209 protein-coding genes, 3 tRNA genes, 1 other RNA gene, 1 pseudogene and 1 riboswitch (2 of these 215 only partly in view) are annotated in these 225,369 nt (G+C 67.4%); of the genes and pseudogenes, 105 read left to right on the plus strand and 109 right to left on the minus strand.

Features of this window, described 5'->3' with window-relative positions; all coding sequences use genetic code 11:
* The 4 genes from tig to eno all read left to right on the plus strand — a co-directional run.
* Window positions 1–1,162 carry the 3' portion of a trigger factor gene (gene tig, locus DQG15_RS07690; RefSeq protein ID WP_116084165.1) on the plus strand. It extends 170 nt beyond the left edge of the window, so the window shows 1,162 of its 1,332 coding nt (coding positions 171–1,332); the start codon falls outside the window, past its left edge; its stop codon occupies window positions 1,160–1,162.
* A 157-nt stretch (window positions 1,163–1,319) separates the two neighbouring features.
* Window positions 1,320–1,733 carry a Fur family transcriptional regulator gene (locus tag DQG15_RS07695; protein ID WP_116084166.1) on the plus strand — a complete coding sequence of 138 codons (414 nt, stop codon included), beginning with the start codon at window positions 1,320–1,322 and terminating at the stop codon, window positions 1,731–1,733.
* A 77-nt stretch (window positions 1,734–1,810) separates the two neighbouring features.
* Window positions 1,811–2,722: a DMT family transporter gene (locus tag DQG15_RS07700; protein WP_116084168.1), complete on the plus strand. Its 912-nt coding sequence runs from the start codon at window positions 1,811–1,813 to the stop codon at window positions 2,720–2,722.
* Window positions 2,723–2,761: 39 nt separating this feature from the next.
* Window positions 2,762–4,039: a phosphopyruvate hydratase gene (eno, locus tag DQG15_RS07705; protein ID WP_116084169.1), complete on the plus strand. Its 1,278-nt coding sequence runs from the start codon at window positions 2,762–2,764 to the stop codon at window positions 4,037–4,039.
* A 150-nt stretch (window positions 4,040–4,189) separates the two neighbouring features.
* On the opposite strand, the gene DQG15_RS07710 is transcribed toward eno, so the two are convergent.
* Complete coding sequence (locus DQG15_RS07710; RefSeq protein WP_116084171.1) at window positions 4,190–4,672, minus strand: PRC-barrel domain-containing protein; 483 nt, start codon at window positions 4,670–4,672, stop codon at window positions 4,190–4,192.
* 100 nt (window positions 4,673–4,772) lie between these two features.
* Here DQG15_RS07710 and DQG15_RS07715 point away from each other — a divergent pair, with 100 nt between their 5' ends.
* Window positions 4,773–5,204 carry a cupin domain-containing protein gene (locus DQG15_RS07715; protein ID WP_116084173.1) on the plus strand — a complete coding sequence of 144 codons (432 nt, stop codon included), beginning with the start codon at window positions 4,773–4,775 and terminating at the stop codon, window positions 5,202–5,204.
* Window positions 5,205–5,219: 15 nt separating this feature from the next.
* On the opposite strand, the gene DQG15_RS07720 is transcribed toward DQG15_RS07715, so the two are convergent.
* Complete coding sequence (locus DQG15_RS07720; protein ID WP_116084175.1) at window positions 5,220–6,329, minus strand: anhydro-N-acetylmuramic acid kinase; 1,110 nt, start codon at window positions 6,327–6,329, stop codon at window positions 5,220–5,222.
* Between the two features lie 63 nt (window positions 6,330–6,392).
* Here DQG15_RS07720 and tyrS point away from each other — a divergent pair, with 63 nt between their 5' ends.
* Window positions 6,393–7,649: a tyrosine--tRNA ligase gene (gene tyrS / locus DQG15_RS07725; protein WP_116084710.1), complete on the plus strand. Its 1,257-nt coding sequence runs from the start codon at window positions 6,393–6,395 to the stop codon at window positions 7,647–7,649.
* A gap of 22 nt (window positions 7,650–7,671) precedes the next feature.
* Here tyrS and DQG15_RS07730 read toward each other — a convergent pair whose 3' ends face one another.
* Entirely contained in the window at window positions 7,672–7,941 is a 270-nt protein-coding gene (locus DQG15_RS07730; protein WP_116084176.1) for an usg protein, read from the minus strand.
* Between the two features lie 201 nt (window positions 7,942–8,142).
* Between DQG15_RS07730 and gyrA the strand changes: the two genes are divergently transcribed.
* The 6 genes from gyrA to DQG15_RS07760 all read left to right on the plus strand — a co-directional run bounded on the left by gyrA (window position 8,143) and on the right by DQG15_RS07760 (window position 15,574).
* On the plus strand, window positions 8,143–10,974 hold the full coding sequence (gyrA, locus tag DQG15_RS07735) for a DNA gyrase subunit A (protein ID WP_116084178.1): 2,832 nt from the start codon (window positions 8,143–8,145) through the stop codon (window positions 10,972–10,974).
* Window positions 10,975–11,106: 132 nt separating this feature from the next.
* A complete protein-coding gene (locus DQG15_RS07740; protein WP_232830759.1) occupies window positions 11,107–11,994 on the plus strand; it encodes an ATPase in 888 nt (295 codons plus the stop codon).
* 30 nt (window positions 11,995–12,024) lie between these two features.
* Complete coding sequence (gene metA / locus DQG15_RS07745) at window positions 12,025–12,948, plus strand: homoserine O-succinyltransferase (RefSeq protein WP_116084180.1); 924 nt, start codon at window positions 12,025–12,027, stop codon at window positions 12,946–12,948.
* Window positions 12,945–13,928 (plus strand): alpha/beta fold hydrolase, encoded by a 984-nt coding sequence (locus DQG15_RS07750; RefSeq protein ID WP_116084182.1) that lies wholly within the window; start codon window positions 12,945–12,947, stop codon window positions 13,926–13,928. The genes metA and DQG15_RS07750 overlap by 4 nt, the downstream gene beginning before the upstream one ends.
* Before the next feature lie 162 nt (window positions 13,929–14,090).
* Window positions 14,091–14,957, plus strand: coding sequence for a polyphosphate kinase 2 (ppk2, locus tag DQG15_RS07755; protein ID WP_116084183.1), 867 nt, complete (start codon window positions 14,091–14,093; stop codon window positions 14,955–14,957).
* Window positions 14,954–15,574 (plus strand): TetR/AcrR family transcriptional regulator, encoded by a 621-nt coding sequence (locus DQG15_RS07760; protein WP_116084714.1) that lies wholly within the window; start codon window positions 14,954–14,956, stop codon window positions 15,572–15,574. The genes ppk2 and DQG15_RS07760 overlap by 4 nt, the downstream gene beginning before the upstream one ends.
* A gap of 25 nt (window positions 15,575–15,599) precedes the next feature.
* On the opposite strand, the gene DQG15_RS07765 is transcribed toward DQG15_RS07760, so the two are convergent.
* From DQG15_RS07765 to fabD, 5 genes are all read right to left on the minus strand, one after another.
* Window positions 15,600–16,700 carry an ABC transporter ATP-binding protein gene (locus DQG15_RS07765; RefSeq protein WP_116084185.1) on the minus strand — a complete coding sequence of 367 codons (1,101 nt, stop codon included), beginning with the start codon at window positions 16,698–16,700 and terminating at the stop codon, window positions 15,600–15,602.
* The gene (locus DQG15_RS07770) at window positions 16,697–17,500 is read right to left on the minus strand and encodes an ABC transporter permease (protein WP_116084186.1); all 804 of its coding nucleotides are present in this window, start codon (window positions 17,498–17,500) and stop codon (window positions 16,697–16,699) included. The genes DQG15_RS07765 and DQG15_RS07770 overlap by 4 nt, the downstream gene beginning before the upstream one ends.
* Window positions 17,497–18,369 carry an ABC transporter permease gene (locus tag DQG15_RS07775; protein ID WP_116084188.1) on the minus strand — a complete coding sequence of 291 codons (873 nt, stop codon included), beginning with the start codon at window positions 18,367–18,369 and terminating at the stop codon, window positions 17,497–17,499. The genes DQG15_RS07770 and DQG15_RS07775 overlap by 4 nt, the downstream gene beginning before the upstream one ends.
* Window positions 18,370–18,448: 79 nt before the next feature.
* A complete protein-coding gene (gene fabG / locus DQG15_RS07780) occupies window positions 18,449–19,186 on the minus strand; it encodes a 3-oxoacyl-[acyl-carrier-protein] reductase (protein ID WP_116084190.1) in 738 nt (245 codons plus the stop codon).
* A gap of 64 nt (window positions 19,187–19,250) precedes the next feature.
* Window positions 19,251–20,189 carry an ACP S-malonyltransferase gene (gene fabD, locus DQG15_RS07785; RefSeq protein ID WP_116084192.1) on the minus strand — a complete coding sequence of 313 codons (939 nt, stop codon included), beginning with the start codon at window positions 20,187–20,189 and terminating at the stop codon, window positions 19,251–19,253.
* Between the two features lie 280 nt (window positions 20,190–20,469).
* On the opposite strand from fabD, the gene rpsF reads away from it, so the two are divergent.
* The 6 genes from rpsF to DQG15_RS07815 all read left to right on the plus strand — a co-directional run bounded on the left by rpsF (window position 20,470) and on the right by DQG15_RS07815 (window position 24,758).
* A complete protein-coding gene (rpsF, locus tag DQG15_RS07790) occupies window positions 20,470–20,823 on the plus strand; it encodes a 30S ribosomal protein S6 (RefSeq protein WP_116084193.1) in 354 nt (117 codons plus the stop codon).
* A gap of 29 nt (window positions 20,824–20,852) precedes the next feature.
* A complete protein-coding gene (rpsR, locus tag DQG15_RS07795) occupies window positions 20,853–21,080 on the plus strand; it encodes a 30S ribosomal protein S18 (protein ID WP_116084195.1) in 228 nt (75 codons plus the stop codon).
* Window positions 21,081–21,091: 11 nt separating this feature from the next.
* Complete coding sequence (gene rplI / locus DQG15_RS07800) at window positions 21,092–21,751, plus strand: 50S ribosomal protein L9 (protein ID WP_116084196.1); 660 nt, start codon at window positions 21,092–21,094, stop codon at window positions 21,749–21,751.
* Window positions 21,752–21,960: 209 nt separating this feature from the next.
* Complete coding sequence (locus DQG15_RS07805; protein ID WP_116084198.1) at window positions 21,961–23,187, plus strand: PQQ-dependent sugar dehydrogenase; 1,227 nt, start codon at window positions 21,961–21,963, stop codon at window positions 23,185–23,187.
* A gap of 176 nt (window positions 23,188–23,363) precedes the next feature.
* Window positions 23,364–23,828: a cytochrome c gene (locus DQG15_RS07810; RefSeq protein ID WP_116084199.1), complete on the plus strand. Its 465-nt coding sequence runs from the start codon at window positions 23,364–23,366 to the stop codon at window positions 23,826–23,828.
* 48 nt (window positions 23,829–23,876) lie between these two features.
* Complete coding sequence (locus tag DQG15_RS07815) at window positions 23,877–24,758, plus strand: cytochrome c (RefSeq protein WP_116084201.1); 882 nt, start codon at window positions 23,877–23,879, stop codon at window positions 24,756–24,758.
* Between the two features lie 203 nt (window positions 24,759–24,961).
* Here the strand turns inward: DQG15_RS07815 and DQG15_RS07820 are convergent, their stop codons facing one another.
* The 3 genes from DQG15_RS07820 to DQG15_RS07830 form a co-directional block, all read right to left on the minus strand.
* Window positions 24,962–27,313, minus strand: a complete 2,352-nt coding sequence (locus DQG15_RS07820; protein WP_116084203.1) for a TRAP transporter large permease subunit — start codon at window positions 27,311–27,313, stop codon at window positions 24,962–24,964.
* Between the two features lies 1 nt (window position 27,314).
* On the minus strand, window positions 27,315–28,208 hold the full coding sequence (locus DQG15_RS07825; protein ID WP_116084204.1) for a TRAP transporter small permease subunit: 894 nt from the start codon (window positions 28,206–28,208) through the stop codon (window positions 27,315–27,317).
* 102 nt (window positions 28,209–28,310) lie between these two features.
* The gene (locus DQG15_RS07830) at window positions 28,311–29,399 is read right to left on the minus strand and encodes a TRAP transporter substrate-binding protein (RefSeq protein ID WP_116084206.1); all 1,089 of its coding nucleotides are present in this window, start codon (window positions 29,397–29,399) and stop codon (window positions 28,311–28,313) included.
* Between the two features lie 244 nt (window positions 29,400–29,643).
* Between DQG15_RS07830 and DQG15_RS07835 the strand changes: the two genes are divergently transcribed.
* Both DQG15_RS07835 and DQG15_RS07840 read left to right on the plus strand, forming a co-directional pair.
* A complete protein-coding gene (locus DQG15_RS07835; RefSeq protein ID WP_116084208.1) occupies window positions 29,644–31,092 on the plus strand; it encodes a cache domain-containing protein in 1,449 nt (482 codons plus the stop codon).
* Window positions 31,089–31,724: a response regulator transcription factor gene (locus tag DQG15_RS07840; RefSeq protein ID WP_116084210.1), complete on the plus strand. Its 636-nt coding sequence runs from the start codon at window positions 31,089–31,091 to the stop codon at window positions 31,722–31,724. Before DQG15_RS07835 ends, DQG15_RS07840 begins: the two co-directional genes overlap by 4 nt.
* A gap of 27 nt (window positions 31,725–31,751) precedes the next feature.
* On the opposite strand, the gene DQG15_RS07845 is transcribed toward DQG15_RS07840, so the two are convergent.
* Window positions 31,752–32,648: a YihY/virulence factor BrkB family protein gene (locus tag DQG15_RS07845; RefSeq protein WP_116084212.1), complete on the minus strand. Its 897-nt coding sequence runs from the start codon at window positions 32,646–32,648 to the stop codon at window positions 31,752–31,754.
* A gap of 417 nt (window positions 32,649–33,065) precedes the next feature.
* On the opposite strand from DQG15_RS07845, the gene DQG15_RS07850 reads away from it, so the two are divergent.
* The 3 genes from DQG15_RS07850 to ilvN all read left to right on the plus strand — a co-directional run bounded on the left by DQG15_RS07850 (window position 33,066) and on the right by ilvN (window position 37,595).
* Complete coding sequence (locus tag DQG15_RS07850; RefSeq protein ID WP_116084715.1) at window positions 33,066–34,820, plus strand: acetolactate synthase 3 large subunit; 1,755 nt, start codon at window positions 33,066–33,068, stop codon at window positions 34,818–34,820.
* Window positions 34,821–35,089: 269 nt separating this feature from the next.
* The gene (locus DQG15_RS07855; protein WP_232830760.1) at window positions 35,090–36,892 is read left to right on the plus strand and encodes a BCCT family transporter; all 1,803 of its coding nucleotides are present in this window, start codon (window positions 35,090–35,092) and stop codon (window positions 36,890–36,892) included.
* Between the two features lie 127 nt (window positions 36,893–37,019).
* Window positions 37,020–37,595 (plus strand): acetolactate synthase small subunit, encoded by a 576-nt coding sequence (gene ilvN, locus DQG15_RS07860; protein ID WP_116084215.1) that lies wholly within the window; start codon window positions 37,020–37,022, stop codon window positions 37,593–37,595.
* Between the two features lie 139 nt (window positions 37,596–37,734).
* Here ilvN and DQG15_RS07865 read toward each other — a convergent pair whose 3' ends face one another.
* From DQG15_RS07865 to rplM, 12 genes are all read right to left on the minus strand, one after another.
* A complete protein-coding gene (locus DQG15_RS07865; protein WP_116084217.1) occupies window positions 37,735–38,268 on the minus strand; it encodes a DsbE family thiol:disulfide interchange protein in 534 nt (177 codons plus the stop codon).
* A complete protein-coding gene (ccmD, locus tag DQG15_RS07870) occupies window positions 38,268–38,429 on the minus strand; it encodes a heme exporter protein CcmD (RefSeq protein WP_116084218.1) in 162 nt (53 codons plus the stop codon). Before ccmD ends, DQG15_RS07865 begins: the two co-directional genes overlap by 1 nt.
* The gene (gene ccmC / locus DQG15_RS07875) at window positions 38,429–39,157 is read right to left on the minus strand and encodes a heme ABC transporter permease CcmC (protein ID WP_116084220.1); all 729 of its coding nucleotides are present in this window, start codon (window positions 39,155–39,157) and stop codon (window positions 38,429–38,431) included. Before ccmC ends, ccmD begins: the two co-directional genes overlap by 1 nt.
* 57 nt (window positions 39,158–39,214) lie before the next feature.
* The gene (ccmB, locus tag DQG15_RS07880; RefSeq protein ID WP_116084221.1) at window positions 39,215–39,871 is read right to left on the minus strand and encodes a heme exporter protein CcmB; all 657 of its coding nucleotides are present in this window, start codon (window positions 39,869–39,871) and stop codon (window positions 39,215–39,217) included.
* Entirely contained in the window at window positions 39,868–40,485 is a 618-nt protein-coding gene (gene ccmA / locus DQG15_RS07885) for a heme ABC exporter ATP-binding protein CcmA (protein ID WP_116084223.1), read from the minus strand. Before ccmA ends, ccmB begins: the two co-directional genes overlap by 4 nt.
* A 114-nt stretch (window positions 40,486–40,599) precedes the next feature.
* Window positions 40,600–41,295, minus strand: a complete 696-nt coding sequence (gene urtE, locus DQG15_RS07890; RefSeq protein WP_116084225.1) for an urea ABC transporter ATP-binding subunit UrtE — start codon at window positions 41,293–41,295, stop codon at window positions 40,600–40,602.
* Window positions 41,296–41,298: 3 nt separating this feature from the next.
* Complete coding sequence (urtD, locus tag DQG15_RS07895; protein WP_116084226.1) at window positions 41,299–42,039, minus strand: urea ABC transporter ATP-binding protein UrtD; 741 nt, start codon at window positions 42,037–42,039, stop codon at window positions 41,299–41,301.
* Window positions 42,036–43,256, minus strand: a complete 1,221-nt coding sequence (gene urtC, locus DQG15_RS07900) for an urea ABC transporter permease subunit UrtC (RefSeq protein ID WP_116084228.1) — start codon at window positions 43,254–43,256, stop codon at window positions 42,036–42,038. Before urtC ends, urtD begins: the two co-directional genes overlap by 4 nt.
* A gap of 3 nt (window positions 43,257–43,259) precedes the next feature.
* Complete coding sequence (urtB, locus tag DQG15_RS07905) at window positions 43,260–45,224, minus strand: urea ABC transporter permease subunit UrtB (protein ID WP_370454175.1); 1,965 nt, start codon at window positions 45,222–45,224, stop codon at window positions 43,260–43,262.
* Between the two features lie 132 nt (window positions 45,225–45,356).
* On the minus strand, window positions 45,357–46,646 hold the full coding sequence (gene urtA, locus DQG15_RS07910; protein WP_116084231.1) for an urea ABC transporter substrate-binding protein: 1,290 nt from the start codon (window positions 46,644–46,646) through the stop codon (window positions 45,357–45,359).
* Between the two features lie 360 nt (window positions 46,647–47,006).
* A complete protein-coding gene (gene rpsI / locus DQG15_RS07915; protein WP_116084233.1) occupies window positions 47,007–47,510 on the minus strand; it encodes a 30S ribosomal protein S9 in 504 nt (167 codons plus the stop codon).
* A 5-nt stretch (window positions 47,511–47,515) separates the two neighbouring features.
* Complete coding sequence (rplM, locus tag DQG15_RS07920) at window positions 47,516–47,980, minus strand: 50S ribosomal protein L13 (protein WP_116084234.1); 465 nt, start codon at window positions 47,978–47,980, stop codon at window positions 47,516–47,518.
* 187 nt (window positions 47,981–48,167) lie between these two features.
* Here rplM and DQG15_RS07925 point away from each other — a divergent pair, with 187 nt between their 5' ends.
* Window positions 48,168–48,671 (plus strand): 2'-5' RNA ligase family protein, encoded by a 504-nt coding sequence (locus tag DQG15_RS07925; RefSeq protein WP_232830761.1) that lies wholly within the window; start codon window positions 48,168–48,170, stop codon window positions 48,669–48,671.
* On the opposite strand, the gene DQG15_RS07930 is transcribed toward DQG15_RS07925, so the two are convergent.
* Window positions 48,668–49,147: a lytic transglycosylase domain-containing protein gene (locus DQG15_RS07930; RefSeq protein WP_116084238.1), complete on the minus strand. Its 480-nt coding sequence runs from the start codon at window positions 49,145–49,147 to the stop codon at window positions 48,668–48,670. The two genes, DQG15_RS07925 and DQG15_RS07930, sit on opposite strands and share 4 nt — an antisense overlap.
* A 231-nt stretch (window positions 49,148–49,378) precedes the next feature.
* Here DQG15_RS07930 and modA point away from each other — a divergent pair, with 231 nt between their 5' ends.
* The 4 genes from modA to DQG15_RS07950 are packed head-to-tail and all read left to right on the plus strand — an operon-like array spanning window position 49,379 to window position 53,178.
* Window positions 49,379–50,143: a molybdate ABC transporter substrate-binding protein gene (gene modA, locus DQG15_RS07935; RefSeq protein ID WP_116084717.1), complete on the plus strand. Its 765-nt coding sequence runs from the start codon at window positions 49,379–49,381 to the stop codon at window positions 50,141–50,143.
* A complete protein-coding gene (gene modB / locus DQG15_RS07940) occupies window positions 50,140–50,838 on the plus strand; it encodes a molybdate ABC transporter permease subunit (protein WP_116084239.1) in 699 nt (232 codons plus the stop codon). Before modA ends, modB begins: the two co-directional genes overlap by 4 nt.
* Window positions 50,835–51,944, plus strand: coding sequence for a molybdenum ABC transporter ATP-binding protein (gene modC / locus DQG15_RS07945; RefSeq protein WP_116084241.1), 1,110 nt, complete (start codon window positions 50,835–50,837; stop codon window positions 51,942–51,944). The genes modB and modC overlap by 4 nt, the downstream gene beginning before the upstream one ends.
* Window positions 51,945–51,954: 10 nt before the next feature.
* The gene (locus DQG15_RS07950) at window positions 51,955–53,178 is read left to right on the plus strand and encodes an MFS transporter (RefSeq protein ID WP_116084243.1); all 1,224 of its coding nucleotides are present in this window, start codon (window positions 51,955–51,957) and stop codon (window positions 53,176–53,178) included.
* On the opposite strand, the gene DQG15_RS07955 is transcribed toward DQG15_RS07950, so the two are convergent.
* The 9 genes from DQG15_RS07955 to DQG15_RS07995 form a co-directional block, all read right to left on the minus strand.
* Entirely contained in the window at window positions 53,171–53,968 is a 798-nt protein-coding gene (locus DQG15_RS07955) for a squalene/phytoene synthase family protein (protein ID WP_116084245.1), read from the minus strand. The genes DQG15_RS07950 and DQG15_RS07955 overlap by 8 nt on opposite strands.
* The gene (gene cimA / locus DQG15_RS07960; protein ID WP_116084246.1) at window positions 53,965–55,608 is read right to left on the minus strand and encodes a citramalate synthase; all 1,644 of its coding nucleotides are present in this window, start codon (window positions 55,606–55,608) and stop codon (window positions 53,965–53,967) included. Before cimA ends, DQG15_RS07955 begins: the two co-directional genes overlap by 4 nt.
* Before the next feature lie 88 nt (window positions 55,609–55,696).
* Window positions 55,697–57,088 carry a cysteine--tRNA ligase gene (cysS, locus tag DQG15_RS07965; protein ID WP_116084248.1) on the minus strand — a complete coding sequence of 464 codons (1,392 nt, stop codon included), beginning with the start codon at window positions 57,086–57,088 and terminating at the stop codon, window positions 55,697–55,699.
* A 144-nt stretch (window positions 57,089–57,232) separates the two neighbouring features.
* Complete coding sequence (locus DQG15_RS18725; protein WP_255415122.1) at window positions 57,233–57,355, minus strand: hypothetical protein; 123 nt, start codon at window positions 57,353–57,355, stop codon at window positions 57,233–57,235.
* Window positions 57,356–57,587: 232 nt separating this feature from the next.
* Window positions 57,588–58,214, minus strand: a complete 627-nt coding sequence (locus DQG15_RS07970) for an outer membrane protein (protein WP_116084249.1) — start codon at window positions 58,212–58,214, stop codon at window positions 57,588–57,590.
* Between the two features lie 266 nt (window positions 58,215–58,480).
* Complete coding sequence (locus tag DQG15_RS07975; RefSeq protein WP_116084251.1) at window positions 58,481–60,307, minus strand: ABC-F family ATP-binding cassette domain-containing protein; 1,827 nt, start codon at window positions 60,305–60,307, stop codon at window positions 58,481–58,483.
* 31 nt (window positions 60,308–60,338) lie between these two features.
* A complete protein-coding gene (locus DQG15_RS07980) occupies window positions 60,339–61,511 on the minus strand; it encodes an FAD-dependent monooxygenase (RefSeq protein WP_116084252.1) in 1,173 nt (390 codons plus the stop codon).
* 73 nt (window positions 61,512–61,584) lie between these two features.
* On the minus strand, window positions 61,585–62,007 hold the full coding sequence (gene dksA, locus DQG15_RS07985) for an RNA polymerase-binding protein DksA (protein WP_116084719.1): 423 nt from the start codon (window positions 62,005–62,007) through the stop codon (window positions 61,585–61,587).
* A 696-nt stretch (window positions 62,008–62,703) separates the two neighbouring features.
* Complete coding sequence (locus DQG15_RS07995) at window positions 62,704–63,816, minus strand: S1C family serine protease (protein WP_116084254.1); 1,113 nt, start codon at window positions 63,814–63,816, stop codon at window positions 62,704–62,706.
* A 225-nt stretch (window positions 63,817–64,041) separates the two neighbouring features.
* On the opposite strand from DQG15_RS07995, the gene alr reads away from it, so the two are divergent.
* Window positions 64,042–65,088 carry an alanine racemase gene (gene alr, locus DQG15_RS08000; protein WP_116084256.1) on the plus strand — a complete coding sequence of 349 codons (1,047 nt, stop codon included), beginning with the start codon at window positions 64,042–64,044 and terminating at the stop codon, window positions 65,086–65,088.
* Window positions 65,089–65,096: 8 nt separating this feature from the next.
* On the opposite strand, the gene DQG15_RS08005 is transcribed toward alr, so the two are convergent.
* The 5 genes from DQG15_RS08005 to DQG15_RS08025 form a co-directional block, all read right to left on the minus strand.
* Complete coding sequence (locus tag DQG15_RS08005; protein WP_116084257.1) at window positions 65,097–67,205, minus strand: LysM peptidoglycan-binding domain-containing protein; 2,109 nt, start codon at window positions 67,203–67,205, stop codon at window positions 65,097–65,099.
* A 251-nt stretch (window positions 67,206–67,456) separates the two neighbouring features.
* Entirely contained in the window at window positions 67,457–67,912 is a 456-nt protein-coding gene (locus DQG15_RS08010) for a host attachment family protein (protein WP_116084259.1), read from the minus strand.
* Window positions 67,913–67,914: 2 nt separating this feature from the next.
* The gene (locus DQG15_RS08015) at window positions 67,915–68,148 is read right to left on the minus strand and encodes a hypothetical protein (protein ID WP_116084261.1); all 234 of its coding nucleotides are present in this window, start codon (window positions 68,146–68,148) and stop codon (window positions 67,915–67,917) included.
* Window positions 68,149–68,357: 209 nt separating this feature from the next.
* Window positions 68,358–68,957 (minus strand): superoxide dismutase, encoded by a 600-nt coding sequence (locus tag DQG15_RS08020; RefSeq protein WP_116084262.1) that lies wholly within the window; start codon window positions 68,955–68,957, stop codon window positions 68,358–68,360.
* A gap of 96 nt (window positions 68,958–69,053) precedes the next feature.
* The gene (locus DQG15_RS08025; RefSeq protein ID WP_116084264.1) at window positions 69,054–69,464 is read right to left on the minus strand and encodes a hypothetical protein; all 411 of its coding nucleotides are present in this window, start codon (window positions 69,462–69,464) and stop codon (window positions 69,054–69,056) included.
* A 318-nt stretch (window positions 69,465–69,782) separates the two neighbouring features.
* Between DQG15_RS08025 and DQG15_RS08030 the strand changes: the two genes are divergently transcribed.
* From DQG15_RS08030 to DQG15_RS08090, 13 genes are all read left to right on the plus strand, one after another.
* Window positions 69,783–71,492 carry a glycosyltransferase family 2 protein gene (locus DQG15_RS08030; protein WP_232830763.1) on the plus strand — a complete coding sequence of 570 codons (1,710 nt, stop codon included), beginning with the start codon at window positions 69,783–69,785 and terminating at the stop codon, window positions 71,490–71,492.
* Between the two features lie 53 nt (window positions 71,493–71,545).
* Complete coding sequence (locus DQG15_RS08035; protein WP_116084266.1) at window positions 71,546–73,372, plus strand: glycosyltransferase family 2 protein; 1,827 nt, start codon at window positions 71,546–71,548, stop codon at window positions 73,370–73,372.
* Window positions 73,369–73,662, plus strand: coding sequence for a putative quinol monooxygenase (locus DQG15_RS08040; RefSeq protein ID WP_370454172.1), 294 nt, complete (start codon window positions 73,369–73,371; stop codon window positions 73,660–73,662). Before DQG15_RS08035 ends, DQG15_RS08040 begins: the two co-directional genes overlap by 4 nt.
* A gap of 47 nt (window positions 73,663–73,709) precedes the next feature.
* The gene (locus DQG15_RS08045) at window positions 73,710–74,156 is read left to right on the plus strand and encodes a TerB family tellurite resistance protein (protein WP_116084267.1); all 447 of its coding nucleotides are present in this window, start codon (window positions 73,710–73,712) and stop codon (window positions 74,154–74,156) included.
* A complete protein-coding gene (locus tag DQG15_RS08050) occupies window positions 74,153–74,827 on the plus strand; it encodes a PhnD/SsuA/transferrin family substrate-binding protein (protein WP_116084269.1) in 675 nt (224 codons plus the stop codon). The genes DQG15_RS08045 and DQG15_RS08050 overlap by 4 nt, the downstream gene beginning before the upstream one ends.
* A 109-nt stretch (window positions 74,828–74,936) precedes the next feature.
* Window positions 74,937–75,716, plus strand: a complete 780-nt coding sequence (locus DQG15_RS08055) for an ABC transporter ATP-binding protein (RefSeq protein ID WP_116084270.1) — start codon at window positions 74,937–74,939, stop codon at window positions 75,714–75,716.
* Between the two features lie 35 nt (window positions 75,717–75,751).
* Window positions 75,752–76,477, plus strand: a complete 726-nt coding sequence (locus DQG15_RS08060; protein WP_116084272.1) for a transporter substrate-binding domain-containing protein — start codon at window positions 75,752–75,754, stop codon at window positions 76,475–76,477.
* Window positions 76,478–76,554: 77 nt separating this feature from the next.
* Window positions 76,555–77,451 (plus strand): ABC transporter permease, encoded by an 897-nt coding sequence (locus tag DQG15_RS08065; protein WP_116084273.1) that lies wholly within the window; start codon window positions 76,555–76,557, stop codon window positions 77,449–77,451.
* On the plus strand, window positions 77,448–78,284 hold the full coding sequence (locus DQG15_RS08070) for an ABC transporter permease (RefSeq protein WP_116084275.1): 837 nt from the start codon (window positions 77,448–77,450) through the stop codon (window positions 78,282–78,284). The genes DQG15_RS08065 and DQG15_RS08070 overlap by 4 nt, the downstream gene beginning before the upstream one ends.
* Window positions 78,281–79,612, plus strand: coding sequence for a glutamine synthetase family protein (locus DQG15_RS08075; protein WP_116084277.1), 1,332 nt, complete (start codon window positions 78,281–78,283; stop codon window positions 79,610–79,612). Before DQG15_RS08070 ends, DQG15_RS08075 begins: the two co-directional genes overlap by 4 nt.
* Window positions 79,613–79,708: 96 nt before the next feature.
* Window positions 79,709–80,401, plus strand: a complete 693-nt coding sequence (locus DQG15_RS08080; RefSeq protein ID WP_116084279.1) for a type 1 glutamine amidotransferase — start codon at window positions 79,709–79,711, stop codon at window positions 80,399–80,401.
* Window positions 80,398–81,762 (plus strand): glutamine synthetase family protein, encoded by a 1,365-nt coding sequence (locus DQG15_RS08085; protein WP_116084281.1) that lies wholly within the window; start codon window positions 80,398–80,400, stop codon window positions 81,760–81,762. Before DQG15_RS08080 ends, DQG15_RS08085 begins: the two co-directional genes overlap by 4 nt.
* Window positions 81,759–83,048: an FAD-binding oxidoreductase gene (locus DQG15_RS08090; RefSeq protein ID WP_116084282.1), complete on the plus strand. Its 1,290-nt coding sequence runs from the start codon at window positions 81,759–81,761 to the stop codon at window positions 83,046–83,048. The genes DQG15_RS08085 and DQG15_RS08090 overlap by 4 nt, the downstream gene beginning before the upstream one ends.
* Before the next feature lie 3 nt (window positions 83,049–83,051).
* On the opposite strand, the gene DQG15_RS08095 is transcribed toward DQG15_RS08090, so the two are convergent.
* The 5 genes from DQG15_RS08095 to purC form a co-directional block, all read right to left on the minus strand.
* Window positions 83,052–84,383, minus strand: a complete 1,332-nt coding sequence (locus tag DQG15_RS08095; RefSeq protein WP_116084284.1) for a sigma-54 dependent transcriptional regulator — start codon at window positions 84,381–84,383, stop codon at window positions 83,052–83,054.
* 34 nt (window positions 84,384–84,417) lie between these two features.
* Complete coding sequence (locus tag DQG15_RS08100) at window positions 84,418–86,178, minus strand: ATP-binding protein (protein WP_116084286.1); 1,761 nt, start codon at window positions 86,176–86,178, stop codon at window positions 84,418–84,420.
* A 113-nt stretch (window positions 86,179–86,291) separates the two neighbouring features.
* Complete coding sequence (gene purQ / locus DQG15_RS08105; RefSeq protein WP_116084287.1) at window positions 86,292–86,960, minus strand: phosphoribosylformylglycinamidine synthase subunit PurQ; 669 nt, start codon at window positions 86,958–86,960, stop codon at window positions 86,292–86,294.
* Window positions 86,960–87,202 (minus strand): phosphoribosylformylglycinamidine synthase subunit PurS, encoded by a 243-nt coding sequence (gene purS, locus DQG15_RS08110; protein WP_116084289.1) that lies wholly within the window; start codon window positions 87,200–87,202, stop codon window positions 86,960–86,962. The genes purQ and purS overlap by 1 nt, the downstream gene beginning before the upstream one ends.
* Window positions 87,203–87,233: 31 nt before the next feature.
* On the minus strand, window positions 87,234–87,995 hold the full coding sequence (gene purC, locus DQG15_RS08115) for a phosphoribosylaminoimidazolesuccinocarboxamide synthase (RefSeq protein WP_116084290.1): 762 nt from the start codon (window positions 87,993–87,995) through the stop codon (window positions 87,234–87,236).
* A gap of 162 nt (window positions 87,996–88,157) precedes the next feature.
* Between purC and DQG15_RS08120 the strand changes: the two genes are divergently transcribed.
* The 6 genes and pseudogenes from DQG15_RS08120 to DQG15_RS18590 all read left to right on the plus strand — a co-directional run.
* Window positions 88,158–89,273: a hypothetical protein gene (locus DQG15_RS08120; protein ID WP_116084292.1), complete on the plus strand. Its 1,116-nt coding sequence runs from the start codon at window positions 88,158–88,160 to the stop codon at window positions 89,271–89,273.
* A gap of 64 nt (window positions 89,274–89,337) precedes the next feature.
* A complete protein-coding gene (locus tag DQG15_RS08125) occupies window positions 89,338–89,652 on the plus strand; it encodes a DUF1476 domain-containing protein (RefSeq protein ID WP_116084294.1) in 315 nt (104 codons plus the stop codon).
* A gap of 107 nt (window positions 89,653–89,759) precedes the next feature.
* Complete coding sequence (locus DQG15_RS08130) at window positions 89,760–91,679, plus strand: phosphatidylglycerol lysyltransferase domain-containing protein (RefSeq protein WP_116084295.1); 1,920 nt, start codon at window positions 89,760–89,762, stop codon at window positions 91,677–91,679.
* A gap of 42 nt (window positions 91,680–91,721) precedes the next feature.
* A complete protein-coding gene (gene bmt / locus DQG15_RS08135) occupies window positions 91,722–92,732 on the plus strand; it encodes a betaine--homocysteine S-methyltransferase (protein ID WP_116084297.1) in 1,011 nt (336 codons plus the stop codon).
* Between the two features lie 644 nt (window positions 92,733–93,376).
* A complete protein-coding gene (locus tag DQG15_RS08145) occupies window positions 93,377–93,841 on the plus strand; it encodes a hypothetical protein (protein WP_116084300.1) in 465 nt (154 codons plus the stop codon).
* A gap of 113 nt (window positions 93,842–93,954) precedes the next feature.
* Window positions 93,955–94,332: pseudogene (locus tag DQG15_RS18590) on the plus strand (transposase); the annotation flags it as partial.
* A 187-nt stretch (window positions 94,333–94,519) separates the two neighbouring features.
* Here the strand turns inward: DQG15_RS18590 and DQG15_RS08155 are convergent.
* Together DQG15_RS08155 and DQG15_RS08160 are read right to left on the minus strand one after the other, a co-directional pair.
* Window positions 94,520–94,595 (minus strand) — tRNA-Thr (locus DQG15_RS08155).
* A gap of 47 nt (window positions 94,596–94,642) precedes the next feature.
* A complete protein-coding gene (locus DQG15_RS08160; protein ID WP_116084303.1) occupies window positions 94,643–96,298 on the minus strand; it encodes an iron ABC transporter permease in 1,656 nt (551 codons plus the stop codon).
* A 105-nt stretch (window positions 96,299–96,403) separates the two neighbouring features.
* On the opposite strand from DQG15_RS08160, the gene DQG15_RS08165 reads away from it, so the two are divergent.
* Window positions 96,404–97,282 (plus strand): hypothetical protein, encoded by an 879-nt coding sequence (locus DQG15_RS08165; protein WP_116084305.1) that lies wholly within the window; start codon window positions 96,404–96,406, stop codon window positions 97,280–97,282.
* Window positions 97,283–97,384: 102 nt separating this feature from the next.
* On the opposite strand, the gene DQG15_RS08170 is transcribed toward DQG15_RS08165, so the two are convergent.
* On the minus strand, window positions 97,385–97,666 hold the full coding sequence (locus tag DQG15_RS08170; protein WP_198665117.1) for a DUF2312 domain-containing protein: 282 nt from the start codon (window positions 97,664–97,666) through the stop codon (window positions 97,385–97,387).
* A gap of 160 nt (window positions 97,667–97,826) precedes the next feature.
* Between DQG15_RS08170 and DQG15_RS08175 the strand changes: the two genes are divergently transcribed.
* On the plus strand, window positions 97,827–98,042 hold the full coding sequence (locus tag DQG15_RS08175) for a hypothetical protein (protein ID WP_116084723.1): 216 nt from the start codon (window positions 97,827–97,829) through the stop codon (window positions 98,040–98,042).
* Between the two features lie 12 nt (window positions 98,043–98,054).
* Here DQG15_RS08175 and DQG15_RS08180 read toward each other — a convergent pair whose 3' ends face one another.
* Complete coding sequence (locus DQG15_RS08180) at window positions 98,055–100,052, minus strand: enoyl-CoA hydratase-related protein (RefSeq protein ID WP_116084306.1); 1,998 nt, start codon at window positions 100,050–100,052, stop codon at window positions 98,055–98,057.
* A gap of 134 nt (window positions 100,053–100,186) precedes the next feature.
* Between DQG15_RS08180 and DQG15_RS08185 the strand changes: the two genes are divergently transcribed.
* On the plus strand, window positions 100,187–100,609 hold the full coding sequence (locus DQG15_RS08185; protein ID WP_116084725.1) for a TIGR01244 family sulfur transferase: 423 nt from the start codon (window positions 100,187–100,189) through the stop codon (window positions 100,607–100,609).
* A 114-nt stretch (window positions 100,610–100,723) separates the two neighbouring features.
* On the opposite strand, the gene DQG15_RS08190 is transcribed toward DQG15_RS08185, so the two are convergent.
* From DQG15_RS08190 to DQG15_RS08215, 6 genes are all read right to left on the minus strand, one after another.
* The gene (locus DQG15_RS08190; protein WP_116084308.1) at window positions 100,724–101,842 is read right to left on the minus strand and encodes a FliM/FliN family flagellar motor switch protein; all 1,119 of its coding nucleotides are present in this window, start codon (window positions 101,840–101,842) and stop codon (window positions 100,724–100,726) included.
* 125 nt (window positions 101,843–101,967) lie between these two features.
* Window positions 101,968–104,694, minus strand: a complete 2,727-nt coding sequence (locus DQG15_RS08195; RefSeq protein WP_116084309.1) for an ATP-binding protein — start codon at window positions 104,692–104,694, stop codon at window positions 101,968–101,970.
* 13 nt (window positions 104,695–104,707) lie between these two features.
* Window positions 104,708–105,013: a hypothetical protein gene (locus DQG15_RS08200; protein WP_116084311.1), complete on the minus strand. Its 306-nt coding sequence runs from the start codon at window positions 105,011–105,013 to the stop codon at window positions 104,708–104,710.
* The gene (locus DQG15_RS08205) at window positions 105,010–105,387 is read right to left on the minus strand and encodes a response regulator transcription factor (RefSeq protein WP_116084312.1); all 378 of its coding nucleotides are present in this window, start codon (window positions 105,385–105,387) and stop codon (window positions 105,010–105,012) included. Before DQG15_RS08205 ends, DQG15_RS08200 begins: the two co-directional genes overlap by 4 nt.
* 250 nt (window positions 105,388–105,637) lie before the next feature.
* Complete coding sequence (locus DQG15_RS08210; RefSeq protein ID WP_116084314.1) at window positions 105,638–107,107, minus strand: sodium:solute symporter; 1,470 nt, start codon at window positions 107,105–107,107, stop codon at window positions 105,638–105,640.
* Between the two features lies 1 nt (window position 107,108).
* Complete coding sequence (locus DQG15_RS08215) at window positions 107,109–107,288, minus strand: hypothetical protein (protein WP_157968937.1); 180 nt, start codon at window positions 107,286–107,288, stop codon at window positions 107,109–107,111.
* Between the two features lie 277 nt (window positions 107,289–107,565).
* Between DQG15_RS08215 and DQG15_RS08220 the strand changes: the two genes are divergently transcribed.
* The 3 genes from DQG15_RS08220 (at window position 107,566) to DQG15_RS08230 (ending at window position 109,987) form a co-directional block, all read left to right on the plus strand.
* The gene (locus DQG15_RS08220) at window positions 107,566–108,426 is read left to right on the plus strand and encodes a transporter substrate-binding domain-containing protein (protein WP_116084317.1); all 861 of its coding nucleotides are present in this window, start codon (window positions 107,566–107,568) and stop codon (window positions 108,424–108,426) included.
* Between the two features lie 119 nt (window positions 108,427–108,545).
* Window positions 108,546–109,217 (plus strand): amino acid ABC transporter permease, encoded by a 672-nt coding sequence (locus DQG15_RS08225; protein WP_116084318.1) that lies wholly within the window; start codon window positions 108,546–108,548, stop codon window positions 109,215–109,217.
* Complete coding sequence (locus tag DQG15_RS08230; protein WP_304466041.1) at window positions 109,214–109,987, plus strand: amino acid ABC transporter ATP-binding protein; 774 nt, start codon at window positions 109,214–109,216, stop codon at window positions 109,985–109,987. Before DQG15_RS08225 ends, DQG15_RS08230 begins: the two co-directional genes overlap by 4 nt.
* A gap of 33 nt (window positions 109,988–110,020) precedes the next feature.
* Here the strand turns inward: DQG15_RS08230 and DQG15_RS08235 are convergent, their stop codons facing one another.
* Entirely contained in the window at window positions 110,021–111,313 is a 1,293-nt protein-coding gene (locus DQG15_RS08235; RefSeq protein WP_116084320.1) for a short-chain fatty acyl-CoA regulator family protein, read from the minus strand.
* Window positions 111,314–111,532: 219 nt separating this feature from the next.
* Between DQG15_RS08235 and DQG15_RS08240 the strand changes: the two genes are divergently transcribed.
* The 7 genes from DQG15_RS08240 (at window position 111,533) to DQG15_RS08275 (ending at window position 120,686) form a co-directional block, all read left to right on the plus strand.
* A complete protein-coding gene (locus DQG15_RS08240; protein WP_116084322.1) occupies window positions 111,533–112,900 on the plus strand; it encodes a substrate-binding protein in 1,368 nt (455 codons plus the stop codon).
* Between the two features lie 121 nt (window positions 112,901–113,021).
* Window positions 113,022–114,053, plus strand: coding sequence for a branched-chain amino acid ABC transporter permease (locus DQG15_RS08245; RefSeq protein ID WP_116084324.1), 1,032 nt, complete (start codon window positions 113,022–113,024; stop codon window positions 114,051–114,053).
* Window positions 114,054–114,056: 3 nt separating this feature from the next.
* Window positions 114,057–115,274: a branched-chain amino acid ABC transporter permease gene (locus tag DQG15_RS08250; protein WP_116084326.1), complete on the plus strand. Its 1,218-nt coding sequence runs from the start codon at window positions 114,057–114,059 to the stop codon at window positions 115,272–115,274.
* Between the two features lie 11 nt (window positions 115,275–115,285).
* Window positions 115,286–116,050: an ABC transporter ATP-binding protein gene (locus DQG15_RS08255; RefSeq protein ID WP_116084327.1), complete on the plus strand. Its 765-nt coding sequence runs from the start codon at window positions 115,286–115,288 to the stop codon at window positions 116,048–116,050.
* 40 nt (window positions 116,051–116,090) lie between these two features.
* Window positions 116,091–116,846, plus strand: coding sequence for an ABC transporter ATP-binding protein (locus DQG15_RS08260; protein WP_116084729.1), 756 nt, complete (start codon window positions 116,091–116,093; stop codon window positions 116,844–116,846).
* Between the two features lie 129 nt (window positions 116,847–116,975).
* Complete coding sequence (acs, locus tag DQG15_RS08265) at window positions 116,976–118,931, plus strand: acetate--CoA ligase (protein WP_116084329.1); 1,956 nt, start codon at window positions 116,976–116,978, stop codon at window positions 118,929–118,931.
* 978 nt (window positions 118,932–119,909) lie between these two features.
* Window positions 119,910–120,686: a hypothetical protein gene (locus DQG15_RS08275; RefSeq protein ID WP_157968938.1), complete on the plus strand. Its 777-nt coding sequence runs from the start codon at window positions 119,910–119,912 to the stop codon at window positions 120,684–120,686.
* Here the strand turns inward: DQG15_RS08275 and DQG15_RS08280 are convergent.
* Entirely contained in the window at window positions 120,683–122,020 is a 1,338-nt protein-coding gene (locus DQG15_RS08280; RefSeq protein ID WP_116084334.1) for an aspartate aminotransferase family protein, read from the minus strand. The two genes, DQG15_RS08275 and DQG15_RS08280, sit on opposite strands and share 4 nt — an antisense overlap.
* A 132-nt stretch (window positions 122,021–122,152) precedes the next feature.
* On the opposite strand from DQG15_RS08280, the gene DQG15_RS08285 reads away from it, so the two are divergent.
* Window positions 122,153–122,797: a TetR family transcriptional regulator C-terminal domain-containing protein gene (locus DQG15_RS08285; protein ID WP_116084336.1), complete on the plus strand. Its 645-nt coding sequence runs from the start codon at window positions 122,153–122,155 to the stop codon at window positions 122,795–122,797.
* A 7-nt stretch (window positions 122,798–122,804) separates the two neighbouring features.
* Here DQG15_RS08285 and DQG15_RS08290 read toward each other — a convergent pair whose 3' ends face one another.
* The 3 genes from DQG15_RS08290 to DQG15_RS08300 all read right to left on the minus strand — a co-directional run bounded on the left by DQG15_RS08290 (window position 122,805) and on the right by DQG15_RS08300 (window position 125,344).
* The gene (locus tag DQG15_RS08290; protein WP_116084337.1) at window positions 122,805–123,482 is read right to left on the minus strand and encodes a GAD-like domain-containing protein; all 678 of its coding nucleotides are present in this window, start codon (window positions 123,480–123,482) and stop codon (window positions 122,805–122,807) included.
* A 129-nt stretch (window positions 123,483–123,611) separates the two neighbouring features.
* On the minus strand, window positions 123,612–124,433 hold the full coding sequence (locus tag DQG15_RS08295; protein WP_116084339.1) for a polymorphic toxin type 15 domain-containing protein: 822 nt from the start codon (window positions 124,431–124,433) through the stop codon (window positions 123,612–123,614).
* Entirely contained in the window at window positions 124,430–125,344 is a 915-nt protein-coding gene (locus DQG15_RS08300) for a DUF4123 domain-containing protein (protein WP_157968939.1), read from the minus strand. Before DQG15_RS08300 ends, DQG15_RS08295 begins: the two co-directional genes overlap by 4 nt.
* Window positions 125,345–125,680: 336 nt before the next feature.
* On the opposite strand from DQG15_RS08300, the gene accB reads away from it, so the two are divergent.
* From accB to aat, 3 genes are all read left to right on the plus strand, one after another.
* The gene (accB, locus tag DQG15_RS08305; RefSeq protein WP_116084343.1) at window positions 125,681–126,181 is read left to right on the plus strand and encodes an acetyl-CoA carboxylase biotin carboxyl carrier protein; all 501 of its coding nucleotides are present in this window, start codon (window positions 125,681–125,683) and stop codon (window positions 126,179–126,181) included.
* The gene (accC, locus tag DQG15_RS08310) at window positions 126,181–127,527 is read left to right on the plus strand and encodes an acetyl-CoA carboxylase biotin carboxylase subunit (protein WP_116084344.1); all 1,347 of its coding nucleotides are present in this window, start codon (window positions 126,181–126,183) and stop codon (window positions 127,525–127,527) included. The genes accB and accC overlap by 1 nt, the downstream gene beginning before the upstream one ends.
* Before the next feature lie 105 nt (window positions 127,528–127,632).
* On the plus strand, window positions 127,633–128,274 hold the full coding sequence (gene aat / locus DQG15_RS08315; RefSeq protein WP_116084346.1) for a leucyl/phenylalanyl-tRNA--protein transferase: 642 nt from the start codon (window positions 127,633–127,635) through the stop codon (window positions 128,272–128,274).
* Here aat and DQG15_RS08320 read toward each other — a convergent pair.
* From DQG15_RS08320 to DQG15_RS08345, 6 genes are all read right to left on the minus strand, one after another.
* Window positions 128,238–128,633 (minus strand): DUF2155 domain-containing protein, encoded by a 396-nt coding sequence (locus DQG15_RS08320; protein ID WP_116084347.1) that lies wholly within the window; start codon window positions 128,631–128,633, stop codon window positions 128,238–128,240. The genes aat and DQG15_RS08320 overlap by 37 nt on opposite strands.
* The gene (locus DQG15_RS08325) at window positions 128,630–129,013 is read right to left on the minus strand and encodes an NADH:ubiquinone oxidoreductase subunit NDUFA12 (RefSeq protein WP_116084349.1); all 384 of its coding nucleotides are present in this window, start codon (window positions 129,011–129,013) and stop codon (window positions 128,630–128,632) included. Before DQG15_RS08325 ends, DQG15_RS08320 begins: the two co-directional genes overlap by 4 nt.
* 184 nt (window positions 129,014–129,197) lie before the next feature.
* Window positions 129,198–130,463: an ATP-dependent Clp protease ATP-binding subunit ClpX gene (clpX, locus tag DQG15_RS08330; protein ID WP_116084350.1), complete on the minus strand. Its 1,266-nt coding sequence runs from the start codon at window positions 130,461–130,463 to the stop codon at window positions 129,198–129,200.
* Window positions 130,464–130,672: 209 nt separating this feature from the next.
* The gene (locus DQG15_RS08335; RefSeq protein ID WP_116084352.1) at window positions 130,673–131,314 is read right to left on the minus strand and encodes an ATP-dependent Clp protease proteolytic subunit; all 642 of its coding nucleotides are present in this window, start codon (window positions 131,312–131,314) and stop codon (window positions 130,673–130,675) included.
* Window positions 131,315–131,456: 142 nt separating this feature from the next.
* Window positions 131,457–133,994, minus strand: coding sequence for a methyl-accepting chemotaxis protein (locus DQG15_RS08340; protein ID WP_116084354.1), 2,538 nt, complete (start codon window positions 133,992–133,994; stop codon window positions 131,457–131,459).
* Window positions 133,995–134,019: 25 nt separating this feature from the next.
* Window positions 134,020–134,592, minus strand: a complete 573-nt coding sequence (locus DQG15_RS08345; protein ID WP_116084356.1) for a hypothetical protein — start codon at window positions 134,590–134,592, stop codon at window positions 134,020–134,022.
* A 192-nt stretch (window positions 134,593–134,784) separates the two neighbouring features.
* Here DQG15_RS08345 and DQG15_RS08350 point away from each other — a divergent pair, with 192 nt between their 5' ends.
* The 7 genes from DQG15_RS08350 to DQG15_RS08380 are packed head-to-tail and all read left to right on the plus strand — an operon-like array spanning window position 134,785 to window position 142,081.
* Window positions 134,785–137,655 (plus strand): monovalent cation/H+ antiporter subunit A, encoded by a 2,871-nt coding sequence (locus tag DQG15_RS08350; protein WP_116084357.1) that lies wholly within the window; start codon window positions 134,785–134,787, stop codon window positions 137,653–137,655.
* Window position 137,656: 1 nt separating this feature from the next.
* Window positions 137,657–138,073, plus strand: coding sequence for a Na+/H+ antiporter subunit C (locus DQG15_RS08355; RefSeq protein WP_116084359.1), 417 nt, complete (start codon window positions 137,657–137,659; stop codon window positions 138,071–138,073).
* Complete coding sequence (locus DQG15_RS08360; protein WP_116084361.1) at window positions 138,070–139,818, plus strand: monovalent cation/H+ antiporter subunit D; 1,749 nt, start codon at window positions 138,070–138,072, stop codon at window positions 139,816–139,818. The genes DQG15_RS08355 and DQG15_RS08360 overlap by 4 nt, the downstream gene beginning before the upstream one ends.
* Window positions 139,819–139,821: 3 nt before the next feature.
* Window positions 139,822–140,325, plus strand: coding sequence for a Na+/H+ antiporter subunit E (locus DQG15_RS08365; RefSeq protein WP_116084363.1), 504 nt, complete (start codon window positions 139,822–139,824; stop codon window positions 140,323–140,325).
* The gene (locus DQG15_RS08370; protein ID WP_116084365.1) at window positions 140,322–140,591 is read left to right on the plus strand and encodes a K+/H+ antiporter subunit F; all 270 of its coding nucleotides are present in this window, start codon (window positions 140,322–140,324) and stop codon (window positions 140,589–140,591) included. The genes DQG15_RS08365 and DQG15_RS08370 overlap by 4 nt, the downstream gene beginning before the upstream one ends.
* Window positions 140,592–140,604: 13 nt before the next feature.
* Complete coding sequence (locus DQG15_RS08375) at window positions 140,605–140,994, plus strand: Na+/H+ antiporter subunit G (protein ID WP_116084366.1); 390 nt, start codon at window positions 140,605–140,607, stop codon at window positions 140,992–140,994.
* Window positions 140,995–141,019: 25 nt separating this feature from the next.
* Window positions 141,020–142,081: a lipocalin-like domain-containing protein gene (locus tag DQG15_RS08380; RefSeq protein ID WP_116084368.1), complete on the plus strand. Its 1,062-nt coding sequence runs from the start codon at window positions 141,020–141,022 to the stop codon at window positions 142,079–142,081.
* A gap of 16 nt (window positions 142,082–142,097) precedes the next feature.
* Here DQG15_RS08380 and mraY read toward each other — a convergent pair whose 3' ends face one another.
* The 8 genes from mraY to DQG15_RS08420 form a co-directional block, all read right to left on the minus strand.
* Entirely contained in the window at window positions 142,098–143,183 is a 1,086-nt protein-coding gene (gene mraY / locus DQG15_RS08385; protein ID WP_116084369.1) for a phospho-N-acetylmuramoyl-pentapeptide-transferase, read from the minus strand.
* Between the two features lie 21 nt (window positions 143,184–143,204).
* Window positions 143,205–144,653 carry a UDP-N-acetylmuramoyl-tripeptide--D-alanyl-D-alanine ligase gene (murF, locus tag DQG15_RS08390; RefSeq protein WP_116084371.1) on the minus strand — a complete coding sequence of 483 codons (1,449 nt, stop codon included), beginning with the start codon at window positions 144,651–144,653 and terminating at the stop codon, window positions 143,205–143,207.
* Window positions 144,650–146,140 (minus strand): UDP-N-acetylmuramoyl-L-alanyl-D-glutamate--2,6-diaminopimelate ligase, encoded by a 1,491-nt coding sequence (locus DQG15_RS08395; protein ID WP_116084730.1) that lies wholly within the window; start codon window positions 146,138–146,140, stop codon window positions 144,650–144,652. Before DQG15_RS08395 ends, murF begins: the two co-directional genes overlap by 4 nt.
* Window positions 146,141–146,190: 50 nt before the next feature.
* Entirely contained in the window at window positions 146,191–147,978 is a 1,788-nt protein-coding gene (locus tag DQG15_RS08400) for a penicillin-binding protein 2 (RefSeq protein ID WP_116084373.1), read from the minus strand.
* A complete protein-coding gene (locus tag DQG15_RS08405; protein WP_116084375.1) occupies window positions 147,975–148,343 on the minus strand; it encodes a cell division protein FtsL in 369 nt (122 codons plus the stop codon). The genes DQG15_RS08400 and DQG15_RS08405 overlap by 4 nt, the downstream gene beginning before the upstream one ends.
* The gene (gene rsmH, locus DQG15_RS08410) at window positions 148,340–149,350 is read right to left on the minus strand and encodes a 16S rRNA (cytosine(1402)-N(4))-methyltransferase RsmH (RefSeq protein WP_116084377.1); all 1,011 of its coding nucleotides are present in this window, start codon (window positions 149,348–149,350) and stop codon (window positions 148,340–148,342) included. The genes DQG15_RS08405 and rsmH overlap by 4 nt, the downstream gene beginning before the upstream one ends.
* Window positions 149,351–149,353: 3 nt before the next feature.
* Window positions 149,354–149,782 (minus strand): division/cell wall cluster transcriptional repressor MraZ, encoded by a 429-nt coding sequence (locus tag DQG15_RS08415; protein WP_157968940.1) that lies wholly within the window; start codon window positions 149,780–149,782, stop codon window positions 149,354–149,356.
* Between the two features lie 854 nt (window positions 149,783–150,636).
* On the minus strand, window positions 150,637–151,713 hold the full coding sequence (locus DQG15_RS08420; RefSeq protein ID WP_116084380.1) for an Mrp/NBP35 family ATP-binding protein: 1,077 nt from the start codon (window positions 151,711–151,713) through the stop codon (window positions 150,637–150,639).
* Window positions 151,714–151,994: 281 nt separating this feature from the next.
* Here DQG15_RS08420 and DQG15_RS08425 point away from each other — a divergent pair, with 281 nt between their 5' ends.
* Window positions 151,995–152,213: a DUF1127 domain-containing protein gene (locus DQG15_RS08425; protein ID WP_116084382.1), complete on the plus strand. Its 219-nt coding sequence runs from the start codon at window positions 151,995–151,997 to the stop codon at window positions 152,211–152,213.
* 709 nt (window positions 152,214–152,922) lie between these two features.
* Here the strand turns inward: DQG15_RS08425 and DQG15_RS08430 are convergent.
* Window positions 152,923–155,310: an ATP-dependent helicase gene (locus tag DQG15_RS08430; RefSeq protein WP_116084384.1), complete on the minus strand. Its 2,388-nt coding sequence runs from the start codon at window positions 155,308–155,310 to the stop codon at window positions 152,923–152,925.
* Window positions 155,311–155,476: 166 nt separating this feature from the next.
* Between DQG15_RS08430 and DQG15_RS08435 the strand changes: the two genes are divergently transcribed.
* From DQG15_RS08435 to DQG15_RS08475, 9 genes are all read left to right on the plus strand, one after another.
* Window positions 155,477–156,127 (plus strand): DUF998 domain-containing protein, encoded by a 651-nt coding sequence (locus tag DQG15_RS08435; protein WP_232830764.1) that lies wholly within the window; start codon window positions 155,477–155,479, stop codon window positions 156,125–156,127.
* A gap of 78 nt (window positions 156,128–156,205) precedes the next feature.
* Window positions 156,206–159,646 (plus strand): pyruvate carboxylase, encoded by a 3,441-nt coding sequence (locus DQG15_RS08440; RefSeq protein WP_116084732.1) that lies wholly within the window; start codon window positions 156,206–156,208, stop codon window positions 159,644–159,646.
* A gap of 76 nt (window positions 159,647–159,722) precedes the next feature.
* Window positions 159,723–160,475: a TerC family protein gene (locus DQG15_RS08445; protein WP_116084388.1), complete on the plus strand. Its 753-nt coding sequence runs from the start codon at window positions 159,723–159,725 to the stop codon at window positions 160,473–160,475.
* Window positions 160,476–160,609: 134 nt separating this feature from the next.
* Window positions 160,610–160,684, plus strand: a tRNA-Gly gene (locus DQG15_RS08450).
* Between the two features lie 274 nt (window positions 160,685–160,958).
* Window positions 160,959–162,098 carry a 2-methylaconitate cis-trans isomerase PrpF family protein gene (locus tag DQG15_RS08455; protein WP_116084390.1) on the plus strand — a complete coding sequence of 380 codons (1,140 nt, stop codon included), beginning with the start codon at window positions 160,959–160,961 and terminating at the stop codon, window positions 162,096–162,098.
* 201 nt (window positions 162,099–162,299) lie between these two features.
* Window positions 162,300–162,508: riboswitch (cobalamin riboswitch) on the plus strand.
* Window positions 162,509–162,657: 149 nt separating this feature from the next.
* A complete protein-coding gene (locus DQG15_RS08460; RefSeq protein ID WP_116084392.1) occupies window positions 162,658–164,532 on the plus strand; it encodes a TonB-dependent siderophore receptor in 1,875 nt (624 codons plus the stop codon).
* The gene (locus DQG15_RS08465; protein ID WP_116084394.1) at window positions 164,507–165,355 is read left to right on the plus strand and encodes an ABC transporter substrate-binding protein; all 849 of its coding nucleotides are present in this window, start codon (window positions 164,507–164,509) and stop codon (window positions 165,353–165,355) included. Before DQG15_RS08460 ends, DQG15_RS08465 begins: the two co-directional genes overlap by 26 nt.
* Window positions 165,352–166,338, plus strand: a complete 987-nt coding sequence (locus DQG15_RS08470; protein WP_116084396.1) for an iron ABC transporter permease — start codon at window positions 165,352–165,354, stop codon at window positions 166,336–166,338. The genes DQG15_RS08465 and DQG15_RS08470 overlap by 4 nt, the downstream gene beginning before the upstream one ends.
* Window positions 166,335–167,081 carry an ABC transporter ATP-binding protein gene (locus DQG15_RS08475; RefSeq protein WP_116084398.1) on the plus strand — a complete coding sequence of 249 codons (747 nt, stop codon included), beginning with the start codon at window positions 166,335–166,337 and terminating at the stop codon, window positions 167,079–167,081. Before DQG15_RS08470 ends, DQG15_RS08475 begins: the two co-directional genes overlap by 4 nt.
* Before the next feature lie 57 nt (window positions 167,082–167,138).
* Here DQG15_RS08475 and DQG15_RS08480 read toward each other — a convergent pair whose 3' ends face one another.
* Window positions 167,139–168,581, minus strand: a complete 1,443-nt coding sequence (locus DQG15_RS08480) for a hypothetical protein (protein ID WP_232830765.1) — start codon at window positions 168,579–168,581, stop codon at window positions 167,139–167,141.
* A 308-nt stretch (window positions 168,582–168,889) separates the two neighbouring features.
* On the opposite strand from DQG15_RS08480, the gene DQG15_RS08485 reads away from it, so the two are divergent.
* From DQG15_RS08485 to DQG15_RS08515, 7 genes are read left to right on the plus strand one after another with little or no spacing between them, the layout of a single operon-like run.
* Window positions 168,890–169,636, plus strand: coding sequence for an endonuclease/exonuclease/phosphatase family protein (locus tag DQG15_RS08485; RefSeq protein WP_232830766.1), 747 nt, complete (start codon window positions 168,890–168,892; stop codon window positions 169,634–169,636).
* The gene (locus tag DQG15_RS08490) at window positions 169,633–170,337 is read left to right on the plus strand and encodes a CDP-alcohol phosphatidyltransferase family protein (RefSeq protein WP_232830767.1); all 705 of its coding nucleotides are present in this window, start codon (window positions 169,633–169,635) and stop codon (window positions 170,335–170,337) included. The genes DQG15_RS08485 and DQG15_RS08490 overlap by 4 nt, the downstream gene beginning before the upstream one ends.
* Window positions 170,334–171,239 (plus strand): lysylphosphatidylglycerol synthase transmembrane domain-containing protein, encoded by a 906-nt coding sequence (locus DQG15_RS08495; protein ID WP_116084737.1) that lies wholly within the window; start codon window positions 170,334–170,336, stop codon window positions 171,237–171,239. Before DQG15_RS08490 ends, DQG15_RS08495 begins: the two co-directional genes overlap by 4 nt.
* Window positions 171,236–172,813 (plus strand): sulfatase, encoded by a 1,578-nt coding sequence (locus DQG15_RS08500; RefSeq protein ID WP_116084401.1) that lies wholly within the window; start codon window positions 171,236–171,238, stop codon window positions 172,811–172,813. Before DQG15_RS08495 ends, DQG15_RS08500 begins: the two co-directional genes overlap by 4 nt.
* Window position 172,814: 1 nt before the next feature.
* Entirely contained in the window at window positions 172,815–174,116 is a 1,302-nt protein-coding gene (locus DQG15_RS08505; RefSeq protein ID WP_116084403.1) for an extracellular solute-binding protein, read from the plus strand.
* Window positions 174,113–175,018, plus strand: coding sequence for a carbohydrate ABC transporter permease (locus DQG15_RS08510; protein WP_116084404.1), 906 nt, complete (start codon window positions 174,113–174,115; stop codon window positions 175,016–175,018). Before DQG15_RS08505 ends, DQG15_RS08510 begins: the two co-directional genes overlap by 4 nt.
* Window positions 175,015–175,848 (plus strand): carbohydrate ABC transporter permease, encoded by an 834-nt coding sequence (locus DQG15_RS08515; RefSeq protein WP_116084739.1) that lies wholly within the window; start codon window positions 175,015–175,017, stop codon window positions 175,846–175,848. Before DQG15_RS08510 ends, DQG15_RS08515 begins: the two co-directional genes overlap by 4 nt.
* Before the next feature lie 109 nt (window positions 175,849–175,957).
* Here the strand turns inward: DQG15_RS08515 and DQG15_RS08520 are convergent, their stop codons facing one another.
* From DQG15_RS08520 to DQG15_RS08560, 9 genes are all read right to left on the minus strand, one after another.
* Window positions 175,958–176,623: an IclR family transcriptional regulator gene (locus tag DQG15_RS08520; protein WP_116084406.1), complete on the minus strand. Its 666-nt coding sequence runs from the start codon at window positions 176,621–176,623 to the stop codon at window positions 175,958–175,960.
* A 150-nt stretch (window positions 176,624–176,773) separates the two neighbouring features.
* A complete protein-coding gene (locus DQG15_RS08525) occupies window positions 176,774–178,249 on the minus strand; it encodes an aldehyde dehydrogenase (RefSeq protein WP_116084408.1) in 1,476 nt (491 codons plus the stop codon).
* A gap of 13 nt (window positions 178,250–178,262) precedes the next feature.
* Window positions 178,263–178,976 (minus strand): ABC transporter ATP-binding protein, encoded by a 714-nt coding sequence (locus tag DQG15_RS08530; RefSeq protein WP_116084409.1) that lies wholly within the window; start codon window positions 178,974–178,976, stop codon window positions 178,263–178,265.
* Window positions 178,966–179,739, minus strand: coding sequence for an ABC transporter ATP-binding protein (locus DQG15_RS08535; RefSeq protein ID WP_116084411.1), 774 nt, complete (start codon window positions 179,737–179,739; stop codon window positions 178,966–178,968). Before DQG15_RS08535 ends, DQG15_RS08530 begins: the two co-directional genes overlap by 11 nt.
* The gene (locus DQG15_RS08540; RefSeq protein ID WP_232830768.1) at window positions 179,736–180,704 is read right to left on the minus strand and encodes a branched-chain amino acid ABC transporter permease; all 969 of its coding nucleotides are present in this window, start codon (window positions 180,702–180,704) and stop codon (window positions 179,736–179,738) included. The genes DQG15_RS08535 and DQG15_RS08540 overlap by 4 nt, the downstream gene beginning before the upstream one ends.
* Window positions 180,701–181,564 carry a branched-chain amino acid ABC transporter permease gene (locus DQG15_RS08545; protein WP_116084413.1) on the minus strand — a complete coding sequence of 288 codons (864 nt, stop codon included), beginning with the start codon at window positions 181,562–181,564 and terminating at the stop codon, window positions 180,701–180,703. The genes DQG15_RS08540 and DQG15_RS08545 overlap by 4 nt, the downstream gene beginning before the upstream one ends.
* Before the next feature lie 66 nt (window positions 181,565–181,630).
* The gene (locus DQG15_RS08550; protein WP_116084414.1) at window positions 181,631–182,797 is read right to left on the minus strand and encodes an ABC transporter substrate-binding protein; all 1,167 of its coding nucleotides are present in this window, start codon (window positions 182,795–182,797) and stop codon (window positions 181,631–181,633) included.
* A 23-nt stretch (window positions 182,798–182,820) separates the two neighbouring features.
* Window positions 182,821–183,708, minus strand: coding sequence for an alpha/beta fold hydrolase (locus tag DQG15_RS08555; protein ID WP_116084416.1), 888 nt, complete (start codon window positions 183,706–183,708; stop codon window positions 182,821–182,823).
* Window positions 183,705–184,082, minus strand: coding sequence for a hypothetical protein (locus tag DQG15_RS08560; protein ID WP_116084418.1), 378 nt, complete (start codon window positions 184,080–184,082; stop codon window positions 183,705–183,707). The genes DQG15_RS08555 and DQG15_RS08560 overlap by 4 nt, the downstream gene beginning before the upstream one ends.
* 178 nt (window positions 184,083–184,260) lie before the next feature.
* Here DQG15_RS08560 and DQG15_RS08565 point away from each other — a divergent pair, with 178 nt between their 5' ends.
* Together DQG15_RS08565 and DQG15_RS08570 are read left to right on the plus strand one after the other, a co-directional pair.
* Window positions 184,261–185,223, plus strand: coding sequence for an SMP-30/gluconolactonase/LRE family protein (locus DQG15_RS08565; protein ID WP_116084420.1), 963 nt, complete (start codon window positions 184,261–184,263; stop codon window positions 185,221–185,223).
* Window positions 185,220–186,119: an NAD(P)-dependent oxidoreductase gene (locus DQG15_RS08570; protein WP_116084422.1), complete on the plus strand. Its 900-nt coding sequence runs from the start codon at window positions 185,220–185,222 to the stop codon at window positions 186,117–186,119. The genes DQG15_RS08565 and DQG15_RS08570 overlap by 4 nt, the downstream gene beginning before the upstream one ends.
* 173 nt (window positions 186,120–186,292) lie before the next feature.
* Here DQG15_RS08570 and DQG15_RS18595 read toward each other — a convergent pair whose 3' ends face one another.
* On the minus strand, window positions 186,293–186,661 hold the full coding sequence (locus DQG15_RS18595) for a hypothetical protein (RefSeq protein ID WP_116084424.1): 369 nt from the start codon (window positions 186,659–186,661) through the stop codon (window positions 186,293–186,295).
* 376 nt (window positions 186,662–187,037) lie between these two features.
* On the opposite strand from DQG15_RS18595, the gene DQG15_RS08580 reads away from it, so the two are divergent.
* Window positions 187,038–187,736 (plus strand): L,D-transpeptidase, encoded by a 699-nt coding sequence (locus DQG15_RS08580; protein WP_116084425.1) that lies wholly within the window; start codon window positions 187,038–187,040, stop codon window positions 187,734–187,736.
* A gap of 263 nt (window positions 187,737–187,999) precedes the next feature.
* Here the strand turns inward: DQG15_RS08580 and DQG15_RS08585 are convergent.
* The 5 genes from DQG15_RS08585 to DQG15_RS08605 form a co-directional block, all read right to left on the minus strand.
* Window positions 188,000–188,089, minus strand: a tRNA-Ser gene (locus DQG15_RS08585).
* Window positions 188,090–188,135: 46 nt separating this feature from the next.
* Window positions 188,136–189,167, minus strand: a complete 1,032-nt coding sequence (locus DQG15_RS08590; protein ID WP_116084427.1) for a cysteine synthase A — start codon at window positions 189,165–189,167, stop codon at window positions 188,136–188,138.
* Window positions 189,168–189,217: 50 nt separating this feature from the next.
* Window positions 189,218–190,324 carry an NUDIX domain-containing protein gene (locus DQG15_RS08595; protein ID WP_157968942.1) on the minus strand — a complete coding sequence of 369 codons (1,107 nt, stop codon included), beginning with the start codon at window positions 190,322–190,324 and terminating at the stop codon, window positions 189,218–189,220.
* Window positions 190,317–190,760 carry a TrgA family protein gene (locus tag DQG15_RS08600; RefSeq protein ID WP_116084430.1) on the minus strand — a complete coding sequence of 148 codons (444 nt, stop codon included), beginning with the start codon at window positions 190,758–190,760 and terminating at the stop codon, window positions 190,317–190,319. Before DQG15_RS08600 ends, DQG15_RS08595 begins: the two co-directional genes overlap by 8 nt.
* A 190-nt stretch (window positions 190,761–190,950) precedes the next feature.
* A complete protein-coding gene (locus DQG15_RS08605) occupies window positions 190,951–191,688 on the minus strand; it encodes a GNAT family N-acetyltransferase (protein WP_116084432.1) in 738 nt (245 codons plus the stop codon).
* A gap of 119 nt (window positions 191,689–191,807) precedes the next feature.
* Between DQG15_RS08605 and msrB the strand changes: the two genes are divergently transcribed.
* Entirely contained in the window at window positions 191,808–192,221 is a 414-nt protein-coding gene (gene msrB, locus DQG15_RS08610; protein ID WP_116084433.1) for a peptide-methionine (R)-S-oxide reductase MsrB, read from the plus strand.
* A gap of 74 nt (window positions 192,222–192,295) precedes the next feature.
* On the opposite strand, the gene DQG15_RS08615 is transcribed toward msrB, so the two are convergent.
* Window positions 192,296–192,763 carry an outer membrane protein assembly factor BamE gene (locus DQG15_RS08615; protein WP_116084435.1) on the minus strand — a complete coding sequence of 156 codons (468 nt, stop codon included), beginning with the start codon at window positions 192,761–192,763 and terminating at the stop codon, window positions 192,296–192,298.
* Between the two features lie 136 nt (window positions 192,764–192,899).
* Between DQG15_RS08615 and DQG15_RS08620 the strand changes: the two genes are divergently transcribed.
* The 5 genes from DQG15_RS08620 to ssrA all read left to right on the plus strand — a co-directional run bounded on the left by DQG15_RS08620 (window position 192,900) and on the right by ssrA (window position 196,406).
* A complete protein-coding gene (locus tag DQG15_RS08620; RefSeq protein WP_116084436.1) occupies window positions 192,900–193,463 on the plus strand; it encodes a DUF177 domain-containing protein in 564 nt (187 codons plus the stop codon).
* Between the two features lie 197 nt (window positions 193,464–193,660).
* Window positions 193,661–193,867 carry a 50S ribosomal protein L32 gene (rpmF, locus tag DQG15_RS08625; RefSeq protein WP_116084438.1) on the plus strand — a complete coding sequence of 69 codons (207 nt, stop codon included), beginning with the start codon at window positions 193,661–193,663 and terminating at the stop codon, window positions 193,865–193,867.
* Between the two features lie 23 nt (window positions 193,868–193,890).
* The gene (gene plsX / locus DQG15_RS08630; protein ID WP_116084440.1) at window positions 193,891–195,003 is read left to right on the plus strand and encodes a phosphate acyltransferase PlsX; all 1,113 of its coding nucleotides are present in this window, start codon (window positions 193,891–193,893) and stop codon (window positions 195,001–195,003) included.
* Window positions 194,996–196,015, plus strand: a complete 1,020-nt coding sequence (locus tag DQG15_RS08635; RefSeq protein ID WP_116084441.1) for a beta-ketoacyl-ACP synthase III — start codon at window positions 194,996–194,998, stop codon at window positions 196,013–196,015. Before plsX ends, DQG15_RS08635 begins: the two co-directional genes overlap by 8 nt.
* Before the next feature lie 40 nt (window positions 196,016–196,055).
* Window positions 196,056–196,406, plus strand: a transfer-messenger RNA (tmRNA) gene (gene ssrA, locus DQG15_RS08640).
* Between the two features lie 153 nt (window positions 196,407–196,559).
* Here the strand turns inward: ssrA and DQG15_RS08645 are convergent.
* The 4 genes from DQG15_RS08645 to DQG15_RS08660 all read right to left on the minus strand — a co-directional run bounded on the left by DQG15_RS08645 (window position 196,560) and on the right by DQG15_RS08660 (window position 202,891).
* Window positions 196,560–199,208, minus strand: coding sequence for an Rne/Rng family ribonuclease (locus DQG15_RS08645; protein WP_116084443.1), 2,649 nt, complete (start codon window positions 199,206–199,208; stop codon window positions 196,560–196,562).
* A gap of 458 nt (window positions 199,209–199,666) precedes the next feature.
* Complete coding sequence (gene phaR, locus DQG15_RS08650) at window positions 199,667–200,248, minus strand: polyhydroxyalkanoate synthesis repressor PhaR (RefSeq protein WP_116084445.1); 582 nt, start codon at window positions 200,246–200,248, stop codon at window positions 199,667–199,669.
* Window positions 200,249–200,421: 173 nt separating this feature from the next.
* Window positions 200,422–200,871: a phasin, PhaP gene (locus DQG15_RS08655; protein WP_370454173.1), complete on the minus strand. Its 450-nt coding sequence runs from the start codon at window positions 200,869–200,871 to the stop codon at window positions 200,422–200,424.
* A 226-nt stretch (window positions 200,872–201,097) separates the two neighbouring features.
* Window positions 201,098–202,891, minus strand: a complete 1,794-nt coding sequence (locus tag DQG15_RS08660) for an alpha/beta hydrolase (protein ID WP_116084447.1) — start codon at window positions 202,889–202,891, stop codon at window positions 201,098–201,100.
* A 103-nt stretch (window positions 202,892–202,994) separates the two neighbouring features.
* Here DQG15_RS08660 and phaZ point away from each other — a divergent pair, with 103 nt between their 5' ends.
* Entirely contained in the window at window positions 202,995–204,251 is a 1,257-nt protein-coding gene (gene phaZ / locus DQG15_RS08665; protein WP_116084448.1) for a polyhydroxyalkanoate depolymerase, read from the plus strand.
* A 115-nt stretch (window positions 204,252–204,366) separates the two neighbouring features.
* Here phaZ and DQG15_RS08670 read toward each other — a convergent pair whose 3' ends face one another.
* The 4 genes from DQG15_RS08670 to DQG15_RS08685 all read right to left on the minus strand — a co-directional run bounded on the left by DQG15_RS08670 (window position 204,367) and on the right by DQG15_RS08685 (window position 208,485).
* A complete protein-coding gene (locus DQG15_RS08670) occupies window positions 204,367–204,969 on the minus strand; it encodes a hypothetical protein (RefSeq protein ID WP_116084450.1) in 603 nt (200 codons plus the stop codon).
* Window positions 204,970–205,133: 164 nt separating this feature from the next.
* The gene (locus DQG15_RS08675; protein ID WP_116084451.1) at window positions 205,134–206,654 is read right to left on the minus strand and encodes an FAD-dependent oxidoreductase; all 1,521 of its coding nucleotides are present in this window, start codon (window positions 206,652–206,654) and stop codon (window positions 205,134–205,136) included.
* Window positions 206,655–206,743: 89 nt separating this feature from the next.
* Window positions 206,744–207,727, minus strand: coding sequence for a carboxylesterase (locus tag DQG15_RS08680; RefSeq protein WP_116084453.1), 984 nt, complete (start codon window positions 207,725–207,727; stop codon window positions 206,744–206,746).
* A complete protein-coding gene (locus DQG15_RS08685) occupies window positions 207,724–208,485 on the minus strand; it encodes an alpha/beta fold hydrolase (RefSeq protein ID WP_116084455.1) in 762 nt (253 codons plus the stop codon). The genes DQG15_RS08680 and DQG15_RS08685 overlap by 4 nt, the downstream gene beginning before the upstream one ends.
* Before the next feature lie 228 nt (window positions 208,486–208,713).
* Between DQG15_RS08685 and DQG15_RS08690 the strand changes: the two genes are divergently transcribed.
* Entirely contained in the window at window positions 208,714–209,823 is a 1,110-nt protein-coding gene (locus DQG15_RS08690) for a pyridoxal phosphate-dependent aminotransferase (RefSeq protein WP_116084456.1), read from the plus strand.
* A gap of 21 nt (window positions 209,824–209,844) precedes the next feature.
* Here the strand turns inward: DQG15_RS08690 and DQG15_RS08695 are convergent, their stop codons facing one another.
* Window positions 209,845–211,047: an alanine--glyoxylate aminotransferase family protein gene (locus DQG15_RS08695; protein ID WP_116084458.1), complete on the minus strand. Its 1,203-nt coding sequence runs from the start codon at window positions 211,045–211,047 to the stop codon at window positions 209,845–209,847.
* A 173-nt stretch (window positions 211,048–211,220) separates the two neighbouring features.
* Between DQG15_RS08695 and DQG15_RS08700 the strand changes: the two genes are divergently transcribed.
* Together DQG15_RS08700 and DQG15_RS08705 are read left to right on the plus strand one after the other, a co-directional pair.
* On the plus strand, window positions 211,221–211,937 hold the full coding sequence (locus DQG15_RS08700; protein ID WP_232830769.1) for a tyrosine-protein phosphatase: 717 nt from the start codon (window positions 211,221–211,223) through the stop codon (window positions 211,935–211,937).
* On the plus strand, window positions 211,934–213,751 hold the full coding sequence (locus DQG15_RS08705) for an ABC transporter ATP-binding protein (RefSeq protein WP_116084461.1): 1,818 nt from the start codon (window positions 211,934–211,936) through the stop codon (window positions 213,749–213,751). The genes DQG15_RS08700 and DQG15_RS08705 overlap by 4 nt, the downstream gene beginning before the upstream one ends.
* Here DQG15_RS08705 and DQG15_RS08710 read toward each other — a convergent pair.
* Entirely contained in the window at window positions 213,685–214,419 is a 735-nt protein-coding gene (locus tag DQG15_RS08710; protein WP_116084463.1) for a TIGR04283 family arsenosugar biosynthesis glycosyltransferase, read from the minus strand. The genes DQG15_RS08705 and DQG15_RS08710 overlap by 67 nt on opposite strands.
* 81 nt (window positions 214,420–214,500) lie before the next feature.
* Between DQG15_RS08710 and DQG15_RS08715 the strand changes: the two genes are divergently transcribed.
* Window positions 214,501–215,265 carry a folate-binding protein YgfZ gene (locus tag DQG15_RS08715; RefSeq protein ID WP_116084464.1) on the plus strand — a complete coding sequence of 255 codons (765 nt, stop codon included), beginning with the start codon at window positions 214,501–214,503 and terminating at the stop codon, window positions 215,263–215,265.
* A 157-nt stretch (window positions 215,266–215,422) separates the two neighbouring features.
* Here DQG15_RS08715 and efp read toward each other — a convergent pair whose 3' ends face one another.
* Window positions 215,423–215,986 (minus strand): elongation factor P, encoded by a 564-nt coding sequence (efp, locus tag DQG15_RS08720; protein WP_116084466.1) that lies wholly within the window; start codon window positions 215,984–215,986, stop codon window positions 215,423–215,425.
* A 228-nt stretch (window positions 215,987–216,214) separates the two neighbouring features.
* Between efp and DQG15_RS08725 the strand changes: the two genes are divergently transcribed.
* Window positions 216,215–216,547, plus strand: coding sequence for a DUF6280 family protein (locus DQG15_RS08725; RefSeq protein ID WP_116084468.1), 333 nt, complete (start codon window positions 216,215–216,217; stop codon window positions 216,545–216,547).
* A gap of 207 nt (window positions 216,548–216,754) precedes the next feature.
* Here DQG15_RS08725 and DQG15_RS08730 read toward each other — a convergent pair whose 3' ends face one another.
* The 4 genes from DQG15_RS08730 to DQG15_RS08745 form a co-directional block, all read right to left on the minus strand.
* The gene (locus DQG15_RS08730; RefSeq protein WP_116084469.1) at window positions 216,755–217,732 is read right to left on the minus strand and encodes a hypothetical protein; all 978 of its coding nucleotides are present in this window, start codon (window positions 217,730–217,732) and stop codon (window positions 216,755–216,757) included.
* Between the two features lie 107 nt (window positions 217,733–217,839).
* On the minus strand, window positions 217,840–219,252 hold the full coding sequence (locus DQG15_RS08735; protein ID WP_232830770.1) for a TolC family outer membrane protein: 1,413 nt from the start codon (window positions 219,250–219,252) through the stop codon (window positions 217,840–217,842).
* Between the two features lie 72 nt (window positions 219,253–219,324).
* Window positions 219,325–219,978, minus strand: a complete 654-nt coding sequence (locus tag DQG15_RS08740) for a protein-L-isoaspartate O-methyltransferase (protein ID WP_116084473.1) — start codon at window positions 219,976–219,978, stop codon at window positions 219,325–219,327.
* A gap of 115 nt (window positions 219,979–220,093) precedes the next feature.
* On the minus strand, window positions 220,094–220,555 hold the full coding sequence (locus DQG15_RS08745) for an Lrp/AsnC family transcriptional regulator (RefSeq protein WP_232830771.1): 462 nt from the start codon (window positions 220,553–220,555) through the stop codon (window positions 220,094–220,096).
* Between the two features lie 135 nt (window positions 220,556–220,690).
* Here DQG15_RS08745 and ald point away from each other — a divergent pair, with 135 nt between their 5' ends.
* On the plus strand, window positions 220,691–221,806 hold the full coding sequence (gene ald, locus DQG15_RS08750) for an alanine dehydrogenase (RefSeq protein WP_116084476.1): 1,116 nt from the start codon (window positions 220,691–220,693) through the stop codon (window positions 221,804–221,806).
* A 118-nt stretch (window positions 221,807–221,924) separates the two neighbouring features.
* Here ald and ftsH read toward each other — a convergent pair whose 3' ends face one another.
* From ftsH to ybgF, 3 genes are all read right to left on the minus strand, one after another.
* Window positions 221,925–223,844: an ATP-dependent zinc metalloprotease FtsH gene (gene ftsH, locus DQG15_RS08755; protein ID WP_116084478.1), complete on the minus strand. Its 1,920-nt coding sequence runs from the start codon at window positions 223,842–223,844 to the stop codon at window positions 221,925–221,927.
* Window positions 223,845–223,924: 80 nt separating this feature from the next.
* Window positions 223,925–225,250 carry a tRNA lysidine(34) synthetase TilS gene (gene tilS / locus DQG15_RS08760; protein WP_157968943.1) on the minus strand — a complete coding sequence of 442 codons (1,326 nt, stop codon included), beginning with the start codon at window positions 225,248–225,250 and terminating at the stop codon, window positions 223,925–223,927.
* Window positions 225,251–225,272: 22 nt separating this feature from the next.
* On the minus strand, window positions 225,273–225,369 hold the 3' end of the coding sequence (gene ybgF / locus DQG15_RS08765) for a tol-pal system protein YbgF (RefSeq protein ID WP_116084481.1). 812 nt of this gene lie beyond the right edge of the window; the window shows 97 of its 909 coding nt (coding positions 813–909); its start codon lies off the right edge, out of view — the gene reads right to left on this strand; it ends in the stop codon at window positions 225,273–225,275.

Genomic DNA, 225,369 nt, shown 5'->3' on the forward strand with positions numbered 1-225,369 from the left:
GTACGGCGACCGTCTGCTCGGCGAAGCGATGCAGGAAACCGTCGACGGCGCGATGTCGAAGCATTTCGAGGAAAGCGGCGACCGCCCGGCCATGCAGCCCGAGGTCAAGATGACCACCGGCGAGCAGTGGAAGCCCGGCGACGACGTCGAGGTCGAAATGCAGTACGAGGCCCTGCCGGAGATCCCCGAGCCGGACCTGTCCTCCATCTCGCTCGATAAGCTGGTCGTGAAGGCCGATGACGAGGCCATCGACGAAGCGCTCCAGGGTCTTGCCGCGCAAGCCAAGAGCTTCGACGACAAGGACGGCGCAGCCGAGGACGGCGACCAGGTGGTCATCGACTTCATCGGCCGCGTCGACGGCGAAGCCTTCGAGGGCGGCACCGCGGACGACTTCCCGCTGACGCTGGGCTCCGGCCAGTTCATCCCCGGCTTCGAAGAGAAGCTCGTGGGCGTGAAGGCCGGCGACAAGCGCGATGTCGAGGTGACCTTCCCCGCCGAGTACGGCGCAGAGCACCTCGCCGGCAAGGACGCGGTCTTCGAGACCACGGTCAAGGCCGTGAAGGCGCCCTCCGACGCCAAGATCGACGACGAGCTGGCCACCAAGTTCGGCGCCGAGGACCTCGAGGCCCTGAAGGGTCAGGTCCGCGAGAAGCTGGAAGCCGAGTATGCCTCCGCCGCCCGCGCCGTCATGAAGCGCCGTCTTCTCGACGCGCTCGACGAGAAGGTGTCCTTCGACCTGCCGCCGTCGCTGGTGCAGGCCGAGGCCGACCAGATCGCCCACCAGCTCCACCACGAGGAGCACCCCGAAGAGCATGGCCACGATCACGGCAAGATCGAGCCCACCGACGAGCACAAGACGCTCGCCGAGCGCCGCGTCCGTCTGGGCCTCCTCCTCGCCGAACTCGGCCGCAAGCAGGAGATCGAGGTCTCCGACGCCGAGATGACGCAGGCCGTCATGACTCAGGCCCGCCAGTATCCGGGTCAGGAACGTCAGTTCTTCGAGTTCATCCAGCAGAACCAGCAGGCCCAGCAGCAGCTCCGCGCGCCGATCTTCGAGGACAAGGTCGTCGACTACATCTTCGAGCAGGCGACGGTCGAGGAAAAGACGTCCGACAAGGACGAGCTGAAAGCCGCGGTGGACGCCCTCGACGACGAGGAGTGATCCCCACGGGCTCCGCCCCGGTGTGAATTTCGGAAAGGGCCGTCCCGGAAGGGGCGGCCCTTTTCGCGGGTAGAGGGCACCGTCCCCCGCCTTCCCCCTCACCGCCCTATCCTGTAGTCCCTCGGCCTCACGGGTGGACGAGCCGGGCGGGAGACCGATGGCGGGCAGCATCTTTCAGAGGATCGGGGCAAGCGGCCTGCGGCTGACCGGTCCGCGTCGCGTGATCGCCGAGGTCCTGAGCACGGCCTCGGACCATCCCGACGTGGAGGAGCTGCATGCCCGGGCCACGCGGCGCGACCCGAGGATTTCGCTCGCCACAGTCTATCGTACCGTGAAGCTCTTCGAGGAGGTCGGCATCCTGGAGCGCGTCGAGCTCGGCGACGGACGCGCGCGCTACGAGGATGCCGAGCGGGACCACCACGACCACCTCATCGACCTCGCCACGGGCGAGGTGATCGAATTCGTCGATCCCGAAATCGAAGCCCTTCAGGAAAAGATCGCGAAGCGCCTCGGTTATCGGCTCGAGGGGCACCGTCTCAAGCTTTACGGCACGCGAATCGACAAGAGCTAGCTCCTCGCTCCGCCCGCTGCCCCTTGCGCCTCCGGTCCGGACCCGCCACGGGGGGACCGCAAGAAGGAGCCGGATCGATGGATAATATCAGGGGAATGCTGCTGATGATCGCCGCCATGGCGGGCTTCGCCATGGAGGACATGTTCATCAAGGCCGCATCGGCCTACCTGCCGACGGGACAGATCCTCGTCATCCTCGGCTTCTGCGGCATGTGCGTCTTCGGGGCGGCGGCAAAGGCCTCGGGCGCCTCCGTCCTCTCGCGCCACTTCCTGCATCCCGCGGTCATCGTCCGGAATGTCGCCGAGGCGGTGGCGGCGCTGTCGTTCATCTCCGCCATCACCCTGTCGGACCTCTCCGTCGCCTCGGCGATCCTTCAGGCGGTGCCTCTCGTCGTGACGCTCGGGGCGGCTCTCCTCCTCGGAGCGGATGTCGGCTGGCGGCGGTGGACGGCGATCACGGTCGGCCTTGCGGGCGTTCTGATGATCGTACGCCCCGGCGCGGCCGGGTTCGAGCCTGTCTCGCTGCTCGCCGTCGTGGCGGTGTTCGCCCTCGCCGCGCGGGACATCGCCACGCGCCGCGTACCGCCGGGGGTGCCGTCCCTCGTCCTGTCGAGCTACGGCTTCGGCGCCGCGATGCCGGCGGGGCTCTTCCTCATTGCGCTGTCCGGCGGGGTCTGGGAGCCGATGGACGGCGGCGATGCGCTGCGGCTCGCGGCCGCGCTTCTCTTCGGCACGAGCGGCTACTACGCCCTCGTCGGAGCGTCCCGCATCGGGGACATCGCCTTCATCGCGCCGTTCCGCTACGCGCGTCTGCTCTTCGCGCTCATCGTCGGCGCGGTGGTCTTCGGTGAGCGGCCGGATGCCTGGACGCTTCTCGGCGCCGCGATCATCATCGCCTCCGGCCTCTACACCCTGGCGCGGGAGCGGCTGAAAGCGGTGCGCCCGCCCGGTGGAGAAAGCCCCCTTTCGCCGCCCCGCCGCCGCCGCTAAGCATCAAGTAACGAAAAGTTGCCACGGGGAGCCGACACCATGAGCACCATCATCGACATCCACGCCCGCGAGATTCTCGACAGCCGGGGGAACCCCACGGTCGAGGTCGACGTGACGCTGGAGGACGGAACGCTGGGCCGGGCCGCCGTGCCGTCCGGCGCATCCACCGGTGCCTACGAAGCCGTCGAGCGACGGGATGGCGATGCCGCCCGCTACAAGGGCAAGGGCGTCCTCGATGCGGTGGCGTCGGTGAACGGCGAGATCGCGGAAGCCCTCGTCGGCTTCGAGGCGATCGAGCAGGTCGCGATCGACACCGCGATGATCGAGATGGACGGGACGGACAACAAGGGCCGTCTCGGCGCCAACGCGATCCTCGGCGTCTCCCTCGCCGTGGCGCGGGCGGCGGCAGATTATACCGGGCAGCCGCTCTTCCGCTATGTCGGCGGCACCTCGGCGCGCACCCTGCCCGTTCCGATGATGAACATCATCAACGGCGGCGAACACGCGGACAACCCGATCGACATCCAGGAATTCATGATCATGCCGGTCTCGGCCACCTCCATCGCCGAGGCGGTCCGCATGGGGTCGGAGGTGTTCCACACTTTGAAGAAGGAACTCGGCGCACAGGGCCTGTCCACCGGCATCGGCGACGAGGGCGGCTTCGCGCCGGACCTGTCCTCCACCCGCGAGGCCCTGGACGTGATCCTGCGCTCCATCGAGAAGGCCGGCTACACCCCCGGAGAAGACATCTATCTCGCCCTCGATTGCGCCGCGACGGAGTATTTCAAGGACGGTCGCTATGCCTTCTCGGGCGAGGACAAGGTTCTCTCCGCGGACGAGAACGTCGCGTATCTCGAGGCACTGGTGCGCGATTACCCGATCATCTCCATCGAGGACGGCTGCTCCGAGGATGACTGGGATGGCTGGAAGGCGCTGACCCAGGCGCTCGGCGACAAGGTGCAGCTCGTCGGCGACGATCTCTTCGTCACCAATCCAGAGCGCTTGGCCGAAGGCATCGCCCGCGGTGCCGCCAACTCGCTTCTGGTCAAGGTCAACCAGATCGGCACGCTGACGGAGACGCTCGCCGCCGTGGACATGGCCCACCGTGCGAGAATGACCTGCGTGATGTCCCACCGCTCCGGCGAAACCGAGGACACGACCATCGCCGATCTCGCCGTCGCGACCAATTGCGGGCAGATCAAGACCGGGTCCCTGTCGCGCTCCGACCGGCTGGCGAAGTACAACCAGCTGATCCGGATCGAGGAGATGCTGGGCGAAAGCGCCGTCTACGCCGGCCGCTCGATCCTTCGCGACTGAAGACGGCAGGCCGGGCGGAGCGATTACGTCTCCGCTCCAGCCAGCCGCGCCGAGGCTCGCATCGCGCACGAAAAAAGGGCCCGCCGGATCGGCGGGCCCTTCTTCATCTGTCAGGCATCAGGCCTCGGAGGTATCAAACCTCGGGCGTGATTAGTCCCACCAGCCTTCGTCGACGCCTTCGAGCTCTTCGAGCTGCTCTTCGGAGTACTGCGTCACGTAGGCGTATTCGGCATCATCGACGGGAACGAGGCGCACGTTGTCGACCGGGATGAAGACGTGCTTGTCGCCGATGTCGAGGAAGCCGCCGACCTCGGCCACGATGCCGACCATCTGGCCGCTCGTGTCGAGCACGACGTCTTCGATCTCGCCGATGTCGTTCCAGTTGTCGCCGACGCCGTCATACATCGTGTCGGACGTCCACTCTTCGTCGCCCATGCCGTCGTTCAGCGAATAGATGTCGCCGCCGGTGATGTCCCGGGTACGGATCAGGTTCGCGTAGTCCATGTCGCCGGCGGTGGCGGCGGTCGTCTCGGCCGCCATGTTCTCGTCGGTCACCGGCTCGGCGGCGTCCTGGGCAAAGGCTGCCGGGGCTGCCACGGTCAGGGCGAGGGCAGATGCGATCATCAGTTTCATTGGGATGCTCCCTTTGTTCGTTCAATTGCGATACCAACAGACCCGGAGGAGCGAAGGTTCCAACTACGCCACGGAAATCAAACGGAAACGAGAGTGAGCGATGCAGACAGCCGAGGAGATCATCGCGGGCCTGTCCCTCGAGCCGCATCCCGAGGGCGGCCATTACCGGCAGAGCTGGGTGTCGTGGGGCGCCGCGGGAGAACGGCCGTCCGGTACGGCGATCTACTACCTTCTCGCCGCGGGAGAGGTGAGCCGGTGGCACCGAGTCGATGCCGACGAGGTCTGGCATTTCTACGCGGGCGATCCGCTCGTCCTGGCGCTGTCGCGGACCGATGAGGGGCCGGCGACGCCCATGACGCTGGGCTCTGATTTTGCCGCCGGACAGCGCCCGCAGATCATCGTGCCGAATGGCTGGTGGCAGGCCGCCCGAAGCTCGGGCGCATGGACGCTGGTCGGCTGTACCGTCTCGCCGGGCTTCCGCTTCGAGGGGTTCGAGATGGCCCCCGAGGGCTTCGACATTCCGCTCGGCTGACGGCGGCGGCCGGGCTCACGCCGCCGGCCGTGCCACCTGCCCCCCGCCTACCGCGGCCCGCACGCCGGTGGTTCCGGGGAAACTCGTCGGCAGACCGCGCAGGACACGGACGGCGAGATGGCCGAACGCCTGCGCTTCTAGCATGTCCCCGTCCAGCCCGGCCGCCTCGACCGCTTCGACCCGCACGTTTTCGAGACCGCCGGCGATCATTTCCATCAGGGCGGGGTTGAGCCGCCCCCCGCCTGTAACGAGAAGGCGCGTGACGGGAGCCGGAAAATGCTCCGCCCCGCGCAGGACCGCCAGCGCGGCCGCGGCGGTGAGGGTGGCGGCGGCATCGGCGTCCGAAAGCCTCTCCACCGCACGGACGAGGCCGGGGAAATCGTTCCGGTCGAGCGATTTGGGCGGCATCCGGAAGAAATATGGATGGCTGAGGAAGTCAGACAGGATCGCCTCGTCGGGCTCACCGCTGATGGCGAGCGCGCCCCCCTCGTCGAACGGTCTGCCGAGACGCTGGCGCATCAGATCGTCCACCGGCGCGTTGGCGGGCCCGGTGTCGAAGGCGAGGACGGCGCCCGGCTCCTCGACCGCGCCGATGCGGGGATCGACCCAGGTCAGGTTTCCGACGCCGCCGAGATTGAGGAACGCGAGCGGCTCCTCCGCGCCGACATGGACCGCGAGCGCGTGGTGAAAGGCGGGGGCGAGCGGCGCGCCCTGCCCGCCCAGCTGTACGTCGTTGCTGCGGAAATCCCAGACCACCGGGACGCGCTGCGGCAGGACCTCGGCGAGGACATTGCCGTCCCCGGCCTGATGCGTCCCCCGTCCGCCCGGATCGTGCGCCAGGGTCTGGCCGTGGAAGCCGACCGCGTCGAACGGTCCGAGGCCGGAGAGCACTTCTGCATGGGCGGTCTCGACGATCTCGGCCGCTGCCTCCACGCCCTCCTCGCCGGGCCAGCGGCCGAGCGCGGCGCGGAGCGTGTCCCGCTCATCCTGCGAATAAGGCCTGTAGGCGCTTGGGCCAAAGCCCGTGATCGACAGACCGTCGGTCTCGACGATGGCGGCGTCGACCCCATCGAGCGAAGTCCCGGACATGGTTCCGGCCACACGCATGGCCCCGTGCCTCGACATCGGCTTTCCCTCTCCGCTGGCCCCCGGTAAGGAGGCGCGGACACGACAATGGACCGGGCCGCCATGACCTACCACCCGAAATCCGACTTTCTGACCGCGCTGATCGAGCGCGGCTACCTCGCCGACTGCACCGACCTGCAGGCCCTGGACGACCGCCTGGTCTCCGGCGATCCGGTCCCGGCCTATATCGGCTACGACGCGACAGCGGCGTCGCTTCATGTCGGGCACCTTCTGAACATCATGCTCCTGCGTCTTCTGCAGAAGACGGGGCACAAGCCGATCACGCTGATGGGCGGCGGCACGACGAAGGTGGGCGATCCCTCCTTCCGCAGCGACGAGCGCCCCCTTCTCGGGCCCGATCAGATCGCGGCCAACATCGAGGGGATGGGTGCCGTCTTCTCGCGCTACCTCGACTACTCGGACACGCCCTCGGGCGCGCTCATGCTCGACAACGCCGAGTGGCTGGACGGTCTGAACTATCTCGACTTCCTGCGCGATATCGGGCGGTACTTCTCCGTCAACCGGATGCTGTCCTTCGAAAGCGTGAAGTCGCGGCTGGACCGGGAGCAATCCCTCTCCTTCCTCGAATTCAACTACATGATTCTGCAGGCCTACGATTTCCTCGAGCTGAACCGGCGCTACGGCTGCGTCCTGCAGATGGGCGGCTCGGACCAGTGGGGCAACATCGTCAACGGGATCGACCTCACCCGCCGCGTGGCCGACCAGCAGATCTTCGGCCTGACGACGCCGCTCCTCACGACGTCCGACGGGCGGAAGATGGGCAAGAGCGCCGGCGGGGCGACCTGGCTCAACTCGGAGATGCTGAGCCCCTACGAGTTCTGGCAGTTCTGGCGCAACACCACCGACGCCGATGTCGGCCGGTTCCTCAAGCTCTACACCGATCTGCCGGTAGAGGAGTGCGAGCGGCTGGGTGCGCTCGGCGGCTCGGAGATCAATGATGCCAAGATCGTTCTGGCCGACGAGGTGACGACGCTCCTGCACGGCGCCGAGGCGGCGCGCGCGGCGCAGGAGACGGCGCGGGAGGTCTTCGAGAAGGGCGGCGCGGGCGCCGACCTTCCGACGCTGGCGCTGGCGCAGGACGAGCTGGCCGAGGGCATCTCCGTCGCCCAGCTCTTCGTGCGCTCCGGCCTCGCGAAATCCGGCAAGGATGCGCGGCGCCTGATCACCGAGGGCGGAGCGAAGATGAATGACGAGACCCTCACCGATCCCGGCCTGATGCTGGACGCGGTGGCGCTCGCCGATCCCGTCAAGCTGAGTGCGGGCCGGAAGCGCCACGCCCTCGTGATGGTTGCCCTCTGAGCGGACGCCGGGACGCCCGTCCCTAATGCTGCGTGAATTCCCCGGTGACGTTTCGCCACTCACCGGGGGAGATCTGCTTGCGGTGGGTGAAGCGCACGGAGTGCAGCGGCCCCTCGATCTCCCCTTTCCAGAAGTCGATGAACGCGAGCAATCGCGGATGGTCCGGCGCAAGGTCATAGCCCTGCCAGATGAAGGTGTTCAGGACGTTCCTGTAGTCCGGCATCCGGTAAAACATCTCCGCCGTCGTCAGTCCGTATCCCCTGAGCATGAGTTCGGTATCGCTGGCGTTCATCAAAGCCCTCCCCGCCCCTCTATCGCGCACCCCTGAGGGCAGCTTGCCACAGCTCCAAAACAGGTCAACGAAAACAGTATGTTGTCCAATGGACGCGTCGGCTGCCAATCGCGGCGCCCGCATTCCGTTGCACTCGATATGGCGTATGGGATAGAATGCCTCAACAATATCTAGAGAAGCGCTCGGAGCGCAGGCAATCTGATGAGCGACACGCCCGAACCCCCTGATTCCGAAGAGGAAATCCCGCAGACGCCGGGTCCCTCCGGGCCGACGATTTCCATCGCCGACGAGATGCGCACGTCGTATCTCGACTACGCGATGTCCGTCATCGTCAGCCGGGCCATTCCGGATCTGCGTGACGGGCTCAAACCGGTCCACCGCCGCATCCTCTACGCGATGCACGAGACCGGCAACACGCACGACAAGGCCTACCGCAAGTCCGCCCGCCCCGTGGGCGACACGATGGGGCGCTATCACCCCCACGGCGACAGCGCGATCTACGACGCGCTGGTGCGTATGGCGCAGGACTTCTCGATGTCCCTGCCGCTGCTGGACGGTCAGGGCAACTTCGGCTCGATGGACGGCGACAGCGCCGCGGCCATGCGCTACACCGAGGTCCGAATGGACCGCCCGGCGCAGGCCCTTCTCGCGGATATCGAGAAGGAAACGGTCGACTTCCAGGACAATTACGACGGCAAGGACAAGGAGCCGGTCGTCCTGCCGGCGCGCTTCCCGAACATGCTCGTCAACGGCGCTGGCGGCATCGCCGTCGGCATGGCGACGAACATCCCGCCGCACAATCTCGGCGAGGTGGTGGACGCGACGCTCGCACTGATCGAGGATCCGGACCTCACCTCGGAGCAGCTGATCGAGTACATCCCCGGCCCGGACTTCCCCACCGGCGCGATCATGCTCGGCCGCTCCGGCGCGCGCAAAGCCTATCTCGAAGGCCGCGGCTCCGTGATCCTGCGGGCCCGGACCCGCGTCGAGGAGATCCGCAAGGACCGCTACGCCATCGTCCTCGACGAGATTCCCTATCAGGTGAACAAGGCGTCGATGATCGAGAAGATCGCCGAGCTCGTCCGCGACAAGAAGCTCGAAGGCATCTCCGGCATCCAGGACGAAAGCGACCGCGTGGGCGTCCGCGTCGTCATCGAGCTGAAGCGGGACGCGACGGCCGAGGTCGTGCTGAACCAGCTGTTCCGCTTCACCCCGATGCAGACCTCTTTCGGCTGCAACATGCTGGCGCTGAACGGGGGCCGTCCGGAACAGCTCACGCTGCGCGGCTTCCTCACCGCCTTCGTCGATTTCCGCGAGGATGTCGTCGCCCGCCGGACGGCGTTCGAGCTGCGCAAGGCGCGCGAGCGGAGCCACATCCTGTGCGGTCTCGCCGTCGCCGTCTCGAACGTGGACGAGGTGGTGGCCACGATCCGCGCCTCCGCCGATGCCGCCGAGGCACGCGAGAAGCTGATGACGCGCCGCTGGCCGGCCGCGGACATCGCTGATTACATCCGACTGATCGACGATCCGTCCCACACGATGAACGACGACGGGACCTACAACCTCTCCGAGACGCAGGCCCGCGCGATCCTCGAGCTGCGTCTCCAGCGGCTGACCCAGATCGGCGTCAAGGAAGTGACGGACGAGCTCGAGGAGCTGGCCGCGAAGATCAAGGACTACCTCGAGATCCTCGGCTCCCGCGAGCGGATCATGTCGATCATCTCCGACGAGCTGCGCGAGGTGCGGGAACAGTTCGCCGTGCCGCGCCGGACCGAGATCGTCGACTGGTCGGGCGACATGGACGACGAGGACCTGATCGAGCGGGAGGACATGGTCGTTACCGTGACCCAGTCCGGCTACATCAAGCGCACGCCCCTCGCCGAGTACCGCTCCCAGAAGCGCGGCGGCAAGGGCCTCTCGGCGATGTCCACCAAGGACGACGATGTCGTCACGACGCTCTTCGTCGCCAATACCCATACGCCGCTGCTCGTCTTCTCCACCGGCGGGATGGTCTACAAGCTGAAGACCTGGCGCCTTCCGCAGGGCGGCCGCTCGGCCCGCGGCCGGGACATCCGCAACGTGATCGACGGCATGGCGCCGGGCACCTCGGTGGCCGCGATCATGCCGGTCGACCGTGACGAGGCGGACTGGGGCGATCTCCAAATCGTCTTCGCGACGACGGGGGGCGATGTCCGCCGCAACGCGCTCAGCGACTTCACCAACGTCATGCGCAACGGCAAGATCGCGATGAAGCTGCCCGACGATGTGGAGCTGGTGAATGCCCGCATCGCCTCCGAAGATGATGACGTGATGCTCATCAGCCATTTGGGCCGCGCCATCCGCTTCCGCACGACGGACGTGCGGATCTTCAAGGGTCGCGACTCCACCGGCGTGCGCGGCATCCGTCTCGCCGAGGGGGACCGCGTCGTCTCCATGTCCGTCATCCGCCACTTCGAGGCCGATGCGACCGAGCGCGTCGCCTATCTCAAGCAGCGCCGCGCCGTGGCGGGCCTGACCGACGAGGCATCCGAGACCGACGACGAGGAGGACAGCGTCGAGGCCGGCAGCCTCAGCACCGAGCGCTATGCCGAGATGAGCGCCTACGAGGACCTGATCCTGACGATCACCGCACGCGGCCTCGGCAAGGTCTCCTCCTCGCACGACTACCCGGTGCGCGGGCGTGGCGGCATGGGCGTCGCCGCGATCGACAAGGCGATGCGGGGGGGCGCCCTCGTGGCCTCCTTCCCGGTGCAGGGTGACGACCAGATCATGCTCGCCACGTCGCGCGGGCAGTCCATCCGCACCTCCGTCACCGGCATCCCGTTCCGCTCGAGGAGCGCAGGCGGCGTGAAGGTCTTCGATACGGCGCCCGGCGAAGAGGTCGTGACCGTGGCCTACATCGCCGAGCAGAGCGGGGAGGCCGAAATCGTCGAGGACGTCGCCGACGAGCTGAGTGCCGGCGGTTCCGAGGCGGGGACGGATGATGCGTCCGGCTCGCCGGATGGCGGCGGCGAGGACGGCACAAAGAACTGAGACAACAACAGCGCCGGGCCCGAGGGTCCGGCGCTTTCCGGTCCGGCTCCGGGCACGTCCCCCGGGCGCCATGGCGCGCCCGTCGCAAACCGCCTCTGGCCCCCGCCCGAATCCCCGGCTACGAAGGCCGAGATGACGATGCGCCCCCTCCTCTACCCCGACGCGCCGAGCTGGCGCGCAGCCCCGGAAAAGTCCGTGCTGCTCTTCGCGATGTCCGGCCTCGGCAAGACCCATCTGTCGAAGATGCTGCGCGGCTCCGGGACGTGGTTTCACTACTCCATCGATTACCGCATCGGCACCCGGTACATGGGCGAGCTCATCGCGGACGACTTCAAGCGCGCCGCAATGCGGGTGCCGTTCCTGCGGGAGCTGCTCCTGAGCGATTCCATCTACATCGGCTCGAACATCACCTTCGACAACCTGACCCCGGTTTCGACCTATCTCGGCAAGCCGGGCGATCCGTCGAGGGGCGGCCTGCCGATCGCGGAGTATCGCAAGCGCCAGGAGGAGTTCCGCCGCTCCGAGATCGCCAGTCTCCTGGACACGTCGCATTTCATCGACCGGGCCCGCGGGATCTACGGCTATCCCAACTTCATCTGCGACAGCGGCGGGTCGATCTGCGAATGGGTGGACCCTGAGGATCCGGCCGATCCGGTCCTGACCGCGCTTTCGGACTGCACGCTGATGATCTGGATCGAAGGCTCCGAAGCCCACCGGCAGGAGCTCGTCCGCCGCTTCGACCGGGCGCCCAAGCCCATGTCCTACCAGCCCGAATTCCTTGAGGCGTGCTGGACCGACTATCTCGCCGAGACGGGCCAGCCCGAGGACGAGGTCGATCCGGACGCGTTCGTGCGCTGGACCTATGCCAAGGCCCTCGCCCACCGCCAGCCGCGATATGCCGCGATGGCCCGGAACTGGGGTATTTCCGTCACCGCCGAGGAGGCCGCTGCCGTTACCGACGCCGCGTCCTTCGAGGACCTCGTTGCCCGCGCCCTTGAGCGGCGCTCCTCCTCCACATAGATCGCCTGTCCCACCACCAGGGAAGCCCCCATGCCCATAACGCTGCCAGAAGACCTTCCAGCCTATTCCATCCTCGACCGCGAGGGCGTGATGGTGATGGGGTCGAACCGGGCCGCGCGGCAGGAGATCCGGCCCCTCCGGATCGGCCTTCTCAACCTCATGCCGAAGAAGATCCAGACGGAGACGCAGTTCGCCCGCCTCATCGGCGCGACGCCGATCCAGATCGATTTCTCCCTTATTCGCATGAGCGAACACGAGACGCGGAACACCGCCGCCGAGCACATGGAGGCCTTCTACCGCCCCTTCAGGGACGTGAAGGAGGAGCGGTTCGACGGGCTCGTCATCACCGGCGCCCCCATCGAGCACCTGCCCTTCGCGGACGTCACCTACTGGGACGAGCTGCGCGAGGTCTTCGAGTGGACGCAGAGCCACGTCCATTCCACCTTCGGCGTCTGCTGGGGCGGAATGGCGATGATCAACCACTTCCACGGCATCGCTAAGCACCTCCTGGAGGACAAGGCCTTCGGCTGTTTCCGCCACCGCAACCTCGATCCCGCAAACCCCCTCCTACGCGGGTTCTCGGACGATTGCATCGTGCCCGTCTCCCGCTGGACGGAGATGCGCCGGGCGGAGATCGAGAGCGTGCCGGGCCTCTCGGTCCTGCTCGACAGCGAGGAGGTCGGCCCCTGCCTCGTCGAGGATCCGGGGCGCCGCGCCTATTACATCTTCAACCATTTCGAATACGACAGCACCACGCTCAAGGAGGAGTACGACCGGGACGCCGCCTCCGGCACCGCCGTCGCCCTGCCGTTCGATTATTTCCCTCGGAACGACCCCGCCGAGGCGCCGCTCAATCGCTGGCGGAGCCACGCGCACCTGCTCTACGGCAACTGGATCAACCAGATCTACCAAACGACGCCATTCGATCTGGCGCAGATCGGGTCCGAGGGATGAAGCGCCGGGCGGCTCTTGGGTTCGTCGGCCTCGGCCTTGCGCTCGCCGCCTGCGCCGTGCCGAAGGGCCCCCCGAAGGACGACGTTCCGGGAAGCCGCGTCGCCCTGATCGGCAAGGCCGCGCTCGATTATCCGCCGACCGGGCAGCTTCTCCAGATCGGCAATACCACCGTCCACGCCCACGTGGAGGGAACGGGTCCGGATCTCATCCTGATTCACGGCGCCTCCGGCAACACGCGGGACTTCACCTTCTCCCTCGTGGGCAAGCTGAAGGACCGCTACCGCGTCATCGCGTTCGATCGTCCGGGCCTTGGCCATACCGAGCCGATCGCGGCCGATGGCGGCTCGCCGGCGGAGCAGGCGCGCCTCCTCGACGTCGCGGCGGAGCGGCTCGGGGTAAAGAAGGCCATCGTGCTGGGACAATCCTACGGAGGCGCGGTTGCGATGGCCTGGGCGCTGGAGCGGCCGGAGCGGGTGGCGGGGCTCGTCATCGTCTCCGGCGCGACCATGCCGTGGGAGGGCGGCCTCGGCCCGCAATATGCGCTCATGTCGGGGAAGTTCGGCGGCGCTGTCATCGCTCCACTTGCCAGCACCATCGCGATTCCGCCGGTGGAGCGGCGGGCGCTGAATTCCGTCTTCGCTCCGCAGGACCCGCCGGAGGGCTACCGCGAGTATCTCGGCATCCCGCTGTCGCTCCGTCCGCATTCGGTTCGCGCAAATGCCCGGCAGATCTTCGAACTTAAAGGCGCATTGCTCGAGATGGCGCCGGATTACCCCGGCATCGAGGTCCCCGCCGAACTCATCCACGGCACAGCGGACAAGATCGTCCCCATAGACGTCCATTCGCGCCGCCTCGTGAAGATCCTTCCGAATGCGAGCCTCACCGAACTCCCCGGCATCGGTCATATGCCCCACCACGTCGCGCAAGAACAGGTGCTGGCGGCAATCGACAGGGTGGCCGCGAAAGCCTGGCCGCGGTAGCCGGCCCGCATCTGCCGATGAGCCTGGCCATAGGTCGGCCGCAGTTTTGCGTGGAGCGTTCCGGCGGACGGGAGGGACGACGTCGCAAGGCATCCCCCCTTCCCTCCATCCGTCCGAGCGTCCATCATGGCCCACCCGACGTGAGCGCTGGAGACCTGTTCGATGACACTTCCCTTCGATGGTGCGATCTCGGAATATGCAACGTCCGGCGCGCCGAAGGACGTGCGCAAGGCGCTCGAGGACGGTGGGAAGACGATCCTAGAGCCGCCCTATCCGTACGATGACCGCATGGACAAGGACGAGTACGAGGATCAGCTGGAGGCGCTCCAGCGAGAGCTCGTGCAGCTTCAGGCCTGGATCAAGGCGTCCGGCCGGCGGGTCGCGGTGGTCTTCGAGGGGCGCGATGCGGCCGGCAAGGGCGGGACGATCAAGCGGGTCCGGGAGAACCTGAACCCCCGCGTTGCCCGGCTCGTCGCCCTGCCGACCCCGACGGAGCGCGAGCAATCCCAGTGGTACTTCCAGCGCTACGTCGCCCACCTGCCCGCCGGCGGCGAGCTCGTGCTCTTCGATCGCTCCTGGTACAATCGCGGCGTCGTCGAGCGGGTGTTCGATTTCTGCACGGACGCGCAGCGGGACGCCTTCTTCCGCCAGCTTCCCGCATTCGAAAGCACGCTGGTCGATGACGGGATCATCCTCGTGAAGCTGTGGCTCAATGTCGGCCGGGCGGAGCAGCTGAACCGGATGCTGCGGCGCGAAAGCGATCCGCTGAAGCAATGGAAGCTGTCTTGGGTCGACGTGGAGGGGCTGAAGAAGTGGGACGCCTATTCCGAAGCGATCCGTGACACCTTCTCTCGCTCCCATACCGGCATCGCACCCTGGACCGTGATCCTGTCCGACGACAAGCGCCGCGCCCGGCTGGAGGCGATCCGCGCGATCCTGCGCGCTGTCCCCTACGAGGGCCGTGATGCAGCGCTGATCGGCGAGGCGGATCCCGAGATATGCGGCGGCCCGGAGATCTGGCGCGGATGACCGGCAAACGTGGCTATCACCACGGCAACCTGCGTCAGGCGCTGGTGGATGCCGCCCTGTCCCTGATCGAGACGAAGGGGCCGGAGGGTTTCACCCTGTCGGAAGCGGCGAAGACGGCGGGGGTGACGCCCGCCGCGGTCTACCGGCATTTCGAGGGCAAGGACGATTTGATCGCTGAGGCCGCTCTGCAGGGCTACGAGATCTTCGCGGACCTCATGGAATACGCCTTCGACACCGGGGGCCCATCCGCCCTCTCCCGTTTCGAGGCGACGGGCCGCGCCTACCTCGCTTTCGCGCGCAAGCATCCGGGGCATTACCAGGCGATGTTCGAAAGCGGTGTGAACGTGAACCGCACCTCCGCGCTCGCGGATGCCGCCGCGCGGTCCCGCTCGGTCGTGGAAAAGGCAGCCGAGCGCCTGTCCGACGCTATTCCGGAAGCGAAACGCCCGCCCCCCTCGATGGTCTCGGCGCATATCTGGGCGATGTCCCACGGCGTCGTCGAACTCTACGCCCGCGGCAATGCCGGCACCCGCGGGCCGTTCGAGCCGGAAGAGTTGCTGGAGGCCGGAGTGGGCATCTACCTGCGCGGACTGGGACTCATCCCGCCCGATCGCTGACAGGCGGACGGCCGACGCGCCCGGGCTACACTGCCTCTTCGCCGAACCAGACGATGGAGCGCGCATCCCATGATACGCGGGTGCGCGCGCCGCGTTCGAGGACTTCGCGGCCGATCAGGTTCTTCATCGAGATCGTGAGCGGGCGGTCGGTGCCGTCGAGGATCACGTCGTAATAGGTCATGTCGCCGTAATAGGTGACTTCGGCCACCTCTCCCTCCGCGACGCTCCGATCGGTCTGCTCTCCGGCAAAGAGGACGGACATGGTCTCGGGCCGGATCCCCGCCCAGCCTGTGCCGATCCGCGCCCCCGAGGGGGCCTGCTCCGGCTCGATCCGGGCGCGGCCGAGACCGTCCACGCGGACCTCGATGCCGGCAGGGCCCTTCTCCTTCACCTCGCCGGGCAGCACGTTCATCACGCCGATGAAGCGGGCGACGTCGAGTGTGCGGGGGCGTCGGTAAAGCTCCTGGGGCGGGGCAAGCTGCGCAATCCGGCCGCCGAACATCACGGCGATCCGGTCCGACATGATCAGCGCCTCTTCCTGGTCATGGGTGACGAGGATGAACGTGATGCCGACCTGGCGCTGAAGCCGGCGCAGCTCGGACTGCATCTGTTCGCGGAGCTTGCGGTCCAGCGCCGAGAGCGGCTCGTCGAGGAGCAGCACGGTCGGCTCCAGGATGAGCGCGCGGGCGAGCGCCACGCGCTGCCGCTGGCCGCCAGAGAGCGCATGGGCGGCGCGGGCGCCGTAGCCGCCGAGGCCGACCATGCCCAGTGCCTCTTCCACCTTGGCCGCCTTCTCCGCCTTGCCGAGCTTCGAGCGGCGGAGGCCGAAGGCGACGTTCTGGGCGACGGTGAGGTGCGGGAAGACGGCGTAGGACTGAAAGACCATGTTGGTCGGACGCTTGTTGGCCGGAACCCCCGCCATGTCACGCCCTGAGATGAGGCAGACGCCGTCCGTCACCTCCTCGAAGCCCGCGATGATCCGCAGGAGAGTGGTCTTGCCGCACCCCGAGGGGCCGAGAAGGGTCAGGAACTCACCTTCCGCGATGTCGAGATCGATGCCCTTCAGGACATCCACCTCGCCGTAGCTCTTGTGGACCCCGTCCAGCTTGATGATCGGTCCGGTCACAGGAACCCTCCGGTATCGCGGACCCCGGCCCGCGCGAGGCCCCGACGGCGGAAGATCTCCGCGACGGTCAGGAGCACGATGGACAGCGCGACGAGGATGGTCCCGAGCGCCATGATGATCGGCAGTGATTGCGGGAACCGCAACTGCGCCCAGATGTAGACGGGCATCGTCGGCTCCGCTCCGGTGAGGAAGAATGCGATGATGAACTCGTCGAGCGAGATGGTGAAGGAGATGAGCAGCGAGGACACGATGCCCGGCATAACGAGCGGCAGCGTCACGAGGCGGAACGTGTTCCACGGCGTCTCGCCGAGATCCACGGCCGCCTCCTCCAGCGACGCATCGAGGTTGTCGAACGCCGAGTTGAGGATCGCGATGGCGAACGGCATGCAGATCAGCGTGTGCCCGAGAACCACGGTCCAGAGCGACAGTCGCATCGAGAAGATATTGGCGATCACCACGAGAAGCGACACGCCGACGATGATCTCCGGCAGGACGAGCGGCACCATGATGAAGCCGAGAATGCCGGTCTTGAACGGGAAGCGGTAGCGCGCATTGGCGCGGGCGGCGCAGATGCCGAGCAGCGTGGCCAGTATCGCGGAGGTGACGGCGATCAGGAGAGAGTTGATCACCGCGTCATGGAGCGCCGGCGTCGTCGCGAGCCCGGCGAACCATTTCCACGTGAACCCCTGAAGCGGGAAGGCGATGACCGTCCCGTCATTGAAGGCGAAAAGCGGCAGGAGCGCGATGGGCGCATAGAGGAAGATCAGGTAGCCGATCGCGTAGAGCTTCAGCCCCCTCATTTCGGTGCCCTCACCAGACGGCCGATACCGAGGGAGACGATCAGCGCGACCACCGTCACCGTCAGCATCGCGAGGACCGCCAGCGCCGAGCCGAGCGGCGCGTTCGAGAGTTGCAGGAACTGCACCTGGATCATGTTCGCAATCATCGTCCCGTCCGGTCCGCCGACGAGGCGGGGCGTCACGTAATCGCCCACCGTCGGGATGAAGACGATGAGGATCGCGGCGATTACCCCCGGCGCCGCGAGCGGAAGCGTCACCCGCAGGAAGGTCATCGCCGTGCTCTCTCCGAGGTCGCGGGACGCCTCGAGGAGCGAGCGGTCGATCTTCTCCAGCGAGACGAAGATCGGCAGGATCGCAAAGGGCGCGAAGGCATGGGCGAGCGTGATGACGACGGAATTGGCGTTGTAGAGCAGGAACGTCATCGGCTCATCGATCACGCCGAGGCCCATCAGCGCGCTGTTCAGGACACCGCCGTAGCCGAGGATCACCTTCCAGAGAAAGACCCGGATCAGGTAGCTCGTCCAGAACGGAATGGTGATCAGGAAGATCCAGAGGGATTTCTTGTGCGGCGGGACGTGGAAGCTGACGAAATAGGCGATGGGGAAGGCCAGCAGGACCGTCACGATCGTCGTCGCGCCGGCGATCTTCACCGAGCGCCAGAGGAGCAGCCGATAGAGCGGGTCCGACAGGGCCTCGCGGTAGTTGGCGAGCGTGAAGGTGCGGTCGATGGTCTGGAATTCCTGCGACCAGAACGACAGCACCAGCACCGCCCCGAGGGGCACGGCCAAAAGGAAGAATGCGTATAGCAGCGGCGGGGCCACGGTTGCGTAGCCCTTTGTCGTCTCGCTTCTCGACTGCCAGAATGCCACCCGTGTTCCCTCGGACCGAAACTCCCGGAACGCCACCACAGCGCGGCGCCGGTGTAAAGCGGCGCCGGAGATTTTCGCCTCAGATCATGGCCATGCCGCCGTTCACATGCAGGGTCGTGCCCGTCATGTAACCAGCTTCGGAACTTGCAAGGTAGAGCGCGGCGGCGGCGATCTCTTCGGGCGCGCCCATCCGGCCCATGGGAATGTTCGCCAGGAGCTTGGACTTCTGCTCATCGCCGAGCTTGTCCGTCATCGCCGTCTCGATGAAGCCGGGTGCGATGCAGTTGACCGTCACGCCGCGGGAGGCGACCTCGGCGGCCAGCGACTTCGACATGCCGACGAGACCGGCCTTGGCGGCAGCGTAGTTGCCCTGTCCGGGATTGCCCGTCGCGCCGACGATGGAGGTGATGTTGACGATGCGTCCCCAGCGGGCCTTCATCATCCCCCGGAGCGCGGCGCGGGACAGGCGCATGGCCGCGGTGAGGTTCACCTCGAGAACCTGCGCCCAATCCTCGTCACCCATCCGCATGAAGAGCTGGTCTCGGGTGATGCCGGCATTGTTCACGAGAATGTCGCAGGCGCCGAGCGCCTCGGTCACGCGCTTCGGCAGGCCCGCCTGTGCCTCCGGATCGGTCAGATCGCAGGGCAGAACCGCGGTCCGGTCACCGAGCTCGGAGGCGAGCGCCTCCAGCGGAGCCTCCCGCGTGCCCGAAAGCGCGACCGAGGCGCCCGCCTTGTGCAACGTCCTTGCGATTTCGGCGCCGATGCCGCCGGAGGCGCCCGTGACGAGAGCCGTCTTGCCGTGAAGATCGAACATGCTGGTCCTTCCTGTCATGCGTGAATGCCGGCGCGAGGTCCTGCCTTCGGCCCGCGTCTTGGGATTACCCGAGGGCGGCCCGTGCCGCCGCGACATCGTCCGGAGTGCCGATGGCGCGAACCTCGGCGCCCTTCTCGATCCGCCGGATCATGCCCGAGAGCGCCTTGCCGGCGCCGATCTCCCAGAACTCAGTGACGCCCTCTGCCGCCATCCATGCGACGCTCTCGCGCCAGCGGACCCGGTGGGTCACCTGCTCCACGAGGAGCGCGCGGATCGTGTCGGGGTCGGACACCGCCTCGGCGCGCACGTTGGCAACGACGGGAACCTTCGGCGCCGAGATGGTGACGCTGGCCAGCGCTTCGCGCATCGTCTCGGCCGCGGGGGACATCAGTTCACAATGGAACGGGGCGGAAACAGGCAGCATCAGCGCGCGTTTGGCGCCCTTCTCCTTCGCGAGGTCCACGGCGCGCTCGACGGCGGCCTTGTCGCCGGAGACTACCACCTGCGCGGGATCGTTGTCGTTTGCCGCCTGGCAACATCCGTCCCCGGCGGCCTCCGCCGCGATGGCGCTAACTGCGTCGAAGTCGAGCCCCAGGATCGCAGCCATGGCGCCCTGCCCGACCGGCACGGCATCCTGCATCGCCCGGCCGCGAATGCGCAGAAGGCGCGCCGTATCGGACAGATCCAGCGCCCCGGCGGCGCAGAGCGCGGAATATTCGCCCAAGGAATGACCGGCGACGAAGGCGGCGCTGTCCACCGTGATCCCGTCCGCCTCCAGCGCCCGAAGCGCGGCGATCGACGTCGCCATCAGCGCGGGCTGGGCGTTCTCCGTCAGCGTGAGGTTGTCCGCATCGCCCTCCCAGATCAGCGCGGAGAGCGGCTCGCCGAGCGCTGCATCCACCTCGTCGAACACGGCCCTTGCGGCCGGGTAGGCCTCGGCCAGCGCCCGGCCCATGCCGACGGTCTGGGCTCCCTGCCCCGGAAATACGAATGCACGGCTCATTGTCTGCTCTCCTCGCGGGTCTCGCCCATCACGCGGCACCTCGGCGCCGGCGTCCTGTCTCTTTGCACGAGGCGTCGGCCCCGCGCGCCACGGCCGATCTAGCCCCGCCCCCGCGCGGCGGCAACCGAAGAGCTCCCGCTTGCAAAGGAAGCCTTGATCCCGTAAGGCGCGAGCCTCCGCTACTGCTATGACCGGCGGCGCCCCTCGTGGACGGGCAGCGGAGCCGATCTTCGGAACCGCCCGTCCTGTGAAGCCCGCCCCGTACCGCAAGGATATATACATGCCATTTTACGAGCATGTCTTCATCGCGCGTCAGGACCTGTCCAACACGCAGGCCGAAGGCCTCATCGAACATTTCGGCTCGGTGCTCACCGACAACGGCGGCTCCGTCGTCGATTCCGAGTACTGGGGCGTCAAGACGATGGCGTACAAGATCAACAAGAACCGCAAGGGCCACTACGCCTTCATGCGTTCCGATGCGCCGGCGCCCGCCGTGCAGGAAATGGAACGCCTGATGCGCCTCCACGACGACGTCATGCGCGTGCTCACCATTCGTGTGGACGAGCACGAGGAAGGCCCGTCCGCGCAGATGCAGAAGCGCGACGAGCGCGACACCCGCCGCGAACGCCGCTGACACCCCGCATCAGGAAAGGACTGTAAGACATGGCCTCCAAACCGTTTTTCCGTCGCCGCAAGACCGATCCGTTCGCCGGGGACAATGCTCCCGCGATCGACTACAAGGATACGCGTCTGCTGCAGCGTTACATCTCCGAGCGGGGCAAGATCGTCCCCTCCCGGATCACCGCCGTCGGCTCCAAGAACCAGCGTCAGCTCGCCCGTGCGATCAAGCGTGCCCGGTTCCTGGCGCTGCTCCCATACGCCGTGAAGTGAGGGACTGACCTATGGACATCATCCTTCTGGAACGCGTGGCCAAGCTCGGCCAGATGGGCGAAGTCGTCTCCGTCAAGGAGGGCTACGCCCGCAACTATCTTCTGCCCCAGGGCAAGGCGCTTCGTGCGAACGAAGCCAACCGCGCCCGCTTCGAGGCCGAGAAGGCCCAGCTCGAGGCTCAGAACCTCGAGACGAAGAAAGAGGCCGAGAAGATGTCGGGCGATCTCGACGGTCAGAGCTTCATCGTGATTCGCTCCGCCTCCGACGGCGGCGCGCTCTACGGCTCCGTCACGCCGCGTGACGCCGCCGATGCCGCGACCGAAGCCGGCTTCACCGTCGACAAGCGCCAGATCCGGCTCGAGAAGCCGATCAAGGATCTCGGCCTGCACACCGTGACCGTGGTTCTCCACCCCGAGGTGGAAGTGTCGATCCGGCTGAATGTGGCTCGCTCGCCTGAAGAGGCGGAACTGCAGGCTTCCGGCAAGTCGATCCAGGAACTCGCCGCGGAAGAGGAAGCCGCAGCCGAATTCGAGATCCAGGAACTCTTCGACGATATCGGTGGCGCCCAGCTCGACGAGCTGGAAAGCGAGACCGAGCAGCGGAACGACGAGCCCGCCGTTCTCGAACTCGACGAGCTCAAGGAACGCCTCGGCCAGACCGGCGACGAGTGATCTTCTCTCCGCCCTGACGGGTCGGCGGAACGAACGAGACAGGAACGCCCCCGCGGAACATCCGCGGGGGCGTTCTTCGTTTCGGGTACTGGCGCCCATGATTGTCCCGGCCGGGATACGCCCCCGACCGACGATCCCGTGATCCCTCGGAACATCGATCACCCCGCCCCGGTTGTCCTTTCGACAATCAATGAACGAAGGACGACGACATGACCTTTAGCCGCCGCCCCGATGCGCTGCTCGCCACTGCCGCCAGCGCGCTTGCACTCACCCTGGCCCTCCCCGCGATCGCGCAGACCGCAGATCCCGTGGATGTCGGTCCGAAGAACGCCCCCGATCAGGAGCCGGCTTTCGCCGAACAGACCCGCGCACCCCAGGCGGATAGCGGCGTCGCTCTGACGCAGGACACCATCGCCGAGGGGCTGACCCATCCCTGGGGCATCGCAATCCTGCCGGATGGCGATGGATATCTCGTGACCGAGCGGAGCGGCGATCTGCGCCATATCACGGCCGACGGCACCATCTCGGACCCCATCGCCGGCCTTCCGGATGTGCTCAATATCGAGCAGGCTGGCCTTCTGGACGTTGCCATCGGGCCCGACTTCGGATCGGACCGGATGATTTACTGGACCTATTCCAAGCCGCAGGGCGAGGGCATGTCCGCCACCGCTGCCGGGCGCGGTGTTCTCAGCGAAGATCTCACGGAGGTGACGGACGTCGAGGACATCTTCGTTCAGGAGCCCGCCTCCCCCTCGCCGATGCATTACGGCTCCCGCATCCTCTTTGACGGCGAGGGCCATGCGCTCATCACTACCGGGGAGCACTACACCGAAGAGGAGCGCGTCTACGCTCAGGATCTCGACAAGACCTACGGCAAGACGGTTCGCGTGAACCTCGACGGCTCCGTTCCGGAGGACAATCCCTTCGCCGATCAGTCGGATGCGCTGGCGGAGATCTGGTCCTACGGGCACCGCAACATCCAGGGCGCCGCGATCCGCGAGAACGGCGAGTTCTGGACCATCGAGCACGGCCCCAAGGGCGGTGACGAGCTGAACCACATCGAAGCCGGCACCAACTACGGCTGGCCGGTCATCTCCTACGGTATCAACTACGACGGCTCGGAGGTCAGCGGCGGCGACACCGCGCAGGACGGAATGGAACAGCCCCGCTACTACTGGGATCCGGTCATCGCGCCCGGTGGCATGACGTTCTACGACGGCGAGATGTTCGGTGACTGGCAGGGCGATCTTTTCATCGCTGCGCTGGTCTCCGACGGCATCGTCCGTCTCGAGCTGGACGGCGACACGGTCACGGGCGAGGAGCGCCTCGCAACCGATCTCGGCCGCGTCAGGGATATCGCGGTGGACGATGACGGCTCGTTCCTCCTGATCACCGACTATAACGACGGCGCACTCCTGCGCCTCTCCGCCGAGTAACGACCCGGCAGACCCCGTCCCCCGGATCGCCGGGGGGCGGGATTGGCGGCATGGAAATCGGGCATGCATTCACGGCAACGTTACCCGGGCCCCCGTATCTTCTCATGGGCAAGTCATGTCGTGACCTTAAGCTTCACTCTGAAGCCACTTAAAAATATTAGACAGGGATCCCCTTCATGCTCATCACCCGCCTTGCCAGCCTGACGCTCGCCGGCGCCATCGCGCTTTCCCCCCTCACCGCCGTGGCCCAAGACGGCGAGGCTGCAATTGAGGCCCGCGAGGGCGCGATGAACGTCCTCGGCCTGTCCCTTGGCACGATCGGCGGCATGGCAAAGGGCGAGGTCGAGTATGATGCGGAGGCGGCGACAGCGGCCGCCGAGAACCTCGCCGCGATCGCGAGCCTCAATCTCGGGCCGCTCTTCCCCGAGGGTACCAGCTCCGATGACATGGAGGACTCGCGCGCCCTGCCCGCCGTCTGGGCGGAATGGGACGAATTCCAGTCCCAGTGGGACGATCTGGGCGCCGCGGCGGATGGTCTCGTCGACGTCGCCGCAGACGGCCAGGAGGGCCTCGGCGCGGCACTCGGTCCCATCGGGCAAGCCTGCGGCTCCTGCCACCGCCAGTTCCGCCAGTCCAACTGATCAGGCAAGGGCGGGGTCGGATCGGCGGCTCCGCCCGCCACACAAGACATGAAAAAGCTTCTCCTCGCCGTCCTTCTCATTGCCCTCATCGTCGTTGCGGGCGGCCTCTGGCTGACGCGAACGAAGCCACTCGCGCCTGAGGCTACCGCTTCGCTGGACGGGGACGCCGAAGCGGGCGCTCTCATCTTCGCGGCAGGCGGATGCGCCTCGTGTCATGGCACCGAAGGCGGTAGCGAGGAGGACCGGCTGATCCTTGCCGGAGGGCACGCGATCGACAGCGATTTCGGCACTTTCTACACGCCCAACATCTCTCCCTCCGAGGCGGGCATCGGCGGCTGGTCGCTCGAAGAGTTCGCCGACGCCATGGTCCGCGGCGTGTCCCCGGAAGGCCAGCACTACTACCCCGCCTTTCCGTACGTCGCGTATTCGCGGATGGAGCTGCAGGACGTGGCCGATCTCTGGGCGTACATGCAGACCCTTCCCGAGAGCGACACCGCCTCCCGCCCGCACGATCTGCCCTTTCCCTTCAATGTGCGCCGCGGCCTCGGCCTGTGGAAGCTACGCTACATGCCGGACGGCTGGGTCATGACCGGCGAGGACATTCCGGAGCGCGGGCGCTACCTCGTGGAGGCCGTGGCCCATTGCGGCGAGTGCCACACATCGCGAGACGAACTCGGCGGGCTGATTACCGTCGATTGGCTCGGAGGCGCGCCGAACCCGTCGGGCGAGGGATCCATTCCCAATATCACGCCCGGCGCGCTCGACTGGAGTGCCGAGGACATCGCCTATTATCTCGAGAGCGGGTTCACCCCCGACTTTGACACCGCCGGCGGCTCGATGGTGGACGTGATCCACGGCACGTCGCAACTTCCGGCGAAGGACCGTGAGGCGATCGCCGATTACGTGAAAGCCGTGCCCGCGGTAGAGTAAAGCGCGCGCCCGGCCGACCGGATCGCCGCCCGGATCCCGGCCCCGAGCGTGGGCCGCTTGCACCGTCAGCAACCTGCTCAGGCGCCGGCCCCCGGTCTCGACATGGACCGTACGGGCATGCGCTCGGCAACCCTCCAGCCTCCGGTCCGGCTCAGCGGCAGCCGGCCCCCTCCTCAGGCGGCCGGCGACGCTGGGTCCTCCCGTCAGTTCCCGATCATGTCGGGCACGATGGTCACCACGCCCGGGAAGAACCACAGCAGCGCAAGCCCGAGGATCTGGATCAGCACGAAGGGAATAACCCCGCGATAGATGTGCCCCGTCGTCACCTCGCGCGGGGCGACCCCGCGCAGGTAGAACAGCGCGAAGCCGAACGGGGGCGTCAGGAAGCTGGTCTGGAGATTGACGGCGATCATGATCGTGACCCATTTGGGATCCATCGTGCCGCCGTAGATCACCGGGCCGACGATGGGGATCACGATGTAGATGATCTCCAGGAAGTCGAGCACGAAGCCCAGGATGAACAGCACCAGCATCACGATCAGGAACACGACCCATTCGCGATCGAAGCTCCGCAGGAAATCCTGGATGTACTCCTCCCCCCCGAAGGAGATCACCACGAGGTTGAGGAGCTGCGAGCCGATCAGGATGGTGAAGACCATGCTCGTGACCTTCGCCGTCTCCCGCACCGCCGGTGTCAGGACCCGCGTCCGGAACAGCACCCAGCACGCGTAAAGAACGCCGAAGAAGGCGAAGTACCAGCATGCATAGGCGGCAAGCCACGCCACCCGGTTCTCGAACCCGGTACCTTCGGCCGTGACGCGCAGGTCGAAATTCGCCCCGAGGAGGATCATCACGAGGACCGCGAAAGCCGCGTAGAGGATGATGCTTCCCGAGCGTCCTTCCTCCTGAAGCTTGCGGAATGCGGCGAGCATGATCGCGCCGCCCGCCCCCAGCGCCGCGGCGGGCGTCGGATTGGTGATGCCGCCGAGGATGGAGCCGAGGACGGCGACGATCAGCACCAGTGGCGGCACGACGACGCGGATGAGCTCGTTGCGCCCCAGAAGCGCCGCGGCATGGCGACAGCCGTAGAGCGTGAGCGCCAGCGGCAGGGCGAGGATGAGGAGCGTCGTGCCGGGGCTCGTCTGCGGACCGATGAGGGCGATGTCCGCCATCAGGCCGAGGACGATCCCGAGACCGCCCACGAGAAGCGGCGCCATGCGTGCGGAGGGCTCGGTGCCCCGCGCGGTGGTCAGCACGAGCGCAAGGAGCAGGAAGCCGGTGGCGATGCCGGTGCCGATCGGTGCGGCATTCGCGATCTTGGCGGCGCGGGCCTCTTCCAGCTCTTCGGCGTTCAGGCGGTGGGTCTCTCCCGTTGCCGTGCCGGCCAGAGCCTCGGTCTGCGCCACGGCGCGATCCCAGCGAGCCTGCCCGTGCAGCTCGATCATCGCGGCCTGGCACTGCTCGGAGACGTTCGTTCGCAGCTCCGGCGTCGCGGTGACCTCGGAGAAGGAGCGCACCGTGAGATCCTGGCTTCCGACGACGCCCGCCTGACCGAGTGCAAGCGTTCCGCCGATCAGGATGACCGGGATCGCGAGATACCAGACGAGCGCATGACGGCCGGACGTCTGCTCTCCCGTCTGCGCCCCGCCGCGGACCGGCGGCGCCTTGGCGGGGTTCAGCACCGCGTAGACGAAGGCGTAGGCGGCATAGAGGACCGCCAGCAGCACACCCGGCAGGATCGCCGCCTGAAAGAGCGTTCCGACCGAGACGACTGCCGCCTCGCCCAGATAGGTCAGCGCGTCGGTGCATCCGGCAGCCTGGGCGCGGGTCTCCTGCGCGGTGGCATAGAGGTCCCCGGCGAGCGTGCCCAGAAGGACGATGACGATGGAGGGAGGGATGATCTGGCCGAGCGTGCCGGACGCGGCGATGACGCCGGTCGCGATCTGCGGCGAGTACCCGGCGCGCAGCATGGTCGGCAGCGACAGGAGCCCCATCGTGACCACGGTCGCGCCGACGATGCCGGTGGAGGCGGCGAGAAAGGCGCCCACGATCACGACGGACACGGCGAGCCCTCCGGGCAGCGGGCCGAAGACCCGGGCCATCGTCGTCAGGAGGTCGTTCGCGATCTTGGAGCGTTCGAGCACGATCCCCATCATCACGAACATCAGCACGGCCAGGAGCGTCTCGATGCTCTGGCCCGCGAAGACGCGCTCGTTCATCCGGTTGGTGATGAAGGAGAGGTTGCGGTTCATCGCGTCCTGCCACCCGCCCTCGAAGAGCGGCTGGGTGATCTGCGGCAGGTCCGGATACCTGAAGCGCGATATGTCGATCGGCGCGACCCCTTGCGCCAACAGGGCGCGGTAGGCGTCCGATCCGCTGTCCACGGCCGAATGGGTGAGGATGCCGGCGCTGTCGAGCGCGGCGATGATGAAGAAGCTGATGACGCCCGCCCCGCCGATGGCGAAGGCGACCGGGAAGCCGGAGAGGATCCCGCCGAACAGGCACAGCAGAACGATGATGAGGCCGATTTCGACCCCGTCCAGACCGAAGATCATGTCAGTGCGTTCCCTCGTAGAGCTCTTCGCCGGCGCCGAGGCTGTCCCGGTCGAGATACCTGCCCTCGCTCTGGGGTCCCTCGCGGAACTCGCACCAGGCGCGGGCGAAAACGGCGATGGCCTGCAGGAAGACCAGTAGCGTGAAGGCCACCATCAGGATCTTGAACAGGAAATAGGCATCGAAGCCGTTGGGCGAGAAGCCGATCCGCTCGACGTTCCAGCGCACGATCTGCGCCTTGCGGAGCATCAGGTCGAGCGCGTCCGTGGCGGAGACCTTCGGCGTGATCAGGTGGCGCCAGAGGAAGAACCAGGAGTAGAGCCAGATCAGCACCGCCGCCGGCATCATGAAGAAGAGCGCGCCTGCCATGTCGATGACGCGCTTGGTGCGGAAGCTCGCCGGGCCGTAGAGCAGGTCCACCCTCACATGCGTTCCCTGAACGAACGTGTAGGAGACGCAGAGCGCCACGACCATCGCGTTATAGAGCTTCAGCTCCTCGGAAAACCAGCCGACGGACTGCGTGAACCCCATCCCGAAGGGGGACACCGTGATTTCGCCGAGACGGAAGACGGATTGCAGGAAGACCACGGCGATTTGCTGCAGGACCATCAGAAGACCCACCCAAGCGACGGCCCGTCCGATGGCGTTGGCCATGCCTTCGAGGACCCGCACGGTGCCCCACATGAAGGGCCGCCAGACCATGCCCGCGAGGAGCACGAAAAGCAGAAGGACCAGAACGGCGAAGAGCAGCTCCACGGAGGCGCCGTAATAGATGAAGCGGATGAGCGCCTCGGGGTCGGACCAGTCGAGCCACGCGCCCGGATGGGTCACGGCATAGGCGATGTTCCGTATGCCGAGGGCGAGGTTGCCGAGGGTCCAGAGGATGGCGTCGATCATCGGACCGGCCTTCTTTCGGGGGAGGAGACGTGCTGAAAAGACGGGTGTGCGCGGGGAGACCGGATCCCCCCGCGCAGCTTCGAGGCTCGAGCGAGGCGCGCGTCAGAGCGCGGCGAGCACCCGGTTGCGCTGCGTCGAATAGCGGTTGTCCGACACTTCGAGCCACTGGGCGGAGGACCGCATGGAATCCATCGCCGACTTGTAGATCTTGTCGTAGATCGGATCGCCCGCATACTGACCGAGGACCTCCTGGCTCGCCGAGCCGAAGGCGTCCCAGATGTCGTCCGAGAACTCCTGGATCTGCACGCCGGACTGAACGAGGCGCTCGAGCGCGGGACCGTTATTGGCGAGGAACAGGCCGTAATTGTGCTGGTGCGTCTCGGCGGCGGCGATCTCGATCGCCTTCTGGTGGGACGCCGGCAGCGAGTTGAAGACCTCGAGATTGGCGTTGACGACGAGCGCCGCGCCCGGCTCGTGGAAACCGGCGGGGTAGTAGTTCTTCGCGATCTCCTGCAGGCCGAGCTTCTCGTCGGACCACGGGCCGATCCATTCCGTCGCATCAAGCGCGCCGGTGGAGAGGGCCTGGTAGATCTCGCCGCCCGGAAGCACCTGGACCGAGGCGCCGAGCTTCGCCATGACCTCGCCGCCGAGACCCGGCATGCGGAACTTCAGGCCCTGGAAGTCGGCTGCCGAGTTCACCGGGCTGCGGAACCAGCCGCCGCCCTGCGCGCCGGTATTGCCAGCAAGGAAGCCGCGAAGGCCGAAGATCTCGCCCAGCTCGTGGTGCAGCGCCATGCCGTCTTGGCCATAGTACCAAGTCATCAGTTCCGGCGTGGTCATGCCGAAGGGCACCGTGGTGAAATAGGCAAGCGCCGGATGCTGTCCGATGAAATAATATTCGCAGCCGTGGTAGAGGTCCGCCTGGCCGGAGGTCACCGCGTCGAACACCTCGAGCGCGCCGACGAGTTCGCCGGCCGCCTTGGCGTCGATGGTCAGCTGGCCGTCGGTCAGCTCCGAAACGGTGTTCGAGAAGCGCTCGACCGAATCCCAGACGCCGGCGAGACCGCGCGGCCAGGTCGCGACCATGGTGAGCGTGCGGGTGCCTTGCGCGATGGCGGGCGCTGCAAGGGACGCGGCTGCTGCCGCGCCGCCGCCGAGCGCGGACGTGCGCAGGAATGAACGACGATCCATATGTATCCTCCCAGGGATTGCCGCGCTCCCCCGCGCGGCCTGTTCCGAGTGCCGCCCACACTACCCAGAGCGGGAACCGCCGCGGAATACCAAGAACTACGTAGGCGCGACATTTTCTTGCGCGAGTTGGACGGAGGCGCCGAGGGAGGGCGTGGGGATCGCGCGACTGGCCTCCCCCTCGCGCTTGATCGAACGCCCCTGCCCCGGTATCTTCGGGAACCTGCCCCGATAGCAGTCAGACCCCATGCGCCTAGACCTGCCTTCTTCCTTCGGTCCGGCCGTGACCCGCCGCGTCATGCTGGTGGCGGCAATCCCGCTCCTGATCGCGGCGGCGGTCATCGCGGGGATCGTATCGCTTCAGGCCGGGCGGCTGGCGGAGCGGGAGATCGCCGGGCTCGAACGTCAGCTCATCGAGGCCAAGAAGCGGGAACTGAAGAACTACCTGTCCATCGCCCGCACGGCCATCGCCAGCGAGTACGGCCGCGCCCTGCCCGACGACGAGGAGGCCAAGCTGCGGGTGACGCAGATCCTGGCGGCGATGATCTACGGGCAGGACGGGTTCTTCTTCGTCTACGATTACGACGGCACCAATCTCGTCAGCCCGCGACAGACCGAGCTCATCGGACAGACCCTCACCGGCACCACCGATGCAGAGGGCACCCCCGTCGTGGACCGGCTGATCGAGATCGCGCGGCAGGGCGGCGGGTACCACGATTATATCTGGGAGAGACCCTCGACCGGCGAGGACGCGCGGATGGTCTCGTACGTCGTCGGCTTGCAGGACTGGCAATGGGCGCTCGGCACCGGCATCTTCATCGACGATGTCCTGCATGGCGTCGATGCCGCCCGCGCCGATGTGCAATCGCGGGTGGAGGAGACGTTCCTCTGGACCGCCGCGCTGACCCTCACCGCCCTCGCCGCGGTCTTCCTGTCCGGTCTCATCACCAACATCCGCGAGCGCAGGGCCTCCTCGATCCGGCTCAAGACGCTGACGCAGCGCATCTTCGACACCCAGGAAGAGGAACGCGGGAGGGTGGCTCGGGAATTGCACGATTCCATCTCCCAGATCCTCGTCGGCACGCGCTACGCGCTGGAGCTGGCCAAACGCAGGGTGCGCTCGGGCGATGCGCGCGCGACGGAGAGCCTGGACACCGCCGCGGCGGCGCTCGCAGGGGCGATCCAGGAGGTGCGCCGGATCAGCCGGGACCTGCGCCCCGGCGTCCTCGACGATCTCGGCCTTGGCCCGGCCATCCAGGCGCTCTGCGAGGAATTCGGCGCGAGGACCGGCATCGACACGCGCTTCGATACTGTCGTTTTCCGCAACCGTCTCGATCAGGAGGCGAAGATCGCGCTTTACCGCGTCGCGCAGGAGGCGCTCACCAACGTGGAGCGCCATGCCCGCGCCACGGCCCTGGACGTCCGCCTGTTCGGCCATTCGGCGGGCGCCACCCTTGGCATTTCCGATAATGGTCAGGGGATGGCGCCCACAGGGGAAGCGGGATCCGCCGGCCTCGGCCTCCGGAACATGCAGGAGCGGCTGGAGCGGCTCGACGGGCGGCTCGAGATCGAGAGTTCCCGCAAGGGCACCACCATCCAGGCGCACGTTCCGCTCACCCACCTTCTCCCCCCGGAGGACAGCGCCGATCCGCGCGCTCCGGCCCATTCCCCAAGACAGGAGGCGACCCCGGCATGACGATCCGAGTGATGATCGTGGACGACCACCCTCTCGTCGCCGAAGGCATGCGCGCGCTGCTGGAAAGCGAGGGGGACATCGAGGTCGTAGCCTGCCTCTCCGGCGGCAGGGACGCGGTGGAGCAGGTCTCGCAGCTTGCGCCGGATATCGTCCTGATGGACCTCAACATGCCCGGCATCGGCGGGCTGGCAGCGACGGAGCTGATCCTCGAGCGTGCGCCCGCGACACGGATCCTGATCCTGTCGATGCACGATTCGCCCGAATACATTGCGACGGCCCTCAGCCACGGCGCCAAGGGGTACGTGCTGAAGGACGTGCCGACCGAGGAGGTGCGGGAGGCGATCGACGCGGTCATCGCCGGCGGAACCTACCTCTGCACCGGAGCATCCGCCGCGCACGGCGCCAGGACCGCGCGGCCTGACGCGCTGACCGGGCGGGAACAGACGATCCTGCTGCAACTCGCTCGCGGCAAGTCCAACCGAGACGTGGCTGAAGAACTCGACATCTCGGTCCGCACGGTCGAGACCCACCGCCGCAACATCCGCGAGAAACTCGGTATCAGCTCCACCGCCGGCCTCACCCGCTACGCCATGGAACATGGCGTCCTGCAGGGGACCGGTTCGGGCTTCTGACGGCCCCGGCCGGACGGGCGCGGGCGATCAGAGGGTCCGCTTGCGCTTGCCCTTCACCCTGCCCTTCGCCTGCCGCTCCATTTCCGCGTCGATCTCCGCGCCGATCAGGACGATGTAGGCTGAAAGCCAGAGCCACATCAGAAGGATGATGACGCCGCCGAGCGCTCCGAAGGTCTCGTTGTAGCTGCCGAAATTGGCGACGTAGAAGCTGAAGCCCAGCGAACCGATCACCCACAGGGCCGTCGCGATGGCCGCGCCCGGCGTGATCCAGCGCCAGCCGCGAGGCGACCGCGACGGGCCGAAGCGATAGAGAAAGGCGAGGCCGACGCAGACGACAACGAGGAGGATCGGCCACCGCCCGTAGTTCAGCCAGGTTTCCAGCGTCTCCCCGATCGGCAGGAAGGCTATGGCGGCGGGAACGATGGCGAGCAGGATGGCGATCAGCACCAGTCCGACGATCAGCGCGAAGGTCAGCCCGAACTTCATCGCCGTCAGCATGAAGAAGCCGCGGTCCTCCTCCTGGTCGAAGGCGACGTTGAGCCCTTCCATCAGGGAATTGACGCCCTTGGAGGCGGAATAGATCGCGACGAGGATGCCGAAGATGGCGGCAATACCGAGCCCGCCGCTCTCGGAGCCGGTCACGGCCTGAACCTGATCGATGAGAAGGGAGGCGGCATCGGCCGGCATCATCGCGGTGAAGGTCTCGATCTGCCCGGCCACCACGTCCGGCTCGGCGATCAGGCCGGCGATGGCCATGGTCGCCGTTACGGCCGGGAAGAGCGCCAGCAGGCCGTAGAACGCGACCCCGGCGGCAATCAGCCCGACATGGTCGTTGGTCTGTTCCGCCCAGACCCGCTTGGCGATGGCGATCCAGCCGGTCTTGCTGATGTCGGCGGGGCTGTCCGCCTGTCTTGAGGTGCTCATCGGGGCTTGGATCCAGTTGGGGCGGTCACGGTGTCGAGAGAATTGCGTCCATGTCAGCACAAGCGCCGCCCGACCATGCCGGTTCCTCTTTTATCTTCAAGGGGTTTGACGGCGGCGGAATTGTCGCGAAACATTCTGTCCCACCTGGCCAATTTGACGAAATAAAGTACAGAGCCGGCGTTGACCCGCCCTCCGCGCGCGATTAGTGTGCCCGGACCGCAGCAAAGGATCGGTAGATGACCGCTCTTCTCGTAATTGTAGGATTTGGGTGCATGGGCCGCTAGCGGCAGACCATAGGTCCGAACCATGCGCCCCCGTTCGAAAGATCGGGGGCTTTTTGTTGCGTGAATGACTGAGGATGGGGCGCTGTCACACGGGCCCCGAAACACTGGAGACGGCCCCATGGCGGAGGCGAAGATGACACGGAAGATGACCGGCGCGAAGATGGTTGTTCAGGCCCTTCTCGATCAGGGCGTCGATACCGTATTCGGATATCCCGGCGGCGCCGTGCTTCCGATCTACGACGAGATCTTCCAGCAGGAAGGCATCCGTCATATCCTCGTCCGGCACGAGCAGGGGGCGACTCATGCCGCCGAGGGCTACGCCCGGTCCACCGGCAAGCCCGGCGTCGTTCTGGTGACGTCCGGCCCCGGCGCGACGAACGCCGTCACCGGCATCACCGACGCGCTGATGGATTCGATCCCGATGGTCGTCCTCACCGGCCAGGTTCCGACCTTCGCCATCGGCTCCGATGCCTTCCAGGAGGCGGACACCGTCGGCATCACGCGTCCCTGCACGAAGCACAACTGGCTCGTGAAGGACACCGAGTCGCTGTCCCAGACGATCCACGAGGCCTTCCACGTCGCGACCTCGGGCCGCCCCGGGCCGGTCGTCGTCGATCTGCCGAAGGACGTTCAGTTCGCCACCGGCACCTATCACGGCCCCCGCGAGGCGCGGCGCAGCCATTACGCGCCGCAGATCAAGGGCGACATGGAGGCGATCACCGCCCTCGTCGAGGCCATCGAGACGGCGGAAAAGCCGATCTTCTACACCGGCGGCGGCGTCATCAATTCCGGCCCGGCGGCCAGCCAGCTCCTGCGCGAGCTCGTCGAGGCGACGGGCTTTCCGATCACGTCCACGCTGATGGGCCTCGGCGCCTATCCCGCCTCCGGCGACAAGTGGCTGGGCATGCTGGGGATGCACGGTCTCTACGAGGCCAACCTCGCGATGCATGGCTGCGATCTGATGATCAATGTCGGCGCCCGCTTCGACGACCGGATCACCGGCCGCGTCTCCGACTTCAGCCCCAAGAGCAAGCGGGCCCATATCGATATCGATCCGTCTTCGATCAACAAGGTCATCCGGACGGACATTCCGATCATCGGCGATGTCGGCCACGTGCTCGAGGACGTCCTGCGCGTCTGGAAGAGCCGCGGGCGGCGGGTGAACGGCGAGGCGCTGGCCAAGTGGTGGAACCGGATCGAGGCATGGCGCGACGTCGACTGCCTGGCGTTCAAGCCGTCGGAAAAGACCATCAAGCCGCAGCACGCCCTCGCCCGCCTCGAGGCGCTGACCAAGGACCATGACCGGTACATCTGCACCGAGGTCGGCCAGCATCAGATGTGGGCGGCGCAGTATCTCGGCTTCGAGGCGCCGAACCGCTGGATGACCTCGGGCGGGCTCGGGACGATGGGCTACGGCTTCCCGGCCTCCATCGGCGTTCAGGTCGCGCATCCCGATGCGCTGGTCATCAACGTCGCCGGCGAGGCGTCCTGGCTGATGAACATGCAGGAAATGGGCACCGCGGCGCAGTATCGCCTGCCTGTTAAGCAGTTCATCCTCAACAACGAACGCCTCGGCATGGTCCGCCAGTGGCAGCAGCTGCTGCACGGCGAGCGGTACTCGCACTCCTGGTCCGAGGCTCTGCCCGATTTCGTCAAGCTGGCGGAAGCGTTCGGCTTCAAGGGGATCCAGGTGAAGGATCCGTCCGATCTCGATGACGCGATCCGCGAGATGATCGAGCATGACGGCCCGGTGCTGATGGACTGCCTCGTCGAGAAGCACGAGAATTGCCTGCCGATGATCCCGTCCGGCGAGCCGCACAACAAGATGCTGCTCGGCGAGATGACGGCCAAGGACGCCATCGGCTCCAAGGGCGCCGTTCTCGTCTGACACCTCTTCGCAAGCCGTCCGGGCGGGCCACCACGCCCGCCCGGACGATGCCTACCGGTTTGCAACACTTCGTCGGTTGCGGCATGGAGCGCCTGTCGCCCGCGCCCATCTTTGTCGCATTATGAGCGCCGGGTGCCGCATTTGAGGACAGGTCTGCCCCCTGTCCGCCCAAGATGGGCGCACGAACGCTAAATCCGAAGATCCTGCGGGGCCTGCGCGGTCCGGCCCATTCCGCAAGGATCCATCCCTACGACGAAGGAGGGTCATCCGTGACAGACGACGAAACACAACCGGGCATCCCGGCCCCTGACGGGCCCGTGAACCCGATCGAGACCGATTACGAGATCGGCGAGCAGAACGTGGAAGGCTCCGTCGGACCGTTCGGCTTCGACGTCCACAACCCCGTTTTCGTGATTTCCGGCGCCGCGGTGGTGCTGTTCACGCTGCTGACGCTGCTTCTGCCGGATCAGTCCGGGCAGGCCTTCTCGTGGCTCTTCGCGAGCGTCACGCAAGGCTTCGACTGGTTCTTCATCGGCGCCGCCAACGTCTTCGTCGTGTTCTGCATCGCGCTGATCATCCTGCCGGTCGGCAAGGTGCGCCTCGGCGGCAAGGATGCCACGCCCGACTTCAGCTATCCCGGCTGGTTCGCGATGCTCTTCGCTGCCGGCATGGGCATCGGCCTCATGTTCTACGGTGTTTCCGAGCCCCTCACCCATTTCGGCACCGCCTCCGGCGGCACGAGCTACGGCGTGACCTATTCGGGTGACGATCCGGGCGACGGTGCGGTTCCTCCGGGCTTCGCCGACCGCGAGAGCTTCGAGCTGGCCACCGGGGTCACCGCTCCCTCGCCCGACGCGGTCCTGCAGCTCCTCGACGAGCAGGTCCCGGCCGATGCGCGCGGCGATTTCGACGTCACCCCCGGCCGGACCGACTGGTCCCCCCTTGGCGCCTCCGCCGGAGACGAACGCGAAGCGGTCCGCATCGGCATGGCCGCCACGATCTTCCACTGGGGCCTCCACCCCTGGGCGATCTACGCCGTCGTGGCCCTGGCCCTGGCGCTCTTCTCCTACAACAAGGGTCTGCCGCTCTCCGTCCGGTCCGCGTTCTATCCGATCCTCGGCGAACGCGTCTGGGGCTGGTGGGGTCACCTGATCGACATCCTCGCGGTGTTCGCAACGCTGTTCGGCCTCGCGACCTCGCTTGGTCTCGGCGCCGCTCAGGCAAATGCCGGCCTCAGCGATCTCTTCGGCATTCCCATGGGCGCGACGACGCAGGTGGTCCTCATTTGCGTCATCACCTCCATCGCACTGATCTCGGTTCTGCGCGGCCTCGAAGGCGGCGTTCAGATCCTGTCCGAGATCAACATGGGTCTCGCGGTCCTTCTGCTGCTCTTCGTGCTGATTGCCGGGCCGACGCTGGCGATCCTGACCGGCTTCGTGGACAGCCTCGTGGCCTACGGCCGCTACCTGCCCGAACTGTCGAACCCGGTCGGCCGTGAAGACGTCAACTTCACGCAAGGCTGGACGTCCTTCTACTGGGCGTGGTGGATCTCCTGGTCACCCTTCGTCGGCATGTTCATCGCCCGCGTCAGCCGCGGCCGGACCGTGCGAGAGTTCCTGATCTGCGTCCTGCTGATCCCGAGCCTCGTCTGCGTGTTCTGGATGGCGGTGTTCGGCGGCACGGCGATCAACCAGGTGATCCAGGACGGCTACACGGCCGTGCAGGACGCCGATCTGCCGCTGCAGCTCTTCCGCATGCTGGACGCCCTGCCGCTGACGGCGATCACGTCCTTCATCGGGATCGTGCTCGTGATCGTCTTCTTCGTCACCTCGTCCGACTCCGGCTCGCTGGTGATCGACACGATCACGGCGGGCGGCAAGGTCGACGCGCCAGTGCCGCAGCGGGTCTTCTGGTGCATCTTCGAGGGGGTGGTGGCCATCGTGCTCCTGCTCTCCGCAGGGGGCCTCTCCTCGCTGCAATCGATGGTGATCTCCACCGGCCTGCCCTTCACCGTGGTGCTTCTGCTGATGTGCTACGCGATCTACCGCGGCCTCGCGACCGAGCCGCGCTGACAAGAACGGGCCGCCGCGCATCCTGAGGCGCGCGGCGGTCCCCCTCCTGCCCTTCGGCCTTGCCGAACGGCCAAGACCGGGCTACCGCCCGGGTCCAGTTGAAATTTCCTGCCAAAGGCCCGATGCCATGCCGCCGCTGAAGATCAAGAAGGGTTCCTCCAAGCATTCCGCCTACGATCTGCGCGATCCCAACGCGGAGGTCCTGGAGGCTCATACCCTCGCGGTGGTGGTGGACAACGAGGCCGGTGTACTCGCCCGCGTCATCGGGCTCTTCTCGGGCCGTGGCTACAATATCGAAAGCCTGACGGTCGCCGAGATCGACCATGAAGGTCGCCGCAGCCGGATCACTATCGTCACCACCGGAACGCCGCAGGTGATCGAGCAGATCAAGGCGCAGCTCGGCCGCCTCGTCCCGGTCTATTCCGTTGCCGACCTCACCGTCGAAGGGCCCTCCGTCCAGCGCGAACTGGCGCTGTTCAAGGTGGCGGGCCAGGGCGATAAGCGCGTCGAGGCGCTGCGCCTTGCGGACATCTTCCGCGCCTCGGTGGTGGATTCGACGCTGGAGAGCTTCGTGTTCGAACTGACCGGCACGCCCGAGAAGATCGGCGCCTTCGCGGACCTGATGCGTCCCCTCGGCCTCATCGAAGTCGCCCGGACCGGTATCGCCGCGCTCGCCCGCGGCGCGCAATCCGAGACCGCGTAAGCTTCGAGCCGCTCCTTCGGAACAGGGACGCGCCCGCTCTCGTGGCGAGTGCTCCCGCGCCGCTTTCACGAAAATCGTCGCATGTCGGACCGCGCGCCCGCGACCCGGCCGCGCCATCCCCCCGAACCGGCGCTCGCGCCTAGCCCCCCGCCGCTTCCAGCGCCGGCAGGATCTCCCGCTCGACGATCTCGGGCGTGAGCGGGCCGGCATGGCGCAGGACGATGGTACCGTCCCCGTCCAGAACGAAGGTCTCGGGCACGCCATAGAGGCCCCATTCGATGCCGGTGCGCCCGGTATCGTCCGTGGAGGCCGCGTCGAACGGGTTACCGAGTTCCGCGAGGAATGCGAGGCTGTCCGCCTGCTTGTCCTTGTAGGCGATGCCGTAGAGCGGTGCCTCCTCGGAGAGACCTTCTAGAAGCGGATGCTCGGCGCGGCACGGCACGCACCAGCTCGCCCAGAAGTTCACGAGCTTGGGCCCCGGCCTTTCGAGCGCGGCGCGGTCGAGCGCCGGCAGATCGCCGAGTGGCGTCAGGTTCATCTCGGGCGCCGCCTGCCCGACGAGGGCGGAGGGCAACGCGTCGCCGCTCTCCTCACGCTCGGCGAGGCCCGCCAGGAGGAGGCCTGCAAAGGCGGCGAAGACCAGCGGCACGCCGAAAAGCAACACGGTTTTCATCAGGCCCCCCGTCCCTTCGCCAGCTCGTCCTCGGCCTTCGCCAGCCGTGCGCGCATCCGCCGCCCCGCGATCACCGACCACAGGACCAGTCCCGCCAGGAGGGTCAGCGAGATGCCGTAGGCCGACAGGACTTCGGCCGCGTACTTACCAAGCTCCGGCATCACGACATCCTCGCCCGGGCCACCACCGCCTTCAGCCGCCGCGCGCGGATCTCGGTCCGCGTCCTGAGAAGAACCAGCGCAACGAAGAGGCAGACGAACCCCGCAAGCGTGACCATGGCCGGCCACCAGAAGACGTCTGCCACGTTCTGTTCCTTGTCGAGCGACAGCGATGCGCCCTGATGCAGCCCCTGGTTCCAGAAGACGAGCGCATAGCGCGACAGGATCGCGAACACCGACCCCACGAGGCACAGGACCGAGGTAAGGTCCGCCGCGGCGTCGGGATCGTCGATGGCTTCCCAGAGGGCGAGGTAACCGAGGTAGAACAGCCCGAGGATCAGGAACGATGTCAGCCGCGGATCCCATTCCCACCAGGTGCCCCACATCGGCTGGCCCCAGATCGCACCGGTCACCAGGGTCACCAGGGTCATCGTCAGTCCCACCGGCGCGGCCGCCTTCGCCGCGAGGGCGGAGACGTGGTGCCGCCGGATGAGCCAGATCAGCGAGGCGACGAGCATCATCAGCCACGCATTGATGGCGATCATCGCCGCGGGCACGTGGAGGTAGAAGATCTTGACGGTGGAGCCCTGCCGGTAATCGTCCGGCGTGCCGAAGAAGCCCCATGCGAGGCCAAGGGCGACCAGCACCGCCGCCAGCCCGGAGATCCAGGGCAGGACGGCGCCGGAGGCGGCCATGAAGCGGCGCGGATTTGCGTATTCCCAGAGCGACATCGGCGCTGACCCTATCCCTGCCCGCAGGCGGCTTCCAGTGACATCGAGGCGAGGTGCTCAGCGCAGGTTGATACGGATTGCCGCAGCCGCCGCGAAGGGCATGGCAGCGAGCGATCCGAGCGTCAGCGCGCCAAGAAGGGCGAGCGCCGTCTCCGTCTCCATCCCGGCGGCGCCCCGCCGCGCGACCTCGGATCCCAGGATCAGCACCGGCACGTAAAGCGGCAGGACGATGAGGGACAGAAGCAGCCCGCCCCGCCGCACGCCGACCGTCAGCGCCGCCCCGAACGTGCCGATGGCCGAGAGCGCCGGCGTGCCGACGGCGAGCGACAGCGTGAGCCAGAGGAAGCCTTCGGGCGCGAGGTTGAGAAGGACGCCGAGGCCGGGCGCCGCGAGCGTCAGCGGAAGGCCCGTCGTCACCCAGTGCGCCAGCGCCTTGATCGCGGCCACGCCCTCCATAGGGATCGGCGCCGTGGCGAGAAGGTCGAGCGAGCCATCTTCCCAGTCGAGCGCGAGGATCCTGTCGAGTGAGAGCAGGCAGGCCAGAAGCGCCCCGAGCCAGAGGATGCCCGGCGCGATGAGCGAGAGCGTTGTGGTCGCCGGGCCGACGGCGAAAGGAACGAGCGCGATGACGATGAGGAAGAAGGCGAGCGCAAGACCGAACCCGCCGCCGGCCCGCACCGAGAGGGACAGATCACGGACCAGGAGCGCCCTCACAGGAAGGCCTCGTCGAAGTCGCTCGTGCCTGTCGTGGGCCTCGCCCGGAAGGGGGCGAGGTCAAGCACGGCGGCGTCCAGGCTGAGATCCACATGGGTGGCGATGATGGCCGTGCCGCCGTCGCTCAGGTGAGCCTTCACGGCGCGCGCAAAGAGCGCGACGGAGGCCGCGTCGAGGGAGACGGTCGGCTCGTCCAGCAGCCAGATCTCCCGGCCGGTCAGCATAAGGCGCGCGAGGCCGAGCCGGCGGCGCTGCCCGGCGGACAGCGTTCCCGCCCGACGCTCGGCCAACCGCTCCAGATCGAAGGCCGCAAGCGCCGGCGCGATGTCCGCCCTGCCGTGGATCCGGGCCCAGAATTCAAGGGTTTCGGTGACCGAAAGCGCCGCCTTCACCCCGTCGGCATGGGAGGCGTAGGCCATGTTGCGCGGACCGGGCGTCACCTCCCCCGCGACGGCGGGCTGAAGTCCAGCGAGCGTGCGCAGAAAAGTCGTCTTTCCGATCCCGTTCGGACCACGCAGGGCCAGTGCGCCGCCGGCGGGCACACGAAAACTCACACCGTCCAGAACGGTGATCCCGCCCCGCTGGCAGGAAAGATCGTTGCAGACCACATCCATCGCCCCCGCCTACCCCGCCAGACCCGAACTGCCCAGCCCCGGCCGGGGTTCAGGATGTCGCGGGGCGAACGGTCGGTGATCTGCCGGCGATCTACGGGGGAACGTGGGTGCGCCCTAGACCGAGACGTGTCGCAGGAGCTCGGCGCGGTCCACTTCGCCCCGGCGGCCGGCGAGGGAGACGGACCCGCGGTCGAGGGCGTAGACGCGGTCCGCAAGATCCCAGGCGAAGTCGAAGAACTGCTCCACCAGAACGATGGCCATGGTGCCCCGCTCGCGCAGGATGCCGATGACGCGGCCGATCTCCTGGATGATGTTCGGCTGGATGCCCTCCGTCGGCTCGTCGAGGAGCAGCACCTTCGGCCGTGTCACCAAGGCGCGCGCGATGGCGAGCTGTTGTTGCTGGCCGCCGGAGAGATCCCCGCCGCGGCGTCCCTCCATCTTCCGCAGGACCGGGAACAGCTCGAAGATCTCCTCGGGCACCGCCCTCTCGCCTCTGGGCAGACAGGCGAACCCGGTCTCGAGATTCTGCCGCACGGTGAGCAGCGGAAAGATCTCCCGTCCCTGCGGAACATAGCCGAGCCCGGCCTTTGCGCGCGCGTGCGAAGGCATCCGGGAGATGTCCGCGCCGCCCAGCTCGATCGAGCCGCCGGACGCGGGATGCGCGCCCGAAATGGCCTTGAGAAGACTGGTCTTGCCGACGCCGTTGCAGCCCATGAGGCAGGTCACCTGCCCGGGCTCGGCGATCAGGTCGATGCCGTGGAGGATCTGCGAGGAGCCGTAGTGCAGCGTGACGTTTCGGCAGTCCAGCATGGTTCAGCGCCCCAGATAGACGTCGATCACCTGCGGATCGGACGTGACGTGGTCGATGGAGCCCTCGGCGAGGACGGAGCCCTCGTGGAGAACGGTGACGCGGCAGCCCAGACGGCGCACGAAGTCCATGTCATGCTCGACGACGACCACGGCGCAGGAGCTGGCGGCGCGCTTCAGAAGGTCCGTGGTGTGCTCCCGCTCGGCGGGGGTCATGCCGGCGGCAGGTTCGTCCACCAGCATCAGGCGCGGCTCCTGCGCGAGCAGCATCCCGATCTCCAGCCACTGCTTCTGGCCGTGGGAGAGCTCGCCTGAAAGCCTGTCGATCTGGGCCGCGAGGCCGATCTGGCCGGCGAGCTCCCGGACCTTGTCCGCATCCTCGGATGACGGGCGGTAGAACAGCACGCTGAAGGGACCACGGGTCTTCTTCAGTGCCATCAGGAGGTTTGCGAAGACACTCTGGTCCTCGAACACGGTGGGGCGCTGGAACTTCCGCCCGACACCCGCCCGCGCGATCTGCGATTCGCTCATCTTCAGGAGGGAGCGGTTGCGCGCGCCCCAGAGGACGGACCCCGAATCGGGCTTCGTCTTGCCGGTCACGATGTCCATGAAGGTGGTCTTGCCGGCACCGTTCGGCCCGATGACTGCCCGCAGCTCAGCCGGACCGATGGAGAAGGACAGGTTGTTGATCGCCTTGAACCCGTCGAATGAGACGGAGACGCCGTCGACCTCGAGAAGCTGTGTCATTCGGCCGCCTCCGGCGCGCGCAGCGATCCGGCGTCAGGCCCGGTGCTCGTCTTGCGGCGCCGACGCGTCGCGAGGTCGAAGAGCCCGCCGATGCCCTGCGGTGCGAGGATGGTGACGAGGACGAAGGAAACGCCGAGGAGGATCAGCCACCAGTCGACCCACTGGATCGTATAGACGCCGAGGTCGATATCGGGCGCCTGCCCCCCGGTGAACCATGTCGAGACGAGGGAGACGAACGCCGCCCCGATCACCGCTCCGTAGAGCCTCCCCCGCCCACCGATGGCGACCCATACGGCAAGGTAGATGGAGGCGATGGGAGCCAGTTCCGCGGGGTTGATGATGCCGGCCTGCGGATAATAGAGGGCGCCCGCGATGCCGGCGATGATGCCGGTCACGGTGAAGACGAAGAGCTTGAAGCCCTCCACCGGGTAGCCGAGGAACCGCACCCGCGCCTCATCGTCGCGTATCCCGCGGATCACCGAGCCGAACTTGCCCGACACGATCCACGCCGCGAAGATGTAGCCCAAGGCCAGTGCCAGCGCCGAGCCCCAGAAGAACCACAGCGAGATCACCGATTGCGGCAGGCCGGAGAGGCCGGGGATGTTCTGCAGGCCCGAGAGGCCGTTATTGCCGCGCAGGCCGCTGTCGTTCTGAAAGAGGTAGAGCGAAAGGGCCAGCGTCATCGCCTGCGTCAGGATCGACAGGTACACCCCCGTCACCCGGCTGCGGAAGGCAAGCCAGCCGAAGACGAGCGCGAGGAGGCCCGGCACCGCCACCACCAGCGCGAGCTGCAGCGGAAGGCTGTGCGCGAACATCCAGACAAGAGGGAAGTCGGACGATCCGACGACGCCGAAGATCTGGCTGGCGATCGCGGAGACGATTTCCCCGTCGGTGGGCGGGATCGGTGCGCCGGCGAGGCTCTCGGCCACGATCAGCCGCGTGCGCTCGTACATGAGCCACATCCCGATCATGTAGCCGCCAAGCCCGAAGAACGCCATGTGCCCGAGGGAGAGAATGCCCGTATAGCCCCAGACGAGATCCATCGCCACGGCCACGAGGCAGAGACAGAGCGTCTTGCCCAGCGTCTTGAGAAACGAGGTGGAGATCGCGCCGGTGCCCGCGGGTTCGCTCATCAACGTGACGACGAGAACGAGAACGGCGAGACAGATCAGGAATATCGGCGTCGAGCGGCGGCGGGTAAGGAAGGTATCGCCCATGTCTCAGGCCTCCGCCGCCCGGCCCTTGAGGGCGACGATGCCCCTCGGCCGGACCTGGATGAACAGGATGATGAAGAGGATCATGTAGGTCTGTGCGGCGAGCGTGTTCGACGGGTTGAGCCACTCGATTCCCTTCTGGAAGAAGCCGATCAGTACAGCCCCGGCGAGCGTCCCCCAGATGTTGCCGACGCCGCCGACGACGACCGTCATGAAACTTTGCACGATGTAGCCCTGCCCCAACTCGCTCGTGACCTGCGCGAAGAGCCCGATGGCGACGCCGGCGATCCCGGCGATCCCGGAGCCGAGGCCGAAGGTCAGCATGTTGATGCGGGACGTGTTGATCCCCATCGCCGCTGCCATGCGCGGGTTCTGCGTCACCGCCCGCACCTCTAGGCCGAGGCGGGTCCGGTTCAGCACGAGGAGGATGAAGGCGAGGAACACCAGCGCGAGCACGAAGATCGCCACGCGGATGTAGCTGATCGAGATGATGTCGTTGAACGACAGCGCCCCGTCCAGCCATGACGGCGCGGTGAGCGGCCGGGCCTGTGTGCCGAAGATGTTCTTCGCCAGTTGCTGAAGGGCGATCGAGATCCCGAACGTCGCCAGCAGCGTCTCGAGGGGGCGATGGTAGAGCCACCGGATCACGAGCCGCTCCAGAGCGACGCCGGCGGCAAAGGTCACTGCGAAGGCAAGCGGCAGCGCGACGACGAGGGAGATCGTATAATTCGGCACGAATTGCTGCACGACATACCCTGTATAGGCGCCCATCATGATGAACTCGCCATGCGCCATGTTAATGACCCCCATGACGCCGAAGGTGATGGCAAGACCGATGGCGGCGAGGAAGTAGATCGACGCGAGTGAGAGCGCGTCGAGCAGCAGGTCCGCTCCTTGGCTGGAGGCGAGCGCAAGCTCGATGGACCCGAGCGTCGTTTCGGCCGCCCGGGTGATGTCGGCCGACGGGGTACGGTACCATTCGAGGAAGGAATGGCTCTCTAGCGCGGCGTCGATCTCGGCCTCGGTCGCCGCCGGTGCCACCGTTCCGGCCGAGGCAAGCGCGATATACGCCCGATCCCGCGCCTTCACCGTATTCAGCTCCGCCACCGGGATGCCGCCGACCCGCCCGTCCACGATATTCGCGGCGAGCGCCGATTTCTGGGCGGATGCGTCCATCGGCGCCGGCGCGAGATCTGCCGAGACGAGCATGGCATAGGCGTCCATCCGGGACAGCGCTTCCGATCCGGGCCGAAGCTCCCGCGCCAGATTGCCCTCCGGCTGCTCGGGCGCTTCGCCCGCGATCACCTCCCGGCGCGTTGCGAGGAGCGGGTTGAGGGCCGCGCGCACATCCACCCCGGTATCGCCGCGGAAGGACGCGATGGCCTCGATCCGCGCATCCTCGCTCTCCCCGAAGGAGATCGTCATAAGACGCTCGAGCCGCTCCGCGCGGGCGGCGAGCGTGGCGTCGCTCTCCTCCTGGATCATCGTGCGCAGGATCCCCAGATGCCCCTCTTCGGGGCCCCGCTCGATGGCCTGCAGGCCCTCGGCGCGCATCGCCGGATCGTCGTCCCGGAGCTGGAACTGCACCAGAGCGCCGCCGATCAATCCGCGGATGCCGCTGTTCGGCTTGAGCTGGTCGAGGTCGCCATCGTCCACGGTCCCGACGACCTCGCCTGTGGCGATGTCGATCAGGTGCACCATGTCGTCCCCCTCCGCCTCGCGGACGAAGAAGAACAGACCGTCGCTCTGTCGTTGCCAGAGCTCCTTCTCCTGCCAGTTCCGCAGCACCTCCCGCGCGGCCGGCAGCCCGGAAGAGGCGAGCGCGTCGATGGCGGGCGCGATGGTCCTCCGGGAGCTTTCCTCGATCAGCTCGCGATGCTCCTGGAGCAGCGCCTGGATCTCGTCGAGATCCGCTGAAGCCTCCGCGGGAGCGAGCGACGCACCTTCCTGCGCGGTGAGGGCCGGCGGCATGAGTGCCACGACGAGGACGGCAAGGATCTGGACCCAACGCATGGAATGGCAGTCTCCGGGGGGAAAATTCGCTTGAGGGGCGGCCGGGCGAGGCACATCTGCCCCGCCCGGCACGGATCCCGTCTCGGGCGATCAGTAGTTGGACTTGATCTGCACGCAGGTCTCGGTCTCGGTATTGTACATGCCGCACCCGAGCTCGGCCCAATCGGAGGTCAGAACCGCGGATTCGGGCAGGAAGTCCGTCCATGCATCGCCCGGCACCGGGTCCGTCTCGGACACGATGTCGAACTGGCCGTCAGCCTGGATCTCGCCGATCAGCACCGGCTTCGTCAGGTGGTGGTTCGGCAGCATCTCGGCGGTTGAGCCGGTGAGGTTCGGGAAGGTTTGGCCGATCATCGCCTCTGCGACGGCGTCCACATCCGTCGTGCCCGCCTCCTCGACGGCCTGCACCCACATGTTGAAGCCGATGTAATGGGCTTCCATCGGATCGTTGGTCACGCGGTCGTCGCCCATGCGCTCCTTCCACGCGGCAACCCACTCCTCGTTCGCATCGGTCTCGGCGGACTGGAAGTAGTTCCACGCCGCGAGGTGACCGACGAGGTTGGAGGTGTCGAGACCCGAAAGCTCCTCCTCGCCCACCGAGAAGGCGACGACGGGGATGTCATCGGCGGAGACGCCAGCCGCTGCGAGCTCCTTGTAGAAGCCCACGTTCGCATCGCCGTTGATGGTGGAGATCACGCCGACCTTCTTGCCGTCCGCGCCGAGCGCGACGACGTCCGAGACGATCTTGGACCAGTCGGAATGGCCGAAGGGCGTGTAGTTGACGAAGATGTCCTCCTCCGCGATGCCCTGGTCTGCGAGATAGGCTTCGAGGATGTTGTTCGTCGTGCGCGGGTAGACGTAATCGGTGCCCAGAAGCGCGAATTTCTCGACGCCGAGTTCCTCCAGGAAGTAATCCACCGCCGGAATGGCCTGCTGGTTCGGCGCGGCGCCGGTGTAGAACACGTTCTTGGAGCTTTCCTCGCCCTCGTACTGGACGGGATAGAACATCAGGCCGTTCAGCTCCTCGAGCACCGGGAGAACCGACTTGCGGGAGACCGACGTCCAGGATCCGAAGATCACGTCGACGTCCTGTACCGTCAGAAGCTCCCGCGCCTTCTCGGCGAACAGCGGCCAGTCGGAAGCGGGATCGACCACCACTGCCTCGAGATCGCAGCCCAGAAGCCCGCCCGCCTCGTTCTGCTGTTCGACCAGCATCTCCATGGTGTCCTTCAGCGTCGTTTCCGAGATCGCCATGGTCCCCGAGAGCGAATGAAGGACGCCGACCTTGATCGGGCAATCGGCGTCCTGCGCGGATGCACCTCCGGCAGAGAGCAGTGAGGCGATCGCGAGTACGGACGCCTTCGAAGTCAAACGTGTCATTCTTACCAACCCTGTTCTCCGGGCAGGCCTCGAGACCCCGCCGGGGCGGGGGACAATCGAAGCTTGCCGGTTTTTATGATGCGCCGGCCGTATCCCCCACGGGCCCTGTCCGCCGCGCCCCGACCTGCATCGTTCAGGGGCGGGGCACGACGATGCTAGAAAGCCGTGATCGGATTGGCGCCGCTGACATCGTGTTCATCTGCCTCATTCGGCGCCATTGTCCAAAGAGGAGGCAGTTTGCCCTTTTCCTGCCCGACGTTTGCGCAGCCGTGCAACAGAGGGGAGCGGGTTGGCCCCACATACGCAAAAGGCCCGCAGTTTCCTGCGGGCCTTTCGGAAATCGTAGTCGTCTCTTCGCGATCAGCGCTTGGAGAACTGGAAGGAGCGGCGGGCCTTGCGGCGGCCGAACTTCTTGCGCTCGACGACGCGGCTGTCGCGGGTAAGGAAGCCCGCGGCCTTCAGCGCGCCGCGCAGCGACGGCTCGTAGGTCTGCAACGCACGGGAGATGCCGTGCTTGACCGCGCCGGCCTGGCCGGAGAGGCCGCCACCCGAAACGGTGGCCATGACGTCGAACTGGTCCTCGACGCCGGCAACCGTGAAGGGCTGGCGCAGGATCATCTGCAGCACCGGACGGGCGAAGTACTCGCCAATCGGCTTGCCGTTCACGGTGACCTTGCCGGAGCCCGGCTTGATCCAGACGCGCGCGGTGGCGTCCTTGCGCCGGCCGGTCGCGTAGGAGCGGCCGAGGCTGTCGCGAACGGGCTCGCGCGGGGTCGCCTCTTCGGCGGAAGTGCCCTGAACGCCGCCGATGTCGGAGCCGACAGCGTCCTTCAGGTCTTCGAGAGAATTGATCTGGTCGGCCATCTGGATCAGCTCCGGGTGCGGGTGTTCTTGGAATTCAGTGCCTTCACGTCGAGCACTTCGGGCTGCTGGGCCTCGTGCGGATGCTCGGCGCCGGCATAGACGCGCAGGTTGGTCATCAGCGTGGCCGACAGACGGTTGCCCGGAAGCATCCGCTTGACCGCCTGCATGACGACGCGCTCGGGATGTGCGCCCTCGAGGATCTGGCCGGTGGTGCGGCTCTTGATCCCGCCCGGATAGCCGGTGTGCCAGTAGTTCGGCTTGTCGCGCTTGCGGCCGGTCAGCTGAACCTTGTCGGCATTGATGATGATGACGTTGTCACCCATGTCCATGGACGGGGTGAACGTGGCCTTGTGCTTGCCGCGCAGGCGCATGGCGACGATCGAGGCGAGGCGGCCCAGCACGACGCCCTCGGCATCGATGAGGATCCACTTCTTGTCGATCTCCGCCGGGGTGATCGTGAAGGTTTTCATGTTCGCTCTTTCCCGAAAGAAATGGACGGGCGGACCCGCCGTCGTGTTTGAGCGTGTCTTCTATCCGATGGCGCGGTACGGTCAAGGCGCGTCAGTGGAATTAAGGTGAGTGAAATCAATGCCTTGCAATATAGGTGTTATAATACCCCAGCCTAGACCCCGATTTTCGCTCGCCAAACCGGCTCCGTTGATCGTCACGCTGGGCTTTGATGCGCGCAGTTTCGCCCGGCTCGATGCCGAGCGGCAGGCCCTCTTCCCAGACCGGGGCTACCGCCTGCCGGCGCACCTGACGCTGTTTCACCACCTGCCGGGCGCGCGGCAGGATCTCGTGCAATCCCGCCTGGCGGTCCTTGCCGCGCGGACGAGACCGCCGCGTCTCGCCTTCAGCGGCATCCGGGAGATCGGCGGCGGACAGGGCTCGGCTTACGCCGTTCGCTCCCCTGCCCTCCTGCGCCTGCGCGCAGACCTGGCGCGGCTCTGGGCGCCGTGGCTGACCCGGCAGGACAGGCGGGCCTTCCGGCCCCACATCACCGTTCAGAACAAGGTGCCGCACGAGGAGGGACGCGCCGCGCGGGAGGCGCTCCTGTCCCGCTTCGTGCCGTTTCGGGGCACGGGAACGGCGCTCATCCTCTGCCACTATCGCGGCGGTCCGTGGGAACGGGCCGGGGAATGGCCGTTCGGGGCGCCCTAGCGCAGGCCGGTCGCCTCGAGAAGTCCCATGCGCTTGGCTTCGTAGTAATAGCCGCGGGAATACCAGCCCACCGCCTCATCCTGGTCGCCGCCGGACACCATCCACGCGCCGCGCAGGTACTTCACCGCATAGCGAAGGTTCGTGTCCGCATCGAGAAGGCCGGACGGCTCGCCGCGATAGCCCATGGTCCGGGCGGTCTGCGGCAGGATCTGCATCAGGCCGTAGTAAGGTCCGTTGCGGGCGCCGGGATTGTAGGTGCTCTCCCGCTTCACCACCCGGTGGATGAGCGGCTCCGGCACACCATAGACCTTGGAATATTTCGAGATCAGCGAGCGCAGCTCGGGCGTCTCGTTGGGGTGGAGGGTATGGATGTCCGCGCTCTGGCCCCGTGTCACACGCTCCGGGGTCGAGCATCCAGATACGAGCGCGGCAATCGCCAGAACGCCGGCAATTGCGGCGCGCGAGGTGGTCCTCATCGTGTGAGTCGCTTTCAGCTGTCCCTATTGACGGGGAGACTGCCCCGGTCTGCCGCGCGGGCAAAGCCTCTCGGTGAGGCGTCGGCAGGAGCCTGCCGATGGGGCCAGTTTGGGTGCTCGGCCCGGCTGCGGCGGCGGAACCAATTCGCGCCCTGTAAAATGAGGACAGGGCCTTGCGGACGGAGGCAAGGGCTTGCGACATTGCAGCTTCCGATCTTCCTGCCGAAAGCGATGTGGATCTTGGGCTTTTCCCGTCTCGTCACCTGCGTGGCCACCCTCGTCCTGCTGGCGTCGCCGGCCGCGGCCGATCACGTGACGGTCTTCGCGGCGGCATCGCTGAAGACGGCGATGGACGAGATCGTGCCGCTCTGGGAGGCGGCGTCCGGCCACGAGGCGGCCGTTTCGCTGGCCGGCTCCTCGCTCCTGGCGCGACAGATCACGGCGGGCGCGCCGGCGGATCTGTTCATCTCCGCCAATGCCGCCTGGATGGACGATCTCGAAGCGCGCGGGGCGATGGCGGAGGGATCGCGGGTCGATCTTCTGACGGGCGAGCTCGTTCTCATCGCACCGGCCGGATCTGGCGCGGTGTCGCTGGAGGCGGGGGCGCTCGAGACCCGGCTCGGGGACGACGGGCGGCTTGCGATGGCGCTGGTCGAGGCGGTGCCGGCTGGGATCTACGGCAAGGCCGCGCTCGAGACCCTTGGCCTCTGGGGCGCGCTCTCCGGCCGTGTCGCACAGGCTGACAACGTGCGCGCCGCGCTGGCGCTGGTCGCGGCCGGTGAAGCCCCGCTCGGCATCGTCTACGCCACCGATGCCGCGGCCGAGCCGCGCGTGGAGGTCGTCGCGCGGTTTCCCGGTGGCAGCCATCCTGATGTCGTCTATCCCGCGGCGCTGACCGCCGGGGCGCCGGAGGCAGCGGCGGATCTGCTGCGGTTTTTTCAGGGCGAGGCCGCCGGGGACGTGTTTGGCCGGCTCGGCTTCGGGCGGCCGCAGTGACGGCATGGCTCGGCTCAGAGGAATGGCAGGCGGTCGCGCTGTCCCTGCGGGTGGCAGCCGTGGCGACGCTGGTGTCGCTGCCCTTCGGCGTCGCCATGGCGATCCTGCTGGCGCGGGGGCGGTTCTGGGGGCGCGGTCTTCTGAACGGGCTGGTGCATCTGCCGCTCGTCCTGCCGCCCGTCGTGACCGGATACCTCCTTCTGGTGACACTCGGGCGCACGGCGCCTCTCGGGCGCGCGCTCGAGGACTGGTTCGGACTCGTCTTCGCGTTTCGCTGGACCGGCGCGGCGCTCGCGGCGGCGGTGATGGCCTTTCCCCTGATGGTCCGGTCGATCCGTCTGTCGGTGGAGGCTGTCGATCCGGGTCTTGAGGCCGCCGCGGGCACGCTCGGCGCAAACCGCCTGCGGGTGTTCACGACCGTGACGCTGCCGCTGATCGCCCCCGGCATCCTTGCGGGCTGCGTTCTGGCCTTCGCCAAGGCGATGGGCGAGTTCGGCGCGACGATCACCTTCGTGTCCAACATTCCCGGCGAAACGCAGACCCTGCCGACGGCGATCTACGCCTTCCTCCAGGTGCCGGGGGGCGAGGGATCGGCGCTGCGGCTGGTGGCGGTCTCCGTCGCGATCTCGGTGGGCGCGGTCCTGCTCTCGGAGGCAATCTCGGTCCGGCTCGCGCGGCGGGTGGCGGGACGATGACGCTGAAGGTGCGTATCCGGCATGCCCTGGGGGCCTTTACCCTCGGCGCGGCATTCGAGGCCCCCGAGGGCGTCACGGCGCTCTTCGGCAGGTCGGGCGCGGGAAAGACAACCATCGCACATGCCGTGGCCGGGCTGATCCGGCCCGAGGACGCGCGGATCGAGGTGGCGGGACGAGTGCTGACGGACACCAGCCTGCGTCTGCACGTCCCGCCCCACCGGCGACGGATCGGCTATGTCTTCCAGGACGGGCGTCTCTTCCCGCACATGAGTGTGGCGCGGAACCTCGACTACGCGCGCCGCGCCGATCCCGCCGAGCGTGCGCGCGTGGTGGAGATGCTGGGGATCGGGCACCTTCTGCCCCGCCGGCCGGGCGGCCTCTCCGGCGGAGAGAAGCAGCGCGTCGCCATCGGACGGGCGCTCCTCTCCCGCCCGGATCTTCTGGTCATGGACGAGCCGCTCGCGGCGCTCGACGAGGCGCGGAAGGCGGAGATCCTGCCCTGGCTCGAACGGCTGAAGGGCGAAGGCGGCGTGCCGATCCTCTATGTCAGCCACTCCGTCCCGGAGGTCGCGCGGCTGGCGACGACGGTGGTCGCGCTCGGCGGCGGACAGGTGATCGCCGCAGGTCCGGCGGAGCGCATCCTCGCCGATCCGCGCCTTGCCCCGGCCCTGGGCCTGAGAGAGGCGGGCGCCGTGCTGACCGGGATCATCGCGGCGCAGGCCGAGGATGGTCTGACGGAGATCGACGTGCCCGGAGGCCGCCTCGTGCTGCCGCGCATTGCCGGGGCAATCGGGATGCGCGTCCGAATCCGGATCGCGGCGTCCGACGTGATCCTGTCGCGCGCGCGGCCCGAAGGCCTTTCCGCGCTCAACATCCTCCCCGCGAGGGTCTCGGAGATCCACGAGGGAGACGGCCCCGGCGTCATGGTGGCGCTGGAGACCGGCGGCGCCCCGATCCTCGCCCGCATCACCCGGCGTTCGGCCAACGCGCTGAACCTCGCCCCCGGCGAGACCTGCCACGCCGTCGTCAAATCCGTCTCGGTGGCCCAGGGCGACGTCGGCACGGTCACATCTTCCGTGATCGACAGCCCGGGGCACCAGGCGTAAAGGCAGTCGCATGACCAATCCCGCGCCCATCCCCGCCAAGACAAAACGCAACGTCACCGTCCTCGTCGCAGCCCAGGCCATCCTCGGGGCACAGATGCCGATGATCTTCACGGTGGGGGCGTTGGCGGGCGGGATCCTGTCGAGCAATCCCTGTTTCGTCACGCTGCCGATCACGATGCTGGTCTTCGGCTCGATGACCACGGCGCCGTGGCTTTCCTCGCTGATGCAGGTTGCGGGACGGCGCACGGGCTTCCTCGTCGGCACGCTCGGAGGCACGCTCGGCGCCCTGACGGCGGCGCTGGCACTCTGGGTCGGAAGCTTTCCGCTGCTGCTCCTCGGCTCCTACCTCTCCGGCATCTACATGTCCGCCAACGGCTTCCTGCGCTTTGCCGCGGCGGACACAGTCGAGGGGGACTTCCAGCCCAAGGCGATCAGCTACGTCATGGCCGGCGGCCTCGTCTCCGCCCTCATCGGCCCGCCGCTCGGAACGGCCGTGGCGGAGAGTTACGCCGTGCCCTTCGTCGGCACCTATCTCGCGGCCGCGGCGATCAACGTCGTCGGGGCGTTCCTCTTTCTCGGGCTGGACATCCCGCGCCCGCCGAAACCCGAGCCCGGCGCCGATGGCGGGCGGACGCGGATGCAGCTTCTCTCCTCCCCCACCATCCTCGTCGCCATCATCTGCGCCATGGTCTCCTATGCGTTGATGAACCTTGTGATGACGTCGACGCCGCTCGCCGTCGTCGGCTGCGGCTTCGCGACGAGCTCGGCCGGTCTCGTCGTCTCGGCGCATGTCATCGCAATGTACGCCCCGTCTTTCTTCACCGGCCACCTGATCGCCCGCTTCGGCGCGCGCACCATCGTGGCGGTCGGCCTTGCCTGCCTCGCGGCGGCGGGAGGCGTGGCGCTCATGGGGGTGGAACTGGCGAACTTCTTTGGTGCGCTGATGCTGCTCGGCCTTGGCTGGAACTTCGGCTTCATCGGCGCGACGTCGCTTCTGTCGAAGGCGCATACCGCAGCCGAGCGGGGCCGCGTGCAGGGCATGAACGATTCGATCGTCTTCGGCTGCGTCACCGTCGCGTCCCTCGCCTCGGGCGGGCTGATGAACTGCTCCGGCGGCGACGTGATCCAGGGCTGGACGGCGGTGAACCTCGCGATGCTGCCCTTCCTGGCATTGGCCGGCGGGGCGCTGATCTGGCTGGCCGTCATGCGCCCGAACGGCTCGCGCTTCAGCTGATCGCCTGCGCGCTCCAGCGGGAGCGGGCCGCAAGGCGCAGGAGCCGCCAGCTTTCGCGGTGGGGGGAGAGGGCAAGCCCGCCCCGGTCCACGAGGTCCGGATCGCGCTCGGCCATGCGCAGGATCGGTCCGGCCGTCCACGCCTCCAGCATCGGCGCAGAGGCGGTGCGCCCGAGCCGCGCGCGCCACGGGGCGCCGGCCGCGAGCCGCGCCCGCGCCTGTCGCGCCAGGGCCGGGATATCCACACCGGCGGGAAGCGCTGCGCGTCCGCTTGACGCAAGCTCGGGCACCGCCGCGAAGTAGCGCGCAAGACCGCCCGCCATGCCGAAGCCGATGAGCGCGTCCTCCGCCTCGGCCGGAGCGCCAAGGGCCCGCGCCGCGACCCAGAGCGGAACGCCGGCCGTGCCGCGCAGGAACCCTTCCAGATCGTCCGCTGCGACCACCTCGCCGCCCACGATGTCTCCGCGCCGTGCGACCACCGCTGCGTCCAGCGTTCTCGCCCCTTCGGCGCCGACCGCCGCCGCAAGAGGCTCCACCACCTCGTGTCGTCGCGGCCCCTGCCCGTCCGCGATTTCCTCGAGAGCATCGCGCCACCACTGAAGGCGCATCTCGGCGATCATCGGCTCCTTGGTGACATGGGGCGCGCGCGCCACTTCGAGCGTGAAGGCATGGACCGGAAAGAGCACGGCCCGCGCCGCGACCGGTGCGGCCATCACGGCGCGGAACCGCGCAGGATCCCCCCGCTCCACGATCCCGGCGCAGGCGGCGATGGCGTCCGGCGCGGCGCTCACTCCGCGGCGAGCCCGGCCATGGTCGTCGCGCCCTCCTGCGCCAGTTTCCAGCGCACCGCATCGCAGAGCGCCTCGAAGGACGCGTCGACTATGTTGGGAGAGACGCCGACCGTGGACCAGCGCCGGCCCTGGTCGTCGGCGCTGTCGATGATGACCCGCGTGACCGCCTCGACGCCGCCGCCGGTGATCCGCACCTTGAAGTCCACCAGCCGCATGTCCTCGATCAGCGGCTGGTAGGGCCCCAGGTCCTTTGCCAGAGCCTTCGAGAGGGCATTCACCGGGCCCTGGTCGCTGCCCTCGGGCCCCATGCTCTCGCTGACCGAAAGGGTCGTCTCGCCGCCGATGGAGAGCACGACGACCGCCTCGGAATGGCATTCCATCCGCCCGCCCGCTCCGCGCCTTCGCTCGACGATCACCCGGTAGCGCTCGATCTCGAAGAAGTCCGGCATCCCGCCGAGCGTCCGCCGCGCGAGAAGCTCGAAGCTCGCCTGTGCGGTATCGAAGGCGTAGCCGACATCTTCCCGCCGCTTCACCTCGTCGAGGATCTCGGCGAGGCGCGAATCCCCCTTCTCGACCTCGATCCCCGCCTCGAGCAGGCGCCGGCGAAGATTCGACTGCCCTGCCTGGTTGGACATCGGGACGATCCGCTCATTGCCGACGAGTTCCGGCTCCACGTGCTCGTAGGTCGAGGGGTCCTTCAGGATCGCGCTGGCATGTAGTCCCGCCTTGTGGGCGAAGGCCGAGCCGCCGACATAGGGCGCCGTCTTTGCCGGAACCCGGTTGAGGATGTCGTCGAGCTTGCGGGAGATCCGCGTGATTCCGGGGAGGGCCTCCGGCGGAACGCCGGTCTCGAAGCGCTCGGCATAGGACGGCTTCAGAAGAAGCGTCGGAATCAGGCTGGTGAGGTTGGCGTTGCCGCACCGCTCGCCGAGGCCGTTGAGCGTCCCCTGGATCTGGCGCACGCCCGCCTCGACGGCCGCCAGCGTTCCGGCGACCGCCATACCGGTATCGTCATGGGTGTGGATCCCCAGCCGCTCGCCCGGAATGCCGCTCTCGATCACGGCGCGGACGGCGCTGGCGATATCCTGCGGCAGCGTCCCGCCATTCGTGTCGCACAGGACGATCCAGCGCGCGCCGGCGTCGTAGGCCTCGTGCAGACAGGCCAGCGCATAGTCGCGATTGGCGGCGAACCCGTCGAAGAAATGCTCCGCGTCGAACAGCGTCTCCCGCCCCTCGGCGACGAGGTGGCGGACGCTCTCGCGAATGTTCTCCCGGTTTTCCTCCAGCGTCACGCCGAGCGCCGCCGTCACGTGGAAATCATGCGTCTTGCCGACGAGGCAGATTGCGCGCGTCCCCGCGTTCAGGACCGCGGCCAGGACATCGTCATTCGCCGCGGAACGCCCGGCCCGCTTGGTCATTCCGAAAGCGGCGAAGGTGGCGTGGGACAGGGCCGGTGCCTCGTCGAAGAAGGCGCTGTCGGTGGGGTTCGCCCCCGGCCAGCCGCCCTCGACATAGTCGAGCCCGAGCCCGTCCAGCATCTCGGCGATTTGCCGCTTTTCCTTGAGGGAGAACTGCACGCCCTGGGTCTGCTGCCCGTCGCGCAGGGTGGTGTCGTAAAGCCAAAGCCGCTCCCGCGTCATGCCGCGTCCCCTTCCTCTTTCCTCAAAGCCCCACCGGAGATGCGCCGGGCGGGCAATCCCCCGGACCGGTCAGTCCCCCGCGGCGCCCTCATCGGGGGGCACTCCCGCTTGCCGCGAGGGCGTCCAGCCGCGCGGGATCGAACCCCTCCCCCGCCACCAGCTCGATTCCCTCGCGGGACATGCGCACCTCGACACCGGCCGCGGCGAGATCCGTCTTCATCTGGTCGACCGCGGAAAAGTCCTTGCTCGCCTTCGCCGCCTCGCGCTTCGCCTCCATCGCGCGCGCGAGTTCGGCCAGCATCTCGCCCTCGCCCCGATCCTCCGCCCAGGCCCCGAGCTCTTCGGTCAGGATCCCGATCAGCCGCCCCGCGGCAAGGAGCGCCGGCGCATTGCCGTCGCGGGACAGCTCATGCATCCCCGCCACGAACCCGGGCACGTTCAGATCGTCCCGCAGGATGTCCAGCATCGCGTCCGGAATCTGGCCCGGTTCGGCACCCGCCGTCTCCTGACGCCAGCGGCGCAGGAGGGTCTTCGCCTGCCCCGCCTTGTCCCCGGTCCAGTCCATCGGCTTGCGATAATGGGTACCGAGGATGACGAAGCGAATGACCTCGCCCGGGATGCCCTCGTCCAGCAGGTCGCGGACGGTGAAGAAGTTGCCGAGGCTCTTCGACATCTTGCGCCCCTCGACGCGGAGCATCTCGTTGTGCATCCAGATCCGCGCGAAGCCGCCCTCCGGGTGTGCGCAGCGAGACTGTGCGATTTCGTTCTCGTGGTGCGGGAAGGTCAGGTCGCTGCCACCGCCGTGAATGTCGAAGGACGGGCCCAGAAGCTCGTAGGACATGGCCGAGCATTCGATATGCCAGCCCGGACGCCCCCGTCCCCAGGGACTGTCCCATCCGGGCAGATCCGCGCCCGAGGGTTTCCAGAGCACGAAATCCATCGGATCGCGCTTGTAGGGCGCGACCTCGACGCGGGCGCCCGCGATCATGTCCTCCACCGAGCGGCGGGACAGCCGTCCATACTCCGGGTAGGAGGAGACGGAGAACAGCACGTGCCCCTCGGCCTCGTAGGCGTGCCCGGACAGGACAAGCCGCTCGATCATCGCGATCATGGAACCGATATGCTGCGTCGCGCGCGGCATCTCGTCCGGCTCCAGAACGCCGAGCGCGCCCATGTCACCCAAGTACCAGCCGGTCGTTTCGTCCGTGATCTGCGAGATGGGACGCCCCGTCTCGGCGGCGCGGGCGTTGATCTTGTCATCGACGTCGGTGAAGTTCCGGACGTATTTGACGGCGCCCGGATGATCGTGGCGCAGGAGCCGGTAGAGCTGGTCGAAGACCACCGCCGAACGGGCATTCCCCAGATGCGCGCGATCGTACACCGTCGGCCCGCAGACGTAGAGCGATACCGGCTCTCCGGCACTCTTATCGAGCGTCGCGGGGGCCTTGGTAAGGGAGTTCCAGAGCGTGATCTCGGACATGGGAAGGGGCGCTCCTTGGGGCGGCGCCCGGTCCCCGAATGTCCCGATATGGGTGCGAGTGTGACCGGCCGCCGAAACGTTCAGCGAATAATGCAGGTCAGAATGCAGGCGGGACGGGTCATGGCCTCCCCATATCGTGCCCCGTCAGTCCTGCCAAGCCTTGCCACGTCGCCGGAGCGCGAACGGCGCCCGCAAGGCAGAACCGCCCGTGACCGCGGCGGGACCGGCAAGGCCGATCTCTGCCGCGACACGGACGACGGACGGCATGAAAACCGCCCGAATCTCCACTCGGACCCTGTCCACTCGTACACAGGATAGGGCACTGCCCTCCCCCGGGCGCACCCTGCCGCATTTTGGCCACGATTCGCAGGGCGCTCTCCAAAAAACTCGGCCCCTGTGACCCCGCGGCAGCACCTGCACCACGCGCACAAAAAAGCGGCCGGGATTTCTCCCGGCCGCCCTTGTCCTGATCCGCCCCGCACATCGGCGGGACGCGATATCAGAAGCGGAAGCTGACGCGCGCCTGGGCGGTCGTCATGTCGAGGTCGACACCGCTGTCGTCGTAGTCGTCGAACTTGTGGCCGAGGATCTCGCCGCCGACGGAGACGCTGTCGGTCACCATGTACTCGGCGCCGAGGCCGAGGAAGGTGCCCTGGTCGTCGCCGATGTCGTCGGACTGGGCGAAGGACGCACCGCCGGTGCCGTAGATCAGCGTGCGGCCAGCGTCGTAGCCGGCGCGGATCTTGGCGAGGTGCAGCGCGTCGATTTCGGCGTCGACGTCGTCGAACTCAACGCCGGAGGCGTTCAGGTCAACGGCGGCACCGAGGACGAACGAACCGAAGTCGTAGTCGTAACCGGCGTGCACACCGCCGAGGGCGCCGTCGCCATCTTCGTCGTCGAAGTCGACGAACGCGTCATCATCATCATCACCGTCGTCGACGGAGACGTTGCCGTAGCCGAGCTGGCCACCAGCGTAGAAGCCGGTCCAGTTGCCGACGGGGGCAACGGCCACCGGGGCGGGAGCCATCACGACAGGCTCGGCGACAGGGGCGGTGAGGCCGCCGGCGAAGGCGGGAGCGGCGAGGCCGAGAGCGGTGGTGGCCGCGAGGATGCCTGCAAATTTCATGAGTCACTCCTTTCAGGAGGTCTGCTTCGTTTCGTGACTAACGGGGTCTGCCCCGTGCCACGCTCATCTAGGTGCCGTGAGCCGGAATGTCAGTTCACGAACCGCGTGATTGGCAAATTTTTTGCATTTGGATACAGAAGTTTGCGCGTCATCCCGCCCGCGGCGGCAGAATCCGGCCGACAGGTGGCCCTCCAATACCCCGCGATCAGGAAGTCCGCTTCTGAGGCTTTTTCGACACACCCCCGGAAGCGGGCTGAAACGGCCTCTCAGCCGGCCTTCTCCTCGAGCGTGAGCCATTCCGACTCGGCACTCGACAGCGCGTCCTGCCGGGCGGCGAGGGCCTCCGTCGCCTTCCGGAACTTCATCGGCTCCTTCGTGAAGAGCTGCGGGTCGGACAGGAGCTGTTCGAGCTTTGCGATTTCGGCCTCGATCCGTTCGATCTCGCCCGGCAGTTCCTCCAGGCGGTGCTTCTCCGTGAAGGAGAGGCTCCCGCCGGATTTCGCCGCGGGCGCGGGCTCCGCCTTCGTCTTGGTCGCCGGCGCAGGCGACGGTGCCGACGCGGCGGCGGCGAAGATCGCGTCCCCCTCGGGGCGCTGCGCGAGCATGTCGGTCCAGCCGCCGGCATAGAGCGTCGCCGTCCCGCCGCCCTCCATTACCACGGTCTGCGTCGCGATACGGTCGATGAAGTCCCGGTCGTGAGAGACCAGAAGGACGGTGCCGTCGTACTCGCCGAGAAGATCCTGGAGCAGGTCCAGCGTCTCGATGTCGAGATCGTTGGTCGGCTCGTCGAGCACCAGCAGGTTCGCCTCGTGCGCCATGATCCGGGCGAGCAAGAGCCGCGCCCTCTCCCCGCCCGACAGCGCGCGAACGGGCGCGCGGGCCTGGGACTCGTCGAAGAGGAAGTCCTTCAGGTAGCTCACCACGTTCCGCGGCGTGCCGCGCACCATGACCTGATCGCCCTTGCCGGCAATGCGGGTCGCCGGATCGCCGGTGAGACTTTCCCAGAGCGTCGCGTCCGGATCGAGCTGGGCGCGGGTCTGATCGAAGACCGCGAGTTCAAGATTGGTGCCGAGGCGGATCGTGCCGCTGTCCGGCGCCTCGTTGCCGATCAGCATGTTCAGAAGCGTCGTCTTCCCGGCGCCGTTGGGGCCAACGAGGGCGAGACGGTCGCCGCGCTGCACGCGGATCGTGAAATCGCGAAGGATGTCCTTGTCGCCGAAGCGCTTGGAGATGTTCCTCGCATCCACCACCAGCTTGCCGGAGGTCCGGCCGCTGTCGATCTCCAGATCCGCGGTGCCCTGACGCCGGATGGCGCCGGCCCGCTCCTCCCGCAGCGCCTGAAGCGCGCGGACGCGGCCCTGGTTGCGCTTGCGGCGGGCGGAGATCCCTTCGACCGCCCAACGGGCCTCGGCCTTGATCTTGCGATCGAGCTTGTGAAGGGCCTCGTCCTCCTCGGCCCAGGTCTTCTCCCGCCATTCCTCGAAGGAGGCGAAGCCGGCTTCCTGCCGCCGCACCTGCCCGCGGTCGAGCCAGAGCGTCGCGCGGGTCAGCCGGGAGAGGAACGCCCGGTCGTGGGAGATGAGGACAAACGCGGCGCGGGTTTCGGCGAGGCGATCCTCGAGCCACCGGATCGCGCCGATGTCGAGATGGTTCGTCGGCTCGTCGAGGAGCATGAGATCCGCATCCTCCGCGAGAAGGCGCGCGAGGGCGGCGCGGCGGCGCTCCCCTCCCGATGCCGTTGCAACGGGCCGGTCCGGATCGAAGTCCAGACCCTCGGCGGCGGCTTCGACGCGCCATTCCTCGGACGGATCGAGTCCGGCCATCGCGTAGTCCCCGAGGGTTTCGCAGCCGGCCATGTCCGGCTCCTGCTCGAGACGGGCGACGGTGGTCCCGGCCGGAACCGTGCGCGCGCCGGTATCGGGCTCGACCACGCCGGACATCACCTTCATCAAGGTGGACTTGCCAGAGCCGTTGCGGCCGACCAGGGCCACGCGGTCCCCTGTCTGCACCACGGCGTCGAGGCCGGAGAAGAGAGGATCGCCGCCCCAGGTCAGGGAAACGTCGGAGAGCTGCAGGAGAGGTGCTTTTGCCATGCCGCGCAGCTATGCGGGCCGGGCAGCGGCGTCAACGTCCCGCGGCGGTCCAGGGATCGTACTCGTAGAGCCAGGCGAAGCGGTTCGGCAGGGTGTTGGGGGAGATGCGCTCCATCGCCGACAGGCTCGCATGGGCGATCCGGGCGAGCCCGCCTCCCAGGTGATAGTTCCGCGCATTCGCCGCCGCCGCGGCCGTGACCTTGCGCACCCGCCCGATCCGGAGCGCGCTGAAGGCCGCGAGGGCGGTCGCATCGGGAGAGGGGCGCTCGATCAGCGTGGCGAGGACAGCCGCATCCTCCAGCGCCATCGTCGCGCCCTGTGCCAGGAACGGCAGCATCGGATGGGCCGCGTCCCCGAGGAGCACGACACCGCCCGAAGACCAGGACTTCATCGGCTCCCGCAGCCATAGTCCCCAGGGCCGCGCCGTCTCCACCGCGGCAAGCCAGCCGGGCACCGGGCCGCCGAAGCCGGCAAAGGCCGCGCGCATCGCCTCGGGCGCGGCGGAATGATCCCAGCCGTCGGGCCGCCGCTCGTCCCTCGCCTCGACGCCGACGAGGTTCAGTTCCTTACCGCCCCGGAGAGCATAGGCCACGAGATGCTTGCCCGCCCCGAGAAAGACCTCGGCGCCCGAAGGCATCTCCAGCTGGTCCCCCGGCACAGTCGCGCGCCAGGCGATCTGCCCCGAGAAGACGGCCGGCATCTCGCCGACCACCGCCTCCCGGCCCTTTGAATGGATGCCGTCCGCCGCGACGAGCAGGGAGGTGCGGATGCGCTCGCCATCGACGAAGTCGATTTCCGCGCCCTCGGCCAGCGCTCGGACGTTCGTTGCCTCGCGCCCGGTTTCGATGGAGACGCCGGCGCCCCGCGCGGCCCGCTCCAGGACGGACAGCAGATCGGCGCGGTGGAACTGGCGGAATTCTCCGAAGCGGGTGAGATCGAGGGAGACGATCCGGCGGCCCTTGCGACTGTCCCTGAGGGTCACGCGGCCGGCGGCCACGGAGGCATCGCGGGCCGCCGCTCCGCAGCCGAGGCCATGCAGGACACGCATCCCGTTCGGCCCGACCTGAATCCCTGCACCGACCTCGGACAACGCGTCCGCCCGTTCGAGGACGCGCACACGGGCGCCACGCCGGGCGAGCGCTGCCGCCGCCGCGAGGCCGCCGATCCCGGCGCCGAGGACGATGATGTCCCGGCCGCTCAGCATTCCTCCCCCCTTACAGGCGGACGCCGGGACCGAAGGCCCCGGCGTGTCGTCGTATCAGGTCGTCGCAACTGGGTCAGTCGTCCCTGTGAACCCGCTCGCGACGCTCGTGCCGTTCCTGGGCCTCGAGACTGAGCGTCGCGATGGGCCGCGCGTCCAGCCGCTTGAGAGAGATCGGCTCGCCGGTATCCTCGCAATATCCGTATTCACCCTCGTGGATCCGGCGCAGCGCGGCGTCGATCTTGGCCACGAGCTTGCGCTGGCGATCCCGCGTGCGCAGCTCCAGCGCCCGGTCGGTCTCCTCGCTGGCGCGATCCGCGATGTCGGGGATGCTGCGGGTCTGATCCTTCAGGCCCTCGATGGTGTCGCGGCTCTCGTCGAGCAGGTCCGCCTTCCACGCGAGCAGCTTGCGACGGAAGTACTCCGTCTGCAGGTCGTTCATGAAGGGTTCGTCCTCCGCCGGCCGATAATCGTCGGGAAGAAAGGTTTCCTGCTTCATGACCGCTCCCTTGCGTCCTGTGACGTCGTCATCCCGCCTGTCAGAGATGTCATCGTGAAGTCTGGCGAGCTGAGACATACCGGCTTCCTTTGCGGCGGTGATTACTCCAACGCCCCGCTCTTGTCACTAGGGCTTGAGGGGGCACCGCGCCGTGCGTCACGCGCGCGGTACAAGTGTCGCGGTGGCTTCTCAAAGGGTTATAGTCAAATGACTTTTGATGGAACGGCAAACTATTTTGCATCCCCTGATCTTACTTTGGCGGTCAACGCCCCGGTGAAGCTGCAACGTCCGCGTCTCGCCAGAGGCGAGCCTTGCACCAGCGAGACCGTGCGCGCCCCTTCAACGCCCCCGTGACAATCAAGACGGGCAATACCGAAAAGAAGCTGCCGGGCGCAGTCCTGCGCCGCTGCGTCTTCCGGTAAATCCGCGCCGCGGACCTCGGGACGATGAAAAGACCTGACGGAAGCGGCTCTGATGCGGTTCTATGCACTGCGCGAAAAGGCTGGTCTCTAGAAAACGCCTCCACCTCGTAGGTGCTGCACTGGCTGAAGCCGCTCCTCGCCGAGAACCCGCCCCCAGCCGATATGCCCGGAGAGGCGACGAACGCCCTGCCCCCGTGGCACCGCTGAAGACGAGCAGGACGTGCATCTGCTCGAAAAGCCCGCCTTCATGGCGCGCCGGGATAGGCGCCGAGGCTCAGGCGCCGGCGTCCAGCGTCACCGCCTCCTGCCGCGCGGTCCCGGACCGCTCGAGGGTGAGCGTCACCTCCTCGCCGACCCGGTGCTCCTCCAGCGCGGCCTGAAGGGCCTCCAGCGTCGTCACGGGTGTGCCGTCGATCTCGGTCAGGATGTCGCCGGGCACGATCCCGCCGCGGCGCGACAGGCGGGCGGGCTCGATTCCCGCCTCCTCCGCACCCGAGCCGGGCCGCACCCCCATGATCACGATCCCCTCCAGTCCCTGACGCCGGGCCAGCGCGTTGACCCGCGGATTGGCCTCTATGCCGAGATCCGGCGGCGAGTAATGTCCCCGCTCGATGAGCTGCGGCACCACGCGGGCGAGGGTGTCCACCGGAACGGCGAAGCCGATCCCGGCACTTGCGCCGGACAGCGAGTAGATCGCCGAGTTCATGCCGATTAGCCGGCCCGACGAATCCAGCAGCGGACCGCCCGAATTGCCGGGGTTGATCGCCGCATCCGTCTGGATCAGGCCGCGAAGCGCCGGCCCGCTCTCGCTCGGCAATTCGCGGTCGAGGGCAGAGACGACGCCGGTCGTCAGCGTCCAGTCAAGGCCGAAGGGGTTGCCGATGGCGAGGACCGACTGCCCCACCCGCAGAGGCGCGCTCGTCCCCCGCGGCAGGGCCGGCGGCACGGAGTCGGCGTCAATCCGGAGCACCGCGATATCCCGGCGCGCATCGACGCCGACCAGCTCGGCCTCGTAGGTCTCCCCGCTCGCAAGACCGACCCAGGCCCGGGACGCCCCCTCGATCACGTGGGCGTTGGTGATGATATGCCCGCGGTCGTCCCAGACGAAGCCGGACCCGGTGCCCCGCGGCACCTCCCGCGATCCGTACCCGAAGGCCCCCGCCAGCCGCTGCGAGGTGGAGATGGCGACGACCGATCCGCGCGTGGTCTCGAAGGTCTCGATCACCGCCTCTTCGTTCGGCGCGAGGTCCCGCGACACCGGTGCAGGGTCCGGCAGGGCCGCAACGCTGGGCCGGTCGAAGGCCCGCACGATCTCGGGCGTGTTCCAGGCGAGGATGAGAGCGGCGGTGGCGGCAAGAAGGAGGATCAGGCGGGACAGGACGCGCATGGGCAGTGGCTCGCAGGCAAATGCGGAGCGACCTCGTGGCCCCGCCGGCAGCTGATGTGGCGCCTTCCTCCTTCCGCGGCAAGGCCGGTGCGCCGGAGCGTCGCGCCCTTTTCCCCGTCATGGTTACTCTCCCGTGGTCGCCGGCACCGGCGGACGACGGCCGGCGTCCCTCCCGGCGCCGGTTCGGGCTTGACGCGGGCGCCCATGCAACGAACAACCGCGGCCATGGCAGGCGGAATTCTCTCGATCGATCTCGACGCAATCGCAGCGAACTGGCGTGCGCTGGACGCGATGTCCGGCCGCGACACCACGACGGCAGCGGTGGTGAAGGCGGATGGCTACGGCCTCGGCGCAAGCCGGGTGGCCAAGGTGCTGAGGTCGGCCGGCGCAGAGAGCTTCTTCGTCGCCATGCCGGAAGAAGGTGTCGCGCTCAGGCTCGCCCTCGGCGGCGGCCCGGAGATCTTCGTCTTCAACGGCCACATGCAGGGCGATACCTCCATGATCCGGGATCACGAGCTGATCCCGCTGCTCAATTCCATCGAGCAGATGACCTTCCATTTCGAGCACCTGCCGGACGCGCCCTTCGGCGTGCAGCTCGATTCGGGAATGAACCGTCTCGGGCTGGAGCCGGGCGAGTGGGAGGCCGTTGCACCCTTCGCGCTGCCCCGCGGCCCGAAGCTCCTGATGTCGCACCTCGCCTCAGCCGACGAGCCCGGCAGCCCGCAGAATGAGGACCAGCTCGCCGCCTTCCGCGACATGACCGACGGGACCGGCATCCGCCGCTCCCTCTCGGCCACCGGCGGAACCCTCCTCGGACCCGATTATCATTTCGATATGACCCGCCCCGGCGTCGGACTCTACGGCGGCCTGCCCTTCGCCGAAGCGATCCCGGCCGCGCATCTGCGCCTGCCGGTGATCCAGACGCGCCTCGTCGCACCCGGCGAGGCGGTGGGGTACAACGCGACATGGGCTGCGCGGGAGGAGTCCCTGATCGCCACGGTCGCCGGCGGATATGCGGACGGCCTCCTTCGATCGCTGTCAGGGCGCGGAGCCCTCTTTCAGGGCGAGGTCCCCTGCCCGATCCGCGGCCGCGTTTCCATGGACCTGATCGGCGTCGATATCAGCCATCTCGACGAGATCCCTGACCATCTCGACATGCTTTCGCCGGCGCAGACGGTGAACGACGTGGCAGATGCAGCCGGGACCATCCCCTATGAAATCCTGACCTCCCTCGGAACGCGCTACCGCCGCTCCTACCACCAGTCAAACTGAGTCACTGCCTAGTCGGCGGGTCCGCCCTCGAGATCATCCGCGGGGGGGTCGGCCTTCGGCAGATCGAAGACCTGTCCGGGATAGATCAGGTCGGGATCGCGGATCTGGTCCCTGTTCTGCTCGAAGATCTGAACGTAGTCGTACCCGCTTCCATAGCGGTCCGATGCAATGCCCCAGAGCGTGTAGCCGGGCTGAACCGTGATGACAGAGGCGCGGACCACGTCGGGATTGCCCTCCTCCGCCTCGATCCGGGTGGCCTCGATGGTGCTCGGCGCTTCGCGGCGGAAGGGCGTCTCGAACCGGGAGACGACGCTGCCGCCGCCCCCCACCTGATCGACGCGGACGGTGTAGGTTCCGGGATCGACCCCCGGAAGCGGCGTCCGCCACGAGCCGTCGCCCGCGATGGCGACCCGCTCCACCGGCCGGTTGTCCACGTAGATGCGCACTTCACCGTCACCGTCCTCGTCGCCCGCATGCGCTGCGGTCCGGCCTTCGAGCAGGACCTCGCCGTCATCGCCATACGAGATCGCGTCGATGACGACCCGATCCCCCTGCCCCTGCTCCGAGTCGCCGGGTTGAAGGACGCTGACGCCCTCATCGCTGGCCAGAAGAACGGTCGGCGCCCGCGATGTCCGCTCAGCGTCGGGCAATGGCGCTTCGGAGCGGGCGGCATTGTCCGCAGGCGCCTCATCTGCCTCGGCAAGCGCGGTCTCCGGATCGGACTCTGCGACGGGCTGCCGAGGCTGGACCTCCGCCTGCGTCTCGCCTGTCGGCACGTCCATGGTTCGCGTAGCTTCCGGCAGCGGCGCCTCGGGGCGATCGGCTGAACCTGCCGGGGCCTCGACCTGTGCGACTCTGTCCGGAGCCGCTTCGGGATCTGCCTCGGCGACCGAAAGCTGTCTCTCGGGCTCCGGCGCGGCCGCTGCAGTGGCCTCCGTCTCCTCGGTCGGTGGCGCGGCCGCTGCATCGAGCTCCGACCCACCGCTGGCCGAGACGGACGCGAGCGCGACAGCCTCGCCTTCGTCGGTCTCTCCCGGCGATTGGGCCTCCCGACCGACAGGCATCTCCGGTGCGACCGCGGCGGGGTCTTCCACCAATGCAACGAGGTCATCGCCCTGCATCCCCGCCTCCGGCGGACTGGCAAGCGTCTCACCGTCCTCGGGATCGCTCTCGGCGAGCGATGGCACAGTGTCACCAAGCGCGGCGGCATCGAGTTCGGTTACCGGTGTGTCCGCTTCGGACAGCTCCTGCTCGGGCGCGTCCAGAACGCCGGGCGCCTCGTTCACGTCGTCCGCGGCGCGGCGCTCTGAGACAACTGGATCCTCGGGCAGCGCCGCGAGTTCCAGCGGGTCTGCCATGGCGAGATCGTAAGCGGGATCATCCTGCACCGCATCGTCCGGGGACGTATCGCCCGCGAGACTTGTCTGCGGACCCGGCGAGGGCGGCAGGTCCGCCTCGAGCCCGGCAAACTGGTCCTCCGTCCCGTCCTCGGCGTCGCCATCCGCGAGGAGCTCTCCTTCGCCGGTTCCCTCGCCGTCCGCCGGGGTCTCGCCGGGCGGCGGGGTCAGGATGACGGATTGCTCGGAGCGGATGACGGCGCCGTCATCCCCCCGGGCGACGATCTCCATGACCTGAGCGCCGGAGCCGAGCGCGATATCGAAGAGAGCGGCGAAGGTCCCCGACGCGTCGGTCGGCGCCATGGCGACCTTGGAGCCGTCGAGTTCGATGGTGACGGTGAACCCGGACGGAGCGGAGCCCGAAACGACCGTGTCCCCGTCCGGCCCGACGCGCACGAGATCGAAGACTGGCGGAACGAGATCCTCTTCAGAGGACGCCTCGCCGCGGTCTTCGGCAGCGTCATCAGCGGATCCCCCGGGCGTTTCAGGGTCGCTGTCGTCCGCACTATCTTCCAGCGCTGTCGACATCTCCGCCTCGCCCGCGGAGGACGAGCGATCTTCGGACGGATCCTCTTCAGGCACGGCAAATGTCGCCAGATCGTCGTCGTCCGGAACATCGCGGACCGCCGTGATGTCATACCAGGCCAGAACGGCGGCAATCAGCGCCGCGACCCCGAGCGCAAGGCCCGCCTTTCGGCCGAAGCCGGTCTTTCTCGCCATCGTCGTCCCCCAGATGCACCCAGACGTCCCGCACGGGACCGACTGCGCGGTCGGCAGAAGATAGCAACGTCTTGGAGGGCGGTCAAAACCCCGTGACGCCGCGGATTTCCGCCACGTGCCGAACCCGGCCCTAGATGGGTCGGTTTTACGAAGACACGCCGGGGACGGCACAAGGTTTCGGGGGCAGGTCCGTCTCGGACCAGGGTTGTCCCGGCGGCGTGGCAGAACCGGCGCCGCCGGGACGTCTTGGATCAGGCGGCGTCGAGCTCGCCTTTGACGATCTGCTCGATCTCGTCGACCGGATGATTCGTCAGCGTTTTCGGCACTTCACCGATCACGCGGCCCTGCACTTCCTTGTGCAGGTGGCTGCGCAGATCGCCGAGAACACGCGGGGACGCGACGAGCACGATCGACTTGAAGGCGTTCTGGTGCGCGCGCTTGTAAAGAAGCTCGGACAGCTCCTCCGCGAAGCGCTCCTTTTCCAGTTGGTGCCAGTCGGTATCCTCGAGCGCGGAGCGCTGGCCGACGCCGGTGTCGTTCATCCGGCCAGGCTTGTGCGAACCCTGCTCGCGGGTGGGCGGATTCTCATGGTGCTCCTCCCGGCGAACCTCAAAGAACGGGTTCTCGTGGTCCGTCTGGTTCTCCAGGATCAGGGCCTTCTCGCCATCTGCGATCAGGACCCAAGTGCCTTTTTCCAGATGTGCCATGCTCATTCCTCCTCGCCGGTTCCGTGAAGACCGCCGAGGCCGCCCTCACCTTTCTCGTCGGACTTCGTGACGCGAGTCGCGCCGCCGCCCTTCAGAGCCTGCTTTTCCTCATCCCGCGTCGCGACCTTGCGCTCCAGCTCGCCCTGCGCCCGGCCCTGCTCGGAGGGGGTGGGCAGGTCGGTGGTGAATTCGTCTGTCTCGCGGGTTCCGTCCTGCGAACGCTTGCGATCAGGCATCGTCGCCTCCTTGGCTTGTCTTTCCCTTCCAGAACGCGAGGTGGCTGGGCCGGGTTCCTGCGGGACGACGTGGCGGGAAGCGGGCCGAACGGGAGGGCGGGCAGACGATTCGATGCGGCTCCAGCTTCAGGTGAGGCCCCCTCAAACGCGAAGCTGCCCCGCGCCGGGGGCGCGGGGCAGCAAATCTTTCACCTTGCCGAAGGTCGGCCTCACATGCGGGAGGCGACGTTTTCCCAGTTCACGAGGTTGTCGAGGAAGTTCTTCAGATAGGCGGGACGCTTGTTCCGGAAATCGATGTAGTAGGAGTGCTCCCACACGTCGCAGCCCAGAAGCGCGGTCTGACCGAAGCAGAGCGGGTTCACGCCGTTCTCGGTCTTGGTGACCTTGAGCGATCCGTCCGTGTCCTTCACGAGCCAGGCCCAGCCGGAGCCGAACTGACCGCCGCCAGCGGCGGAGAACTCGTCCTTGAACTTGTCGACGGACCCGAACGCCTCGGTCAGCGCGCTCTCGAGCTCGGAGGGCATCGCTTTCGGGCCGGGGCCCATCATCTCCCAGAACTGGCTGTGGTTCCAGTGCTGCGAGGCGTTGTTGAAGATGCCGGACTGGGCGACGGCGGACTTGTCGTAGGTGCCCTTGACGATCTCCTCGACGGGCTTGCCGGCCCACTCGGTCCCCTCGATCAGCTTGTTGCCGTTGTCGACATAGGCCTTGTGGTGAATGTCGTGGTGATACTCGAGCGTCTCCTTGGACATGCCCTGACCGGCCAGCGCGTCGTGGGCATAGGGAAGCTCGGGAAGTTCGAAGGCCATTTTGGAAACCTCTCTCGTATCTGACTGAATGAGTGTCTGCGTGCTATCTGATGTGCATCGCTGTGGCGTCAACCCGCGGACCGACCCGGCGCGGGGTCATCTGCGCTCGCATCGGCCCGTCCCGCGAAAGATCTCGGTGAAGCCGGCAGCCTGTACCAGAACCGCGATCCCGCCCGTGTCGCGGCGCAGGCCGGCCCGGTACATGACCTTGGGAAGATATTGGCGGGTCGCGCTCTTGAGGCCGTAGACCTCCCAGTGGAGCGACACGCGGGGACCGGACTGCGAGGCGATTCGCCCCAGGATGGGCCGATCCGAGACCTGCCCCGTGATCTCGTCGGAGACGAGAATTCCGCTGCCATCGTCGAAGATCTGGAGCGTGGTGCGCTCCGGAACGTATCCGTACCTGCTGCCCTGCTCCTCCAGATCGCAATCCCAGATCTCCGCGACGGCCTCGGGGGCGAAGGCGAAGAGGGTCACGGCGACCGGAACAACCAACAGGCAACGCATCTCGTACTCCGTCCGAACATCGGTGGGCGTGGCGCGCCCTTACCACGTCAGCCTTGCGTCCGAAAACGCCCGTACCGCCAAACGGGTCGTCCCGTGGCCTGTCGTGGCGGAATGGCGCCCATTTGACGCCGAATGTCCCTGTCCTTGCCGCAAAGGAGGGGTGACGTGCTCGGGCACCTGTCGTTAAGGTCGGCGTCGGTATGACCCGCCCGCCCGGACCCCGGCAGGCAGGCCCTCCGGTGCGATCCCGCCGGGCGCATGGCCAGAGGGACAAGACCCGTCGCCGGATCGGGCGCGAGGCAGAAGAGGCGAGCCAGCATGACAAAGACACGTCCGCCCGAAACTCCCGGCGCCGCGCCGGACCGCGCGCGCTACACGATCCTGTCGATGATGAAGGATGAAGGCCATTCCGTGATCGAATGGCTCGCCTATCACCGCGAACTCGGCTTCGACAACATCTGCGTCTACACCAACAACTGCAACGACGGCACGGATGCGATGCTCATGCGTCTCGAGGCGCTCGGCTATTGCCGGCACTTCCGCAATGACGTGCCCGAGGGCAAGAAGCCGCAGCCGAACGCGCTGTCCCTGGCGGAGAAGAACCCCGCCGTGATGAACAGCGACTGGATCCTGACGATGGATGCCGACGAGTTCCTTGCGGTGAAGACGGGCGACGGGCGGATCGGCGATCTGGTGGCCGCGCTGCCCGGCGGCACCGACGCGATCGCGATCACCTGGCGCTTCTTCGGCTCCTCCGGATTGACGGACTGGAACCCAGGCCTCGTCACCGAGAGCTACACCCGTGCCGCGCCCGACCAGTTCAAGAAGGGCTGGGGCGTCAAGACGCTGTTCCGCCCGTTCGAGAACATGAAGCTCGGCATCCACCGCCCGCACATGCGCAAGGCCAAGCAGATCCCCGAGCGAGCGCAGGCGATGCTCAAACAGTCGTGGGTCAACGGATCGGGGCAGCCGATGCCGGAGGAATTCGCCCTATCCGGCTGGCGTTCCACCAAGCCGACGCTGGGCTACGATCTCGCCGAGATGAACCACTACGCCGTGAAGAGCATGGAGGCGTACCTGCTGCGCCGGATGCGGGGCAACGTGAACAACAAGGCGGACAAGTACAACGGCGCGTATTTCTCCATCTTCGACCGCAACGAGATCGAGGCCCGGACCGCGATCCGGCATTCCGCCGCGGTGAAGAGGATCATGGGGGAGATGCTCGCCGATCCCGAACTGGCGCGGCTCCATGAGGCGGCGCTGGCCTATCACGAGGCGCGGGTGCTGCAGCTGCGGCAGACCGGCGAATACGACGTCTGGCTGGCGGAACTGACACAGGCGTCCGAGGTGTCCATCGACAAGCTCGACGAGGTGCTCTTCACCCAGCACCTGCCGAAGGTCTGGCAGCAGAAGGTTGAGGAAATGCGCGCCTCGGGCGTGTCCGACAAGGCCATCGCGCTGATGATCGCAAGCAGCCAGACCGCGCGGAAGAAAGAAACCCGCGAGGCGATGCGCGCCGCGGCCGAGGGCCGCCCGGCGCCAGAGGGACAAACCAGCGCCGATGCAGCCGAAGAGGCGACAGCGCAGCAGGCCGAGCGAATGGCGAATGCTGCGATCGCTGAGACCGAGCGCCGCGCCGCTCTTCTTGCCTCCGACGTACCGGATCCGGCGCCCGCTCCCCGGCCGGACGAAACCCCGCCGGACGCGCCAACCGAGACGCCCCCTGCCCCCGGGCCGGATGCGCCGGATCCTGCCCGCCCGCCCGAGCCGGACGAGACGCCGCCCGATGCGCCGACGGAGCTGCCGCCGGGGGGACCGGGCGAGGATGTTCCGGGGGGACCGGCCGAGGTCCCGCCGGGCGGCCCGAGCGAAAGCCCGCCAAGCGCGCCACCCGAAATGCCGCCACAGATGTCGGGGGGCCCGAGGCCTGCGCGCCTGCGCCTCGTCCCGGCCGGACCGCTCTCCGGCGCGATGGAGGCGCCGGGAAAGCCACGGGCCCCGAAGATGTTCGGGGCAGCCCAAGGGTAGCGAGCTCGGGGACCGACACGGCTGGCGCGCCCAGGATCCACGTCGTCACCACGATGAAGAACGAGGCGCCCTACATTCTCGAGTGGATCGCCTATCACCGCATGATCGGCGCGACCGACTTCACCATCTTTACCAACGACTGCACCGACGGGACCAACCTGATCCTGAACCGGCTCGATCAGCTCGGGATCGTGCGGCATTTCGACAATCCACTCGGCCCCCGGATGGACCCCCAGCGCCGCGCCTATTCCCGCGCCGGCGGAATGGAGAAGGTTCGGGCCGCCGACTGGGTCATGATCGTGGATGCCGACGAGTTCGTGAACATCCGCGCGGGCGACGGCACCTTTGCGGACCTGATTGCGGCCTGCTCCTCCGGCGGCGATCCGGCGGCGATCTCCATCCCGTGGCGGATCATGGGCAGCTCGGGGGAAGCGCATTGGCGCGATGCCCCCGTCACCACCCGCTTCACCGCCGGCTCGACCTTCGAGGCCCCCGAGAACGGGCTCGTCTGGGGCTTCAAGACCCTCTTTAGACCGCGCGTCTTCGACTTCTTCGGAGTGCACCGGCCGAAATTCCGCCAGACCGAGGTCGATCCCGCCGAGATCCTCTGGGTCAACGCCTCCGGGCAGGACATGGGAGACCGGATCGTCCAGAAGGGCTGGTGCTTCAACGCCTCGACGATCGGCTGGGACCATGCCCAGGTGAACCACTACGCCATCAAGAGCCGGGAGGAGTTCCTTCTCAAGCGCCTGCGCGGCACCGCCAATTCTAAGAACAAGGGGCGGATCGACATGGGGTACTGGGAGAAGTTCGACCTCAACGCCAACGAGGACCGCTCGATCCGCACCGATGCGCTGGAGCGCGAGATCGCGTCCCTGCTCGAGGACGAGGCGCTGAAAGCTCTTCGCGACGCCGCGATCGAAACCTGCCGGCGCACCATCGACGCCCAGATGCAGGATGAAGCCCTGCGCCGCTTCGTGGAGACCGGGATCTACTCCGAGGAGGACGGGGACACGGGCGACGCCCCGTTCGGGGAGCGCCCGCACCCGGCTCCCGCGCTCCACCCCGCCGGCACTCCGCGGCTTCTCTGCATCGGCGCTCACCACAAGTCGGGCACGAACTGGCTTCGGCGCGCGCTCCACGCGATCCGGCGCGACCAGGACCTCCCGCTCCACCATATCGGCTCCCCGCGCGCGATGCGGAAGCTGGAGGGGACCGGCACCGCCCTGGCGGTCAACTGGTCGTCCAGCTTCCCCGAGGCGCTGCTGAACGATCCGGAGGCCCGCTTCATCCATATCGTGCGGGACCCGCGAAACGTTCTGCTGGCCGGCATGGCGTATCACCTGATCGCGCCCGAAGGCGCCCACACATGGCTCGACGAGCCGCAGGGCGCGCTTGCCGGGTCGACCTACCGGGACCATCTCAGCGCGCTGCCGGACAACGAAGCGCGTCTCCTCTTCGAGATGGAGGGCAGACACGCCGAGACGGTGAAGGAGATGCTGGCCTGGCCCTCCGGCCATCCGGGCGCCGTCCAGTTGCGCTACGAGGACATCCTGGCCGACACGGACGGAACGCTCCTCCGCGGCGCCCTGGAGACATGCGGGGTTGCAGGGCTCGACATCGACCGCGCGGTGGAGCAGATCCGGGCCCATGGTCCGCTCGGAGAGGCGATCCCCTCACCCGGCCGCGAAGCGGAGCAGGCCGAACAGGAGCGGCGGGACGCGGCAGCCAATTGGCAGAGCGACCTTCCCCGCCCCGTCGCCGTGAGCTACGCCGCCCGCTGGGGCGATGCCCTGAAGCGCCTCGGATATGCCGATGACGATACCTGGCTGGACGAGCTCGCCCCGCCGGCCCCCGCCCGCCGCTCGGGCGCGCGGTGACACTGCGGCTGGAAGGCCGGCTGCTCTGCGCCGATGACGCCGAGGCGGAGGCGGTTCGAGCGCATCTGCCGGAGCACGTGCGCCTGACCCGCGCGGAGCCGGGCTGCCTGTCATTCGAAGTGACGCCGGCCGGTCCGCTCGTCTGGACCGTCGAGGAGACGTTCACGGACCGGGAGGCCTTCGAGGCGCACCAGGCGCGCATTCAGGGCACCCCTTGGGCGAATGCGACGGCGGGGATCGTCCGGGACTACCGGATCACAGAGGATCCGCACGCCGTCACGCCCGAGTGAAAGCACGGGCACTGGCCGTTCGCAAAGTTGCGTCTATATCGGCTCCCATGTTCAGTGATCTTCTCAAGCGCCTGTCCGGCGACACGTCCCCGGAGCAGCTTCCCGACACCGACGCGCGCCTTGCGCTGACTGCCCTTCTCGTGCGCGTGGCCCGTGCCGACGGCTCCTACGATGCCCGGGAAATGGCGCGGATCGACCGCATCGTGGCCAGGCGCTACGGGCTGTCCGCCTTCGACGCCGCGACCCTGCGCGGCGATGCCGAGGGGCTCGAAGCCGAAGCCCCGGACAACGTCCGCTTCACCCGCGCCATCAAGGATGCAGTTCCCTACGAGGAGCGCGAGGCGGTGATCGAGGCGATGTGGGACGTGGTACTCGCCGATGGGGAGCGGAGCGAGGATGAGGACGGACTGATCCGCCTCGTCACCAAGCTGATCGGCGTGAGCGACAAGGATTCCGGCCTTGCGCGCCAGCGCGTGGAAGCCGCCCGCTCGTGATCGCCGCCCTGCCTGCCCTTGCCGGCGCCGAGGCGGAGACCGCCGAGTTTTGGTCCCTGATCCGCGATCACCTGCGCGAGCATGCGATCACGGCGCCGGGCGAGCTGGAGGATACCCGACCGGTCGGGGTGATCGGGGACGAGCACCTTCTCCTCGCCGAGATCCCCGCCCATGCCTACCTCTCCAACCGCGCCGATCTGACGCTCATCGGCACCTTCGACCGCGACATCGACGGCGTTCCCGCGGGGTTCTCCTGCCGCATCCTTCTGAAGCGGACGAGCGAGGAGACGCCGGTGGGCCCTGTTGCGGCCACCGACGCGTCGCTTGCCGAGATCTTTGAGCGCCGTCATTCGGCGGCGGAAACACCGGCGGAGGCCGCCCGGGCCGTCGCGGAAGGATCCGCCGATCTTGCCGCGATGGATGTCACCGAATGGCGCCGCATCCGTCATACGGACACGGACCTTGCGGAGAAACTGGAAGAGGTGGCCCGTTCGGACGCCCTCGCCGGCCCCGCCCTCGTCACCCGGCAGGACCGGCTTGCAGGCGCGTTGCGGATCGCGATCGCCGCCGCAGTGACGAGCTTGCCGCCCGAGACCCGAACCTCCCTCGGAATCTCGGGGCTTCTCGGGGTGACGGACGCGGCCTACGACCGGATGTCGTCGCAGAACTGACGCAAGGTTCAGGGGCGGCCACGGTCCCGCGGGCCGCAGATCGTTGCATTCGGTCGAAAATTGGGCCTCACTGTCGTTAACCCAAAACGATGGTCGAGCCGCTTCAACCGTGACATCCACTCCCCCGCCCGTCATCGAGATCCGCGATCTCCACAAGGCCTATGGCGGCCTCGAGGTGCTCAAGGGAGTCGATCTGTCGGCACCGAAGGGGCATGTCGTCTCGCTGATCGGCTCGTCCGGCTCCGGCAAGTCCACCCTCCTGCGCTGCGCCAATCTTCTCGAGGACAGCCAGTCCGGGGACGTCGTGTTCGAGGGGGAGCCGGTGCGCTGGCGCGGCACTGGCGGTCATCGCCGCCCCGCCGATGCCGCGCAGGTCCGCCGCATCCGCACGAACCTCTCGATGGTGTTCCAGCAATTTAACCTGTGGGCGCACCTCACCATCCTGCAGAACGTCACCGAGGCGCCCGTCGTGGTGCTGAAGGAGGACCGCGCGGAGGCCGAGGCGCGGGGGCGGGAGCTTCTCGCCAAGGTCGGAATCGGCGACAAGGCGAACATGTACCCCGCCCAGCTCTCCGGCGGCCAGCAGCAGCGCGCCGCGATCGCGCGGGCCCTTGCCATGCGGCCCCGCGCCCTTCTCTTCGACGAGCCGACCTCGGCGCTCGATCCGGAGCTGGAGCAGGAAGTCGTCCGCGTGATCAAGGCGCTGGCCGAGGAGGGCCGTACCATGGTCCTCGTCACGCACGACATGAACATGGCCCGGGACGTCTCCGATCACGTCGTGTTCCTCCACAAGGGCAAGGTGGAGGAAGAAGGCCCACCGGACATGCTGTTCGGCGGGCCGCGAACCGAACGCCTGCGCGGCTTTCTGTCCGCCGGGCAAGCTGCCTGAAACCAAAGACCCAAGACCAACAGGGAAACAAAGCAATGAAAACGCTTCTCCTCGCCGCCGCTGCGGCAACCCTCGCGACCTCCGCCATGGCCCAGGACGTCGTCCGCATGGGCACCGAGGGCGCCTACCCTCCGTACAACTTCATCAACGATGACGGCGAGATCGACGGCTTCGAGCGGGAGGTCGGTGACGAGCTCTGCACCCGGGCCGAACTGACCTGCGAATGGGTCAGCAACGACTGGGATTCGATCATCCCCAACCTCACCTCCGGCAACTACGACACGATCATCGCCGGGATGAGCATCACCGCCGAGCGCGACGAGGTGATCGACTTCACCGATCCCTACTTCCCGCCCGCCGCCTCCGCCTACGCCTCGACCATGGACATGGACCCGATGTCCGCGGATGCCGTTGTCGCGGCACAGACCAACACGATCCAGGCCGCCCATGTCGCCGAGAGCGGCGCGACGCTGCTCGAATTCGCCACCCCCGACGAAGCCGTCGCCGCCGTGCGCAACGGCGAGGCGGACGCGATCTTCGCGGACAAGGACTTCTTGGTCCCGATCGTCGACGAGGACAGCGACATGTCCTTCGTTGGTGAGGATGTCGCCCTCGGCGATGGCATCGGCATCGGACTGCGCGAAAGCGACGACGAGCTCGAGGCCACGTTCAACGAGGCCATCGCCTCGATGAAGGAGGACGGCACGCTGAACACCATGATCACCGAGTGGTTCGGCGAAGACGCCATCACCTTCGAGTAAGCCGGGGCCGACGCGCTCCAGATCCGGGTGGGCCGCCTGAGGCGGCCCGCCCCTCCCCGCTTCCGGGCCTTTTCCTGATGTTCGAGTATTGCTCAGATCCGTCGGCACTGGACGGCGCGAGGTGGCTGTCCTGCTACCTCACGAACGGCGTGCATCTGCGCTTCTACAGCTCGTTCGGCACCGTCCTGCTCTTGCTCGCGATCACGGCACCGCTGGCGCTCGCCTTCGGCTTTCTGGGCGCGGCGGCGAGCCGGTCGAGCGTCGCGCCGCTGCGGTGGGCGGGCAAGACCTACACCGCGATGGTGCGCGGCGTGCCCGACATCGTGTTCTTCCTGTTCTTCGTGATCGCGCTCGACCAGGCCTTCGAATGGATGCGTCACCAGGCGCTCTGCCCCGGCTGGGATGCCCCGATCCGGCAGGGCGCGGAGTTCAACGTCTGTCCCGAGGCCAAGCTGCCCCGCTCCTCGGCGCCGCAGGCCTGGCACGAGGCCTACAACTTCTCCCTCGCCATCGTCACCTTCGCCATCGTGTTCGGCGCGTTCGCCGCCAACGTGCTCTACGGCGCCATGCGGGCCGTGCCCCGCGCGCAGATGGAGACGGCCGCGGCCTACGGCATGACGGAGCGGCAGGCCTTCCGCCGGATCCTCGTGCCCCAGATGTGGGTCTATGCCCTGCCCGGCCTGTCGAACCTCTGGATGATCCTGATCAAGGCGACGCCGCTTCTGTTCCTGCTCGGCGTGGAGGACATCGTCTACTGGGCGCGGGAGATCGGCGGCTCCAAGACCTCCGCCTTCTCCTACCCGCATCCCGACTGGCGGATCTGGTACTTCTCGGGTCTGCTCGTCTTCTACCTGATCTTCACCAAGATCTCCGAGATTGTGCTGGCGCAGCTCACGGCCCGCCTCTCCGCCGGTCAGGCGACCGCCGAGGGGGAGCGCCTGCGCCGCGCCGCACCCGCGGGGCCGGCCGCATGATGTGCGCGGAAGAACTCGGCGCCTACGGACTGCGCTCGCTCGGGATCGGCGAGCGGCTCCTGCCGCGGTCTGACATCACGCTGTGCGATCAGGTCGTCCTGATCGGGTCGGGCATGATCTGGAACGTCTATTTCGGGGTGCTGGCGCTCGCCGCGGGCTTCTTCCTCGCCACGCTCCTCGCGCTCGGCAAGGCCGCCACCTCCGCCTGGATCCGCAAGCCGGCGGACTGGTTCGTGTTCCTCTTCCGCGGCTCGCCCCTCTTCATACAGTTCTTCCTCGCCTACGAGGCCTTCGTGCGGCTGCCGGACAGTATCGGCGTCGGCCTCTTCGGGGCGGAGGGCGCCGATCTCGGCTGGCTGACGCGGGCCTATGCCGGAGCGCTCGTCGTGCTCTTCTTCAACACCTCCGCCTATGCGGGAGAGATATTCTACGGCGCTTTGCGGTCCGTCCCGAAAGGCGATCTCGAGGCCGCGGACGCGTACGGCCTGACCGGGTTCACCCGCTTTCGCCGCATCGTCTGGCCGACCATGCTGCGTCTCGCCTGGCCGGCCTATACCAACGAGGCGATCTTTCTCTTCCACGCAACGACGCTGGTCTTCTTCTCGGGCTTTCCGGCATGGCGCCAGCAGGGCGATGCGCTCTATTACGCCAGCTACTTCGCCGACAAGACGTTCAACCCCTTCATTCCTTATCCCATAGTGGCTCTCTACTTCATCGTGCTCACACTCATCGTCATCTCGCTGTTCTCCGCCGCCGGCCGGCGGCTGAACCGGCATCTCCCCTCCTCCGAACGGCCCCGCAGACCGCGCGCCATAGGGCAGCTCATCCGATGAGCTGGCTGGAGGAGAACCCCCATATCCGCACGATCCGCGTCGCGGCGGCGGACCTCAACGGCATCGCCCGCGGCAAGCGTGTTCCGACCCGCTTCGCGCAGAAGGTGGAGACGGACGGAACGCGCTTCCCCCTCTCCGTGCTCAACCTCGATATCTGGGGCGAGGACATCGACGATTCCCCCCTCGTCTTCGAAAGCGGCGATCCCGATGGGGTGCTGCGCCCGACGGAGCGGGGCTTTGTGCCGATGCCGTGGCTCGGCTCCCCCACCGCGCTCCTGCCGCTCTGGATGTACCGCGAGAGCGGCGTGCCCTTCGACGGCGATCCGCGCCATGCCCTCGCCCGCGTTCAGGCCCGCGCGAAGGACAAGGGCCTGACGCCGGTGGTGGCGACGGAGATGGAGTTCTACCTCGTCGACGACAGCGGCAAGGACATTCGCGTGCCGCCCTCCCCCCGCTCGGGCAAGCGCCGTCCGGGGGCGGAGGTGCTCTCGCTCCGCGCGCTCGACGCGTGGGATATCTTCTTCACCGATCTCTACGACGCCTGCGAGGCGATGGACATTCCCGCCGACACGGCGATTTCGGAGGCGGGCCTCGGGCAGTTCGAGCTGAACCTCGTCCACCAGCCGGACGCGCTCAAGGCTGCGGACGATGCCTGGCTTTTCAAGCTGCTGGTAAAGGGGCTGGCCCGCAAGCACGGCTTCGCCGCCTCCTTCATGGCAAAGCCCTACCCCGACTATGCCGGCAACGGAATGCACATGCATTTCTCGATGCTGGACAAGGACGGGCGCAACATCTTCGACGATGGCGGCGCCCGCGGCACCGACAAGCTGAGACACGCCATCGCCGGCTGTCTCGAGGCGGTGCCCGGCTCCTCCATCCTCTTCGCCCCGCACGGCAATTCCTACGACCGCCTCGTGCCGGACGCGCATGCCCCGACGGGCCTCTGCTGGGCCTACGAGAACCGAACCTCCGCGATCCGGGTGCCCGGCGGCGCGCCGGTGGCGCGGCGGATCGAGCATCGCGTGGCGGGCGGCGATGTGAACCCCTACCTCATGGTCGCCGGCATTCTGGGCGCGGCGCTCAACGGTCTGGAAGACGGCGCCGAGCCGCCCGATCCCATCACCGGCAACGCCTACGATCTGGACCTGCCGCAGATGCCGTCCGACTGGGGCTCCGCCATCGACGCCTTCGAGGCCTCGCCGGAAATCGCGCGGATTTTCCCTGAAGAGCTGATCCGCAACCTCGTTCTGACCAAGCGTCAGGAGCTGCACTACTACCGCGAGTTGTCGGACACCGAGAAGGTGGACCTCTATCTCGACACGGTCTGACGGGGCCCCGGCGGGGGGAGGCATCTGCCCTCCCCCACTTGCCGCGCGAGACCGCCGCAGATACCGTCCGCCCGACCAATATACCAAGGACCAGACATGCTGATCGGCATCCTGCAGACCGGCCATGCAGCGGACGAGGTTCGCGCCGAGCATGGCGACTACGACGACATGTTCGGGCGCCTTCTGGGCGGGCGCGGGCTGACCTTCCGCACGTGGAACGTGGTGGACATGGACTTCCCCGCGAGCACCGACGCCGCCGATGGCTGGCTCATCACCGGCTCGCGCCACGGCGCCTACGAGGATCACCCGTGGATCGGGCCGCTCGAGGACTCGATCCGCGCCATCGTCGCGGCGGGCAAGCCCCTCGTCGGCATCTGCTTCGGCCACCAGATCATCGCCCAGGCCCTTGGCGGCCGGGTCGAGAAATCCCCGAAGGGCTGGGGCGTCGGCCGGCAATTCTACAGCTACGGCAATGAGGAGGTGTCCCTCAACGCCTGGCACCAGGATCAGGTCGTGCAAAAGCCGGAGATGGCGACGACGGTGGCGAGGAACGCGTTCTGCGAGCATGCCGCGCTCGTCTATGGCCGGCAGGTCTTCACCGTTCAGGCGCATCCGGAGTTCTCGAATGCCGTCATGGCCGGCCTGATCGAGCACCGCGGCGAGAGCGTCCCGGCCGATCGGCTGGACCATGCGCGCAGCCAGCTCGAGGCGCCCAACGACAGCGCCCGCATTGCCGGGGACATCGCCGACTTTTTCCTGACGGACCGAACCGTGGAGGCCACCGCATGAGTTCCGCGGACGACTGGCAGGAGGTTCTTCCGGAGGCCGCGCAGGCCTATCTCGAAGGTCGGCGGCTCGACGAGGTGGAATGCATCGTCGCGGACATCGCTGGCGTTGCGCGGGGCAAGGCGATGCCGGCCTCGAAGTTCGCCAAGCAGACCCAGTTCTACCTGCCCAACAGCATCTTCCTGCAGACCATCACCGGCGATTGGGCCGATGTCGAGGAGATGCCCTATACCGAGCCGGACATGGTGCTGACGCCCGATTTCAGCACGGCGACGGCGGCGCCATGGACGGCGGACTACACCATCCAGGTGATCCACGACATCCACGATCAGTCCGGCGCGCCCGTGCCGATCGCCCCGCGCAACGTCCTGCGTCGTATCTGCGATCTCTACGCCGCCGAGGGACTGACCCCCATCGTCGCGCCGGAGATGGAGTTCTACCTCGTCGCCCCCAATATCGACCCCGCGCAGGAGGTCATGCCGCCGATGGGCCGGACCGGCCGGCGCGCGGCGGCGCGGCAGGCCTACTCGATGTCCGCCGTGGACGAGTACGGCCCGGTCATCGACGACATCTACGATTTCGCCGAGGCGCAGGGCTTCGAGATCGACGGCATCCTGCAGGAGGGCGGCGCGGGCCAGGTCGAGCTGAACATGCGCCACGGGGATCCCATCCGCCTCGCGGACGAGATCTTCTTCTTCAAGCGCCTGATCCGGGAGGCGGCGCTGCGGCACAATTGCTACGCCACCTTCATGGCCAAGCCGATCCAGAACGAACCGGGCAGCGCGATGCACATCCACCACTCGGTGGTGGACAGCAAAACGGGCCAGAACATCTTTTCCACCGAAGGTGGCGGCGAGACGCCGGAATTCCTGCATTTCATCGCCGGCATGCAGCGTCACCTGCCCTCCGTGATCGCGCTCATGGCGCCCTACGTGAACTCCTATCGCCGCTACGTTCCCGACTTCGCCGCGCCGATCAACCTCGCCTGGGGCCGGGACAACCGCACGACCGGCCTGCGCGTGCCGATCTCCGGCCCCGAGGCGCGGCGCGTGGAGAACCGTCTCGCCGGCATGGACTGCAACCCCTATCTCGGCATCGCGGCATCGCTGGCCTGCGGGTATCTCGGCCTGAAGGAGAAGGTGCCGCCCGAGAACGAGTATACCGGCGACGCCTACAGCCGGATGGCAGACATCCCGGGCACGTTCGGCGAGGCGCTCGCAGTCTTCGAGCGCTCCGAAGCCGTTCAGAGGATCCTCGGCCGGGAGTTCTGCCGCGTCTACAAGTCGGTCAAGGCACTGGAATACAAGGAGTTCCTGCAGGTCATCAGCCCGTGGGAACGCGAGCACCTGCTGCTGAACGTATGAGCTGGCTGTTCGCCAACGAGCCGGACGGGGCCTATCCGAAAAGCTGGTATGCCGCGACGGCGGACCTGCCGAAGGCGCGCCCCTCGCTCGAGGGCGAGACGCGGGCCGAGATCTGCGTGATCGGGGGCGGCCTGACCGGGCTTTCGGCAGCCCTTCATCTGGCGGAGGCCGGCCGGGACGTCGTGCTTCTCGAGGCAGCCGGGCCGGGCTTCGGCGCCTCTGGCCGCTCCGGCGGACAGATCGGCAGCGGCTACAACAAGGACCAGCTCTGGCTTGCAAAGTCCCTTGGAGAGGGTGCGGCGCACCGGCTCTGGGACCTCGCCGAGGACGCGAAGACGCTCGTCCGGTCCCTCATCGAACGCCATGCGCCGGAGGCCGAGTATCGCCCCGGCATCATCCATGCCTGCCGCACCGAGGCCGAGGCCGAGGAGGAGCGGACGTATGGCGCGCTCCTCGCCCGCGACTACGGCTACGACAGGATCACCCCGCTGGACCGCGCCGGGATCGCCGCCATCACAGGCAGCCCCGTTCATGCCGGCGGCTCGCTCGACGAGGGCGCCGGCTTCTGCCATCCCCTGCGCCTCACCCTCGGCGTCGCCCGCGCGGCCATCGCCGCGGGCGTGCGGATCCATTGCCGGAGCGCCGCGACGCGCATCGCCGAGGGCCGCGTGGAAACGCAGAACGGTGCGGTGACGGCGGAGCGGATCGTTCTGGCCTGCAACGGCTACCAGTCCGGCCTCTCGCCTGCGCTCGCGAACCGTGTGCTGCCCATCAACAACTTCATCGCCGTGACCGAGCCGCTCGGCGACCGCGCCCCCATGACCAGACCCGTTGCCGTGGCGGACAGCCGCTTCGTGGTCAATTACTGGTGGCAGTCCGGGGACGGCCGGCTCGTCTATGGCGGGGGAGAGAATTACGGGCGGCGCTTCCCGAAGGATATCGCATCCCGCGTCCGCGCGAACCTCGCCCGGACCTATCCGGACCTCAAGGACGTCCGCTTCGATCATGCCTGGGGCGGGACGCTCGCCGTGACCGCCACGCGCCTGCCATTCGTGCGCAGGCTGGAGGCCGGCCTCTATACGGCAGGTGGCTATTCCGGCCACGGGATGGCGCTTGCTCCGCTTTCGGGGCGCGCCATCGCGCAGGATATCCTGGGGGACCCCGCCGCGCTCGACACGCTGAGCGCCCTGCCCGTCCCGCGGCTCCCCGGCGGGCGACATCTCGGCCCGGCGATCACGGGGCTTGGGCTGCTCGCCTTCGCCCTCCGCGACCGCACGGGCCTCTGAGGCTCAGAGGTAATCGGCTCGCTGGAGCCCGTACTTCGCCATCTTCTCGTTCAGCGTCCGCCGCGGCAGGCAGAGTTCGTCCATCACGGCGGAAATCGAGCCTCGATGGCGACGCATGGTGTTGTCGATCAGCATCCGCTCGAACGCCTCGACATACTCCTTCAGCGGCTTGCCCTCGGTGGTCATCACCGGCTGCTGGCTCTCGTCATCGCTCATGAGGAGCGAGGCGATTGTGCCCGTCCCGCGCCGGTTCTGCAGAACCGCGCGCTCGGCCACGTTGATGAGCTGGCGAACATTGCCGGGCCAGGGGGCCTGAAGAAGCTGCGCGGCCTCCTGCGCGGAGACTGCCGGGGCATCGCAGCCATACTCGTCCGCAAATTGCTCCGACAGACGCGTGAAGAGGAGCAGGATGTCCTCTCCCCGCTGGCGCAGCGGCGGCAGGGTGATCTTCATCGCTGCCAGGCGATAATAGAGATCCGGCCGCAGCACGTCCTCGCTGGTCTTGCCCTGCTCCTGCAGGTTGGAGACGGCAACAATGCGCGTCTCGGCCGGGCTGCCCTGATCGTTGATGAAGGTCAGAAGACGCGCCTGCAGGACCGGAGGCAGCGCCTCGACATCCTCGAGGCAGAGCGTGCCGCCCCGAGCCTGTTCGACCAGCGGCATCAGACCGGCATCGGGATCGCCGTCGAACAGGCGTCTGGCGAGATCCTCGCCGGTATGCGCGGCGCAGGAGATCAGGATGAAGGGTTTCGACGCCCGGGTCCCGACGGCATGAAGCGCATGCGCTGCCAGCGTCTTTCCGGTCCCGGTTTCGCCATCGATCAGGACATGCCCGTCCGCCTGTCCCAGATCGAGGATATCCTCGCGCAGGCGCTCCATCGCCGGGCTCGCACCGATCAGCTTCTGCATGATCTGCGAGCCGTCGGAGAGGTCCCGGCGCAGCACGCGCGCATCGAGGGCAAGGCGGCGACGCTGGGTCGCGCGCTTGGCCAGCTCGTTCATCTTGTCGGGGCTGAACGGCTTCTCGAGGAAGTCGAACGCCCCCACCCGCATCGCTTCGACCGCCATCGGCACGTCGCCGTGGCCGGTAATCATAATGACGGGCAGCGCGCTGTCTTGGCTCATGAGGCGCTTGAGAAACGCCATTCCGTCCATGCCGGGCATGCGGATGTCGGACACGACGATGCCCGGAAAATCGGACCCGATCTGCTTCAGCGCCTCGTCGGCGGTCGAGTATGTCTCGGTGTCGTAGCCGCTGAGAGCGAGCCACTGGGAAATCGACTGACGCATATCCTGTTCGTCGTCGACAATCGCGATCTTCATCGCCTTGGCCATTGGGGTCTCCCGTGCCGTTTCACTCTGGCGTCCCTCATTCGGCGGCCCTCATGGGCTGGTCCCGGCGCAAGGGTAGCTGCAATTCGAACACGGCGCCGCCTTGCTTGGCGTTCCGTGCGGTCAGGCGGCCTCCGAAATCCTTCACGATGCCGGAGGATATCGCGAGGCCGAGCCCGGTGCCATCTCCGGGTTGCTTGGTCGTGTAGAAAGGCTCGAACAGGTGGTCGAGATCGGCGATACCGGTCCCGTTGTCCCTCACCGTGAGCGTGGCGGTCTCTCCTTCGAACAACATGAGTTCGATCAACGGCTCATCACGGTCCTTGGTTGCATCGATGGCGTTACGGAAGAGGTTGATGAGGACCTGTTCCAGCCGCAACCGGTCGCATTCCACGAAGACGGGGTGATCTGGCAGCGAGCGCAGGACCTTGACCCGGCGGGCCTTCAGCTGCGGCTCCATCATGGTCAGGGCGGAGGAAATCGCTTCACGGATATCGAGTTGCTCGAAGGCGATCCCGCCCTTGCGCGCGTAGGACTTGAGCTGCCTCGTGATCGACCCCATCCGCTCGATCAGGTCGTCGATCCGCTGGAAGGAGGAGAGCGCCTCGGACGGGCGCTTGCGCTGCAACAGGAGGCGCGCACCGGCGAGATAGGTCTTCATCGCCGCGAGCGGCTGGTTCAGCTCGTGGGACACCGCGGCGGACATCTCCCCGAGCGCGGCGAGCTTGGAGGATTGCTCCAGCGTCTGCTCCGCGACCTCGAGGTTCTTCTCCGCCTTCTCCCGCTCAGCGATCTCTTGCTGGAGGCGGAAGTTGAGAAGCCGGAGCTCGGCGCTCTCCCGCTCCGCCTGAAGCGTCCGGGAGGTTGCGCGCCGGCTCATCAGGTAGAAGGCCGCAGCAAGGACGAGCGCGAAGCCCATGATTTCCAATGCCAAAACGCCGTTCACCCGCTCGCGCACCGAGGAATAGGTGGTGAAGGATGTGATGCGCCAGCCGCGGAACGGGATGCGCGCGTCGGAGCGCAGGACGCCCTCACCGAGGAGGTAAGCGTCGGGCGGCAGGAAGGACCAGTCGGAGGTGGCGCTCAGCGCACGATCAATGGCGGTCGGGGCCGATTGGGTCGCCAGCGCCTCGTCGATGGTACGTCCCCTCCAGCGCGGCTCCGTGGCGAGGATGATGTCCCCCGAGGAATCGGTCACGAGGACCGCGTCCGAGATGCCGGCCCAGCTCTGCTCGAACTTCCGAAGATCGACCCCGACGACGATGACCCCGACGACCGTTCGGTCCGACATGACCTTCCGGCTGTAGGTGAACGATTTCGTCCCGGCATCGGTCTCGACGACGGTGAAGACCGTATCGGTGGAGCGTTGGGCATCGACGAAGTAGGGGTCCGTCCGGTGCTGGGCACCGAGCTGGCTGCGATCCGTCGCGGCGACGGTGCGGCCATCGGAATCCAGAAGCTGGAGGGAGGCGGCTCCGATCTCTTCACGGAAGGAGATGAGCCGCTGGGAGGACTGGCTGAAATCGTCGCTGTTCAGCGCGTTGATCAGGGCCGGATCCTGCGCGAGGAGCAGCGGCACGACGGAGTTGCGCTGCAGCTCGCTGATGACGTTTCCGGTGTAGAGCGCAAGGCGGAGCTCGGCGCGGTTGCGCGTGGTCTCCGTGAAGCGCTGCATGAGAAGGAGATTGGTGACGTAGAGCGTCGCCACGGCCACGACGAGGATCGTGGCGACGACGGCGCGCAGGCGCCATGTGCCCGCCCGCTCACGCTGGCGTCGTCGTGGGATCTCGTCCTTCATGCAGGAGTCCTAGAACCAAACGCGCCGCCTTGGAAGACCGCGGGCCCGCGGGCTCTGTCAAATGCGAGGACGGCGCGGGCACAATGCCGCGAGAACGCTCCGCGGCCCGGCGATCACGCCGATGCGAAGGCGGAGGCGATCCCGTCGAAGATGGCGGCGCCGGCGGAGGAGCCGGTGGCTGCCTCGGACGCGCGTTCGGGGTGCGGCATCATGCCGAGGACGCGGCGGTTCTGCGACAGGATGCCGGCGATATCCCCGGCCGAGCCGTTCAGCGGATCGCCGTAGCGGAAGGCGACGCGCGCCTCGCTGTCCAGATCGCGGATCAGCTCGGGGCTGGCCTGGTAATTGCCGTCGTGGTGAGCCACCGGAATATCGAGCGTGGCCCCCTCGCCCAGCAGGGTCGTGAAGGGCGAAAGCGCCGTCTCGACCCGAAGCGTGACGGTCTTGCAGATGAACTTGAGGTTCGAGTTGCGCATCAGCGCGCCCGGCAAGAGCCCCGTCTCGAGGAGGATCTGGAAGCCGTTGCAGATCCCGAGCACATGCCCGCCGCCTTCGGCGAACCGCACGACCTCTCGGCAGATCGGGGAATTGGCCGCGATGGCGCCGCAGCGCAGGTAGTCGCCGAAGGAAAACCCGCCCGGCAGACCCACGAGGTCGATCCCGGCGGGGAGGGCCGTGTCCTTGTGCCAGACGCGAACAACCTCGAAGCCGGACCGCTCCAGCGCCAGCGCAAGGTCGCGGTCACAGTTCGATCCGGGGAAGGTGACGACCGCGGCGCGCATCAGGCGATCTCGACCCGGTAGCTCTCGATCACCGTATTCGCCAGCAGCTTGTCGCACATCCGGGTCACACGCTCCTCGGCGGCCTCCGGGGATTCGCCGGCGGCGAGGTCGATCTCGATGACCTTGCCCTGCCGGACGCCCTCGACGCCGTCGAAGCCGAGCGCCGTGAGCGCATGTCGCACAGCCTCGCCCTGCGGGTCGAGAACGCCGTCTTTAAGCATCACGTGAACGATGGCCTTCATCGAAGCGTCACCCCCGCCGGTTCTGGTCGGTTCAGTTGATCAGCGTCGGCTTGCCAACCGACGCGGTGTTCCTGGGCAGGACGCCGAGCCGCCGGGCGACTTCGGTATAGGCGTCCGCGAGATTGCCGAGATCCCGGCGGAAGACGTCCTTGTCGAGCTTCTGGCCCGTCGCGACATCCCAAAGGCGGCAGGAATCGGGACTGATCTCGTCCGCGACGACAAGGCGCATGAAATCGCCTTCCCAGATCCGGCCCACTTCGATCTTGAAGTCCACCAGCCGGATGCCGACGCCCATCATGATGCCCGACATGAAGTCGTTCACCCGAAGCGCGAGCGCAACAATGTCGTCGAGGTCCTGCTGACTGGCCCAGCCGAAGGCGAGGATGTGTTCCTCGGAGACCATCGGATCGCCGAGACCGTCATCCTTGAAGTAGAATTCCACGATCGGCCGCGGCAGGGGCGAACCTTCCTCGAGGCCGAGGCGCTTGGAGATCGAGCCGGCGGCGACGTTGCGCACCACGACTTCCAGCGGAATGATTTCGACCGACTTGATCAGCTGCTCGCGCATGTTGATGCGGCGCAGGAAATGCGTCGGCACGCCGATATTGTTCAGCCCGGTCATGAAGTACTCGGACAGGCGATTGTTGAGCACGCCCTTTCCGTCCACCACGTCGTGCTTCTCGGCATTGAAGGCGGTGGCGTCGTCCTTGAAATACTGCACGAGCGTGCCCGGTTCGGGGCCTTCGTAAAGGATCTTGGCCTTGCCCTCGTAGATCTTCTTGCGACGCGCCATGGCGAGATCCCCTTGCGGCCCTTTGCCTGTCCCGGTGACGGGACGGCCGCCTTTCAGTTGCGCGATGCCTATAGGACACCGGGCGTCCTGCCGCAAGGCAGCACCGCCGTTGACACCGCCGCGCCCCCGGCTACCCTGCGCCCTTCTCCTGGATTGCCAGCAATGTCCGACGATTACGCCCTGGTGGACTTCGCTCTCACCCAAGCCGAGCCCGCCGCCGTCATTCCCGCCCTCGGACGGTCGTTCGCAACCGTCGCGGCCGCCGCCCTGGCCCGGAGCGCGGATGCAAGCGGCCCCGAGCGGGGCTTCCTCGCTCGACTGAGAGGCCGACGCCGGCGCCCGGCCGAGTTGCCGGCGCTGCGCGTCCAGCCCGCCTCCAGCCTTCCCGACGCCCCCCTGATGCAGCCCGTCGCGACCGATCTCGGCTTCTCCGCGCGCGGCGGCGCGATGCGGGTGACGGCGCCCCTCGGCAGCGCGCGGCTGACCCTGATCGAACTCCACGAAGGCAACGAGGGCATCTCTCCCATCTGCCAGGCGCTCAGCCGGGAGCTTGGCGGCGCGGAGGTCTTCTATTTCCGCAATTCGGGCCCCCGGCATCCTGGCGCCGATTATGCCTTCCATGTCTACGAGGGCGGCCGGGCGACACGCCGTGCCTCCTCCCGCTCGCCGCTCGGCGACGCGCCCGAAGCGCCGTGGGAAGCCATCGACGGCGGGATGCCGCACCCGGTCGAGGTGGACAGCCTCCCCCGTCCCGACCCGCCAGCCTGGCAGGTGATGACGCCGGAGCGGCAGGCCAGCATCCTCGCCGCCCTCGGGCTCGACCCCGCCACGCTCTTCGATCCGCCGGCCCCCGGCGCAGTTCAGGTCGCCCTTGGCACGGATCCCGGCGGAAAGCCCCTGTCGGAGGCGCTGACCCGGTCCGGCCTTCGCGCACCGCCCGGCTTTGCCGGCCCGCCTGCCGCGCCGCCCGACCCCGAGCCGCAGCAGGCCATGGGGCCGACCGATGCGCTGGAGACGGACGCGGAGATCCCCGACCCCGGCAGCTCGGATTGGGAGGAAGAGGTCACGGCGCTCCTGATCGAGGCGGTCGAATCGGGGCTGCCGGAGGAAAGCCAGATCGCCTGGCTGAACGACCTCACGCGCCGTCTCGGCGCCGGCGACATCGACGGTGCGCTGTCGGACGCGCGGACCCTGATGGAAGCCGGAGGGCAGGACGAAAACGAACGCCGCGCCACCGCCGCCCGCCTCTACAGGCTTTTCGGACGCGCGCTGGACTGAGCCGCGTCCCGAGACTACCTCGGGACAAACGGCAAATTGCCACGACCCCAGTCAGGAGCCCGAAATGGCCACTTTCGACGACCGCGAGAACGCTTTCGAGAACAAGTTCGCCCACGACGCCGAGATGCAGTTCCGCGCAGAGGCGCGGCGCAACAAGCTTCTGGGCCTCTGGGCCGCCGATCTGATGGGCAAGACCGGCGAGGACGCCGACGCCTATGCCCGGGAGGTGGTGAAATCGGATCTCGAGGAAGCCGGCGAGGAGGACGTCTTCCGCAAGGTATCGGGCGACCTTCAGGGCAAGGCGGACGAGACGACCATTCGCGGCAAGATGCGCGAGTTGCTCGCCGAGGCGAAGGCGCAGCTCGTAAGCGAGAGCTGATCTTAACCAAGTCGACGGATGGCGGCCGGGCAATCGTCCGGCGTTAGCCGTCCATACACCTTTGGCGGTCTATCCCCGTTCGGCAGAGCGGACGGGGGTGGACGGACATGAACGATCCGGCGCAGCGCGGTGGCGCAGTGATCGAAGGCCTGCGGCAAGCGGGTCAGGCCGGCCTCGTCAGGCACGCGTTGCCGTTTGTAGCTGCCCTGCTCTGCGCCGCGCTTCTGGCAGGCCGCGTGCGGGAGATGGACTGGTCTGAGGTCGCCGCATCCCTTGCGGCTACGCCCCCGGAACGCTGGATCATCGCTGCACTCTTCACCGCGTTCAGTTTCTGGGCCGTCGGCCGCTATGACGCCGTCCTTCATGGCCTGCTCGGGACCGGGGTCGACCGGCGCCGGGCCTCGGCCGCCGGTATGATCGCCATCGCGGGCAGCCAGAGCATCGGGTTCGGCCTGATCAGCGGCACCCTCCTGCGCTGGAGGCTGCTGCCCGAGATCTCGATATGGCAAGCCGCGCGCCTCACTGCCCTCGTCGGGATATCCTTTCTCGCCGGCTGGGCCGTCGTCGCCTCGGCCTTGCTGACCCTCCTGCCGCCGACGCCGATGTTTCACGCGGCCGGACTCGCCGGTCTAGGGCTGGGTGCGCTGGCCCTCTGCTACAGCGTCGCGGCCCCCTGGTTTCACCGCCCTGCCCCGCCCGTGATGGCCATCGGAGCACTCCTCCTCTTCGTCGCCCTGGACACGCTCGCCGCAGGGCTTGCACTCCATGTCCTGCTGCCCGCCGGAACCGTCCCCCTCGCCGCGCTCCTGCCGGCCTTCCTCGTTGCCTTCGGCGTCGGCCTCCTCTCCGGCGCACCGGGCGGGATCGGACCATTCGAGGTCCTGCTCCTGGCGCTCCTGCCCGCTGCGCCGGAGGCGACCCTCGTTGCCGGCATCATCGCGTTCCGGGCGGTCTACTATGCCCTCCCTGCGTGCATCGGTCTGGCCGCGCTGCTGGTCATGCGCCCCTCTGCCCCGGCCCCCGCGCCCTGTCGCCGGGCGGCTGCCGAGGCCGCGCTCGCGCGCGCGCCACGCGCCGAGGCTCGCCTGGCAGGCCATGGTGGCGCGAGGTACTCGGCCTTCGAAACCGGCGGCGCGACGCTCTTCCGCACGGCCCATTGCGAGATCGCGCTCTTCGATCCCTGTGGCGAAACATCCCCTGACGAACTGCTGACCGCCCTCACCGCCGAGGCACGGTCCGCCCTGCGCATCCCGGCGATCTACAAGTGCGGCGGGCGCCTTGCTGCCGCCGCGCGCCGCCGCGGCTGGACCATCCTGCCCATCGCCGAGGAAATGACCGTCGATCCTGCCACACACGATCCGGCATCCCCCGGCCTGCGCCAGCTTCGGCGCAAGTTGCGCCGGGCCAGCCGTGCAGGCCTCAGCGTGACACGTGCGGGTCCGGTGCTTCCGGCGGAAGAGATGGCCCTCGTCGCAGCGTCATGGGCCGCCGCGAGAGGCGGCGAACGCGGCTTCTCGGTCGGTCGTTACTGCCCCGACCACATCGCCCGGCAAGCCGTCTTCCTCGCCCGGCTGAACGGCACCCTCGTCGCATTCGCGACCTTTCACGTGACCGAGGCTGAAATGGCCCTGGACCTCATGCGCTTCGAGCCCGATGCGCCGGAGGGATGCATGCACGCGCTTGTCCAGGCCGCCATCGAGGAGGCAGCCTCCCGGGCGCTTCCCCGCCTGTCCCTCGCCGCGCTGCCACCCCGGGAGGACCGACGCCGCCGAAGCGCCGCCTCAAACCTTCTCGCAAGGTCCCTGCGCCGCAGATCCACCGGCCTCGCCCAGTTCAAGACCAGCTTCGCTCCGACCTCCCGCCCTCTCTACATGGCAGCGCCGGGCCCCTTCGCCCTCTCGGTTGCAGGAGCGGAGGTCCTGCGGGAAATTCACCGCCCGCCGAGGCTGCCGATCCGGGCCGCCGATCACGCGCAAGCGTCTCCTGCCCCGCTTCTCTCCAGCATTGCGAAGCCCCGCGCGGCGTGAGAGGGATCGAATGACGCTCCCAGATCCATCCCGAGGCCGCACATGACCGACGCCCTGACCGCCCGCCTGTCCGAGACCGACTGGCTCCTCGCCGACGGCGCCACCGGCACGACGCTGTTCAACATGGGCCTCGAATCCGGCGATGCGCCGGAACTGTGGAACGTCGATCACCCGGACCGGATCGCGGCGCTCTACCAAGGCGCGGTCGATGCCGGCAGCGACATGTTCCTGACGAACAGCTTCGGCGGCAACGCCTCCCGCCTCAAGCTGCACAACTCGGAGGCCCGCGTGCGCGAACTGAACCGCGCTGCCGCCGAGATTGGCCGCGAGGTCGCCGACAAGGCGGGCCGCAAGATCATCGTCGCAGGCTCGATGGGTCCGACCGGCGAGATCATGGAGCCAATGGGATCGCTGACGCACGCCTCCGCCGTCGAGATGTTCCACGAGCAGGCGGAGGGTCTGAAGGAGGGCGGCGCCGACGTTCTCTGGGTCGAGACGATCTCCGCCGAGGGAGAATACCGCGCCGCGGCCGAAGCCGCCGGCCTCGCCGGAATGCCCTGGGTCGGCACGATGTCCTTCGACACCGCCGGCCGCACGATGATGGGCCTGACCGCCACCGACATGGCCCGTCTCGTCGGCACGCTGGACCACAAACCCGTTGCCTTCGGCGCGAATTGCGGCGTCGGCGCCTCGGATCTGATGCGCACGATCCTCGGGTTCGCGGCAGCGGCCCCCGAGATCCCTATCGTCGCGAAGGGCAATGCCGGTATCCCCAAATTCGTTGACGGCCACATCCACTACAACGGCACTCCCGAACTCATGGCCCGCTATGCCTGTCTCGCCCGCGATGCCGGCGCGAAGATCATCGGCGGCTGCTGCGGCACCGCGCCCGAACACCTGTCCGCGATGCGCAAGGCGCTCGAGGAGACGCCGCGCGGTCCCGTCCCTACACTGGACAAGATCGAAGCAGAACTCGGTGGCTTCTCTTCCGCATCCGACGGCACCGGCGAGGAGGCCGAAGCCCCGACCCGGCAGCGCCGCCGCCGCCGCTGAGGTCGGGCCCCTTGCCCACCCGTCCATTTTGGTGACTGCCGCAGCAAAAGGCTGCATCCGGCGCCGAACGCAGAGTCTCCGGTGCCGCCTCTCGGGCGACGGACCTCGCGCGGGCCGCACCGTCGCGGCCCGATGACACTTGCTTTCCCAACGTCAGATGAAACTCTTCCACGCCGATCTCCGTGATTGAGAAGCTCAAGGGGCCTTGCACGGTCCGAGCGGCTCATCCGAGGGGCGGACGACTTGATGACATTGGTGGAAAAAGCGGTCTCGGCCTACGGGGCGCAAGAGGAAACCGCCGCGCGCGCGGCGAAGGCATGCGAGCAGTGCAAGGCTGTGCGAGAAAGCCTCCGCGTCGGAGCCCCCATCACGCAGGAGCATTTGGACAGGGTGGCGGGTCTCGAACGCCAGCTGAGACTTCTCGAACATAACGTGGGGCATGCTCGGTCACTGCTCCGGGACATTGCCCAAAGCGCCCTCGTCGAGGAAGGGTGCGACTGAGATCCGCCCCGGGGCATCCGAAAATTGCCTCGCGCATGACACAAAGTCGCTCGGTGTTCGATATGAGTGGCCGGCGGAACAGCCAGCTCGACAAAAGGCCGACTAAAAAAGGACCTGACAATCGCATGCCATGGTGGGTGAGAATGGCGGCCGCATTCGGTGCGGCCGAAAGCACGACGAAGCAGATGGCGGATGTCAGCACCGCTTATGGCGGGATCCTTGACGGTCTGTCCGCCGGAGACCGGCTCAGCGACGCGCAGATCGCTGATCTCGAAGCAATCCGGCGTCAATTGGCGCTGTCGGAACGCCACTCCCTCGAGACGCAGGAGGCGATCATCCGGCTCGGCGAGAAGGCTCTGGCAGAAGATCGCGCCGTGACCCTGCGCGGCAGCCACGATCTCATCAAGACCGACCTTGGCGCCCCTGTCCTGCAGTCTCGCGAAGACCCCAGTATCACGATCTGTCCGGTCTGCGCTGAACGCGGCTTGCGTGCACCCCTGCAGCCGCACCAGCGCGGATCGCAATGTCCCAGCTGCAAGTTCACCTATCAGGACCCGGCCAACAATGCGCCCGCCGAGCCACACCAGTCTACCATATCCGGACGCTGAGTGGTGCCTTCAGAGGGTTGTTCTATTCCCGTCACAGGCACCCTCGACGGGGCCTTGCTGCGCAAAGAGGCCTCGGGAGTCACATCGTGAATTCAATGTAGTAGCGGGCTGGGATGAGCAGACCGCCGAGACCGACCCGAAAGACGTCCAACTGGCCCGGATATAACTGCGCGCTGAAGCAGCGTGGATCGCTGAGGGTCCGGTTCGATCCCTCGATGAAATGCGACGCGGTTTCGTCCGGACGGCGTGGCCGCCATCAGGACTGTAGTAACGAACGCGATCCAGGCCTGTCTCACCATGAAGGTCCTACTCGGCCTGCCGCTCCGTCAGACGACCGTTCGGCAAGCCTCACCATGGCGAGCCTGCTGAAGCTGTCTCGGTTGGGCAGGTCGGTGCCGGCCTCCAGCATCCTGCCACGCCGCCAGAAAACCGCGAACGTGAACATTCCGTATCGCAGCTCCAAGGGACCGTTGCACCTGCTCGTCGACAACGCGCCATAGTCCGCCATCGGTCCGAAGACGATGGCGAGTGGCATCAAGGTCGCTCGGGACCCGAAGTGAGAAGTAGAAGATGCCCTGCTTCACACATGTGAATGGGGCCAATTTGGTCTTCAGCATGGCCCACACCCCAGCTTTCATTGGCGAAAACTAGAGAGAAATAGCAGGTTACCTTTAGAGATGGTGCCCCCAGAGAGACTCGAACTCCCGACCCTCTGATTACAAATCAGATGCTCTACCAGCTGAGCTATAGGGGCGCCTGAGGTGAGGAATAGCCACGTAGGCGGCTGTCTTGCAAGCAGGTTCAGCGATTGGCGCGGGCGAGGAAGATCACGGCGACGGCGCCGACGGCGCAGATCATGAGGGCGGGCGGCGCGGCGCCGGCAAGGTTCTCGAGAGACGCCGTTTCGTGGGTGCGCGTGGCGAGGGTATCGAAGTTGAACGGGCGCAGAAGGAGCGTGGCCGGCAGTTCCTTGACGCAGTCGACGAAGACGAGGAGCAGCGCCGTACCGATCGAGCCCCGGATAAGCGGCACGTAGACAGTCCTGAGCGTGCCGCCGGCACTCCGCCCGAGGCTGCGCGCGGCCATGGGCAGCGACGGGGAAACCTGCCCCATCGCCGCATCCGCCGCCCCTTGCGCAATGGCGAAGAACCGTACGGCATAGGCATAGATGAGGGCGGCCGCCGTGCCCGTCAGCAACAGCCCCGGATCCACGCCCGTCGCCGCGAAGATCGCGTCAGCCAGCGCGTTGTCGAACGAGGCGAGCGGGATCAGCACACCGACCCCGAGGACCGCCCCCGGCGCGGCATACCCGATCAGCGTCACCGGCAAGAGCAGCCGCGGAAGCCCACGGCCGGCCAGGCGCACGCCGTAGACCATGAGAAGCGCCGCGAGGATCGTGACGATCGACGCGATCCCCCCCACTGTAAGCGTGTTGACGAGGGCCGAAACGAGGGCCGGCTCGCTCCAGTCCGCCTTCGCCCCCATCGCGTGCCAGCCGATGACGGAAACCGGCAGGACGAAACCGAGGGCGACCGGAAAGGCGCAGGCAGCCGAGGCGATCCAGCCCGAAACGCCGGCAAGCCGAACGGGCATCACAGGGCGCGTCTGCCGCGACAGCCGGAACCGCTTGGCCCGCTTGCGTCCGGCCCGCTCGATGAGCGCAAGGCCGAGAACGACGCCAAGGATGACGAGCGAGAGTTGGGCCGCGCCTCCGCGATTGTTCTGCTCCAGCCAGACGGAGAAGATGCCGCGGGTCAACGTCTGGACGGCGAAGAAATCCACGGTACCGAAATCATTGACCGTCTCCATCATGGCGATCGCGACGCCGACGGCGATGGCCGGGCGGGCCAGCGGCAGCCCGACGCGGAAGAAGCGGGAGAGCGGCCCGGCTCCGAGCGCCCGCGCGACATCGAACGCGTCGGACGATTGCTCCCGGAACGCCGCCCGCGCGAGAAGGTAGACATACGGATAGAGCGCGGCCGACAGGACCACGATGGCCCCGCCAAGGGAGCGGATCTGCGGAAAGGCATAGTCCCGCGCGCTTTCCCAGCCGAAGGCCGCCCGCAAGGCGCCCTGCACAGGACCGGCATATTCGAGGAAATCGACCAGCGCGTAGGCGCCGACATAGGCCGGCACGGCGAGTGGCAGGAACAGCGCCCATTGCAGCCAGCGCCGTCCCGGAAAGTCGTGCATCGTCACGAGCCAGGCGGCCCCCGTGCCCGCGGCGGCGCAGATGAGCCCCACCCCGGCCATCAGCCAGAACGTCGTCGAAAGGTAGCGCGGCAGCGTGGTGGCCATCAGGTGCGGCCAGATGTTCTCCGATGGGAACAGCGCGATCGTCACGACGGCGACGAGGGGAAGGAGCACCAGCGCCGCGATCACGACGGCCAGGATGGACCAGACGTCCACGCCGCGGCGCATCGGCCGCGCGTCGGTTTCCGCATGTGCACTTGTCATGGTAACCTCGCTAGGACAAAGCGGTTTACCTGTCCAGCCGGCCGCCTATGATGCGCCGGACCGAACAGGGGCGACGTGGCTCACGGGACCAGAAAACGGAACGCCATGCGGATCGTCTATCACATCGGGCTTCACTGCACTGACGAGGACCGCGCGCTGCGGTGCCTTCTGAAAAACAGCGAGATGCTGCGCGCGCATGGCACCGTCGTCGCCGTGCCGGGCCGATTCCGGCCGGTGCTGCGCGAAGCGATGGTGACGTTGCGTGGTCAACCCGCCGGGGCGGATACGCAGGAGAGCGTCCTCGATGCGGTCACGGATGTGGATTCGCCCGAACGCATCGTCTTCTCGTCGGACAGCTTTCTGTGCGTGCCGGCCCGCGCCGTCGGCGCCGAACGGCTCTATCCGCAGGCCGGCGAGCGGGCGCCCTGGATCCGCAATCTCTTTCCGGACGACCCGGCGGAGTTCGCCCTCTCCCTCCGAAACCCCGCGACGCTCCTGCCCGCGCTGCACGAGCGCATGGGCGAGGACCACGATTTCGCGGAGTACATCTCCCGCATCGCACCGGAGAAACTCTCCTGGGCCGAAATGGTGGAGCGGCTCGTCGCCGCGGTGCCCGGCTGCCCGGTCACGGTGTGGGCCAACGAGGACACTCCGCTGATCTGGCACGATGTCCTGCGCGCCCTCGCCGGCCATCCGGAAGACATGACCCTGGAGGGGGAAACCGATTTTCTCGGCACCATCATGAAGCCCGAGGGCGTCACCCGGATGGACTCCTACCTTGCAAGCCATCCGCCGAAGACGCCGGACCACCGTCGCCGCATCACCGCCGCGTTCCTCGACAAGTTCGCCCGCCCCGGTGCGGTGGAGGAGGAGTTCGAGTTGCCGGGATGGACGCAGGAGCTGGTCGGCCGTTTGACGGAGACGTACGAGGCAGACCTTGCCCGCATCGCCGGGATGGACGGCGTACGCGTCATCGCACCCTGAGCCTACCGCGCCGCCGATCCGGGACGGGTCTGCGCAAAGAAAAATCCCGACGTCACGGGGGCGCCGGGATCAGGATCTGTGCGTCGGTTGCCCGGACAGAGGTCAGCCCATGCCGAGCGCTTCCTTGTACATCTCGAGGACGGCTTCCTCTTCCGCTATATCGTCCGGCTCACGCTTGCGCAGCGCGATCACCTTGCGCATCACCTTGGTGTCGTAGCCGCGGGACTTGGCCTCGGCCATGACCTCTTTCTGCTGCTCGGCAATGTCCTTCTTGTCCTGCTCGAGACGCTCCCAGCGCTCGATGAACTGGCGCAACTCGTCGGCGGTGACCCGATAGGTCATGTCGCCGGAGCTTTCGATCACGTTGTCATCCGCCTCGCCCATATGCATTCCGTCCTTCATTGCCTGCCTCTTTCAATCGCCTCCTCTAGCGCCACGGCCGGACGTCCCGCAAGGCCTGCGGCGGCGATCGGCGCCTCGCCGCGACTTGCCCGCCGGGGCGGGACAGGCTAGCGGAGATTGGCACTTGCAGTGGGAGCGCATCATGGAGTGGCTGATCTGGACGGGAGCCGTGATTTCCGTCGTCGGGCTTGTCGGCATCATCGTCTGCGCCGTTCAGGTTGCGCATGCGAGGGCCCGTGAGACGGATGAAGCCGCGCTCCGCGCCAAGCTGCAACGCGCCGTCGCGATCAACATGGCGGCGCTTCTTCTGTCGATGCTCGGCCTCGGCATGGTCGTCGTGGGCGCCATTCTGGGCTGATCCCCGTATCCGTCAGCCCTCGTAGAGGGGCGTCTCCGTCCGGACGTGCTCCTCGATCAGATCCGGCACGGCCCAGTGAAGAGCATCCTCCTCCCGCGCCAGCTTGAGCAGCCGGGCCCGCGTGGACATGAGAGGTCCGATATCGGCCCGGTGAACCGGCCCGCCCGCGGATTGCGAGAGCGCCAGCCCGTGGATGACGGCGACATCCACATCGGACGCCGCCCCCAGGATCCCGGCATCCACCAGCCGGATCCCTTCGAGGAGGAGCGACAGCATCGCACGTTCCACGATTTCCTCCTCCGGAACGGGACGCGGCGCGATCCCGGCCTCTTCCCGCGCGGCGGCGGCGAGCGACGGGATCACCGGATCGGGGCGCAGCCGGACGCCCTCATCATCCCAGATGTAGTACCCCCGTCCCGCGCTGCGCCCAGTGCGGCCCTCGGCCACGAGAAGATCGCCAAGGAGCGTGTAGCGCCGCCGCGGATCGCGGCCCGCCGCCATGGCTCGCCGCCGCGCCATGGCGGGCCCGTGCCCATCCCGGTCCAGCGCCTCGAACGGTCCGACAGCGAAGCCCGCCCGGACGAGGGCCGCGTCGACGGAGTCCGGAGCCGCGCCGTCCTCCACGAGGTGATCCGCCGCCTCGAGGAGCGCCGCGCCGAGCGCCGGCACCACCGCCGCGCCGCGGGAAAACAGCGGAACGAGGCCCATCGTCTGAAACAGGGCGGCGGCACGCCGGCCGAGCGGCCCCTCGTCTTCGGCGGTCTCGGGCAGGATGATCTCGGCAAGCCGCCCGCCCTTCAGGGGATCGGCGAGGCGCAGGCCGAGGGCGCCCTCTTCCACACCCGCCTCGCGCGCGCACCGTACCGGATCGGGGCTGTCCGATGCATCGATCAGCAGCCCCCCCTGCGGCAAAGCCGAACCGATCCGCGCGAGCGCTTCCGATCGCCATGGCGGAGTGCCGTCGGTGCAATCGGCGATGGTCGCAGCGCCCTCCGCCGCCTCGATCCCTCCCGTGGTCAGCCTGTCCAGCGCGCCGCCGATGGCTGCGGCAAGTTGCCGGCGGGATGTCTCGAGAGCCTGCGGATCCGGATCGCAGAGCCGCACGTCCAGATCCGCCGCCAGCGCGATGGCCGCAAGCTCGATGCCGGCCGGTCCGGCGCCGAGGATCGTGAGCTCGCCGGTCTCGGCCGCGCCCTCCCCCAACCGCGCCGCGCGGGCTTCGGCGACAGCGAGGGCCCGCAATGCCCGGCTCTCGGAGCTGCCGGCGAGGTCGGACAACGCGGCCCGTTCGTAATCGAGCGCCGCGTCGAACGGCAGCAGCAAGGCGACTTCCACGCAGTCGACGGCCCTCCGGGCCGCGATTTCGGCGGGCGAAAGCCGTGCGCGGGCATCCGCCACCGCCGCGCTCCATGCCGCCGGGTCCGCGAGATGCCGGGCGCGGTCACGAACGCGCTCGGCGCCCTCCCCGGCCAGCTCCGCGGCGAGCGAGGCCGCCACGCCCACCGGATCCTCCTCGATCACGGCATCGACGAGGCCCAGAGCCTCGGCCTGCTCCGGAACGATCGGCGCCCCCTGCAGAACCGCGAGCGCCGCCGCAGCCCCGCAGAGCCGGGCCATTCGCTGCATCGCACCGCCGCCCGGAATGAGACCCAGCCGGGTTTCGGGACAGGCGAGGCTTGCCCCGGTCCAGGCCAGCCGGACGGGACAGGCGAGCGCAAGGGAGAGCAGCGGTCCCGCCGCCGCGCCGCGGATGACGGCAACGACGGGCCGCGGCGAGGTCTCGATGGCAAGGGTCGCGGCATCGAGCGCCGCGGCAAAGTCGGGATCGGGTAGCCTCTCCGCCGGGCAGGACGCGGCGGGGGAGATCACCAGAACGATCCCCTGCGGGGCGTCCTCGTCCTCGAGAGCCCGGACGATGTCCCGCATTGCACCGGTTTCGTCGCCGCCCCCCTTGAGCCGAAGGAGCCGCGTGCCGTCCCGGGATCCGGTCTCGAGGCTCAGTCCGCTCATGCCGCCTCCGATCTTGCAGTTGCGCTCATCCGCGCGCGAAGATGGCTTTCCGGCGGCGGGATGACAAGCGCAGCCGCGGGATACCCCGGTACGCGGGCTTGACCCGGCGCGCGCGGGACGCAATCGTCCGCCTCATGGATATCCGCCAGCTCACCCCCGCCCATTCCGTATCGCCGCAGATCGAACCGGACGACGTTCCAGCCCTCGCCGCGGCGGGCTTCGTCTCGATCATCTGCAACCGACCCGATTCGGAGGTGCCTCCCGGCCTTCAGTCCGCGGACCTGAGGAAAGCGGCGGAGGCGGCCGGACTTCAGTTCTTCGACAATCCGATCACCCATCAGACGATGACGCCCGAGAAGGTGGAGGCGCAGGTTGCGGCGATTGCCGGAGCCGGGCCGAGCCTCGCCTACTGCGCCTCCGGAACGCGCTGCACGGTGGTGTGGATGCTAGGCGCCGCCCCCTCCACCCCGCCGGACGAGCTGATCGAGACCGCGGCGCGCGCCGGCTACAACCTCGAACAACTCCGCCCGCAACTCGAGGCGTTGCACCGCGGCTGACCCTGCGCCGCCGCCGCGCTTCGGCTGGTCCCGGCGGGGCACCGATGCCACGGATGAGCGCGCGCCCTCCCCGATGCCGACCGGGAGAGGTGAAGACACGGTCTCTGCCTGCTCCTAACCAGCAAGGGGCGGCAGGCCCGGAATATTGAGCAGGGCGCCGCCCGCCTCGCCCGACTCCGAGCTTTGAGTCGCGCCCCCATCGCCGTCGCCGAGATCGGACATTGGTTCAACGTCAGGCACCGGCATCCGGAGGGCCCCGTGCGGGTCCATCGCCGCGAGCGGTGGAGCGGGCGCGGGCCGCGAATCGGGGCCGGGATGCGGGCCCGGCATCGCCTCGAAGGCAGGCCCCGCGGGGGCCTCATCCGTCACCGGAGGCGTGCCATCGGCCGGACCGAGGCGAAGGGCACGGAGGCCGTGGATCTGTCCCAGACAGCCGCGCCGGATCGCCCCCGCCTCCCCCGCCACGAGTTCCACCTCGCCAAGCGCCGCGACCGGGATCGGCAGCACGTCCCCCACGGCGAGCCGGCCGGCCTCGGACAGGCGCATCGGCAAGCGGCAGAGGATCGCATCGAGGGGAACGTCGGCCTCCAAAACGTTCTGGCGCAGGCGATCCCCCCAGCTGTCCCCCGCATCCTCGTCCCCACCGCCGGGCGAGGTGCTGACAGGACCGCGGCCGATGGCGGGTACGAACAGGCGCAGCTCCCCCGTGCGGCCGGTGCCGACGCCGAGAGACATCTTCAGCGTAATGCTGCGGTACTCCGTCTCTTCGAGCATCAGGCCGAGGGGACGGATTTCGGGCAGATGGGACGAGTACCCCCAGCCGGCAGCCCATCGCGCCTCCTCCCGCCCGGCGAGCATCGCGCCCATTCCCGAGAGGGCGCCGTCGATCAGGTCGGCAAGGAGCGCAGCATCGGTCCGCGTGGGCCGGCGAGGCTGCGGCGCGACGCGCCCGAGTTCGCTCGTCATCTGCATCTCGATGGCGGCGCCGAACAGAGCCTGGTCGAGACTGATCACCCCTTGCGCCCCGTCGAACCCGTCGAGAAGCGCGAGAAGGCCGTCCTCGGGCAGCAGTTCGAGCAGTTCCGGCAGGCTCGCACGGGCCGTTTCTACGCCGGAGACCTGCAGGACGAGGCCGATCTCATCGTCGGCCACCTTCGACAGCGCGTGCGACAGAGCGCGTTCCGGCGTGGGCACGCGGCCACCGGGATCCGTCCGCCGGGACGTATCAGCCATGCGCCGAAGGACGGCTGTTTCGCTCTTGTCGTCTCGGTCGGACACCGCCCCAAGCCTCGCCTGTCCAGAAGCCCGTTTCGGGGCCGCACATCCCGGGGTCTAGCCGATCGCGGGTAAGCGGGACGTTAACGCGCGCCGGAAACCGCGCGTCCTCCTCCCGCCGCGTCGTCATTCGGTCGCGTCAGGCCGCGCGGAAGCATAACGCGGAACGCGCCACCCTCCCGCTCCGGCAGATAGGCGATCCGGCCGCCGAGACGGTGGGCGATCTCCCGGCAGATGGCGAGGCCGAGCCCTGCCCCGCCGGCGGCACCGGGCTCCCCGAGGCGGGAGAACTTCTCGAAGACGATGTCCCGCGCACCGGGCGGAATTCCGGGGCCGTTGTCGATCACGTCGGCGCGGATCGTCTCGGCATCGGCGACGACCTCCACGCTCAGGACCGGAGAGGCGGCGTCGCAATACTTGTAGGCATTGCCGATGAGATTGATGAACACCTGCGTCAGGCGGTCGGCATCGGTGACGAGGGAGACCGCCTCAGCGTCCCTGTCCCGCCGCACCTCGACACGCGTCGCACCGGGCACGGCGGAGGCGGCGTCCACCGCGCGGTCGATCAGATCCACGAGACGCACCTCGGCGAGGTTGAGCGAGACCTGCGCGTTCTCCAGCACGGAGAGGTCCAGAAGATCGTCGAGCAGGCGCGTCAGACGGATGGCCTCGTCGTGGACGATCCCCGCATAGCGCTCCCGCTCCCCGACGGTCAGCCCGTGATCGCGCAAGATCTCGGAAAAGGCACGGATCGAGGTCATGGGCGTGCGAAGCTCGTGGCTGATCTGGCTGAGAAAGGCGTCCTTCTGCGCGCTGATCGCGGTGAGCTTGGCATTGCTTTCGCGCAGGGCCTTCGCGGTGCGGCGAAGTTCGTCGGACTGGGCCTCGAGACGGCTCGAATACTCCATGATCTGCTGCGCTTCGTCGGCCACGCGCAGAAGGTCCTCCACCTGCACCGCGGCGGAGCCGGTGATCTGCGCGACCATGGCATGGGCGGTGGCGGCGCCGACGGAGCCCGAGAGCTCGCGTTCCAGTCGGCCGAGGAACTCCGGGGTCGTGTCGGGAAGGCCGTCCGCCTTACCTTGGCTCCGCGCCTCCTCGGCGAAGAGGGCGCGGGCCTCCGAGGGGCCGAGAATGCGCTGCGCCATCGTCAAAAGGTCTTCTGCCTCTGCAGAGCCGTGGCTCCAGCCGCGGGCGCCGAGCGTGCGCTCGAACACGTTGACCATCTGGGCGCCCTGAAGCCGCTCGAGGGGGCTCGGAAAGCTCGCGAGCGAGACAACGCAGAAGACGCCGACATTCAGCAGCATCGACCAGACGAGCGCATGGATGACCGGGTCCAGCCCCACGATGCCGAACAGCGCCTGCGGGCGGAGCCAGTGGAGCCCGGCGGGGCCATCCGCGAGGACACCGGCGGAGATCAGCCCCTCCGGCCCGAAGCTCGGCAGGAAGAGCGCATAGACCCAGACGGCGAAACCGATCCCGAGCCCGGCCGCGGCGCCGGTGCGCGTCGCCCCGCGCCAGAAGAGCCCCCCCATGAGAGCCGGAAGGACCTGTGCGACACCGACGAAGGAGATGAGGCCGATGGACGCCAATGCCTCCGAACCACCGGACATTCGGTAGTACAGATACCCGAGGAGCAGCACCCCCGCGATCGAGAGGCGCCGCGCACGAAGGACAGCGGCGCGCACGTCCCCCGACATGGTCGCCCCCGCCGGGCGCCGGGCGAGATAGAGCGGCATGACGATGTGGTTCGAGACCATGGTGGACAGCGCAATCGCCGCGACGATGACCATGGACGTGGCCGAGGAGAAGCCGCCGAGAAAGGCGAGCGTCGCGAGGGCACCCTGCCCTTCGGCGAGCGGCAGCGTCAGTACGAAGAGGTCCGGGTTCGCGCCGTCCGGCAGCCGCTCCAGTCCCATCGCTGCGATTGGCAGCACGAAGAGCGAGATCAGCATCAGGTAGAGCGGGAAGGCCCAGCCGGCGATCGCGAGGTGGGCTTCGTCGGCATTCTCGACCACCATGACCTGAAACATGCGTGGCAGGCAGAGGATCGCGGCGGCGGAGGTGAAGGTCAGCCCTGCCCAACGGCCGCCGGCCAGCTCCCATCCGGGATGGGCGGCGGCGTCGATCCGCGCCAGCGTCTGCGAGAGGCCACCGCCGATCCCCCAGACGACGAAGATGCCGAGGGCGATCAGCGCCACGAGCTTGACGACGGCCTCCACAGCGATGGCCATGACGACGCCCGGATGCCGCTCGTTCGCATCGAGGTTGCGCGTGCCGAAGAGAATCGTGAAGGCGGCGAGCCCCGCCGCGACCCAGAGCCCCGTGGCGGTGGGATCCGCCGCCACCCAGCCCGTCGTTCCGGGCAGCGCGAAGACCCCGAGGGAGAGGGCGACGGACTGCAGCTGGAGCGCGATGTAGGGCGTGGTGCCGAGCACTGCGAGGAGCGTGACCATGACGCCGAGAAGCGTCGACTTGCCGTAGCGGGAGGAGATCAGATCCGCGATGGAGGTGATCCGCTGCGTCCGTCCCACCCGCACGAGCTTGCGCAGGATGAGCCACCAGCCGGCGAAGACGAGGGTCGGCCCGAGATAGATCGTCAGGTATTCGAGGCCGGACCGCGCCGCGTATCCGACCGCGCCGTAGAACGTCCACGCGGTGCAATAGACCGACAGGGAAAGGGTGTAGACCAGCGGCGAGGACAGCCAGCGGCCCTGCCCCCGCTGGGCCCGGCGATCCGCCAGGAATGCGATGAGAAAGAGCGCGGCGACATAGACCAGCGCGATGGCGAGGAGGAGGTTGAAGGGCATGGCCCCTTTTGCCTTACGGCTCGCGCGCGCGCGGCGGCTCCGCCCGCGGCACGGTGAGGTAGCGGGACAGGATGGCCGCCCCGGCGATCAAGAGGACCCAGACGGCGAAGACGTAGATCGCGTCCGTCGCCGGACCCGGCCCGCTCTCCGCGCCCCCCGAATGCCATAGCAGCGGCAGGATCAGCAGAATCGCACCGGCGACGGGCAGGATGCGCGCGGCATCCATGAGCCGCCGGCGGCGATAGGAGCCGCGCTCGAGAAAGAGCGCGCGCCGCTCACCGGCGGGCGTCTCCCCTGCGGGCGTCTCCTCGGCGTTCATCCCTGCGCACCGGCGTAGAGATCCGACAGGCTCTGCAGGATCTCGGCATTGGCGAACGGCTTGGTCATGAACCGGGTGGCGCCCGCCTCTTCGGCCATGGCGCGGTCGCGATCCTGCCCCTTGGCGGTCAGAACGAGGATCGGCAGTTTCGCCGATGTCCCGTCCGCCCTGAGACTGCGCAGGATGTCGAAGCCCGAGCGGCCGGGCAGCATCACGTCGAGCACGAGCACGTCAGGTGCGGCCCGTGCCACGGCCTCGACCGCCGTTGTCCCGTCCGAATGGGTGAGCACGGTCCACCCGTCGCGGGACAGGATGAAGCGGATGGCCTCGAGGATGTTCGGCTCGTCCTCGACGAGCAGGACACGCTTGTCCATTTTGGGTGGCCCTCCCCCGGCCGCCGCGCGCGGAACCGCGTGGTCGGCCTCCCCACCGGACCACACGCGCGGCGTGCATCTTGGCCCGCCGCCGACGACTTGTCAAAACGCCGTGAGGCGCGGGTCAGGCTCCGGGAAAGCGGGCCGTGACCACGGGCGGGACTGCAACCGGCGGAAGGGGACGCCCCGTGCCGGGATCGCCCCCTCCGGCGCGAGGTTCGCCCCGACGCACCGCGCGCCGGCGCGGCCCCTACCAGACCGCCTTGCGGCTCAGGAGCGGGCGAAGCTCGCCCGGAAAGTCGATGGCGTCCGGCCGTCCGCGGGTGACGGCGCTGACGCCGACGAACAGAAGGGTCGAGGCCGCGATGACACTGCCGCAGAGCACCGGATCGAAGACCGAGATCCCTGCACCCAGCGCCATCCACAGAGCGAGGGCAGCACCACCGACGAGGGAGGCCAGCGCCCCGGCCGCCGTTCCGCCCCGCCAGAAGAAGGCGCCGACGATGGCGGGCACAGAGACGATGAGCCCGGCCGCCGAGAGAGCCGCGAGCTGATCCACGATGCTTGCCTGCTGCACAGCGAATATCGCGGCGAAGACGATGACGAGGACGACCACCAGCCGGCCGACGAAGACCTGCCGCGCATCCTGCGTCTCCCGCCCCGCGAGATCCCGAGCGACCATCGCGCCGAGCGTCAGGGCGATGGAATCGAGGGTGGAGACCGCCGCTGACAGGATGCCGATGATCAGGAGGAGCGATACCCAGACCGGCACCGCGCCGGAGGCCAGAAGCGCAGGCGTCGCCTCGGAGCTGTTTTCCAGATCGGGCGTCAGGATCAGCGCGGCGAAGCCCCAGACGACGGAGATCAGAGTGAAAAGAAGACCGAAGCCGAGCACCCAGAGGATCATGGACCGCATCGCGGGAAGGTCGCGCACCGCGAACAGGCGCTGGCTGACCTGCGGGTTCGACAGCGGGAAGAAGAACCACGGGACGGAGAGGGCGAGGAAGGTCGGCAGGGACCAGAGGCCGGGCCCGGGAACGCCAAGCCAGGCCGCCCGTTCCTCCATCAACCTTTCGGCGAAGGCCCCCGGCCCCCCGATCGCCGCGACCACGAAGCCGACGGCGAGAAGCGCCGCGACCATCATCACCGCGGCCTGACCCGCATCCGTCCACGCGACAGAGCGCAGGCCCGCGACGAGCGTCCAGAAGATCGCCAGGATCGCGCCGACGGCCACCGCAAGGGGAAGCGTGATCGCGCCCCCGGTGACGCCGGACAGCAGAAGTCCGATGCCGGCCATCTGCGTCGTGCAATAGGGCATGAGGAACAGCAGCGAGACCACGGCGGTCGCCCGCGTGACGCTCCGCGAGCCGTACCGTCTCCCCAGCATCTCCGCCGGCGTCACGAAACCCCAGGTCTGCGAGGCGAGCCAGTAGCGCGGCCCGAAGACCACGAGGAGCGACAGGCCCGAGAAGTAGATCAGCTCGAAGCCGAGCGCGCCGACCCCGCCCCTGTAAGTCAGTCCCGTCAGGACGACGAGCATGAAGGCCGAATAGGTCGTCGCGGCATAGCTGAGGCCGGAAACCGCCCCGCCGATGGCGCGTCCGCCGAGATAGTAGTCGACGGCGCTGCCGGTATTGCCGCGGGATGCGGCGAAGGCGACCGCGAAGCCGATGAGGGCGAAGGCGCCGATGGCGCCCCAGACGAGAATGGGAGAGATCATGTCAGTGGCGCCATCCGGAAATACCGACGAGAATGGCCCCGATCACGGCGAGAGCGAAAAGGCTCCAGAAAATCAGCACCGCGAAAGATGGCTCGCCCCCTGAAAGCAGGCCGTACGGCACCGCGATTCCCATAAGAATGAGCAGACCGGTCCCGGCCAGCCACCCGCGAAATGCGCCCATGACGCTCCCCTTGTCCCTCGGCGGCGCCGCTCCGGGCGCCAAGCCCCGGGTCCTTCACGGCTAATTCACCCAAGGTCAAGCCGCCGGGCCGGTAATTTCGCGGAGGCGACGCCTTTTCGCTAGATTCCCGACGACAAAGGAAATTCTTCGACGAGCCCCCCGCCGCGTGCTCCCTGCCCACTGGCCCGGACCTTGACGTCATGAATGGAGCGCTACAACAAAAGGCACAGCTGAAACCGATTAACTCTCGGTTTTGCAAAGCAAAAAGGGAGACAAAATGTCTTTTCCGACCAAAACCGCCACCCTCGTGGGGTCCATCAGCGCCGCTCTCGTCATGGGCGGCACGGCCTTTGCGCAGGACATGGAAACGGCCTCCGTCGCGACGGATCCGAGTTTCGTTCCGTTTGAAATGATGGACGAGGAAACCGGCGAGATGACCGGTTTCGACATGCAAATGATCCGCGAACTGGCCGACCGTGCCGGCTTCGAGGTCGACATCAACACGATGGATTTCAACGGGATCATTCCCGCGGTCCAGACCGGCAGTGTCGACATCGCGATTGCGGGGATCACGATTACCGACGAGCGCGCGGAAATCGTCGATTTCTCCGATCCGTATTACGACAGCGGTCTGCAAATGCTCGTCTCCGCCAACAATGACGAGGTCCAGACCATCGAGGATCTCGAGGGCATGACCATCGGGACCAAGATCGGCTCCACGAGCTACGATTACCTCACCGAGGAATTCGGAGATTCGGCCACGATCACGCCCTACCCGGGCTCGGGCGACATGTATCTCGCCCTGATGGGTGGCAGCGTCGACGCGGTCTTCTACGATGCGCCGAACGTGAGCTACTTTGCCAAGACCCGCGGCGAAGGCCGCGTGAAGGTCGTCGGTCCGCTCTATGAAGGCCAGCAATACGGTATCGCCTTCGCCAAGGGCAGCGAGCTCGTCGCTCCGGTGAACGAGGCGCTCGCCGAAATGCGCGAGGACGGCACCTACGACGAGATCTACGCCGAGTGGTTCGGCAGCGCTCCGTCCGATGACGACGCCGCCACCTCTACCGACGCCGAGACTGAAGACATGGACGCCGAGGCCGGCGACATGGAGGAAGACGGCGCCGAGAGCGAAGATTGATCCGCATCGGGGCAGCGCTTGCAGGCGCGGCCCCCGCGTGAATAATTGGCCTCTCCGGAGAGCTACGGCGCTCCGGGGAGGTTTTTTTTGACAACGTCGATCGCAGACGGAGCCCGGTCTTGGATTCAAATTTCGATTTCAACTGGGAGGCCGCCTTCCAGTCCATTCCCTATCTTCTCAAGGGCATACCCTTCACCCTGATGATTTCCTTCGGCGGGCTCGCCATCGGCTTCGTCATCGGGATGATCTTCGGGCTCATGCGTCTGAGCCGCGCCGGCTGGCTGCGCTGGCCTGCGATCGCGTATATCGAGATCTTCCGCGGCACGCCCGTGCTCGTGCAGGTCCTGTTCATCTTCTACGGCCTGCCGCAGCTTCTGGGCGGTCCGATCAATGCCGTCGTCGCCGGGATCGCGGCCATTGCGGTCAATTCCGGCGCCTACATCTCCGAGATCGTGCGGGGCGGCGTTCAGTCGATCGAGCGTGGACAGCGGGAGGCGGGCCTGTCCCTCGGCCTGTCCAGGACGCAGACGTTCCGATACATCATCTGGCCGCAGGGTTTCCGGCGCATGATCCCCTCCCTCGGCAACCAAGGCATCATCAGCATCAAGGACACCTCCCTCTTCGCCGTCATCGGCGTGGGCGAGCTCGTTCGGCAGGGTCAGATCTACATCGCGACGACGTTCCGCGCGCTGGAGGTCTACCTGATGGTTGCCCTTCTCTATCTGGCGATCACGCTCACGCTATCGCTTCTCCTGAGACTTCTGGAACGCAAGGGGCTCGTCGGACAATGAGCGATCGTACCGTGGACAGCACCGCCACCCCCATCGTTAAGATGGAGAAGCTGAACAAGAACTTCGGCTCGCTGCACGTTCTCAAGGACGTCGATCTGTCGGTCACGCCCGGCGAGGTCGTGGTGATCATCGGCGCCAGCGGCTCCGGCAAGTCGACCCTGATCCGCTGCATCAACGGGCTCGAGGAGTTCCAGAGCGGTTCGCTCGAGGTTGACGGCCGGAGGCTGGAACCCGACGGACGCGCGTCCAAGGCGCTGCAGCAGATCCGCACCGAGGTCGGCATGGTGTTCCAGCAGTTCAACCTCTTTCCCCACCTCACCGTCCGGGACAACGTGACCCTCGCCCCGCGCAAGGTCCGCAACGCAAGTACCGCCGAGGCGCGCAGGACCGCCGATCGGCTGCTCGACCGGGTCGGCATCGCCAATCAGGCGGAGAAATACCCCTCGCAGCTTTCGGGCGGACAGCAGCAGCGCGTCGCGCTCGCGCGCGCGCTTGCGATGGAGCCGCGCCTCATGCTGTTCGACGAGCCGACGTCGGCGCTCGACCCCGAGATGATCGGTGAGGTGTTGGACGCCATGCGCGAGCTGGCCCGCGAAGGCATGACCATGGTCATCGTCACCCACGAGATGACGTTCGCCCGCGAGGTGGCGGACCGGGTGATCTACATCCACCAGGGCGAGATCGTCGAAGAGGGAGCGCCCGAGCAGGTGTTCGACGATCCGCAGCACGAGCGGACCCAGAGCTTCCTGTCCCGCGTCCTGACCCATTGAGGAACGGACGGGCTGCGCAAGGCAGTCCGGTCCTCAGGCTGACCCGGCGATGAACGGCTCCCGCCGCGCCGGGCAGGCGTCCCGCGTGCACAGCCGGCAGGCCGCGCCGACGGGGAGCGCGGCCTCCGCCGGCCCTGCGGCCGCCGGCAGAAGCAGCATCGTCGCCTCGATGACCGGCGGACGGCCGAATGCAGGCGGACCGGACGGCTCGGCCAGCGCATAGGCCGCGAACCGGGCGGGAGGGCGGCCGTCCATCTCGATGTCACGGGCGATCGGAACGCCGGGGCGGAGCAGCGCTTCGAAGAGGGGCCAGAGAGGACAGGCTGCACCGAGGCGCGGCGCGGGAAAGCCCGGCGCCGGCTTGCGCAGGATCATCGTGCCCGACAGATCGCAGCTCAGAAGCGCTGCGCCAGCCTCCGGCACGCTCGCGATCCGGCGCAGAACCGTGCCGAGGCCGCAGCCTGCCCGGACCGCCACGGCCGCGGGATCGAGACCCTCCCTGAGCGCCTCCCTCAGGGGCCCCAGCGGCAGGGCGCGGGCGTCCGCAGCGGCGCGGGCAAGATGACCTCGGGCGAGACGCTGCGCGGCCGCGCTCTCCAGCTCCTTCGCCTGCGACAACTCTTCCGCGATCCGGTCTGCGTCCCCCGCGCCCGCAGTCTCGATCTCGAGGATGTGCCAGTTCCGCGCAGCGAGGAAGCGCTCCAGCTCCTCCAGTGGACCGGCAGGAGCGGCATCCTCGGAACTGGCATCCAGATAACGCGCCAGGTCCTCCGCCGCGCCGGCAAGACGGTCGCCGTCTTCGGCGAGATTTCGGTGGAAGCGCTCGGTCCAGACGGCCTCCAGATCCCGCGTCTCGGCGAGGATCGCGGCGGTGGAGCGCATGGCGGTCACGACCGACAGCACCTCGTGCAGCGAGGCGGACAGGATCGGATCGTGCGCGAGCCGGTCAGACAGAGTCGCAACCGTCCGCTCCAGCCGCCGCACCGCACCGCCCTGCTCCGCCATCAGGCGCGCGAGGTCCGGGAACCGCGCGGCGAAGTCCTCGAGCTCCGCGATATCCGCCGCCGCGCCGGCATGACCCGCCACCGCATCCTCGAGGCCCGCCACCAGCGCCCGCCCGGCGCCTTCGGACAGCGCCTGCGCCTCGGTGCCGAGCTCCCGCGCGATCGTGGCGAGGAGCCCGCCGCCGATCCGGCGGCGATTGTGCTCGATAAGATTGAGATAGGAGGCGGAAATTCCGGCCGCCTTTGCCAGATCCGCCTGCTTGATCCCCGCCATGATGCGCCGCTCCCTGATGCGGCTTCCGGCATGCCCAGCGCTGGCCATGGATGGCGTCCTTTCCCGTCAGGGACTTACCGCGTTGCAGCATCAAGAACTTTACAAAATGCTGCACCGCACTGTCCAACAATTTACTAAATTCCTACCGTTTCGTAATGGGTTGTTGAATTGTTTTCTCAAAGAACTGCATAAAAATTACAGCCCACGGAAGCGGGGCGTGCCCCCTCTCGGGAGGAGAGCGCGGGGCAAATCAATGGGAGGAAATTCATGTCGTTTCGCAGACAGACACGTCGCGGTATCCTGAAAACCGGCATCGCCGCCGGCGCGGGGCTCGCCCTGCCGACGATCTTTACCGCCCGATCCGCCAGTGCCTTCACCAACGAGCCCACCGGCAGTTCCGTGACGCTCGGCTTCAACGTGCCGCAATCCGGCCCCTATGCCGACGAGGGCGCCGACGAGCTGCGGGCGTTCGAGCTCGCGGTCGAGCACCTCAACGGCGAGGGCGACGGCGGCATGATGAACACCTTCTCCTCGAAGGAGCTCACGGGAGAGGGCATCCTTGGCAAGCGGGTCGAATACGTCACCGGCGACACGCAGACGAAGTCCGACGCAGCCCGCGCCTCCGCCCGCTCGATGATCGAGAAGGACGGCGCGGTCATGATTTCGGGCGGTTCCTCGTCCGGCGTCGCCGTCGCCGTGCAGGGTCTCTGCCAGGAAGCGGGCGTGATCTTCATGGCCGGCCTCACGCATTCGAACGACACCACCGGCAAGGATCGCAAGGCCAACGGCTTCCGTCACTTCTTCAACGCCTATCAGTCGGGCGCGGCGCTCGGCCCCGTTCTCGAGACGCTGTACGGAACCGACCGCAAGGCCTACCACCTGACGGCGGACTACACCTGGGGCTGGACGACGCAGGAATCCATGCAGGCCGTCACCGAGGATCTGGGCTGGGAGACGGTCAACAACGTCCTCACGCCGCTCGCGGCGACGGACTTCTCCTCCTACATCACCCCGATCCTTCAATCGGGCGCGGACGTGCTCTTCCTGAACCACTACGGCGGCAACATGGTGAACTCGCTCACCAACGCCGTCCAGTTCGGGCTGAAGGACGCGATGGCCCAGACCGGCAAGCAGTTCGAGATCGTCGTGCCGCTCTACTCGGAGCTTATGGCGCGCGGCGCGGGCGAGAACATCCGCGGCATTCCCGGCTCCCAGAACTGGGACTGGAAGCTCGAGAACCAGCTCGGCGAGCGGTATCGCGGCACGAACGTCTTCACCCAGTCCTTCGGCGAGAAGTACGGCTTCCCGCCGTCCCAGGCGGCCCATACCTGCTACGTGCAGACGCTGCTCTATGCGGACGCGGTCCAGCGCGCCGGCTCGTTCAACCCCTGCGCGGTGGTCGAGGCTCTGGAGGACTTCGAGTTCGACGGTCTCGGCAACGGCCCGACGCTCTACCGCGGCGCCGACCACCAGTGCCTCAAGGACGTCGTCGTCACCCGCGGAAAGGAGAACCCGGACAACGAGTTCGACCTCGTCGAGATCGTCGAGGCGACCCCCGTGGAGCAGGTCACCTACCCGCCCGATCATCCGATGTTCGCCGGCGGCGCGCTCGGGGAGTGCAACGAGGGCGCCTGACGCGCTCGCGGAGGGGGCGCCAGGCACCGGGCGCCCCGCTCATCTCCGACGCCGCACCTGACCTGCCGTGCCCGCACCCCGGGCACGGCGCCTTCCTCATACCAGGATAAAAGCACCCGCGATGGACGCGATACTCCTTCAGATCCTGAACGGCCTCGACAAGGGCTCGGCCTACGCCCTGATCGCCCTCGGCCTCACCCTCATCTTCGGCACCCTCGGCGTCGTCAACTTCGCCCACGGCGCCCTGTTCATGATCGGCGCCTTCTGCGCGGTCACGCTGCAACGCATCTTCACCATTTCGCGCACCACGGTGGACGAGAGCCGGACGGACTTTCTCGGAAATCCGATGGAAGTGGACACGCCCTATCTCGAGATCTGGTTCGGCCCCGAGTTCGGCGCCGCGCTGATTGACTGGTCCGTGCCGCTGGCGATCCTCTTCGCGATCCCCGTCATGCTCCTGATCGGCTGGATCATGGAGCGCGGTCTGATCAAGCACTTCTACAAGCGCCCCCATGCGGACCAGATCCTCGTGACCTTCGGCCTCGCGATCGTGCTGCAGGAGATCATCAAGTACTTCTACGGCGCCAATCCGATCCCGACGCCGGCCCCCAGCGCCTTCGCGGGCTCGTTCGATTTCGGCGCCGCGCTCGGCTTCGATCCCATGACGATCATCTACCCCTACTGGCGCCTGATCTACTTCGCCTTCGCCGGCCTCGTGATCGCCGGGGTGTTCTGCTTCCTGCAATTCACCACGTTCGGGATGGTGGTCCGTGCCGGCATGGCGGATCGGGAGACTGTCGGCCTCCTGGGCATCAACATCGACAAGCGCTTCACCATCATGTTCGGCATCGCCGCCGCCGTCGCCGGGCTCGCGGGGGTGATGTACACGCCGATAAACTCGCCTAATTACCACATGGGGATGGACTTCCTCGTCCTGTCCTTCGTCGTGGTCGTCGTGGGCGGAATGGGAAGCCTGCCGGGCGCCGTCCTCGCGGGGTTCCTGCTCGGCATCCTCGAGAGCTTCGCCTCGATGAACGAGATCAAGTCGATCATTCCCGGCATCGACCAGATCATCATCTACCTCATTGCAATCGTGATCCTTCTGACCCGGCCGCGTGGCCTGATGGGGCGGAAGGGCGTCATGGAGGACTGATCCATGCTCGGTCTCGACCGCAAGGATACCGGCCTTCTGGCCGTCGTCGCGATCCTGGCGCTCTTCGCGCCGTTCATCCTCAACCCGTTCCCGCAGGGCTCCGAGCTGGCGCAGTTCAACGCCGGTTACCCCGACCTGATGCAGCGGTTCGTGATCTTCGGGATCTTCGCCATCGGCTTCAATCTGCTCTTCGGGCTGACGGGCTATCTCTCCTTCGGCCATGCCGCCTTTCTCGGAGTCGGGTCCTACGCCGCGGTGTGGATGTTCAAGCTTCTGAGCATGAACGTCATTCCGGCGATCCTGCTCTCCATCGCGGTGGCCGGCCTGTTCTCCGTCGTGATCGGGTACATCTCCCTCAGACGGTCGGGCATCTACTTCTCGATCCTGACGCTCGCCTTCGCGCAGATGTCGTTCAATCTCGCCTATTCGGTGCTGACGCCGATCACCAACGGGGAGACGGGCCTGCAGCTCTCGCTCGACGATCCGCGGGTGCTGGATGGCGGCGGGGTCGCGACGTCCCTGCCCCTGACCAACTTCTTCGGCATCGAGATGCGGGCGACCGAAACGCTGAACCTCGGCCCCTGGGCGTTCCAGTTCAATGCCGGGTACTATCTCTGCGCGATCCTGCTCCTCGTCACCTTCTACATCTCGATCCGCATCTTCCGCTCGCCCTTCGGGCTGATGCTGCGGGCGGTGAAGTCGAACCAGCAGCGTCTGAGCTATACCGGTCTGTCGACCCGGCCCTACACGCTCGCCGTCTTCGTGATCTCGGGCATGTATGCCGGCCTCGCGGGCGGTCTCCTTGCCTCGATGGATCCGCTGGCGGGCGCCGAGCGGATGCAGTGGACCGCCTCCGGCGAGGTCGTGATCATGACGATCCTCGGTGGCGCCGGCACGCTGATCGGGCCGGTCCTCGGCGCGGGCGTCATCAAGTATTTCGAGAACATCTTCTCGAAGATCAACGAAGGCGTCCTGCACGGCTGGTTCGGCGCCCTGCCGGACGGGCTGGAGAACGCCATCGTCTGGGTGCTCGCGCGGTTCACCGGCGAGGGCTGGCACCTGACGCTCGGCCTGCTCTTCATGGCCATCATCATCTTCCTGCCGGGCGGACTGGTCGAAGGCGGACGCCGCAGCCGCGCCCTCTTCCGCCGCCGGGGCCGCCGCGGCGGCGCGGCGGAGGAAGACGCCGCCAAGCAACGCGCCGCCCGCCCGGCCGAGTGAGGAGAGAGACCATGGGAATTCTCGACGTCAAGGATGTCGGCAAGCGCTTCGGCGGACTTCAGGCCCTCTCGGACGTGAACTTGTCGGTCAGGGAGAACACCGTCCACGCCATCATCGGGCCGAACGGGGCCGGCAAGTCGACGCTGCTGAACTGTCTCGTGGGCAAGCTGATGCCGGATACAGGCTCCGTCCTCTTCGACGGGCAGTCCGTCCTCGGGCGCAAACCGCACGAGATCAACCAGCTCGGCATCGCCCGTGTCTTCCAGACGCCGGAGATCTTCGGCGACCTGACGGTGATGGAGAATGTCCTCATTCCCTGTTTCGCCCGGAGGGACGGCGCGTTCGAGCTGAACCCGCTGGTCTCCGTCGCCTCCCAGAAGGACATGGCGGCGAAGGCGGAGGCCATCCTCGCCGATGTGAACATGGCGCAGAGCCGGGGCGTCCACGCCGCCTCCCTCTCCCGCGGGGACAAGCGCCGCCTCGAAATGGCGATGTGTCTCGTGCAGGAGCCGCGCCTGCTTCTGCTCGACGAGCCCACCGCCGGCATGTCCCGCGCGGACACCAACAACACCATTTCGCTCCTGAAGGAAATCAAGGCCAAGCGGGACATCACGATGGTCATCATCGAGCATGACATGCACGTCGTGTTCTCCCTTGCGGACCGGATCACCGTCCTCGCCCAGGGCACTCCGCTCGTGGAGGACACGCCTGAGCGCATCAAGGGGCACCCGAAGGTGCAGGAGGCCTATCTGGGCACCTCCGACGCCGCGGCCTGATCCCCTTATGCCCAAGGATATGACCCCCAAGGATATCACCATGGTCGCCAGACCCGATTTCAGCCAGCACGCCAACCATGCCAGCACCGCGCCCGCCTTCTTTTCGGTGTGGGACCTGCACGCCTATTACGGCGAGAGCTACATCGTGCAGGGCGTCAGCTTCACCGTGCACGAGGGGGAGATCCTCGCGCTTCTCGGTCGCAACGGCGCCGGCAAGACCTCGACCCTCCGGGCCCTCGCACGCACCGGCAGCCCGCAGCTCACCCACGGTGAGATTTGGCTCGACCACCAGCCGCTCCACCGCATGGCCAGCCACGAGGCGAGCGCGGCGGGCCTCGGCCTCGTGCCAGAGGACCGGCGGATCATTCCGGGGCTGACGGTGGAGGAGAACCTGAAGCTGGCGCAGATCGCGCCGCCCATAGGCTGGTCCCTCGAGCGGCTCTACGAACTGTTCCCCCGCCTCGGGGAGCGGCGGAAGCAGGAGGGCGTGACGCTGTCGGGCGGGGAGCAGCAGATGCTGGCCATCGCCCGGGCGCTTGCGCGGGACATCAAGGTCCTGCTTCTCGACGAGCCCTACGAAGGCCTCGCGCCCGTCATCGTGGACGAGATCGAGAAGACGCTGGCCCTGATCAAGAGCCAGGGCATCACCACGATCATCGTCGAACAGAACGCCATTCGCGCGCTGAAGCTCGCGGACCGCGCCGTGATCCTCGACACCGGGCAGATCGTGTTCGACGGCAGCGCGGAGGAGGTGCTGAAGGACGAGGCGCTTCGGGCCGAGTATCTCGCCATCTGAAAGCCCGTCCCGGGCCTTGCACCTTGCCGCCCGGGAACCGACAAGGGGTATGAGGACAGATCTGGGCGCGGGAGCGGGGGGTCACCCCCGGCGGGAGGCTCCGCCCGCGCCATCCGAGGGAGGACAGACATGCTGGACGACAAGAAGGTCCCCGTTCCGGGCAGCTTCGCGGAAGGCGCACACGTCACCGCCGAGCAATACGAGGAACGCTACGCCCGCTCCATCGCCGACCCCGAGGCCTTCTGGGCCGAAGAGGGCAAGCGGCTCGACTGGATCGAGCCCTATACCCGGGTGAAGAACTGCAATTTCGACCTCGGCTCGGTGTCCATCAACTGGTTCGAGGATGGCATCCTGAATGTCGCCGCCAACTGCGTCGACCGTCATCTGAAGACCCGCGGCGAGCAGACCGCGATCATCTGGGAGCCGGACGAGCCGGGCGACGCGGCACGGCACATCACCTACAATGAGTTGCACGAGCAGGTCTGCCGTTTCGCGAACGTCCTCAAGAGCCAGGGCGTAGTGAAAGGTGACCGGGTCGTCATCTACCTGCCGATGATCCCCGAGGCGGCCTATGCGATGCTGGCCTGCGCCCGGATCGGGGCGGTTCATTCCGTCGTCTTCGCCGGCTTCTCCCCCGACGCGCTCGCCAACCGGATCAACGATTGCGCCGCCAAGGCCGTGATCACGGCGGACAGCGCCCCGAGGGGCGGCAAGCGCACCGCCCTCAAGTCGAATACCGACGCCGCGCTGCTTCATTGCTCCGACAAGGTGCGCTGCCTCGTCGTGAAGCATACCGGCGATCAGACCACCTGGATCGACGGACGGGACGTGGACGTGCTGTCGATGATGGACGACGTCGCCCCCGACTGCGACCCGGAGCCGATGGGCGCCGAGGATCCGCTCTTCATCCTCTACACGTCCGGCTCCACGGGCAAACCCAAGGGCGTGGTCCACAGCTCGGGCGGTTACCTCGTCTACTGCGCGATGACGCACGAGCTGGTCTTCGATTACCATAAGGGGGACGTCTACTGGTGCACCGCCGATGTCGGCTGGGTCACGGGCCACAGCTACATCATCTACGGGCCGCTGGCGAACGGCGCGACGACGCTGATGTTCGAGGGCGTTCCGACCTATCCCGATGCCGGTCGCTTCTGGGCGATCTGCGAAAAGCACGATGTCGCGCAGTTCTACACCGCGCCCACGGCGATCCGCGCTCTGATGGGACATGGCCGCGAGCCGGTCGACAAATACGACCTGTCCTCCCTCAAGGTCCTCGGCACGGTGGGCGAGCCGATCAACCCGGAGGCCTGGAACTGGTACAACGAGGTCGTCGGCAAGGGTGAGCGCCCGATCGTCGATACCTGGTGGCAGACCGAGACCGGCGGGCACCTCCTGACGCCGCTGCCCGGCGCCACGCCCCTCAAGCCCGGCTCCGCGACCAGACCGTTCTTCGGCATCGAACCCATCGTGCTAGACCCCCAGTCCGGCGCGGAGATCGAGGAAACCGAGTGCGAGGGCGTCCTGTGCATCAAGGCATCCTGGCCCGGCCAGATGCGGACCGTCTGGGGCGATCACGAGCGGTTCGAGAAGACCTACTTCTCCGACTACAAGGGATACTACTTCTCCGGTGACGGCTGCCGGCGAGATGCTGACGGCTATTACTGGATCACGGGCCGCGTCGACGATGTCATCAACGTCTCCGGCCACCGGATGGGCACGGCGGAGGTCGAAAGCGCCCTCGTCGCGCACAGGGACGTCGCCGAGGCCGCGGTCGTCGGCTATCCGCACGACATCAAGGGTCAGGGCATCTACGCCTATGTCACGCTGATGAACGGTGTCGAGCCGACCGACGATCTCCGCGCCGAGCTCGAGAAATGGGTCCGGACCGAGATCGGCCCGATCGCCAAGCCCGATCTGCTGCAATGGGCGCCGGGCCTGCCCAAGACACGGTCCGGCAAGATCATGCGCCGCATCCTGCGCAAGATCGCCGAAGACGATGCCGGCAGCCTCGGGGACACGTCGACCCTCGCCGATCCGGACGTCGTGGACGACCTCGTCGCGAACCGGATGAACCGCAAGGGCTGAGCACCTGAGCGAAGCTCCGCAGCGGGCGCCGGCTCCGGCCTGCGCCCGTTTGCCTGTCCAGTGCGCCCATGGAAGACGCGGACCGAAGCATTCTCGTAAGGGATTTGTGGAATCGTTCGAATCGTGGGGCATCCGAAGCAGACGAGGGCTGTTCAGATGTCAGAAATCGACGCGTTCCGTATCCCGGCGGGCCAGCCCTTGCTACAGGCCGGGTCTTTCTCAAGCGCTGCGCCGGAAGATGGTCGGCCGGCGGCGGCGGTGAAAGCCGGACCGGTGCCGAAAGGGGCGCTCTCTGCCGCGCCGGAGGCGTCCGATAGCAGAGGTGGAGGCTTGCCGCCCGCCCCGGCATTGCAGGCAGCCGGGACACCCGTGTCGGCCCCCGCAGGGCAATCGGAGTACGCCGAAGCGCTCCTCGGCCGATACGCCGTGATCCCGAGCGAAGCCACGATTCGGATCGCCCGGCACCGCGAAGAAGCCCTCCTCCGCCCCACCCTTACCGACGCCGCAAGGATCACCGGGCCGTCCCCCCGCCCCGCCCGGCTGGATACGAGCAGGTAGGCCCTTGACGATGCGGGTGCGCGCCGCCGCGAAACCTGTAGTTTGAGCGGGCAAAACACGGAAGGCGCGCGCATGACAGTCAATTCCCTGATCGTTCGGACAGGCCCCGAGCCCTGGAAGCGGAAGCGCCGGAAGATCGTTCTCGGGCGGCCGTTCCTTGGGGGGCGGCGCAAGAATGTCCTGATCTTGTACAAACCTCAGAAGATTGCATATGCGCAGGTGCATCCCCTTCTTCGGCAGGAGGGCACCGGCAGCGCCGCAGCCGTACGTTTTCGACTGTATCCAACCAAGGACGCTGAAACCGGTATCCCGAGCCGCTTGAAGAACGCCGATCATGTCATCGTTCAACCCTGGGATCCGGATCCGGACCGGATGGATCGGCTTCTGGAGAGCGTGCGATCCCCTCCATCGCGCCCGGGCATGACCGTCTTCGACAGCGTCGCCAGTCTTTCGCTATCTTTTGGAAGACTGCTTCCGGAGGCCGATTTCTACTTCAAGAAATCGCTTTACGCGGACCCCTCCCGCTACGCGCAGGACCGTCTCGGCGGCTCGAATCTCAGCGAATTCTACGGCACGCGTTACGATCTGGACATGGACGTGGCTCCGGGCCGGGACCTCGGCGGCGACATCTCGAAACTCCGCCTGTCTCCCAATTTCCTGACCGAGCCCACACTTTTCGAACGGTTCCGCAAGGGCGGAGAGCCGGCGCGCCAGGGCGGAGAGGCGCGCCCCATCGACCTGCACGCGCGCCTTGGCGGTAAGTCTCGCGATGGCTGGTACGGGCGGATGCGGCAGGACGCCGAGGCGCAGGTGGATCGGATCGGCGACATCTCGGCGGCGACGGGCGGCGGGCTTCCCTGGGCCGAGTACATGGCCGAGCTCGGTCGCTCGAAGCTCTGCTTCTCCCCGTTCGGCAGCGGAGAGCTCTGCTGGCGCGATGTCGAGGCGATCCTTGCGGGCGCGGTGCTGCTGAAGCCCTCCATGGATCACCTGAGGACGCTGCCCGATCTGTATCGCCCTTGGGAGACCTACGTTCCGCTGGCCTGGGATTTCTCCGACCTCGGCGAGAAGGTCCGGATGCTGCTCGGCGCGCAGGACATGCGGGAGGAGATCGCCCGCGAGGCTTACTGCACCGCGCGCGACTTCGCCCGGTCGACCGGGCCGGTCGACGCCTACCGCGACATGCTCGCCTCCTAGTCCAGGGCGGAGAGCACCTCGCCCAGCGTGCCGATCAGCTCGTCGATATGGGCCTTCTCGATGATCAGCGGCGGGGACAGGGCGATGATATCCCCAGTGGTGCGGATGAGGATGCCCTTGTCGTAGGCATTGAGGAAGGCCTGGAACGCGCGCTTGGTCGGAGCGCCCTCGATCGGCTCCAGTTCGATGGCGCCAATGAGGCCCATGTTCCGCACGTCGATGACATGGGGCAGACCGGCAAGGGAATGCAGGGCCTCCTCCCAGTAACCGGCAAGGCCGTCCGCCCGTTCGAAGAGGCCGTCCTCGCGGTAGGTGCGCAAGGTCGCAAGGCCGGCCGCCGCGGCGATGGGATTGCCGGAATAGGTATAGCCGTGAAAGAGCTCGATCAGGTGGCCGGGCCCCTGCATGAAGGCGTCGTGGATCTCGGACGTCGCCAAAACCGCGCCCATCGGGATCACGCCGTTCGTCAGGCCCTTGGCGCAGGTGATGAGGTCGGGCATCACGTCGAAACGCTCGGCGGCGAATGAGGCACCGAGGCGGCCGAACCCGGTGATGACCTCATCGAAGATCAGGAGGATGCCGTGCCGCTCGGTGATCTCGCGCAGGCGCTTCAGGTATCCCTTCGGCGGCAACAGGACCCCGGTGGATCCGGCCATCGGCTCGACGATCACCGCGGCGATGGTCTCGGCGCCATGGAGGGCGACGATCCGCTCCAGCTCGTCCGCCAGATGTGCGCCGTGCTCGGGCTGGCCGCGGGTGAAGGCGTTCTGCGGGATATGGGTGTGCGGCAGGTGATCGACGCCGGCGAGAAGCGTGCCGAACGCCTTTCGGTTGGTCACGATGCCGCCGACGGAGATCCCGCCGAAATTCACGCCGTGATAGCCGCGCTCGCGCCCGATCAGGCGGGTCCGGCCGCCCTCGCCGCGCGCCTTGTGATAGGCCAGAGCGATCTTGAGGGCGGTCTCGACGCTCTCGGACCCCGAATTGGTAAAGAAGACGTGCTCGAACGGCTCGGGCGCCATGTCCCTGAGCGCGGAGGCGAGTTCGAAGGCCTTGGGGTGGCCCATCTGGAAGGCCGGGGCGTAGTCGAGGATACCGGCCTGCTCCCGGATCGCCTCGATGATGCGGGGCTGACCGTGCCCGGCATTGCAGCACCAGAGCCCGGCCGTGCCGTCGAGAACCTGCCGGCCGTCCTGCGTCGTGTAGTGCATCCCTTCCGCGGCGACGAACATGCGCGGCGCCGCCTTGAATTGCCGGTTCGCCGTGAACGGCATCCAGAAGGCGTCCAGATCGTTCGGCGTCGCACCGTGGCTCCCGCCCCTACCATCGGCCATAATGCGATCCCCTTGTGATACTTGGATAAAATGGCCGAACCATTTGACCGACCCCGGATTTTGACGCTACCAATCGCGGTGTACCAGTCAAGCGGTCTGCGTTCCGGCCGCGTTTTTTTCGAGTGAGAGCCAATGTCACCCAAAATACAAGAGCCACGACTAGGTGGCGAGCCGCGGCGCGCGGAAACCCTGATTCAACAGCGCAACCGGAAGATCATCCTCCGCGCGGCGCTCGACGAATTCTCGGCCCACGGGTTCCACGGCGCCTCGATCGCGAACATCGCCCGCGCCGCGGGGCTCTCCAAGGCGAACCTGCTGTATTATTTCTCGCGAAAGGAGGAGCTGTACCGCGCTCTTCTGACGAGTCTGATCGACACATGGGGCGTTCCGCTCACCTCCATCGACCCCGACGGCGATCCGAGGGAAGAGCTTGTGTCCTACGTCCGGCGCAAGCTGCAGCAGACGCGCACGATGCCCCGCGAAAGCCGCCTCCTCGCGAACGAGATCCTGCAGGGCGGGCCTCATCTCGAAGGAGAGACGCTGGAGTCCCTGCGCCGGATCGTACAGTCCAAGATGGACCTCATCCGAAGCTGGTGCGCCGAGGGACGCATCCCCCCTGTCGATGCACCGCACCTGCTGATCTCGGTCTGGGCCCTGACCCAGAACTACGCGGATTACGATGCGCAGATCCGCCGCCTGCTCGGCGAAGAGGCGGACACCTCCGATACGCCGCAGACCTTTCTTGAAACGCTGTACGGCCGTCTGCTGACGGCCTGACCGCGCCTCACCCCTGCCCGATCACCCGGATGTCCTTCGGGGGGAAGACGGACGCGTCGGTGAGGATGACCGGCTCGGCCTGATGGATGAGGGAGATCGCTTCGAGCGCCGAAGCGGGCCGGAAGTTCTCCGCGGACCGGGGCCCGCCGAGGGCCGGATGAAGCTTCGGGGCGTAGATCTGCCCGTAGTCCAGCGGACCGTGCAGCTTGCGGATCTTCGGCAGGAGGTCCCGCCCCTTCTCGTCATAGGGGTCTGCCCCTGAATCGTCGGCCATGGAGAAGACGGTGCCGAGGTCGATATCGTCGCGCTGCGCCTCTCGGTGGATGAACTTCTCGGAGATCAGTCGGTTCGGGAAGGTCCCGATGGACAGATCGCCCCAGGTCTCGGACCAGCAGTCGAGGCCCCCGGTCGCGCCGATGGCGAAGACGTGGGTCGTCGACGCTTCGAAATCGGGATCACCGCGAAACAGGGCCTCGAGAAGCGGACGATACTCCTCGGGATCCACCACCTGAAACTCGCCGTTCAGGATGCTGCTTTGACCGTAGCGCCTCCACCACGCGACAAGCGTGTCCGGAACGCGGCCGCCTAGCCTCGACAGGGTCGACGCAGGCATCGGGGCATGCTCCGAGACGGGGCCGAATTTCTCGATGGCGTATTCGAGGTCCTCGCCGATGTCGTCTGCCATGTCAGCTTCCTTCAGTCATTCGAATATCCGCCCGCGCAAGAACCGGGGCGTCTGGGAGGAGGACAGCGGCGGCCTCCCCTTCTCCGGACATGGCCTGGATCCGCCTGTCCGTCATTGGGTCCGATGGGATCACACCATCGGCGTATCGCCCTGTCCGCTCCCATCACCGTCGCCCGAACCCGCGCCGGACTCGGTCCCACCACTACCCGCTTCCCCGTCTTCGGGACAGATATCGAGCTCGACATCCATTTTCTCCATTCCTTCGCGCTGGGATTGCTCGGCGATATCCTTCAGCTGGTCCGCCCGTCCGTTCTTCCACTGACCACCGATGGAGCGATTGACCGAACGGTTGCCAAGGCCTGAAATCGTACCGTCCCCGCCGGCGATTCCGTCCGGGGCGTGGAGCGCATCGAGCGACCGCATCGCCTCGGCGACCTCTTGTCCCGCCTGCGCTTCGGCATCCGGACGGCTGAGACCCTGGCGGCGCAGTTCGGTTGTGCGGTTCCGCGTCTCGCGCGTCCTGTAGGCATCGCGCGCCGCGCGCCGGGCCGCTGCATCTCCTGCCCCGCGCCCTTCATTCGCGTAGCGCTCCATGTTGCCGAGGATCTCGTCCGGGGACATCTCGTTGATGGCGTCCTGCTGCTCCTTGAGCTGGCGGCGGAATTCCTCGGGATCCGCGCCGTCCGGCGGAGTGAAACAATCGATTTCTCCGCACTCGGCGCAGGAGGTGGAGGCATCCTCGTCGGACATCTCCTCGGCATCCTCGTTCGCGTCCGTCATGGCGCTGGCGACCGCTTCCGCCGCCGCCCGTCCGGCCATGCCGCCCAGACGGGAGCCGATGGCCCGGCCCGCGAGCGTTCCGAGGGGTCCGAGGAACGAGCCGATCGCCCCGCCGACCACACCGCCGGCGACGCGCCCGCCGATCGCGCCGGCCTCGCCGTACCCGCTCATCGCGCGCCTCCCGCGGAAGCAAAGCCGTCCCGCCGGATCGCCGCCGCCGCTTCATCGATCAGTTGCCGCACGCGGCGTTCGGGATCGGGACCGGAGCGGACGAAGTCCCGGGCGGTGTCATCTTCGGCGACCTGGCCACCCGTCATCATCATCAGGTAGGCCCACCGGGAATGAGCCTTCTCCGATTTGAGCCCGAGCGGCCGTCCGGACGCGTCCGACCGCTTGGCGATATCGAGAAGCGCCGCCTCGTCGAGATGCTCCATCCCCTCAAGACGGTGCTTCGCCAGATACGCCGCGATGCGGACATGGCTGGCATGGAGGCGCGCATTCGTGAGCGCATTGTATTGCGGCAATTCGAGGCGCAGGAGGCCCGTCGGTGCAGGTGGCAGGTCCGACGGCCTCGCGGCATGGCGGAGGCCGCCGTTGCGCGTTGCATCGAAATTGATCGCCAAAGCCTCGCCGAGGAGCCGCGCGGCCTGCGCCGGCGTCATCACCGGCAGAAGATGGACCAGAACGTTGGGATCGGCGTGGCGGAACAGGACAGCCTCGTAGCCCTCCGCCCCGCCGGCCCGCGTCCGTGCTCCCGCATCAGGACGATTGCGGGGAATCTCGACCATGCCGAGACCCCGGATGTGCCGAAACGCCGTCTCCTCCGCACTGGCTGCGCTCTCGCCCGGAAAGGACCACCAGACGATGGCCTCCGGCGGAATGGCCTGACGCACGAGATCGAGCGCGTGACCGGTCGGGCAGTTCACCAGGTGAGGGCCCGACATCATCGAGGCCGTGCCGCTCCCGCCGAGATAGAGGGGCCTTGGATCGAGGTCCGACAGGTGCAGCGGCGCGCCCGGCGCCAGCGCGCCATCGACGACGGCGAAAAGATGCCCCGGGAGCCGGCGCAACAGGTCGAGCAAGGGGTCCTGCGGAAATGGACACACGTTCTAAAATCCGCCGTCTGAAAAGGGCTTATGTCTGACGAGATCACGTCCGCGCGGGCACCGCAACGTCAATGTTCCCGTCATGGCGGGTTGCCGCCTGAGCGTCAGCCCCGTCGCCGGTGCGCGCGCCAGAAGAACGCCGACCCTGCGCCTGCGGATGGTTCCGGAGCAGCGCGGACAGCTGCGTCCGGCGCCGCGCGGCTCGGTGGTCATGCGCCGCGAGAGGACGGCAAGGGACCGCTCATGGACGCTTTCATGTCTTAAGCGCTTGGGTTAGAGGGGTGCGATCTAAAGAACCTGAGCGGGGTACGCATGACGAGGGAAAGTCAGGATGCCGACGTAGCCTTTATTGAGGCTCTGGCGGAACTCTTGCGCGCGAAGGACCTCACGGAGATCGAGGTCAACCGCGAGTATGGGGAAGACGATTCCCTGAATGTGCGCGTCAGCCGGCATGCGCAGGCCGCGCCGCAGGTGCAGCACATCGCGCACGCTGCACCGGCCGCGTCCCCGGCGCCGACCACGGCGCAGCCGCAGCCCGCAAGCGGCGCGCCTGCCGAGCCCGAGGATCCGGCCGAGCATCCGGGCGCCGTCACCTCTCCCATGGTCGGCACGATCTACCTCGCGGCCGAGCCGAACGCGGCACCGTTCGTTTCGGTGGGCGATGCCGTCAAGGAGGGACAGACGCTCCTCATCGTCGAGGCGATGAAGACCATGAACCAGATCCCCGCGCCCCATTCCGGAACCGTCCGCCGCATCCTCGTGGAGAATGGCGGGCCGGTCGAGTTCGGCGCTCCCCTGATGATCATCGAGTGATGTTCGACAAGATCCTGATCGCAAACCGCGGCGAGATCGCGCTGCGCGTCATCCGGGCCTGCCGGGAAATGGGCATCGGCTCCGTTGCCGTGCATTCCACCGCCGACAGTGACGCGATGCATGTCCGCCTTGCGGACGAGAGCGTCTGCATCGGGCCGCCCTCCTCGGCGCAGAGCTACCTGTCCGTCCCGGCCATCATCTCCGCCTGCGAGATCACGGGCGCCGAGGCGATCCATCCGGGCTACGGCTTCCTGTCCGAGAACGCCGCCTTCGTGCAGGTGGTGGAGGATCACGGCCTGACCTTCATCGGCCCGTCCGCGGAGCATATCCGCATCATGGGCGACAAGATCACCGCCAAGGAGACGATGAAGGCGCTCGGCGTGCCGTGTGTCCCCGGCTCCGATGGCGGCGTTCCCGACGTGGACACCGCGCGCAAGGTTGCCGAGGAGATCGGGTACCCGGTCATCATCAAGGCCACGGCCGGCGGCGGCGGACGCGGCATGAAGCTCGCCAAGACGCCCGCAGACATCGACAACGCCTTCCACAGCGCCCGCAGCGAAGCCCGCAACGCCTTCGGCAACGACGAGGTCTACATCGAGAAGTATCTCGGTCAGCCGCGTCACATCGAGATCCAGGTCTTCGGTGACGGCAAGGGCAGCGCGGTGCATCTCGGGGAGCGGGATTGCTCGCTCCAGCGGCGCCACCAGAAGGTTCTCGAAGAAGCGCCCGGCCCGGCGATCGACGCCGCGACCCGCGCCCGTATCGGCAAGGTCTGTGCCGACGCCGTCGCCTCCATCGGCTACTCCGGTGCCGGCACGATCGAGTTCCTCTACGAGAACGGCGAGTTCTACTTCATCGAGATGAACACGCGGCTTCAGGTCGAGCATCCGGTGACCGAGGCGGTCTTCGGCGTCGACCTCGTGCGGGAGCAAATCCGCATCGCGCAAGGCCTGCCGCTGTCGTTCACGCAGGACGAGCTGGTCCCCTCCGGGCACGCCATCGAGGCGCGGATCAATGCGGAGCGGCTGCCCAGCTTCTCCCCCTGCCCCGGCACCGTGCGCACCTTCCATGCGCCGGGCGGCCTCGGTGTGCGGATGGATTCGGCGCTCTATGGCGGCTACAAGATCCCGCCCTACTACGACAGCCTGATCGCCAAGCTGATCGTCCACGGCCGGGACCGCCCCGAAGCGCTTGCGCGCCTTCGCCGGGCCCTTGGCGAGCTGGTGGTGGACGGGATCGACACCACGGTTCCGCTCTTCGACGCTCTTCTCGACAACGAGGACGTCCAGGCCGGAAACTACGACATTCACTGGCTCGAGACCTGGCTCGAAAACGCCGGAGCCTGAGAAAGCGGGCTCGCCCGCCTGGCGCTCCGGCAGGACCTCCGACATCAGCGGCGTCGCTCACGTCATTGAGCGGCGCCGCGGATTGTCGGCCTATCGGAGACCCGAATGGAGCTCGCGCTCACACCGTCGATCCTCCTTCGTGCCTACGCCGCCGGGATCTTTCCCATGGCGGAGAGCAGTACGTCCCCCGAGATCTACTGGGTCGATCCGGAGGTCCGCGGCATCCTGCCCATGGGCGGCCTCCACATCTCCCGATCCCTTCGCCGCACGATCCTGCGCGACGAGGTTTCGATCAGCTTCGATACCGATTTCGATGGCGTGATGGCCGGCTGCGCTGATCGCGAGGAGACCTGGATCAACCCTCAGATCCGCGCCCTCTACGGCAGCCTCCATGAACGCGGCTTCGCCCATTCGATCGAGGTGCGGCGGGGGACGGACCTCGTCGGCGGGGTGTACGGCGTCTCGCTCGGCGGCATCTTCTTCGGTGAGAGCATGTTCAGCCGGCGGACGGACGCCAGCAAGATCGCCCTCGTCTACCTGATGGACCGGCTCCGCCAGTCAGGCTTCGTGCTATTCGACACGCAATTCACGACCCCGCACCTCAAGCGCCTCGGCGCGTGCGACGTCCCCCGCACGGCCTACCACCAGATGCTCCGGGAGGGACTGGACGTGGACGCGACGTTCGATGCCGCCTCCCCCGCCCCGTCCGCTCAGACCGTGATGCAGCGCAGCACCCAGACGTCGTAACGCACGTGGTCGAGCGCATTCAGCGCCGGTGAGGAAGCGACCATCCAGCCCGTGAAGGCTGGCTCGTCCATCGCGTCATCCCGGATTTCCAGCCAGGCATAGGCGTCGGACGAGGGGTCCTCCTCGGGATACCGGCAGTCGCCGAGCACGATGTTCAGCCGGCCGTAGGTTCCCATCGTACCACGGGCGATCTGCAGATCCTTGAGATCGCCCGTCAGCTTGTCGAGCACGCGGATTTCCGCGGCGACCGCCGAGGCGGCGCGCTCCGGGCCGGTATACTCGGGGATCTGATCGTCCTGCGCCACTGCTGCATTGGCAGACAGAAACAGCGCTAGACCTGCGCAAGCGCGTGCGATCATTCCGGGCTCCATGCCTCGTAATCGCTCCGCGGGGCCGGCTCGACGCGGCGGATCGATCCCGCCGGCGCGTAGGCCTCGTCCGTCCCGGTCAGGTTCGGCAGGTGCGGCTTTTCCCAGGGCTTGTGCTGAAGCGGGCGTTCGGCTGGCGGATCCTCGAAGGTGTGGTGCAGCCACCCATGCCAGTCGGGGCTGACCCGGCTCGCTTCGGCCATGCCGTTGAAGATCACCCAGCGACGATCACCGGTCTTGGAACGGTAGAAGATGTTCCCCGCATCGTCCTCTCCGACCTTGACGCCATTGCGCCAGGTGAAGAATTGCGTGTTCAGCGTCTGCCCGTTCCACCACGTGACGGCGCGCAGCAGCGTGTTCAGAATGCCCATATCCGCCTCTCGTTCAGTCCGCCCAGCTATGCAACGCCACGCGCCCGCCGTCCAGTCACGAAGGGGAGCCGGCGCGGGGATGCGGCTTCAGGATCGAAGGGTCTCCGTCACTCGTGCCCGAGAGCAAGACGGGCCGGACGCCATGACAGCGCCCGGCCCGCATATCGCATCCTGTCAGGAGGGATCAGCCTGCGCTGGCGCTGTCCTTCTTGGCATCAGCGTAGATCATCAGCGGCGAGGCCTCCGAGTTCACGGCTTCCTCGTTGACGACCACTTCCTCGACACCGTCGAGCCCCGGAAGCTCGAACATCGTCTCGAGCAGGATGTCCTCCATGATCGAGCGAAGGCCGCGCGCGCCGGTCTTGCGGGCGATGGCTCGGCGGGCGATGGCGCTGAGCGCATCGTCGGTGAAGGTCAGCTGCGTCTCTTCCAGTTCGAACAGGCGCTGGTACTGCTTGACGATCGCGTTCTTCGGCGCCGTCAGGATGGTGACCAGGGCTTCCTCGTCGAGGTTGGTCAGCGTCGCGATCACCGGCAGACGGCCGACGAATTCGGGAATCAGGCCGAACTTCAGCAGATCCTCGGGCTCGAGCTGGGTGAAGAGCTCGCCGATGTCCTGGTTTGCCTCGTCCTTGACATCCGCCCCGAAGCCCATGGCGCTGCCCTTGCCGCGCTGGCTGATGATCCGGTCGAGCCCCGCGAAGGCGCCGCCACAGATGAAGAGGATGTTGGTCGTGTCCACCTGCAGGAACTCCTGCTGGGGATGCTTGCGCCCACCCTGCGGCGGCACGGAGGCCACGGTGCCCTCCATGATCTTCAGGAGCGCCTGCTGCACGCCCTCCCCCGACACGTCGCGGGTTATGGACGGATTGTCCGACTTGCGGGTGATCTTGTCGACCTCGTCGATATAGACGATGCCGCGTTGCGCCCGCTCGACGTTGTACTCGCTGGCCTGGAGCAGCTTGAGGATGATGTTCTCGACATCCTCGCCGACATAGCCCGCCTCGGTCAGCGTCGTCGCATCCGCCATGGTGAACGGCACGTCGAGGATCCGGGCGAGCGTCTGGGCAAGGTAGGTCTTGCCGCAGCCCGTCGGGCCGATCAGCAGGATGTTCGACTTCGCCAGCTCGATCTCCGCGGATTTCGAGGCGTGGTTCAGTCGCTTGTAATGGTTGTGCACCGCGACGGACAGCACGCGCTTGGCATGGGTCTGCCCGATCACGTAATCATCGAGGACCTCGCAGATCTCCTTCGGCGTCGGTACGCCGTCGGAGGATTTGAGGCCGGCGGTCTTGGTCTCCTCGCGGATGATGTCCATGCACAGCTCGACGCATTCGTCGCAGATGAACACTGTCGGTCCCGCGATCAGCTTGCGCACCTCATGCTGGCTCTTTCCGCAGAAGGAGCAGTAGAGCGTGTTCTTGCTGTCGCCGCCGGAAGAATTCGCCATCGGTGTCTCCTGGGCCGGGGCCCGTTTCTTCGCATCAAACGCCGGGCCGCCGCGCATGGAGCGCGGCGTCCGGAAAGGTTAGGCCAGCGGTCCGGGCACTACAACGCCGAATCTGGCGATGGATCTGCGGCGGCGCAAGACCGCCGCGGACCGGCACCGCGGCGCGGCGCTCCTGCCGTGGTTCGCGCGCGCCCCGCGACCCCGGATCATCAGGAGGCGCCGCCGCCCGTGCGATCCTCGACCGCCTTGCGGCTCTCGACGATCTCGTCGATCAGGCCCCAGTCCTTCGCCTCCTCGGGGGACATGAAGTTGTCCCGCTCCAGCGCGGCCTCGACCTTCTTCAGGGTCTGTCCGGTATGCTTGACGTAAATCTGGTTCAGCCGCTCTTTGAGCTTCTGCGTTTCCTGGGCGTGGATCATGATGTCCGTCGCCTGGCCCTGGTAGCCACCGGAGGGCTGGTGGACCATGATCCGGCTGTTGGGCAGGGAGAACCGCATGCCCTTTTCGCCAGCGGTCAGCAGAAGCGAGCCCATCGATGCGGCCTGGCCGATGACGAGGGTGGAGACCTTGGGCTTGATGTACTGCATCGTGTCGTAGATCGACAAACCGGAGGTCACGACGCCACCCGGAGAGTTGATGTACATCGAGATTTCCTTCGACGGATTCTCAGCCTCGAGGTGAAGGAGCTGCGCCACGACGAGCTGGCTCATGCCGTCATGGACGGGGCCGTTCACGAAGACGATCCGCTCCTTGAGGAGGCGGGAGAAGATGTCGTAGGCGCGCTCGCCCCGGCTGGTCTGTTCGACGACCATCGGCACGAGGTTCATGTAGGTTTCTCTGGGGTCTTGCATGAGATCTGCCTCGTGTGGTGCGGCCCGGTCGGGCTTCGGGTCTCGGGATGGTCGAGTCTTAAGGATGGCACGGAGGAGCCGCAAGGGCCGCCCCGGTCGCAAGCGCGTGCCCTGCGTGCCGGACGGCCCTGCCTGTCGGCGCTCAGAAGTCCTCCCAATCGGCATCCTCGGCGAGCGCGGAGGAGCCCGCTGTCGCCCCACGTGACGCGTAGGCGACGGGGGCTGGCGAGGGCGTCCGTGGCTGCGTCTGTGGCCGCGGACGCGTCTCCGCGGCGGGGCGCGCTCCGATGTCGAACCGCTCGACGGCGCGGGCGAGCCCCTCGGACACCGCGTTCAGCGAATGAGCGGCGGCGCTCGTCTCCTCGAACATGGCGGCGTTCTGCTGCGTCGCCCGGTCGAGTTGTGTGACCGCCGTGTTGATCTCGGAGACGCCGAGGGACTGCTCGTTCGCCGATGTGGCGATCCGTTCGACATGACCGGAGATGTCGGTGACCGAGGCGACGATCTCGGAGAGCGCCTTTCCGGCACGGTTCACCAGGTCGACACCGCGGCCGACCTGGGTCGAGCTCGAGGAGATCAGGCCGTTGATCTCCCGCGCGGCCTCGGAGGAACGCTGAGCAAGCGCCCGGACCTCGGAGGCGACGACGGCGAAGCCGCGGCCTGCCTCCCCGGCCCGTGCCGCCTCGACACCGGCATTGAGGGCGAGCAGGTTGGTCTGGAAGGCGATATCCTCGATCACGTCGATGATCTTCACGATCTTTTGCGAGGACGTCTCGATCTCGGACATGGCCTGTTCGGCCTCCCGAACGACTTCACCGCTCTGAAGGGCCCTGTCCCGCGCATCGCCGACGATGCGGTTGGCCTCGTCGGCGCCTTTCGCGGATGAGCTGACCGAGGCCGTCAGCTGCTCGAGGGCCGCGGCGGATTGCTCCAGCGTCGCGGCGTTCTGCTCCGTGCGCCGGGACAGGCTGTCCGCGGAGGAGCTGATCTCGCGGGCTTCGCCGCGGAGCGTGCTGGCGCTCTCCGCCACTTCGGTGACGGCACTCGAGAGCGCGTCGAGCGCCGCGTTGAAATCTGCCTTGAGTTGATCGTAGTCCTGCGGCAGCGAGTCCGACAGGCGAGTGGTCAGATCTCCTTGCGCAATCCGGCCGAGAGCCACGCCGAGCGCATCGACGACCTCTTCCTGACGCCGGACCATCTCCGCCTGTCGCGCTTCTGCGGCGGCCATCTCGGCTTCGGCGGCGGTCACGTCCCGGCCGAGAAGAACGATGCGGTAGGGATTGCCGGCGCTGTCCTTCACGAGGCCGAGGATCCCGTCGACCACACCGCCGCCTTCGAGGCGGAACTTGTCCGGAATGCTCCCATTCTCGATCAGGGAGCCGACGAGATCGTTCCTCCGGCGCAGGTGGTCCTCCTCGGCGGTCGAGAGGGCCAGCATCGAGCCCAGCTGGCGGCCTTTGAGAGCCTCGGCGGCCTCGCCCATCACCGCGCAGAACGGGGCGTTGGCACGGGCAAGGGTGCCGTCGGGGTGGAACTCCGCCTTCACCTGCTCCGACTCGATCATCTCGACCAGGGCCTCGCGCGTCCGAAGCTCGGTCACGTCCTGCCACTCCACCACGACCCCGGCAAAGCTGCCCGCATCGTCGTAGATCGCATTGATGTCGAGGTGGAAGCGGGCGTCGCCCATGGCAATGTCCGTCTCGAAGGGAAGCCGCGCGGGATTGTCGAGGAGATCCCGGATCCTGTCCGGGCGGTCATGAAAGCTGGCGATCTCGAAACCGACGAGGTTGGCGGCGTCGAAGCCCGGGACGGTTTTCGAGAAGACCGGCTGGTAGGCCGTCATAAGCTCGCAGACGGCGCCGTTCACGTAGCGGATCCGGTGGTCCCGGCCGACGAGCATCATCGCGGCCGAGGATTGCGTGAAGGCGGATGACTTGAAAACCGCCTCGAGGCGGGCCGCCTCGCCCGCTTCCAGCGCGATGCGCATCTCGTCGACCGCGCAGGCGATCGCGCCGAGTTCGTCCCGGCGGTCACGGCCGGGAACCGGTGCCTCGTACTCTTTCGCGGCAAGGGTGACGATCCGTCCGCTCAGACGCCCGAGCGGACGGGTGATGCCGATCACGACAAGACACATCAGGATGCTCACCATCGCGGCCAGGTCGATCAGCGCGATGCGTGCCTGGTGCATCACGGTCGCGTCCGCCTCGGCTAGCATTCCGGCCGGATCCCAGCGGCTCACGATTGCTCCGAGAACGGCGCCGTCGTTGCCACGCACGGGCACGGCAACGACGAGACCGTCTTCGGCCGACGCGATCTCGCCGGACAGCGCCTCCCCCGCCACTTCTGTCATCCCGGAACCGGCGGCGTTGCCGGATGCCGCGACGAGATCCCCGTCCGCACCAAAGGCCGAGACTGCGACCGCCGCGCCCTGCGATGCGTCGATCGCGCTCGCAAGAAGATCGTCCAGTCGATCCGATGCGCCGAACTGGAGGATCCGGGCGGCTTGCCCGGCGACGAGTTCGGTGGTCGAGGCGGCTTGGTCGGCGAGCTCACCAACTGCCGACTGCCGCGCGTCGCGGCTCGCGGTGATGTGTTCGACCGCGGCCGCGACCCCGCACACGAGCAGAATCGCGAGGGCAGCGGCCGCGAAGAGCGTGCGGCGGGGATCTAGTCTGCGCATGGGAGGCTCCCGGACAGGTTGCGGGTCAGTCTTGGGCGACGATGCCGGCGGTGACGGCACCCATGGGCTCGCCCGTCTCGGGATCGAGGAGCGTGACGGAGAGCTGGCGCTGATCCCGCTCGGTCGATTCGTCGAACGAGATGTCGCCGACATGGACCGCGTCGCGCCCGGTGCCGAAGGTCTCGGTGAACTTGGCCTCGTCACCCTGCCAGTAATCCGATGTGGTCGCCGAGGCAGCGACGTTCAGCCCCACCATATCCATGATGAAGATCTCGGTGATGCGCCCGCCGGAGCCGTCCACGACCTCGCGCAGGCGATCCGCGACCGCGTTTTCGACCACCGATGCCACGAGCGCCGCGTCGGACATGCCGACCTGGCCCCGCCATTCGAGGTCCATGGCGATGATCTTGTCCTCGGTCAGCCCCGCATGGCGGGCGTTCTGGGCAGCGACGGCGGAGACGACCTCCGGCGCGAGAAGCGCGGGGGCGATCTCGGCATCGAAGATGGCGCGCATCTCGCTCTCCGAGATATCGCTCGCCTGCGCGATGGAGACGGATGAGATGGCGATTGCGGCGGCGAGATGAATATTCCAGGCCATGATGGCAACTCCTTGAGACGGTGCGCCGAGGGGCCGACGCGAGGGCGGACCCTAGAGGGCATTCGCAAAGTCTCCGTTAACGAGGACGTCAGAACCGGGCCAATCGCGTTGGCAAGCCCCGCTTGCGCGGGTACACCCTGCCCAAGCCCCGCCCGACGGGGTGTTTTCTTGTGACGCAATCCCGGGACGCCGATGGAGCCTGACACAGACTCGACCCTCATCCTGATTGCGGCGCTGCCTTTCATCGGCGCGCTCTTTCCGGGCCTGATGATCCGCGCGGGGCGCACCGCCTGCGCCGTCTCCGCAGGTGCGGCGACGCTGGCCGCGCTGGTACTGCTCGTGACGCTGATGCCGTCCGTGCTGCATGGCGACGGCGTCGCCGCGGGACTGGACTGGATGCCGCAGCTCGGTCTTCAGCTGTCCTTCAGGCTCGACGGGCTCGGGCTGCTCTTCGCCTTCATGATCCTCGGCATCGGGCTTCTGATCATCATCTATGCCCGCGGCTATCTCAGCCGCGAGGATCCGATGGGCCAGTTCTACACCTACCTGATGCTCTTTCAGGGCGCGATGCTCGGGATCGTCCTGTCGGACAACATCCTGCTGCTGACGGTGTTCTGGGAGCTGACGTCCCTCTCCTCCTTTCTGCTGATCGGCTACTGGAAGCACCTGCCCGAGGGGCGCCAGGGCGCCCGCATGGCCCTGACGGTGACCGGCCTCGGCGGCCTTGCCCTCATCGGTGGCGCGCTGCTTTTGGGACGGATCGCCGGGACCTACGAGATCAGCGAGATGCTGGCGATGCGGGACCAGATCCAGGCGTCGCCGCTCTACCTGCCCGCGCTGATCCTGATCCTGCTCGGCGCGTTCACGAAATCGGCGCAGTTCCCGTTCCACTTCTGGCTGCCCCACGCGATGGCTGCCCCGACGCCAGTGTCGGCCTACCTGCACTCCGCGACCATGGTGAAGGCGGGACTTTTCCTGATGGCGCGGCTCTGGCCGGTGCTGTCCGGCACGCCCGAATGGTTCTACATCGTCGCCAGCGCGGGGCTGATCACGATGGTGCTCGGAGCGCTCATTGCCATCTTCAAGCACGATCTCAAGGCACTGCTGGCCTTCTCGACGGTCAGCCATCTCGGCCTGATCACCATGCTCCTCGGCTTCGGCACGGAGGCCGCGGCGATCGCGGCGGTCTTCCACATCCTCAATCACTCGGCCTTCAAGGCGGCGCTCTTCATGACCGCCGGGATCGTCGATCACGAGGCGCATACGCGGGATATCCGTCGCCTCGGCGGGCTCATGCGCCTGATGCCGATCACTGCGCTGATCGGAACGCTCGCGGCACTGTCGATGGCCGGCATTCCGCTGCTCAACGGCTTTATCTCGAAGGAGATGATGCTGGAGGAGGCCTCCCACACCTACTGGATGGGGAACGAGTGGCTGATCCCGGTCCTGGCAACGCTCGGCGCGCTTCTGTCCGCCGCCTACTGCTTCCGGTTCATCGCCCACACCTTCGGAGGCAGGGTCCGGACCGATTACCCGCATGTCCCGCACGATCCGCCGGGCGTGCTGTGGCTGCCGCCGGCGCTGCTGGTCGTGCTGGTGGTCGCCATCGGAGTTGCCCCTGCCCTCTTCGCGGGCTGGCTCGTGGATGCGTCGGCCTCTGCCGTCACCGGGAGCGATGTCCATACCCATCTCGCGCTCTGGCACGGGATCACGCCGGCGCTCTTCATGTCGGGCATCGCCGTTGCCGGCGGCCTGCTCCTCCTGGCCCTCTTCGGCCCGCTCGGCCGGACCTGGGACCGGACGCCGCGGCCCGAGGCGAAGCGCATGTTCGACGGTGTCATAGCTGGCGCCGTCCGCGCGGCCAACGGCGTTGCGGACGGATTGCATGACGGGCGGATCTCCCGGCCGTTCGTGGTCCTGACGCTGGCCGTCCTCGCCGCCGCAACCGGCGCCTTCTTCCGGGGTGGCCACGAGGGCCCGCAGACCGAGATGCTGCCCGTGGGCGGGCTCGACGTGACCGTGTGGGCGCTCCTCATCACGGCCTCGGCCGCCGCCGTCTCCTTCCACCGCAACCGCCTCATCGTGCTGATCTCGATGGGGATCATCGGCCTCGTCGTCTCCCTCGCCTTCGTGCGCCTCTCGGCGCCGGACCTCGCGCTGACGCAGGTCTCCGTCGAGGTCGTGACGATCATGCTGATGCTGATCGCACTGCACTTCCTGCCCAAGCGCACGCCGCTGGAAAGCCCGGTTCTCCGCCGCTGGTGGCACGGAATGATCGCCGCGGCGGGCGGTCTCGGCGTGGGCGCGCTGTCCTACCTGCTGATGCTGGGGGACACCGCCAAGATCTCCCCCTACTTCCTCGAGAACGCCAAGTCCGGCGGCGGCGGGACCAACGTCGTCAACGTGATCCTGGTGGACTTCAGGGGCTTCGACACGTTCGGCGAGATCATCGTTCTCGGCATCGCCGCGCTGACCATCTTCGCCATCGGCGAGGCCCTGCTCGACGGACGCGCCAGCCGCCGCCTCGCCAACTGGCGGGACGACGTGCCGCGTTCGAAGGACCGGCACCCGCTGATGATGGTGGTCGCGACCCGCGTGATGATGCCGATCGCGATCATGGTGGGCGTCTTCATCTTCCTGCGGGGTCACAACCAGCCGGGCGGCGGCTTCATCGCCGGTCTGGTCATCGCGATCGCGCTTCTGATGCAGTACATGGCCAGCGGCTTCGCCTGGAGCCAGGAGCGGCAGAAGTACCCCTATCACTCGATGATCGGGATGGGGGTGCTGATCGCCGCGCTGACCGGGATCGCCTCCTGGTTCGCCGGGTATCCGTTCCTGACGAGCGCCTACACCTACGTTCACTTCCGTCCCATCGAGGAATTCGAGGTGGCCTCCGCCATCGCCTTCGACATCGGCGTGCTCCTGACCGTCGTCGGGGCCGTGATGCTGGCGCTCTATTCGCTGTCGCGGCTCGCCCGCCGCACCGGCGAGACGGTGAACGAGGAGGCGATGGACTATGATCCGGCCGGCCCTTCGGGCGCCGGCGAGAAAGGAGCCCGCTGAGATGGAACTGCTCGTTGCCTCCGCCATCGGTGTGCTGACCTCGGCGGGTCTCTACCTCATCCTGCGCCTGCGCACCTTCCCCGTCATCATCGGTCTGTCGATCCTGAGCTACGCCGTGAACGTCTTTCTCTTCTCCACCGGCGGGCTGTCGCTGAACCAGCCGCCGATCTACGGCCCCGAGGTCGAGAATTATGCCGATCCGCTGCCGCAGGCGCTCGTGCTGACCGCCATCGTGATCTCCTTCGGGATGACCGCGCTGGCCGTTCTGATCGCGCTCGGCGGCTTTCTCGAGACCGACACGGACCGGATTGACATGGCCCTCGACGAAGATGACCGCGATGTGCCCGATCCCGGCGCTCAGCCCGGCGTCGAGGCCAAGCGGGACCGGTCTGCGCAGGAAGCGGGGGTGCTGCAGTGAACCACTGGATCGTTGCCCCGATCGTCCTTCCGGCGATCCTCGCGCCGATCATGGCGCTGGCCATGCGGCATGACCTCGTGCTGCAGCGCGTCTTTTCCCTCGTCGGCACCATCGCGACCCTGCTGATCGGGATCGGCCTCTTCCTTCTCGCAGGCGGAGACGACATCTCGGTCTACCGCCTCGGGGACTGGCCGGCGCCCTTCGGGATCGTCCTCGTCCTTGACCGGCTGTCGGCGATGATGGTGATGCTGACCTCCGCGCTCGGTCTCATCGTCTCCGCATATGCCATCGGCAGCGACTGGGACCGGCGCGGCTGGCACTTCCACCCGCTCCTGCTGTTCCAGGTGATGGGCGTGAACGGCGCGTTCCTCACCGGCGACGCGTTCAACCTCTTCGTCTTCTTCGAAGTCCTGCTCATCGCATCCTACGGGCTGATGATCCACGGCGGCGGCGGCGTGCGGATGCGCGCGGGCATCCAGTATGTCGCCTTCAACCTCGCCGGCTCGACGCTCTTCCTGTTCGCCCTCGGCACGCTTTATGCCGTGACGGGAACGCTCAACATGGCGGACATGGCGGTGCGCATGGCCGAGCTCGATCCCGGCAAGGAAGCGCTCGCCATGGTCGGCGCGACGCTCCTGCTCGTGGTCTTCGCGATCAAGGCGGCACTGTTCCCGGTGCAGTTCTGGCTGCCCGGCACCTATGCCAATGCGCCCGCGCCCGTCGCGGCGATGTTCGCGATCATGACCAAGGTCGGCGCCTATGCGATCCTGAGGATCTTCACCCTCGTCTTCGCCCCGGCGCTCGGCGAGGTGGGATACTTCTTCTCGGACATCCTGCTGCCCGCCGCGCTCGTGACCCTGATCGTGGGCACGCTGGGGACGCTCGGGGGGATCGGCATCGGCCGGATCGTCGCCTTCTCCGTCGTCGGCTCCATGGGGACCCTGATGATCGCCATCGCGCCCTTCAACGAGGCGGGCGCGGCCGCGGCGATCTACTACGTCGCCCATTCCACCTTCGCGACGGCGGCGCTCTTCCTCGCGGTCGATCTCATCCGACACCGCGGCGAAGTGGGGGAGGTCAAACCGAGCGGCCTCGTCGGCGCATATTTCTTCGCCGGCGCCATCGCCATGGCCGGGATGCCGCCGCTGTCGGGCTTCATCGGCAAGCTGCTCATCCTCGATGCCTCGGCGGACCATCCGCTGGCGCCATGGATCTGGGGGATCATCCTCGCGACCTCGATCCTCACCATCGTCGGCTTCGCCCGCGAAGGCTCCCGCGTCTTCTGGAAAACCGCGCCGACGCCGGGCGAGAGCCTCAAGGAGCCGGAAATCGAGATCGAGGAGCAAGAGGCGCAGGCCGCATCGCGGGCCGTGACCGCCCCGATGCCCGCGCCCCTGTCCCTCGTCGCGGCCGCGCTGCCGCTCGGCATGATCGTGCTTCTGACGATCTTCTCCGGTCCCGCCTTCCGCTACGCCGAAGCCACGGCCGCCCAACTGTTCGAGCGCGAGGCCTACATCTCCGCCGTGCTCGACTACGAGGGCAGCGCCAAGCGGCCCGCCGAGATCGGCGCCGCCAAGCCTTACGGCTACGGCGATGCGCATGACGGCGGCAATGCGCATGACGGGCCGGAAGACGAGGGCGGCGAGCCGGGCCTTGCGCCCACCGAAGAGACCGAAACGGGGACCGACGCCGAGCCGCCCGCGCGGCCGGTCCTTCAGGTCGCCCCGGACCAAGGAGGGAACTGACGCATGGCCTATACCGTCGGACCCAAATACCTCCCCCACCCCCAGCTCACCCTCCTTCTGACGGTGGTCTGGCTGATGCTGAACAACACGATCACGCTGGGGAACATCCTCCTCGGCCTGATCCTCGGCCTCGTGATCCCGATCATCACGCGGCCCTACTGGCAGAGCAAACCGGTGATCCGGTCCAGGGGGCGCTTCCTCGGCTACATGTTCGTGGTTCTCTGGGACATCGTCGTCGCGAACGTGGTCGTGGCCTACACGATTCTCTTCAAGTCCAACGCAAAGATGAAGTCCGGCTGGGTCGCGGTCCCGCTGGAGCTGACGCAGCCGGAGGCGATCACGATCCTCGCCGGGACCATCACGATGACGCCCGGCACGGTGACGGCGATGCTGGCAGCGGATGGCCATACGCTCCTCATCCACTATCTCGACGCCCCAGATCCCGCATCCGTCCGGGACGAGATCAAGTCGCGGTACGAGCGCCGGCTTCTGGAGATTTTCGAATGATCACCTTCGCGCTCTGGTTCGCCGTCGCCTGCTTCGCCCTTGCGCTCGTGTTCAACCTCGTGCGGCTGGCGAAGGGTCCGGACATCACCGACCGGATCCTCGCCCTCGACACGATGTTCATCAACGGCATCGCGCTTCTGAACCTCTACGGCATCGCCGAGGGGACGGAGGTCTATTTCGAGGTTTCGATGCTGATCGCCATGACCGGCTTCGTTTCCACCGTCGCCTTCTGCCGCTTCATCCTGCGCGGCAACATCATCGAATGAGGAGGGAGTCCCGATGAGCGAAGAGCTGATCTTCGAGATTGCCGTGTCCTTTTTCCTCGTCGCCGCCGGGGTGTTCGGCCTTGTCGGGTCCTTCGGCCTCGTGAAGCTGCCGGATCTGATGCGCCGGCTGCACGGGCCGACGAAATCGACCACCCTCGGCGTCGGCAGCGTGCTGATTGCCGCGATGATCTATTCCTACGGCTGGAACGGGGAAATCGTCGCGCACCAGCTCCTGATCACGGTGTTCCTGCTGCTGACAGCGCCGATCACCGCGAACTTCCTCGCCAAGGTCTACATGCATCGGCACGTGGCCAAGGAAGACCTGCCGGACGCGTCCGGCGATCACGGCTGGTCCGGTTACGATACCGTTCCCGAAGAGATGAAGAAGATCGACACGAAGTGAGCCGCAGGCGCGCTAGCTCCGCACCATGAGCCTGACCCGCCGACGCATCCTCGCCCTTCTGGCCGCCCTTCCCGGCAGCCGCGTCTCCGCGCAGGGGTTCGCCGGGATGGGCACCGCGGCTGAGGGCTTCGCGGTGCCCGATCGCACTCCCCTCGCCTTCCCCGCCGATCATGGCGCACATCCCCGCTTCCGCATCGAATGGTGGTACCTGACCGCCAATCTCGAAGCGCCGGACGGCACGCCGATGGGCCTGCAATGGACGCTCTTCCGATCCGCGCTGTCGCCGGGCGGCGGAGACCTCTGGTCCAGCCCGCAGCTCTGGATGGCCCATGCCGCGGTGACGACTCCCGATCGTCATTTCAGCGCCGAGCGTCTCGCCCGTGGCGGCGTCGGACAGGCCGGCGTCGAGGCCGACCCCTTCGCCGCCTGGATCGACGATTGGCGCCTCGCCGCGCGGGATGGCGGCACGCAGGCGCTCTCCGCGCTCGACGTGGGCGCGGGGGGCGAGAACTTTTCCTATCGCCTGGCCCTCCGCGCAGACGGGCCGCTGATCCTGCAAGGCGACGACGGGTATTCGGTGAAGTCCGCCGAGGGGCAGGCAAGCCGCTACTATTCCCAGCCGTTCTATAGCGCGGAGGGGGCGTTGCGGCTCGATGGCGAGGAGATCCCGGTCACGGGACGCGCCTGGCTCGACCGGGAATGGTCGTCGCAGCCCCTCTCGGAGACGCAGGAGGGGTGGGACTGGATCTCGCTCCATCTCTCCGGCGGCGCGAAACTGATGGGGTTCCGGCTCAGGGAAACGGGCGGCACGTTCTACGGCTCGGGCACCTGGATCGCCCCGGACGGCCGCGCGGTCCCCCTGCCGGACGGTGCGCTTGCCATGGATCCCCTGGGCAACGCCGAGGTGCAGGGGCGGCAGATCCCCGTCCGCTGGCGCGTGCGCCTGCCGCAGGAGGATCTCGACATCACGTTGGAGGCGATCAACCCGGACGCCTGGATGGACGTCTCCTTCGCCTACTGGGAAGGCCCCGTCCGCATCGAGGGCTCCCACCAAGGGGTGGGGTACCTCGAGATGACGGGCTACTGACGCCTCCGACCTCCCCTCAGCGAACCTTGAGCGTCGCGAGACCGATCAGCGCGAGGATCAGCGAAATGATCCAGAACCGGATGACGATCTGCGGCTCGGCCCATCCACGCTTCTCGAAATGATGGTGGATCGGCGCCATGAGGAAGACGCGCTTGCCGGTGCGTTTGAAGTACATCACCTGGATGATGACGCTGAGCGCCTCGGCGACGAAGATGCCGCCGACGATGGCCAGGACGATCTCGTGCTTCGTCATCACCGCGATTGAGCCAAGCGCCCCGCCAAGGGCAAGGGAGCCGGTATCGCCCATGAACACCGCCGCCGGCGGGGCGTTGAACCACAAGAAGCCGAGGCCACCCCCGATCAGCGCGGCGACGAATATCAGAAGCTCCCCGGTACCGGGCACGTAATGGACGCCGAGATACTCGGTGAAGTCCGTCCGGCCGACGGCGTAGGCGATGACGCCAAGCGTGCCGGCCGCGATCATCACCGGCATGATCGCCAGACCGTCGAGACCGTCCGTCAGGTTCACCGCGTTCGCGGCACCGACAATGACCAGCATCGAGAACGGCACGAAGAAGATGCCCAGGTTGATCAGAAGCTCGGCGTAGATCGGGAAGGCGAGTTGCCCTGTCAGGTCCTCGGGGTGGGACCATGCCGCCGCCGTACCTGCGATCCCCGCGATCAGGAGGCCGAGAAGGATGCGCACCCGCCCGGACACGCCCGCATGGCTGTTCTTCGTGACCTTCGCGTAATCGTCGGCGAACCCGAGCCCGCCGAAAGCGGCGGTGACGAAGAGCGTGATCAGTACATAGGGATTGTCGAGCCGTGCCCAGAGAAAGGTCGCGAAGCCGAGGGCGGAGAGGATCAGGAGCCCTCCCATCGTCGGCGTACCGGCCTTGGTCTGGATATGGGATTCCGGCCCATCCGTGCGGATCGGCTGACCGAAGCGCTGACGGCGACGCAGGAAGTCGATCAGCGGCCGTCCGAAAATGAAGCCGAAGATCAGCGCGGTGAAGAAGGCTCCGCCTGCGCGAAATGTGATGTAGCGGAAGAGATTGAAGAAATCGCCCCCGTCCGAAAGGCCGGTCAACCAGTAGAGCACGCGCTCCGCTCCCTTGTTTCTCTAGATTTCGTCGGTCTCGTCGGCCGCGCGGGAGTGACCGATATTTCGGATCGCGTCAACGACGCGCGCAAGGCCGACGCCGAGCGATCCCTTGACCAGCACGATATCGCCGGCATCGACCAGCGCCCGCACCTCAGCCGCGAGATCGGCGGCGGCCTCCACCGCCATCCCCTGCTGGTCCTCTGGCAGCACCTCGTGAAGCGCAGCCATGCGCGGCCCAACGACATGCACAAGGTCGATCCGTGCCATCGACGGATCCTCTGCCAAGGCCGCGTGGAGCTCTTTCTCTCCCGACCCGAGCTCCAGCATGTCGCCGAGAATCGCGATCCGCCGCCCGCGCCCGACGCGTCCTTGCCCGTCCTGCGGGGTGAGCGCGACCAGCGTGCCGAGGGCCGCGGAGACGGACGCCGGGTTGGCGTTGTAGGAATCGTCGATCAGGTCGAAGCCCAGACCGGGCTCCGCGCGCGGATCGAGCTGGACCCGTTCCCGCGCGCCGCGGCCCTCGTACGGCGTCCAGTTGCCCAGATCGCCGAGCGCGATGGCGGTGTCGGCCCCGGCGGCGGCGGCGGCGGCGAGCGCCGCAAGCCCGTTCATCGCGAAATGTGCGCCGGCGGTTCTGAGGCGGAAGACGAGAGGTCCGCCCTGCCCCGTCGCCTGCACGACCGTCACGCCGCCGGCGATCTCCGCTGAGCCGAGATGCCAAACCGCGCCGTCCTCGCGCCCGAACGTCACGATCCGCGCGCCAGCGGACCGGGCGGCCTCGAGCAGGATCGGGGTCGTTTCGAGGTCGGCATTGACGATCGCCACGCCGCCCGGCTGCAGACCGCCGAAGATCGCCGCCTTCTCCTCCGCGATTCCCTCGATCCGTCCGAAGGCGGCGAGATGCGCCGGCGCGACCGTGGTCACGATCGCAACGTGCGGGCGGGCGAGCGCGGCCAGCGGAGCGATCTCGCCCGGGTTGCTCATGCCGATCTCGATCACGGCGAAGTTTGCATCGGCCGGCATCCGCGCCAGCGTCAGCGGAACGCCCCAGTGGTTGTTGTAGCTCTTCTCGGCGGCATGGACGTCGCCCTGCCCCGCAAGGATAGCGCGCAGCATCTCCTTGGTGGAGGTCTTGCCGACGGAGCCCGTCACGCCGATGACGCGGGCCCGGCTTCGCGCGCGCCCGGCAGCGCCGAGGGCTCGCAGGGCCTCCATCACGTCGCCGGCGAGAAGCAGCGGCGCATCCTCCGCAACACCTTCCGGGATGCGGGAGACGAGAGCGGCGGCGGCTCCCTTCCGCAGGGCGTCGGCGACAAAATCATGCCCGTCGCGCATATCGGTCAGCGCGACGAAGAGATCGCCCGGCTCGATCGTTCGCGTGTCGATCGAAAGACCCGTCGCGGTCCAGTCTCCGCGCGCTTCCGCACCGGTTGCCTCGGCGGCCTCTGCCGCGGTCCAGAGGCTCACGAGACGTGCCCGTCGAGAGCGGCCACGGCGACGGAGGCCTGCTCCACGTCATCGAAGGGATAGACCGTGTCGCCCACGATCTGTCCGGTCTCGTGTCCTTTTCCGGCGATCAGGAGCGCATCTCCCGGCTGCAGGGCATCGACGCCGCGCAGGATCGCCTCCGCCCGGTCACCGACCTCGATCCCGCCGGGGCAGGATGCCAGAATCGCGGAGCGGATCAGGGCGGCGTCCTCGGAGCGGGGGTTGTCGTCCGTCACGATGGCGACGTCCGCATGCTCGGCCACGGCCGCGCCCATCAACGGACGTTTGCCCCTGTCCCGGTCCCCGCCCGCACCGAAGACGCAGATGAGGCGCCCCATGACATGCGGGCGCAGGGCCTGAAGGGCGGTGGCGAGGGCGTCGGGGGTGTGGGCGTAGTCGACATAGACCGGTGCCCCGCTTTCCCGCGTCGCCGCGAGCTGCATTCGCCCACGCACGCCCCGAAGCTGCGGCAAGGCGTTGAAGACCTCGGCCGGGTCGGAGCCGCCGGCGATGCAGAGGCCGGCTGCGACGAGAACGTTCTCGGATTGGAAGCCCCCGATCAGCGGCAGGCGCACCTGACGGACGGTGTCGTTCCAGACGAAGCGCAGGTCCTGACCCGTCGGATCGAAGCGGAGGCCGGCAATCCGGAGATGACATTCGGCGCCGCGGCCGACGCGGATGACTTCCTGCCCGATCCCGTCGGCGATCGCCTCCAGAACCGGGCCCTTCTCGTCGTCCATGTGGATGACGGCGACCCCGTCCTCATCCAGAACCCGGGTGAAGAGGGAGGCCTTGGCGTCGAAGTACTCGTCGAAACCCGCGTGGTAGTCGAGATGATCCTGGCTGAAGTTCGTGAACCCCGCCGCGGCGAGGCGCACCCCGTCGAGCCGCCGCTGGGACAGGCCGTGAGAGGAAGCTTCCATGGCCGCATGGGTGACGCCGGCCTCCGCAGCCCCGGACAGCATGCGGTGCAGCGTGATCGGCTCGGGCGTGGTGTGAGCCAGCGGCGCCTCCCAGGATCCCTCGATCCCGGTCGTGCCGACATTGACCGCCGAAAGCCCCATCGCCATCCAGATCTGACGGGCGAAGGAGGCGACCGAGGTCTTGCCGTTCGTCCCGGTCACGGCAACGACGACATCGGGCTGCGCGCCGAACCACAGCGCGGCGGCATAGGCCAGCGCCTCCCGCGGGTCCTCGGTGACGATCAGCACAGCGTCCGATCCGGCGAGGGCCGGCGCCGCGACGCGCGCCCCCTCGCTGTCGGTCAGGAGTGCGACCGCGCCGCGCTCGAGGGCCGTCTCGGCGAAGGTGGCACCGTGGATCGCCGTTCCCGGCAGCGCGGCGAAGAGATCGCCCGGCCGGACCTGCCGACTGTCGACCGCGAGGCCCGTGATCCGCGCCTCTGCGCCGCCCTGCCCCGTGAGGCCGAGATCGGCCAGCGAAGCCTCGTGCGTTCGTCCGTCCATGTATGCAAGGCCCCCTGCCATGCTTGTGGCGCGGCCGTCCGCGGCCTGCGTCAGAGATTGGCCGGTATTAACGCAGCCTCCTGAGAAGGTTCAACGGCCGGTCTCAGCCCCAGGAGCGGCGCGATGCGTTCGATCATGGCTGCCGCTACGGGAACCGCGGTCCACCCCGCGGTCCGGCGCGGCATCGAGCCGATCGTGTCCTCGCCCTCGTCCAGCGTGACGATGAGTACGTACTTCGGATCGCTCGCCGGGAACGTCGACGCGAAGGTCGCGATGACACGGTCCTTGTAGTAGCCGCCGGTGGGCTTCGGCTTGTCGGCGGAGCCCGTCTTGCCGGCGACCTCGTAGCCGACCACGTCCCCGAAGCTGGCCGTCCCTTCGGTCACCACCGCGCGCAGCATGTCCACCGACGCCCGCGACGTCCGCTCGCTGATGATGCGCTCGCCGTTCTGGGGCCCGGCCTGCTTCACCAGCGTCGGGTGCACGCGCGTGCCGCCGTTCACGATGGTGGAATAGGCCGCGGCGAGGTGCAGCGGGCTGGCGGACAGACCGTGGCCGTAGCTGATCGTCATGGTCGAGATCTCGGACCATTTCGGCGGCAGGAGCGGCTTGCCGGTCGGCGCTTCGACCATCTCGATCTCAGTCGGCTTGGTGAAGCCCAGGGAGGCGAGGAAGTCCTTCTGCCGCTCTGCTCCGATGTCCATCGCGATATGCGCCGTGCCGATGTTGGAGCTCTCGACGATCACGTTCTTGACCGAAAGGGTCGGCCCGTAATCGTGGAAGTCGCGTATCCTGTAGCGCCCCCAGACCAGCGGTCCCTTCGTGTCGATCATCGTATCGGGGTTCACGAGGCCGAGTTCCATGGCCTGCGCCACGGCGAAGATCTTGAAGACGGAGCCCAGCTCGTACACCCCCTGAACCGCGCGGTTGAAGAGAGGGCTCTCTGACGGGTCGTTGCCGGAGGCGAGCGGCCGGGGCCGGTCGTTGGGATCGAAATCCGGCAGCGAGAGCATCGAGATGACCTCGCCGGTATGCACATCCATCAGGACGGCGGCGGCGCCGCGGGCATTCATCAGACGCATCCCGCCGCCGAGGACCTCGCGCGCCGCGCTCTGAACTGTCATGTCGAGGGAGAGGGCAAGCGGCGCCCCGCCCTGCGCCGGATCGCGCAGATACTCGTCGAACGCCTTTTCGACGCCGGCGGTGCCGATCACCTCGGCGGCGTTCACGTCCTCCTTCTCGAAGCGCGATCCGCCGAGGATGTGCGCCGCGAGCGGGCCGTTGGGATAGAGGCGCATCTCGCGCGGGCCGAAGAGCAGGCCCGGCTCGCCGATGTCGTGGACCGCCTGCATCTGTTCGGGGCTCATCTGGCGGCGCAGCCAGATGAACTTCCGCTCCCCGGTGAACCAGCCGCGCAGGCGCTCCTCGTCCATCTCGTCGGGAAAGAGCGCAGCCAGCTCGCGCGCGGCCCGCTCGGGCTCCACCATCAGGTGCGGCTGTGCATAGAGCGAGCGCGTCACGAGGTTGGTGGCGAGGATCCGTCCGTTGCGGTCGGTGATGTCCGCGCGCTGCGTGACGATCTGCTGCCCCGCGCTCGCGACCTTCGGCTCGGCCGGTTCGACATTGGCCAGAATCCCCATCCGCACGCCGATCGTGGCATAGGCGGCGAAGAAGCAGAGGCCGAGGACGAGGAGACGCCCCTGCGCCCGCAGGCGCTTGCGATCCCGGTCCGCATCACGGCGCTTGCGGCGATTCTCGCGCTCGATCAGGCCGGGATCCTCACCGTCCTCGCGGGCCTTGAGGATACGGGCGAGCGGACGAAGGGGCGTGCGGATCATGGCCAGTCCTCACCGTCGGGGGCGAATTGGGGAACCACGCCGACGAGGTCGACCGTCGCGCCGACGCGCGCCAGCCCCGCCGGGGGATAGGGAAGTTGATCGGGCCGTGCGAACTGGGTCTTCTCGACCGGCAGGAGCCCGAGCTTGTCGAAGTTCATCTCCGCGAGGTCCGCAAGCCGCGAGGGCCGGTTGAGATACGCCCATTCAGCCTTCAGGATCGACAGCGTTTCGCGCAGGCGACCGATGTCCCGGCTGACCTCCGAGTTGGCGCGGATCGACGCCTGCGTGCGGTAGTTCTCCTGATACGCCCAGAATGCCAAAGCCATGACCGCGAGTGCGGAGGCGACGTAGAGAAGTCCTCTCATTCCCTGTTCCCCGTTTCCAGCCACCAGTCTTTCGGCCCGGGCAGGCCGAGCGCGCTGCGCCGGGGCGGATTCGCCTCGGCTTCTGTTCTGAACGCGACGCGCAGCTTCGCCGAGCGCGCGCGCGGATTGCCTGCGATCTCCGCGTCGCCGGGCGCAGTTGCCTTGCGGCGGCGCTGTTCGAATCGCGGCGTGCGCGGCGCCATCACCGGCGCATGGCGGCTGCCCTGCCCTCCGGCGCCGGTCTGCTCCGTGAAATATCTCTTCACCACGCGATCCTCCAGCGAATGGAAGGTCACGACAGCTAGCGCGCCGCCCGGTTTCAGAGCGCGCTCGGCGGCGGCAAGCCCGCGGGCCAGCTCGCCCATCTCGTCGTTCACCGCGATCCGGATCGCCTGAAAGGAGCGCGTCGCGGGATGCATCTGGCCCGGCTTCTGGCGCGGCAGACAGGACGCGATCACCTCCGCCAGCTGCCCGGTCGTCTCGAACGGCCGGGCGCGCAAGATGGCCCGCGCAATCCGGCGGGACGCGCGCTCTTCGCCGTAGTGGAAGAGGATGTCGGCGAGCTCCTCCTCCTCGGCGGTGTTCACGAGGTCCGCGGCGCTCGGGCCGTCATTGCCCATGCGCATGTCGAGCGGGCCGTCCTTCTGAAAGGAGAAGCCGCGCTCCGGGCGGTCGATCTGCATGGAGGAGACGCCGAGGTCGAGCGCGACGCCGTCCAGCGCATCTCCCTGCGCATCCAGCTCGGAAAACCGGGAGAGGCGGAGGTCGAGCCGATCCCCCCAGCGCGCCTGCATCGCCGCGGCGGCTTCGATGGCGGTGGGATCCCGGTCGAGCCCGATCACCCGGTCCGCCCCGGCCTGCAGCAGTCGCTCGGTATAGCCGCCCGCGCCGAACGTCCCGTCGAGCCAGGTCCCGCTGACCGGAGAAACCTCTTCGATCAGCGCATCGATGAGCACCGGAACGTGCGGACCCTTCGGTGCTTCGGAAGCCGTGCCGGCCGATGCCATGGCTCAGACCCCCCCGTCCGGATCGAAGAACAGCGATTGCGGGTCGAAATCGGTATCGTCATCCTCGTCGATCGGCGCATCGAAGATCGGGCCGCGGAGCCGTTCGAAGACGGCGGGGTTCCAGATCTGGAAGGTCGCGCCGGCGCCGGTCATGTAGACATCCGTCGTGTCGCCGAGTTTCGCGCGCATCCGGGGATTGAGAACGAGCCGGCCATTATCGTCGAGACGAACCTTCGCGGAGAGACCGTAATAGATTCGCTCGACCTTGCGGCGGGTTTCGGACCCCATCGGCATCGCCGAAATGCGGCGGTCGACTTCCTGAATTCCCTCGGCCGAATGGCATTCGAGGTACTTCTGGGCCGGGTGGCCGTAAACGACTGTAAGTTCTGGATTTTTTCCGTCGACCGCGCTGGAATCCTGGGCAAGGAGCACACGACGAAAATCAGCCAGGATCGAGATCCTGCCCTTTCCGTCCAATTTGTGCAGGCCTTCGCCCCGGAACGTTTCCTGCAACGCGTGCCACGCCCTCAATTACCGCCCCAGGAAAAGAAAAACGGCGGATCGGACTGCTGCCATTGTCCGATCCGCCGCCCTCGTCCCATTACTGGGTTCGTCCGATCGCGGAGCCACCTGGGGGGATGTCTGCTCGCTGCGCGCCGGATCTCTTTTTTATCGAGTAGCGGATTGCCTGTATGAAACCTGACTTGGGGAAGTCTTTGCGGTGCTCTTTGTCGGCCCGCTTTTTTGGTTCCGCTCTCAACGTAGGAAAGTTTTGGCATGGAGCGGCTGCCCACGCAAGCCCATGAAATGGGAGATGCGTCCATTGGTGGAGATTCGCGCTGACTCACGGGGCGGCCCGGAGTCAAGCGCAGGCCGCCAGACCATGCCGATGTTGATGTAAAACGGCCTCTTTTCACCACATATAGCGATGCGCCCTATGAAATCGACGGGGAGGCTGACGTGGCTGGATGACCCGGCTGCAACAGGTCGAAGGGCAAAATGCCAGTGCGCTGGAAAGCGTGCTTGACGGGTTACCCACAGAATCACGCGCGATTCACGACTGATCGCGGCGCTGTGATCTCTGAAATGGGTTCAGGATGGAAGGTGCGTGGGAATTTGCCCCACGCCGCTGGGACAAATTCGCAACGTCTGCAGCAAGATCAATGTGTTATAGGGGGTTTGCGCCCGCCGGGGCGGGCGGACCGGGCCGCCGACCCGGTCCGGTCACCACGAAATCCGCCCTGCGCCGCGACTCGCCGGCCAGGCCGGGGGGCGGCGATGGGATTTCAGCCCATTCCGCCGCCGATGAGGCGCCGGGCGAGCTCCGAATAGGCCTCTGCGGCCTTTCCGCTGCCTGCGGCGACGGGCGTACCGGAATCGCCGGCGAGCCGCGTCTCCAGTTCGAGCGGCAGTGCGCCGAGGAACGGCACATCGATCTTCCGCGCCTCGGCCTCAACGCCGCCATGACCGAAGAGGTGCGCCTCGTGCCCGCATTGCGGACAGACATAGGTGGACATGTTCTCGATCAGTCCGAGCACCGGCGTCTTGAGCTTGCCGAACATGTCGATGGCCCGCCGCGCGTCGAGCAGCGCGACGTCCTGAGGGGTGGAGACGACGATGGCGCCCGTGAGCTGGTACCGCTGGCAGAGGGTGAGCTGGACGTCGCCCGTGCCGGGGGGCAGATCGACGATGAGGATATCGAGCCTGCCCCAATTCACCTGGGTCATGAGCTGCTGCAGCGCACCCATCAGCATGGGCCCGCGCCAGACCAGCGCCTCGTCTTCCTTCATCATGTTGCCGATGGACATGAGGGTGACCCCGTGCGCGTGCAACGGGTCGATCCGCTCGCCGTCCTCGGACGACGGGCGCTTCATCGTTCCCATCATTCTTGGCTGGGACGGCCCGTAGATGTCGGCGTCGAGCAGTCCGACGCGCCGCCCCTCCCGGGCGAGTGCGACGGCAAGGTTGGACGCCACCGTGGACTTGCCGACGCCGCCCTTGCCGCTGGCGACGGCGACGATCCGGTCGATTCCCTCGAGCCGCGCGGGACCGCCCTGCTGCGGCGTGGGATGGCGTCCCACCTTCATCTGGGGCGGCGGCCCCTTCTCGGCGGGACCATGCGCGGTCAGCACGGCGGCCGCGGAGGTGACACCGGCCACCCGACTCACCGCCCCTTCCGCCGCGACGCGGACACCCTCGAGCGACCGGGCCATTTCGGCACTCGGCGCCTCTATGACGAAGCGCACCGCTCCGCTTGGCTCGACGCCAAGGGCACGGACCATATCGGCCGAGACCAGGTCGCCGCCGCCGGGCAGCGCCACTCCCTTCAGAGCTTCCAGAATGTCCTCGCGTCGTGCCGCCATGATCTACGCCTCCCTGTCCTTCAGGCGAGCGCACCCTTTAGAACTGCCGGGCGGAAGGCAAGCGGGCGACCGTGTCCGGCAGGAAGCCACGGTAACGGTTCAGTGACGATAGGTCAGTATGACTTATGCAATTGCCGCATGGCGGCGTTGAAGCTTCGTGCGTTGTGCAAGCGCAGCAAAAGTCGCAAATTCGATCTCGACAGCGGGACACGGAGCCCGCCGCCACATCGGATAGAGGACGAAGCCTCTGGTGGCGTTATGAGACGAAGAGGATTGAGCAGATGGCATACGCAGCAAACACAGACCGCATGAGCGGCACCACGGGCATCTTCGGCTGGGCGACGGCCATGTTCCGCCGCGACGAGGCGACCCGCACCAAGATGAAGCTCTACCGGCAGACCCGCCGCGAGCTGAGCAACCTGACGGACCGCGAGCTCGCCGATCTCGGCATGCACCGCTCCAACATCGAGGGCATCTCGCGCGAAGCCGCGGGCCTCTAAGGACTTCTCATTCGGGACGCGCCGTCCTCCTCCCTGGCGCTTCCGGATACGGCTAACGGCACCTCTCCTCCTCCCTGGTGCCGTAGCCCTCCTTCCCTCCTCCCGGGAAGGCCAGTTTCAGATCGGGGCGCCCTCTCCTCCTCCCTGGGCGTTCTGACAATGGCGGCGGCACCTCTCCTCCTCCCTGGTGCCGTCGCCCTCCTTCCCTCCTCCCGGGAAGGCCAGTTTCAGATCGGGACGTCCTCTCCTCCTCCCTGGGCGTTCTGACAATGGCGGCGGCACCTCTCCTCCTCCCTGGTGCCGTCGCCCTCCTTCCCTCCTCCCGGGAAGGCCAGTTTCAGATCGGGGCGTCCTCTCCTCCTCCCTGGGCGTTCTGACAATGGCGGCGGCACCTCTCCTCCTCCCTGGTGCCGTCGCCCTCCTTCCCTCCTCCCGGGAAGGCCGGTTTCAGATCGGGACGTCCTCTCCTCCTCCCTGGGCGTTCTGACAATGGCGGCGGCACCTCTCCTCCTCCCTGGTGTCGTCGCCTTTTTGTTTCCAAACATTCTGGTTCAAGACACGCCGGACGCTGGGAGCATCTCCCGTCGTGACGGCTCGTGCGCCCCGCGAACCTGTCGGAGGCGTGATCTGCGAATGGAGGAAGGACGGGCCGCCCCGGGAGCGGGGCGGGATCAGGCCTCAGCCTGTTGTGGCGCAACGCGCCGCTGGATCAGAACGGAACGTCTCCGGCCGAGGCGGCAGGAACGACGAATTTCGCAACCACCTTCTTCGCACCGGCCTTGTCGAAGGAGATCTGGAGCTTGTCTCCCTCGATCCCGATCACATCGCCATAGCCGAACTTCTGATGAAAGACGCGGTCGCCCTCGGTGAAGGCGCTTACCGCCTCGAGATCGATCACCATGTTCCGCGATTCCTGCGGCTGCGAGACGGATCGTTGCGCCGAGCGGGACTGCATCCTGCGCCAACCCGGTGAATTGTAGACGTCGGCCTTGCTCGCCTTCTCGTGCATGTCCGAGCCCATGGCGCCGGAGATGGCCGGCGATGCGCTCGCCGCCATGCCCGCAGCCCCGAATCCGCCACCGTAGAGACCCGGCGGGGTCAGAACGTCCACATGGGCTTCGGGTAGCTCGTCGATGAAGCGGGAGGGCAGCGCGGATTGCCACTGTCCGTAGATGCGCCGGTTCGCCGCGAAGGAGATCGTGCAGAGCTCCTCGGCGCGGGTGATGCCGACATAGGCCAGACGGCGCTCCTCCTCGAGGCCCTTCATCCCCTGCTCGTCCAATGCGCGCTGGTTCGGGAAGAGCCCATCCTCCCAGCCCGGCAGGAAGACGGCGGGAAATTCGAGACCCTTCGCGGCGTGGAGCGTCATCAGGGTGACCTTCGCCTCGGTATCCTCCGATTCGTTGTCCATGATCAGGGAGACGTGTTCGAGGAAGCCCTGGAGGTTGTCGAAATTCTCCAGCGCCTTCACGAGTTCCTTGAGGTTTTCGAGGCGCCCGGGGGCTTCGGGTGTCTTCTCGTTCTGCCAGAACGTGGTGTAACCTGATTCGTCGAGGATCATCTCGGCGGTCTCGATATGGGAGCCACCGGAGCGAACCTGCGCGTGGCAGCGATCGATCCCGGAGACGAGCTCCGCGAGCGCGGCGGCGCCCTTGCCGGTCAGTCCCTTGGACGCCAGCAGGATGCGTGCGCCCTCGAGCAGGTTCACGCCGTTCGAGCGGGCCGCAACCTGAATCTTCTGCTGCGCCTTGTCGCCGAGGCCGCGTTTCGGCGTGTTCACGATCCGCTCGAAGGCCAGATCGTCATCGGGACTGACGGCGAGGCGGAAATAGGCCATCGCGTCCCGGATCTCGAGCCGCTCGTAGAATCGCGGGCCCCCGATGACGCGGTAGGGCAGACCGATGGTCAGAAACCGGTCCTCGAAGGCCCGGAGCTGGTGCGAGGCCCGCACGAGGATGGCGCATTCGTCGAGGGAGACGGGCCGCAGGCCGCGCGTGCCCCGGCCCATCGCCTCGAGCTCCTCCCCGATCCAGCGGGCCTCCTCCTCACCGTCCCAGTGGCCGATCAGGCGGACCTTCTCGCCGTCCTTCTCCTCGGTCCAGAGCGTCTTGCCGAGGCGCCCCTTGTTGCTGGCGATCACGCCGGAGGCGGCCGCGAGAATATGGGGCGTGGAGCGATAGTTCTGTTCGAGCCGGACCGTATGGGCGCCCGGGAAATCCTGCTCGAATCGCAGGATGTTTCCCACCTCGGCGCCGCGCCAGCCGTAGATCGACTGATCGTCATCGCCGACGCAGCAGATGTTCTTGTGCCCGCCCGCCAGGAGCCGCAGCCACATGTACTGCGCGACGTTGGTATCCTGGTACTCGTCCACGAGGATGAAGCGGAAGTAGCGGCGATACTGCTCCAGAACGTCGTCATGGGTCTGGAAGATCGTGACCATGTGCAGAAGCAGGTCGCCGAAATCGCAGGCGTTCAGCGTCTTCAGCCGATCCTGGTACGCGGCGTAGAGGCGCACGCCCTTGCGGTCGAACGCGCCGGCATCGGCGGCCGGGACGGCATCCGGGCGCAGCGCGCGGTTCTTCCAGCCGTCGATGATCGACGCAAGCATCCGAGGCGGCCAGCGCTTCTCGTCGATTCCCTCGGCCTGGATGAGCTGGCGGAGGAGCCGCAGCTGGTCGTCGGTGTCGAGGATGGTGAAGTTCGACTTCAGGTCCACCAGCTCGGCATGCCGGCGCAGCAGCTTCACGCAGATCGAGTGGAACGTGCCGAGCCAGGGCATCCCCTCAGCCCCCTCGCCGAGGAGCTTGCCCACTCGGGTCTTCATCTCGCGCGCGGCCTTGTTGGTAAAGGTGACGGCGAGGATCTCGTTCGGGCGCGCCGTTCCGGTCGCCAGCAGGTGCGCGATCCGGGCGGTCAGCGCGCGAGTCTTGCCGGTGCCGGCCCCCGCGAGCATTAGGACGGGCCCCTCGAGGGTCTCGACCGCTTCCTTCTGCGCGGGGTTCAGCCCGTCGAGATAGGGCGCGCCGCGCCCGGCCATCGCGCGCTGCGACAGGGGAACGGCGGAGGCGAAGGCGTCATGATCGTCGAAGCTGCTCATGGGACGACAAACTAATCGCTGCAGGTCGGAATGGAAAGCCCGCGTTCGCCTTCCGTTCCGCCCAGATCCCCGTGAGGCGCCCGAATTGCGCCACGCCACCGGAACCCCGCCAGTTCCCAGGGCTTGCCCCGTGGGACATCAAGTGCCGATGGCCATTCCTTCGCGCATGAGGACTTTGATGCAGAACACGCTCTACACACCGGGCTCGGAGAGATCGGGCCTTCTGCGCATTCTGGCCGTCATCGCGTTCGCGGGCGTGCTGGCCCTCGTCCTCGGCGTCCTCATCGGGCCCTTCGTCGTGCCTGCGGAGTACAACTGGATCTCGGATTCGATTTCGGACCTCGCGGCGGGCCAGGGAGAAATCGTGATGGACGTGGCGCTCTACGGGTTTGCGGGAGCGCTCTTCGCCCTCGCCCTCGCAGCGGCCCACTCGCATCTGGGCGGGGACGGCTGGACGGCTGCGATCTTCTGCCTCGTTCTCCTCGCGGGTCTCGTCGTCGTCATCGGCGCGCGCAACGAATACGGCGACAACGACACGGGCGGCGTCGTCATCCACAGCTACCTCGTCTATGCCCTCGGCGTCCTGTTCGCCGCGGTGCCCGTGCTGATGTCCGCCGGCGCAGGGCGGGAGATCGCTTGGGCGCGGCCGGTGCTGCTCGGCCTCGCCGTGCTATGGGTCATCTCCTCCGCGATCTACCTGCTCTCGCCCGATCATATCGACGGCCTGACGGAGCGTCTGGCCGGACTGGTCGCCTGCGCGATCGTCCTCGTCCTCGGCGCCGTCTTCCGGTCGCGCGGGCGCTACCCCCGCCGCTGACCGCCGCCGCTGCAGTCTTTACCCCCCGGAGCATCGCCCCTACACCTTATGCTGCAAATGCATAATGCGGGGACGACGATGGCCGATTTCCAGAAGATCCTGATCGCGAACCGAAGTGAAATCGCCATCCGCATCATGCGCGCGGCGAACGAGCTCGGCAAGAAGACGGTCGCGGTCTACGCCGAGGAGGACCGGCTCTCCCTTCACCGCTTCAAGGCCGACGAGGCCTACAGGATCGGCGCCGGGATGGGCCCCGTCGCAGCCTATCTCTCGATCGAGGAGATCATACGGGTCGCGAAGCAGTCGGGCGCCGATGCGGTTCACCCCGGCTACGGGCTGCTGTCCGAGAACCCCGCGCTCGTGGAAGCCTGCGCCGAGGCCGGCATCACCTTCATCGGTCCCCGCGCCGAGACCATGCGCGCGCTCGGCGACAAGGCCAGCGCCCGGCGCGTGGCGATCGAGGCCGGTGTCCCCGTCATCCCGGCGACCGAGGTCCTGGGCGAGGACATGGACGAGATCGCCCGCCAGGCCGAGGAGGTCGGCTATCCCCTGATGCTGAAGGCGTCCTGGGGCGGCGGCGGCCGGGGGATGCGGCCGATCATGGGCCCGGACGAGCTCAAGGAGAAGGTGCGCGAGGGCCGGCGCGAAGCGGAGGCCGCCTTCGGCAACGGCGAGGGCTACCTCGAGAAGATGATCACCCGCGCCCGCCACGTCGAGGTGCAGATCCTCGGCGACAAGCAGGGCAACATCTACCATCTCTGGGAGCGCGATTGCTCGGTGCAGCGCCGCAACCAGAAGGTCGTCGAGCGGGCGCCGGCGCCGTACCTGTCGGGAGCGCAGCGCGAACGTCTCTGCAACCTCGGCCGGAAGATCTGCGAGCATGTCGGCTACGAATGCGCCGGCACCGTCGAGTTCCTGATGGATATGGAAACCGGCGAGTTCTACTTCATCGAGGTGAACCCGCGCGTGCAGGTCGAGCATACGGTGACCGAGGAAGTCACCGGGATCGACATCGTCCGGGCGCAGATCCTCATCGCCGAGGGCAAGAGCCTGACGGAAGCGACCGGCGTCGCCTCGCAATACGACGTGCAGCTCGACGGACACGCGCTGCAGTGCCGTGTGACCACCGAGGATCCTCTCAACAACTTCATTCCCGATTACGGCCGGATCACCACCTACCGCTCCGCCACCGGCATGGGCATCCGGCTCGACGGCGGCACCGCCTATTCGGGCGCCGTCATCACCCGCTACTACGATTCGCTTCTGACCAAGGTCACCGCCTGGGCGCGGACGCCCGAGGCCGCGATCGCGCGGATGGACCGGGCCCTCCGGGAGTTCCGCGTGCGCGGCGTCGCGACCAACATCGCCTTCGTGCAGAACCTGCTGAAGCACCCGAAATTCGTCTCGAACGAGTATTCCACGAAGTTCATCGACGAGACCGAGGAGCTCTTCCACTTCCCGCCCCAACGGGACCGCGCGACGAAGATCCTGACCTACATCGCCGACATCACCGTGAACGGGCATCCCGAGACGGCAGGGCGCGTGCGGCCGGCCGAGGGGATCAGGGAGCCGGTCGCGCCCGAGGCGCGCGCGGAGCCGGCCCCCGGCACCCGCACCATCCTCGACGAGTTCGGCCCGCAGGCCGTCGCGGACTGGATGCTGGACCAGAAACAGCTCCTGATTACCGACACCACCATGCGGGACGGGCACCAGTCCCTCCTTGCGACCCGGATGCGCTCCATCGACATGATCCGCGTCGCGCCCGCCTATGCTGCCAACCTGCCGCAGCTCTTCTCGATGGAGTGCTGGGGCGGCGCGACCTTCGATGTCGCCTACCGCTTCCTGCAGGAATGCCCGTGGCAGCGCCTGCGGGATCTGCGCGCCCGGATGCCCAACCTGATGACGCAGATGCTCCTGCGAGGCTCAAACGGCGTCGGCTACACGAATTATCCCGACAATGTCGTGCAGTCCTTCGTGGCCCAGGCGGCCGAAAGCGGCGTCGATGTCTTCCGCGTGTTCGACAGCCTCAACTGGACCGAGAACATGCGCGTCGCGATGGATGCCGTTCTCGAAAGCGGCAAGGTCTGCGAGGGGACGGTGTGCTACACCGGCAACCTGCTCGACGCCGATCGCGCCAAGTACGACCTGAAATACTATGTCGGCATGGCGCAGGAGCTGAAGGATGCCGGCGCCCACATCCTCGGCCTCAAGGACATGGCGGGGCTTCTGAAGCCTGCCGCCGCCCGCATCCTCGTCAAGGCGCTGAAGGAGGAGGTCGGCCTGCCGGTCCACTTCCATACCCATGACACCGCCGGCATCGCCTGCGCCACGATCCTCGCCGCGGCCGAAAGCGGCGTCGACGCGGTCGATTGCGCGATGGATGCGCTGTCGGGCAACACCAGCCAGGCAACCCTCGGCACCATCGTCGAGGCGCTGGCGCTGACGGACAGGGACACCGGGCTCGATATCGGCGCGGTGCGCGAGATCTCCAACTACTGGGAACATGTCCGCAACCATTACGCCGCCTTCGAAAGCGGCATGCAGGCGCCCTCCTCCGAGGTCTACCTGCACGAGATGCCGGGCGGTCAGTTCACCAACCTCAAGGCACAGGCCCGCTCCGTCGGTCTCGAGGAGCGCTGGCACGAGGTCGCCCAGACCTATGCCGACGTTAACCAGATGTTCGGCGACATCGTGAAGGTCACGCCCTCCTCGAAGGTGGTGGGGGACATGGCGCTGATGATGGTGAGCCAGGGCCTCACCCGCGCCGACGTGGAGGATCCCAAGCGCGAGGTCTCCTTCCCCGATTCTGTCGTGGACATGATGCGCGGCAATCTCGGCCAGCCCCCGGGCGGATGGCCGGACAAGATCCAGAAGAAGGTCCTCCGCGGCGAGAAGCCGATGACGGAACGCCCCGGCGCCGCCCTCCCGCCCGCCGACATCGAGGGCACGCGCAAGGAGCTTCAGCAGACGTTCGAGCTGAGCGAGATCGACGACGAGGATCTGAACGGTTACCTCATGTATCCCAAGGTCGTCTCCGACTACCTCGGGCGGCATCAGGAATACGGGCCCGTCCGGGTTCTGCCGACGAGCACGTTCTTCTACGGCATGGAGCCGGGCGACCAGATCCAGGCGGAGATCGACCCCGGCAAGACGCTGGAAATCCGCATGGCCGCCCGCGGGGAAACGAATGACGAGGGCATTGCCCGGGTCTTCTTCGAACTCAACGGCCAGCCCCGCACCATCCGCGTCACGGACCGCAGCGTGAAGGCGACCGCGGCCGTCCGGCCGAAGGCGGAGATCGGCAATGCCGCCCATGTCGGCGCGCCGATGCCCGGCGTGATCGCCTCCGTCCCCGTCTCCGCCGGACAGAGCGTCGCCGCGGGCGATCAGCTCCTGACCATCGAGGCGATGAAGATGGAAACCGGCCTCTCCGCCGACCGCGACGCCACCGTCAAGGCGGTGCACGTCAAGCCGGGCGACCAGATCGATGCCAAGGACCTGCTGATCGAACTGGAATGACAGGTCCGGCCACCGGAGCTTGCAACCCGCCGGGAGGCCTCTATCTCCCGGCGGTCATACCTGCATCCGGTGCATCATGCTCGAGCTTCTGTCCGACCCCGCTGTCTGGGCCTCGTTCCTTACGCTGACGATCCTCGAGATCGTCCTCGGGGTCGACAACGTCATCTTCATCTCGATTGCCGCGGGTCGCCTGCCCGAAGCGCAGCGCCGCCGCGCGCGGCTCGTCGGCCTCTCGGGGGCGCTGATCCTGCGGATCGCGCTTCTGGCCTCCATCGCCTGGATCGTCTCGCTGTCCGAGCCCATCCTGACGATCCTCGGCTTCGATCTGTCCTGGCGGGACGTGATCCTGATCGCCGGCGGTCTCTTCCTGATCTACAAGGCCGCCACCGAGATCTTCGCTGAGGTCGAGGGCGGCCCCCACGGCGAGACGAAGGTCGCCGAAGCGACATTCGCCGCCGTCATCGCGCAGATCATGGTGCTGGACCTCGTCTTCTCCCTCGACAGCGTCATCACCGCCGTGGGGATCGCCGACCACCTGCCGGTCATGATCGCCGCCGTGGTCGTCGCGATCCTCGTCATGATGGCCGCCGCTACGCCGATCGCAAACTTCGTCGAGGCCCATCCCTCGACCAAGATGCTGGCCCTCGCCTTCCTCGTCATGGTCGGCATGGCGCTGGTTGCCGACGGCTTCCACCAGCACATCGAGCGGGGGTTCATCTATGCCGCCATGGTCTTCGCCGGCGGCGTCGAGGTGCTGAACCTTATCCGCGGCAAACGTCGTCGCCGCGGCGAGGCCGCGCTTGCCATGGGCGAGAGGAAGCGGGCCTGAACCAAGGCCCGGAAGGCCTCGCGCGGGTCTTCCGGCCTTTTCCTCCAACCTTACGCCACGGCGGCGGAAATTGGCGGAAAAAACCTCTTGCAGCCCTCGGCCACAAAGTCTAAATCCCCGCTCACCGAAAGGAAGCGGGCGTAGCTCAGGGGTAGAGCATTACCTTGCCAAGGTAAGGGTCGGGCGTTCGAATCGCCTCGCCCGCTCCATTCGGTCCTCCCATCAAAGTGCTGAAGACGGATCATTGGTCCGCGTCGTGCGTCGCGTCGTCCGTAGCGCTGGCAGCTGTTCGGGTTGCTCCGCCCGTGAAGCTGGCTGCACTGCGCCGGAGGACGCTCTCAAATCAGGCGGCGACAATACCAGTCTCGTCTGGTCCCTAGGACACGTCCGCGATTAGAGTTCCCGGGACCGATCCCGTGACGATCCCTCGCGGCACCGCCATGTCACACTCCGCCTTCGGTCCGGGCGGACAAGGAGGGCTCCATGAGCTATACCCGCATCCCCTGCACCTTCATGCGCGGCGGCACGTCCAACGCGCTGGTCTTCCGGCGCGGGGACCTGCCTGACGACGAGTCCCGCTGGCCAGCGATCTTCCTCGCCGCGATGGGATCCCCCGATCCCAACAAGCGTCAGCTCGACGGCATGGGCGGCGGCATCTCGTCGCTCTCCAAGGTCTGCGTCGTCGGCCCGCCGAGCCGGCCCGACGCCGATGTCGATTACAGCTTCTATCAGATCGGCGTCGCGGACGAGATTGTCGATGCCAGCGGCAATTGCGGCAACATGTCCTCAGCGATGGGGCCGTTCGCCTTTGACGAGGGAATGACCACGGGCGCGGACCGCGAGGCCGCCGTTCGCATCCACAATACCAACACCGGTAAGATCATCGTCTCCCGCTTCGAGGTCAGGGACGGGACCGCCGCGGTGTCAGGCAATCAGGCCATCGATGGCGTTTCCGGGACCGCCGCGCCGATCCGTCTGGAATTCCTCGATCCGGGCGGCGCCGGAACAGGGCACCTCCTGCCGGCAGACGGCGAGGCCGAGAGCGTCCTCGATGTGCCGGATATCGGCAAGGTGACCCTGTCCATGGTGGACGCGGCAAATCCCTGCGTCTTCCTCGAGCCCGCCACCGTCGGCAAGACCGGAACCGAGCATCCCGAGGCGCTCGAGGCGGACGAAGACTTCATGAAGACGATGGAAGACATCCGCCGGGCCGCGTCCGTCGCCATGGGCATCGCCGAGACGCCCGAGGCGGCCGGCGGCATCCCGTCGATCCCCAAGGTCGCGATGGTTTTTCTGCCCACGGACTATACGCTTCTGTCCGGCCAAACGATGCAAGCTGACGCGTTCGACATCGGCGTGCGCATGATCTCCATCGGCAATCCGCACCGCGCGGTACCGCTCACCGGCGGGCTCTGCCTCGGCGTCGCGGCCCGTCTGCCCGGAAGCCTCCCCGCCCGCATCGCGCGGCAGAGGGAGGGGAGCCTGCGCATCGGGCATCCTTCGGGTCTTCTCGAGGTCGATGCCAGAATCGAGGACCGGAACGGAACGCCCCACGCCGTCCACGGCGCTGTCATCCGGACCGCGCGTCGCCTCTTCGAAGGGCATGTCCTCATTCCGAGCTGACCTGATCGCTGCGACAGGCTTAGGTGCCCGGCGTCATGCTCACTTCCCGACCGCGGAGACGCTGTCTTAGGAGCACCCCGGATCCTCTCGCCCAATGCGGCGGTGATCGTCGGGCCTTCAACCTCGCATTGCGCGCCGTGGCGATTTTGCCGCGAGCGAGCGCGGCCGCACGGAATCGCTTGCCGGAACGTGCGGTGAAAGCTACGCCGATCAGGCTTCGGTCCGCGCCACATGCGCGGTGAATAGGGAACGCGGTCAGGCTTCGGGAACGGGGCCGATTCCGCGGCTGCCCCCGCAACTGTAGGCGGTGAGCGACGTCGGAACATGTCACTGCGCGATCCTCGCGCGGGAAGGCCCGGCGAAGCTGCGACCCGCAAGCCAGGAGACCTGCCGAGGTGATCACCCTGTTCGGCCGCGGGGCGCGCGTCGGGCTACGGAAAAGACTTCCGTCAGCGGTGACTTCGTCGTGCCCGTGGCGTGGTCCTGTCCCTTCCCCGTCCGGCACAACCGCAGCTGGCGCCCCGGGAAGGTCCCGGGGCGCATCACGGGAGCCCCGCCGATGCGCGCGTCCTTACTGTCCGCCGGCCTTGTCGCCACAACGGCCCTCACGCCGATCGCCCTTCACGCACAGGAGGTGCTGGCCACGGATGCCTTCGATCTCGACACGATCTTCGTCTCGGGCGGGCTCACGCCGCTGCGCTTCGGGGATTATGCCCGCGCCGCCAGCATTGTCACCGGCGAGGAACTCGAGGCCCGCGGCATCGCCACCGTGCAGGAGGCGCTGACCGCCCTGCCCGGCGTTTCCGTCAACGGCACGTCCTCGAACCTCTCCCAGATCCGGATCCGTGGCGGCGAGGCGAACCACACGCTGGTACTGATCGACGGAATCGAAGCCGCGGCGGGCGACGGCGAATACTACCTCTCCGGGCTCTCGGCGCGGAACATCGAGCGCATCGAGGTTCTGCGCGGGCCGCAATCGGTCTTCTACGGCTCCAACGCCTCCTCCGGCGTCGTAAACATCATCACCCGCACCGGATCCACCGGCACGCAATATGGCGGCTCGCTCGAGGTCGGCGCCGGGAGCTACAATTCCTCCGGCTACGTCTCCTTCCGGGATGATCGGGGCGGAATGTCGCTGTCATTCACCGACCGCGAGGACGAGGGCGTCGACCTCTCCGGCGAGGGCGAGGAACGCGACGGCACCGAACGCCGCTCCGTCGTCGCCAAGGGCGATTACGAAGTCCTGCCCGGGCTGACGATCGGCGCCATCGGCCGTGTCGCCGAGGAAGACTTTGGGTACGACGCCACGGTCTTCCCGGCTCCCACCGCGGACGACTACGTCATCAACTCGGATGACGAGACCCATGTCGAGGAACAGACCGCCGGCATCTGGGCGGAGTACGAGATGCTGGACGGTCGCCTGACCCACCGCCTCTCCTGGAAGAACACCCAGAACGAGCGGGCCCAGAACGACGAGGCGCCCACCAAGACCGAGACGACGTCCGCCGAGTACATCCTGAGCTTCGGACTGGACGGGCGCTCCGTCGCCACCACGGATCACCAGCTGAATCTCCTTCTGGAACAGAAAGAAGACAGCTCCTCCACCGATCCCGATTACGACCGGTCCTCGGACTCCATCGCCCTCGAATATCGCGGCGCCATCGGCGCGCTCGATCTGCAGGCGGGCGTACGTTACAGCGAGAACGATCCGTTCGAGGATGAGCGGACCTACACCATCGCGGCGTCCTACCAGCTCGAGAACGGCCTTCGCTTTCACGCCTCCGCCGGCCGCGGCGTGGTCAATCCGTCCTATATCGAGCTCTACGATACCCAGTTCAGCACCGGAAATCCCGATCTTGAGCCGGAGACGAACCGCTCCTGGGATGCCGGCATCGAGGTTCCGGTCCTCGGCGGGCGAGGCACGGTGGACGTGACCTATTTCCGCGAAGTTCTCGAGAACGAGATCATCTACCAGTTCACGCCGGGCGGTCCCGATTATCGCAACGAGGACGGCGAGAGCGACCGCCGCGGCGTCGAGGTCGCGGCGCTGCTCGACGTGTCCGAGGATCTGTCCTTCCGCGGCGCCTACACCTGGCTCGATGCCGAGGACCCGGACGGCGACACCGAGATCCGCCGCCCCGAGCATGAGCTGTCCCTCGGCGTCACCTACGCCTTCCTGGACGACCGCGCCCTCGCCGCGGTGGACGTGCGCCATGTGAGCGGGCTCTACGACACCGAGTTCTTCACCTTCGACGCTGATGACATCGAACTCGACGATTTCACGATCGTCGATTTCTCCGGTCGGTATGCCCTCACGGACGAGGTCTCCCTGACCGCGCGGATCGAGAATGCCTTCGACGAGGACTATACTGAGGTGCTCGGCTACGAGACGCGCGGGCGGACGGCCTATGTCGGTCTTCAGGCGGATTTCTGAAGCCCTCCTTGCTGGGGTGGTCCTTGCGGCTGCCCCGGCCCTGGGTGAGACGGCCGCCCCCGAACGGGTCGTCTCCCTCAACGTGTGCACGGATCAGCTCGCCATGCTTGTCGCCGGAGAGGGACAGCTCGTCTCGATCTCGCGCCTGACGCGCGATCCGGCCTATTCCGCGATGGCGGATGAGGCGCTGGCCTACCCGGTCAACCAGGGCCGGGCGGAGGAAATCTACCTTCTCGCCCCGGACCTCGTCCTTTCCGGCAGTTTCTCCTCCCTTGCGACGACGGAGATGCTCCGCCGCCTCGGGATCGCGGTCGAAGTCTTTCCGCCCGCCAATTCCTTCGCCGATGTCGCAGGCCAGATCCGCCGAATGGGCGAGATCTTGGGTCGCGAGACGGTCGCGGAGAAGATTGCCATACGCTTCGATCAGGATCTGGACGAACTCCGCGCCGACCGGGCCTCCGGCCCCAGGGCCGCCTTCTACGGCGCCGGCGGCTGGACCTCCGGCAGCCGCACGCTCGACGGGGAAGCGCTTTCGGCGGCCGGGTTTTCGAACGTGGCCGAGGAGGCCGGCCTCTCGGATGGCGGCATGCTCCCCCTCGAACTTCTCGCGCTCCTGGAGCCGGACCTCGTGATCACCGGCGGCGATGACGGGCCCGGCTTCTCCCGCCGCCAGGAAATCATGTCCCACCCGATCCTCGCGCGCATCCGCGCCGCCGGGCGCGATGCCGGGCTGCCGGGCGCGGACCGGGTTTGCGGCACGCCCCATATCCTGCGCGCGGTACGGCGCCTCGCCGAGCTCAGGCGTGGGCTGGAGGCGCGATGAGCCGCGTGACCGCCGCCCTCGCCGGGCTCGTCGTCTTGCTCTTCCTCGTCTCGCTGAGCATAGGCCCGGCCGGGATCGGGCCCCTGACGTCGCTGAACGCGCTCTTTTTGGGAAGCGACGGGCCGCTTGCCCTCGTCATGCGGGAGATCCGCCTTCCCCGCGCGCTGCTCGCCGTCCTCGTCGGCGGCGGCCTCGGGCTGTCAGGCGCCGCGTTGCAGGGCTACCTGCGCAACCCCCTCGCCGAGCCCGGACTCATCGGCGTCTCGGCCACGGCGGCCTTCGGCGCGGTCCTCGCGCTTCAGACCGGGCTCGCCGCGGCCTATGCGCTTGCCCTGCCCGCCTTCGCCCTCGCCTTCGCGGCGGCGGGCGTCGTGCTCGTCCTCCTTCTCGCCGGACCCCGCGGCGGCAGCGTCACGCTGATCCTCGCCGGGATCGCCGTCTCCTCGCTTGCAGGCGCGCTGACGGCCCTTGTCCTCAATCTCTCGCCCAACCCCTTCGCAGCGAACGAAATCGTCTTCTGGATGATGGGGTCGCTCGCCGACCGCTCCATGCGCCACGTCTGGCTCGCGGCGCCCTTCATCGCGGCAGGGGCGCTTCCGCTCCTTCTGGCCCGGCGGGGCCTCGACGCGCTGACGCTGGGCGAGGATGCGGCCGAGGCGATGGGGATCCGTCTCGGCCGCCTGCGCCTCGCCCTCGTCGTCGGCGTTGCCGGAATCGTCGGAGCGGCCACGGCTGTCGCGGGGACCATCGGCTTCGTCGGCCTCGTCGTGCCGCATGTCCTCCGGCCGTTGACCGGCGCGCGCCCCTCGCGCCTTCTGCCGGCGTCGGCGCTCGGCGGGGCGGCGCTGGTCCTTGCCGCGGATATCGCGGTCCGGGTGGTTCTGCCGGGAGAGGATCTGAAGCTCGGTGTCGTGACCGCCCTCATCGGTGCACCAGTCTTCCTGCGCCTGATCCTGATGACGCGGGCGGAGGGCGCGCCATGAGCCTCCTCACCCTCCGGTCCTTGCGGGTTACGCTCCGCAACAGGCCGATCCTGAACGATATTTCTCTTCAGGTCGAACGTGGGGAGCTGGTCGGGCTCATCGGCCCGAACGGCGCCGGCAAGACGACGCTCCTGCGCGCCGCCCTCGGCCTCGTGCCCTCATCGGGGCAAAGCTCCCTCGCGGACCTTGCGCCGCGGGAGCGGGCCCGCGCGGCGGCCTTCCTGCCGCAGGCGCGGGAGATCGCGTGGCCCATCGCGGTGGAGGATGTGGTCGCCCTCGGCCGGACCCCCCATGCGCCCGGGCCGGACGACCGGAATGCCGTCGAGGCCGCCCTCGCGCGTACCGGCCTTCTGGACCTGCGCCGCCGCGCCGCGACGCGGCTGTCGGGCGGCGAGCAGGCTCGCGTCCTCATCGCCCGCGCGCTGGCGCAGGAGGCCCCCCTTCTGCTGGCGGACGAACCGGCAGCGGGTCTCGATCCCTCTCACGCGATTTCGACGATGAAGGTGTTCCGCGCGCTGGCGGGCGAGGGCCACGGTCTCGTCGTCACGCTTCACGACCTCGGTCTCGCGGCGCGGCACTGCACCCGCCTCGTCGCGCTGAAGGACGGCTGCATCGTGGCGGACGGCCCGCCGTCCGAGGTCCTGACGCCTGCCCGGATGCGCGCGATCTTCGGCGTCACCGCCTTCCACGGAGAGGCCGATGGCGGACCGGTCTTCCAGCCGCTCGACGTGACGCGGGACTGAGCGCCGCCGAGGCCGTCGAATAGCGGGCGGTCAGGAGGCCGAAGCTGCGCGCAATCCTCAGGAGAGGATCGCAAGGAGAAGCACCCAGAGGGACAGGACGAAACCGCAGGTCAGCGCGTAGACGCTGTTCCAGCGCAGGCCCACATGCGTCGCGCTCACGCCGCCCAAGGAGCCGATGAGAAGCGTGGACGCGGTGAAGGGGGAGGTCGACCCGCTCAGCGCCCAGCCGCCGGTGATCGCGACGATCACTGTTGAGGGCGCGACGCCGAGCGCCTCTGGCGTCGGCAGGAGCGGCGCCATGAGGGAGACCGCGAGAATCGGGTTCATGCCGATCTGCCCCGCGACCGGGATGAGCCAGAACAGGATCAAGAGGACCGACCACGTGGGCAGGGCCGCCAGATCGAAGCCCGTGCCCGGCACGACCGCCGCGGCGAGCTGCCCGCCGATCGTTCCTATGAACCCCGCCATGACGAGAAGGACCAGTTCCGGTCCGTTGCCGGGCAGGTCCCGCACGGCGAAGGCGGCGGCGCGATTTCCAATATGCCGGAGCGCGCCCTCTTCGCCCTGCCCCTGGATCCCCGCCCAGACAAGCGCGATGATCGGCACCACGCTCATCACCGCGGCAATGATGCGCAAATCCGCCACGGCCCAGATTGCGGTCACACAAGAAAGCAGGATCGCAAGAAGAACGAGGAGCGGCGCCATCGCTTTCAGCCAGCCGCCCTCGGCCCGCGCGGCGGGGCGCGGCACGGTCAGGCGCGGCTTGAAGATCGTGTCGAGCGCCCAGCCCGTTCCGGAGAGAATCAGGGCGCTGACGAGGCAGGGCAGGACAGCGCCCGACCACGAGGCGCCCGGCACCAGCGTCGTGGAGATCGCGACGGCGAACGCGAGCGGCGACCAGGGCAGCGTCGAGACGAAACCGCGCTGAATCGCCACGAGCATGCGCCGTTTGCGGTGGGCGCGGATCTCGGGATCCGGCTCCTTCGCCACGCTCGACGCGGCCAGCGATCCCAGAAGCGAGATGGCGCCGTAGCTCAGGATGAGCCCGAAGAGGTGGCCGCCGATGGTCAGCGCGAGGTAGCGCCGCCCTGGCGGCTGCTGCGCGAGAAACATCCCGCATGCCTGAATGGAGGGTGAGCTTGCTGCAACGCTGCGGATCGTCATGAGGGCGGTGAAGAAGGCGGCGATGAAGCTGGCGGTCCCGAAGGCCGCTGCCGCCGCGTCCCGCCACCCCGGAAGCACCGCGACAACGACGGCGAAGAGGGCGACCCCGATCAGCAGGTAAAGCCTGCGCGACCAGGCCACGCGCAGGGCCAGAAGTGCGATCGCTCCGAAGGTCGTGATGGCCGCCGGCAGGGCGAAAACCGCAAGGCCGGACCATTCGTGGCAGATGACCAGGATCGTGGTGGCAATCAGAAGCCCGCCCGCGATCGCCTGCGCGGGATGTCCCTGCGCCCTCGGTCGGCCGGTCTGGGGATTTCTAAGGTCCAGGGCGATCACCTGCGAATGGCGGGGCAGAAGGCGTTACCGCCTCCCGTCTCCTCCCGCCCGGATCAAGAGCACGCCCGGTCCCAAAGGACCAGAGCCGCGCGCCTCGCGAGGGCTGGACTGCCGTCCTTTCACAACGGTTGGGCGTACGAGGCCGTCCGGGACCGCAATGCCGGCTCAATCACCGCCAACGAAAGGCTGGTGGCGATCCTCCGGTGCGACAAACGTGGCGTTGCCGCGCCTTCGGTGCATCCTAGCTTGAGAAGGATGCCGCGCCCGGCGACCGGGCCTGCACCACGATGAATGCGGAAAGTACGCATGTGACGACACAGACAGTTTCCTGCGTGACCTGGAACGTCCACCGTGCGGTCGGACGCGACGGGCGGTGCGACGGAAAGCGGATCGTGGACGCCATCGCGGAGGACATCCGGCCCGCGGCGCCCCGCATTCTCGCGCTTCAGGAAGCAGATTCGGACGACCACCCGCACCGGGCGCTGCTCGACGGCGGCCGCATCGAAGAGCTCACCGGACTTCGCAGCCTGCATGACGAGGAGGACATGCGGTGGGGGCCTGAAAGCTCGGGATACCTCGGAAACGTCCTCTATCTCGGCCCGGAATTCGACATCACATCGCGCCGCATCGTCGAGCTTCCGGGGCATTGCCCTCGCGCCGCTGTTCTGGCGGAGACGCGGATTGCCGGCCGGGCCTTGCGCATCGTGTCCTGTCACCTGTCGCTCCTGCAGGTGCTCCGCGTGGCCCAATTGCGGCTGATCGCCCAGGTGATCGCGCGGCGTCCCGTCATGCAGACCGTGCTCCTCGGCGATCTGAACGAGTGGCGCCCCTGGGGCGGGCTGGCCCTGCACCCCCGCGCCACCGGCCTGCGCCTCGCCGGCCCGCGGCGGTCCACCTTTCCGTCCGGCCGGCCCGTCCTGCCGCTCGACCGGATCCTGACGGACCCTCCGGGCGCGGTCCGAAACGCGCGGGCCCTGAACGGTCCGACCGTTCGCGCCGCCTCGGACCACCTTCCGCTGGGAGCCGACGTGACCGTCCAGGCACTTGCCGCATGAGTGCCGATGTCGGTCCCTCCGGCGCCTCTCCGGCGTGGCGCATGGCGCTTGCCTGCACGGCGATCGCGCCGCTTGCGCTTGCCCTGGGCTGGGGACTGGCTCCCGTCGGCGTAACGGTGACGGCCGCAACCTTCCTCGCGGGCGCGACCATCGCGACGCGCGGCATGTCCCATCACTATCCGCACGATCGCGTCGGCGCCTGCAACTTCGTCACCGCGATTCGCCTTGCGATGACGGCGGGGCTGGCGGCCAGTCTCACCGGTGGCGTCCTGCCCGGCTGGCCCGTCTTCGCGCTTGCCATCCTGACGCTGTCGCTCGACGGGATCGACGGATGGCTGGCGCGGCGGCAGGGACTGTCCTCCGCCTTCGGCGCACGCTTCGACATGGAGGTCGATTCGGCTCTCGCAGCCATCCTTGCCCTCGCACTGATGCTGAACGGGCGCGGCGGGCCGGAGCTCCTCGTCCTCGGCTTCGCCCGCTATGCCTTCGTAGCGGCGGGGGCCGCGCTCCCGTGGCTCCGGGCGCCGCTCCGCGAGAGCTTTCGCCGGAAGACCGTCTGCGTTGTTCAAATCGGCACGCTCGCCGCCCTGACGGCACCTCTCTTGCCGGAGATCCTCGCGCGGCCGGCGGCCCTCGGCGCAGCGGCGCTCGTCGCGTGGTCCTTCGGGCGCGATATCCTGTGGCTGGCGAGGACGCGGTGAACCGATCCCTCCGCCTCGCTGGATCGGTCCTCCTGATCGCCCTCTTCATCTGGGCCGTGGGCCGCGCCGAGGTGATCGAGCGGCTGCAATCCGTGGCGCCCGTCTGGATCGCCGTGGCGGTGGCCTGCCTTCTGACGCAGACCCTTGCAATGGCGCTGAGATGGCGGCTGGTGGCGCGCTGCCTCGGAATGGAGTTCTCGGCGGGCTGGGCGGTGCGCGAGTATTTCCTGTCGCAGCTGGCCAACACGACCTTGCCGGGCGGCGTCATCGGCGACGGAGCCCGGGCGGTGCGCTCCCGGATCGGGCAGAACGGCCTGAGGCGCGCCGGGCAGGCGGTGATCTTCGAGCGCGCCCTCGGTCAGGCCGGGATGCTCGCGGTTGCGCTGGCGGGGCTCATCTCGGTCCTCCTGGTCCCCGGCGCCATCGCGTGGCCGGTCGGCCGATGGAGCGCTCTGGCCATCGCTGTCGTCGTGGCCCTTGTTATCGCGGCATTCGCCCTGCGCGGCAGCCGGATCGCGGGCTTCGTGGCGCAGTGCCTCCCGACCGCGAGGGTGCGTCTCGCCCATGCCGCGCTCTCCGTCGGGGCCGCGCTTCTGAACGTCGCCGCCTTCGCCGCCTGCGCGCGGGCGACCGGGGTGGAGCTGCCACTCGGCGCCGCTCTTCTTCTCATACCGATGATCCTCCTCGCCATGGTCATCCCGCTGACCGTGGCGGGCTGGGGCTGGCGCGAGGGCGCCGCCGCCGCGCTCTTCCCGATCGCTGGCGCGAGCCCGGCGGCCGGCGTCGCCGCCGGGATCGCCTTCGGTCTCGCAATGCTGATCTCCGTTCTGCCTGCGCTGGCGCTTCTGCTCACCTCCCCCGGTTCCGGCGTGCGGGATATAGAGTTGGCGGATCGGCGATGAGGGGCCGCGCAATCGCAAATGGCCTCGCAATCGCCCTCGGCGTCCTCATCCTGCATCTCGTGCTGGTCATGCCCTCGCACCCCGCGGGCCTCACCGCCTCCCGTTTCCTGCGGCCGACGACGGAACTGCCACTCGCCCTCGTCGCGCTGGCGCTGCTGCCGTGGCGGATTACGCGGGGCGCGCTTGTGCTGCTCGCGGTCGGGCTGATCGTGCTCAGGGTCTCGAACCTCGGCACCTACATGGCCTTCAGCCGCCCGTTCAATCCGCTCCTCGACCTGCACCTTCTCGTCTCTGGCTGGTCCCTCCTCGCCTCCAGCGTCGGACGTCTCGAGGCCGCCCTCGGAATCGCGGCGATCCTCCTCGCCGTGGCACTCACCGCGACCACGCTCTGGATCGGCCTCTCCCGCCTCTCCCGCCTTCCGCCATGGGCTCGAGCTCTACCGGTCATCCTTGCGGGCGCCCCCCTCGGCCTCAGCTACGTCACGCCCGGCTGGTCCGCCTTTTCCGCGACACCGATCGTGGCAGAGCAGATCGGCCGGATGGGACGGGGCGTCGCGGATCTGGCGGAGTTCACCGAAGAGCTCCGGACCTCGCCGTCCGAAGAGGCCACCTTCGCCGCCCTCGAAGGCCGCGACGTGATCCTCTCCTTCGTCGAATCCTACGGCCGTACCTTTCTGGACGAGCCGGATTACGGCGATCTCTCCGGCCCGCGCCTCTCCGCGGTGAGCGAAACCCTCGCGGACGCCGGATGGCACGCCCGCTCTGCCTGGACGGCCGCGCCGACGCGGGGCGGGCAGAGCTGGCTTGCTCACGGCACGCTGCTTTCTGGACTATGGGTCGACAGCCAGGTCCGCTACGATCGCCTGATGACCTCTGACCGCATGTCCCTGAACGCCCTGTTCGGCGCCGCCGGCTGGCGCACCGGAGCGGCGATGCCGGCGATCACGCTGGATTGGCCGGAGGCGGGCTGGTTCGGCTACGACATCACGCTCGATGCGGACGGTCTTGGCTATGCGGGCGAGCCGTTCGAATGGGTCACGATGCCCGACCAGTACACCTGGACCGCCATGGACCGGCTCCTGCGCGGTCCCGGCCCGGACATGATCGAGCTCGCCCTCGTCACCTCCCATGCGCCGTGGACGCCCCTGCCCCGGCTCGTTCCGTGGGAGGATATCGGAGACGGCGCGATCTTCGACGGGCGGCAGCGCGACGGCGATTCTCCGCGCGAGGTCTGGTCCGATCCGGATCGCATCCGCGCGCAATACGCCAGGTCCCTCGATTACGCCCTTGAGGTGACCGGCCAGTACATCGCCCGCTTCGGGGACGGGGCGCTCTTCATCGTCCTCGGGGACCATCAGCCCGCCCCGCTCCTGACCGGGCAGGACGCGCCGCCGGACGTGCCCATCCACATCATCGCCGACGATCCCGCCCTTCTGGACCGCCTGCCGGCTGAGGTCTTTACCCCCGGCCTGATCCCGGATGCCGGCGCGCCCGTCCTTCCCATGGACGCGCTCCGCCCCCTTCTCACGACCGTCTTCGAGCGGCCCTTGACTGAACCCAATCGGGAGAACTGACATGAAGACGCCTATCCTCGCTGCCCTGTCCGCCTTCGCCACCATCGCTGCCCTGCCGGGCACGTCCCATGCGCAGGATCTGATCGGACGGAACCGCGTCGGCCTGCCGGATGCGCCGAACACGCTGACCTTCCGGCTGACCTCCTATGACCTCTACTCCTCGGATCCCTCTACGAAGGAGGCCTTCGAGCGGCTGTTCTCGGAGTTCATCTCCGAGCGTCCGGACTGGAAGATCGAGACCCAGCTCCAGACCGGGAATATCGGCCAGGAGCAGGCCCGGCTTCTGCAGCAGACGCAGGCCGGTCGCGGGCCAGATTGCGCGATGATCGATTCGAGCCAGCTCGCACTCTTCAAGGAGACGGGCGTCCTGCGTCCCATGAATGCCGTGTTCAGCGAGGAGGACGTGGCCGATCTCTTTCCCTTCGTTCGGGATGCGGTGACGAACGAGGCAGGCGACGTGCTGGCCTGGTGGTGGTTCACGGATCTGCGCGTCCTCTACCGCGACACTACGCTGGTCCCCGATGCGCCGCAGACCTGGGCGGAGGTCGAGGCCGCCGCGCTCGCCGTAGCCGAGGAAGGCCGGGAGGGCATCCTGATTAACGGCGGACGCTGGGAGGGAACGGCCTTCGACTGGCTGGCGAACTTCTGGGCGCAGGGTGGCCGGCTCGTGGACGAGGATGGCGCGCCGATCTTCGCCGAGGGCGAGAACCGCGAGAAGTTCCTCGCCGCGATCCGCTACTACGAGGGCCTTGTGGACAGTGGCGCCGCGCCGGCCCGGATCACCTCGATCACCGATTATGACGCCTTCACCGCTGCGGCCGCGGCCTCCTCCGCAGCGATGTTCGTTGGCGGCAACTGGCAATACGGCCAGCTGCGCACCACGCTGCCCGAGGACCGGTTCGCCGATTGGGCGGTCTCCGAACTGCCCGGACCCACGGCGGACCAGCGCGCAACCGGAACCGGCGGATGGTCCATCGCTGCGCTGTCGGACGATCCGGAGAAGGCCGCTCTCTGCGGCGAGATCGCGAAGGAGATCTATGCCGGGCCCGGCAATGCCGCCCAGGGGCTCTTGCCCACATCCGCGTCGATCTACACCGAGTACGACGCCTATGACGGCCCGGAATTCGAGCTCTTTGCCGAGGCGCTCGAGAACGGCGTCGCGCGGCCCGGCGCGGCGATCTATCCGGAGATTTCGAACCAGATCCAGATCCTGCTCGGCAATGTCCTCTCCGGCACGCAGGAGCCCGAAGAGGCGCTGGATGCCGCTGCCGCAGCCGTCGAGTCGGCCTACGCGCGGCAATGACGGCAGCCAGGGCCCTCCGCGAGCGACCGCCGGGTCAGGGCCAGCCGTGGCCCTGGCTCCTGCCGGCCGTGGCGGTCCTGGCCCTATTCTACGCGATCCCTGTCCTCGATGTCGTCCGTCTCGCCTTCAGCGATGCGACCCTGATCGCCCCGGCGACCGGCCTGTCCCTCGACGCGATGCGCGCGATCCTCGGTGACCCGGCGCTGCGCAAGGTGCTGGCGACGACGGCGATTTTCGTGGCGGTCAACGTCGTCGCGCTCCAGCTCGCCGGGCTGTCCATCGCGCTCCTGATCGTGCGGGGAGAACGGCGGGGGCTGAAGGGCATGGCAGCGTTCCGGACGCTCGTTCTCGCGGCCTGGGTCGTGCCGGGGATCGCGAACGGGCTGATCTGGGGGCTGCTCTTCGACGAGGCGCCCTACGGCACGCTCAACAGCCTGCTCGGATACGCGGGTCTGGGACCTGTCGCTTGGCTCTCCGATCCGAGGATGGCGCTGGTCTCGGCGGTCATCGCGAACCTCTGGCAGGGCACGGCCTTCTCCATGATCGTCTTCTACGCCGCCCGCCGCGGCATCCCCCCGGTGCTCTACGAGGTGGCCGAGCTCGACGCCGCCGGCCCGTGGCGCACGTTCAGGTCTATCACTCTGCCGCTCATGAGACGGGCCATCGCGGTGAACTCCGTCCTCGTTTCGGTGCAGACGCTCAACACCTTCGACTCGATCTTGGCCCTCACAGGCGGCGGGCCGGGCCGGGCGACCGAGGTCCTCGCGCTCTTCACCTTCAATACGGTCTTCTACAATCTCGACCTCGCGGGCGGCGCCGTTCTGGCGCTCCTGCTCTTCGCCGCCGGGATGACGCTGACGCTGCTGATCGGGTGGATCGGCCGCGACCGGGGCGCGTCGTGAGCGCCGCACGCTGGGGCGATGTCGCGAGCTATGCCCTCTTCGCACTCCTCGCGGCCTTCTTCCTGCTGCCCTTCGCCTGGCTCGGCAGCCTTGCGATCCGAACCCCGGCGGAGGTCTATCTCGGCGCCGCGCGCTTCGTTCCCGAGGCGCCGACGCTGGACAATTTCGGGGCCGTCCTGTCGGACCGCGCCTTCCTGACCTACCTCTGGAACGGCCTCAAGCTCTCGGCCTGCGGCGGCGCGCTGGCCCTCGCCTTGGCCATCCCGGCGGCCTATGCCTGCTCCCGCATCCCGTTCCGGGGTCAGGGCGCGGTGCTCGTCGGCCTTCTCGCCGTGCAGATGATCTCCCCCCTCGTGATCCTCGTGCCGCTGTACCGCTGGATGAGCACGCTCGACCTTCTGAACCTCGACCTCTCCGTCATCGCCGTCTACGGCGCCATCGGGATGCCGCTCGCCGTCTGGCTCCTGAAGGTCACGTTCGACGCGATTCCGGTGGAACTCGAGGAGGCGGCCCAGATCGACGGGGCGTCCCGCTGGATGATCCTCGGCCGCATCGTCCTGCCCCTGGCGCGGTCCGGCCTCGCCTCGGCCTTCGTGCTGACGATGGTGATGAACTGGTCGCAGTTCCTGGTCCCGTTCATCCTTCTGGAGCGCGATCAGGACTGGCCGATCTCCGTCGCGATCTTCAACTTCGCCGGCTCCGTCAGCGCGTCCACCACCCAGCTTCTCGCCGCAGCCTGCCTGATCGCGGTCCTGCCCGCCGTCCTGGTGTTCGTGGCGCTGCAACGGATGATCGTGACGGCGCTCATCTCGGGCGCGGTGAAGGGGTAGCGGAAGCGGGCACCGGTTCGGCCGCGGCGCGATCACGACTCAAGATCAGCGAAGACGGCATCCTCGCTGCACGGAACACATCACGTCGCCACGCTGAATCGTTTTTAGCCTATCCGCCCAGCCCGATGGAAAGCTCCTTCGCCGCATCCATCATCTGCGGCCGCATGCGCGCAATGTCCTCTTCGCGGAACCGCTCCCTCGGCCCGGAGAAGGACAGGGCCCCCAGCAAGCGCTCCGATCCGGCAAAGACAGGCGCGGCGATGCCGGCACACAGCTTGTCCCTCTCTCCAAGCGAGATGGCGAGCCCCTCCTGCCGGATCTCATCCATATCGCTGCCCTGCTCTGGAGGATCACCGAACGCGCGCAGGATCTTGCCTGCCGCGCCTCGATAAAGCGGCAGTCGGTCCCCGACATGCACACGGTCGAGGGTGGAATGATGCGAATCCAGCCTGAACAGGCACAGCCGCTCGGTCTCGGTCTGGCGCACGTGGAAAGACGGGCTTTCCGTTCCGATCGATACAAGACGTTCCATGACCGGCAGGATGTGATGGCGCAGAGGGTTGCTGCGCTCGTAAGCCAGGCCAAGCTGCATGATCGTCGGGCCCAGCGCATACTTGGAGTCCTCGATCCGGATCACGTAGCCGGCCGATTGCAACGACTCCATCAGTCGCAGGATCGTGCTCTTGTAGAGCCCGGTCGCACGAGCGATCTCGGAGAGGTTGCGCGGGATCGTGCTGGCTTCGAGAGCCGCGATGATCGAGAGCGCTCGGTCCACCGCGGCAACGCCGCGCGATGATTTATCCTTGTCGGGACGTGTCGTGTCCTGGGCTGTCACATCTACCTCGACCTATGCGTTGGTTGGAATTGGCATTACGCCTCAATTCGTCCTGATCAAACCGCGAGATCGAGACGCGGCCACCGGCTCTCAGACGGCCCAATAGAGGCTCTTCATCTGCTGGTAGGCGCGCATCCCTTGAAGGCCCTTCTCCCGCCCCTGCCCGGACAGCTTGAAGCCGCCGAAGGGGGCCGCGATGGAAAGCTGCTTATATGTGTTGATCCAGACTGTCCCGGCCTCGAGGGCGCGGGCCACCCGCCAGGCGCGACGATAGCTTTCGGTCCAGATCCCCGCCGCGAGGCCGAAGTCGCTGTCGTTGGCCGCGCCCACCAGGTCCGCCTCGTCCTCGAAGGTCATGAAGCAAAGTACCGGGCCGAAGATCTCTTCCTGCGCGATGGCGGCGGAGTTATCGAGCCCGCCGATGATCGTCGGCTGGAAATAGGCGCCCTCGGCGAACAGCTCGCCCTCCGGGCGCTGACCGCCGTAGAGGATCTCGCCCCCCGCAGCGACACCGGCCTTCACGAAGCTTTCGACCCGGTCGCGATGCGCGAAGGACGACAGCGGGCCGATCACGCTGGAGGGATCGCTTGGCGGGCCGAGCCGCATCGCCCCGGCCGCCTCGATCAGCAGGGCGCGGAAGCGATCCGCCACCGAGGCCTCGACGAAGAGCCGCGATCCGGCGACGCAGGACTGGCCCGTGCCGCCGAAGATCCCGCTCGCCACCGATTTCGCCGCAGCCTCAAGGTCGGCATCAGCGAAGACGATATGCGGCGACTTGCCTCCCAGTTCCAGGATCATCGGCACCAGCCGGTCCGCCGCGCCGCGGGCGATGCTCTGCCCCGTGGCGGTGCCGCCGGTGAAGCTGATCAAACCGATACCCGGATCCTCGACCAGCGCCACGGCGGTCTCGCGCCCGCCGGCGATGACCGAGAGCAGCCCCTCGGGCAGGCCGGCCTCGATGACGCATTGTCCCAAAGCCAGGGTCACGAAGGACGTGGTCTCTGCGGCCTTCAGCACCACCGCATTGCCCGCCGCGAGGGCCGGCGCGATCTTCTGCGCCCCCATGGTCAGCGGAGAGTTCCAGGGGGTCAGGGCGGCGACCACGCCCACCGGCTCGTAGACCTGCATCGTGTAATAGTCACCGCGGGCCGGCGGCATCGCCTCTTCGCTGCATTCGCAGACGGCGGCGTAGTAGCGGAAGATCCCGGCGGCCGACATGGCCTGGGCATGGCTTTCCTTACGCGTCTTGCCATTCTCGCTCATCTGGAGGACGGCGAGATGATCGGCCTGACGCTCGATCTCGTCGGCGGCGCGCGACAGGATGCGCGCCCGCTCATGCGGCGGCAACTGCGGCCAGCCGGTCCGGCGCACTGCCTCGTGGCCGGCGGAGATCGCCTCGGCCACCTGCGCCGGGGTCGAGGTTCCGACGCGCCCGAGAAGCGCGCCCGTTGCCGGGTTCACCACACGCAGCGGCGGTCCGTCTCCGGGCACGGCTCGCCCGGCAATCAGCAGATCCTGCACCTGATCAGCCGGAGGAACCGTGGCCTTCTTTGCGAGCAGCGACATGTTCTGATCTTCCTCAAGTTCCAAGATAGGCAGCCCGGACCTCCGGGCTTTCCAGAAGTTCACGCCCCGTGCCGGTCAGCACGACGCTGCCGGTTTCCAGCACCACGCCGGTGGCGGCGATCGACAGGGCCATCTGGGCGTTCTGTTCGACCAGCAGCACGGTCATGGACATGTCGCGGCTGATCTCCTCGATGATGACGGCAAGCTCGGCGACGATGATCGGCGCAATCCCCAGCGAGGGTTCGTCGAGCAGCAGGACCCGCGGCAGCGCCATGAGCGCGCGGCCGATGGCGCACATCTGCTGCTCCCCCCCCGAAAGCGAGCCGGCCATCTGCCGACGCCGTTCCTTCAGCCGCGGGAAGTAGCCGTAGACCCGGTCCATCATCTCGCGGCGCGCCGCCTTGTCGCGCACGGCGTAGGAGCCCATGATCAGGTTTTCCTCGACCGAAAGCTGGCCGAACAGCCGCCGTCCCTCTGGCGAGAGCGCAACGCCGTGGCGCAGCGGATCGCCCGGGCGGGGCTGTAGCAGTTCGTCGCCGACGCGGATCTCGCCTTCGACGGGTTTCAGCAGGCCGCAGATCGACTTCAGCACCGTGCTCTTGCCTGCCCCGTTCGAGCCGACCAGCGCGGCCACCTGGCCCTCGGGCACGTCGAAGCTGACGCCGTGCAGAGCCCGCACGGGTCCGTAGTTCACCACGAGGTTGCGGACGGAAAGATCACTGCGCATGGTCGCCCCCAAGGTAGGCTTCGATGACTTTCGGATCGTCGCGCACCTGAGCCGGTGCGCCCTCGGCGATCTTCTCGCCGTGATCCAGAACGACCAGGTGATCGCAGACCCGCATGATCAGCCGCATGTGGTGCTCGACGATCAGCACCGAGACCCCGAAGCTCGCGCGGATCTCCTTGAGCATGGAGCCGAAGCGATCCACCTCGTCGGGATTGAGCCCCGCGGCCGGTTCGTCCAGCAGCAGCAGCCCGGGCTGCGTGGCCAGGCCGATCGCCACGCCGAGGCGTTTCTGATGGCCGTATGCCAGCGTTCCGGCCGCGCGGTCGGCATGGTCGGTCAGATCCAGCGCCTCCATCACATGCTCGACCCTGCCCCGCGCCTCCTCCTCGGCGCGCCTGGCGGCCGCGCCGCCGAACAGCATCGTCCCCAGCCCGAGCGGATGACGCAGCATCGCCCCGCGAAGGATGTTCTCGCGTACGCTGACTTTCGGGAAGGTGGTGGCGGCCTGGAAGGTCCGCGCCAGCCCGTGTTCGACAATGCGGTGCGGCGGCAACCCAGAGATGTCCTGATCCCGGAAGCGGATGGTGCCGGAGGTCGCCGGGAAGGTCCCGGTGATCAGGTTGAAGCAGGTCGTCTTGCCGGCGCCATTGGGGCCGATCAGGCCGGTGATCGCGTCCCCGGCCACGGAGAAACTGACATCCGACAGGGCCGACAGACCGCCGAAGCGCTTGGTGAGGCCACCGATTTCGAGAAGCGTGCTCATGCCCGGCCTTCCTTGCGTGAAAGCTGCGCCGGCAGTCCCGCCAGGCCCTGCGGCAGGAACCGCAGCACCGCGATCAGGATCACGCCGTAGATGATGTGCTGATACTCGACCGCGCCGCGCAGAAACTCGGGCAGCGGTGTCAGGAAGAGTGCGCCGACAAGCGGGCCCCAGAGCGCCAGCCGTCCGCCCGTCACCAGCATGATCACGTAGGAGACCGAAAGCTGGAACCCGAAGGTCTCGGGCGAGATGAAGCCGACGTAATGCGCGAGGAAAGCTCCCGCGAATCCTGCGATCGCGCTGCCGATGGTGAACGCGAGGTTCTGGGTCCGCGCGGTCGGGATGCCCGAAGCCTCGGCCAGGGCAAGGTTCTCCTCGACCGCGCCGAAACGGCGGCCAAGCTGGCCTTTCCGGATCAGCACGAGCAGTCCCATGACCAGCGCAAGACAGACCAGGGCGAAGGGATAGACGGCCTCGTAGCTCGACAGGGTCGCGCCGAAGATCGAGAGCTTGGGAATGCCCGCGATGCCGCTCGATCCGCCTGAATATTCGGGAATTTCCAGCATGATCAGGCGGAACAGCTCATTCAGCGCGAAGGTGATCAGCACGAAGTAGACACCGCGCAGCCGCAGCAAGGGGGCTCCGATCACGAAGGCCACGCCCCCCGCGACCAGCGCGCCGGCCGGCAGTCCCAGAAGGACGGGCAGGTCGAGCCGGGTGACGAGCAGGACCGAGGTATAGGCCCCGATCCCGGCGAAGGCCGCATGGGCGAGTGACAGCTGGCCGACCCAGGCGGTGACGGCGAGCCCCCCCGTCGCCATGGCCGAGATGCAAACCATGATCGCGATATGGAAGTGGAAGGTACTGCCGGTAATCCAGGGGATCAGTGCGACCGCCACCAGGGCCACGGCCCAGAGCAGCGCCATCGCCCCCGGGCCGGAGGCTGTGCGGGTGACTGCGGAGCTCATGCCTCGGCCCTCCCCAGAAGACCGGCGGGCCGCACCAGAAGCACGCCGATGACCAGCGCGAAGGTTACGATATCGGCGGCCGAAGCGCTGATGAAGGACGAGGTGAAGCTCTCGATCAGCCCCAGCAGGATCGCCGCGAGGGCAGCGCCCGGGATCGATCCCAGGCCGCCGAGGATCACCACGATGAAGGCTTTCAGGAGCGGCGTCGCACCGATGAAGGGAGAGACCCCGAAGAGCGGCGCCATCAGGCCGCCTGCCACCGCGGCCAGCGCGATGCCGAGGCCGAGGCCGAGCGGATACATGATCTCCAGCCGCACCCCGAAGACCGCGGCGACCTCCTGATCCTGGACCAGGGCGCGCAGCGCCCGTCCATGCCGGGTGTGCATCAGGAACAGGTAGAAGATCAGCAGGATCACGATGCCGATGCCGAGCGCGAGGGCCCGCGACTTCGGCACGATCAGCGCGCCCCACTTGAACACACCGGTGACCATCGCCGGGAAGGCCTGCGGATCGGGCCCGAAGAGAATGAGCGCCCCGTGCTGCAGGATCATCGCGAGCCCGAGCGAGGCGATCATCCCCGACAGCTCGTCATTGCGGAAGGGGCGGAAGACCAATCGCTCGACCACCGCGCCCATGAGGATGGCAAACACGATGGTGAGTGCCAGGGTCACCGGATAGGGCAGCCCCAGCCAGGTCACGCCGATCAGCGCGCAGAAGGCGCCGATCATGTAGAATTCGCCATGCGCGAAGTTGACGATGCGCATGACGCCGAAGGCCAGCGTGAAGCCGATCGCCATCAGAAGGTAGAGGGTTCCCAGGATCACGCCGTTGATCAGCGACTGGGCGATGAGGAAGCTCACGGATGCCGGTCCTTATACTTGAGGGGGCCGCGCGCCGCGCCGTGCCGGCGCGCGGCTGCAGGGCGCTTACTCGCAGCCGGCAGAGGTGCAGCGGGCGACGATCTCTTCCTCACCGCCGGTCACCCGGGCGATGTAGAAGGGACTGTCGAGCTGGTGGGCGATCCCGTAACGCTCGCTCCCGGTCCAGTTCATCATGCCGAGGATGCCTTCGTAGTCGGAGATGTTCTCGTAGGCGGTCGCGACCGCTTCGGTATCCTCGACCGTGCCGGCATCCTGCATCGCCTGGAACAGCATTTTCGTGCCGTCGTAGAAGAAGGGCGAGAAGCCGTTCATCGGCTCGTCGTAGGTCTCGACGTAGCGCTCCTCGTAGGCCTTTGCGCTGGCCACGCCGGGGTCGAAGGCGGAGTGGACGAACATCCCCTCCGTCGCGGCCTCGCCGGCGACGTTGACGATCTCCTGGGTGGCGGGGCCACCGGTACGGATGATCACGCCTTCGAAGCCCAGATCCCGGGCCTGCTGCACGATCTGACCCGCCGTGACCGGAGAGTTGCCGTCAAGCTCGATCGCATCCACGCCCTGGGCGATGATGCGGGTCAGCAGCGGAATGAAGTCGACGCGGTCACGCTCGAAGAACTCGGTTGCGGCAAGGGTCGCGCCTGCCTGCTCGTAGGCGCTGCCCAGGTCTTTCGCGATGGCCTCGCCGGTCTCGTCCTTGGGGAAGAGCGCCCCGACAGTCTTCACGTCCTGGGTGCGCACGATCCAGTCGATCTGCGGCTGGGCCACCTCTGCCGTGGTCGGATTGGGGCGGAAGGTGTATTTCTTGTCTGCCCCGAGCGCCTGGGCGGTGAACCCCAGCGTCATGGTGATGACGCCGTTTTCCTCGGTGATCGGCTGGATCGCCAGGATCGGCGCCGAGCCGACGGTGCCGATGATGTATTTGACCTCGTCCTCGAAGACGAGACGGTTGGCGGCGGTCACCGCCTCGTTGGCCTTGTAGCTGTCGTCGTAGGCGATGATCTCGACCTGGTACGTGGTGTCACCGACCTCGAGGCCACCGGCCTCGTTGACGTCCTCGGCGGCCAGCTCGGCCGCGCGCTTCATGCCGTTGCCCCAGCTCGCGCCGGCGCCGGACATGGTGACGAGCGCCCCGATCTTCAGGGTCTCCTGCGCAACTGCGCCTGTCGCGACCATCGCAAGCGCCGAAGCCGCCGCGAGAATTGTCGTACGTTTCATGTTAAGTCTCCTCCCGTTTCTCTTCACGTTTCGTGGCTCACCCGGGCGTCCTGCGCCCTTGGAACCGGCCCCGATATCTCCTCGAGGATCGGGGTCAGGCTGCGGGCGAACTGCCCGTAGTTTTCGCTCATCGGAAAATGCCCCAGCCGTTCCATTACCACCGCCTGGCAGCCCGGAATGGCGTCCGCGGTGGCGATCATGTCCTCCGGGCGGCAGGAGAAATCGTATTCCCCTGCCATCAGCCAGAGCGGGCAGCATGCGGTGTCTATCCGTGCGATGGTGTCCCGCAGATCGCCGTCGACGCGGTAGAACCACAGGTCGCCTTTGAAGACCCCCGGACCGCCCTGCATGTAGTGCCAGAGCGTCTCGTGCCTGTCCGCCGGGGGACCGCCCGGCGCGATCAGGCCGGAAATCAGCGCGGCGCACACCTCTCCGCCATGTACGTCGGGACGGTGCAGCCAGTCGGTGTCGTACCAGGGATCCTGCCATGCGGCGCCCTGGGCTCCGATCAGCCCCCGGAACCTCTCGGGATGATCGGCGGCCAGCTGCAGCACGATTCGCCCCCCGATCGAACATCCAAGAACCACCGGGCGGTCGAGCTCGAGCGCCGCGCAGACATCCAGGATCATCCCCACATAGGCCTCGGTGCTCAGGCGGTATTCCTCGTCCTGCCAGCCGTCCGGCGGACTGGACTTGCCATGCCACGGCATGTCGAAGGCGATCACCCTAAAGCGCGCCGTGACGGCCTCGTCCAGCAGCAGGTCGCGATATTGCCGACCGTCCGCCCCGGCCGTGTGCAGGCACAGCAGTGGAATGCCCTGCCCCGCCTCCTCGACATAGAGACGATGCGGCCTGCCGCCGATGTCGAGGCGCAGGTAGCGCCCCGTGACGGGATCGAAACGCGGGCTCATGCCGCTTCCCTCGGCAGCGCAAGGATGTCCTTCACCACCTGCAAGTGCCGCATGAGAGGCGCGAAATTGCCTTCGATCCGCATCCGCCCGTAGCGGACCATGCCGAGGATATCGAAGGCGTCCGGCGCGGGAACGGCCTGCCAGTGATCAGCCCAGGCCTCTGGCGCGGCACGCAGGGCAATATCCCAGCCCCGCATCGGGCCCTCGGCCGTAAGCACCTCCGCCCGGCCCTTTTCAATCTGCAGACGCACCCCTCGGGACCCGGCCTCAAGCAGCAGCACGATACTGGCCCGATCCGCCCGCCGGGCAATCTCGGGATGGCCGATCAGGAGCGCAGGAAGGCGCATGAAGCTGGCGATTATCTGGTCGGCCATGTCCACCTCCCTGTTGCACCTAGCAGAACTCATGTTCTATTAAGTAGCGAGTCATCGATCGAGATTGCAAGTTTAATCTTCCGGAAAGTTCGATAACGGCGGCAAACCTGTCTTCCCAAGGCGATGCGGCCGCGGCCCGAAACAGAACATACCAACCGTTTTCATGGAGCCTCAAAACATGACTGACACGGCAGGCAAGCCGCTTCTCTCGGTGGATGACGTCGCGCGCATTGGCCAGGGACTGGATCGCCCGGAATCGGTTCACGTCACTGGCGACGGTAGCCTAATTGTCTCGCATCGGGCGCGCGGGATCAGCCGGATCTCCCCGGGCGGTCAGGTCCAGACCGAGGGCCCCATGCCTGCGGTGGCAGGCGGCGCTGAACTGGTGCCCAACGGGATCGCGCCCCAGCCTGACGGCAGCGCGCTGATCGCCAATATCGGAGAGGGTGGCGGGATCTGGCGCCTCGGAGCAGACCAGAGCCTGACCTGCGAAGTCATGGAGGCCGATGGCGTCCCCCTCGCAGCGGCGAACTTCGTCATGACCGACGACGCCGGCCGGATGTGGATCACCGTCAGCACCATCCAGCAACCGCGCTTCAAGGCCTATTCGGACAAAATCGCCGACGGTCTGATCGTAATGGTTGAGAAGGGCACGGCGCGCATCCTGGCGGATGACATCTGCTTTGCCAACGAATGCCGACTGACGCCGGATGGCTCCGGCCTCGTCATCTCCGAGACCTTCTCACGCCGCATCACCCGCTTCGACCTCGGGCCGGGCGGGCTGAGCAATCGCCGCACCATGGTGCAATTCGGCCGGGGAGACTTCCCCGACGGGATCCGCTTCGACAGCGCCGGGAATCTATGGGTCACCTGCATCGTCTCGAACCGGCTGTGGCGCGTCGCGCCGGACGGCAGGGCCGAGCTGGTTCTGGAAGACTGCGACCCGGACCTGGTCGACCGGGTCGAGAGCGCGCTGACCGAGGGCCGCATGGGCCGGGAGCACTTCTACGACACCGGTCGGAGCCGCCTCGGCAACATCGCTTCCATCGCCTTTTCCCGGGACGAGACGCGCGCCTTCCTCGGATCGCTTTGCGGCACCTCGATCCTGTCCATTCCCGTTCCCCAAGGAGAGCAAGCATGACCCCCAGCACCACCACCTCCACCGAAGCCGCGACCCTCGGCTTTGCCGGTCTCGGCGTGATGGGCGAACCGATCTGTCGCAACATCCTGCTGGGGTCGCGCGCGCAGATGCAGGTCTTCGATCTCTCCCCGGAGCCTGTCGCCCGCCTGGTCGAACATGGCGCCCTCGCTGCCGAGAGTCTGGCCGCGATGGCGGCCGAAGTGGACATTCTCTTTCTGTCGCTGCCCGGCGGCGCTCAGGTCGAGAAAGTGGTTCGCGACGAAATCCTGCCGTCGGGCAGGGCCGGGCTTCTGGTCGTGGACATGTCCACCTCTCCGGTCGGCCTGTCGCGGGACCTCTCCGAGGCGCTCAAGGAAAAGGGAATGCGCTTTGCCGATGCCCCTGTTGCCCGCACGCGGCAGGCAGCCGAGGACGGCACCCTGTCGATCATGGTCGGCGGCTCGGACGAGGACGTCGCAATCATCCACCCCCTTCTGGCCCATGCGGCAACCGACATCACCCATTGTGGGCCTGTCGGATGCGGACAGGTGGTGAAGATCCTCAACAACATGGTGCTGTTCGAGACCGTGGTGGCCCTGTCCGAAGCGCTCTCCCTCGGGCGCGCCGCCGGTGTCGATGATGCCCTGTTGTTCGACACGCTGTCCAAGGGATCGGCCGACAGTTTTGCCCTGCGCAACCATGGCATGAAGGCCATGCTGCCCGACGTCTTCCCGGCTGGCGCCTTCCCGACCGACTATGCCCTCAAGGACGTCAGCTACGCCCTCGAGTTGGCCAGCCTGACCGGGTTCCGGGCCCACGGCGCCGAACTGGCAAGGGCACGGATGGAGAAGGCACGCGAGGCGGGGCTGGGCGATGCCTATTTCCCGGCCCTGGTCCGCGTGATGGATCGCGCGTGACAGCAGTCCACGATGTCCCGGAGGCAGGCGGCGGCTCGCCGGATCGAACGCCCCCGGGACGTCGCCACGCCCGGAACCGCTTGCAGCCTCTGAGCGAGGCGTCTCGGTCCTGATCGGAGAGAGGCACATCAGGATCTCAGGCCGTCCAATATCGTCGACCGGCATTCTCCCGATCAACGGGCAGGCATCGTCTCACGGTTGGTCCATTGCTTACCCTGTTCGACCAGCACGCTCTCGTAGCATTGCTGCAGGTGGCAGAACCGTTCGGCCGGCGGGTTTCGGAGGATGAGCAGCGCGGCATCGTGACCACCGACGGCGTCTGTGACACGCACCGCTGCCACAGGACCATCATCGGCAGAGCTAAGGGCGGTTTCGATGGAGTGACCGGCGTTGATGATACCCCCCCGATGTCTGGACGCTGGCCCGAGCGCTGCCTCCTCGCATGCCAGCGTTAGCGTTCTGGCCAGGGTCGCTTTGGTGATCCGCCTCGCAATATCTTGATTGGCGACCGCCTGTTGATCTTGGAAGAAGACTGAATGCACCGGATTAGGCCCGTTCTTGTCACGATCTTGATCATGTTGCTCCTGCCATGGGGTGCCTTCAGTGCGACCTCGGCGAAGATCGGCGCACGAGACCTTTCGGTCAGAACGACGGTCGCAGCGAACGACCAAGTAGCACCGACACATCGTAAATGCCGTCTCGGTTCCCTGCTGAAATCGCCCTGTAGTTCCGCCCTCGCGGCAAACGTGCCGACCTCGGCAGATTCCCACGAGCGTGCCGCTACGACTCTCAACTTCCGATACAGCGAGTGGCTTGGCGACGATCTTGGCCGGACACCTCCAACGGAACCTCCCCGATTTTCGTGACCGAACCCGCGCCCCATGCGCAGATTCCGTCATGAAAACAAGGACAAGTTCCATGCTCACACGTCGCACCTTCGCCGCCCTCGGGGTGGCTGCGGGGCTGGCTGCCTGCGCCCGGCCCGAAACCGACCTCGCAACGCGTGCGGTTCCGCCCGAACCGCAATACCCCCCGCTTCCAGACTTCTATGGCGCCATCACCGATGAACCCTACCCCGTGCCCGCGATTCCCGAGGGTTCAGTTGCACCGGAATACTGGCGCCAGGAGGTCGAAAACCTGTGGCCTGAACATGCCAGAGGTACGATCATCGTCGATCCGGACGCGGCCATGCTGCATTTCGTGGAAAGCCAGGACAAGGCTACACGCTACGGCGTGAGCGTGGGTGCGGCAGGCTTTTCATGGGAGGGTACGGCGCGACTTCAGTTCTGCCGCAAATGGCCGCGCTGGAACGTGCCCGATACGATGATCGCCCGTCAGCCTGACCTTGAGCCCTACTCCGTGGCAAACGGTGGAATGGACCCTGGTGAAGGCAACCCGATGGGCGCCCGAGCTCTCTACCTGTTCCAGAACGGTGTCGACACACTGTACCGTGTCCACGGAGATGCCTCTCCGAGAGAACTTGGTCAGGCGGTGTCGTCCGGCTGCATCAGGATGCTGAACCAGGATGTGATCCACTTGCACGAACGGGCCGTGCACGGAGCGTCGGTCATCGTTCTGCCGTCGATGAAGCCAAAAGGCGTGCCGGAACTCTACTGATCACCCGTGGTGAGAGTGATGTGCCCCCGATCGCCAGACGATGGGGATTGGGGGCAACACATGGTCTGGTCCGGGCAGCGACCTTGTCCGCCGCCGATCAACTCGGCCGGGGGGATCATGCGAAACGCGACGCCCGTTTCCGGTGCCGCGTGGCCGGATCAAGTTATGCATGTCCTCATGCCTTGCTCGCGCGGTCCATGACGGACAACGGCTTGCTGGACATCGACACGATTTCTCGTGCGTTTCTAGGCGCTTGGGGAAAATGGCGGAGAGACAGGGATTCGAACCCTGGAGACGGTTTCCCGCCTACACACTTTCCAGGCGTGCGCCTTCGACCACTCGGCCACCTCTCCGTTGGACGGGGGTTTAGCGTGAGGCGCGGGGCGGGCGCAACCCGATTCAGCCGGCAAAGACGCGCGGCAGATCGGATGCGTCCTTCTCCAGCCAATCGGGGACGGGGAGGCCCTTCTCGCGCAGGAATCCGGGGTTCCAGACCTTCGACTGGTAGCGGGTCCCGTAGTCGCAGAGGACCGTGACGATGGTGTGACCCGGTCCCATGTCCCGCGCCATCGCCATCGCGCCCGCAACGTTGACCCCGGACGAGCCACCGAGGCAGAGACCTTCGTGCTTCAGAAGGTCGAAGGTGACGCGCAGGGCCTCGTCATCCTCGATCTTGGCGAGGAAATCGGGGGTGAAGCCTTCGAGATTGGCGGTCACCCTGCCCTGCCCGATCCCCTCGGTGATCGAACTGCCGGAGGCGTCCGCCTCACCGGTGCGGTAGATCGAATACATCGCGGAGCCGCCCGGATCGGCGAGACCGATCTTCACGCCTTTGGGCTGCAGCGCCATGCCGACGCCCGCAAGCGTTCCGCCCGTGCCGACGGCACAGATGAAACCGTCGACCTTGCCGTCGGTCTGCGCCCAGATCTCGGGGCCGGTTCCGTCGATATGGGCCTCGCGGTTGGCAGTATTGTCGAACTGGTTGGCCCAGATCGCGCCCTCGGGAAGCGTCTTCGCAAGTTCTTCGGCGAGGCGGCCCGAATACTTCACGTAATTGTCCGGGTTCTTGTAGGGCACCGCCGGGACTTCCACGAGCTGAGCGCCGGCTAGGCGGATCATGTCCTTCTTTTCCTGGCTCTGCGTCTCGGGGATCACGATCACGGTGCGGAACCCCATGGACGCGCCGACGAGGGCAAGGCCGATGCCGGTATTCCCCGCCGTCCCCTCGACGATGGTACCGCCGGGCTTCAGCTGGCCCTTGGCCACGGCGTCCCTGATGATCCAGAGGGCGGCGCGATCCTTCACGGACTGTCCGGGATTGAGGAACTCCGCCTTGCCGTAGATTTCGCAGCCCGTGGCCTCGCTGGGGCCGTTCAGCCGGATGAGCGGGGTGTTCCCCACCGCATCGGCAAGGTTCTGTCTGATCTGCATGGGCGTCGCTCCTCTGTCGCGTCCCACAGCTACAATCGGGCGGACGGGAGTCAACTCCGCAGCAACGGCCGGAGCGCCGCGAGCCGGAGCGCCGAGATGATCAGCGGCCCGGTCTGGGCTTCCCCGCTCTCGATGAGGGACATCAGGCGGTCGAAGGACAGAACGTGGGCGCGAATGTCTTCCGCCTCCTCGGCCGCGCCGCCGAGGCCCCCGGCGCCATCCGGCAGGTCGGCAAGGCCGATGTAGGAATAGACGAATTCGGACTTCGCCCCCGGCGACGGATAGTAGCGCCCGCACGGGATGAGCTCGGTGAGCGCAAGGCCGGCCTCCTCTTCGGCCTCCCGGCGGGCCGTCGTCCCGGGGGTCTCGCCGCCGTCGAGACGTCCGGCGATGGGCTCCAGCGTCCACGGGTTGGGATCGCCGCGCCCGAGGGGGCCGAGGCGGATCTGTTCCACGAGGAGGACCCGATCGCGGGCCGGATCGTAAGGCAGGACAGTGACTGCGTCCCCCGACACGAAGACCGCCCGTTCGAGGCGACCGCTGCGGGTCCCGTCGAAGCGGACGTGATCGATGTCGTATTCCTCGACGGCGAAGAAGTTCGCGTAGGGCTGCCGCCAGCCTTCGATCACGAGATCGCCTTGGCTCCGCGCGCGGCGCGTCGTCGCTGGCGGCGTCCCGTTCCGGGCATTGGCGCGGGCCTGCGCGCGGACCATCAGCTTGGCGTAGCGCCCACTGACGACGTCTGCGGGCACGCCGGCAGCAAGAGCCGCCAGTGCCTCCTCGGCGGCAAGGGGCGCGATGGGGCCGAGCCGACGCGCCCAGGACGTCGCGTCATGCGAGCGCAAGGGCGCTTCCTCGTTCAGGGGAGCCAGCGCAGCCTCCCCGCCCACGCGCAACTCCCGAAACTCCGCCCCGAAAAGTGCGACGTACGTGGCAAGACGTTGCGCGGCATCGCCCGTGAGCTCCGCCAGAACGCCCCCCACGCTGCCATCCGCGCGTCGCAGGCAGACGGGGCCACCGCTCTCCTCGTCCGGACCCGCTGTTCCGAACCCGTCGAGGCGCCCGGGCCGAAGGCGGGGCCGGTCGCCGGTCACGGAGTGCAGGAGGCCCGGATCCGAGAGCGGTCCGGCGAGGAAGTACATCGTTCGATCAGCCAAGATTGCGTGCAGCCCATTCCGAAAGACAAGCGGCAACGACGCCGCCTCCGACGACGATCAGCGCCGTCCGCGGATCCGTCGCCGCCATGACGGCGTATTCGCCGATCATGCCCATCATCGCAACAAGCGCCTCCATGGGCCCGTCGTAAAGCAGTCGCATGGACTTGCGGATCATCTCGTAGGCGGCCCACCCGGTCAGGATGTAGAACACCGCGACGGCCGCCGTTCTCAATCCCGAAGACACCGCCTCTCGGTACCCACGCCCCGCAAGGCGGCCCATCACGAGCCACCCCGAGAGCGCCCCGATGCCCGCGTTGAGGGGCGACAGAAGATGCACCCTCGTCCCCTCCGGCAGCAAAGGCTTGAACGCCTCGGAGGCCATGTAGGCCATCAGGGCAAAGCCTATTGCGGCGACGAGCTTGGCGGCGGTGGGCATGGAACGTCCCGGCGAATTCATTGATACCGCCGGGGTTTCACCATGCGTTCCGGACGAAAATGTGGCGCGATGCGCACGGCGGCGAGGCCCTCCGCGTCACCGCGCGGGCGATGCGCTTCCTGCTAGGGACCGCTCCGCTGGCGGCGTCATCCTCCACCCAGGCCATGGATCTGCGCCTCTTGGCAACGCGTCAAGCGCCCTGAGCCGCGTCCGCGACGAGACGGAGCGCTCGGGCGCGGGCCGGCGGAATACGGGCGATCTCAACGCCGGTGAAGACATGCGTGGTGCCGAGATCCCTGTCGATCACGGCGTGATCGGAGGTCCAGCCGCCGAGGCCCAGATAGCTGCGCAGAAGCGGCGGAAGGGCAAGTAGCCCGCGGCGCTGAGGCGCGTCCGGGGCGAAGCGGGCGAGCGGCACCGTGCCGGATGTCCCGATGCCGGGCGCCCAGTCCGGCGGCGCTGGAGGCCGCCCCGCAAGGTATCCGAGGGCGGGGGCGTGGTCGGCCGGGTCGGTCCCCGGAAAGGAGCTGCATCCGAACAGGAGCGTGACACCGGCGGCATCCACTTCGCGCGTCAGCGCAGCCAGGGCCAGACGCAGGATGTCCGCATCCGGCGCGCCACCGCGGATGCAGAACCGGCCGAGTTCGAGAAGGACGCCGGGAAACCCTGCAAGACGGGACAGGTCGTAGCGCAGGCCGGAATAGCTCCGCGCGATCCCATCCCCGCGATAGAACGCGAGACGAAAGGTGCAGGCGGCTTCCCCGGTCCGGCGGTCCTCGACCATGACGTGGCGAGACGCGCCGTCGAAGGCATCCTCGTCCGGCGCGCCGCCCCGGAACGCCGCGGCCCGCAGGGCAAGGCAGGCGGAGAGATCCGAGGAGGTCGTGGCCGGACGGGCGACGTAGCGCCCTTCCCCTAGCTCGAGCATGACCGCTCCCCTCCGCTTGGAAGCTCCGCAGGATTTCCTACCTATGGGCAAGAGACGATGCATCAACAAGACAGTTCGCGCCGGGGCCGGACCCCGAAGTCGCGGGAAAGCGGGAGACGATGGCGGAGAGCACCGAAATTCAGAAGGTCGAGAAGTCGGACGAGGAGTGGCGCGCCCAGCTCGGGGACATGGGGTACAAGGTGATGCGCAAGCACGGCACCGAGCGCGCCTTCACCCATGACGATTTCCCGAAAGAGCCGGGCGTCTTCGTCTGCGCCGGATGCGCGGCGCCGCTCTTCGATTCGGAGACCAAGTTCGACAGCGGCACCGGCTGGCCCAGTTTCTATGCGCCGAAGGATTCGGATCTCGTCGGCGAGCGCGTCGATCGCAGCCTGTTCATGAAGCGCACCGAGGTGCACTGCAATCGCTGCGAAGGGCATCTCGGCCATGTCTTCCCCGACGGGCCGCGGCCCACGGGCCTGCGCTACTGCATCAACGGCGTCGCGCTCGAGTTCAGGCCGAAGACAGACTGAGACCGCGGACACGGCCCCCACGGGGTATGCTCAGGAAAGTTGAAGGGGGGGCGCCGGCTGACGCGCCCCTTCCCTTAATTGCCGAGGAGATTGTCGGCAGTGAAGTTGCCGATGGAGCCCACGAGCTGGCGCAGGAAGCCGACATTCTCGATGTTGCTGTCCGTGACGCGACGGGACAGCGCGACCATGTTGCCGTCCTCGAGGCCGAAGCGCTCGACGTTGGACACGGTGCCGGCCTCGCTGAAGGAGATCGCCACGACCTCGCGCTGGATCACCTCGGGGGCACGGTAGCCGTAGGACCGGACGCGCTTCGAGACGTAATAGTAGCCCTGTTCGCCGATCGCGCCGGTGGCGGAGGGGCTGCCGATCTGGGCGGCGACCGTCTCGCGCGTGTCCCGGCCGACCTGGATCTGTGCAAGATCCGCATCAGACGGCGTGTAGCCATGATTGTTGTAGATCGGCTGACAAGCCGCCATCACGCCAAGTCCGCCGGCCAGGGCGACTGTCCGAATACCGCGTACCAGCTTGCTCACTCGGCCCATCCACGCCCTCACGCCCCCGCGTGGCCCGGCCCCTCTCTGGAGCCGATGTCCACATTATTCCCCGGCTCCTTGCGGGCCGCGGCTATGGAGGGCTTATATCAGGGCAAGTTTCGGGATCAAGAAAGGAAGGTCCGGCATGAGCGAGGATAGAGCAAACGATGCGGTTATGCGCCTGTCATCCCTGCCGCGGCGGGATGCGCACAAGGTAAGCTACGCCCCTGACGAGGCCGGCCTCGAGGCGATCCGGGAGCGCCTGAAGATCGAGGCCGTGACCTCGGCGCGGCTCGAGGGACAGCTGATCCCGGCGGCGAGGCGCGACTGGCGCCTGGAGGCGACGCTCACGGCGCGTGCGGTACAGGCATGCGTGGTGACGGGAGCACCGGTCGAGACCGTGGTCTCGGAAAAGGTGGTGCGCCGTTATGTCGAGGACTGGTCCGAGCCGGAGGAATCCGAGGTCGAGATGCCGCAGGACGATACGGCGGAGCCCCTGCCCGCCATGCTCGACTTGTCCGACGTCCTCGGCGAGGCGCTCGATCTTGCGCTTCCCGAATTCCCCCGCGCCGAAGGGGCCGAACTTGGAGAAGCCGTATTCGCCGCGCCGGGCGTGGAGCCGATGCGCGACGAGGATGCGCGTCCGTTCGCGGCCCTCAAGGCGCTCCGGGAGGGGGGCGGAGAATCGGGTAGCGGAGGGCCGCACTGAGCCCCCTTCTCGGGCTTTGTCTTGCGCCGCAGCGTAAAAACGCTATGGTGCGGCCTCTTTTGAGACGGCTCCCCGCTTGATTGCCGGGGAGACCGGGCGTATGAGGCGCCGATACGAGAAACGCGATGAGCCGTTGGACGGCGGTGACGCAAGGTGCGCACCGGGCCCGCTTCGGCCGAATTATTCGGGGTTGAGACATGGCCGTCCCTCAGAACAAAGTCACGAAATCGCGCCGCAACATGCGTCGCGCCCACGATTCTCTGGTTCCGGGGAACCCGGCGGAGTGCCCGAACTGCGGTGAGCTGAAGCGCCCGCATCACGTCTGTGGCGCCTGCGGGCACTACAACGACCGTGAAGTCGTTGCCGCCGCGGACGAAGTCGATATCGACGAAGACGCGGCCTGATCCCGGCCATTCCGGGAGCGGACATGACCTCCGACCTCGAGGTGCAGGACAGCGCCGGCGTTCCGGCGGCCCTGTCCGGCCGAATCGTGATTTCAGTCGATGCGATGGGCGGCGACCGCGGAGCGGAAGCCGTCGTCGCAGGCATGGCTGAATCGGCGGCGAAGAACCCGGATATCGGGTTCATCCTGCACGGCCCGAAGGCCGATCTGGAGCCGCTCGTGGCAAAGCGCAAGCTCACCGAGCGCTGCGTGATCCGCGATGCCGGCGACGTCGTCACCATGGACGAGAAGCCCAGTCACGTCATGCGGCGCGGCAAGGGGACGTCCATGTGGTCGACCATCGAGAGCGTCCGCAACGGCGAGGCCGCGGTCGCGGTAAGCTGCGGCAATACCGGCGCGCTCATGGCAATCTCCATGGTTCGCCTGCGCAAGCTGCCGGGCGTCGACCGCCCCGCCATCGCCTGCCTCTGGCCCTCCCTGAACGCGAACGGGTTCAGCGTCATGCTCGACGTCGGCGCGGATATCCGCGCCGATCAGCGCGACCTGATGCAATACGCCCTGATGGGCTCCGCCTATGCCCGCGACGGGCTCGGGATCGAGCGTCCGCGCATCGGCCTCCTCAACGTCGGCACCGAGGAGCACAAGGGTCGGGCGGAATTGAAGATCGCCTACGACCTGATCGAGACTGCCTCGAAGCGGGCCGATTTCGACTTCCACGGCTTCGTCGAGGGCGGCGATATCCCAGGTGGCGAGGTCGACGTGATCGTCACCGACGGCTTCACCGGCAACGTTGCGCTCAAGACAGCCGAGGGCACGGCAAGCCTGATCCGGACGTTCCTCACCGAAGCGTTCAAGCACACCCCCCTCTCCCGAATCGCCGCGCTTCTAGCGATGACCTCGCTTCGGCGCCTGTCCAAGCGGATCGATCCGCGGCGGAACAATGGCGGGGTGTTCCTTGGGCTGAACGGAACGGTGGTGAAGAGCCACGGCTCGTCAGACGCGACCGGCGTGTCATCCGCCATCAAGCTGGCGTTCAAGCTGTCCGAAACCCGGTTCAACGACCGCCTCGCCGCCAGGCTATCCGAGCTGGGCGAGGCCGATACAGACACCCAGGACCGGAGTGCGACAGATGCCTGACGCCGGGGCGGCCGCCCACCGACAGACCACGGGCGAGACGCGGCAGATCCGCGCCGTCCTCAAGGGCGTGGGCCATTACCTGCCGGAGCGCGTGGTTCCCAACTCCGAGTTCGAGGCCAGCCTCGAGACGTCCGACGAATGGATCCGGTCCCGCTCCGGCATCGAGCGGCGTCACTTCGCCGCCGAGGGCCAGACGACGGCGGACCTCGCCTCCCGCGCCGCGCGCGCGGCCCTGGCGGATGCAGGGATCGAGGCTACCGAGATTGACGCGCTGATCGTCGCCACCTCGACGCCGGACCTCACCTTCCCCTCCGTCGCCACCATGGTGCAGGCCGAGCTGGGTCTACTGACGGGATTCGCGTTCGACATCCAGGCGGTCTGTGCCGGATTCGTCTTCGCGATGGCCAATGCGGACGCCCTGATCAGGGCCGGCACCGCCCGCCGCATCCTCGTGATCGGCGCCGAGACATTCTCCCGAATCCTGGACTTCGAAGATCGCGCGACCTGCGTCCTCTTTGGCGACGGTGCCGGCGCGGTTGTGCTTGAAGCCGAGGAAGGCGCGGGAACATCCGCCGATCGCGGCATCCTCGCCACCGACCTGCATTCGGACGGCCGCCACAGGGACATCCTCTACGTCAATGGCGGCACATCCACGGGCACCAGCGGCGTTCTGAAGATGCAGGGACGCGAGGTCTTCCGCCATGCGGTGGAGAAGCTCGCGGCCACGGCCCACTCGGCCCTGGACAAGGTCGGCCTGACAAGCGCGGACGTGGCCTGGATCGTGCCCCACCAGGCGAATTCGCGCATCATCGAGGCAACGGCGAAGAAGATGGGCCTCGGCATGGACCGGGTGATCCTTACCGTTCAGGACCACGGCAACACGTCCGCCGCCTCCATCCCTCTCGCGCTCTCGGTGGGCGCGTCGCAGGGGCGGTTCAAGCCCGGCGACCTCGTGGTGATGGAAGCAATCGGCGGCGGTCTCGCCTGGGGCTCCGTCGTCCTGCGCTGGTAGAGGCGCTCTCACCTAAATCCTGCGAATGCAGACCGTTTCCCCGCTTGAAGGATGCGGGACGAGCGACTATTTCTGTCTCGTCCCTTCGGGGACTATGGCAATAAACGCGCCTGTAATAAGCGGTTCGGACCCGGGGGCGGTACCCGGCGGCTCCACCAAATATCCACATTGGCGGGATCATGGGGCCGAAATTAGGATCGACGGACGTCTAAAGAGGTCAGCTTTTGCTCGGTGAGGTACCACCGTTATCGGTCCAAGCATGATAGTTGCCAATGACAACCGTGCTCCGGTCGCCGTTGCTGCGTAAGCAGTAACAAGACCGAAACTTAAGCCCTGTCCTCTAGCAAGGGCAGGCGGGGTTCGCAGGCACCTGGCAACAGAAGCCTGCATTTTACTCCCCTTTTCGATGCTCTACCGGCACCGCGCCTGCAAATGGCAGCGGCGCTTTCGGGCGTCCGGCCCCCTTCTCTCTCGCAGGCCCCCAAACGGCAAACCGCCCGCCAGGAGGACCTGACGGGCGGTTTCGCGTTTTCGGCTTCAAGCTTCAGCGTGCGAGGGACCACCACCCGCGACGCTTGGGCTTGCTGTCCTTTTTCTCGCTCTCGTCCTCAGCGGCCGGTGCGGGCTGGGGCTCCGGCTCGGGCGCGCTGGTAACGGGGGCCGGCTCCTCGGCGGGCACAGGGTGCTCAACGGGCGCGGGCGTCGTCGGGGCCACGTCTTGCTCAGGCGCGGGCGCGCTTGCCTCCTCGGGCATGCGCGGGGCGAGCGGCGCGGCTTCGGATGCCGTATCGGCGATCTGCGGGGCGCCTTCGGGCGCGATCGCCTCGGCTTCGACGACCGCGTCGGGCGCGGGGGTCGCGGCCGGCGTTTGCGGCGTGTCCGCAGTCTGCTCGGCGTCCGTCACGGCCGGCTTGCGGCTACGGGAGCGACTGCGCGTGCGGGACCGGCTCTTCTTCGGCTGCTCCTCCTGCGACGGCTCTTCTCCGGAGCCGGTATCGGACCCGTCCTGCGCCTCCGAAGCCGTTTCCGCATCGGAGCTCTCGCCTTGCGCGCCAGTCTCGGACGTATCGCCCTGCTGATCGCCGCCCTGCTGATCGCCGTTGCCGTTACCCTTGCCGCGCCGGCGCCGACGACGACGCTTCTTCTTCGGCTTGTCCTCGTCGGACGAAGGCGTCTCCGCATCGGATCCGCCCTGGACCTCGGCCGGAGCCTCGGCGCCGGGGAGGTTGTCCGTCGCGTCCTCCAGCTCCTCCTCTTCGGGAAGGAGCTCCGGCATGTCCGACGTGTCCACGGAAATGACGGGCGCCGTAACCTCGGCCACATTGCGCGTCGCCGTCTTGAACTTCTCGATCGTGTAGTCGGGCGAGATGAGCATCGGGTCGCTCTCGATCCTGACGGCCATGCCGTAGCGCGCCTCGATCCCGGCGATGTGCTCGCGCTTGTCGTTCATCAGGAAGTTGACGATGCCGGTGGGCGCCTTGATCAGCACTTCGCGGGTGCGATCGCGGGTCCCCTCCTCCTCGATCTGACGCAGGATGATCAGGCCGAGCGAGTCGTCGGAGCGCAATAGTCCCGTGCCGTGACAATGGGGACAGGGCTGCGTCGTCGCTTCGAGCATGCCGGGCCTGAGGCGCTGGCGGCTCATTTCCAGAAGGCCGAAGCCGGAGATGCGGCCGACCTGAATGCGGGCGCGGTCGGTCTTCAGCTTGTCCTTGAAGCGCTTCTCGACGGCGGCGTTGTTCTTGCGCTCTTCCATGTCGATGAAGTCGATCACGATGAGGCCCGCAAGGTCGCGCAGACGGAGCTGGCGCGCCACTTCCTCGGCCGCTTCGAGGTTGGTCTTGGTCGCCGTCTCCTCGATCGAGCCTTCCTTGGTGGCCCGGCCGGAGTTGACGTCGATCGCGACGAGCGCCTCGGTGATGCCGATGACGATGTAGCCGCCGGATTTCAGCTGCACCGTCGGGTTGAACATGCCCGACAGGTAGCTCTCGACCTGATGCCGCGCGAAGAGCGGCATGGGATCGGTGTACTGTTTCACGTTCTTGGCGTGGGACGGCATGATCATCTTCATGAAGTCCTTGGCCACGCGGTAGCCGGTTTCGCCTTCGACCCAGACCTCGTCGATCTCACGGTTGTAGAGATCGCGGATCGAGCGCTTGATCAGGTTGCCTTCCTCGTAGATCGGCGCGGGCGCGATGCTCTTCAGCGTGAGCTCCCTGATCTGCTCCCAGAGGCGCAGAAGGTACTCGTAGTCCCGCTTGATCTCGGCCTTGGTGCGCTGCGCGCCGGCGGTACGGATGATGAGACCGGCGCCTTTCGGAACCTCGATGCCCGAGGCGATTTCCTTGAGCTTCTTGCGGTCGGTCGCGTTGGTGATCTTGCGGGAGATGCCGCCGCCGCGGGCGGTATTGGGCATCAGCACGCAGTAGCGGCCGGCGAGCGACAGGTACGTGGTCAGCGCGGCACCCTTGTTGCCACGCTCTTCCTTGACGACCTGCACGAGAAGGATCTGGCGAACCTTGATGACTTCCTGGATCTTGTAGCGGCGAGCCCGCGGCTTCGGCGCGCGGATCTCTTCGCTCACATCCTCGTCGGCGACGGATTCGATATCGTCCCCGCGGGTATCGCGGGACGCGCCTTCGTCCCCTTCGGTGTCGGCGGCGACGGGCGGCTCGGGTGCGTCGGGCACCTGCGCCGGAGCATCGCTGTCCTCCTCATCGCCGAGATCGACGACGTCCATGCCGGAGGGGCCGCCCTCGGCGGACGTCTCCTGCGTGGCGACGGCATCGCCGTCCGTGCTCGCCTTCTGGGAGCGGGACCGACTGCGCGAGCGGCTGCGACCGCCGGACGACTTCCCGCCCGACTTGCCGTCCTCGTCGCCGTTCTCGTCCTGTTCGGCCTGGGCCAGCGCCATTTCCTCGGCGAGGAGCGCGTCGCGGTCCGCCTTGGGGATCTGGTAATAGTCGGGGTGGACTTCGGAGAAGGCGAGGAAGCCGTGCCGGTTGCCGCCGTAATCGACGAAGGCGGCCTGAAGTGACGGCTCTACCCGTGTGACCTTCGCGAGGTAGATATTGCCGGCGAGCTGCCGGCGGTTGACGGTTTCAAAGTCGAACTCCTCGACCTTGTTTCCGTCCACCACCACGACGCGGGTTTCTTCCGCGTGGGTGGCATCGATAAGCATCTTTTTAGCCATGAGTCTCTCAAGACCCCCCGTGACCCGGGCGGCGACTTGGCCGTGCGGAATTGTCGGGGGTGTTGTGTTGGGGCGATGGCGCGCTCATGGAACGCGGCGGCCGCGGCGCTGTGAAGCACCCTGCCTGCCTGCTCATGTCCGACCGCGCCTTGCATCGCGTTTGATCTCCGATGCGGTTCGGCCATCGGCCCTGACGCATCCAGTTCGGTGGACCCTTTTCCGCGGAACGCGGGACCGGGCGTGGCCGCACGAGGGTGCGGCCGGGTGACGCTGACCGGGCGGGGGAGGACCGACTATTGCGGGCTCACCGTCTTCCAGATCAGTGAAATTTTCGTAAGGAAACGCACGGCTCGGCCGCGCAGGCCCTTCCAACGACAGTAGCGGGTTCTCGCGCTCAAGGGCAATGCCCAATCGGCAGAGCGCGGAACGGAGGGCCGAAGCCTTGGAACGCGGGCCTCTTACTTTCCCTTCGCGGCGCGCAATTCTTCCTTGAGTTCAGCGAATTGGCGGCGGATCTCCTCGAGTTCGTCCCCGCTGGCGGAGGCGGCCCCGGAGGCGCGCGTCTCTTTCGTCTCCTCGGGGCTCGGTCCGGACCAGCCGGAGGGCATACCGCCGGTCATCGCCTTCATGAACGCTTCCTGCTGCTTCACCATCTGGTCGAAGCCCGGCATCGTCGCCATCGGATTCATGCGCGTCATGTTCTCGACCGCCTTGGACGGCCCTTCGCGGAGCATGTCGAAGGACATGGCCAGGAACTGCGGCACCACGGAACTCGCCTTGCTCTGGTAGGAGCGGACGAGATCGGTGAGCACATCGAGCGGAAGGACGCTTTCGCCCTTGCTCTCGTTCTCGGCGATGATCTGGAGAAGGTACTGGCGGGTCAGGTCGTCGCCCGATTTCAGATCGACGATCTTCACCTCGCGCCCGGCGCGGATGAACGACGCGATATCCTCGAGCGTCACGTAGTCGCTCGTCTCGGTATTGTAGAGCCGCCGGCTCGCATAGCGCTTTATCAGAAGCACAGACGTTTCGTCGGACAAATCACGTCCTCCTCTCGGCAGTGGAGGAAAGGTAGGGCAGCGATTTGGGAAAGGAAAGCCGCGTCGCACGAAAAGGGCGGGTGCGCCGGCATGGCGCCCCGCCCTTTCCCCGGATCCGTGCAGGAGGGAGGCGCCTGCACGGGTCCGCGTTCTTCTCGTCGTCCGGCGCCCGATCAGGCGGCTGCGGACGTCGCTTTCTTGGTGGCCGCGGTGGCCTCGGTCGTCGCCTTCTTCACGGCGGCGGTCGCGTCCTCGGAGAAGTCCTTGCCGGCGGCGAGCATCAGTTCGACCGTCTCCATCTGAACCTTCTTCGCGACTTCGGCGAAGGCAGCCATGGTCTCGGCGGTCATCTCGGCCTGAGCGGAGGCGAAATCGGTCATCGCCTTCGAGTAGTCCTGCGGATCGTCCTTCACCTTGGTCATCTCGGACACCTTGGTCAGGCTGTCCTTGGTCCAGCGCGCGGAAATCTCGGTGGATTTCTCGGCAGCCTCGATGGCGACCCGGGACATCTTCTCGCCGAGCGCGGCGGACGTCTTGAACGCGTCCTGCAGGGAAGAGGCGTCATAGGGGAACGCCGCCATCATTTCTTGCATCATCTTGTTCATGTCGTCGGCCTTGGTCACGATATCACTCCTTAGCATCAATGCGCCGGGTGTGCGGCCCCTGTGGCCGTCCCGCGCCCTTGCCCAACGTAAATAGATGCCGCACTGCAGCATGACAAGGGGTTTTTCTGCACTGCAGCAAAAAAGTTCCCCTTAGGTCACCCGGCCTCTGCGCCGCAACGGCGGGAGTACCGCCCTGCCCCTGCCGCGGCCGGCCCCGGGCCGAGGGGCGCGTCGTAGCGACGTTTCAGGCCGCCTTGCCGGGGAGGACATAGGTCCCGGGAGCGGCTGCAAGCGCGGGGCGGGCGGTCGTTCCCGGTGTCCGGGCCGGCACCTGCGCCCCTGCGCGGGACTTGATCCAGGCCCCCCAGCTCGGCCACCAGGAGCCGCCTTGACGCGCCGCCCCCTCCTTCCAGTCCTCGGGCAGTTCCGGCATGTCCTCGTTCAGAAAGAAGCCGTACTTGTTCTTGGCGGGCGGGTTGACGATGCCGGCGATGTGGCCGCTCTCGGCCAGGATGAACGTCTTGCTGCGGCTGCCCATCTGGCGGATTCCGCGGTAGGACGAGCGCCAGGCGGCGATGTGGTCCGTCTCGCAGGCGATGGCGCAGAGCGGCACGGACACATCGGACAGCGCCACCGTCTCGCCGCAGAGCCGGAACGTGCCCTTCGCCAGCCGGTCCTCCTGACAGAGCCCCCTCAGGTACTCCACCGCCATGCGCGCGGGCAGGTTCGTCCCGTCCCCGTTCCAGAAAAGCAGATCGAAGGCGGGCGGCCGTTCGCCCATCATGTAGCTCTTGATCGCGGGGCGATAGACGAGGTCGTTCGCGCGCAGGAAGGAGAACGTGCGGGACATGTAGAAACTGTCGAGCACGCCGCTGCGCGTCACCTCTTCCTCGATCCCGTCCACGAAATCGTCGTCGAGAAAGACGCCGACCTCGCCCTGATCCGAGAAGTCCGTCAGCGTGGTGAAAAAGGTCGCGGACCGGACGGAGGCATCGCCCCGCTTCTTCATCAGCGCGAGCGTCGCGGACAGCGTCGTGCCTGCGATGCAATAGCCGATCGCGTTGACCTTCTCCTCGCCGCAGATGCCCTTCACCTCCTCGATGGCGGTCAGGAAGCCCTCCTCGACGTAATCGTCCATGCCGACATCGGCGTAGCTGGCGTCCGGGTTCGCCCAGGAGACGACGAAGACGGTATGCCCCTGCTCCACCGCCCAGCGGATGAAGCTCTTCTCGGCGTTGAGATCGAGGATGTAGAACTTGTTGATCCAGGGCGGAAAGATCACCAGCGGCGTGCGATGCACCGTCTCGGTGCGGGGTGCGTACTGGATCAGCTCCATCAGCCGGTTGCGGAAGACCACCGAGCCTTCGGTGCAGCCGATGTTCTCCCCCACCTTGAACGCGTCGGGATCGGCAAGGGTGACAAGCAGGTCCCCCCGGTTCGCTTCGAGATCGCGCACGAGGTTCTCGAGCCCGTCCACGAGGCTCTGCCCGTCGGTCTCGACCGCCCGGGCCAGCGCGTCCGGATTGGTGCCGAGGAAATTCGCCGGCGAGGCCATGTCCACGATCTGGCGGGAGAAGTACTCCAGCCGCTTGCGGTCGCGCGGCTCCAGGTGATCGAGCTTCTCCACCGCCCCGGTGATCGCTTCGGAGGACAGAAGGTACTGCTGCTTGAGCCAGTTGTAGTAGGGATGCGTCTGCCACAGATCCCCCGCGAAGCGCCGGTCGCTCGGCCCCGGATCCTCGGGCGCGGCGAACTTGCCGGAGGTCAGCGACTGCTGTGCCTCCACGTAATGCTTCAAGGTCTTGCCCCAGTACCCGACCTGGTGCTCGATCATCTTCGAGGGGTTCGACATCATCTCCGCCATCCAGGCGGAGGCCGCTTTCATGTAGAGATCCTCGCCAGGCCCCTGGAGCGACGGCGGGATCTTCCGGCGCTGCGCGAGGGCCGAGACCAGTCTCTGCGACAGATCCTCGATGCGCTCGATGTTGGCGTTCAAGGCCTCCAGGTTCGGACCGCTTCCGTCATCGTCGGTTGTCATGCCCTGCTTGCCCCCCTAGTTTCACTTCATCGTAACGTCGCCTGCGTAGGGAGGCAAAGCGGCGATTTTGCCCGGCCGTGCGCCGAAGAGAGGGAGACCGCCCATGAAGCCCATGGCGACCTACGACCTTATGGAATCCGCCCGCATCACAAACGAATGGTTCGGATCGACGGCGAAGGCGATGTTCTCGCACCCCGCATTCGGCCTCAGCCTCAACCCGATGGTGCGCCTCACCGCCGCCTGGGGCGAAGTCACTGAGCGCAGCTTCTCCCGCATGGCGATGAAGCCGGACTGGGAGATCGACACCGTCGTCGGCGAGGACGGCCGCGACCACCTCGTCGAGATGGAGACGGTCATCGCGGCGCCCTTCGGCGATCTTCTGCACTTCTCCGTGCAGGGCCGCGAGGAGGCCGAGCGCAAGGTGCTGCTCGTCGCGCCCATGTCGGGACATTACGCGACGCTCCTGCGCTCCACGGTGGCCTCGCTGCTGCCCGATTGCGACCTCTACGTGACGGACTGGCACAACGCGCGGGACATTCCCGTCTCCAAGGGCAAGTTCGACGTGGAGGACTACACCCTCTATCTCGTCGACTTCATCCGTCACATGGGGCCGGACACCCATGTCGTCGCCGTATGCCAGCCCGCGCCGCTGGCGCTCGCCGCAACGGCCTACCTTGCCAAGCATGAGCCCGAGGCGCAGCCCTCCACGCTCACGCTCATCGGCGGCCCGATCGACCCCGGTGCCGCGCCCACGGAAGTGACCGATTTCGGCGCCTCCGTCACCATGGGCCAGCTCGAGCAGCACGTGATCCAGCGGGTGGGCTACAAGTTCGCCGGCGCCGGGCGTCTCGTCTATCCGGGCCTCCAGCAGCTTACCTCGTTCATCGCGATGAACGCGGACACCCACGCGACGGCCTTCTTCAACCAGGTGGTCAACGTCGCCCGCGGCACCGCCTCCGATCACGACCGGCACAACAAGTTCTACGACGAGTATCTGGCCGTGATGGACATGACGGCGGAGTTCTACCTCTCCACCGTCGAGCGCGTCTTCAAGGAGCGGGAGATCGCGAAGAACGTCTTCACCGTGAACGGCGAGCATTGCGACATCGAGGCGATCCGCGACGTCGCCGTGATGACCGTGGAAGGCGCGAACGACGACATCTCCGCGCCCGGCCAATGCGTCGCCGCGCTGGAGATGCTGAAGGGCCTGCCGGATGACATGAAGGCGGAGCACCTCGAGCCCGGAGCCGGCCATTACGGCATCTTCGCCGGCCGGTCCTGGCGGAACAACATCCGTCCGCTCGTGCTCGACTTCACCAAGAAGAACGCCCGCTCCAACCGCCGGCGCGAAGCGGCGTGAGGCGCGCCACCCAGGACTGAAAAGACAAAGGGGCGCCCGCGAGCGCCCCTTTTGCCGTCTGTCCCACAGCGAGGTCCGGAGCGCGCCGCGGGGAGCGGCGTCTGCCCCCTCGCCGTTACTCCGCCGTGACCGGCTCTCCCGCTTTGAGGACGGTCACCGGATCGATCTCCCCGTTATACGTCGCGTCGATCTCGAAGCCGGTCAGGATGTACCCGCCGGAGGTCAGTTCCCACGTGCCGGACGTGCCTGCATCGCCGATGCCCCGCCATTTTTCCTCGGCAACGATCTGCCCGGTTTCCTCGTCGGTGACGGGCGTGGTCACAACGCTCTTGGTGCCGTAACCGACGATTTCGATCCTCTCCACCGGGCCGACCGGGGCGTCGACATCGCTGCCGCCCTCGTAGGTGATGTCCATCGCGGGATAGGCGAAGCTCTGCACGCGCAGGCCATCGATCTGCGTGTGCACGAGAACCGCCTTCACGACGTTGTAGGCCGCGGAAACGCAGGTGAATTCGAAGGTCGTGACCGTCTCCGGCTCCGCGCCTCCCTCGACGGTGAACTCCCTCCGCTGGGGCGCGGGGCGGCTCTCGTAATAACTCCAGCACTGGTCTTCGGGATAGGCCGCCTCGAAGAGTGCGACGGCCTCCTCCTCGAGCTCGTCCGCCAGGGCGGGAAAGCTGACGAGGGTCGCGAGGGCGGTGCAGGCGATGAGCCGCATGGCAAACAGATCCTTCCAATGCGTCGCCTCCAGGGGGCGACTTTCGCGGGACATAATCGGGACGGACGCCCCCCGCAATCGAAGGGGGAGCGATGTTAACCTATCTGCCCCGGGTGATCCGACGCGCGGAGAGGGACACGAGCCCGCGCCTCCGCACACGCCCCTCACCTGTCCAGCGGACCACCCTCGCGGATCATCCGGGCGTGGGCCTCGGCGATCTCGGCATCGCGCCCGGCGCCGAAGAGGGCCATCACCTTGCCGCCCTTGATGTACCGGGCGACGAAATCACCGCCATCCTCGGGAGCGCCGTCGATGACGATCTCGTCCCAGTCCTCGGCATGGCCGAGATAGCGGTACTGGCGCTTCAGCGCGGTCCAGAAGAACGGCACCCCGACCTCCTCGACGCGCTCGCCTATCATCGCCCGCGCCGCACGCATCCCGTGCTGCCGGGCGACGCGCCAGTGCTCGATCCGCACGCGGCCCCATGCCGTCGGCACCTGCGCCACGTCCCCAGCGGCAAAGAGACCCGGCGCGCCGGGGACGGAGAGGTCCGGCCCGGTGACGACACCGCCATCGGCCTCGGCGTTCAGACCGTCGATCCGGGCGGTCGCCGGCGTGACGCCGATCGCGACGAGAACGAGATCCGCCTCGAGACTGTCCCCGCTCTTGAGCCGGGCTGCGCTGACGCGGGCCTTTCCCTCGAAACCGGTCACCTCGCCTTCGACGAAGGTCACGCCCTCCGCTTCATGCTCGGCGCGGATCGCCCGCCCGACGCGCTCGCCCACCACGCCCCGCATCGGCACAGGATCGCGCAGAACCACCGTCACGTCGATATCGCGCTTGGCCAGCGACAGCGCGGCCTCGAGGCCGATGAAGCCGCCGCCGACGATCACGGCGCGGCGGGCGCCTTCCGCCTCCTTCGCGATTCGCTCCGCCTGCACGCGGGAGCGCAGGCCGTGAATTCCTGGAAGATCCTCGCCCGGCGCGCCGAGCGTGTTCAAAGTCCCGCCCGGCGCGACCAGAAGCGCGTCGAATGCCTCCGTGCCGCCATCCTCCAACGAGAGGGTCTTCTCTTCCGGCGAGACGGCGCGCACGGTGCCCCGCACCCGCTCGATATCCCGCGCAGCAAGCATGTCGGTCCCGGTGATGGTCGGCCCGCGCGGACTATCGCCTCCCGCCAGAACGGCCTTGCTCATCAGGGTCCGGTCGTAGGGCGCCTCCTCCTCGGGGGAGATCATCGCGATCGCGCCCGAGAACCCGTTCTCCCGCAGGGTCAGGGCGGCCGCATCGGCTGCGGCTCCACTGCCGACGATGACGAAGCGCCTCGTGTCAGCCCCGCGCGTGGTGAACGCGGGCTCGAGATGAGCCTCCGCCCCGTCCTCGACCTCGACGAGGACGCGCCCGTCCCGGACCTCGACCTCATAGCGGCGAAGATCGCCATGGCCCGGCGGCTCGGTCTGCTTGCCGGTGCCGACATCGAAGCAGGCGTGGTGAAAGGCGCAGATCAACCGATCGCCATCGAGATAGCCCTTGGAGAGCGGCAGACCGAAGTGAGGGCAGGCATGGGCCAGCGCCGTCACCTCGTCACCGCGGCGGATGATGAGAATGTCCGTGCCGCCGGCATCGGCCTTCACCGGCGTGTTCTCCTCGATGCTCTGAAGCGATCCGATGTCGTGCTTGGTCATGTCGCGTCCCCTGGCGTTCGGCTGGAATGGGGCGCGCGGCCCCGCACTTCGGGGAATTAACGACGCGGCGGCGGATCGGGTCCGGGCCGTCAGACGCTGCCGGCGAAAGCGGCGATGCGGGCGGCGAGGGCCTCCGTCGAACCCGGGCTGAGGATACGGCCACCGAGGACGTGGCCGTCCGGGTCGTCCCCCGGCTTCAGCTCCCAGCTTTCAAAGGTCGCGGGCCCGCCCCAGCGCAGCGACATCTCGCGCGTGGCCTCGGGGGACACGACGGTATCGGTGGGCGAGACGAGGAAGAGCGCGGGCGCCTCGATCCCCGCCACGTCCGCCTCCCGCGCCGCCTTGACGAGCGCGGCCATCGGCATGAGGGCGCGGCTGGGATAGGTCTCGGTCCAGTGGGCCGCATGGGTCTCGCTCTGGGGGTCGAAGCCGCGGCTGTCGCCCAGCAGAACGGGCACGAAGGTCCGCGCGAAGGGCCATGTCAGAAGCGCCGATCCCGTTGCCTTCATCCTGAAGTTCGGAGACATCATCACGACCCCGTGGAGGTCCCGGCGCAGATCCGGGTTTGCGGAGAGCGCGAGCGTGAGCGCCGCGCCGCCCGTCGACGTCGCAAGAACGAGGACGCGCTCGCCGAGGCGCCGCCCGACGATGAGCGCCTCTGCCACGTCATCCACGTAGTCTCCGGCGGTCGCCTCGGCCATGGCGGCGCCGTCCCGGCCGTGACCCTTGAAGCGCATCAGGAAGAGGTTTGCCTTCAACTCCGCCGCGACCAGATCGGGAACCGGACGCAATTCCGCCGGGCTGGCGGAGAAGCCGTGCAGGTAGACCACGGACAGAAGCGTCGCGCCGCCCTCCTCGCCATGCCAGACGACCTCCTTGCGGGCGTCGTCGCGCAGGTCGGGCGTTTCGTCCTCCCGTTCGTCGAGCCACCGGCTGAGGTTGGTCTCCGGCACGTCCCCGGCATCGACTTCGGAGACCACGCGCACCGGCTCGCGGGGCCCGAGCCCCCAGGCGAGACCGAAGATCAGCACCGCCGCGCAAAGAAGGCCGAGAACCCACATGACGGCTCTCATTCCGCCCCCTCCGCGGCAAGGAGAACCTCGCGAAGCGCCTGTTCGATCAGCGCCAGCTCGGCGGGGGACGACATGCGGTGATCCGCATCCTTCACGAGCGTCAGGCGCATGTCGGGGCCCTCCGCATGGTCCAGAAGGCGCATCGCCACGGAGACGTCGACGGCATCGTCCGCCGTGCCCTGCAGCATCCGGACCGGCATCGGCAGGGAGAGCGGCGTGCGCAGGACGAGGTGGCTCCGGCCATCCTCGATCAGGCGGCGTGTGATGATCATGTCCTCGCCGTACTCGGAGGCGCGCGCGATGCGGCCCTCTCGCTCCAGCTTCGAGCGTTCGGCGGGAGTGAACGATGCGGCGTAGCCGTCCTCGGTGAAATCGGGGGCCGCGGCGATCGTGACGAGGCCCCGGACCCGATCCGGCATGGCGCGCGCGGCGAGGAGCGCCTGCCAGCCGCCCATGGACGAGCCCACGAGGACGATATCGCCCGGCAGCGTGTCCAGCATCGCGGCGGTGTCCTCCGCCCAGTCCCCGATCGCGCCCTCCTCGAAGGTCCCGGAGCTCGCGCCGTGGCCCGAATAGTCGAACCGCAGGAAGGCGCGTCCCTCCCGCTGCGCCCAGGCTTCGAGATGGAGCGCCTTCGTGCCCTCCATGTCGGAGCGAAGCCCGCCGAGAAACACGATCCACGGGCCGGCCCCGTCCGTCCTGCGATAGGCAAGGCGGCGGCCCTCTGCGGTATCGAGGTAGTCGGGGGTCTCGGGCATGTCACGGCTCTCCGGTCGGTTCCGCGGGAGGGTAACGCTCTCCGTTCCGTGAGCAAGGCGATGGGGACGGGACGCGACAAGGAAGCGCGGTTCCGCCGAAACGGGGACGGCGAAGGGTGCCGCGGGCGGGACGGCGTCGGGATCGGCACCACCCTCGCCGCCGCTCCTACCCGCCCGTGCCGAAACACGCTTGCCGCCCCGCCTCCTTGCGGGCAAGTCTTCCGTCCCATGAGTGATCCCAGATTGACCGCCCTCGCCCGATCCCTGCCCGAGACCGTGCCCTTCGTCGGCGCCGAGGTGCAGGAGCGCCAGCGGGGCCGACCCTTCGCCGCCCGTATCGGGGCCAACGAAAGCGGCTTCGGCCCCTCGCCCGCCGCGGTGAAGGCGATGCAGGACGCCGCGACGGACGTCTGGATGTACGGCGACAGTGCGAGCTGGGATCTCAGGTCCGCGCTCTCCGCGAAGCTGGGGATCGACATCGAGGCCATCGCCATCGGCGCCGGGATAGACGGTATCCTCAACGATCTCGTGCGCCTCTTCGCCTCGGACGGATCCGCAGTGGTCACGTCGGACGGCGCCTACCCCACCTTCGCCTACCACGTCGCGGCCCATGGCGGCCGGCTGGAGACGGTTCCCTACCGGGACGATTTCGAGGATCCGGAAGCCCTCGTCGCGAAAGCGGCGGAGCGTGGCGCACGCCTCGTCTATCTCGCCAACCCGGATAATCCGATGGGCACGTGGCACGAGCCGGAGACCATCGCGCGGATGCTGGACGCGTTGCCGCAGGACGCGCTTCTGGTGCTGGACGAGGCCTATGCGGAGTTCGCCCCCGGCGGGCGGAACCTTCCCCTCGATACATCCGACCGCCGGCTCATTCGCCTGCGGACATTCTCCAAGGCCTACGGTCTCGCGGGGCTCAGGGTCGGCTATGCCATCGCTCCTCCGGACATCATCCGGGCCTTCGACAAGGTGCGGGACCATTTCGGAATCCCGAGGATCTCGCAGGCCGCCGCCCTGGCCGCCCTCGGGGACGAGGCGCACCTCGCGCGCGTGATCGGACAGGTCGAGGCCGCGCGGGAGCGCATCGCCGAGATCGCTGCAAAGAACGGCCTCCTCGCCCTGCCCTCGGCCACGAACTTCGTCGCTGTCGATTGCAAGGCGGACGGCGCCTTCTCCCGGCGGCTGGTACAGGCCCTTGCCGCTCAGGACGTCTTCGTCCGGATGCCCTTCCGTGCCCCGCAGGACCGCTGCATCCGCGTCTCGACGGCGCCGGACGAGGTGCTGGACATCTTCGCCGATGCCCTGCCGGCCGCGCTCGCCGAGGCGCGGAAGGGGTAGCGCAGAGGAGGTGGCGCCGGCTCAGCCGGCCGCCCCCTCCGCGATCACCTTTGCGGCCGCGGCCACGGCGCCCTCGCCCCGCGGGATGTCGAGCGCCTCCAGTCCCGCCTCGATGCTGCCCAGAACGCCCATGATCATCTGTGCGTTGACGTGTCCCATGTGACCGATGCGGAAGTGACCCTCGGAGCGGGGATCGTCGGGCCCGCCGATCTGGAGCGCGACGCCGAGGGTCAGGCCGACATTCGCCTCGAGCCAATCCTGCAGCCGCTTTCCGGCCCCCGGCAGGCGCACGGCGGTGACGGCATGGCTGCGCAGGTGCGCCTGCGGGATGTTCAGTTCCATGGAGCCGCCCTCACCCCAGGTCTCCACCGCGGCCCAGATTGCGGAGGCGAGGATCTCGTGCCGCCGCCAGACCGCCTCCAGCCCCTCCTCGAGGATCATGTCGAGCGCCGTGCGGAGCCCGTAGAGGTGGTGCGTCGGCGCGGTCCCGAAGAAATACTGGTAGAAGCCCTGCGGCCGGGTGCGCGGCACCCAGTCCCAGTAGGGCGTTGCCATGTCGGAGCGCTCGCGCGCCGCCGCGGCCTTTTCGTTGAACCAGATGAAGGCGAGGCCCGGCGGCGTCATCAGGCCCTTCTGGCAGCCCGCCAGGAGCACGTCGGCGCCCCAGCCGTCCATCTCCACCCTGTCGCAGGCGAGCGAGGCCATCGTGTCGACCATCAGGAGCGCGGGATGCTCCAGACGGTCCAGGATCTCTCGGATGGGCGCGATCTCGTTGCGGACGCCCGTGGAGGTATCGACGTGGCACACGATCACGGCGCGGATCTGATGGGCGGCATCGGCTTTCAGCGCATCTTCGACGCGGGACGGATCGACGGTGCTCCGCCGTCCGAAATCGATCAGCTCGGGGATCAGTCCGAGCCGCGCGCCGACCTCGGACCAGTGCTCCGTGAAGCGCCCGGTGGACAGCGCGAGGATCCTGTCCCCGCGGCGACAGACATTGCACAGCGCCCCTTCCCAGATGCCGTGGCCATTGGCGGTGTAGATCGCGACATCGCCGCTCGTCCGGGCGATGCGCTTCAGATCGGGGATCAGCCCGTCGACCAGATCGTGCAACGGCCCGAAATAGATGTTGGGCGCGCTGCGGTGCATGGCGCGCAGGACCTCCTCGGGCATGACGGAGGGGCCAGGCGTGGCGAGGTAGCGGATACCGTTGGAAAGGGTCATGGGAGGCCTCGTCTCAAAGCGGCGCTCATCGCGCCCCGATCAGGTAACGCGTTAGGCCGCTGCTTTGCGCCGGTCAATGAGGGCCGCGCTTGCCCCTGCCCCGCGCCATGCGATAGAGCCGGGCGGACCCGCGGGGAGAGGGCGGTGCTTTCCTGCCCCGCACGCCGGGACGATTGACGAAGGACGAGATGGTGCAGCGCGTCGCGACGTGGCTTAAGGGGATCGAGAGGCGCGTCCGGAATTCGTTCGGCGACGACATCTCGACACCGGCCAAACGGCGCCAGGCGCTTGTCCATTTCCACCTGATGGACCACGCGGTCCTCCGCCTGCCCTGGACCAATTTCGACAAGGTCGCCGAGGGCGTCTACCGCTCCAACCATCCGGGCCCCGCGCGCCTCAGGCGCTACAAGGAGATGGGGATCACGACGATCCTCAACCTTCGCGGCGAGGACAGGTATTCGCCGTGGCTGTTCGAGAAGGAGGCCTGCGACGCGCTCGGCCTGCGGCTCGTCACGGCCAAGATCTACGCCCGCAAGGCCGCCAAGCGGCGGGAGATCCTCAAGCTCGTCGACACGCTGAAGAGCATCGACAAGCCGTTCCTGCTGCATTGCAAATCCGGTGCGGACCGGGCGGGCTTCGCCGCCGTCCTTTACCGCGTGATCGTGGAGGGCGTCCCGCTCGAGGAGGCCCGCAGCCACCTGTCGCTGCGCTACCTGCACCTGAAATGGACGCGCACCGGCATCGTCGATCACATCCTCGACGTGTATGAAGACCGCAATGCCGAAGCTCCCATCGGCCTCGAAGAGTGGTTCCGCACCGAGTACGATCCGAAGGCGATCGAGGCCAGTTTCAACGAGAGGCCCCGCTTCAGGCGGGCACGCAGCGCATGAGCAAGCTCGACGACCGCCCGGACCTGTCATTCAAGGATCAGCGTCGCCTCTTCGCCTGGGCGTGGACGACCTATGTCCGCCGCTTCCTCTGGGTGATCATCATCGCCGGCATCCTGATGTCGGTCGAGGGATCCATGCTGGGCCTGCTCAGCTACATGATGAAGCCGATGTTCGACAACGTCTTCATCTCCGGCAACTACGACGCGCTCTACTGGGTCGCCGGGGTGATCTTCGGCATCTTCGTGGTCCGTGCGGCGATGAATCTCGGACAGCGCATCATCATCACCCGCGCCTCCAACCAGATCGTCTTCAACGTCCAGCACGACCTGCTGCGGCACCTGATGATGCTGGACACGCTCTTCCACTCCGCCAATCCGCCCGGCGCGCTCATGGAGCGGATGAAGGGGGATACCGGCTCCATCAAGTCGGTGGCGAACGTGGTCATCACCGGCGTCGGGCGTGACATCGTCAGCCTGATCTCGCTTTTGACGGTCGTCATGGTGATCGACTGGAAATGGACGCTGATCGCGCTCGTCGGCACGCCCTTCCTCGTCCTGCCGTCGCTCCTGATTCAGAAGCTCGTCCGCACCGTCACCCGGGAAAACAGGCAGATCGCGTCGGACATGTCCACGCGCCTGAACGAGGTGTTCCACGGCATCGCGCCCGTCAAGCTGAACGAGCTGGAGACCTACCAGTCCGACCGCTACCGCGCGCTCGCCGACCGGCGGATCAACAGCGAGGTCCGCGCGTCCATCGCCAAGGCGCTGATCCCGGCGATGATCGACCTGATGTCCGGCCTCGGCTTCTGCGCGGTGCTGCTCTTCGGCGGCTCCGAGATCATCAACGGCGACAAGACGGTCGGCGAATTCATGTCCTTCTTCGCCGCAATGGCCCTCGCCTTCGACCCGATCCGCCGTCTCGGCGCGGTTTCGGGCACGTTTCAGGCGACGGCGGTCAGCATGGACCGCATCAAGGCCGTCTTCGATACCCAGCCCAATCTCGTCATGACCAAGTCCCCGAAGAAGATGCCAGAGGCGCTCGGCGATATCGAACTGAGGGACGTGGAGCTGGCCTATGGCGACCTGCCGGTCCTGCGCAAGGCGAGCTTCGTCGCGAGGTCTGGCGAGACGACGGCCCTCGTGGGTGCATCCGGCGCCGGCAAGTCCACGGTCTTCAACGTGCTCACCCGGCTCGTGGAGACCGATGGCGGCGAGGTGACACTGGGCGGCGCCAACATTCGTGATCTCGATCTCGCGGACCTGCGCTCCCAGTTCTCGATGGTGAGCCAGGACGCGCTCCTGTTCGACGAGTCGCTGCGGGAGAACATCCTGCTCGGCCGCACCGACGTCTCCGAGGAGCGGCTGCGGGAGGTCATGGAAGCGGCGCATATCACTGATTTCGTGGACAACCTCGCCGATGGCCTCGACAGCCCCGCCGGCCCGCGCGGCGGCAATCTCTCGGGCGGTCAGCGTCAGCGCGTTGCCATTGCCCGCGCGCTACTCCGGGACCGTCCGATCCTGCTCCTCGACGAGGCAACGAGCGCCCTCGACATGCGCTCCGAGGCCGTGGTGCAGGCCGCGCTCGATCGCCTCGCGGAGGGCCGCACCACGATCGTCATCGCCCACCGCCTCTCCACCATTCGCAACGCCGACCGCATCGTGGTCATGGATGGCGGCCGCGTCGTGGAGGAAGGCACCCATGACGAGCTTCTGGTGCAGGACGGGCGCTATGCCGAACTCTACCGCCTTCAGTTCCGCAATTCGGAGTCGTCGGGCGATGCTGAGGACGGCGACGAGGAGACCGGCGCGGCATAGTCCGCCCGGAGCCGTGCGGGATCGGCGCCGCAGAGATAGCGGCCAAGCCTCAGGAGGTTCCGCGCCCCCTGCCCCGCCCAGCCATTCGCCTCGTAGCGCTCGGCCGAGGTCGTCGCGGTGGCGGGCATCAGGCGGATGCGCCCTTTGAGGGATCGCGCAAGCGCAACGTCCTCCATCAGGGGCAGCTCCGGGTAGCCGCCCACCTCGTCCAGAAGGTCGCGCGCGATCAGAAGGCCCTGGTCGCCGTAAGGCAGACCGAACCAGCGGCTGCGAAGATTGGCCCACCCTGCCGTCCAGACCGCGCCGGCGCTGTCCGACCGGAAGGCCAGGCGGAAGGCATGGGCGGCAGTGGGGCGCTCGAGGGCGGACCGCACCGCCTCCGTCCAGCCGGGCGGCAGCCACGTATCGGCATGAAGGACGAGGATCCATTCCCCCCGCGCATCGCGGATCGCACGGGCCACCTGGCCACCCCGCCCCGCAGCCCCGGTCACGATCTGCGCTCCCGCAGCGTCGGCGATCGCGAGCGTCGCGTCCGAAGAGCCGCCGTCCGTGACGATGAGTTCCCGGATCAACCCCTCCTTCAACCCCTCCATCAGGCGCTCCAGCGTCTTCGGAAAAACCGCTTCGGCATTGAGCGTCGGCACGATGACGGTGATCGGAGCTGGCATGGGTCGTCCATCTGAGGGGAGGCCGCTTTCGACCGGGCGGTGCCTCCCCTATATCGGGCAGATCAGCAGAGGGGAAAGACGATGACCGTCAAAGAGACCGCGCCCGGACGCAAGGTTCTGGCCATCGGCGGCGCCGATGCCGCCGACTTCCTGCAGGGCCTCGTGACGTCCGACGTCCGAAAGCTTTCTGAGGGGCCGATCTACACCGCCCTCCTGACGCCGCAGGGCAAGTACCTCGCCGATTTCTTTCTGATCCAGGACGGCGATCGGATCCTGCTCGACGTGGCGGAGCCGCTGGCCGCGGACCTGCGAAAGCGACTGGCCATGTATCGCCTGCGCGCCAAGGTGCAGATCGAGGAGACGGAGCTCTACGTCCTGCGCGGGCTTGGTGAGGCGCCCGAAGGGGCCTTCGCGGACCCGCGGGACCCGGCCCTCGGGTGGCGCATGATCTCGGCGACGCCGGGCGAGGCGTCCGGAACGGATTGGGACAGTCTGCGCGTGGAGGCGGCGATCCCCGAAAGCTGCGTCGAGCTGGTGCCCAACGAAAGTTATATCCTCGAGCACCGCTTCGCCGATATCGGCGGGGTCGACTTCCGCAAGGGCTGCTATGTCGGTCAGGAGGTCACGGCGAGGATGCGGCACAAGACCGAGCTGAAGAAAGGTCTGGTGCAGGTCGAGGTCGAGGGGGCCGCGGAGCCCGGCACGCCGATCACCTCGGGCGGCAAGCCGGCTGGGACCCTTCACACGGTCGCAGGCTCCCGCGGGCTGGCCTATCTCCGGCACGACCGTATCGGGCCAGAGATGGAAGCGGGCGGGGCGCGCATCAGGGCCGTGCCGAAGGACTGACGGCAGGGCCGCTCGCCGATCCGCAGCGGCAGGCGCATCACGGGTTCGGGCGAAACGCCGCCCGCTGGGCCACGTCCGATCACTTCAAAGAGAAGCAGCGCGCCGGGATCAGCTCCCAAGGCGCGCCGCCAGCACTCTTCGCATCATGACCCCAAGGTCAGGCGCGTTCGGAATATTCCATGGTCTCGGTGTTCACCACGATGTCCTCGTCCTGCCCGACGAAGGGGGGGACCATGACCTTCACGCCATTGTCGAGGATCGCCGGCTTGAAGCTGTTCGCCGCCGTCTGACCCTTCACCACCGGCTCGGTCTCGACGACCTTGCAGGTGACCTTCTGGGGCAGCGACGCGCTCAGGGCCTCGCTCTCGTGATACTCGATCTGGATCGTCATGCCGTCCTGCAGGAACGGGCGACGATCACCGAGGATCTCTGCGGGAAGCTCGATCTGCTCGTAGGTCTCGGCATCCATGAAGACCAGCATGCCGTCGCTCTCGTAGAGAAACTGCTGATCCTTCTGCTCCAAGCGCACCCGCTCGACCTTGTCGGCCGACCGAAAGCGCTCGTTGAGCTTGGAGCCGTTCCGGAGGTTCCTCATCTCGACCTGGGCGAACGCGCCGCCCTTGCCCGGCTTGACGTGGTCGACTTTCACGGCGGCCCACAAACCGCCATCATGTTCAAGTACGTTACCCGGACGAATTTCATTGCCGTTGATTTTCGGCATCGCAGCGCCATCCCGCCTATGTAAGTTGAAGCTTGGTTGTCTGCCCCTATATCGCCGGACCAGTAGCCCCGCAAGCTTACCATATCTTGGGCTCGGAGGCAGTCGGGCATACAGGGAGCCATGCACTGGGCGCAACGTAGCAATGCGTTTGATGGCATACCGAATCGCTGCAAAAACGTCATATTCGGCGCCAAGCCGGAAAGGCAAGACCGGGAATAAGGATAAGAAATGCGAGATTTCATCGATGGCACGGCCTTCAACCATGAGCAGGGCCAGCGTGCCCGAAAGCTTTTTGCTGCCGTGGTGCTGGCTGCGCTCGACGACGCGATTGCCGACGACAAGAAGTTCGGCAACGGTCCCGACCAGATTGCCCGCTGGGCGCGGTCCAAGGACGGGCGCGAAGTTCTGAGCTGTGCCGGTATCGACCCGAACGAGCGTGTGGTCTCTGGCCTCATGGAGTTCGTGGGCAAGGGTGTAAGGACGTCCGTCGCCCTCTCCCGCGAGGAAAGCGAGCGGCGTCATGCTGCCGAAGCTGCGGCCGAGCAGGCCGAAGCGGCCTGATGACGGATGGGCCGGCGGCGATGCGCCGCCGGCCCCCGCCTCCCTCTCCGGGACGCGATTGCTCCGAGACACGCCCCGCGGCATCAGCCGGCGGGGTTTTTTCACTGTGACATTCGGGCTGTTGTTATCTGTCGCATGTCCAGCCCATGCGACGGGGTCCGGCCGATCACGGGGCTGGGTCCGGCGCGGCCTCCCGGCGTGTGAGCGTCAGTCGAACCTGCGCAGCTCGAGAGCCCGCTCCACCTCGCGGCGGACGAGTTTGCGGACATTGCGCGTGATGCGCTCGCCGAGACTGCCCTGAAGCTCCCGGTGGACGATTCGGGTCACCAGCTCGGACAGCGCTGCCTCATCGAGGCCATCAAGGACGTCAGCGCCTGACAGGGCATGTTCGAGGGACGTCGAGAATTCCTGCTCGGACGGCGCCGTGTGACCGGGCGCGAGGGAGTCGAAGTCGTCCTCGTCACCGGGCCAAGGCAGGTCGTATCCGGGATCGAAGCTGCCCAGGGTATCGAGTTCGCGTGGAGCCTGCTCCACGGGCGTCTCCGGCGCGTAGAGGGCACCCTCCTCCGCGCGTGCCCCGGCCTCCCCATCAGGGTCTTCGTCTCGGAGCGCACGTGCGGCGTCCTCTGCGGCCCGTCCAAGATCGAGGCGTCCGCCGCGGTCCGGCCGGCGATCTGTGTCACTCTCCGACGCGCCGCCATGATGGACGGAGGCGTCGGGCTTGAACGTCGAGCGGAAGAAGGCGGCGATCTCGTCGTCCGGATCGCCCGTGCGCGTGGCGGCGTCGCCCCTGTCGGGCTCCCACGCCGCGGGCGCACTGTCGGTATAGGCTTCGATCTCCTCCCACGGGCGCTGCCTGGTGGGCGCCTCGGGGCTGGAGCCCGCAGGCCCAGAAGCCGGCGCTTCGGCCGGTTCAGGCCCGCTCAGGACCTCTGCCACCTGCGTCAGCGCTGCGGCATCTTCTGCAAAGGGGGCCTCGGGTGGGTATTCCGGCGCGCCCGGGATGTGCTCGATCCGCTGTGATGGCATCAGGATCAGTGCAGAGGGACGCGGGGCGGGATCATCGTCCCGCCCGATCGCGGGCCGAGTTGCCTCACCCGGACCGAGGACAGGGTCCGCGGCAACGAGCCGGCGGATGGACGACAACACATCGCCGGAATCCCGCGCATTGCTTTGTCTGGACATGGCCGCTCCTCAGTCCCCGATAATAAGTAGGTTACCGAAGCTCACCACGTCCGACAACGGGGTACGGACCCGGGTGGTATAAGGCGTTGCCCCGATAGGCAGGCCGATCACTGACGCCCGAGACGCTCCAGCACCTTGTCGAGCTTCTGACCGCGCGGCGAAAGGTAGGCCGGCGCATCCCTGACGGCATTGTAGTAGGCCGCCGGATCGTAGGTCTGAACGCCAAGTTCCAGGTGTTCCGCGGTCAACAGACCCATGGCGGACAGCAGCGCGAAGTTCGCGACGTAGCCCTGCGCCTGCGCGTCCACCAGAATGACGCGGGCGTTCAGCAGATCCTGCTCCGCATCGAGCACGTCGAGCGTCGTCCGCGCACCGAGCCGGGCCTCCTCGCGGATGCCGTCGAAGGCGGTCTGCGCGGCGACGATCTGGCGACGGGAGGCATCCACGAGGCCGGCGGTCACGGTCCGCTGCGCCCAGGCGTTGCCGACGGATTGCTCGACCTCCCGCACCGTGCGCAGGAGGCTGGAGCGGGCCTGATCGCGGCGCGCTGCGGCCTGGCGCTCCAGCGAGGCAAGCTGTCCCCCCCGGTAGATCGGCTGGGAATAGTTGAGGGACGCCGTGCGCTCCTCGTTCTGCTGGTAGGAATCGGTGGAGCCCGTGATCGACCCGGTGACGGTGGGCATGTAGGCCCCCTCGGCGATCTCGATGCCGATCTCGGCGACGGTGACCTGCCGCTGCGCCTGAAGGATCGCCGGATGCGTGCGCACAGCGATCTCGCGGGCTTCGGCTTCGGTGGCCGGCAGGGCCGGCGGCGGCGGCGGATCGGCCAGATCGCCGGGGAAGCGGCCGACGGCGAGCTTGAAGGCTTCGCGCGCGGTGGCGAGGTCGCCCTGCGCGGAGGTCAGCAGGGACCGGGCTTCGGCCAGGGCGCTTTCGGCCAGCGCCACGTCCGTCCGCGTCACCTCACCCACCTCGAAGCGATCCCTTGCGGCGTTGAGTTCCTGCGTGATGAGCCGGTTGTTGTTCTGGCGCAGCTGGACGAAGGACTGAGCGGAGCGCACGTCCTGATAGGCCTGCACCGCAGCCAGGAGCACGTTCTGCTCGATGCCGCGAAGGGCCTCCCGGGTGGACAGCACGGTTTCCTTGGTGCTCTCCACGGCCAGGCGGTTGCGGTTGCCGGCGTAGAGCGTGATGGACGCCTGAAGCTGGGCCGTCGTGATCACGGGCGGCACGCCGGCAAGACGCTGGGCGGGCGCCTGCGGGAACGTCCGGTTGGACGAGGCCACGAAATCGAGCGTCGGACGCAGAGACGCCATGGCCTGCGCCACGTCCTCATCCGCGGCCCGCAGAACCGCGCGGTTCTGCTCGAGCAGGTTGGAATTGCGGTAGGCGTCGCGGAGCGTATCGGTCAACGTCTCGGCGTAGAGAGGGGTCGACAGGATTGCGGACATCGCGAGCGCTCCTGCAACGGGAGCGACAAGGCGGCGCAATCCGCGCGCCAGCAAATTCGAATCAGCCATGATATCCTCGTAGTCTCGGCCTGGTACCGGCCCGCCGTCACTCATCACGTGTGGCCGCCGGCCCCGCGCCAGTCAAAACACGAAGGCGCGCTCGGCCAGAAAACCGGGCATGATCGGTGCGCCCGCATTGAACAGGTCCCGCCATGAGATGCGACCGTCGACCTTGAGGCCAAGCCGGACCACGCCGAGACGGCCCTCGTTGAAGAGCGCGACGATACGCCCCTCCTCCTTCAGCTGCGCGAGAAGCTCCTCGGGGATCGTCTCGACGCCGCCCTCGATCAGGATTGCATCATACGGGCCGTGCTGCGGCGCACCGTCGGCCAGGGGCCCCTCGATCACCGCGACATTGTCCACGCCCTCGGAGGACAGCGTCGATTCCGCCTCGGACACCATCTCGGGCTCTTCCTCGATGGCAATCACGGCCTCGACCATGCGGGCAACAACCGCGGGCGCGTAGCCATAGGCGCCTCCCACGACGAGGACGAGCGCGTCCGTGTCGAGATCGAGCGCATCCAGCATCTTGGAGAGCGTTCTGGGCGCCAGGATCGTGCGGTCGCCGCCGAGGTCGATGTTCTCGCCGATATAGGCCGTCTCGCGCTTCGACGCAGGAACGTAGAGTTCCTTCGGCACGGCCAGCATGGCCTCGATAACGGGATATCGCGTGACGTCTGAGGGGCGGACCTGCGTGTCCACCATCACCGTGCGTCGCGTTGAATGGGTGCTCATCGAACTGGACCGATCGGTTCGGATTATGCTGTCCTTTGTCTTGCACAGGTCTGCATGGCGCGCAATCCCGGATGAGGACCGCCCTGCCCCGGACACGGCCCGAGCCGCCCCACCCTCAGACCGGCAGTTCGGTCGTGTCCCGCACGCGGCGGAGCGAGAAGCTCGATTGCATCTGCGCCACGCCGGGAAGGCGTGCGAGATGGCGCCGATGGAGAACGGCGAAGGCCTCCGCGTCCTTGACCACGACCTTGAGCAGGTAATCGGCGGTGCCGGCCATCAGGTGACATTCCAGAACGTCCGGGATGCGGGCGACAGCCGCCTCGAAGGCATCGAGAATCTCCACGGCCTGACCGGACAGCGTGATCTCGACGAAGACCGTGGTGCGCCGGGACAGGTGCGTGCGATCGAGGAGCGCCGCGTATCCCCGGATGACCCCTTGCGCCTCAAGGCGTGCGATGCGGCGATGGCAGGCGGAGGCGGACAGGCCGACCGCGTCTCCCAGCTCCGCGTTTGAGATCCGCCCCGTTCGCTGGAGTTCCCTCAGGATACGGCGATCGATTTCGTCGAAGGGTGTCACCGCACGTTTTTCCTGTCTCGGAGTTATGGTGTGCACGATTGTTGCATGTCGGTCCGATATTGTCCCGCATTTCGCAGTCATTCGTCAGTCTTCGCGCGCTACGCTTCTTCTCAGGGGGAGCGAAAGGAGAGGACCATGCGCATTGCGTCGCCGAAGGAAATCAAGAACCAGGAATATCGCGTCGGGATCACGCCTATGGCGGCCCGCGAGGCCGTTCAGCGCGGCCACGAGGTCCTGATCGAGCGCGGCGCCGGGGCCGGTGCGGGGTTCGAGGATGCCGACTACACCGCAGCCGGAGCGCGGATCGCGGACACCGCCGAGGAGATCTTCGCCAGCGCCGAGCTGATCGTGAAGGTGAAGGAGCCTCAGGCGTCCGAGCGGGCGCAACTTCGTGACGGGCAGGTCCTCTTCACCTATCTCCACCTCGCCCCGGATCCGGATCAGACGCGGGATCTCGTCGCGTCGGGGGCCACCTGCATCGCCTATGAGACGGTGACCGATGGCCGCGGTGGTCTGCCTCTCCTCGCGCCGATGTCGGAGGTCGCGGGCCGCCTCGCGCCGCAGATGGGTGCGTGGACCCTGCAGAAGGCCAATGGCGGCCGTGGCGTCCTGATGGCCGGCGTTCCGGGCGTGACGCCGGCGCGCATCGCCGTGATCGGCGGCGGTGTCGTCGGAACGAACGCGGCGCGGATCGCGGCCGGGATGGGCGCCGACGTTACCGTGCTCGATCTCTCCCTGCCCCGTCTCCGCCAGCTCGACGAGACCTTCAGCGGATCCTTCCGCAACCGTTACGCGTCAGCGCAGTCCATCGAGGAGGAGGTCTCGGCGGCGGACATGGTGATCGGCGCTGTCCTGATCCCGGGAGCGGAGGCGCCGAAGGTCATCCGACGGGAGCATCTCGCGGCGATGAGGCCGGGCTCCGTCATCGTGGATGTCGCCATCGACCAGGGGGGCTGCGCTGAGACCTCGCGCGCGACGACCCACGACGATCCGATCTACGCGGTGGACGGCATCATGCATTACTGCGTGGCCAACATGCCCGGCGCCGTGGCCCGGACCTCGACCATCGCGCTCGGCAACGCCACGATGCCCTTCATGCTTGCTCTGGCGGACAAGGGCTGGAAGCGAGCCTGCGCCAACGATCCGCACCTCGCCGCGGGGCTCAACGTTCATGCCGGCCAGGTCACCAACGCGGCCGTTGCGGAGGCGCAGGGGATCGCCGTGACGGACATCGCTTCGCTCCTCGCCTGACGCCCGGAGAAAGCGGGGCGAGATCCAACCGCCTTGCCCGAAGCAGTAGCGCCACGAAAAAAGACCCCCGCACCGTTCAGGCTGCGGGGGTCTTTTCTTCTCCGGCCATCAGACCGCGTCAGCTGGTGGGCTTGGGCTCCAGACCCGCATCGGGGCGCGGGCGCGGCTTGGTCTTCGGGATCGAGGCGACGGAGGGTGCATTGCCGCTGCCGGCATCGTCGTCATCGCCCCGAGTCAGCGCCTCGCCGTTGATCACCTTCATGATCTCGGGTCCGGTCAGCGTCTCGTATTCGAGCAGCCCCTCGGCCAGACGGCGCAGGTCCTCGGACTTCTCGGTCAGGATGCGTTTCGCCGTCTCGTACCCCTCGTCCACGATCGCCCGAACCTCCGAGTCGATCCGCTCCTGCGTCGAGGGGCCGGTGCTCGACCCGCCGGAATAGGAGCCGAGATAGCTCTGCTGCTCGTTGGCGTAGTCGATGTTGCCCAGATCCTTGGACATGCCGAACTGCGTCACCATTGCGCGGGCGATCTTGGACACCTGCTGGATGTCCGACGCGGCGCCGGAAGTCACGTTCTCCGCTCCGAACGTGAGCTCCTCGGCCACCTTGCCGCCCATCGCCATGGCGATCTTGGACTTGTACTTGGTGTAGGTCACCGAAAGCTGGTCACGCTCGGGGAGCGACAGGACGAGACCGAGCGCACGGCCGCGCGGGATGATCGTCGCCTTGTGGATCGGATCATGCTGCGGGACGTTCAGGCCGACGATGGCGTGGCCGGCCTCGTGGAAGGCGGTAAGCTTCTTCTCGTCCTCGGTCATCACCATGGAGCGCCGTTCGGCCCCCATCATGACCTTGTCCTTGGCATTCTCGAAATCGTCCATCGTCACGAACCGCCGTCCGACGCGAGCGGCCATCAGCGCCGCTTCGTTGACGAGGTTCGCAAGATCGGCGCCGGAGAAGCCGGGCGTACCGCGGGCGATGATCCGCAGGTCCACGTCGGGGCCGAGCGGCACCTTGCGGGCATGGACACCGAGGATCTTCTCGCGCCCCTTGATATCCGGGTTCGGCACCTGGACCTGACGGTCGAAGCGGCCGGGGCGCAGAAGCGCCGGATCGAGCACGTCCGGACGGTTGGTCGCGGCGACGATGATGATGCCTTCGTTCGCCTCGAACCCGTCCATCTCGACAAGGAGCTGGTTCAGCGTCTGCTCGCGCTCGTCGTTGCCGCCGCCATAGCCGACACCGCGGGAGCGGCCGACCGCGTCGATCTCGTCGATGAAGACGATGCAGGGCGCATTCTTTTTGGCCTGCTCGAACATGTCCCGCACGCGGCTTGCGCCGACGCCCACGAACATCTCGACGAAATCGGAGCCGGAGATGGTGAAGAACGGCACGCCCGCCTCGCCCGCAACGGCGCGGGCGAGAAGCGTCTTGCCGGTCCCCGGAGGGCCGACGAGCAGCGCGCCTTTCGGGATCTTGCCGCCGAGGCGGGAGAACTTCTGCGGGTTGCGCAGGAATTCGACGATCTCCTCGAGGTCGTCCTTCGCCTCGTCGATGCCGGCGACGTCATCGAAGGTCACCCGTCCATGCTTCTCGGTCAGCAGCTTGGCCTTGGACTTGCCGAAGCCCATCGCGCCGCCGCGTCCGCCGCCCTGCATCCTGTTCATCAGGAAGATCCAGATGCCGATCAGGATCACGAAGGGCAGCAGCGTTCCGATATAGGACAGAAGCCCGTTCTGCTGCTGCGGCTCGCCCACGATCTCGACGTTCTGGTCGACGAGGCGATCGGTGAGGCTGGTGATGTCGACGCCTTCGGGAACGACGGTCGAGTAGTTCGTCCCGTCATTGCCGCGAACGCGGACGCGTTCGCCGTCGATCGTCACCTGATCCACGTCGCCGTCGTTCACGGCCTGCACGAATTCGGTGTAGCTGAGCTGGCGGGCGTTCATCGTCGACTGACCGCCGGAGAAAAGATTGAACAGCGCCAGGATCAAGAGAAACAGAACGACCCAGAAGGCGATGTTGCGCGCGTTACCCAAAGGAGAGCTCCAATCTGCCTTCGGACCCGCCAGTGGGGCGGCTCCGTATCGACGCTAAGATAAGGATTGGGCCAGCCGGTTCAATGCGACATCGCGGATGAGGCGAAATCCCCCCACGGCGGATCGAGGAAAAGGCGCGTTTTCGCCCCCCACCCGGCCAGAGGTGCGGCGATAAGCTCGCCATCTGTGCGGCGAAGCGCCGGCGAGGCGAGAAGCGACAGCCGCGGCAGGCCGCCCTTCGGCGCGCCGCCGATCGCCCGCACTCCGGCCGCCCCCAAGGGGCCGATCTGCAGGTCCGGCTCGGGCGCGGGGCCGATGCGCCAGCGATTGTCCCAGACGACCGGCCCGTCCGTGGAGGCGGGCAGAACGTGAGCGGCAACGGCGGCTTCTTCGCGCAGGATCCTGATCCGCTCCGGCCCTGCGCGGAGGAGGCAGCCGTGAAGCGCACCGTGGCGACCCTCGAGCGCGTCCGAGGCCAGTTGATCCAAGGCCTTGGCACGGGGGCGATAATCGGCGGAGGAGACCCAGACGAGCGCCAGGGACAGAAGGCGGAGCCGGGTTTCGGCATCGAGCGCGGCCAGGCCGTCCCGGTCCAGAACGATGTCCCCCGACTGGACGTCCGCGATCTCCATCGCCGCGTCGCGGGTCCGCGCCTCGAGCGCCGCCCTCGCCCGCGCCATGCGCGTGGCGGTCGCCGTCAGTCCCGCGGTCTCGAGGCCGAGAGGCGCCGCCGCAGCAAGGAGCTTGCGGGCGCGGACGCGGTCGAATCGGTCGTCGTCGTTGGACGGGTCTTCCGCCCAGGACAGCCCCCGTTCGCCAAGCCAGTCCCGAAGCTCCTCCCGCCGCATCTCCAGGAGCGGACGCAGGATCACGAATCCGGGCGCCCGGCCGGGATCGGGCGGCGGCCCCTCCCCGTTCGATGCCACGGGCTCCACTGCGAGCGGCGGGCGAATCGGTGAGGTGGCCGACATCCCGGCAAGACCGTCGACGCCCGATCCCCGCGCGAGGTTGAGCAGGACCGTCTCGGCCTGATCGTCCGCCGTATGGCCGGTGAGGATCTGCCGCACTCCGCCCCGCCAGCGATCGATGAGACCGTGACGCGCGCGGCGGGCGGCGTCCTGCAGGTTCCCCTGCCCGTCCCACCCGGCCCAGCGGAGGGTGGCGTGCGGCAGGTCAAGGTCGCGGGACTGCGCCGCCACCGCCGCCGCTTCGATGCGGGCGGCCGGGCGCAGGTTGTGATCGATGGTCAGGACCCAGAGAGAGATGTCCCGGCCGCGGGCCCAACCGGCGGCGAGGTGCAAAAGCGCCGTCGAATCGCCGCCGCCCGAGATCGAGAGGCCGAGGGCGCGCGGCTCCTCGGGCACGAGCTCGGCCATGGCGGCCGCGAACCTCGCTTCGAGGCTCACGACACCGCCACGGCCATGACGCTCAGAAGCACCCGGCCGCGTCGCGCGCCGAAGCCGCCTCTGCCGCCGCGTCGCTGCCCGGAAAACGCGTGCCGACTTCGCCCAGGGTCACGCAGGCC

The sequence above is a fragment of the Tropicimonas sp. IMCC34011 genome, from assembly GCF_003390865.1.
GTDB lineage: Bacteria > Pseudomonadota > Alphaproteobacteria > Rhodobacterales > Rhodobacteraceae > Tropicimonas_B.

Excerpts from the sequence above, each read along its gene's own strand:
- DQG15_RS07695 (WP_116084166.1), top strand. The coding sequence starts at position 1,320 with ATGGCGGGCAGCATCTTTCAGAGGATCGGGGCAAGCGGCCTGCGGCTG.
- DQG15_RS07700 (WP_116084168.1), top strand. The coding sequence starts at position 1,811 with ATGGATAATATCAGGGGAATGCTGCTGATGATCGCCGCCATGGCGGGC.
- eno (WP_116084169.1), top strand. The coding sequence starts at position 2,762 with ATGAGCACCATCATCGACATCCACGCCCGCGAGATTCTCGACAGCCGG.
- DQG15_RS07710 (WP_116084171.1), bottom strand. The coding sequence starts at position 4,672 with ATGAAACTGATGATCGCATCTGCCCTCGCCCTGACCGTGGCAGCCCCG.
- DQG15_RS07715 (WP_116084173.1), top strand. The coding sequence starts at position 4,773 with ATGCAGACAGCCGAGGAGATCATCGCGGGCCTGTCCCTCGAGCCGCAT.
- DQG15_RS07720 (WP_116084175.1), bottom strand. The coding sequence starts at position 6,329 with ATGTCGAGGCACGGGGCCATGCGTGTGGCCGGAACCATGTCCGGGACT.
- tyrS (WP_116084710.1), top strand. The coding sequence starts at position 6,393 with ATGACCTACCACCCGAAATCCGACTTTCTGACCGCGCTGATCGAGCGC.
- DQG15_RS07730 (WP_116084176.1), bottom strand. The coding sequence starts at position 7,941 with ATGAACGCCAGCGATACCGAACTCATGCTCAGGGGATACGGACTGACG.
- gyrA (WP_116084178.1), top strand. The coding sequence starts at position 8,143 with ATGAGCGACACGCCCGAACCCCCTGATTCCGAAGAGGAAATCCCGCAG.
- DQG15_RS07740 (WP_232830759.1), top strand. The coding sequence starts at position 11,107 with ATGACGATGCGCCCCCTCCTCTACCCCGACGCGCCGAGCTGGCGCGCA.
- metA (WP_116084180.1), top strand. The coding sequence starts at position 12,025 with ATGCCCATAACGCTGCCAGAAGACCTTCCAGCCTATTCCATCCTCGAC.
- DQG15_RS07750 (WP_116084182.1), top strand. The coding sequence starts at position 12,945 with ATGAAGCGCCGGGCGGCTCTTGGGTTCGTCGGCCTCGGCCTTGCGCTC.
- ppk2 (WP_116084183.1), top strand. The coding sequence starts at position 14,091 with ATGACACTTCCCTTCGATGGTGCGATCTCGGAATATGCAACGTCCGGC.
- DQG15_RS07760 (WP_116084714.1), top strand. The coding sequence starts at position 14,954 with ATGACCGGCAAACGTGGCTATCACCACGGCAACCTGCGTCAGGCGCTG.
- DQG15_RS07770 (WP_116084186.1), bottom strand. The coding sequence starts at position 17,500 with ATGAGGGGGCTGAAGCTCTACGCGATCGGCTACCTGATCTTCCTCTAT.
- fabG (WP_116084190.1), bottom strand. The coding sequence starts at position 19,186 with ATGTTCGATCTTCACGGCAAGACGGCTCTCGTCACGGGCGCCTCCGGC.
- fabD (WP_116084192.1), bottom strand. The coding sequence starts at position 20,189 with ATGAGCCGTGCATTCGTATTTCCGGGGCAGGGAGCCCAGACCGTCGGC.
- rpsF (WP_116084193.1), top strand. The coding sequence starts at position 20,470 with ATGCCATTTTACGAGCATGTCTTCATCGCGCGTCAGGACCTGTCCAAC.
- rpsR (WP_116084195.1), top strand. The coding sequence starts at position 20,853 with ATGGCCTCCAAACCGTTTTTCCGTCGCCGCAAGACCGATCCGTTCGCC.
- rplI (WP_116084196.1), top strand. The coding sequence starts at position 21,092 with ATGGACATCATCCTTCTGGAACGCGTGGCCAAGCTCGGCCAGATGGGC.
- DQG15_RS07805 (WP_116084198.1), top strand. The coding sequence starts at position 21,961 with ATGACCTTTAGCCGCCGCCCCGATGCGCTGCTCGCCACTGCCGCCAGC.
- DQG15_RS07810 (WP_116084199.1), top strand. The coding sequence starts at position 23,364 with ATGCTCATCACCCGCCTTGCCAGCCTGACGCTCGCCGGCGCCATCGCG.
- DQG15_RS07815 (WP_116084201.1), top strand. The coding sequence starts at position 23,877 with ATGAAAAAGCTTCTCCTCGCCGTCCTTCTCATTGCCCTCATCGTCGTT.
- DQG15_RS07820 (WP_116084203.1), bottom strand. The coding sequence starts at position 27,313 with ATGATCTTCGGTCTGGACGGGGTCGAAATCGGCCTCATCATCGTTCTG.
- DQG15_RS07825 (WP_116084204.1), bottom strand. The coding sequence starts at position 28,208 with ATGATCGACGCCATCCTCTGGACCCTCGGCAACCTCGCCCTCGGCATA.
- DQG15_RS07830 (WP_116084206.1), bottom strand. The coding sequence starts at position 29,399 with ATGGATCGTCGTTCATTCCTGCGCACGTCCGCGCTCGGCGGCGGCGCG.
- DQG15_RS07835 (WP_116084208.1), top strand. The coding sequence starts at position 29,644 with ATGCGCCTAGACCTGCCTTCTTCCTTCGGTCCGGCCGTGACCCGCCGC.
- DQG15_RS07840 (WP_116084210.1), top strand. The coding sequence starts at position 31,089 with ATGACGATCCGAGTGATGATCGTGGACGACCACCCTCTCGTCGCCGAA.
- DQG15_RS07845 (WP_116084212.1), bottom strand. The coding sequence starts at position 32,648 with ATGAGCACCTCAAGACAGGCGGACAGCCCCGCCGACATCAGCAAGACC.
- DQG15_RS07850 (WP_116084715.1), top strand. The coding sequence starts at position 33,066 with ATGACACGGAAGATGACCGGCGCGAAGATGGTTGTTCAGGCCCTTCTC.
- ilvN (WP_116084215.1), top strand. The coding sequence starts at position 37,020 with ATGCCGCCGCTGAAGATCAAGAAGGGTTCCTCCAAGCATTCCGCCTAC.
- DQG15_RS07865 (WP_116084217.1), bottom strand. The coding sequence starts at position 38,268 with ATGAAAACCGTGTTGCTTTTCGGCGTGCCGCTGGTCTTCGCCGCCTTT.
- ccmD (WP_116084218.1), bottom strand. The coding sequence starts at position 38,429 with ATGCCGGAGCTTGGTAAGTACGCGGCCGAAGTCCTGTCGGCCTACGGC.
- ccmC (WP_116084220.1), bottom strand. The coding sequence starts at position 39,157 with ATGTCGCTCTGGGAATACGCAAATCCGCGCCGCTTCATGGCCGCCTCC.
- ccmA (WP_116084223.1), bottom strand. The coding sequence starts at position 40,485 with ATGGATGTGGTCTGCAACGATCTTTCCTGCCAGCGGGGCGGGATCACC.
- urtE (WP_116084225.1), bottom strand. The coding sequence starts at position 41,295 with ATGCTGGACTGCCGAAACGTCACGCTGCACTACGGCTCCTCGCAGATC.
- urtD (WP_116084226.1), bottom strand. The coding sequence starts at position 42,039 with ATGACACAGCTTCTCGAGGTCGACGGCGTCTCCGTCTCATTCGACGGG.
- urtC (WP_116084228.1), bottom strand. The coding sequence starts at position 43,256 with ATGGGCGATACCTTCCTTACCCGCCGCCGCTCGACGCCGATATTCCTG.
- urtB (WP_370454175.1), bottom strand. The coding sequence starts at position 45,224 with ATGCCGCCGGCCCTCACCGCGCAGGAAGGTGCGTCGCTCGCTCCCGCG.
- urtA (WP_116084231.1), bottom strand. The coding sequence starts at position 46,646 with ATGACACGTTTGACTTCGAAGGCGTCCGTACTCGCGATCGCCTCACTG.
- rpsI (WP_116084233.1), bottom strand. The coding sequence starts at position 47,510 with ATGGCCGACCAGATCAATTCTCTCGAAGACCTGAAGGACGCTGTCGGC.
- rplM (WP_116084234.1), bottom strand. The coding sequence starts at position 47,980 with ATGAAAACCTTCACGATCACCCCGGCGGAGATCGACAAGAAGTGGATC.
- DQG15_RS07930 (WP_116084238.1), bottom strand. The coding sequence starts at position 49,147 with ATGAGGACCACCTCGCGCGCCGCAATTGCCGGCGTTCTGGCGATTGCC.
- modA (WP_116084717.1), top strand. The coding sequence starts at position 49,379 with ATGTGGATCTTGGGCTTTTCCCGTCTCGTCACCTGCGTGGCCACCCTC.
- modC (WP_116084241.1), top strand. The coding sequence starts at position 50,835 with ATGACGCTGAAGGTGCGTATCCGGCATGCCCTGGGGGCCTTTACCCTC.
- DQG15_RS07950 (WP_116084243.1), top strand. The coding sequence starts at position 51,955 with ATGACCAATCCCGCGCCCATCCCCGCCAAGACAAAACGCAACGTCACC.
- cimA (WP_116084246.1), bottom strand. The coding sequence starts at position 55,608 with ATGACGCGGGAGCGGCTTTGGCTTTACGACACCACCCTGCGCGACGGG.
- cysS (WP_116084248.1), bottom strand. The coding sequence starts at position 57,088 with ATGTCCGAGATCACGCTCTGGAACTCCCTTACCAAGGCCCCCGCGACG.
- DQG15_RS18725 (WP_255415122.1), bottom strand. The coding sequence starts at position 57,355 with ATGCCGTCCGTCGTCCGTGTCGCGGCAGAGATCGGCCTTGCCGGTCCC.
- DQG15_RS07970 (WP_116084249.1), bottom strand. The coding sequence starts at position 58,214 with ATGAAATTTGCAGGCATCCTCGCGGCCACCACCGCTCTCGGCCTCGCC.
- DQG15_RS07975 (WP_116084251.1), bottom strand. The coding sequence starts at position 60,307 with ATGGCAAAAGCACCTCTCCTGCAGCTCTCCGACGTTTCCCTGACCTGG.
- DQG15_RS07980 (WP_116084252.1), bottom strand. The coding sequence starts at position 61,511 with ATGCTGAGCGGCCGGGACATCATCGTCCTCGGCGCCGGGATCGGCGGC.
- dksA (WP_116084719.1), bottom strand. The coding sequence starts at position 62,007 with ATGAAGCAGGAAACCTTTCTTCCCGACGATTATCGGCCGGCGGAGGAC.
- DQG15_RS07995 (WP_116084254.1), bottom strand. The coding sequence starts at position 63,816 with ATGCGCGTCCTGTCCCGCCTGATCCTCCTTCTTGCCGCCACCGCCGCT.
- alr (WP_116084256.1), top strand. The coding sequence starts at position 64,042 with ATGGCAGGCGGAATTCTCTCGATCGATCTCGACGCAATCGCAGCGAAC.
- DQG15_RS08005 (WP_116084257.1), bottom strand. The coding sequence starts at position 67,205 with ATGGCGAGAAAGACCGGCTTCGGCCGAAAGGCGGGCCTTGCGCTCGGG.
- DQG15_RS08010 (WP_116084259.1), bottom strand. The coding sequence starts at position 67,912 with ATGGCACATCTGGAAAAAGGCACTTGGGTCCTGATCGCAGATGGCGAG.
- DQG15_RS08015 (WP_116084261.1), bottom strand. The coding sequence starts at position 68,148 with ATGCCTGATCGCAAGCGTTCGCAGGACGGAACCCGCGAGACAGACGAA.
- DQG15_RS08020 (WP_116084262.1), bottom strand. The coding sequence starts at position 68,957 with ATGGCCTTCGAACTTCCCGAGCTTCCCTATGCCCACGACGCGCTGGCC.
- DQG15_RS08025 (WP_116084264.1), bottom strand. The coding sequence starts at position 69,464 with ATGCGTTGCCTGTTGGTTGTTCCGGTCGCCGTGACCCTCTTCGCCTTC.
- DQG15_RS08030 (WP_232830763.1), top strand. The coding sequence starts at position 69,783 with ATGACAAAGACACGTCCGCCCGAAACTCCCGGCGCCGCGCCGGACCGC.
- DQG15_RS08035 (WP_116084266.1), top strand. The coding sequence starts at position 71,546 with ATGAAGAACGAGGCGCCCTACATTCTCGAGTGGATCGCCTATCACCGC.
- DQG15_RS08045 (WP_116084267.1), top strand. The coding sequence starts at position 73,710 with ATGTTCAGTGATCTTCTCAAGCGCCTGTCCGGCGACACGTCCCCGGAG.
- DQG15_RS08060 (WP_116084272.1), top strand. The coding sequence starts at position 75,752 with ATGAAAACGCTTCTCCTCGCCGCCGCTGCGGCAACCCTCGCGACCTCC.
- DQG15_RS08065 (WP_116084273.1), top strand. The coding sequence starts at position 76,555 with ATGTTCGAGTATTGCTCAGATCCGTCGGCACTGGACGGCGCGAGGTGG.
- DQG15_RS08070 (WP_116084275.1), top strand. The coding sequence starts at position 77,448 with ATGATGTGCGCGGAAGAACTCGGCGCCTACGGACTGCGCTCGCTCGGG.
- DQG15_RS08075 (WP_116084277.1), top strand. The coding sequence starts at position 78,281 with ATGAGCTGGCTGGAGGAGAACCCCCATATCCGCACGATCCGCGTCGCG.
- DQG15_RS08080 (WP_116084279.1), top strand. The coding sequence starts at position 79,709 with ATGCTGATCGGCATCCTGCAGACCGGCCATGCAGCGGACGAGGTTCGC.
- DQG15_RS08085 (WP_116084281.1), top strand. The coding sequence starts at position 80,398 with ATGAGTTCCGCGGACGACTGGCAGGAGGTTCTTCCGGAGGCCGCGCAG.
- DQG15_RS08090 (WP_116084282.1), top strand. The coding sequence starts at position 81,759 with ATGAGCTGGCTGTTCGCCAACGAGCCGGACGGGGCCTATCCGAAAAGC.
- DQG15_RS08095 (WP_116084284.1), bottom strand. The coding sequence starts at position 84,383 with ATGGCCAAGGCGATGAAGATCGCGATTGTCGACGACGAACAGGATATG.
- DQG15_RS08100 (WP_116084286.1), bottom strand. The coding sequence starts at position 86,178 with ATGAAGGACGAGATCCCACGACGACGCCAGCGTGAGCGGGCGGGCACA.
- purQ (WP_116084287.1), bottom strand. The coding sequence starts at position 86,960 with ATGCGCGCCGCGGTCGTCACCTTCCCCGGATCGAACTGTGACCGCGAC.
- purS (WP_116084289.1), bottom strand. The coding sequence starts at position 87,202 with ATGAAGGCCATCGTTCACGTGATGCTTAAAGACGGCGTTCTCGACCCG.
- purC (WP_116084290.1), bottom strand. The coding sequence starts at position 87,995 with ATGGCGCGTCGCAAGAAGATCTACGAGGGCAAGGCCAAGATCCTTTAC.
- DQG15_RS08120 (WP_116084292.1), top strand. The coding sequence starts at position 88,158 with ATGTCCGACGATTACGCCCTGGTGGACTTCGCTCTCACCCAAGCCGAG.
- DQG15_RS08125 (WP_116084294.1), top strand. The coding sequence starts at position 89,338 with ATGGCCACTTTCGACGACCGCGAGAACGCTTTCGAGAACAAGTTCGCC.
- DQG15_RS08130 (WP_116084295.1), top strand. The coding sequence starts at position 89,760 with ATGAACGATCCGGCGCAGCGCGGTGGCGCAGTGATCGAAGGCCTGCGG.
- bmt (WP_116084297.1), top strand. The coding sequence starts at position 91,722 with ATGACCGACGCCCTGACCGCCCGCCTGTCCGAGACCGACTGGCTCCTC.
- DQG15_RS08145 (WP_116084300.1), top strand. The coding sequence starts at position 93,377 with ATGGCGGCCGCATTCGGTGCGGCCGAAAGCACGACGAAGCAGATGGCG.
- DQG15_RS08160 (WP_116084303.1), bottom strand. The coding sequence starts at position 96,298 with ATGACAAGTGCACATGCGGAAACCGACGCGCGGCCGATGCGCCGCGGC.
- DQG15_RS08165 (WP_116084305.1), top strand. The coding sequence starts at position 96,404 with ATGCGGATCGTCTATCACATCGGGCTTCACTGCACTGACGAGGACCGC.
- DQG15_RS08170 (WP_198665117.1), bottom strand. The coding sequence starts at position 97,666 with ATGGGCGAGGCGGATGACAACGTGATCGAAAGCTCCGGCGACATGACC.
- DQG15_RS08175 (WP_116084723.1), top strand. The coding sequence starts at position 97,827 with ATGGAGTGGCTGATCTGGACGGGAGCCGTGATTTCCGTCGTCGGGCTT.
- DQG15_RS08180 (WP_116084306.1), bottom strand. The coding sequence starts at position 100,052 with ATGAGCGGACTGAGCCTCGAGACCGGATCCCGGGACGGCACGCGGCTC.
- DQG15_RS08185 (WP_116084725.1), top strand. The coding sequence starts at position 100,187 with ATGGATATCCGCCAGCTCACCCCCGCCCATTCCGTATCGCCGCAGATC.
- DQG15_RS08190 (WP_116084308.1), bottom strand. The coding sequence starts at position 101,842 with ATGGCTGATACGTCCCGGCGGACGGATCCCGGTGGCCGCGTGCCCACG.
- DQG15_RS08195 (WP_116084309.1), bottom strand. The coding sequence starts at position 104,694 with ATGCCCTTCAACCTCCTCCTCGCCATCGCGCTGGTCTATGTCGCCGCG.
- DQG15_RS08200 (WP_116084311.1), bottom strand. The coding sequence starts at position 105,013 with ATGAACGCCGAGGAGACGCCCGCAGGGGAGACGCCCGCCGGTGAGCGG.
- DQG15_RS08205 (WP_116084312.1), bottom strand. The coding sequence starts at position 105,387 with ATGGACAAGCGTGTCCTGCTCGTCGAGGACGAGCCGAACATCCTCGAG.
- DQG15_RS08210 (WP_116084314.1), bottom strand. The coding sequence starts at position 107,107 with ATGATCTCTCCCATTCTCGTCTGGGGCGCCATCGGCGCCTTCGCCCTC.
- DQG15_RS08215 (WP_157968937.1), bottom strand. The coding sequence starts at position 107,288 with ATGGGCGCATTTCGCGGGTGGCTGGCCGGGACCGGTCTGCTCATTCTT.
- DQG15_RS08220 (WP_116084317.1), top strand. The coding sequence starts at position 107,566 with ATGTCTTTTCCGACCAAAACCGCCACCCTCGTGGGGTCCATCAGCGCC.
- DQG15_RS08230 (WP_304466041.1), top strand. The coding sequence starts at position 109,214 with ATGAGCGATCGTACCGTGGACAGCACCGCCACCCCCATCGTTAAGATG.
- DQG15_RS08235 (WP_116084320.1), bottom strand. The coding sequence starts at position 111,313 with ATGGCCAGCGCTGGGCATGCCGGAAGCCGCATCAGGGAGCGGCGCATC.
- DQG15_RS08240 (WP_116084322.1), top strand. The coding sequence starts at position 111,533 with ATGTCGTTTCGCAGACAGACACGTCGCGGTATCCTGAAAACCGGCATC.
- DQG15_RS08245 (WP_116084324.1), top strand. The coding sequence starts at position 113,022 with ATGGACGCGATACTCCTTCAGATCCTGAACGGCCTCGACAAGGGCTCG.
- DQG15_RS08250 (WP_116084326.1), top strand. The coding sequence starts at position 114,057 with ATGCTCGGTCTCGACCGCAAGGATACCGGCCTTCTGGCCGTCGTCGCG.
- DQG15_RS08255 (WP_116084327.1), top strand. The coding sequence starts at position 115,286 with ATGGGAATTCTCGACGTCAAGGATGTCGGCAAGCGCTTCGGCGGACTT.
- DQG15_RS08260 (WP_116084729.1), top strand. The coding sequence starts at position 116,091 with ATGGTCGCCAGACCCGATTTCAGCCAGCACGCCAACCATGCCAGCACC.
- acs (WP_116084329.1), top strand. The coding sequence starts at position 116,976 with ATGCTGGACGACAAGAAGGTCCCCGTTCCGGGCAGCTTCGCGGAAGGC.
- DQG15_RS08275 (WP_157968938.1), top strand. The coding sequence starts at position 119,910 with ATGACCGTCTTCGACAGCGTCGCCAGTCTTTCGCTATCTTTTGGAAGA.
- DQG15_RS08280 (WP_116084334.1), bottom strand. The coding sequence starts at position 122,020 with ATGGCCGATGGTAGGGGCGGGAGCCACGGTGCGACGCCGAACGATCTG.
- DQG15_RS08285 (WP_116084336.1), top strand. The coding sequence starts at position 122,153 with ATGTCACCCAAAATACAAGAGCCACGACTAGGTGGCGAGCCGCGGCGC.
- DQG15_RS08290 (WP_116084337.1), bottom strand. The coding sequence starts at position 123,482 with ATGGCAGACGACATCGGCGAGGACCTCGAATACGCCATCGAGAAATTC.
- DQG15_RS08295 (WP_116084339.1), bottom strand. The coding sequence starts at position 124,433 with ATGAGCGGGTACGGCGAGGCCGGCGCGATCGGCGGGCGCGTCGCCGGC.
- accB (WP_116084343.1), top strand. The coding sequence starts at position 125,681 with ATGACGAGGGAAAGTCAGGATGCCGACGTAGCCTTTATTGAGGCTCTG.
- accC (WP_116084344.1), top strand. The coding sequence starts at position 126,181 with ATGTTCGACAAGATCCTGATCGCAAACCGCGGCGAGATCGCGCTGCGC.
- aat (WP_116084346.1), top strand. The coding sequence starts at position 127,633 with ATGGAGCTCGCGCTCACACCGTCGATCCTCCTTCGTGCCTACGCCGCC.
- DQG15_RS08320 (WP_116084347.1), bottom strand. The coding sequence starts at position 128,633 with ATGATCGCACGCGCTTGCGCAGGTCTAGCGCTGTTTCTGTCTGCCAAT.
- DQG15_RS08325 (WP_116084349.1), bottom strand. The coding sequence starts at position 129,013 with ATGGGCATTCTGAACACGCTGCTGCGCGCCGTCACGTGGTGGAACGGG.
- clpX (WP_116084350.1), bottom strand. The coding sequence starts at position 130,463 with ATGGCGAATTCTTCCGGCGGCGACAGCAAGAACACGCTCTACTGCTCC.
- DQG15_RS08335 (WP_116084352.1), bottom strand. The coding sequence starts at position 131,314 with ATGCAAGACCCCAGAGAAACCTACATGAACCTCGTGCCGATGGTCGTC.
- DQG15_RS08340 (WP_116084354.1), bottom strand. The coding sequence starts at position 133,994 with ATGCGCAGACTAGATCCCCGCCGCACGCTCTTCGCGGCCGCTGCCCTC.
- DQG15_RS08345 (WP_116084356.1), bottom strand. The coding sequence starts at position 134,592 with ATGGCCTGGAATATTCATCTCGCCGCCGCAATCGCCATCTCATCCGTC.
- DQG15_RS08350 (WP_116084357.1), top strand. The coding sequence starts at position 134,785 with ATGGAGCCTGACACAGACTCGACCCTCATCCTGATTGCGGCGCTGCCT.
- DQG15_RS08355 (WP_116084359.1), top strand. The coding sequence starts at position 137,657 with ATGGAACTGCTCGTTGCCTCCGCCATCGGTGTGCTGACCTCGGCGGGT.
- DQG15_RS08365 (WP_116084363.1), top strand. The coding sequence starts at position 139,822 with ATGGCCTATACCGTCGGACCCAAATACCTCCCCCACCCCCAGCTCACC.
- DQG15_RS08370 (WP_116084365.1), top strand. The coding sequence starts at position 140,322 with ATGATCACCTTCGCGCTCTGGTTCGCCGTCGCCTGCTTCGCCCTTGCG.
- DQG15_RS08375 (WP_116084366.1), top strand. The coding sequence starts at position 140,605 with ATGAGCGAAGAGCTGATCTTCGAGATTGCCGTGTCCTTTTTCCTCGTC.
- DQG15_RS08380 (WP_116084368.1), top strand. The coding sequence starts at position 141,020 with ATGAGCCTGACCCGCCGACGCATCCTCGCCCTTCTGGCCGCCCTTCCC.
- DQG15_RS08395 (WP_116084730.1), bottom strand. The coding sequence starts at position 146,140 with ATGGACGGACGAACGCACGAGGCTTCGCTGGCCGATCTCGGCCTCACG.
- DQG15_RS08400 (WP_116084373.1), bottom strand. The coding sequence starts at position 147,978 with ATGATCCGCACGCCCCTTCGTCCGCTCGCCCGTATCCTCAAGGCCCGC.
- DQG15_RS08405 (WP_116084375.1), bottom strand. The coding sequence starts at position 148,343 with ATGAGAGGACTTCTCTACGTCGCCTCCGCACTCGCGGTCATGGCTTTG.
- rsmH (WP_116084377.1), bottom strand. The coding sequence starts at position 149,350 with ATGGCATCGGCCGGCACGGCTTCCGAAGCACCGAAGGGTCCGCACGTT.
- DQG15_RS08420 (WP_116084380.1), bottom strand. The coding sequence starts at position 151,713 with ATGGCGGCACGACGCGAGGACATTCTGGAAGCTCTGAAGGGAGTGGCG.
- DQG15_RS08425 (WP_116084382.1), top strand. The coding sequence starts at position 151,995 with ATGGCATACGCAGCAAACACAGACCGCATGAGCGGCACCACGGGCATC.
- DQG15_RS08430 (WP_116084384.1), bottom strand. The coding sequence starts at position 155,310 with ATGAGCAGCTTCGACGATCATGACGCCTTCGCCTCCGCCGTTCCCCTG.
- DQG15_RS08435 (WP_232830764.1), top strand. The coding sequence starts at position 155,477 with ATGAGGACTTTGATGCAGAACACGCTCTACACACCGGGCTCGGAGAGA.
- DQG15_RS08440 (WP_116084732.1), top strand. The coding sequence starts at position 156,206 with ATGGCCGATTTCCAGAAGATCCTGATCGCGAACCGAAGTGAAATCGCC.
- DQG15_RS08445 (WP_116084388.1), top strand. The coding sequence starts at position 159,723 with ATGCTCGAGCTTCTGTCCGACCCCGCTGTCTGGGCCTCGTTCCTTACG.
- DQG15_RS08455 (WP_116084390.1), top strand. The coding sequence starts at position 160,959 with ATGAGCTATACCCGCATCCCCTGCACCTTCATGCGCGGCGGCACGTCC.
- DQG15_RS08460 (WP_116084392.1), top strand. The coding sequence starts at position 162,658 with ATGCGCGCGTCCTTACTGTCCGCCGGCCTTGTCGCCACAACGGCCCTC.
- DQG15_RS08465 (WP_116084394.1), top strand. The coding sequence starts at position 164,507 with ATGTCGGTCTTCAGGCGGATTTCTGAAGCCCTCCTTGCTGGGGTGGTC.
- DQG15_RS08470 (WP_116084396.1), top strand. The coding sequence starts at position 165,352 with ATGAGCCGCGTGACCGCCGCCCTCGCCGGGCTCGTCGTCTTGCTCTTC.
- DQG15_RS08475 (WP_116084398.1), top strand. The coding sequence starts at position 166,335 with ATGAGCCTCCTCACCCTCCGGTCCTTGCGGGTTACGCTCCGCAACAGG.
- DQG15_RS08490 (WP_232830767.1), top strand. The coding sequence starts at position 169,633 with ATGAGTGCCGATGTCGGTCCCTCCGGCGCCTCTCCGGCGTGGCGCATG.
- DQG15_RS08500 (WP_116084401.1), top strand. The coding sequence starts at position 171,236 with ATGAGGGGCCGCGCAATCGCAAATGGCCTCGCAATCGCCCTCGGCGTC.
- DQG15_RS08505 (WP_116084403.1), top strand. The coding sequence starts at position 172,815 with ATGAAGACGCCTATCCTCGCTGCCCTGTCCGCCTTCGCCACCATCGCT.
- DQG15_RS08510 (WP_116084404.1), top strand. The coding sequence starts at position 174,113 with ATGACGGCAGCCAGGGCCCTCCGCGAGCGACCGCCGGGTCAGGGCCAG.
- DQG15_RS08525 (WP_116084408.1), bottom strand. The coding sequence starts at position 178,249 with ATGTCGCTGCTCGCAAAGAAGGCCACGGTTCCTCCGGCTGATCAGGTG.
- DQG15_RS08530 (WP_116084409.1), bottom strand. The coding sequence starts at position 178,976 with ATGCGCAGTGATCTTTCCGTCCGCAACCTCGTGGTGAACTACGGACCC.
- DQG15_RS08535 (WP_116084411.1), bottom strand. The coding sequence starts at position 179,739 with ATGAGCACGCTTCTCGAAATCGGTGGCCTCACCAAGCGCTTCGGCGGT.
- DQG15_RS08540 (WP_232830768.1), bottom strand. The coding sequence starts at position 180,704 with ATGAGCTCCGCAGTCACCCGCACAGCCTCCGGCCCGGGGGCGATGGCG.
- DQG15_RS08550 (WP_116084414.1), bottom strand. The coding sequence starts at position 182,797 with ATGAAACGTACGACAATTCTCGCGGCGGCTTCGGCGCTTGCGATGGTC.
- DQG15_RS08555 (WP_116084416.1), bottom strand. The coding sequence starts at position 183,708 with ATGAGCCCGCGTTTCGATCCCGTCACGGGGCGCTACCTGCGCCTCGAC.
- DQG15_RS08560 (WP_116084418.1), bottom strand. The coding sequence starts at position 184,082 with ATGGCCGACCAGATAATCGCCAGCTTCATGCGCCTTCCTGCGCTCCTG.
- DQG15_RS08565 (WP_116084420.1), top strand. The coding sequence starts at position 184,261 with ATGACTGACACGGCAGGCAAGCCGCTTCTCTCGGTGGATGACGTCGCG.
- DQG15_RS08570 (WP_116084422.1), top strand. The coding sequence starts at position 185,220 with ATGACCCCCAGCACCACCACCTCCACCGAAGCCGCGACCCTCGGCTTT.
- DQG15_RS08580 (WP_116084425.1), top strand. The coding sequence starts at position 187,038 with ATGCTCACACGTCGCACCTTCGCCGCCCTCGGGGTGGCTGCGGGGCTG.
- DQG15_RS08590 (WP_116084427.1), bottom strand. The coding sequence starts at position 189,167 with ATGCAGATCAGACAGAACCTTGCCGATGCGGTGGGGAACACCCCGCTC.
- DQG15_RS08600 (WP_116084430.1), bottom strand. The coding sequence starts at position 190,760 with ATGCCCACCGCCGCCAAGCTCGTCGCCGCAATAGGCTTTGCCCTGATG.
- DQG15_RS08605 (WP_116084432.1), bottom strand. The coding sequence starts at position 191,688 with ATGCTCGAGCTAGGGGAAGGGCGCTACGTCGCCCGTCCGGCCACGACC.
- msrB (WP_116084433.1), top strand. The coding sequence starts at position 191,808 with ATGGCGGAGAGCACCGAAATTCAGAAGGTCGAGAAGTCGGACGAGGAG.
- DQG15_RS08615 (WP_116084435.1), bottom strand. The coding sequence starts at position 192,763 with ATGGGCCGAGTGAGCAAGCTGGTACGCGGTATTCGGACAGTCGCCCTG.
- DQG15_RS08620 (WP_116084436.1), top strand. The coding sequence starts at position 192,900 with ATGAGCGAGGATAGAGCAAACGATGCGGTTATGCGCCTGTCATCCCTG.
- rpmF (WP_116084438.1), top strand. The coding sequence starts at position 193,661 with ATGGCCGTCCCTCAGAACAAAGTCACGAAATCGCGCCGCAACATGCGT.
- plsX (WP_116084440.1), top strand. The coding sequence starts at position 193,891 with ATGACCTCCGACCTCGAGGTGCAGGACAGCGCCGGCGTTCCGGCGGCC.
- DQG15_RS08635 (WP_116084441.1), top strand. The coding sequence starts at position 194,996 with ATGCCTGACGCCGGGGCGGCCGCCCACCGACAGACCACGGGCGAGACG.
- DQG15_RS08645 (WP_116084443.1), bottom strand. The coding sequence starts at position 199,208 with ATGGCTAAAAAGATGCTTATCGATGCCACCCACGCGGAAGAAACCCGC.
- DQG15_RS08660 (WP_116084447.1), bottom strand. The coding sequence starts at position 202,891 with ATGACAACCGACGATGACGGAAGCGGTCCGAACCTGGAGGCCTTGAAC.
- phaZ (WP_116084448.1), top strand. The coding sequence starts at position 202,995 with ATGAAGCCCATGGCGACCTACGACCTTATGGAATCCGCCCGCATCACA.
- DQG15_RS08670 (WP_116084450.1), bottom strand. The coding sequence starts at position 204,969 with ATGCGGCTCATCGCCTGCACCGCCCTCGCGACCCTCGTCAGCTTTCCC.
- DQG15_RS08675 (WP_116084451.1), bottom strand. The coding sequence starts at position 206,654 with ATGACCAAGCACGACATCGGATCGCTTCAGAGCATCGAGGAGAACACG.
- DQG15_RS08680 (WP_116084453.1), bottom strand. The coding sequence starts at position 207,727 with ATGAGAGCCGTCATGTGGGTTCTCGGCCTTCTTTGCGCGGCGGTGCTG.
- DQG15_RS08685 (WP_116084455.1), bottom strand. The coding sequence starts at position 208,485 with ATGCCCGAGACCCCCGACTACCTCGATACCGCAGAGGGCCGCCGCCTT.
- DQG15_RS08690 (WP_116084456.1), top strand. The coding sequence starts at position 208,714 with ATGAGTGATCCCAGATTGACCGCCCTCGCCCGATCCCTGCCCGAGACC.
- DQG15_RS08695 (WP_116084458.1), bottom strand. The coding sequence starts at position 211,047 with ATGACCCTTTCCAACGGTATCCGCTACCTCGCCACGCCTGGCCCCTCC.
- DQG15_RS08705 (WP_116084461.1), top strand. The coding sequence starts at position 211,934 with ATGAGCAAGCTCGACGACCGCCCGGACCTGTCATTCAAGGATCAGCGT.
- DQG15_RS08710 (WP_116084463.1), bottom strand. The coding sequence starts at position 214,419 with ATGCCAGCTCCGATCACCGTCATCGTGCCGACGCTCAATGCCGAAGCG.
- DQG15_RS08715 (WP_116084464.1), top strand. The coding sequence starts at position 214,501 with ATGACCGTCAAAGAGACCGCGCCCGGACGCAAGGTTCTGGCCATCGGC.
- efp (WP_116084466.1), bottom strand. The coding sequence starts at position 215,986 with ATGCCGAAAATCAACGGCAATGAAATTCGTCCGGGTAACGTACTTGAA.
- DQG15_RS08725 (WP_116084468.1), top strand. The coding sequence starts at position 216,215 with ATGCGAGATTTCATCGATGGCACGGCCTTCAACCATGAGCAGGGCCAG.
- DQG15_RS08730 (WP_116084469.1), bottom strand. The coding sequence starts at position 217,732 with ATGTCCAGACAAAGCAATGCGCGGGATTCCGGCGATGTGTTGTCGTCC.
- DQG15_RS08735 (WP_232830770.1), bottom strand. The coding sequence starts at position 219,252 with ATGGCTGATTCGAATTTGCTGGCGCGCGGATTGCGCCGCCTTGTCGCT.
- DQG15_RS08740 (WP_116084473.1), bottom strand. The coding sequence starts at position 219,978 with ATGAGCACCCATTCAACGCGACGCACGGTGATGGTGGACACGCAGGTC.
- ald (WP_116084476.1), top strand. The coding sequence starts at position 220,691 with ATGCGCATTGCGTCGCCGAAGGAAATCAAGAACCAGGAATATCGCGTC.